We start from the raw sequence: 226,216 nt of genomic DNA, 5'->3' as shown, positions 1-226,216 counted from the left end.
CCGGAAATCATGGCCGAGGCGGTCAAGGTCCTGCAGCTGGCCAACGACAGGTTCCAGCTGGGCTTCGAGCTGACCGAGGACGTCATCGGCGGCGCCGCCATCGACAAGCACGGCGTGCCGCTGGCCGACGAGACCCTGGAGCGCGCGCGCAAGGCCGACGCCGTGCTGCTGGGCGCCGTGGGTGGGCCAAAATGGGACAAGATCGAGCGCGACATCCGCCCCGAGCGCGGCCTGCTGAAGATCCGTTCGCAACTGGGCCTGTTCGCCAACCTGCGCCCGGCCATCCTCTACCCGCAACTGGCCGACGCCTCCAGCCTGAAGCCGGAAATCGTCGCCGGCCTGGACATCCTCATCGTCCGCGAGCTGACCGGCGGTATCTACTTCGGCGCCCCGCGCGGCACCCGCGAGCTGGAGAACGGCGAGCGCCAGTCCTACGACACCCTGCCGTACAGCGAGAGCGAGATCCGCCGCATCGCCCGCGTCGGCTTCGACATGGCCCGCGTGCGCGGCAACAAGCTGTGTTCGGTGGACAAGGCCAACGTCCTGGCCTCCAGCCAGCTGTGGCGCGAGATCGTCGAGGAAGTGGCCAAGGACTACCCGGACGTCGAGCTGAGCCACATGTACGTCGACAACGCCGCCATGCAGTTGGTGCGCGCGCCCAAGCAGTTCGACGTGATGGTCACCGACAACATGTTCGGCGACATCCTGTCGGATGAGGCTTCCATGCTCACCGGTTCCATCGGCATGCTGCCTTCAGCGTCCCTGGACGCCAACAACAAGGGCATGTACGAGCCGTGCCACGGTTCGGCGCCGGACATCGCAGGCAAAGGCATCGCCAACCCGCTGGCGACCATCCTCTCGGTGTCCATGATGCTGCGCTACAGCTTCAACCAGGGCGCCGCGGCGGACGCCATCGAGAAGGCGGTGAGCCAGGTCCTCGACCAGGGCCTGCGCACCGGCGACATCTGGTCCGAAGGCTGCAAGAAGGTCGGAACCCGCGAAATGGGCGATGCGGTAGTCGCCGCGCTGCGGAATCTGTAATCTCTCCGGTTCGCCCGCCCCTGGGCACCCGCACAGAACGGGCAGGGGCGGCGGTCCACTACTTATTCGAAGGTGTAGTAGCGATGAAGCGTGTAGGTCTGATCGGTTGGCGTGGCATGGTGGGTTCGGTGCTCATGCAGCGGATGCTGGAAGAGCGGGACTTCGACCTGATCGAGCCGGTGTTCTTCACCACCTCCAACGTCGGTGGCGAAGGTCCGTCCATCGGCAAGGACATCGCCACCCTCAAGGACGCCTACAGCATCGAGGAACTCAAGACCCTCGACGTCATCCTGACCTGCCAGGGCGGCGACTACACCAACGAAGTCTTCCCCAAGCTGCGTGAAGCCGGCTGGCAGGGCTACTGGATCGACGCCGCCTCCAGCCTGCGCATGCAGGACGACGCGGTGATCGTCCTCGACCCGGTGAACCGTCGCGTTATCGACCAGTCGCTGGACGCCGGCGCCAAGAACTACATCGGCGGCAACTGCACCGTCAGCCTGATGCTGATGGCCCTGGGCGGCCTGTTCGAAGCCGGCCTGGTGGAGTGGATGAGCGCCATGACCTACCAGGCCGCCTCCGGCGCCGGCGCGCAGAACATGCGCGAGCTGATCAAGCAGATGGGCGCGATCAACGCCGCGGTGGCCGACGACCTGGCCAACCCGGCTAGCGCCATCCTCGACATCGACCGCAAGGTCGCCGAGGCCATCCGCAGCGAAGCCCTGCCCACCGAGCACTTCGGCGCGCCCCTGGCCGGCAGCCTGATCCCCTGGATCGACAAGGAACTGCCCAACGGCCAGAGCCGCGAGGAGTGGAAGGGCCAGGCCGAGACCAACAAGATCCTCGGCCGCTTCAAGAACCCGATCCCGGTGGACGGCATCTGCGTGCGCATCGGCGCCATGCGCTGCCACAGCCAGGCGCTGACCATCAAGCTGAACAAGGACGTGCCGCTGACCGACATCGAAGGCCTGATCAGCCAGCACAACCCCTGGGTCAAGCTGATCCCCAACCAGCGCGAAGCCAGCATGCGCGAGCTGACCCCCGCCGCCGTCACCGGCACCCTGAGCGTTCCGGTCGGCCGCCTGCGCAAGCTCAACATGGGCTCGCAGTACCTCGGCGCCTTCACCGTCGGCGACCAGCTGCTGTGGGGCGCGGCCGAGCCGCTGCGGCGCATGCTGCGCATCCTGCTGGAGCGCTGATCGCAGCCTCCCCGAAGACGCCGGCCCTGTGCCGGCGTCTTGCTTTGTACAGGCGGAAAAAGTCGATCACTCGACAGAACGGCGAAGTCGCCAGCGCCGGCGTCGTTTTCTGTGACGGAGCGCGGGCTGGCGTCCGGCGCCCTGTGATTATCCTCGCTGCCCGGCCCGTTCGGGCCGGCCGGTGGGTTGGGGCCGCCGGGGGAGTCATCGACAGCAGGGGATGGAGATGTTCCGCTTCGCGCACGTATTTCTGGCCGCCGCCGTCGCGGCCGCTTTCCTGCCGGCACGCGCCAGCGCGCTGGAACTGGGGGATATCGCTTCGCAGGCCGCGCTGGGCCAGACGCTGGACGCGCGGATCGAACTGCGCGGCATGGGCGATCTCGGCGCCGATGACCTCAAGGTCAGCCTGGTGCCGCAGCAGGAGGCCGAGCGGCTGGGCATGGAGCCCAACTACGTCTTCCTTTCCGGCTTGCGCTTCACTCCGGAGGTCGGGCGCAACGGCCGCGGGGTGATCCGCGTGCAATCCAGCGGCCCGGTGCGCGAGCCCTACGTCAATTTCGTCCTGCAGGTGGCCTGGCCGCAAGGGCGGGCCATGCGCGAATACACCCTGCTGCTCGACCCGCCGAACTACCAGGCCGTCGCCCAGGCGCCCAGCGCACCGGTCGTTTCCGCCGCGCCGTCGGCGGCCATCGCGGCGCCGGTGAAGGCGCCGGGCGTCGCCGCGTCGGCGTCCTCGGGCAGCCACCGCATCGCCGCCGGCGACACCCTGTGGGCCATCGCCTCCCGCCACCGCCCGGCCGGGGATGCCTCGGTGATGCAGACCATGCGGGCGATCCAGGCGCTGAACCCGCAGGCCTTCATCGACGGCAACGCCAACCTGCCGCGGGTCGGCGCCGTGCTGCGCCTGCCCGACGCCAACCAGGTCCGTGCCCAGGGGCATGCCGAGGCGGTGAGCCACTTCCAGGCCCAGGAAGCCCGCTGGCGCGAGCGCCCCCGCGCACTGGACGCCACCCGCAAGGCGGCGCCCGGCGCCGCGCCTGCCGTGGCGGAGGTGCGCGACCAACTGCGCCTGCAGTCCGGGCAGGCCTCGAAGCAACCCCAGGCGAAGGCCGCCGCGGAACGCCTGGCGCTGCTGCAGGAAGACCTGGACAGCGCGCGCCGCCAGGGCGAGGAGCTGACCAGCCGGATCGGCGACCTGCAGAGCCAGTTGGACAAGCTGAACAAGCTCATCGAACTCAAGGATGCGCAGATCGCCACCCTGGTGGCGCGCCTGGCGGCGCAGTCGCGGCAACAGGCCGCGGGTGCTCCGGCTGAGCCGCCGGTCGCCGTGGCGGGCAGCCCAACGCCGCAGGCGGCGCCGGCCGCCGCGCAGGAAGTCGCCCGATAGGGGGAAGGCGAACGGCGATCGACGGGCACGGGCACGATTGCCTGGGCAGGGAAGGGGGCAGTAAAGTGCTGCGTCTTGTTTCCTTCTAGCCCATGGGATTTTCGATGTCCGTCGACGTTGCTGTAGTAGGGGCCACCGGTCTGGTTGGCGAAGCGCTGGTCGAATTGCTGGAAGAGCTGGATTGCCCAGTGGCCGAGCTGCACCTGCTGGCCAGCGGCGAGTCCGCCGGCAAGAGCGTGCCCTTCCGTGGCCGCAACCTGCGGGTGCGCGAGCTGGACGGTTTCTCCTTCGCCCAGGTGAAGCTGGCGCTGTTCGCCACCTCGGCCGAGGTCGCCGGCGAGCACGCCGCGCGCGCCCTGGCCCAGGGTTGCACGGTGATCGACCTGAGCGGCAGCGTGGAAGGCGCCCTGGTGCTGCCGGCGCTGAACCCGGCGCGCCTGGACGAGCTCAGCTTCCCGGCGCTGCTGCGCGTACCCTGCGCCCCAGCTGCCGAGGTGGCCGAAGTGGTCGCCGCCCTGAGCGATTGCGTCGAACTGCAGGAACTGTCGCTGACCGCCTGCCTGTCCGCCTCGCAACTGGGCCGCGAAGGCGTGCAGGAGTTGGCCCGGCAGACCGCCGAGCTGCTCAACGCGCGCCCGGTGGAGCCGCGCCTCGTCGACCGTCAGTACGCCTTCAACCTGCTGGGCCTGGTCGGTGCGGCCGACGCCTCGGGCTACAGCGCCATCGAGCGGCGCCTGAATGCCGAGCTGAACGAACTGCTGCCGCAGCTGCAGGGCAGGGTGCAGGCGGACTGCCTGCTGGCCCCGGTGTTCTTCGGCGACGCCCTGAACCTCAACTTGCGCAGCGCCGTGCCGATAGCCTTGTCGGAAGTCCGGGCCGCTCTGGAGGCGGCCGAGGGCATCGAACTGGTCGAGGACGATTACCCGACGGTGATCGGCGATGCCCTGGGCCAGGATGCCATCCACGTCGGCCGGGTGCGTCAGGGTGCCGCCGGCCCTTGCAACCTCAATTTGTGGATTGCGTCTGATAATGTGCGAAAAGGCTTGGGACTGAATGCTGCGAACCTGGCTGCATTATTGATAAAACACTATCTGTAAAAGATACTTATCGAATATTTGAAGAAGCATTCTAGCTTGGCAATACTGGCTTGGACGGCCCTGGCGGGGGGATATCCCGGCGTTTTCGACGCCGGGCATAGCGGGCGCCAGGTGTTGTTCCGAAACGCTCGAATCCAGAAGAAAGCTGTTAAAACAAGGGATTAGATTATGGTCCGGCTTCGTAAACTGGTGCAGGCAATTGCGGCTGCTTCGGCGTTGACCACCGGCATGGCGCATGCGCTGGGGTTGGGAGACATCCACCTGCACTCGGCGCTGAACCAGCCGCTGAATGCCGATATCGAGGTGACGGACGTCCGCGACCTGACGGCCGGCGAGATCATTCCCAAGCTGGCTTCGCCGGAGGACTTCAGCAAGTCCGGCGTCGATCGCAACTTCTTCCTCACCGGGCTCAAGTTCACCGCGGTGGTCCAGCCCAACGGCAAGAGCGTCATCCATGTGACCTCCGACAAGCCGGTGCAGGAGCCCTACCTGAACTTCCTCGTGGAAGTGCTCTGGCCCAGCGGCCGGGTGCTTCGCGAATACACCGTGCTGCTCGACCCGCCGCTGTACTCGCCGCAGGTGGCTGCCGCCGCCGCGCCGCGTGCGCCGGTCGCCGCGCCCGCGCCCATCGCGCGCCAGCCGGTGGCGCCCGCCCCGGCCGCGCCCCGCGCCGTGGAGCCGGCCCCCGCGGCCAGCGCGCCGCGCCAGGCCCGCCTGGACGGTAACGAATACCGCACCGGTTCCCGCGACACCCTGTGGGAAATCGCCTCGCGCGCGCGTCCCGACGGCAGCGTGACCGTCAACCAGACCATGCTGGCGATCCAGGACCTCAACCCCGACGCCTTCCTCGACGGCAACATCAACCGCCTGAAGAGCGGCCAGGTGCTGCGCCTGCCCGATGCCGAGCAGATCCGCAGCCGCTCCGCGGGCGAGGCCGACGTGCAGGTGCGCGAGCAGCGCAGCGCCTGGCGCGAAGGCCGCAGCCTGGCCGGTTCCTCCCGCCAGCTGGACGCCACCCGCCGCGCCAATGCCGGCGCTGCGCCCGAGCAGGCCGAGAACAAGGACAACCTGCGTCTGGTCTCCGGCGAAGCCGGCAAGGCCAAGGGCTCCGACAAGGGCGCGAAGAACGGCAAGGCGCTTTCCGACAAGCTGGCCGTCACCCAGGAAAGCCTGGACAGCACCCGCCGCGAGAACGACGAACTGCAGAGCCGCATGACCGACCTGCAGAGCCAGTTGGACAAGCTGCAGAAGCTGATCGAGCTGAAGGACGCGCAACTGGCCAAGTTGCAGGGCGAGCTGGCGACTACGCCGCAGCCCGCCGCGCCGGGCTCCGCGCCCGCGGGACAGCCGCCGGCGCCTGGCGCCGAAGCTCCGGCCGCCCCGGCAGCGGCTCCGCAGCCCGATGCCACGCCTGCCGCCCCCGCTCAACCGGCCGCGCCGGCAGCCGCCAAGCCGGCCGAACCCAAACCGGCGGCGCCCAAGCCCGCTGCACCTGCACCGGCCGCCGAAAACGAGCCGGGGCTGATCGAGGAACTGCTGGCCAACCCGACGCTGCTGGCCGCCATCGGCGGCAGCCTGGTGCTGGTCCTGCTGCTGGTGCTGCTCCTGCTGCGCCGCCGCGCGGCCCAGGCCGAGGCCGCCAAGGTCGAGCCCGCCGTGGCCAGCCCGAGCGGAACGGACGAGCCGCTGGAACTGGCTGCCGGCGAATTCGACAGCCTGAGCCTGGAAGACGAGGACGCAGCCCCGGCAAGCGCGCCGGCCGCCGGTGAAAAGGTCGCCGCGCAGACCAGCGATCCGCTGGGCGAGGCCGACATCTACATCGCCTACGGCCGCTTCAACCAGGCCGCCGAGCTGCTGCAGGGCGCCATCTACGACGAACCGCAGCGCGCCGACCTGCGCCTGAAGCTGATGGAGGTCCTGGCCGAGATCGGCGACCGCGAAGGCTTCGCCCGCCAGGAAAACGAACTGCGCGAACTGGGCGGCGCCGAGCCGCAGGTGGAGCAGCTGAAGTCGCGCTACCCGGGCATGGTCGCGGCGGCTGCCGTGGCCGGCGGCCTGGCCGCGGCCGCAGCCAGCAGCGACGAGCTGGATCACTTCAGCCTCGATGACCTCGACCTGACCCACGACGGCGCTGCGCCCGCCGGCGAACCGGTCGCGCAGGCCGCCGGCGACCTGGACGACGCCTTCGACCTGGGCCTGGACGACCTGCAGCTCGACGACGAGGTGCCGCACGCCGCAGCCGAGCCGCAAGCCAAGGCCGACGAACTGTCGCTGGAAGACTTCGACCTCGAAGACGACCTGCGCCTGGACGAGCCCGCCGCGGTGGCCCAGCCGGCCCAATCGGCGAAGACGGACGACGACTTCGCCTTCGACCTCGACCTGGAAGACGACCTGGCCAAGGCCGCCCCCGCGGCGCCCACGGCCAGCGACGCGCTGGACGATTTCACCCTGGACCTGCCGGACGAGCCGGCGGCCCCCGCGGCCAAGGACGAGGACTTCCTCTTCGACCTGGGCGAGGAGGGCGCTGGGCTCGCCGCGAGCGCCGACGACGACTTCAGCTTCGACCTGGGCGCCGAGAGCGAGCCCGCGGCCAAGCCGGTCGAGGGCCTGGCGGACGACTTCGACCTGTCGCTGCCCGAAGAGGCTCCCCAGGAGCTGCCGGCCGACGACAGCTTCGCGGCCCAGCTGGACCAGGTCAGCGCCGAGCTGGACAAGCTCGCCAGCGACCTCGAGCAGCCGGCCAGCCCGGCGGCGGCGCTGGAGCCCGAGATCGAGCCGTCGCTGGACTCCGCGCTGGACGAGGGCGACATGGACGACGAGTTCGACTTCCTCTCCGGCGCCGACGAGGCCGCGACCAAGCTCGATCTGGCCCGTGCCTACATCGACATGGGCGACGCCGAGGGCGCGCGCGACATCCTCGACGAGGTCATCAGCGAAGGCAGCGACCAGCAGCAGCAGGAAGCCCGCGAGCTGCTCGAACGCCTGTCCTGAGCAGGTCGCAGGTAAAGCGATGGCAGCCTTCGGGCTGCCATCGTCGTTTCAGGGCGCGGACATTGCGCGCCTGGCGGCGCCGCGCCGATCGCGGCGCATCGCCCGGACGCGGCAATCCAGGCAGAATAGCCCGCTGAATTGCCTTTTCGGGATGGCCTGAGCAGTTGAACGAGTTCGAGAGCGCGGTGGGCGAGGTCGCCACCGCTGACGTCACCAGGATCGCCCTGGGCGTCGAATACAAGGGCGCGCGCTACCGCGGCTGGCAGCGCCAGGAGGACGGCGTGCCGTCGGTGCAGGGAGCGCTGGAGCGCGCCCTGTCCAAGGTGGCCGCCGAGCCGGTGAGCGTCATGTGCGCCGGGCGCACCGACGCCTCGGTGCACGGCAGTGGCCAGGTGGTGCACTTCGACACCCGCGTCGAGCGCCCGCTCAAGGCCTGGGTGATGGGCAGCAATGCCAACCTGCCGGCGGATATCAGCGTGACCTGGGCCAAGGTCATGCCGGCGGACTTCCATGCGCGTTTCTCGGCCGTGGCGCGGCGTTACCGCTACGTCATCTACAACGACCCGATCCGCCCCGCGCACATGGCCGAGGAAGTCACCTGGAACCACCGGCCGCTGGACGTCGAACGCATGCGCGCGGCGGCGCAAAAGCTGGTCGGCACCCACGACTTCACCTCGTTCCGCGCCGTGCAGTGCCAGGCCAAGTCGCCGATCAAGACGGTGCACCACCTGCAGGTGCTGGAGCATGGCCGCTTCATAGTGCTGGACGTGCGCGCCAACGCCTTCCTCCACCACATGGTGCGCAACTTCGCCGGGGTGTTGATGACGGTAGGGGCGGGCGAGCGGGAGCCGGAGTGGGTCGACGAGGTGCTGGCGGCGCGGGACCGCCGCGCCGGCGGCGTGACCGCGCACCCCTTCGGGCTCTACCTGGTGCGGGTGGAATACCCGGAAGCCTTCGAGCTGCCGCAGCGCTACCTGGGGCCACATTTCCTTTCATCTTTGCCCGATACGCTCGGCTGACGCTGTCCGGGGCATTTGCTACCATCGACGGATTGCTTTGAAGGAAGGTCGCCGCATCTTGTCCGCCGTTCGCATCAAAATCTGTGGCATTACCCGTGTCGAGGACGCCCTGGCCGCCGCCGAGGCGGGCGCCGACGCCATCGGCATGGTGTTCTACGCCAGGAGCCCGCGCGCGGTCAGCGTGCAGCAGGCGCGCGCCATAGTCGCGGCGCTGCCGCCCTTCGTCACTAGCGTGGGCCTGTTCGTCAATGCCAGCCGCTGCGAGATGGGGGAAATCCTCGATGCGGTGCCGCTGGACATGCTGCAGTTCCATGGCGACGAGCGCGCCGCGGACTGCGAGGGCTACCACAAGCCGTACCTGAAGGCGCTGCGGGTGAAGGCCGGCGACGACATCGCCGCCCAGGCCGCGCTTTATCCCGGCGCCGCCGGCATCCTGCTGGACACCTACGTCGAGGGCGTTCCCGGTGGAACCGGCGCGGCCTTCGACTGGTCCCTGATTCCCGAAGCCCTGCCGCGCCCGCTGGTGCTGGCCGGCGGCCTGAACGCCGACAACGCCGCCGCGGCGATCCGCCAGGTGCGCCCCTATGCCGTGGACGTCAGCGGCGGGGTGGAGGCGAGCAAGGGCATCAAGGACGCCGAGAAGATCCGCGCCTTCATCCGCCGCTGCCGCGAGGCGGATTCCCGGTGAGGTGCATGTGACGGCAGGCGGTCTGCCACCGTCATTAGGAGCTGTTGACGTTTTGTCATGCCAGCGCCGACCCCGTGTCGGCCTGGCGAAGGCGCCGCCCAGGGCGCGCCGCGATTTCGAGGGGCCGTGGCCGAGCCACGGCGCCGATGGTGATTTTTTCTGCTCACGGGCAGGCGCAAGGCTTCGGGCCGCTGAGCGCACTGTCCCCGCATTGGAGAACAGAGCATGAGCAACTGGCTGGTAGACAAGCTGATCCCTTCCATCATGCGTTCCGAGGCGAAGAAGAGCTCGGTACCGGAAGGCCTGTGGCACAAGTGCCCGTCCTGCGACGCCGTGCTGTATCGGCCGGAGCTGGAAAAGACCCTGGACGTCTGCCCCAAGTGCGACCACCACATGCGCATTGGCGCGCGCACCCGCCTGGACATCTTCCTCGACGAGGAAGGCCGCGAGGAGCTGGGCGCCGAGCTGGAGCCGGTGGACCGCCTGAAGTTCCGCGACACCAAGAAGTACAAGGACCGCCTGGCCGCCGCGCAGAAGGACACCGGCGAGAAGGACGCGCTGATCGCCATGAGCGGCAAGCTGCAGGGCCTGCCCGTCGTGGCCGCGGCCTTCGAGTTCTCGTTCATGGGCGGCTCCATGGGCTCCATCGTCGGTGAGCGCTTCGTGCGCGCCGCCAACTACGCCCTGGAGCACCGCTGCCCGATGATCTGCTTCTCCGCCTCCGGCGGCGCGCGCATGCAGGAAGCGCTGATCTCGCTGATGCAGATGGCCAAGACCTCCGCCGCCCTGGCGCGCCTGCGCGAGGAAGGCATCCCGTTCATCTCCGTGCTGACCGACCCGGTCTACGGCGGCGTTTCCGCGAGCCTGGCCATGCTCGGCGACGTGATCGTCGGCGAGCCCAAGGCCCTGGTCGGCTTCGCCGGCCCGCGGGTGATCGAGCAGACCGTGCGCGAGAAGCTGCCCGAAGGCTTCCAGCGCAGCGAGTTCCTCCTCGAACACGGCGCCATCGACATGATCGTGCACCGCGCGGAAATGCGCGACCGCCTGGCCAAGCTGCTGGCCAAGTTCACCAACACCCCCAGCACCGCCCTCGCAGGATGAGCCAGCGTTCCCTGGCCGACTGGCTCGGCTACCTCGAACAGCTGCATCCCTCGGCCATCGACATGGGCCTGGAGCGCTCCCGCGAGGTGGCCGTCCGCCTCGGCCTGGGGCGCCCCGCGCCGCGCGTGGTGACCGTCACCGGCACCAACGGCAAGGGCTCCACCTGCGCCTTCCTCGCCGAGCTGCTCGGCGAGCAGGGCCTGAAGGTCGGCGTGTACGCCTCGCCGCACCTGCTGCGCTACAACGAGCGCGTGCTCATCGAGGGCCGCGAGGCCAGCGATGAAGCGCTCTGCGAGGCCTTCGCCGCGGTCGAGGCGGCGCGCGGCGAAATCTCCCTGACCTATTTCGAGATGGGCACCCTGGCGGCCTTCTGGCTGTTCGAGCGCGCCGGTCTCGATGCGGTTGTGCTGGAAGTCGGCCTCGGTGGCCGCCTCGACGCGGTCAATCTGGTGGACGCCGACGTCGCCGTGGTCACCAGCATCGGCCTCGACCATGCCGAATGGCTGGGCGACAACCGCGACAGTGTGGCCTTCGAGAAGGCCGGCATCTTCCGCGCCGGCAAGCCGGCCGTGTGCGGCGACCTGGAACCGCCGCAGCCGCTACTGGACCAGGCCCGCGCCCTGGGCGCGCCGCTGCTGCTGCGCGGCCGCGACTTCGACCTGGCCATCGGCGAGCACGACTGGCACTGGCACGGCCGTGGCGCCGACGGCACCCCGCTGCGCCTGCACCACCTGAGCCTGCTCGACCTGCCCATGGAGAATGCCGCCCTGGCGCTGCAGGTCTATGCGCTGCTGGGCCTGCCGTGGCAGCCCGAGCGCCTGCTCGCGGCCCTGCTGCGGACCCGCGTGAGCGGCCGCCTGGACCGCCGCGTGGCGACCTGGCAGGGGCAGCCGCGCCACCTGCTGCTGGACGTCGGGCACAACCCCCATGCCGCCGACTACCTGGCCCGCCGCCTTGCCGCGCGGCCGCCGCAGGGCCGGCGCCTGGCGGTTTTCGGCCTGCTTTCGGACAAGGATCTGGACGGGGTGCTGGAACCCTTGCTCGGCTTGGTGCAGGATTGGGCGGTCGCCCCCTTGCCCACGCCGCGCTCGCGCCCGGCCGGCGAGCTGGCGGCAGCCTTGCTTGCGCGCGGCGCGCAGGCCAGCGTGCATGACGACATCGCCGCGGCGCTCGAGGCACAGTGCGCGCAGGCGTCGGCGGACGACGAGATCCTGGTGTTCGGCTCCTTCTACAGCGTGGCGGATGCCCTGAGCTGGCTGGACGGCAACCAGGACTGACAAGCGGTCAAGAAACGGGGGAGTGGCAATGGCTTTGCTGGATAAGGGGCTCAAGCAGCGGATCGTCGGTGCGCTGGTGTTGCTGGCGCTGGCGGTGATCTTCCTGCCGATGCTGTTCAGCCGCCAGGACGAGGTGCGCCAGGTGACGGTCGACGCCCCGGCGATGCCGAAGACGCCGGCCATGCCTGCGGTGGAAGTGCAGCCGACGCCGGTGCCCGAACCCCATGCTCCGGTGGCCGAAGCGCCGCAGGCCCCCGACGCTCAGCCCCAGGTCCAGGCGCCGGTGCCCAGTCCCGCGCCGACCACCGCGCCTTCCACGCCCATCGCCAGCCTGCCGCAAACGCCGGCCCAGCAGCCCGCCGCCTCGGCGCCGCGCCCTGCCCAGCAACCGGCCACGCCGCCGGCCCAGGCCAGCGCGCCCGCCGCGCCGGCCCAGCGCCTGGACGCCGACAAGCTGGCGGTGAGCTGGTCGGTGCAACTGGCCAGCCTGTCCAACCGCGCCCGCGCCGAGGAACTGCAGAAGAGCCTCCGCAGCCAGGGCTACAACGCCTACGTGCGCAGCTTCGACGGCATGAACCGGGTGTTCGTCGGGCCGGTGATCGAGCGCGCCGAGGCCGACCGCCTGAAGGAGCAGCTGAGCAAGCAGCAGAAGCTCAACGGCTTCGTGGTGCGCTTCCAGCCCGAACGCGGCTGACACCGATGAGCGGCTCCCGATGCATCGGGGGCTCCGCTAAACCCCGGGGCTCTGCTAAAATGCGGGGCCTTTTTCGTTTCTGGGCCGCAACGTGGCATTTACCTGGGTCGATTGGACGATGATCGGCATCATCGTCATTTCCAGCCTGATCAGTCTGAGCCGCGGCTTCGTCAAGGAAGCCCTGTCCCTGCTCACCTGGATTGTCGCGGGTGCGGTCGCCTGGATGTTCGGCGGCGCACTGGCCGAACGTCTCGCGCCTTACATCCAACTGCCGTCCGGCCGCGTCATCGCCGCCTGCGCGCTGCTTTTCGTGGTCACCCTGCTGCTGGGGGCGCTGGTCAATTTCCTCATCAGCGAACTGGTCCGGGTGACCGGCATGTCCGGCACCGACCGCGTGCTCGGCATGGCCTTCGGCGGCGCCCGCGGCGTGCTGCTGGTGGTGCTGCTGGTCGGCTTGCTGAGCCTGGCGCCGGTGCAACAGGACCCGTGGTGGCAGCAGTCGGTGCTGCTGCCGCACTTCCTGCTGGTCGCCGACTGGTCGAAGAACATCGTCCTCAACCTGGCCGGGCACTGGTTCGCCAGTGGCCAGCTGGCACCGCCGGTCGGGATGGGGAGTATGCTGCCCAGCCAGTGACGGCTGGGCCAGGGTGGCGCTGTGCGCCGCCCGACGCCGGCCCGGGTGGGGCGGCGGGAACGGAATTTTTTAGCCTGTAAACCAACTAGGGGTTGCGTCGCATGTGTGGCATCGTCGGTATCGTGGGCAAGTCGAACGTCAATCAGGCGTTGTATGACGCGCTCACCGTTCTCCAGCATCGCGGCCAGGACGCTGCCGGCATCGTCACCTGTCAGGACGACAGGCTCTACCTGCGCAAGGACAACGGCCTGGTCCGTGACGTCTTCCAGCAGCGCCACATGCAGCGCCTGGTGGGCAAGGTCGGCATCGGCCACGTGCGCTATCCGACCGCCGGCAGCTCCAGCTCCGCCGAGGCCCAGCCGTTCTACGTCAACTCGCCCTACGGCATCACCCTGGCGCACAACGGCAACCTGACCAACGTCGAGCAGCTGGCCAAGGAGATCTACGAATCCGACCTGCGCCACGTCAACACCAACTCCGACTCGGAAGTGCTGCTCAATGTCTTCGCCCATGAGCTGGCGGTGCGCAACAAGCTGCAGCCCACCGAGGAAGACGTCTTCGCCGCGGTGGCCGGCGTGCACGCCCGCTGCGTCGGCGGCTACGCCGTGGTGGCGATGATCACCGGCTACGGCATCGTCGGCTTCCGCGACCCCAACGCGATCCGCCCGATCGTCTTCGGCCAGCGCCACACCGAGAACGGCGTGGAATACATGATCGCCTCGGAAAGCGTGGCCCTGGACGTCCTCGGCTTCACCCTGATCCGCGACCTGGCGCCGGGCGAGGCGGTGTACATCACCGAGGAAGGCAAGCTGTTCACCCGCCAGTGCGCGGCCAACCCGAAATACTCGCCGTGCATCTTCGAGCACGTCTACCTGGCCCGCCCGGACTCGCTGATGGACGGCATCTCGGTGTACAAGGCGCGCCTGCGCATGGGCGAGAAGCTGGCCGAGAAGATCCTCCGCGAGCGCCCGGAGCACGACATCGACGTGGTCATCCCGATCCCCGACACCAGCCGCACCTCCGCCCTGGAGCTGGCCAACCGGCTGGGCGTGAAGTTCCGCGAAGGCTTCGTGAAGAACCGCTACATCGGCCGTACCTTCATCATGCCCGGCCAGGCCGCGCGCAAGAAGTCGGTGCGCCAGAAGCTCAACGCCATCGAGCTGGAATTCCGCGGCAAGAACGTGATGCTGGTGGACGACTCCATCGTCCGCGGCACCACCAGCAAGCAGATCATCCAGATGGCCCGCGAGGCCGGGGCGAAGAAGGTCTACTTCTGCTCCGCGGCGCCGGCCGTGCGCTACCCCAACGTCTACGGCATCGACATGCCGAGCGCCCACGAACTGATCGCCCATGACCGCAGCACCGAAGAGGTGTGCGAACTGCTCGGCGCCGACTGGCTGGTCTACCAGGACCTGTCGGACCTGATCGACGCGGTCGGCGGCGGCAAGATCAAGATCGAGCACTTCGACTGCGCGGTCTTCGACGGCCAGTACGTGACCGGCGACGTCAACGAAGCCTATCTGAACCGGATCGAGCAGGCGCGCAACGACGCGACCAAGGCCAAGGCCAACGCGGTCAGCGCCATCATCGATCTGTACAACGACTGAAGGAGAGCAGGGGATGGCACAGGAATGGGAAGCCGGTCGCCTGGACAGTGACCTGGAAGGCGCCGCCTTCGACACCCTGGCGGTACGCGCCGGGCAGCAACGCACCCCGGAGGCGGAGCACGGCGAAGCGCTGTTCCCCACCTCCAGCTACGTGTTCCGCAGCGCCGCCGACGCCGCCGCGCGCTTCGCCGGCGAAGTGCCGGGTAACGTCTACTCGCGCTACACCAACCCGACGGTGCGCACCTTCGAGGAGCGCATCGCCGCCCTGGAAGGCGCCGAGCAGGCGGTGGCCACCTCCACCGGCATGTCGGCCATCCTCTCGCTGGTGATGACCCACTGCAGCGCCGGCGACCACGTGCTGGTCTCGCGCAGCGTGTTCGGCTCGACCATCAGCCTGTTCGAGAAGTACTTCAAGCGCTTCGGCGTGCAGGTGGACTACCCGCCGCTGAGCGACCTGAAGGCCTGGGAAGCGGCGATCAAGCCGAACACCAAGCTGCTGTTCGTCGAGTCGCCGTCCAACCCCCTGGCCGAGCTGGTGGACATCGCCGCCCTGGCCGAGATCGCCCACGCCCACGGTGCGCTGCTGGCGGTGGACAACTGCTTCTGCACCCCGGCGCTGCAGCAACCGCTGAAACTCGGCGCGGACGTGGTGATCCACTCGGCGACCAAGTACATCGACGGCCAGGGCCGCAGCATGGGCGGCGTGGTCGCCGGCAGCCGCAAGCTGATGGAGGGCGTGGTCGGTTTCCTGCGCACCGCCGGTCCGACACTGAGCCCGTTCAACGCCTGGATCTTCCTCAAGGGCCTGGAAACCCTGCGCGTGCGCATGCAGGCGCATTGCGCCGCGGCCCAGGACGTGGCCGAGTGGCTGGAACAGCAGCCGGGCATCGAGCGCGTCTACTACGCCGGCCTGCCCAGCCACCCGCAGCACGAGCTGGCCAAGCGGCAGCAGAAGGGCTTCGGCGCGGTGGTCAGCTTCGAGGTGAAGGGCGACAAGGCCGCGGCCTGGCGCTTCATCGACGCCACCCGGATGATCTCCATCACCACCAACCTGGGTGACACCAAGACCACCATCGCCCACCCGGCGACCACCTCCCACGGCCGCCTGTCGCCGCAGGAGCGCGAGAACGCCGGCATCCGCGACAACCTGATCCGCGTCGCGGTGGGCCTGGAGGACGTCGACGACATCAAGAAGGACCTGGCACGAGGCCTGGCGGCACTGTGAGCGACCTGGCAGCGATCATCGGCAACGGCAAGGTCGCGCTGGTCACCGGCGCGGCGCGGGGCATCGGCCTGGGGATCGGCGCCTGGCTGATCGCAGAGGGCTGGCAGGTGGTGCTGGTCGACCAGGACCGCGAGCGCGGCGCCAAGGTCGCCGAGGCGCTGGGCGACAAGGCCTGGTTCATCGCCCTGGACGTATCCCAGGAAAGCCAGGTGGCGCAGACCGTGGCCGAGGTGCTCGGGCAGTTCGGCCGCCTCGACGCTCTGGTGTGCAACGCAGCCATCGCCCGCCCGGGCGTCACGTCGCTGGAGAGCCTGACGCTCAACGAGTGGAACCGCACCCTGGCGGTGAACCTCAGCGGCCCGATGCTGCTGGCCAAGCACTGCGCGCCCTACCTGCGGGCGCACCAGGGCAGCATCGTCAACATCGCCTCGACCCGCGCGCACCAGTCCGAGCGCAGCTCCGAAGCCTACGCGGCGAGCAAGGGCGGCATCCTCGCCCTGACCCACGCGCTGGCCATGAGCCTGGGCCCGGAAATCCGCGTCAACGCGGTCAGCCCCGGCTGGATCGACGCCCGCGACCTCCACGAGCGCCAGGCGGCGCCGCTCACCGAGCTGGACCACGACCAGCACCCGGTCGGCCGTGTCGGCACGGTGGAAGACGTCGCCGCGCTGGTGGCCTGGCTGCTGGGCGACAACGCCGGCTTCGTCACCGGCCAGGAGTTCGTCGTCGACGGCGGCATGACGCGCAAGATGATCTATCTCGACTGAGGTCGGGGGGGGGCTCCGTGACCGTCCCCGAAGCGCGCCTGGGATCGAGGTCAAACGGCGGATAACGCCGTAGGCGTTATGCGCCCTACGCCAAGGTCGAGCCTGGCGTAGGGCGAATAACCGTTCGCGGTTATCCGCCGTTACACCAGACTCATGCCCGGCGTCGCGGTCGGGCTCGAAGCGCCCGGAAAGCAGTGCTCCGTGACCGTCTCCGAAGCGCGCCTGGGATCGAGGTCAAACGGCGGATAACGCCGTAGGCGTTATGCGCCCTACGCCAAGGTCGAGCCTGGCGTAGGGCGAATAACCGTTCGCGGTTATCCGCCGTTACACCAGACTCATGCCCGGCGTCGCGGTCGGGCTCGAAGCGCCCGGCAAGCAGTGCTCCGTGACCGTCTCCGAAGCGCGCCTGGGATCGAGGTCAAACGGCGGATAACGCCGTAGGCGTTATGCGCCCTACGCCAAGGTCGAGTCTGGCGTAGGGCGAATAACCGTTCGCGGTTATCCGCCGTTTCACAGAGCTTATGCCCGGCGTCGCGGTCGGGCTCGAAGCGCCCGGAAAGCAGTGCTTCGTGACCGTCTCCGAAGCGCGCCTGGGATCGAGGTCAAGCGGCGGATAACTCCGTAGGCGTTATGCGCCCTACGCCAAGGTCGAGCCTGGCGTAGGGCGAATAACCGTTCGCGGTTATCCGCCGTTACACCAGGCTCATGCCCGGCGTCGCGGTCGAGCTCGACGCACCCGGAAAGCGGATGCTCGCAGCGGCGCGCTACACCCAACCCCAAAGGCAGCTGGCTTCCCGCGTTCCCCCAAAGCACGAAATTTCAAAAAAAATCCAATCAGGGCATTGACTTAGGAAATGCCGCCGGTAGAATGCGCCCCACTTCGAGACGAAGGGTGATTAGCTCAGCTGGGAGAGCATCTGCCTTACAAGCAGAGGGTCGGCGGTTCGATCCCGTCATCACCCACCATCTCGCAAGTTACGCGCAGCGGTAGTTCAGTCGGTTAGAATACCGGCCTGTCACGCCGGGGGTCGCGGGTTCGAGTCCCGTCCGCTGCGCCATCTTCCCCCTCCTGGAGTTCATCCCCCCGAACTCGCCGCCACGTAGAGTCAAAGCTCCGTAGCGACAGGCAGGATGGAAGGCCGTAACCCCCTTGGACGCAAGCCCAGCCGACGCGCAGCGGTAGTTCAGTCGGTTAGAATACCGGCCTGTCACGCCGGGGGTCGCGGGTTCGAGTCCCGTCCGCTGCGCCATCTTCCCCCTCCTGGAGTTCATCACCCCGAACTCGCCGCCACGTAGAGTCAAAGCTCCGTAGCGACAGGCAGGATGGAAGGCCGTAACACCCTTGGACGCAAGTCCAGCCGACGCGCAGCGGTAGTTCAGTCGGTTAGAATACCGGCCTGTCACGCCGGGGGTCGCGGGTTCGAGTCCCGTCCGCTGCGCCATTTTACAAGCCCTCAGGCAGCCATGCCTGGGGGCTTTTTCATTGCGCCGGGAAAGGCCGGCGGTCATGCGCCATTCATCCGCGCCGGCTAGGCTGCATCCATGACCTTGTCGAACGCGATGGGAGGCAGCCATGGACGACTACCAGGAAGAACTGCTCGAAGAACACCGCGCCGAGTGCGATTCGCCGGAGCCGGCGGACGACGCCACCGAGATGTGATCAGCCGGCCTGCCGCTGCGCGCGGCGGTATTCCCCCGGCGGCTGGCCGCTCCAGCGCTTGAAGGCGCGCTGGAAGGCCTCGGCCGAGGCGAAGCCGAGCAGGTAGGCGATCTCGCCGAAGGCCAGGTCGGTGTCGCGGATGTAGATCATCGCCAGGTCGCGGCGCGTCTCGTTGAGGATGCTGCGGAACTGGGTGCCTTCCTCGGCCAGCTTGCGGCGCAGCGTCCAGGTCGGCAGCTTGAGGCGCGCGGCGACCTCCTCCAGGTCCGGCTCGCGGCCGTTGAGCAGCGGCCCCAGCAGTTGCACCACGCGCTCGCGCAGGGTGCGCGTGCGGGTGCGCAGCTCCAGTTCCTTCTCGCAGATTTCCTGCATCTGCCGCCAGGTGCTGGGGCAGTGCTCGCGGTTGCCCAGGGCCAGGCTGGCCTGGTCCAGGCGCAGGCGGTTGGCGCCGGCGGCGAATTCCACCGGGCAGCCGAAGAATTCCTCGTAGCGGGCCGCATAGTCCGGCGCCGGGTACTCGATCTCCACCCGGAGCGGGCGCAGCGGCTGCCCGGCGATGCGCGCCAGGTAGCTGAGCCAGCCGGCCAGCACCGAATCCACCACGAAGCGGTTGTAGGCGTTGTACGGGCTGATGGAATAGAAGCTCAGCCAGGCGCCGCCGGCGTCCTCGGCCAGGCTGGAGCGGCCGCGGTAATTCTGCGCGTAGAGCGGTTCGAAGCGGATCAGCGCGCGACTGGCGGCGCGCAGGTCGGGGGCTAGGGCGGCTGTGACGCCGGGCAGGCCGAGTTGCTGGATGCGGCTGAACTGGCCCATGCGCAGGCCCAGGGCGGGGTCGCCGCTGAGCTGGATGGCCGCGTGGCCCAGGCGCATGTAGCGCGGGATCGACAGGCGCCCGCCGGGTTCGGCGAAGCGCGCTGCGTCCAGCCCGTACTGCAGCAGCAGCGGCTGCGCCGGCACGCCGCGATCTTCCAGGGCGTCGGCCAGGCCGTGGACGAAGCCTATGGAGAGGTCGCCCAGCCGCATGCCCGGTTGCTTCATGGTCACAGCCAGAGGTTGATCAGGCGCGCGCCGGGGCCGTCCTCGGCGAGCTGCTGGCCGCCACGGTCGACCACCAGGCCGGGGCCGGAGCTGCCCAGATCCCACAGCTGCCCGCGGAGGAACACCGCGATGCCGGCCTGGGCGCCGCTGGCGGTCAGGCGCCCGCCGAGGGCCAGCTGTTGCCAGGCCTGGCCTTCGCTCAGCTCGCCGGGCTTGAGCTGCACGTCGGAAGGCGTGCGCGCGCCGTTGTAGCCGCGCCAGGGCTGCTGCCACTGGCCGTTGCCGGTGAGGAAGGCGGGCACCGCCAGCAGCTCGACCTTTTCCGAGGCCAGCACCGCGTAGTTGATCGGGTACCAGCTGTCGGCGCAGATCAGCACGCCCAGGCGCCCGGCCGGCGTGTCCAGCACCTGCAGGTTGTCGCTGTGGCCGGCGCGGATGAAGGGCTTCTCGTCGTCGATGGGGAAGACCTTGCGCTGCGGCTGGCCCAGCGGCCTGCCGTCGCTGCCGAACACCAGGCTGGCGTTGTACAGGCTGCCGTTGCCGGTGACCAGCACGCCGTCCTCCACCTTGGGGTTGGGCAGGACGATGGAGCCGGCCACCAGGGTGACGCCGAACTGCCGGGCCAGGCCGCCGAACAGCGTCTGGTAGTCGTGGGCCATGTCCACCGCCTTCATGCGGAACAGGGCGTCGGTGAAGCGGTCGCGGCCCTTGGCGATGAGCCAGCCGCGGGCCAGCTTCACCGGGTTGCTGACGGCCATCCACTGCATGGCCTCGGTCAGGTGCCGGGCCTGGTAGACCTCGGGCTTCTCGCCGGCGGCCACCAGCCAGGTGCCGATGTGCTCGGGGAACACCACTACCGTGCGCGGGCCGAGCAGGCCCTCGCTGCGGGCCTTCTCCAGGTAGGCCGCGAGCTTCAGGCGCAGGCGCTCGACGTTCTGGTAGTCGGGGGCGTAGAGCTCGGGCTGCACGCCCAGCAGGTTGCCACGTTCGGAAGGCGCGCCCTGGTTGAGCACCACCTGGCTGCGCAGGTCGGACAGGTAGTGGCCCACCGGGCGGCGCTCGGCCCAGCCGGCGTAGGCGGCGAAGAGGGTGACCAGGATGAGGAATGTCAGCTTGCGCATGCGGGGCTCCGGGACTGGCCGTCAGGGTAGGGGAGCGGCGCCGGCTTGCCAAGCGCTGCTGTCATCTTCGATCAGTAAGTTGTCATTTCCGGTCATTGAGCGCGCCCGGGGCGCTGCTTAGAGTCTGCCCCATACCGACCGTGGCCCGTCCGAGGCCCCGGCACCATGCCCGATGTGGAGGAATCATGACCGCCGCCCGCTACCCGCACCTGCTCGCGCCCCTGGACCTGGGCTTCACCACCCTGCGCAACCGCACCCTGATGGGCTCGATGCACACCGGCCTGGAAGAGAAGCCCAACGGCTTCGAACGCATGGCCGCCTATTTCGCCGAGCGCGCCCGCGGCGGCGTCGGCCTGATGGTCACCGGCGGCATCGGCCCGAACGAGGAAGGCGGCGTGTACGCCGGCGCGGCCAAGCTGACCACCGCCGAGGAGGCTGAGAAGCACAAGATCGTTACCCAGGCGGTGCACGAGGCCGGCGGCAAGATCTGCATGCAGATCCTCCACGCCGGGCGCTATGCCTACAGCCCGAAATCCGTGGCGCCCAGCGCCATCCAGGCGCCGATCAACCCGTTCAAGCCGCGCGAGCTGGACGAGGAGGGCATCCAGAAGCAGATCCAGGACTTCGTCACCTGCTCGGCCCTGGCCCAGCAGGCCGGCTACGACGGCGTCGAGATCATGGGTTCGGAAGGCTACTTCATCAACCAGTTCCTGGTCGCCCACACCAACCAGCGCACCGACCGCTGGGGCGGCAGCTACGAGAACCGCATGCGCCTGCCGGTGGAGATCGTCCGCCGCGTGCGCGAGGCGGTGGGGCCGAACTTCATCATCATCTACCGCCTGTCGATGCTCGACCTCGTGGAAGGCGGCAGCACCTGGGACGAGATCGTCCTGCTGGCCAAGGCCATCGAGCAGGCCGGCGCCACCCTGATCAACACCGGCATCGGCTGGCACGAGGCGCGCATCCCGACCATCGCCACCAAGGTGCCGCGCGCGGCCTTCACCAAGGTCACCGCCAAGCTGCGCGGCGAGGTGGGCATTCCGCTGGTCACCACCAACCGCATCAACACACCGGAAGTGGCCGAGCAGGTGCTGGCCGAGGGCGACGCCGACATGGTCTCCATGGCCCGGCCGTTCCTCGCCGACCCGGACTTCGTCAACAAGGCCGCCGAAGGCCGCAGCGATGAGATCAACACCTGCATCGGCTGCAACCAGGCCTGCCTGGACCACACCTTCGGCGGCAAGCTGACCAGTTGCCTGGTCAACCCGCGCGCCTGCCACGAGACCGAGCTGAACTACATCCCCACCACCCACGTGAAGAAGATCGCCGTGGTCGGCGCCGGCCCGGCCGGCCTGGCCGCCGCCACCGTGGCCGCCGAGCGTGGCCACCAGGTGACGCTGTTCGACGCCGCCGGCGAGATCGGCGGACAGTTCAACGTGGCCAAACGCGTGCCGGGCAAGGAAGAGTTCTACGAGACCCTGCGCTACTTCAAGCGCAAGCTGGAGACCACCGGCGTCGACCTGCGCCTGAACACCCGCGTGTCGGTCGACGACCTGGCCAGGGGCGGCTTCGACGAGATCCTCCTGGCCACCGGCATCGTCCCGCGCACCCCGGCCATCCCCGGCATCGACAGCCCGAAGGTGATCAGCTACCTGGACGCCATCCTCGAGCGCAAGCCGGTGGGGCAGAAAGTGGCGGTGATCGGCGCCGGCGGCATCGGCTTCGACGTCTCCGAGTACGTCACCCACGACGGCGAATCCACCAGCCTGGATCGCCATGCCTTCTGGAAGGAGTGGGGCATCGACGAGAACCTGGAAGCCCGCGGCGGCGTCGCCGGCATCCAGCCGCACCCGCATGCCGCGGCGCGCCAGGTGTTCCTGCTGCAGCGCAAGAAGTCCAAGGTCGGCGACGGCCTGGGCAAGACCACCGGCTGGATTCACCGCACCGGGCTGAAGAACAAGCGGGTGCAGATGCTCAACAGCGTGGAGTACCTCAAGGTCGACGACGCCGGGCTGCACATCCGCATCGCCGAGGGCGAGCCGCAGGTGCTGCCGGTGGATACCGTGATCGTCTGCGCCGGCCAGGAGCCGCTGCGCGAGCTGCACGACGGCCTGGTCGCCGCCGGGCAGAAGGTGCACCTGATCGGCGGCGCCGACGTGGCCGCCGAACTGGATGCCAAGCGCGCCATCAACCAGGGCTCGCGCCTGGCCGCCGAACTCTGATCCCTGGCCTTTGCCGCCCGGATGCGCCGTCCGGGCGGCAAAGGGCGGAGCCCGTCACAGTTTTCTGTCTGTCGTACGTCGCCTTCTTACAGCCAGCCGAGTGACTGCCAACCCAGTCACATCGCCTGCGTCACTATTTCCCCTAGACTTGCCCCGGCAGCGGTGCGTTCGAAGCCCGGCTGCCGGCCCCTCTGCGGGCCCAACCCTGTTCGCGACAGTCCAGAGGTCCCGTCATGAGCCTGCAGAAAAAGCCTCAGATGGTCGAGGCCGTGGCCTTCTTCGATGAGCGAGGCATCTGCAAGCAGATGCTCTATCCCGAATTCGAGGCCCTGCTCGACAACGTCGTGCAGATGCACGAGTTCGCCGACCGGCAGATGCGCCTGGCCTATGTGCTGATCAACGGGCGCCTGCAGGTCAAGGCGGCGGTGTTCTTCTACCTGGATTTCGACGAGAACGGCGAGGCCGACCGCGGCTGGAACCTGCCGCTGCGCCAGCTCGCCGACCGCGCCGGGCGCGGCCCGGACATGGGCGCCGGGCCGATCCGCCTGGCCTGCCGCAGCCAGTGCCCGGTGTCCTGGCACCAGATGCACCTGTGGGACCCGAGCCTGGTGACGGGCAACAACCACCTGGTGATGCTGCGCGACGCGATCCGGCGCAACCACCTTGGCCTGCTGGTCGAGGAGGAGCCCGTCGCCGTCGAGCCGCAGCGCCTGAAGGTGGCCGCCGAGCACCAGTGGTACGCGACGCCGGCGCAGGACCCGCAGGAGCAGGCCGAGAAGCTGGCCCAGGCGATGCTGGAAGAACACCGGCAGAAGACCGCCGAGCTGCTCGGCCAGCAAGCCTCGCGCCTGTCCAGCCTGAGCCAGCAGCACGAGCAGGAGCTGCAACGCCTGCGCCTGGGCGCCGAGGAACAGGTCAAGGTGCTGCAGGCCGAACTGGCCGCGCTGCGCGAGGGGCTCAAGCGCGAGGAAGAAATCAATGCCGGCCTGCGCCGCGAGCTGGATGAGCGGGTGGACGGCTTCCAGCGCGGTCGCGAGGAGCTGACCGCGCAACTGCGCAGCATCGAGCAGCAGGGGCGCGCGGAGCTGGAGGAACTGCGCACGCAGTTCGAGGGCGAGGCCGATGCGAAGGTCGCGGCGGTTATCGCCCAGTACAAGGAACAGCTGGCGCTGCGCGATGCCGAGCTGAGCTACCGCAACGAACTGGACCGCCAGCTGCAGCAGGACAACGAGGCCCTGCGCCGCGAGCTGGCTGCCCAGGCGGCGCGGGCGCAGAGCGATGCGCTGCTGGAGAAGCTGACCTCGCTCGGGGTGATCTTCGTGGTCTATCATCCCGGCGCTGGGCACCTGACCATTCCGCTGCAGGACATCCCGCGCTACCAGAAAAACCCCATGGCCTATGCCGCCGCCAAATGCTTCGTCTCCGAAGCCCAGTATTGCCAGTGGCTGGCCCACTACCAGCAGCCGACCTGCGACGGCCGCCTGTCCAACGGCGAACGTTGCGCGCTGCCGGTCGACCGCGTGGATACCCCGGGCCGCTTCGTCGACGGCGACAGTAACTGCTGCGCCCGGCACAAGACCAGCGGCGGCCTGCGTGGCGTGACCGCGGGCTAGGTGGCTGCCCTGCGATTCCCCGAGTGGCGCCCGCTTCCCCCGTTGCAACCGGTGCGCCTCGACTGGCTGGAACAAGCTGGCGTCGAGCTGGCGCTGTTGCGCCTGGACCTGGTCGACGAGCGGGTGTCCGGCAACAAGTGGTTCAAGCTGGCGCCCTACCTGCGCCAGGCCGCCGAACAGGGCCTGGAAGGCCTGATCAGCCTGGGCGGCGCCCATTCCAACCACCTGCACGCCCTGGCCGCCGCCGGCCAGCGCTTCGGCTTCGCCACCGTCGGCCTGCTGCGCGGAAACGAACAGGACACGCCCACGGTGCGCGACCTGCGCGCCTGGGGCATGCAACTGCACTGGCTCGGCTACGCCGGCTACCGCGAGCGCCATGCCGAAGGCTTCTGGGCGCCCTGGCGCGAACGCTACCCGCGCCTGCTGGCGGTGGACGAGGGCGGCGGCGGTTTGCCCGGCGCGCTGGGTTGCGCGCCGTTGGTGGAACAGTTGGGTGAGCAATTGCCGGGCATCGGCTGGAGCGGCTACGACCAGCTCTGGGCCGCCTGCGGTACCGGCACCACCCTGGCTGGGCTGGTGCTGGGCGAGCAGGGCGCGCACCCGCTGATCGGCGCCCTGGCGGTGCCGCCTGGCCATGGCGTGGAAGCCATTCTGCCGCGGCTGCTGGCCGAGGCGGGGCATGAAGACGCCGGTTATCGTCTGCTGGACGCCAGCCGCGGCGGTTTCGGCAGGGTGGATGCCGGGCTGGTGCGCTTCATGGCCGATTTCGAGGCGGCCACTGGCGTGCCGCTGGAGCCGCTGTACACCGGCAAGCTGCTGCTGGCCCTGCACGACGAGGTAAGCGCCGGGCGGGTACCCCGCGGCAGCCGCCTGGTCGCCGTGCACAGCGGCGGCCTGCAGGGGCGGAGGGCGATGGAAGAGCGTTTGCGGCGATTGTCATAGGGTATTCGTTTGCGCCAGTTGGATAGATCGGCGCGGATCGCGGATAAGATCCGCTCCTACGACCCACCCACGTCATTCGCGCGCCCTGCGCGCGAAATCGCGGGCAGGGCCCGCTCCTACAGGTATATGCCGTACTCCACGGCGAACACGTAGGGCACGGTTGTAGGCGCGACTGTCTTGCCGACCGCGCCGAGATGCTCTTCGTAGGATGGGTTGAGCTTGCGAAACCCATGCTGCCATGGCGATGGGTATCGCTTCGCTCAACCCATCCTACGGAACCACCCCGCCGCTCCGGGCAGCCATCAGTGGGAATAGCCGTTATGCACCCGCGGCCACTGGTCGCCGACCAGGAACAGCCGTTCGGCTTCGCACCATTCCCCCTGTTGTTCCTCCAGGCGCACCAGCAACTGCGGGAAGGCATCCGCCGGCAACTGCGCCAGCCAGGCGTCGAAGCGCTCCGGCGCCCAGCTCTGCTCGGCGGTCTTGCGCGCCGGAGCCAGCCATTCGCTGCGTGGCAGCGGCTGCCAGCGCCCCGTGCCCTGGGCGCGGTACAGCGGCCAGTGACTGCGGTGCAGCCAGGAGCCGCTCAGGTGTTCGGGGTTGGCGCCCTCCGGCGCCGCGCACTCGCCGGGCCAGGGGTAGAACAGGTAGCCGCCCAGCCAGAGCGCGGCTTGCACCGGGGCGCTGCTGAATCCGGCGATCAGGGCGCGGCCGTGCGCAGTGGAGGAGAGCGGTAGCTGGTGCTCGCGCAGGTGGCGCAGCTTGTTCGCCAGGCGGTCTTCGGCGCCGGGGCCGAGCCAGTCTTCCGGGCCTTCGCGGCTGGGGCCCAGGTAGAGCTTGATGGCCAGCTCCAGGTGGTGCAGGCCGTCGTCGTCCTCCAGCAGCAGGTCCAGCTCGCCCAGGGTGTGGCCGTTGTCGCGCACCGCCAGGTTGGCGCCGAGCAGGCGCAGGTCCGGAGCCTGTTGCAGGGCGAACTGCCAGAGGCGTTCGTAGTAGCGGCCCAGGCGTTGTTGCGGCGAACGCTGCAGCCAGGCTTGCAGCGCTTCGCTGTGCCTTTCCTGTTCGCGCAGCCAGCCGCCCAGAAGCTCCGGCTCGGCCAGCCAGCGGCTCGCTGCCAGCGGATGACGCAGGGGCAGGGCGCCAGCATCCAGCAGGGGTTCGCCGAGCAGCGTCCAGGCGAGGTCGCGTACCGCGGGTTGGCGCAGTTCGGCTAGCAGCTCAGCGAGCAGGTAGGCGGTCGACTTCATCCGTGCAGCCTAGCCGAACGCCCGCGCTGGTGCGCGGGTTTGCCGCTGTTCGGGGGTTTCCCCCATAATTCCGGGCACTACCCGCTCGCACCCGCCGCCTGGAGTCTCATGGAATCCTTTCGCAACATCGGCATCATCGGCCGCCTCGGCAGCACCCAGGTGCTGGAAACCATCCGCCGGCTGAAGCGCTTCCTGACCGAGCGGCACCTGCACGTGATCCTCGAGGACACCATCGCCGAAGTGCTGCCCGGCCACGGCCTGCAGACCTGCTCGCGGAAGATCATGGGCGAGATCTGCGACCTGGTCATCGTCGTCGGCGGCGACGGCAGCATGCTCGGCGCGGCGCGCGCGCTGGCCCGGCACAAGGTGCCGGTGCTGGGCATCAACCGCGGCAGCCTGGGCTTCCTCACCGACATCCGCCCGGACGAGCTGGAAGCCAAGGTGGACGAGGTGCTCGGCGGCCAGTACATCGTCGAAAGCCGCTTCCTGCTCGACGCCCAGGTGCGCCGCCACGGCGAATCCATCGGCCAGGGCGACGCGCTCAACGACGTGGTGCTGCACCCCGGCAAGTCGACGCGGATGATCGAGTTCGAACTGCACATCGACGGCCAGTTCGTCTGCAGCCAGAAGGCCGACGGCCTGATCGTCGCCACGCCCACCGGCTCCACCGCCTACTCGCTGTCCGCCGGCGGGCCGATCATGCATCCGAAGCTGGACGCCATCGTCATAGTGCCGATGTACCCGCACACCCTGTCCAGCCGGCCGATCGTGGTCGACGGCAACAGCGAGCTGAAGATAGTGGTGTCGCCGAACATGCAGATCTACCCGCAGGTCTCCTGCGACGGGCAGAACCACTTCACCTGCGCGCCGGGCGACATGGTCACGGTGAGCAAGAAGCCGCAGAAGCTGCGCCTGATCCACCCGATCGACCACAACTACTACGAGGTCTGCCGGACCAAGCTCGGCTGGGGCAGCCGGCTGGGGAGCAGCGAGTGAGCGAACTCGACCCGGGCCGTGGCTACGACCTGATCGGCGATGTCCACGGCTGCGCACACACCCTCGACCGCCTGCTGGAGCGGCTGGGCTACCAGTTGCACGGCGGCGTCTGGCGCCACCCGCGGCGCCAGGCGCTGTTCCTCGGCGACATCGTCGACCGCGGCCCGCGCATCCGCGAGGCCCTGCACCGGGTGCACGACATGGTCGCCGCCGGCGAGGCCCTGTGCATCATGGGCAACCACGAGTACAACCTGCTCGGCTGGTCCACCCCGGCGGCGCCGGGCAGCGGCCGCCAGTACCTGCGCGAGCACACCCCGCGGCACGCGCGGCTGATCCAGGAAACCCTCGACCAGTTCGAGGGCCACCCCGGCGACTGGCGCGACTTCCTCGGCTGGTTCCGGCGCCTGCCGCTGTTCCTCGACGCCGGGCGCTTCCGCATGGTCCACGCCTGCTGGGACAACGAGCTGATCGATTCGCTGCGCCGGCAGTTCCCCGACGGGCGCATCGACGAGGCCTTCCTGCAGTCCTCCGCCGAGCACGGCAGCTTCGCCTACCAGGTGTGCAACCGCCTGCTGCGCGGCACCGACATGCGCCTGCCCAACGGCATGACCCTGACCGGCAGCGACGGCTTCACCCGTGCGTTCTTCCGCACCAAGTTCTGGGAAGAGGACCGCGAGCCGGAGACCTACGGCGACATCGTCTTCCAGCCCGATGCGCTGCCCGACGAGGTGGCCGCCGAGCGCCTGAGCGCCGAGCAGAAGTCCAGCCTGCTGAGCTACGGCGCCGACGAGCCGTTGCTGTTCGTCGGCCACTACTGGCGTCGCGGCACGCCGGCGCCGATCCGCCCGAACCTGGCCTGCCTGGACTACAGCGCGGTCATGTACGGCAAGCTGGTGGCCTACCGGCTGGACCAGGAAACGCGCCTGCAGCGCGACAAGTTCGTCTGGGTGGACGTGAAGCGTCCGGGAGAGGATGAGTGAGCGCGGTAGTGGCCATGCGCCTGCCCCTGGCGGCGGACCTCGCCGGTTTCGTCGGCCTGCTGCAACGCCTGAACCTGCCCTTCCGGGTCAGCGAGGAGGCCGGCGAACAGGTGCTCTGGGTGCCGGACGAAAGCCTGGCCGAGCAGGTGCGCGACCTCTACCGGCGCTACCCGCAGGGCGACCCCGAGCTGGCTTCCAATAACTTGCCGCAGCGCCGCGGCCCGGGCTTCCTGGCCCAGGTGCGGGCCAGCAAGGTGACCGCCGCGGTGCTGCTGGTGACCTTCGTGGTCGCCGCCCTGACCCTGCTCGGCGGCAACCCGGACACCCTGCGCTGGTTCACCTTCCAGGACTTCCAACTGGTCGGCAGCGACCGGGTGCTGTTCCAGCCGCTGGCCGAGGGCCTGGCGGCGGGGCAGTGGTGGCGCCTGTTCACGCCCATGCTGATCCACTTCGGCTGGCTGCACCTGGCGATGAACGCCATGTGGTACTGGGAACTGGGCCGGCGCATCGAATACCGCCAGGGCGGCGTCATGCTGCTGGGCCTGAGCCTGGGCTTCGGCCTGGTGTCCAACGTCGTGCAGTACCTGGCTTCCGGGCCGAGCCTGTTCGGCGGCCTGTCCGGCGTGCTCTACGGCCTGCTCGGGCACTGCTGGATATTCCAGCTGCTGGCGCCGACCCCGGCCTACCGCCTGCCGAAGGGCGTGGTGGCGATGATGCTGATCTGGCTGCTGGTGTGCCTGTCCGGCGTCATCGACCTGCTGGGCTTCGGCTCCATCGCCAACGGCGCCCACGTCGGCGGGCTGGCGATCGGCTGCCTGACCGGCGCGCTGGGCGGCATGCTGGCGCGCGGGCGCCAGGCCTGATCCTTGGCGCCGTAGGATGGCGTTGAGCGAAGCGATACCCATCGCCGCAACATCCAATTCATCACCGGCACCAGGGTTATCGGTTTCCCGCATGACCGCGAGCAGGCCGGCGGCCACGGCCAACCGGCGTATAACGCGGAGCGTCATACGCCCTACGTCCATGCCACCGTTTGACCTCTGTTCGTGCGCCAGGCCGCCCGGCCCGGTAGAATGCCGGTTTTGCCCCCAGCAGGAGCCGGCCCCATGTCGTCCTTCGCCGAAACCATCGAGAACATCACCCCGGAAATCTACGAGAGCCTCAAGCTCGCCGTGGAGATCGGCAAGTGGCCGGACGGCCGCAAGCTCACCCAGGAGCAGAAGGAGCTGTGCCTGCAGGCGATGATCGCCTGGGAGCTGCAGAACCTGCCCGAGGACCAGCGCACCGGCTACATGGGCCCGCAGGAGTGCGAGTCCCACGCCGAGCCGATCCCCAACATCCTCTTCTCGTCCAATTCGCTGCACTGATGGCCGGGCTTTGATGGAAGAGCTAGGACGCGGCGCCCTGAGCAAGATGTCGGCGCGCCTTGAAAGCCCCGTGCAGTACGCCTTCCGCCTCGGCGAGGCGGAAATCGCGGTCAACCCGCTGATCGGCAGGACCCTGCGCCTGGAATACCTGGGCGCCATCCACTGCTGCCATTGCGGGCGCAAGACGAAGAAGAGCTTCAGCCAGGGCTACTGCTACCCCTGCTTCACCAAGCTGGCGCAGTGCGACAGCTGCATCGTCAGCCCGGAGAAGTGCCACTACGACGAGGGCACCTGCCGCGAGCCGGCGTGGGGCGAGCGCTTCTGCATGACCGACCACGTGGTCTACCTGGCCAACTCCTCGGGTGTGAAGGTGGGCATCACCCGCGCCACCCAGGTGCCGACGCGCTGGATCGACCAGGGCGCGCGCCAGGCGCTGCCGATCCTGCGGGTGGCCACGCGCCAGCAGTCCGGGCTGGTGGAAGACCTGCTGCGCAGCCAGGTGGCCGACCGCACCAACTGGCGCGCCCTGCTCAAGGGCGAGGCCGAGCCGCTGGACCTGGCGGCCATCCGCGAGCAGCTGTTCGACCACTGCGCCGAGGGCCTGCGCGAGTTGCAGCAGCGCTTCGGCCTGCAGGCCATCCAGCCGGTGAGCGACATCGAGCCGATCGAGATCCGCTATCCGGTGGAAGCCTACCTGGCCAAGATCACCAGCTTCGATCTGGACAAGACGCCGGTGGTGGAGGGTACCCTGCAAGGCATCAAGGGCCAGTACCTGATCTTCGACACCGGCGTCATCAATATCCGTAAGTACACAGCTTATCAGCTAGCCATCAGCTATAAGCCTCAAGCGGCAAGCTGAGCCGGCGAACCACGAACTTGCGGCTTGAAGCTCGAAGCTTGAAGCTGCCCGGAGGGCCACATGCGCACCGATCAACCGAAAGTCATCTACCTCAAGGACTACCAGGCGCCCGAGTACCTGATCGACGAGACCAACCTGACCTTCGAGCTGTACGAGGACCACACCCTGGTCCACGCGCAACTGGTCATGCGGCGCAACCCCGAGCGCGGCGAGGGCCTGCCGCCGCTGGTGCTCGACGGCCAGCAGCTGGAGCTGCAATGGGTGGCCCTGGACGACCGCGTGCTGGAAGAGGGCGACTACCAGCTGGACGAGAACCACCTGACCCTGCAGCCGACCGCGAAACAGTTCACCGTCGACAGCACCGTGCGCATCCACCCGGAGAAGAACACCGCGCTGGAAGGCCTGTACAAGTCCGGCAAGATGTTCTGCACTCAGTGCGAGGCCGAGGGCTTCCGCAAGATCACCTACTACCTCGACCGCCCGGACGTGATGAGCAGCTTCACCACCACCGTCTCGGCCGAGCAGCATCGGTACCCGGTGCTGCTGTCCAACGGCAACCCGGTGGCCAGCGGCTCGGAAGAGGACGGCCGCCACTGGGCCACCTGGCAGGACCCGTTCAGGAAGCCGGCCTACCTGTTCGCCCTGGTCGCCGGCGACCTCTGGGCGGTGGAAGACACCTACACCACCCTGAGCGAGCGCGAAGTCGCCCTGCGCATCTACGTCGAGCCGGAAAACATCGACAAGTGCCAGCACGCCATGGACAGCCTGAAGAAGGCCATGCGCTGGGACGAGAAGGTCTACGGCCGCGAGTACGACCTGGACATCTTCATGATCGTCGCGGTCAACGACTTCAACATGGGCGCCATGGAGAACAAGGGGCTCAACATCTTCAACTCCAGCTGTGTGCTGGCCAAGGCCGAGACCGCCACCGACGCCGCGCACCAGCGCGTCGAGGGCGTGGTGGCCCACGAATACTTCCACAACTGGTCGGGCAACCGCGTGACCTGCCGCGACTGGTTCCAGCTGTCGCTCAAGGAAGGCTTCACCGTGTTCCGCGACAGCGAGTTCTCCGCCGACATGAACTCGCGCACCGTCAAGCGCGTCGAGGACGTGGCCTTCCTGCGCACCAACCAGTTCGCCGAGGACGCCGGCCCCATGGCCCACCCGGTGCGCCCGGACTCCTTCATCGAGATTTCCAACTTCTACACCCTGACCGTCTACGAGAAGGGTTCGGAAGTGGTGCGCATGATCCACACCCTGCTCGGCGCCGAGGGCTTCCGCAAGGGCACCGACCTGTACTTCGAACGGCATGACGGCCAGGCGGTGACCTGCGACGACTTCGTCAAGGCCATGGAAGACGCCAACGGCGTCGACCTGACGCAGTTCAAGCGCTGGTACAGCCAGGCCGGCACCCCGCGCCTGGCGGTGGAGGAAAGCTACGACGCCGCCACCCAGAGCTACACCCTGACCTTCCGCCAGAGCTGCCCGCCGACCCCGGGCCAGAAGGACAAGCAGCCCTTCGTCATCCCGGTGGAAATGGGCCTGCTCGACCACCTGGGCAACCCGCTGCCGCTGCGCCTGGCCGGCGAGGAACACGCCCACGGCAGCAACCGCGTGCTGCAGGTGACCGAGGCGGAGCAGTCCTTCACCTTCGTCGGCCTGGCCGAGAAGCCGCTGCCGTCGCTGCTGCGCGGCTTCTCCGCGCCGGTGAAGCTGAGCTTCCCCTACGACCGCGACCAGCTGATGTTCCTCATGCAGTACGACGAGGACGGCTTCAACCGCTGGGAAGCCGGCCAGCAGCTATCGGTGCAGGTGCTCCAGGAGCTGATCGGCCAGCACCAGCGCGGCGAGCAGCTGGTGCTCGACGAGCGCCTGATCGCTGCCTTCCACACCCTGCTGCAGGACAACGCCCTGGACCAGGCGATGGTCGCCGAGATGCTCTCGCTGCCCAGCGAGGCCTACCTCACGGAGCTGAGCGAAGTGGCCGACGTCGAGGCCATCCACGCCGCCCGCGAATTCGCCCGCAAGCGCATCGCCGAGGCCCTGCGCGAGCCGCTGTGGCAGCGTTACCAGGCCAACCGCGAAGCCTCGCGCAAGACGCCGTATCTGGCCGAGGCCGAGCACATCGCCCGGCGCAGCCTGCAGAACATCGCGCTGTCCTACCTGATGCTGGTGGGCGGCGACGAAGTGCTGGCGGCCTGCCTCGAGCAGTACGAGGCCTGCGACAACATGACCGAACGCCTGACCGCCCTGGCGGTGCTGGTCAACTCGCCGTACGACGACGAGAAGGCCAAGGGCCTGGAAATGTTCGCCGACTACTTCAAGGACAACCCGCTGGTGATGGACCAGTGGTTCAGCGTGCAGGCCGGCTGCACCCTGCCCGGCGGCCTGGAGCGCGTGCAGGCGCTGATGGGCCACCCGGCCTTCACCCTGAAGAACCCGAACAAGATCCGTGCCCTGATCGGCGCCTTCGCCAACCAGAACCTGGTCAACTTCCACCGCGCAGACGGCGCGGGCTACCGCTTCCTGGCCGACCAGGTGATCACCCTCAACGCGCTCAACCCGCAGATCGCCTCGCGCCTGCTGGCGCCGCTGACCCGCTGGCGCAAATACGCCCCGGCGCGCCAGGCGCTGATGCGCGCCGAGCTGGAGCGCATCCTGGCCTCCGGCGAGCTGTCCAGCGACGTCTACGAGGTGGTCAGCAAGAGCCTCGCCTGACGCCGTTCCCGGCTGACGGAAAAAAGGTGTTATCGGCCCCGCCGGTAACACCTTTTTTTCGCCTGTGGATTTGTGGGCGCAGCGCCGGGATGCTTTTCGTAGGATGGGTTGAGCCTGCGATACCCATCGGACCATGGTGATGGGTATCGCTTCGCTCAACGCCATCATACGGCGGTGCTCCTTTTGCCATGCAGAAGCAACTGCCTCGCCGCAGCGCCGAGGCGCTTTTCGTAGGATGGGTTGAGCTTGCGATACCCATCGGACCATGGTGATGGGTATCGCTTCGCTCAACGCCATCATACGGCGGTGCTCCTTTTGCCATGCAGAAGCAACTGCCTCGCCGCAGCGCCGAGGCGCTTTTCGTAGGATGGGTTGAGCTTGCGATACCCATCGGACCATGGCGATGGGTATCGCTTCGCTCAACGCCATCCTACGGTTCTCCGGACAGCCCCCTCTCCCGCTTGCGGGAGAGGGTTGGGGAGAGGGCGCTCTTAACCTCAACGCACGCAGCCGCCGGCAACCCCCGTTCGCGAGCAAGCTCGCTCCTACGGGAAAGCATCCGCCCGCCGACCGAGCCAAGCTCCCAAGTGTTCCCGCGAGCGCTTCCAGGTACCCGGAAATACCCGGAGTGTTACCGTCGGTATCTTTTTTCCTGTGCGCTGGAGGCCGCGTGGCTACTGGGCTGCAGCTTTCCCTAGTCCTTTCGGATGACTCCCGCTGCGCTTAACAAAAGATAACGTGCCTTTAATTGTCAGGCTGCAGAAAGGCTGGCATATAACGACCACTCCCTATCCGCCTGCAATAAAAACAAAGAGGTAAGGCTATATGCGTGAGCATCTGCGGCACGCCACCGGCGAGCTGTCCGTGCGTTCGTCCGGGCTCTCGGTTTCCGCCACCCAGTCCCCCCTGCGCAAATCGCTTTCGCTGCTCGGCGCGTTCTCGCTGCTGTGGCTGGCGGCCGCGCCGCTGCATGCCGGCGCGAGCGAAGCGCCGGCCAGCGACACCGATGGCTACGCCATCGCTTCGGCCAAGGCCCCGAGCAGCCTGCTGCTGAGCGTCAGCCACGCCGGCAAGCGCCTGGTGGCGGTCGGCGACCGCGGGCACATCCTCTATTCCGACGACAACGGCAAGACCTGGACCCAGGCCAAGGTGCCCACCCGGCAGATGCTCACCGCCGTGTACTTCGTCAACGACAAGAAGGGCTGGGCGGTCGGCCACGACGCGCAGATCCTCGCCAGCGAGGACGGCGGCGCCACCTGGACGCGCCAGTTCGAAGACCTCAAGCGCGAAGCGCCGCTGCTGGACGTGTGGTTCCAGGACGAGAACCACGGCCTGGCCGTGGGCGCCTACGGCGCCATGCTGGAAACCCACGACGGCGGCAAGAGCTGGGAAGACGTCAGCGAACGCCTGGACAACGAAGACCAGTTCCACCTCAACGGCATCGCCGCGGTGAAGGATTCCGGCCTGCTGGTGGTGGGCGAATCCGGCAGCCTGTTCCGTTCGAAGGACTGGGGCGCCACCTGGGAGAAACTGCAGGGCCCCTACGAGGGTTCGCTGTTCGGCGCCGTCGGCACCGCCCAGCCCGGCACCGTGCTGATCTACGGCCTGCGCGGGCACCTGTTCCGCTCCACCGACTTCGGCGACACCTGGCAACAGGTGGCGCTGCCCATCGCCGGTGACGGCACCCTGGAGTTCGGCCTGGCCGAAGGCTCGCTGCTGCCCGACGGCAGCATCGCCGTGGTCGGCAACAGCGGCAGCGTGCTGGTGAGCAAGGACGACGGGCGCACCTTCAACATCTTCAACCGGCCCGACCGCCTGGCGCTGGCCGGGGTCGGCGCGGCCGGCGACGGCAACCTGGTGCTGGTCGGCCAGGGCGGCATCCACCTGGCTTCGGCGACCGGCGCCGAGCTGACAGAACAACAATGAGCCGGGGAAGCGCTATGAACGCAGTCAACTCGCATCACCAGGACAAGGCGACCCTGCTCGAACGCCTGATCTTCAACAACCGCCCGATCGTTATCATCCTCTGCCTGCTGGCGACCCTGTTCCTCGCCTTCCAGGCGACCCAGGTGCGGCCGTCCACCAGCTTCGAGAAGATGATCCCGCTCAAGCACCCGTTCATCCAGAACATGCTGAGCCACATCAACGACCTCTCCAACCTCGGCAACACCGTGCGTATCTCGGTGGAAGCGGTGAACGGCGACATCTTCACCAAGGAATACATGGACACCCTGCGGCAGATCCATGACGAGGTGTTCTATATCCCCGGCGTCGACCGTTCCGGCCTGAAGTCGCTGTGGAGCCCCAGCGTGCGCTGGACCGAGGTGACGGAAGAGGGCTTCGCCGGCGGCGAGGTCATCCCGCAGACCTACGACGGCTCGGCCAAGGCCCTGGACAAGCTGCGCGACAACGTCCTCAAGTCCGGCCAGATCGGCCGCCTGGTGGCGAACAACTTCAAGTCCAGCATCGTCGACGTGCCGCTGCTGGAGGTCTACCCCGACGCCCAGGACCAGAGCAAGCTGCTGAAGCTGGACTACCGCCAGTTCTCCCATGAGCTGGAAGAGAAGATCCGCGACAAGTACCAGGCGCAGAACCCCAACGTGAAGATCCACATCGTCGGCTTCGCCAAGAAGGTCGGCGACCTGATCGACGGCCTGGTCATGGTGGTGGGCTTCTTCGGCATCTGCTTCGTCATCACCCTGGTGCTGCTGCTGTGGTTCACCAAGTGCGTGCGCTCCACCATCGCCGTGCTGTCCACCACCCTGGTGGCGGTGATCTGGCAGCTCGGCCTGTTGCACACCATCGGCTTCGGGCTGGACCCGTACTCGATGCTGGTGCCCTTCCTGATCTTCGCCATCGGCATTTCCCACGGGGTGCAGAAGATCAACGGCATCGCCCTGCAGTCCAGTGACGCGGAAACCCCGCTGCTGGCCGCGCGGCGCACCTTCCGCCAGCTGTTCCTGCCCGGCATGATCGCCATCCTCGCCGACGCCGTGGGCTTCATCACCCTGCTGGTGATCGACATCGGCGTGATCCGCGAACTGGCCATCGGCGCCTCCATCGGCGTGGCGGTGATCGTCTTCACCAACCTGATCCTGCTGCCGGTGGCGATCTCCTACATCGGCATCAGCAAGCGCGCCGTGGAGCGCAGCAAGAAGGACGCCGTGCGCGAGCACCCGTTCTGGCGCCTGCTGTCCAACTTCGCCAGCGCCAAGGTGGCGCCCATCTCCATCCTGATCGCCCTGGTGATGTTCGCCGGCGGCCTCTGGCAGGGCCACCACCTGAAGATCGGCGACCTCGACCAGGGCGCCCCGGAACTGCGCCCGGACTCGCGCTACAACCAGGACAACGACTTCATCATCCGCAACTACTCCACCAGCTCCGACGTGCTGGTGGTGATGGTCGAGTCGGCGGCCGAGGGCTGCTCCAGCCACCAGACGCTGCAGGCCATCGACGAGCTGTCGTGGAAGCTGGAGAACACCGAGGGCGTGCAGTCGGCCATCTCCCTGGTCACCGTGTCCAAGCAGGTGATCAAAGGCATGAACGAGGGCAACCTGAAGTGGGAAACCCTGTCGCGCAACAAGGACGTGCTGAACAACTCCATCAGCCGCGCCGACGGCCTGTACAACAGCGCCTGCTCGCTGGCGCCGCTGCTGGTGTTCCTCAACGACCACAAGGCCGAGACCCTCGACCGCGCCGTGCACGCCGTGCAGGAGTTCGCCAAGGACCACGAGAAGGATGACCTGAAGTTCAAGCTCGCCGCGGGCAACGCCGGCATCGAGGCGGCCACCAACGAGGTGATCAAGCAGTCCGAGCTGATCATCCTGGTGCTGGTGTACATCTGCGTGGCGGTCATGTGCATGATCACCTTCCGCTCCTTCACCGCGACCCTCTGCATCGTCCTGCCGCTGATCCTCACCTCGGTGCTGGGTAACGCGCTGATGGCCACCCTCGGCATCGGCGTGAAGGTGGCGACGCTGCCGGTGATCGCGCTGGGCGTGGGCATCGGGGTGGACTACGGGATTTATATTTACACCCGCCTGGAGACCTTCCTGCGCCAGGGCCTGTCGCTGCAGGAGGCCTACTACGAGACGCTGAAGTCCACCGGCAAGGCCGTGCTGTTCACCGGCCTGTGCCTGGCCATCGGCGTGGCCACCTGGATCTTCTCGGCGATCAAGTTCCAGGCCGACATGGGCCTGATGCTGACCTTCATGCTGCTGTGGAACATGTTCGGCGCGCTCTGGCTGCTGCCGGCCCTGGCCCGCTTCCTGATCAACCCGGAGAAGGTCCGGGCGAAGAAGGCCTCGATCCTGGTCCACTGATCCTGGCGTGACCCGGAAAACCGCGGCTCCGGCCGCGGTTTTTTTTGCTTGCCGGGGCGACGGCGGATCCACAGACGGGAAATATCCGGATGTGTAGGAGTGGGCCCTGCCCGCGAATCGCGCGCAGGGCGCGCTCCTACAAGGAAGCGCTGCCGAGGTGCTTTTCGTAGGAGCGAGCTTGCTCGCGAACGGGGTTTGCAGGGGACTTTAGGTGCTGGGCTTTAGAGCGCCCTCTCCCCAACCCTCTCCCGCAAGCGGGAGAGGGGGCTGTCCTGAGCGGCCGGAAAATCCGCAGCAATCCTGATACTCCTCCTGGCTACGTCGCCACTCCCAGCGTAGGGCGAATAACCGTTCGCGGTTATCCGCCGTTGGCCTTGGCCGCCCCCCGGGATTTCGTCGGAAATCCGCGCCACACCTGGCTCCGGAAAAGTTGGAACACTTCCTGCACATACCCTGTCGGCGCCACTCTCGGCGTCAAAAGTTTGTTGTACCAGGGTAGGGGAGTTCGGGGTGGATCGTACGCAATTGATCGGAACAGTGCGCAGCAACCTGGCCGGCCTGGGCCGTGGCAACCTGGGTGTGCCGCTGCTGCTGCTGGCGATGCTGGGCATGATGACCCTGCCGATCCCGCCGTTCCTGCTGGACGTGCTCTTCACCTTCAACATCGCCCTGTCCATCGTCGTCCTGCTGGTCTGCGTGTACGCCCTGCGGCCGCTGGACTTCGCCGTGTTCCCGACCATCCTGCTGGTCGCCACCCTGCTGCGCCTGGCGCTGAACGTCGCCTCCACCCGCGTGGTGCTGCTTCACGGCCACGACGGCCACGCCGCCGCCGGCAAGGTGATCCAGGCCTTCGGCGAAGTGGTGATCGGCGGCAACTACGTGGTCGGCATCGTGGTCTTCGCCATCCTCATGATCATCAACTTCGTGGTGGTCACCAAGGGCGCCGGGCGTATCTCCGAGGTGAGCGCACGCTTCACCCTCGACGCCATGCCCGGCAAGCAGATGGCCATCGACGCCGACCTCAACGCCGGCCTCATCGAGCAGGCCGAGGCCAAGAAGCGTCGCGCCGAGGTGGCCCAGGAAGCCGACTTCTACGGCTCCATGGACGGTGCCTCGAAATTCGTCCGCGGCGACGCCGTCGCCGGCCTGCTGATCCTCTTCATCAACCTGATCGGCGGCGTCGCCATCGGCGTGATCCAGCACTCCATGTCGTTCGGCGACGCCGGCAAGGTCTACGCCCTGCTGACCATCGGCGACGGCCTGGTGGCGCAGCTGCCGTCGCTGCTGCTGTCCACCGCCGCGGCGATCATGGTGACCCGCGTGTCTTCCTCCGAGGACATGGGCCAGCAGGTCAACCGGCAGATGTTCGCCTCGCCCAAGGCGCTGGCCATCTCCGCCGCCATTCTCATCGCCATGGGCCTGGTCCCGGGCATGCCGCACGTGTCCTTCATCGGCCTCGGCGCCGTGGCCGCCGGCGGCGCCTGGATGATCGTCCAGCGCCAGCGCAAGGCCGCCCAGGCCGAGGTCCAGGAAGCCCAGCGCCAGCAGGAACTGCTGCCGGCCCAGCGCAGCCAGGAAACCAAGGAGCTGGGCTGGGACGACGTCACCCCGGTGGACATGGTCGGCCTGGAGGTCGGCTACCGGCTGATCCCCCTGGTGGACCGCAACCAGGGCGGCCAGCTGCTGGCGCGGATCAAGGGCGTGCGCAAGAAGCTGTCCCAGGACATGGGCTTCCTGATGCCCTCGGTGCATATCCGCGACAACCTTGACCTGCTGCCCAACGCCTATCGTTTGACGCTCATGGGCGTCAGCGTGGCGGAAGCGGAGATCTACCCGGACCGCGAGCTGGCGATCAACCCCGGCCAGGTGTTCGGCACCCTCAACGGCATCGCCGGCAAGGACCCGGCCTTCGGCCTGGAAGCGGTGTGGATCGAGCCCGGCCAGCGCGACCAGGCGCAGTCCCTGGGCTACACCGTAGTGGACGCCAGCACCGTGGTCGCCACCCACCTCAACCAGGTGCTGCACAAGCACGCCCACGAGCTGCTCGGCCACGAGGAAGTCCAGCAACTGCTGCAACTGCTGGCCAAGACCTCGCCGAAGCTGGCGGAAGAGCTGGTTCCGGGGCTGATTTCCCTGTCGACGCTGCTCAAGGTCCTGCAGAACCTGCTGCAGGAGCAGGTGCCGGTGCGCGACATCCGCACCATTGCCGAGGCCATCGCCAACGTTGCCGCCAAGAGTCAAGATCCCGCCGCCATGGTGGCAGCGGTACGCGTGGCGCTGAGCCGCGCAATCGTCCAAGGCATTGTGGGACTAGAGCCGGAGCTGCCCGTGATCACCCTGGAGCCCAGGTTGGAACAGATCTTGCTCAACAGTATGCAGAAGGCCGGGCAAGGTTCGGAAGACGGCATTCTGCTGGAGCCGGGCATGGCGGAAAAACTGCAACGCTCGCTGGTCGAGACCGCGCAGCGCCAGGAAATGCTCGGCAAGCCGGCGATCCTGCTGGTGGCCGGGCCGATCCGCGCGATGATGTCGCGTTTCGCGCGGATGGCGGTGCCGAGCATGAGCGTGCTGGCCTACCAGGAAATTCCGGATAACAAGCAAGTCACCATCGTCGCCACCGTTGGACAGAACTGAAGGACAGCGCCATGCAGGTTAAACGCTTCTTCGCCGCCGATATGCGTCAGGCCATGAAACTGGTCCGTGACGAGCTGGGCGCGGATGCCGCCATCATCGGCAACCGCCGGGTCGCCGGCGGTGTCGAGCTGACCGCGGCGCTGGACTATCAACCGCCGGCAGCGGCCAGCAAGCCGAACCCGGCGCTGGAGGCCGAGCTGCGCCAGACCCAGGCGCGCATCGCCCAGGCCCGCGCCGAGCTGGACAGCCCGGTGCGCGCCGCCGCCACCGCGCGCAAGGACCGTCAATTGTACGGCGCCGAGCCGGCCAAGCGCCCGAGCCTGGCCGAGGCCATGGCCGCCCCGGCGCCCGCCGCCGCGCCGGCCGCCGTCAGCCAGCAGGCGCTGGATGCCATGCGCTTCGAACTCAACGGCCTGCGCGAACTGCTCGAAGTGCAGCTGGGCTCCATCGCCTGGAGCCAGCTGCAGCACCAGCGCCCGAAGCAGGCCGGCCTGTGGCGCCGCCTGCAGCGCATGGGCCTGCCGGCGGACCTGAGCCGCCAGTTGCTCGAACGCGTGGCCTCCATCGCCGAGCCCAAGCAGGCCTGGCGCATGCTCCTGGCCCACCTGGCGCGCTCGATCCGCACCCCCGAAGAAGACCTGCTGGAGCAGGGCGGGGTGATCGCCCTGGTCGGCCCGGCCGGCATGGGCAAGACCACCACCCTGGCCAAGCTGGCGGCGCGCTACGTCCTCAAGTACGGTGCGCACAACCTGGCGCTGGTCAGCATGGACAGCTTCCGCCTGGGCGCCCAGGAGCAGATCAAGTCCCTGGGCCGCATCCTCAACGTGCCGGTGAGCCTGGTCGACCCCGGCCAGTCGCTGCTGCAGGCCATGGCGCCGCTGGCGGGCAAGCGCCTGGTGCTGATCGACACCGCCGGCCTGCCGGCCAGCGACCCGGCGCTGCGCATGCAGCTGGAAGCCCTGGCGGCGCAGAGCCTGAACGTGAAGAATTACCTGGTGCTGGCCGCGACCAGCCAGAGCCAGGTGCTCAAGGCCGCCTTGCACGCCTATCGCAGCTGCGGCCTGGCCGGCTGCATACTGACCAAGCTGGACGAGGCGGGCAGTCTGGGCGAGGCCCTGGCGCTGGCGATAGCACAACGCTTGCCGGTTGCCTATCTGGCGGACGGGCCGCGAATTCCGGATGATCTGCAGGTGGCGCGCGCGCACCAGCTGGTCAGCCGCGCGGTCAGCCTGCAGGCTCCGGAGGAGCCGTGCGAAGACACCATGGCCGGCATGTTCGCCGGCCTCTATCAGCAGCCGGCGCGACACGTCGGCTGACGGATTCCAGGGGCGCCCCCGCACGCGGGGGCGCCAGGCGGATACGGATGCTCGAGCAGATCCGTAAGCGCTGGTGGCGGGAGAGCACCGCGACCGGCAGACCCAGGCGCCAGCCGCGCCGGGGACGATGAAGAGACAAGGTAAGACTATGGGTATGCATCCCGTTCAGGTAATCGCGGTCACCGGTGGCAAGGGTGGCGTCGGCAAGACCAACGTCTCGGTGAACCTGGCGATGGCGCTGGCCGACCTCGGCCGCCGCGTCATGCTGCTGGACGCCGACCTCGGCCTGGCCAACGTCGACGTGCTGCTGGGGCTTTCGCCCAAGCGCACCCTGGCCGACGTCATCGAAGGCGAATGCGACCTGCGTGACGTCATCCTCCAGGGCCCCGGCGGCATCCGCATCGTCCCGGCGGCCTCGGGCACGCAGAGCATGGTGCAGCTCTCGCCCATGCAGCACGCCGGGCTGATCCAGGCCTTCAGCGACATCAGCGAGAACATCGACGTGCTGCTGGTGGACACTGCCGCCGGCATCGGCGATTCGGTGGTCAGCTTCGTCCGCGCGGCCCAGGAAGTGCTGCTGGTCGTCTGCGACGAACCGACCTCGATCACCGATGCCTATGCGCTGATCAAGCTGCTGAACCGCGACTACGGCATGACGCGCTTCCGCGTGCTGGCGAACATGGCGCACAGCCCGCAGGAAGGGCGCAACCTGTTCGCCAAGCTGACCAAGGTCACCGACCGCTTCCTCGACGTGGCGCTGCAGTACGTCGGCGCCATCCCCTACGACGAGTCGGTGCGCAAGGCCGTGCAGAAGCAGCGCTCGGTCTATGAAGCCTTCCCGCGCAGCAAGGCCTCGCTGGCCTTCCGCGCCATCGCCCAGAAAGTCGACAGCTGGCCGCTGCCGGCCAACCCGCGCGGGCACCTGGAGTTCTTCGTGGAGCGCCTGGTGCAGCATCCCACCACGGGTTCGACCGTATGATGAGCGGCTCCGGAGCGCTTATGTACAGCAAGACGCAGGCGCGCAATGCCCAGGAAGAACTGATCCAGCGCTATGCGCCGCTGGTCAAGCGGATCGCCTACCACCTGCTGGGCCGGCTGCCGGCCAGCGTGCAGGTGGAAGACCTGATGCAGGCCGGGATGATCGGCCTGCTCGAGGCGGCGAAGAAGTACGACCAGGGCAAGGGCGCCAGCTTCGAGACGTACGCCGGCATCCGCATCCGCGGGGCCATGCTCGACGAGGTGCGCAAGGGCGACTGGGCGCCGCGTTCGGTGCACCGCAACACCCGCATGGTGAGTGACGCCATCCGCACCATCGAGGCGCGGACCGGACGCGATGCTAAAGATCAGGAGGTCGCTGCCGAACTCAATATGAGTCTCGACGATTACTACGCGATCCTGAGCGACACCCAGGGCAGCCGCCTGTACAGCTTCGACGACCTGCTGCAGGAAGGCGCCCAGGGCCCGGCGGAAGACACCACGCACCTGGACAACGAGCCCTCCCACGGCCTGGAGGACGAGCGTTTCCAGCAGGCGCTGGCCGACGCCATCACCAAGCTGCCGGAGCGCGAGCGCCTGGTGCTGGCGCTGTACTACGACGAGGAGCTGAACCTCAAGGAGATCGGCGAGGTGCTCGGGGTCAGCGAGTCGCGCGTCAGCCAGCTGCACAGCCAGTGCGCCGCGCGCCTGCGGGCCCGGCTTTCGGAGTGGCGGGCGCACTGAGCGACCGGTGGGCGCAAGGAAGTAACGGTTTTTTCCGGCGGGGCGTATAGAATCCCGTCGGTTCGACACTGCTGGCCCTTTGCTATGAGGGCGGCGAAAAGGGCGGGGCACCCCGCCACCGACAAGCAACACGGCAGGCGCCGCCAAGGGCGCCCGCCCAAGGGTATTCAAGGCGCGCCCGCCACGGCGCGCCGGGACTGGACGGAGGCAGGTTTGGACAAGAACATGAAAATTCTCATCGTGGACGACTTTTCCACGATGAGGCGCATCATCAAGAACCTCCTGCGTGACCTGGGGTTCACCAACACCGCGGAAGCCGATGACGGCACCACCGCGCTGCCCATGCTGCACAGCGGCAACTTCGACTTCCTCGTCACCGACTGGAACATGCCCGGCATGACCGGCATCGACCTGTTGCGCGCGGTGCGCGCCGACGAGCGCCTGAAGCACCTGCCGGTGCTGATGGTCACCGCCGAGGCCAAGCGCGACCAGATCATCGAAGCGGCCCAGGCCGGGGTCAACGGCTACGTGGTCAAGCCTTTCACCGCCCAGGTGCTGAAAGAGAAGATCGAGAAGATATTCGAGCGGGTCGGCGGCTGAAGCCGACCAAGAGGGCGTCATGGATCTCGTCAACGAATCCAAGGGGGGCGACTTCGAGTCGACCCTGAAGAAACACGCGCGCGAATTGGTCGAGAGCCTGGAGCGCGGCGAAGTGCAGCAGGCCGTGCAGCTCATCCAGGAGCTCAACGAAGCCCGCGACCGCGGCCTCTACCAGGAGGTCGGCAAGCTCACCCGCGAGCTGCACAACGCCATCGTCAATTTCCAGATCGACCCGCGCTCGCGCCACGCCGAGGAAATGTCGCAGATCGCCGACGCCACCGACCGCCTGTCGTACGTGGTGCAGATGACCGAGAAAGCGGCCAACCGCACCATGGACCTGGTGGAAGAGTGCACGCCGCTGGTCGGCCACATCGAGGGCGAGGCCAAGGAGCTGCAGGAACAGTGGTCGCGCTTCATGCGCCGCGAGCTGGGCCCGGAGGCCTTCCGCGAACTGGCCAAGCGCGTCGAGGCCTTCCTCTACAGCAGCGCCCAGGACAGCCGCAAGCTCTCCGCGCACCTGAACGACATCCTCCTGGCGCAGGACTTCCAGGACCTCACCGGGCAGGTGATCAAGCGCGTCACCAGGCTGGTCACCGAGGTGGAGAGCAACCTGGTCAAGCTGGTCTGGATGGCCGGGCAGGTGGATCGCTACGCCGGCATCGAGCACGACCACGAGGGCCTGCGCACGGCCGTGGAAAAAGAAAGATCGTCCAAGGGTGAAGGTCCGCAGGTTGCTGCCGATAAGAGAGTGGACGTCGTATCCGGTCAGGACGATGTCGATGACCTGTTGTCCAGCCTTGGTTTTTGAGGTGTGTGAACACACCGTGGGGAGCACCGAATGAGCTTCGACGCCGATGATGAGATCCTCCAGGACTTTCTGGTGGAGGCCGGCGAGATTCTCGAGCAACTGTCCGAGCAACTCGTCGAGCTGGAAAGCCGGCCCGACGACATGGACCTGCTCAATGCCATCTTCCGTGGTTTCCACACCGTCAAGGGCGGCGCCGGCTTCCTTCAGCTGAACGCCCTGGTGGAGTGCTGCCACATCGCGGAGAACGTCTTCGACATCCTGCGCAAGGGCGAGCGCCGCGTCACCTCCGAGCTGATGGACGTGGTCCTGCAGGCGCTGGACACGGTCAACGTCATGTTCGCCCAGGTCCGCGACCAGGAAGAGCCGACCCCTGCCACCCCGGAACTGCTCGCCGCGCTCGCGCGCCTGGCCGAGCCGGGCGACGACGACGCCGTCGAAGCCGCGCCCCAGGAACAGGAAGAAGCCGCCGCGCCGCAGCCCGCCGCCGAGCCGGCCGCCTATGGCGACATCACCGACGCCGAGTTCGAGCAGCTGCTCGACGCCCTGCAGCCGGGCAGCCAGGCCGCGCCGGCCGAACAGCCGCCGCAGGCTGAAGCGCCACAGGCCGAGGCTGCCGGCGCCGGCGACGAGATCACCGACGACGAATTCGAAGCGCTGCTCGACCAGTTGCATGGCAAGGGCCAGTTCAGCGGCGCCAGCAGCCAGCCGGAAGAGCCGGCCGCCGCGCCCGCTCCGGCCGAAGCGCCGGCCGCTGGCGACGAGATCACCGACGACGAGTTCGAGGCGCTGCTCGACCAACTGCACGGCAAGGGCAAGTTCGGCGGTGCGACGGAAGAACCCGCCGCGCCTGTCGCCTCCGCTGCGCCGGCCGAAGCCGAGGCGCCCGCCGCTGGCGGCGACAACATCACCGACGACGAATTCGAAGCGCTGCTCGACCAGTTGCACGGCAAGGGCAAGTTCAGCGCCGACGCCGCTGCCGCGCCGGCCCCCCAAGCCGCCCCCGCGCCGGCCAAGGCTGCCGAGTCGGCCGCCGTAGCCAAACCCAAGCCCGCGCCCAAGCCGGCCGCCAAGCCCGCGGAGAGCCCGCGCCCGGCCGCGGCTCCCGCGCCGGCCCACGAAAAGAGCGCCAGCGAGGCGGAAACCACGGTGCGCGTGGACACCGCGCGCCTGGACGAGATCATGAACATGGTCGGCGAGCTGGTGCTGGTGCGTAACCGCCTGGTGCGCCTGGGCAGCAACAGCGGCGACGAAGCCATGGCCAAGGCCGTGGCCAACCTCGACGTGGTCACCGCCGACCTGCAGATGTCGGTGATGAAGACGCGCATGCAGCCGATCAAGAAGGTCTTCGGACGCTTCCCGCGGCTGGTGCGCGACCTGGCGCGCAACCTGAAGAAAGAGATCAACCTGGAGCTGGTGGGCGAGGAAACCGACCTGGACAAGAACCTCGTCGAGGCCCTGGCCGACCCGCTGGTGCACCTGGTGCGCAACGCCGTGGACCACGGCATCGAGTCGCCCGAGGAGCGCGAGGCCGCCGGCAAGGCGCGTGGCGGTCGGGTGGTGCTGTCCGCCGAGCAGGAGGGCGACCACATCCTGCTGTCGATCTCCGACGACGGCAAGGGCATGGACCCGGACATCCTCCGCGCCAAGGCGGTGGAGAAGGGCCTGCTGGACAAGGACGCCGCCGAGCGCCTGAGCGAGTCCGACTGCTACAACCTGATCTTCGCCCCGGGCTTCTCGACCAAGACCGAGATTTCCGACGTGTCCGGCCGCGGCGTCGGCATGGACGTGGTGAAGACCAAGATTTCCCAGCTCAACGGCATCATCAACATCTACTCGGCCAAGGGCCAGGGCTCGAAGATCGTCATCAAGGTGCCGCTGACCCTGGCGATCATGCCGACGCTGATGGTGATGCTGGGCGACCAGGCCTTCGCCTTCCCGCTGGTCAACGTCAACGAGATCTTCCACCTCGACCTGTCGCGCACCAACGTGGTCGACGGCCAGGAAGTGGTGATCGTCCGCGACAAGGCCCTGCCGCTGTTCTACCTCAAGCGCTGGCTGGTGCCGGGCGCCGAGTGCGACGAATCCAGCGAGGGCCACGTGGTGATCATCTCGGTGGGCACCCAGCGCATCGGCTTCGTGGTCGACCAGTTGGTGGGCCAGGAAGAAGTGGTGATCAAGCCCCTGGGCAAGATGCTCCAGGGCACCCCCGGCATGGCCGGGGCGACCATCACCGGCGACGGGCGCATCGCGTTGATCCTCGATGTGCCGAGCATGCTCAAGCGCTACGCGCGGCGTATCTGATCCGGCGCGCGGGGACGCCCGCGCGCCCGCAAGGCTTTAATCAGGAGTGTTTATGGCTGTCAAAGTCCTGGTAGTGGACGATTCGGGATTCTTCCGCCGCCGCGTCTCGGAGATTCTTTCCGCCGACCCGCAGATCCAGGTGGTCGGCACGGCCACCAACGGCCGCGAGGCGATCGAGCAGGCGCTGGCGCTCAAGCCCGACGTCATCACCATGGACTACGAGATGCCGCTGATGGACGGCATCACCGCGGTGCGCAACATCATGCAGCGCTGCCCGACGCCGGTCCTGATGTTCTCCTCGCTGACCCACGAAGGCGCCCGCGTCACCCTCGACGCCCTGGACGCCGGCGCGGTGGACTACCTGCCGAAGAACTTCGAGGACATCTCGCGCACCCCCGAGAAGGTGCGCCAGCTGCTCTGCGAGAAGGTCCACAGCATCGCCCGCGCCAACCGCCGCTATGCCTCCGTCCTCAGCACGCCGAGCAGCAGCGCCAGCGCCCCGGCGCCGGCCAGCGCCGCGCCGCGCGCCTCCACACAGCCGGCGCCTGCCTCGGCCCCGGCGGCCTCCACGGCGCCAAAGCGTAAGCCCTACCGGCTGGTCGCCATCGGTACTTCCACCGGTGGGCCGGTAGCCTTGCAGCGGGTGCTGACCCAACTGCCGGCCAACTTCCCCGCGCCGCTGGTGCTCATCCAGCACATGCCGGCGGCCTTCACCAAGGCCTTCGCCGAGCGCCTGGACAAGCTCTGCAAGATCAGCGTCAAGGAAGCCGAGGACGGCGACCACCTGCGCCCCGGCCTGGCCCTGCTGGCGCCCGGCGGCAAGCAGATGATGATCGACTCGCGCGGGGTGGTGCGCATCCTCCCCGGCGACGAGCGCCTGAACTACAAGCCCTGCGTCGACGTCACCTTCGGCTCGGCGTCCAAGGCCTACGGCGACAAGGTCCTGGCGGTGGTGCTCACCGGCATGGGCGCCGACGGCCGCGAGGGCGCGCGCATGCTCAAGCAGAGCGGCAGCCAGGTGTGGGCCCAGGACGAGGCCAGCTGCGTGATCTACGGCATGCCCATGGCCATCGCCAAGGCCGGCCTGGCCGACGCCGTGTACAGCCTCGACGACATCGGCCGGCACCTCTCCGAGGCCTGTGGCTGATGGATGTGCTGAGCCTGGTCGGCCTGATCCTCGCGCTGGTCGCCATCATCGGCGGCAACTTCCTCGAGGGTGGGCACATCGGCGCCCTGGCCAACGGCCCGGCGGCGCTCATCGTGGTCGGCGGCACCCTGGCCGCGGCCCTGGTGCAGACCCCGGTGCTGGTGCTCAAGCGCGCCCTGAGCCTGCTGCGCTGGATAGTGCTGCCGCCGAAGGTCGACCTGGCCGGCGGCATCAACCGCGTGGTGGGCTGGAGCATGACCGCGCGCAAGGAAGGCCTGCTGGGCCTGGAGACCATCGCCGACGCCGAGCCCGACCCCTACGCCCGCAAGGGCCTGCAGCTGCTGGTGGACGGCGTGGAGCCGGAGGCCATCCGCAGCATCCTCGAAGTCGACCTGTTCAACCAGGAAGGCCGCGACCTGCAGGCCGCCAAGGTGTTCGAGGCCATGGGCGGCTATGCGCCGACCATCGGCATCATCGGCGCGGTCATGGGCCTGATCCACGTGATGGGCAACCTGGCCGACCCCAGCCAGCTGGGCAACGGTATCGCCGTGGCCTTCGTCGCCACCATCTACGGCGTGGGCATGGCCAACCTGCTGCTGCTGCCGGTGGGCAACAAGCTCAAGAGCCTGGTGCTGCGCCAGTCCAGCTACCGCGAGATGCTCATGGAAGGCCTGCTGTCCATCGCCGAGGGCGAGAACCCGCGCTCCATCGAACTGAAGCTGCAAGGCTTCGTCGGCTGAGGGGCGCTGCGCCATGGCCCGTCGACCGCCCCGCGAGGAGCACGAGAATCACGAGCGCTGGCTGGTGTCCTACGCGGACTTCATCACCCTGCTGTTCGCCTTCTTCGTGGTCATGTACTCCATCTCCTCGATCAACGAGGGCAAGTACAAGATCCTCTCCGAGACGCTGACCGGCGTGTTCAACCAGCCGGACCGTTCGATCAAGCCGATCCCGGTGGGCGACGACCGCCCGCGCACCACCCAGCAGCCCAACGACGCCATGCAGCAGGGCGGCGACGACAACGTCGACGGCGACCCGCTGACGCAGATCGCCGACGCCGTGCGCGAGCAGTTCGGCGACCTGATCGGCAGCGACCAGCTGAGCGTGCGCGGCAACGAACTGTGGATCGAGATCACCCTCAACTCCAGCCTGCTGTTCCCCAGCGGCGACGCCATGCCGGCGGACGCCGCCTTCGGCATCGTCGAGAAGGTCGCCAGGATTCTGGCGCCCTACCAGAACCCCATCCACGTCGAGGGCTTCACCGACAACGTGCCCATTCACAACGCCCAGTATCCCACCAACTGGGAGTTGTCCACGGCGCGGGCAGCGAGCATAGTCCGCCTGCTGGCCCAGGACGGTGTCGCCCCCTCGCGCCTGGCCGCGGTGGGCTACGGCGAGTTCCAGCCGGTGGCGGACAACGCCAGCGCCGAGGGCCGCGCGCGCAACCGCCGGGTGGTGCTGGTGATCTCCCGCAACCTGGAAGTGCGCCGCAGCGTGAGCGGCGTGGGCAGCGCCAAGGCGCAGCCCGACGGCGCCCTGCGCCAGGCTGGCACGCAACCTGCACCGGTGGCTGCCAGTGGTGCGCCCGCGGCCGGAGGCGTCAATTCCCCGCCGCCGGCGCCGACTCCTGGAAGCTGAGAAAGATGAAGTACATGAACCGAGCATACGGACCGGGGAGAGCAGCATGAAAGTCTGGGCGGTAGCCAACCAGAAGGGCGGCGTCGGCAAGACCACCTCGTCCATCGCCCTGGCCGGCCTGCTGGCCGACGCCGGCAAGCGCGTGGTGGTGGTCGACCTCGACCCCCACGGCTCCATGACCAGCTACTTCGGGCACGATCCGGACACCCTGGAGCACAGCGTCTTCGACCTGTTCCAGCACCAGGGCGCGGTGCCCGAGGGCCTGCCGCGGCAACTGCTGCTGCCCACCAGCCACGAGAAGATCGCCCTGCTGCCGTCGAGCACCGCCCTGGCCACCCTGGAACGCCAGTCGCCCGGGCAGAACGGCCTGGGCCTGGTGATCTCCAAGGCCCTGGCGCAGCTGTGGCAGGACTTCGACCACGCCATCATCGACAGCCCGCCGCTGCTGGGCGTGCTGATGGTCAACGCCATGGCCGCCAGCCAGCACCTGGTGATCCCGGTGCAGACCGAGTTCCTCGCCCTGAAGGGCCTGGAGCGCATGGTCAACACCCTCAACATGGTCAACCGCTCGCGGCGCCAGGCGCTGCCCTTCAGCATAGTGCCGACGCTGTTCGACCGCCGCACCCAGGCCTCCATCGGCGCCCTGCGCATGCTGCGCGACACCTACCCGGAGACCCTCTGGCCGGCGTTCATCCCGATCGACACCCGCCTGCGCGACGCCAGCCGCCACGGCGTGGTGCCGTCGCGCCACGACGCCAACAGCCGCGGGGTGATCGCCTACCGCGCGCTGCTCAAGCACCTGCTCGGCCAGGTGCCGGCGAGCCAGGTGGCCTGAGCGATGTTTTTCCGACGGCTGCCTTCAAGTCCGGGCCCGGTCCAGCCGATAGACTGGGTGAACCCTTTGCGCGGATTTTCTGCATGAGCCGTTCCGCTACCGCCACACGCCCCCAGCTCGCGCTGCAGTCCTACCTGGACGCGCTGCTGCAGGAGGCCACATTCGACGATTTCGAGGTCGAGGCGCCGGCCCCCGCGCCGGCCGCCCCGGTCCTGGCCGCCGTGCCGGCACCCGCGCCGGTTGCCGAGCCCGAGCCCGTCAGCAGCGTCAGCCTCGACGAGTTCGAGGCCGCGGTGCTCGAGGAGCAGGTGCGCGATGCCCACCGGGTCACCCGTGCCGCTGTTCCGCTGCCGCTGGCCGAGGTTCCGCTGCCCGTCGAGCCGGTGATCGAATCCGCGCTGCCGGTGGAAGCGGCCGACGAGGTGATCGACCTGCACCGCCCGGGCAGCGCGCAGATGCCCCCGGCGCCGCTGGCGCTGCTCGACGACGGCCGCCCGGAGTGGGCCGCCGAGCCCTTCGAGTGCCTGCTGTTCGACGTCGCCGGGCTGACCCTGGCGGTGCCGCTGGTGTGCCTGGGCTCGATCTACCCGCTGGCCGGCAAGGAACTGACGCCGCTGTTCGGCCAGCCGGACTGGTTCCTCGGCATCCTGCCCAGCCAGTCGGGCAACCTGAAGGTGCTGGACACCGCGCGCTGGGTGATGCCCGAGCGCTACCGCGACGACTACCGCGAGGGCCTGCAGTACGTGATCTCCGTGCAGGGCTACGAATGGGGCCTGGCGGTGCACCAGGTCAGCCGCTCGGTGCGCCTGGACCCGTCCGAGGTGAAATGGCGCAGCCAGCGCCAGCAACGCCCGTGGCTGGCCGGCACGGTGATCGAACAGATGTGCGCGCTGCTCGACGTTTCGGCCCTGGCCGGGCTGATCGACAGCGGCGCGCTCCGCAGCCAGGCCCGTCACTGACGGGCCGGCAACGCAATTGAACGACAACCGCCGCGCTACCCTTCAAGCGTGGCCGAACACGAGAGGCTAGGGATATGAACAAGACGTCTGCGCAAGGTGCCGAGGATCCGATCCTGCAGTGGGTCACCTTCCGTCTGGACAACGAGACCTATGGCATCAACGTGATGCAGGTCCAGGAAGTGCTGCGCTACACCGAGATCGCCCCGGTGCCGGGCGCGCCCAGCTACGTGCTGGGGATCATCAACCTGCGCGGCAACGTGGTCACCGTCATCGACACCCGCCAGCGCTTCGGCCTGGCCCCGGCGCCGGTCTCGGACAACACCCGCATCGTCATCATCGAGGCGGACAAGCAGGTGGTGGGCATCCTGGTCGACAGCGTCGCCGAGGTGGTCTACCTGCGCCAGTCGGAGATCGAGACCGCGCCCAACGTCGGCAACGACGAGTCGGCCAAGTTCATCCAGGGCGTGTGCAACAAGAACGGCGAGCTGCTGATCCTGGTCGAGCTGGACAAGATGATGACCGAGGAAGAGTGGTCGGAGCTGGAGAGCATCTGAGGTGCTCGAGCTCGTCATCCTGCTCGCCGTCGCCTGCCTTGGGCTGGGCGGCTTCTGCGCCTGGCTGCTGCAGGGGCAGCGCCGCCAGGCCGCGCAACTGGCCGAGCAGGCCACGCGCCAGGCCGCCCTGGAACAGCGCCTGAAGGAGCTGGCCAAGCGCAGCGAGGCCTACCAGCGCGTCAACGTGCGCATGGGCGAGGAGCTGGGCGAGCTGCGCAAGCAACTGGCCAACCTGCCCGAGCGCCTGGCGCGCCTGGAGCAGCGCGACCCCACCAGCCTGTCCTTCAGCCAGGCCGCGCGCCTGGCCGGGATGGGCGCCTCGGCCGCCGACCTGGCCCAGGCCTGCGGGCTGTCCCAGGCCGAGGCGGAGCTGATCACCCGCCTGCACAGCGGCCACAAGCCCGAGGAATGATGCCGGGCGGCCGCTCGGTATACCCTTAGGTGCTTTTCGGATTTGTCCGATCTCTTTCCTCAGAAGCTGTCTTTACAGTGGCTGCTGTCGCCATCTTCGAGGAAATCGCCATGTTGCCGCTGTCGCGCCGCACCCTGGTGTTCTGCCCGCATCCCGGCTGTCTGCAGCAGTACGGCATCCTGCTGAACCGCCTGGAAGTCTTCCACCTGAGCCTGTGCGTGAGCCTGGCCGAGGTGGACCAGGCGCTGTCCGGCGGGCAGCACTACAACCTGTTCATCTATGACAAGTTCAGCCTTTGCGAGGACGACCTCGCGACCCTGCTGCACCTGAGCCGCAACCCGCAGATCCAGCAGTTCCTGCTGGTCGGCAGCTTCAGCGACACGCAGCGCCGCGAACTGCTGGACTGGGCCTGGAACCAGCACGTGCCGCTGCTGCAGGTGCTGGAACGGCCCTTCAGCCTCGGCCAGCTGCGCGCGGTGGTCGCCAGCCTCGTCGACTATTCCGAAGCCGACCAGGGAAGCTTCCCGGGTGCCCATCCGCTGGTTCCCAGCGAAGCCCCGTCGCTGAAGCCGGTCCACGGCATGCCGGAGTGGCCGGCGCGCGGATAGGGCTGGCGTTCGCCAAGCCATGCCATCGATAGCGAAGGCACTTCACCCCGAAGTGCCTTCGTTGTTTCTCTAGGGCCGCAACATCAAGGCCTTCGCGGCGTCCTGCGGCGCTCGCGGCGGCGGGCTCTTGCCCTTGAGGTACCAGGCGAAGGCGATGATCTCCGCCAGGGTGCGGTACAGCGGCTCGGGGATGGCGTCGCCCAGTTCCAGGCGGGCCAGCAGGCGCACCAGTTCTCCGTTCTCGTAGATCGGCACCTCGTGTTCGCGGGCGATGGCGAGGATGGCTTCGGCCAATTCGGCGTCGCCCTTGGCGCTCAGCGTCGGGGTGTTCTGCCCGTCGTAGTTGAGGGCGATGGCCTGGCGCGGCGCAGTCTGTTTCTTCATGCCTTTTCGTCCACCCAGCGTTGTTCCAGCGCGGTGCGTGCGCCTTGTGGCGCGCGGCCTTTGTTGCAGCACAGTTCGCGCACGGTGAAGCCGGCGTCCTGCAGGCGCTGGCGCAGGTAGCCGAGTTCGCTTTCCATCAGGCTCGCGGTGCTTTCGCGTTCGGCCCAGAACTGGCTGCTCAGGCCCAGCGGCGCCAGGGTGGCCTGGACCTGCAGCGGCCCCAGCGGGTCGAGGTCGAAGGCCAGGTCGATGCGCCACAGGCTTTCCCGCGGCTGTTCCGGGTCGTTGGATTCGCGCCGGTCCTCGTGCTGGATGCGCACCTGCAGCGGTACCAGCGAATCCTCGGTGCGCATGGGCACCTCCATCTGCCAGGTGTGCAGTTGGCCGCCGCCACGCAGCGGCTCGCTCTGCACCAGGCTGCTCAGCTGGTGCGTCTGCAGCCGCGCCACGGCGGCCGCGGCCAGTTTCAGCAGCGACTCCAGGTCGTCTTCGTCTTCCAGCTTCTGCAGCATGCGCGAGGGCAGAGGGAAATCCGCCTGCTGCAGGCGCGGGCTGCCGTTCTGGTTGAGCGCGCCCAGGGCATTGCGCACGAACGCCGGCAGGCTGCTGGCCAGGTTGGCGGCGGCGTTGTTGGCGAGGTTCGCCAGCAGGCCCGGCGTGGCGTTGCCCTGTTCGGCGGGCAGCAGTTGGCCGAGCAGGCGCAGCAGGTTGGCCTTGAAGTCGCCCGGCAGCGGCGCCAGTCCCTGCAGCAGGCGCGCCTCGAGGAAGCCGCCGCTCTGTTGCAGGGCCTGGGCCAGGCCCTTGGCGTCGCTCAACTGGCGCACGTCGGGCAGGCCGGCGAGCAGGCGCTCGACGGCGCCGCGCAGGGTCTCGGGCAACTGGTTGCCGGCCTTCAGCGCCAGCAAGTTGTCGAGCAGGCCCTCGGTCGAGGCCTGGCGGGCCTGCTGGGTGCCCAGCTGGCTGGTCAGTTCGAGGCGGTCGAGGCGCCCGGCCAGGGGCAGGAAGAGCAGGGCGCGGCTGTCCTGGACCTGGGCGCTGAGCAGGCTGCCGGCCTTCAGCGGGCGCGCCGAGTCGATGTCCAGCAGGCGGCCGGCCAGGGGGCCGCCGAGCAGGCTGAGCAGCACCCGGTAGCTGGCCGGCTGCGCCGGGGTGCCGCCCTGGGGCGTGCTGGACAGTACCTTGCCCTGCAGCAGGCTGCCCACCGGCAGTTGTTCCAGGTCGAGGCTGTCCAGCGGCGGCAGGTCGCCCAGCGCCTGCTGGGCGCTGGAGAGCAGGGTGGCGGCCAGGCTGGTGGCGCTCAGGGCGGAGATGTTCAGGGTGCTGCCCTGGGGCAGGGCCTGCGGGCTCTCGGCGGTGACCAGCGTCTGCTGGCCGCCAGCCAGGGTCAGGCGCAGCAGCAGCTGGAAGTTGTAGGCCGCCTGCTTCACGCCCAGCACCTCGGCCTGGGCGCTCTGCCCGGGCGGCAGCAGGTCGCCCAGGCTGCGGGCGAGCGTGAGCGACAGCTGCGCGGCGTTCTGCACGGAGCGGCTGGCCGTGGCCATGGGGAGCGGGCGGGAAGCGCCAATCTCGCTCGGCATCTGCGTCCTTCAGGGCTTGCGGCGCATCGTCGCGGGGGCGGCGAATGCCTGAAAAGCCTTAACAAGCTGTCGAAATTGCCGGCGCCGGGGCCGGAAACAGGCGTGTATAATGCGCCGCCCGTGGCCACTATAGCGGCCTGCGCTGCACCGACTTTAGCCTGATTTCGATTTTCCCGATGGGTGCCGATGCCTTGACCAGCCCGCTTCTCGAAACCGTGGCGCTCGCCTGCGAGCGGGACTGGCGCATGCTCTTCGAGCGCCTGGACCTGCGCCTGGCCGCCGGCGAGATGCTGCAGGTGGTCGGCCCCAACGGCAGCGGCAAGACCAGCCTGCTGCGCCTGCTCTGCGGGCTGATGCAGCCCACCGCCGGGCAGGTGCGCCTGAACGGCCGGCCGCTGGAGGAACAGCGCGGCGAACTGGCGCGCAACCTGCTGTGGATCGGCCACGCCGCCGGCATCAAGGGCCTGCTCAGCGCCGAGGAGAACCTCGCCTGGCTCTGCGCCCTGCACCAGCCGGCGGACAAGACGGCGATTTGGCGCGCCCTGGAGGCGGTCGGCCTGCGCGGTTTCGAGGACGTGCCCTGCCACACCCTGTCCGCCGGCCAGCAGCGCCGCGTCGCCCTGGCGCGCCTGTACCTGGACGCGCCGCCGCTGTGGATCCTCGACGAACCCTTCACCGCCCTCGACAAGCAGGGCGTCGCCCAGCTCGAAGAGCACCTGGCGCGGCACTGCGAGGACGGCGGGCTGGTGGTGCTCACCACTCACCACACGCTGAGCCGCATGCCCAGCGGCTATCGCGACCTGGACCTCGGCCAGCACGCCCGCGAAACGGCCGGGGAGGGCGCATGAGCAACGTCTTCGGCCTGCTCCTGGCCCGCGAGGCGCGCCTGCAGTTCCGCCGCCCGGCGGAGCTGGCCAACCCGCTGGTGTTCTTCGCCATCGTCATCGCCCTGTTCCCCCTGGCCGTCGGCCCGGAAACCCGGATGCTGCAGGACCTCTCGCCCGGCCTGGTGTGGGTGGCGGCGCTGCTGGCGGTGCTGCTGTCGCTGGACGGCCTGTTCCGCAGCGATTTCGAGGACGGCTCCCTGGAACAGTGGGTCCTTTCGTCGCACCCCCTGCCTCTTCTGGTCCTGGCCAAGGTGCTGGCACACTGGCTGGTTTCGGGGCTGGCCCTGGTCCTGCTGTCGCCGCTGCTGGCCCTGATGCTGGGTTTGCCGGTACGCTGCCTGCCGGTGCTGCTGCTGTCGCTGTTGCTCGGCACCCCGGTGCTGAGCCTGCTCGGCGCGGTCGGCGCGGCGCTGACCGTGGGGCTCAAGCGCGGAGGGCTGCTGCTGGCGCTGCTGATCCTGCCGCTGTACATCCCCGTACTGATTCTCGGCAGCGGTGCCCTCCAGGCCTCGCTGCAGGGGCTGCCGACCGCCGGGCACCTGCTCTGGTTGGCCAGCCTGACGGCGTTAGCATTGACGCTGACGCCCTTCGCCATCGCTGCCGGCCTGAAGATCAGCGTGGGCGAATGACGCCTGCCGGTGCCGCTGGAGCGGCGCCGGCACTAGAAAAAAGTGCCCTGACACACAGAGCCTGATGATGAACTGGACTTGGTTTCACAAGCTTGGGTCGCCCAAGTGGTTCTACGAGATCAGCGGACGCTGGCTGCCCTGGTTCGCCGTCGCCGCCGCGTTGCTGATGGCCGTCGGCCTCGTCTGGGGCCTGGCCTTCGCGCCGCCGGACTACCAGCAGGGCGACAGCTTCCGCATCATCTACATCCATGTGCCGGCGGCCTTCCTGGCGCAGTCCTGCTACGTGATGCTGGCGGTGGCCGGCGCCATCGGCCTGATCTGGAAGATGAAGATCGCCGACGTCGCCGTGCAGTGCGCCGCGCCCATCGGCGCCTGGATGACCTTCGTCGCCCTGGTCACCGGAGCCATCTGGGGCAAGCCGACCTGGGGCGCCTGGTGGGTGTGGGACGCGCGCCTGACCTCGATGCTGATCCTGCTGTTCCTCTATTTCGGCGTCATCGCCCTCGGCCAGGCCATCGGCAACCGCGACAGCGCGGCCAAGGCCAGCGCGGTGCTGGCCATCGTCGGGGTGGTCAACATCCCGATCATCAAGTTCTCCGTGGAGTGGTGGAACACCCTGCACCAGCCGGCCACCTTCACCCTCACCGAGAAGCCGCCGATGCCGCCGGAGATGTGGATTCCGCTGCTGCTGATGGTGCTCGGCTTCTACTGCTTCTTCGCCGCCGTGCTGCTGATGCGCATGCGCCTGGAAGTGCTCAAGCGCGAAGCCCGCGCGTCCTGGGTCAAGGCTGAGGTGGAGCGCGCGCTATGAGTTTCCATTCCTTCGGCGAATTCCTCGCCATGGGCCACCACGGCCCCTACGTGTGGTCGGCCTACGCCATCAGCCTGGTGGTGCTGGCGATCAACGTGGCCGCGCCCATCCTGGCGCGCAAGCGTTACCTGCAAGAAGAGGCGCGCCGTCTGCGCCGGGAGGCCAGCAAGTGAATCCGGTCCGCAAGAAGCGTCTGTACATCGTCCTCGCCATCGTCGCCGGTGTCGGCGTTGCCGTGGCCCTGGCGCTGTCCGCGCTGCAGCAGAACATCAACCTGTTCTACACGCCGACGCAGATCGCCAACGGCGAAGCGCCGCACGACACGCGCATCCGCGCCGGCGGCATGGTCGAGAAGGGCTCGCTGAAACGCTCGGCCGACTCCCTGGACGTGGAATTCGTGGTCACCGACTTCGCCAAGGAAGTCACGGTGAAGTATCGCGGCATCCTCCCGGACCTGTTCCGCGAAGGGCAGGGCATCGTCGCCCTCGGCAAGCTCGACGAGAGCGGCGTGCTGACCGCCGACGAGGTGCTGGCCAAGCACGACGAGAAATACATGCCGCCGGAAGTCACCAAGGCGCTGAAGGACAGCGGCAAGCTCGGTGAATACCAGCAGGGCGGCCAGCCCGGCGCCGCGGCCCAGGGGAGCAACTGACGATGATCCCGGAACTCGGCCACCTGTCTCTGATCCTGGCGCTGTGCATGGCGCTGGTGATGTCCTTCTTCCCGCTGGTCGGCGCCTGGCGCGGCGACCGCCAGTGGATGAGCCTGGCGCGCCCGGCGGCCTGGGGGCAGTTCGCCTTCCTGGCGTTCGCCTTCGCCTGCCTGGCCTGGGCCTTCCTGCATGACGACTTCTCCGTGGCCTACGTGGCCAGCAACTCCAACAGCGCGCTGCCCTGGTACTACAAGTTCAGCGCCGTGTGGGGCGCCCACGAGGGCTCGCTGCTGCTCTGGGCGCTGATCCTCGGCGGCTGGACCTTCGCCGTGTCGATCTTCTCCCGCGAGCTGCCCGAGCCGATGCTGGCGCGGGTGCTGGCGGTGATGGGGATGATCAGCACCGGCTTCCTGCTGTTCCTGATCATCACCTCCAACCCCTTCAGCCGCCTGCTGCCGCAGGTGCCGGCCGACGGCAACGACCTCAACCCGCTGCTGCAGGACCCGGGCCTGATCATCCACCCGCCGATGCTCTACATGGGCTACGTCGGCTTCTCGGTGGCCTTCGCCTTCGCCATCGCCGCGCTGCTCGGCGGCCGCCTCGACGCGGCCTGGGCGCGCTGGTCGCGGCCCTGGACCCTGGTGGCCTGGACCTTCCTCGGCATCGGCATCGTGCTCGGCTCCTGGTGGGCCTACTACGAGCTGGGCTGGGGCGGCTGGTGGTTCTGGGACCCGGTGGAGAACGCCTCCTTCATGCCCTGGCTGGTGGGCACCGCGCTGATCCACTCGCTGGCGGTGACCGAGAAGCGCGGGGTGTTCAAGAGCTGGACGGTGCTGCTGGCCATCGCCGCCTTCTCCCTCAGCCTGCTGGGCACCTTCCTGGTCCGCTCCGGGGTGCTGACCTCGGTGCACGCCTTCGCCTCCGACCCGGAGCGCGGGGTGTTCATCCTGGCCTTCCTGCTGGTGGTGGTCGGCGGCTCGCTGACGCTGTTCGCCCTGCGCGCGCCGGTGGTCAAGAGCCAGGTCGGCTTCGCCCTGTGGTCGCGCGAGACCCTGCTGCTGCTGAACAACGTGGTGCTGGTGGTGACCGCCGCGATGATCCTGCTCGGCACCCTCTACCCGCTGGTGCTCGACGCTATCAGCGGCGCCAAGCTGTCGGTCGGCCCGCCGTACTTCAACGCGCTATTCGTGCCGCTGATGACGGGGATGATGCTGGCCCTGACCGTGGGCGTGCTGGTGCGCTGGAAAGACACCCCGACGCAGTGGCTGCTGCGCATGCTGACGCCGGTGCTGATCGGCGCCGTGGTGCTCGGCGGCGTCGCCACCTTCCTCTACGGCGACCTGCACTGGCCGGTGCTGGCGGTGTTCCTGCTGGCCTTCTGGGTGATCCTCGGCGGGGTGCGCGACTTCCTCGACAAGGTCCGCCACAAGGGCCTGGTGGCCGGCGCCGCGAGCCTCAACCGCAGCTACTGGGGCATGCAGGTGGCGCACCTGGGCATCGCCGTGTGCGCCATCGGCATCGTCCTCACCAGCCAGTTCAGCGCCCAGCGCGACCTGCGCATGGCCCCGGGCGAGAGCGTGGAGCTGGGCGGCTACCAGTTCGCCTTCGAAGGCACCAGGCACTTCGAAGGCCCCAACTTCACCTCCGACAAGGGCACCATCCGCGTCACCCGCAAGGGTAGCGAAGTGGCCGTGCTGCACCCGGAGAAGCGCCTGTACAGCGTGCAGCGCTCGATGATGACCGAGGCCGGCATCCACGGCAGCCTGACCCGCGACCTCTACGTCGCCCTGGGCGAGCCGCTGGATAACGGCGCCTGGGCCGTGCGCCTGCACATCAAGCCGTTCGTCCGCTTCATCTGGCTGGGCGGCCTGCTCACCGCCCTGGGCGGCGTGCTGGCGGCCTGCGACCGGCGCTACCGGCTGAAAGTGAAAACCAAGGTGCGCGAGGCGCTGGGCCTCGCCGCCGGACAGGGAGCCTGAGTGTGAAGCGTGCGATCCTGCTGTTGCCGCTGGCGATCTTCCTGGTCGTCGCGGTATTCCTGTTCCGCGGCCTGTGGCTCGACCCCAGCGAGCTGCCCTCGGCGCTGATCGACAAGCCGTTCCCGGCCTTCGCCCTGCCCGGCGTGCTGGAGCCGGGCAAGACCTACACCCAGGCCGACCTCAAGGGCCGCCCGGCGCTGGTCAACGTCTGGGGCACCTGGTGCCCGACCTGCCGCTTCGAGCACCCGGTGCTGGCCAAGCTGGCCGAGCAGGGCGTGGTGATCGTCGGCATCAACTACAAGGACGACAACGCCGCCGCGCAGAAGTGGCTGCAGGACCTGCACGACCCCTACGTGCTGAACATCGCCGACGCCCAGGGCACCCTGGGCCTGGACCTGGGCGTGTACGGCGCGCCGGAGACCTACGTGATCGACAAGGACGGCATCATCCGCCACAAGCTGGTCGGCGCCGTCGACGAGAAGGTCTGGCGCGAGCAACTGGCGCCGATCTACCAGCGACTGGTGGACGAGGCGGGGGGCAAATGAAGCGATTCCTCGCCGCGGCCCTGCTGGGCCTGACCCTCGCCGGCGTGGCCCACGCCGCCATCGACACCTACGAATTCCCCAACGAGGCCGAGCGCCAGCGCTTCCGCAGCCTGACCACCGAGCTGCGCTGCCCGAAGTGCCAGAACCAGGACATCGCCGACTCCAACGCGCCCATCGCCGCCGACCTGCGCAAGCAGATCTACGAGCAGCTGCAGCAGGGCAAGAGCGACGAGCAGATCGTCGACTACATGGTCGACCGCTACGGCGACTTCGTGCGCTACAAGCCGCCGGTCAACGCCCGCACCTGGCTGCTCTGGTTCGGCCCGGTGGCCCTGCTGGGCCTGGGTGTGCTGGTGGTGGGCGTGCTGGTGGCGCGCCGCCGCCGCAGCGCCGCCGGTCCGTCCGCCAGCCTGTCCGCCGAGGAACAGGCCCGCCTGAATCAATTGCTGGATAACCAAGACAAATGATCGATTTCTGGCTCGCCGCCGGCCTGCTTGCGCTGGTGGCCATGGCTTTCCTACTGATTCCGCTGCTGCGTGGCCGCCGCGCCCAGGCCGAGGAAGACCGCACCGCCCTCAACGTCGCCCTGTACCAGGAGCGCCTCGCCGAACTGGACGCCCAGCACGCCGCCGGCACCCTGGACGACGCCCAGCTGCAGGCCGGGCGCGCCGAGGCCGCCCGCGAACTGCTGGCCGACACCGAAGGCGAGGGCGAGCGCCGCTCGCGCCTGGGCCGCGCCGCGCCGCTGCTGGCGGCCGTGCTGCTGCCGTTGCTGGGCCTGGGCCTGTACCTGCACTGGGGCGCCAGCGAGAAGCTGGCGCTGTCCCGCGAGTTAGCCGAGCCGCCGCACTCTATGGCGGAGATGACCGAGCGCCTGGAGAAGGCCGTGCAGGCCCAGCCGGATTCCGCCGAGGGCTGGTACTTCCTCGGCCGCACCTACATGACCCAGGAGCGCTTCGAGGATGCCGCCAAGGCCTTCGAGCGCGCCGCCAACCTCTCCGGGCGCCAGTCCGAGGTGCTCGGCCAGTGGGCCCAGGCGCTGTACTTCGCCAACGGCAAGAAGATGGCCGGCGCCGCCCAGGCCCTGGCCGACGAGGCGCTCAAGCAGAACCCGGAGGAAGTCACCACCCTCGGCCTGATGGGCATCGCCGCCTTCGAAGACCAGCGCTACGCCGACGCCGTGGACTACTGGCAACGCCTGGTCGCCGCACTGCCGGCCGACGATCCGTCGCGCGCGGCCATCCAGAGCGGCATCGAGCGCGCCCGCCAGCACCTGGCCGAGCGTGGCGAGAAGCTGCCGGAAGCGCCGGCTGCGGCAGCCACTGCCGGCGTGACGCTGAAGGTGCGGGTGGACCTCAGCGACGCGGTGAAGGGCCAGGTCAAGCCGGACGACAGCGTGTTCGTCTTCGCCCGCGCGGTGAACGGCCCGCCGATGCCGCTGGCGGTCAAGCGCCTGAAGGTGGCCGACCTGCCGGACGAGGTGTCGCTCAGCGATGCCGACGCCATGATGCCGCAACTCAAGCTATCGGCCTTCCCGCAGGTGGAGCTGGTGGCGCGGGTGTCGCGCGCCGGCAATGCCATCAGCGGCGAATGGATCGGACGCAGCCAGCCGTTGTCTACTGCCGGCGCGGGCGATCAGGCGGTGACCATCGACAGCCCGGACCAGCATTGATCGAACCCTTCCTGGAGGTGCGCCCGTGAAAGGCCGAATCCTCGCCCTCGCGGCCCTGCTCGCCCTGGCCGGTTGCGCCGGCCAGCAGCCCCACACGCAAGCCCCGGCGCCGGTCCCGCAACCCGGCGCCAGCGGCCAGCCGCCGGCGGCCCTGCCGTCGAACAAGCCGGCGCCGCGCACGGCCATCACGCCGAACCCGCAGAACCCCTCGAACAAGCCCCGCAGCACCCACACCCAGTTCGCCCCGCCGCCGGGCGGCAAGGGCCGCTGGGACCCGAACCTGGGCGTCTACGTGATCCAGGGGCAGAAGGACCTGTACTACCGCCAGCGCACCTACTACCACTGGGACGGCGCCTGGTACTGGGGCGTAAGCCCGCAGGGCCCCTGGACTGCCACCGATGCCAACGGCGTGCCGCCGGGGTTGAGCCGCCGCTACGCACAGCCCTGAGGCCGGGGATTTTCGTAGGAGCGAGCTTGCTCGCGAATGGTGCTTCCCGGTAGCTGCGGTGTTTGGGTTGACTCCGCCCCCTCACCCCAGCCCTCTCCCAGAGGGAGAGGGGGCCGTTCGGAGCGAGCGGCGAATTCGGAGTCATCCTGAAACTCCTACGCGGCTACCCGCCGCCGAGGCCGGCGAATCCAATCGCGGACGGAGTCCGCTCCTACATGGCAGGTAGGCACATCGTCGTAGGATGGTGTTGAGCGAAGCGATACCCATCACCACGGCCTCCCTGGAACCGTTCACGGTTATCCGCCATACGGGCTTAGGTGTATCAGGATGACGCTGGATTTACCGCCCGCTCCGAACGGCCCCCTCTCCCTCTGGGAGAGGGCTGGGGAGAGGGAACGGCGTCAACCCAAAACACCGCAGCCATCGGGAAACGCTGTTCGCGAGCAAGCTCGCTCCTACGAAGAGCCGTGCCAGTTCTTGCTTTGGGACTGCCAGCCCGTAGGGCGCATAACCGCGGACGCGGGAATGGCGGAAGTAGATGGGAGTGTCAGGATGACTCCGAATTTACCGCTTGCTCCGAACGGCCCCCTCTCCCTTCAGGGAGAGGGTTGGGGAGAGGGAACGGCGTCAACCCAAACACTGCAGCCACCTGGAAACGCTGTTCGCGAGCAAGCTCGCTCCTACGAAGAGCCGTGCCACATCTTGCTTTGGGACTGCCAGCCCGTAGGGCGCATAACCGCGGACGTGGGAATGGCGGGAATAGATGGGAGCTTCAGGATGACTCCGGATTTACCGCCCGCTCCGAACGGCCCCCTCTCCCTCTGGGAGAGGGCTGGGGTGAGGGGGCGGAGTCAACCCCAAACACCGCAGCCACCGGGAAACGCTGTTCGCGAGCAAGCTCTCTCCTACACAAAAGCTCACTCCAAGGTCCCATGGGGCGCGGCATCCATCACTTCCACGCGGTTGCGCCCGCTGGCCTTGGCCCGGTACAGGGCCTGGTCGGCCGTGCTGTAGAGCCTTTCGTAGGTGCTCGACACGCCGCTGGCCAGGCCGGCGATGCCGAAGCTGGCGGTGAGGTAGAGCAGGCCGTCCTTCATCGGCAGCGGGGTGTCTTCCAGCAGCTTGCGCAGCTTCTCGGCGATCACCCGGGCCTGGGGCGCGGCGGTGTCCGGCAGCAGCAGGAGGAACTCCTCGCCGCCCAGGCGCGCCACGCTGTCGCTGCTGCGGGTGTGCTTGCGCAGCAGGGTGGCGGTGTGGCGGATCACCTCGTCGCCCAGCGGGTGGCCGTAGCGGTCGTTGATGAACTTGAAGTGGTCCAGGTCGATCATCAGCAGGCTCACCGGCATCGGCTGGCGGTCGCAGCGCGCCAGTTCCTGCTTCACCAACTGGTCGAACTGGCGGCGGTTGAACAGCCCGGTCAGCGGGTCGTGGCCGGCCAGGTATTCCAGCTGCAGGTTCTTCTCTTCCAGCTCCTTGCGCTGCCGGCGCAGGTGCTGGCGCTGGCGCAGGTTGCGCAGGTGGCCGAACCAGAGGATCTGCGACAGCAGCAGGCCGATGCCGCAGATGGTCAGGCCGCCCATCTGGTTGGACAGGCGCAGCTGCGGGTCCGGCTGGGCCATTTCCATGGCCAGTTCGAAGGCGATGAACAGCACGACGTAGAGCAGCGTGGCGAACACCGGGCGCAGCAGCAGGATCAGCGCCGTGGCCACCGCGCCCATGAGGAAGGGCGTGATGCTGCTGGTCACCTCCTGGTCGAAGCAGGTGATGACCAGGCCGAAGCCCAGCAGCACGCCGGCGCCCAGCAGCGCCAGCAGCTCGCAGTACCACGGCGGCGGCGCCTGCGGGCGCTGGCGGGCCTGCCAGGCGAGCAGGCCGAGGCCGAGCAGCAGCGCGGCGACCACCGCGTGGGTGAGGATGATGTGCTGGCGCCAGCCGTCGAATTCCGGGAGGCTGCCCTGCAGGTTGAGCCAGAACACCAGGATGTGCACCAGGCCGAAGGGCACGGCCAGCAGCGCCAGCCAGGCCAGGCGCCTGAGGTTCTCCGTGGCCACCGGCCGCGCCAGGGAGCGGGCGAGCCGGAATTGCTGGCGAAGGCGTTGCGGGAACGGCTGGGACACGGGGCTCGTCCTGTGCGCGATGGCATCCGGCTATGAGCATAGCCATATGCCGCCAGGCTGTCCCGCCGCCTGCCGGGGGAACGCGGCTTTTCGCTTGCAGCCTGGCCTGGCGGCTGGGCATAGTCCGCTACCTGTCAGGCAGCACGGCGAAAGGAGTAGGACATGGGCGAACGGGTACTGCGGTTTTCCGCACAGGACGGCCTGGATGCCGAACGCGCCGCCCTGGACCAGGTGTTCAGCGGCCAGGCCGACAGCCGCCTGCTGTTCTGGCGCCCGCTGCAGCAGGCGCTGGTGATGCCGCGCCGGCTCAGCCGCCTGGCCGGTTTCGCCGAGGCCGAGGCGCGCTGCGCCGAACTCGGCTGGCCGATCGCCCTGCGCGACACCGGCGGCGAGCCGGTGCCGCAGTCGCCGGCGGTGCTCAACGTCGCCCTGTGCTACGCGGTGCCCGATGGCGACAACGAGCAGACGCGCATCGACACCGCCTACCTGCGCCTGTGCCAGCCACTCTGCGACTGGCTCGCGGCCATGGGCCTGGACGCCGGCGTGGGCGAGGTCGACGGCGCCTTCTGCGACGGCCGCTACAACGTCAACATCGGCGGCCGCAAGCTGGTCGGCACCGCCCAGCGCTGGCGCCGCCGGCAGAGCGACGGGCGCTACGTGGTGCTGGCCCACGGCGCCATCCTCATGGAGAACCAGCGCGAGGCCATGGCCGAGGTGGTCAACGCCTTCTACCGCGCCGTCGAATTGCCGGCCGACATCCGTGGCACCAGTCACGTCGCGCTGGACGAACGGCACGCGCAGCCCTGGCAGCAGGTCGAAGCGCTCGCCGGGCAGTTCCAGCGCCACCTGATCGACCAGGGCCTGCCGCCGGTCTGATCGACACCCTTTCCGTTCCACCCGCCCGGCCGCGCGCCGGGCCCCATCCTGCCAAGGAGCGTTCCGGCATGGAGCATGGTTCCAACTATCTGCAATCGACGGTGGTCTTCCTCATCGCCACCGTCTTCATGGTGCCGCTGGCCAAGCGCCTGCAACTGGGCGCGGTGCTCGGCTACCTGCTGGCCGGGGTGCTGATCGGGCCTTCGGTGCTGCGCCTGATCGACGACCCGGAAAGCGTTTCCAGCCTGTCCGAGCTGGGCGTGGTGCTGCTGCTGTTCATCATCGGCCTGGAACTGTCGCCCAAGCGCCTGTGGGTGATGCGCAAGGCGGTGTTCGGCATCGGCCTGGCCCAGGTGCTGCTCACCGCGCTGGTGATCGGCGTGCTGGCGCACCTGGCCTTCGAGCTGCCGCTGAACACCTCGGTGGTGCTCGGCGGCGGCCTGGCGCTGTCGTCCACCGCCTTCGGCCTGCAGATCCTCGCCGAGCGCAAGGAGCTGGCCAGCCCCCACGGCCGCCTGGCCTTCGCCATCCTGCTGTTCCAGGACATCGCCGCCATCCCGCTGATCGCCGCGGTGTCGCTGCTCGGCGCGCGGGCCGACGAGGCCGCGCCGGGCGGCGACTGGCGCCACTTCCTCGAAGTGGTGGGGAGCATCGCCGTGGTGGTGGTCGGCGGGCGCTACCTGCTGCGCCCGGTGTTCCGCACGGTGGCGCGCACCGGCATGGCCGACCTGTCCACCGCCACCGCGCTGCTGGTGGTCGTCGGCACCGCCTGGCTGATGGAGCTGGCCGGGGTGTCCATGGGCCTGGGCGCCTTCCTCGCCGGCCTGCTGCTGGCCGACTCGGAGTACCGCCACGAGCTGGAATCGCAGATCGAGCCGTTCAAGGGCCTGCTGCTGGGGCTGTTCTTCATCAGCGTGGGGATGAGCGCCGACCTCGGCCTGCTGCTGCATTCGCCGCTGCTGGTGCTGGGCCTGACGCTGCTGCTGATCGGCCTGAAGCTGCCGCTGCTGTACCTGCTCGGGCGCCTCACCGGCGGCCTCGACGGCCATTCTGCGCTGCGCCTGGGCATCGTCCTGGCGGCCGGCGGCGAATTCGCTTTCGTGGTGTTCAAGCTGGCCCGCGCCGAAGGGCTGCTGGACGCCAACCTGCACAGCCTGCTGGTGCTGTGCATCACCCTGTCGATGGCGGTGACGCCGCTGCTGGTGCTGCTGGCCGCGCGCCTGATGAAACCCGAGCCCGTGCCGGTGCGCGAGGCGCCGGAGGAGTACAGGCGCATCGAGGGCGACGCGCCGCGGGTGGTGATCGCCGGCATGGGCCGCATGGGCCAGGTGGTCGCGCGGATCATGCGCGCCCAGCGCGTGCCCTTCATCGCCCTGGACACCTCGGTGGACACCATCGAGCTGAGCCGCAGCTATGGCAGCATCCCGATCTTCTACGGCGACCCGCTGCGCCCGGAAATCCTCCGCGCGGCCCAGGTGGACAAGGCCGAGTTCTTCGTCGTCGCCACCGACGACCCGCAGACCAACATCGACACCGCGCGCCTGGTGCGCAAGCTCTACCCGCACGTGAAGATCATCGCCCGGGCGCGCAACCGCCAGCACGTCTACCACCTGCTCGACGCCGGGGCCAGCCCGGTGCGCGAGCTGTTCCACTCCAGCCTGGAGATGAGCCGGCGGGTGCTGATGGAGATGGGCCTTTCCGAGGAACAGGCGCTGGCGCGCATCCGCCGCTTCCGCCGCCACGACGAGGAAGTGCTGATGGCCCAGTACAAGGTCTACGACGACGCCGCGGCGGTGATCCAGACCGCCCGCGAGGCGCGCCAGGAACTGGAGACGCTGTTCGAGGCCGACCAGTTGGAAGACCGCGGCGTGGGCAAGCCCTGAGCGGGCTGGGCGCTACGGATGGACCGGCCGCGCTTCAGCCGCGCACGCGGCGGCGCGGCGGTTCGTCGATGCGGATGGGCTCGCCGGGCGAGCGCAGGTCGGCGTGGGCCAGGCGCGAGCCGCCGGGGCCGTCCAGCGGCGGCGGGGCCGCGGGGCCGGCCTGGGCGCCGCGGGCCAGCAGGCCGCAGAGCGGCAGGGTGGCGAGCCGCCATGGGCGTTCGGCCATGGGGCTGCCTCTTGCCAGGGAGTTTTCCTCAGCCTGGCCGGCATGGCTCAGCGCGGGTAGAGCGGTGGCAGGCTGTTGCCCTCGGCCGTCGCCGCGCTGCCGCCTTCCGCGGCGGGCAGGGTGCGGATCGCCCGCCAGAGGTCCTCGCCTTCCCAGTTGTGGCCACCCTCGCTGTCGCTGTAGAGCGCGCCGTTGAGGCCGTCCATGGCGTCGGACAGCGGCACGAAGCGCGCCGCCATGTCGGCCAGGGTTTCCGGCTGCTGGCGCGCCCAGGCGTCGAGGGCCTGGCGGGTGGCGTGGGGGTCGTTGGCCTGGCAGCAGCGGCGCAGTTCGTCGAGCAGGGTGCGGGCGCTGGGCGCGTTGGCCGCGGCGCGGACGATGGCCGGCTGGCGACGGGCGCGCCACCAGAGGCCGAAGCCGAGCAGGCTGGTCAGGGCCAGCAGCAGGGTCGCCAACTGCCATGGCCAGAGGCGCTGGCCGTCGCTGCTCACGGCGCCTTCCAGCGGCGCGGGGGGCGGGGCCGCCAGCTGCGGGTTGGCACCGACGTCCAGGCTGCGGCCGGGCAGGGTGGTGTGCTCCAGGCGGTCTTCCTGGGTGTTCCACCAGGTGATCTCGATGTCCGGCAGGCTCAACTGGCCGGCCTGCTCCGGGATCAGGGCCTGGCGTTCCTCGCGGCTGCCGATCACTCCCTGGTCGCCCTGTTCCTCGGCCAGTTGCGGCTGGTCGGGGTAGTGCCGCAGCCCGGCCGGCAGGGCCTGGGGCAACGGCGGCAGCTGGGCGCTGGAGAGGCCTTCGACGCGCAGCATCAGGTTGCGCGTCAGGGCTTCGCCGGCCTTGGCCTGCTCCGGCTGCGGCGCCCAGCTTTCGCTGAGGGCGACGGCGCGGGCCGGCAGCCAGGGCGCGTCGGCCGGGTAGTCGGCGGGCTTGGGCTTCACTTCCAGGGGAATCTCCGGCGAGCTCACCCGCAGGCGCTTGCCGGGCAGCACGCCGAAGGTGTCGCCGGGGCTGTTGCGCGCCACCCGGGTGGCGCTGAAGTTCAGCGCCGGGATGGTCAGCTCGCCGCTGTGCTGCGGGAAGATCGCGAAGCGCACCTCGATGACGCCGTGGCGCACGCCGTTGATTTCCTTCTCGTAGGTGCGCGGCTGGCCGAGCTGCTCGACCTTGGCGTCGTCGATCTGCAGCGGGCTGAGGCTGCTGTCGTCGTACAGCGACACCGAGTGGTAGATGCGCAGGGTGAGGATGGCCTGGGCTTGCACGTAGACCGACTCGTGGTCGAGGCTGGCGTCGATGAACACCGGCGAGAGCTTCTGCTGCTCGTCCGCGTCCTCGGCCTTGAGCACCTGCAGGGCGATCGGCTGGGTCTGCGCGTTGCCCATGCGCAGCGCCGGTATCTGCAGGGCGCCGCTGCGGGTGGGGCGCAGGGTGATGATCCAGCGCGTGGTGGCTTGGGCCTGGCCGTCGAGGGTGGTCAGGCGGTTGACCTGGCGGGTGCCGAGGATTTCGAAGGCGTCGCCCAGGGGCGTGAGGTCCGGCTTGCCGAACTGGGTGGGGTCGTCGGACTCCAGCGTCAGGTCCAGGCTCTCGCCCTCGGTCAGGCGCGCGCGGTCGACGCTGGCGGTGAAGCTGGCCTGCGCCTGGAATGCGAGCAGGCTGAGCAGGATCAGGCAGATCATCCGTTTCATGGCAGGTTTTCCTGGCGCTGCTGCTGTTGGTACCAGAATTTGCGGCGCAGCAGTTCGGAGGGTTCGTCGGGAATCTGCCGCAGCCACTGTTCCAGGGCCTGGCGGCTTTCGTCGCTGAGCTTCCCTTCGTCCGCCGTGGGGGCGGGGAGTTCCGTCGAATCGGCGGGCGGCTCGTCGTCCGGGCCGGCGGCCTGCAGGCGCTCGGCGCTGGCCTGCTGGCGGTTCTGCAGGGCCGCGGAGGGGCGGGTGGGCCGTTCTTCCAGGTTCTGCTGCTGCGAAGGCTTGGCCGCTGCCGTCGGCGCCGGCTCGGTTTCGCCGCTGCGGCTGGCCTGGGAGGCATTGGGGCGCTGCTGGGCGGCGTCCTGCTCGCGCTGGCGCAGCAGGTCCTCCAGCAGCGCCTTGTTGCGCTGGGCCTGTTGCAGGCCGGGCTGCAGTTCCAGCGCCCGCTCGTAGGCGTCGATGGCGGCCTCGTACTGCTCGGCGCGGGCCAGGGCGTTGCCGCGGTTGTAGTGGTCGGCGGCGCTGTCGCCCAGGGCGAAGGCGCGGGCCGCGCCGTCGTAGTCGCCGGCCTGGTAGAGGGCCAGGCCGCGCCAGCGGAAGTCGGCGAAATGCCGGGCGGCGTCGGCCGGGCGCTGCTCGGCGAGCAGGCGCTGGCCCTGCTGGTCGGGGCGCAGCCAGAGGTCGGCGAACTCGAAGGCCATGGCCGGTTGCGGCGCGCCCAGCCACAGCGGCAGCAACAATGGCAGGCTGAACAGCCAGCCGCGGCGGCCGGCGCAGGCGGCCAGCAAGAGCAGCGGCAGGAGCAGCCAGTAGCCCTGGTCGGCCCAGCGCTGCAGGCGCAGCACGGCGTCGTTGCCGGCGGCTTCCAGGCCGCGGTTGGCGTCCAGCAGGCCGAGGGCCCTGAGGTCGCGGTCGCTGGCGCCCAGACGCTGGTAGCTGGCGTCGAGGCTGGCGGCGAACTGGCGCAGCCCGGCCTCGTCGAGGCGCGGCAGGAGGATGCCGCCCTGGTCGTCCTTCAGGTAGGTGCCGTCTTCCTGGGGGATGGGCGCGCCGCCGGCAGTGCCCACGGCGAGGATGGCGAAGTCCCGGCCGTGGCCGTGCAGGGCCTGGCGGATGCCCTGCCGTTCGCTTTCCTCCAGCCCGCCGGTGAGCAGCAGCAGGCGCCCGTTGCCCTGGGCACCCTGGTCGAGCAGGCGGCGCGCCTGCTGTACGGCGAGGTCGGCGCGCTGCCCCGGCTCGGGCATGATCGACGGCTTGAGCGCATCGAGCAGGTTGCGCGCGGTGAACAGGTCGTTGGACAGCGGCACCAGGGTGTGGGCGCTGCCGGCGTAGACGACGATGGCGGTCTGCGCGTCGGGGCGCGCGCGCAGCAGGTCGAGGAGCTTGCGCCGGGCCTGTTCCAGGCGGCTGGGCGGCAGGTCGCCGGCGAGCATCCGCGGCGTCAGTTCGAGGATCACCACCAGCGGGTCGCTGCGCTGCATGGCCGGCTGCTCGACGCGTTCCCAGCTCGGCCCGAGCAGCGCCAGCACCGCCAGCAGCCAGGCCAGGCCCAGGTACAGCCAGGGGCGGCGGTCGGGGCGGCCGCTGCCGCCCTGCAGCAGCCAGGGGTGGAAGGCCGCCGGCAGCAGCAGTTGCCAGCGCCCGGCGCGGCGCTGGCGGTGCAGCAGCTTCCACAGCAGCCAGGCGAGCAGCGGTAACAGCAGCAGCCAGCCGGGGTAGAGCAGGTGCGGCCAGAGGCTCATGGGCGCCTCCACGGCCAGCGCCAGTGCTGCGCCGGCCAGAGTTCCGCGGCCACCAGCAGCAGGCTCAGCAGCAGCGCGGCGGCCAGCGGCCAGTGGTAGAGGGCCAGGGCCGGGCGCGCCTGGGTGGGCTTCTGCGTCACCGGTTCGAGGCTGTCCAGGGTGCTGGAGACGGCCTCCAGCTCGGCGCCGTCGCGGGCGCGGAAGTATTCGCCGCCGGTGAGGCCGGCGATCGCCTTCAGGGTGGCTTCGTCCAGGTCCAGGCCGGGGTTGAGGCCGAGCATGCCGAGCACGCCGCCGGGCTGCGGGTCGGCGCCGATGCCGATGGTGTAGATCTTCACGCTCTCCTCGGCGGCCAGGCGCGCGGCGGTCAGCGGCGGGATCTCGCCGGCGGTGTTGGCGCCGTCGGTGATCAGCACCAGCACGCGGCTTTGCGCCGGGCGCTGGCGCAGGCGCTTGACGGCAAGGCCGATGGCGTCGCCCAGGGCGGTGTCCTTGCCGGCGATGCCGATCAGCGCCTCGTCCAGCCAGACGCGCACGGTGTGGCGGTCGAAGGTCAGCGGCGCCTGCAGGTAGGCCTTGCTGCCGAACAGGATGAGGCCGACACGGTCGCCGCGGCGTGCCTCGATGAAGTCGCCGAAGAGCTTCTGCACCAGGTTCAGGCGGCTGATCTCGCTGCCCTGCCAGGTGAGGTCGGCGGTGTCCATGGAGCCGGAGACGTCCACCGCCAGCAGCAGGTCGCGGCCGCTGGCGGGGATCGGCAGCGGCTCGCCGACCCACTGCGGGCGCGCCGCCGCCAGCAGCAACAGCAACCAGAGCAGCACGAAGGGCGCCTGCAGGCGCCAGGCCGGCAGTTGCGCGCGGGCGCGGCGGCCGGCCAGGCCTTCGAGTTCGGCGAGGAAGCTGACCTTCAGCGCCGCCTCGCCGCTGTCGGCCGGCGGCAGCAGCATGCGCAGCAGCCAGGGCAGCGGGGCGAGCAGAAAGACCCAGGGCCAGGCGAACTCAAACATGCTTGCGCACCCAGGTTTCCACGGCGGCGGCGAGGCCGTCGATGGCCTTGTCGTCGAGCTTGCATTCGGCGCGGTAGCCGCCTTCCACCAGGATCATCCAGCGCGTCAGGCCGGCGGCCGGGCAACGGTTGTCGAGGAACGCCAGCCAGGCGCGGCCGCTCAGGGTGTGGCAGCTGTCGTCCGGCCAGCGCGCCCGCGACAGGCGCTTGAGCAGGGCGTTCTGCGCCTGCAGCCAGGGGCCGGCGGGGGCGCCGCCGTAGGGCCGCGGCAGGCGCGCCAGTTCTTCCAGGGCGGCGACGCGGATAGGCTCCAGCGGCGCTTCCGCCGGGGCCTGCGCGCGGCGGCGCGGCAGCAGGCGGTGGCGCCAGCGCCACAGCGCCCAGGCCAGCGGCGGCAGCAGCGCGGCCAGCAGCCACCAGCCCGGCGCCGGCGGCCACCAGGGCACGGCGGCCGGCCGGATCAGCGGTTCCAGGGCGTCGAGGGGATTCACGGGCGTTTCCCCGCGGCGGGCTGTTCGAGTTGGTCGAGCAGCTGCTCGACCAGGTCCAGCTGGGTGCTCAGCGGCAGCAGCGGCACGCCCAGGCGCTGGCTGACCCGCGCCCAGCGCTCGCGGCGCGCCTCGCCCAGGGCGCGGTAGGCCAGGCGCTGTTCGTCGACGTGGGTGTCCACTTCGAGCAGGGCCTGGCCTTCGGCGAAGCGCATCAGCCCGGCGGCCGGCAGGGCGTGGTCGAGCGGGTCGGAGACCGGCAGCAGGACCAGGTCGGTGTGCCGCGCCAGCAGGCCCAGCTGCTGCTCGGCCAGGTCGCCCTGGGGCGAGTGGGCGAGGGCGCGTTCGTCGCAGACGATCATCACCAGGCTGCCCGGCCGCAGCACCTCGCGGGCGCGGCGCAGGGCCAGGCCGAAGTTGTCGCCGGAGGACGCCGCGGCGCCGTCGGTGAGCAGCGCGTGGTTGGCGCGGACGATCAGGTTGAGCAACTGCAGCTGGCTCTGCTTGCTGCGCCGCGGCTTGATCTCGTGGGTGTCGTGGTCGCTCAGCACCAGGCCGCCGATGCGGTCGTTGTGGGCCAGCGCGGCCCAGCCGAGCAGGGCGGCGGCGCGCGCGGCCAGCACCGACTTCAGGCACAGGCCGGAGCCGAAGAAGGTCCGCCGGCTCTGCTCGACGAGGACGAACACCGGGCGCTCGCGCTCCTCGTGGAACAGCTTGGTGTGCGGCTCCTGGGAGCGCGCGGTGACGCGCCAGTCGATGGTGCGCACGTCGTCGCCGGGCTGGTACACGCGCACCTGGTCGAAGTCCACGCCGCGCCCGCGCAGGCGCGAGTGGTGCAGGCCGATCAGCGGGCTGCGCCGGGCCGGGGTGGAGAACAGCTGCACCTCGCGCAGGCGATGGCGCATGTCGATCAGCTCTTGCAGGCTGACCGTCACGCCGTTGCTGGCGGTGTCCGGCATCAGGCCACGGCGACCACGTCGAGGATGCGCTGGACCACGCGGTCCTGGTCGATCCCCGCGGCTTCCGCCTCGAAGGAGAGGATCAGGCGGTGACGCAGCACGTCGAACAGCACCGCCTGGATGTCCTCGGGGCTGACGAAATCGCGCCCGGCCAGCCAGGCGTGGGCCCGCGCGCAGCGGTCCAGGGCGATGGAGCCGCGCGGGCTGGCGCCGTAGGCGATCCACTCGGCCAGCTCGGCGTCGAACTTGGCCGCGGTGCGGGTGGCCATGACCAGCTGCACCAGGTATTCCTCCACCGCGTCGGCCATGTACAGGCCGAGGATTTCCTTGCGCGCGGCGAAGATCGATTCCTGGGTCACCTGGCGCTCCGGCCGCGTCTCGCCGTTGAGCGCCTCGCCACGGGCCTGCTGGAGGATGCGGCGCTCCACCGAGGCTTCCGGGTAGCCGATCTTCACGTGCATCAGGAAGCGGTCGAGCTGGGCCTCGGGCAGCGGGTAGGTGCCTTCCTGCTCGATGGGGTTCTGGGTGGCCATCACCAGGAACAGCGGCGGCAGGTCGTAGGTGCTGCGGCCGATGCTGACCTGGCGCTCGGCCATGGCTTCCAGCAGCGCCGACTGTACCTTGGCCGGGGCGCGGTTGATCTCGTCGGCCAGCACCAGGTGGTGGAAGATCGGCCCCTGCTGGAAGCAGAAGGTGCCGTTTTCCGGGCGGTAGATCTCGGTGCCGGTGATGTCCGCCGGGAGCAGGTCGGGGGTGAACTGGATGCGATGGAACTCGGCCTCCAGGCCTTCGGCGAGGTCCTTGATGGCCTTGGTCTTGGCCAGCCCGGGCGCGCCTTCCACCAGCAGGTGGCCGTCGGCGAGCAGGGCGATGAGCAGGCGCTCGACGAGCTTTTCCTGGCCGAGGATCTGGCTGGAGAGGAAATGTCGCAACGCGAGGAGCGACTCACGGTGTTCCATCGAATGCGGGTTCCTGGAATGGGGAAGGCGGCGTGCCGGGGCCGCCGGGGGCATTACTTTACTGCATCGGCGCAGGCGCGTGCAGGGTGGCGTGGCGCCGCCGCGCGGCTCCCCGCTTCCACGGGCCGACGAGGAGGCTTCCCACGGCACAAGGACGCGTTTCCGAAGCGCACTGCCACTAATTTGGGAAGCTCCTCATGGACAACGTGGAGTAGATGGACATGGAACGCAATGCTCTGCATTTCCCGGCCGTCCTGGCCGGCCTGCTGTTCTTCGCTCACCCGCACGCCGCGGCCGCGCCGCTGAGCCTGGCCCCCGGTTCCGGCAACGCCGGCCTGGGTTCCGCCGGCAACGGCGTACCCGTCGTCAACATCGCCACCCCCAACGCCAATGGCCTGTCGCACAACAAGTTCGGCCAGTTCAACGTCGGCCGCGAAGGCCTGATCCTCAACAACTCGCCGGGCGGGGCGCAGTCGCAGCTGGGCGGCGCCATCGCCGGCAACCCCAACCTGGGCAAGGGCGCGGCGCGCAAGATCCTCGGCGAGGTCACCGGCGGCAGCCCCTCGCAGTTGCTGGGCGCCATCGAGATCGCCGGGCCGGGCGCGCACTTCATCCTCGCCAACCCCCACGGGGTGACCTGCAACGGCTGCGGCTTCATCAACATGCCGCGGGCCACCCTGACCACCGGCAAGCCGATATTCGACGGCGACCGCCTGGCGGGCTACGACATCGACGGTGGGCACATCGGCATCGAAGGCGCCGGGCTCGATGCCCGCCAGGTGGGGCGCTTCGAGCTGATCACCCGCAGCGCCACGCTCAACGCCGCGCTGCATGCGCAGCAGCTCGACGTGGTGGCCGGGCGCAATCGCGTGGACGGCGAAAGCCTGGCGGCCAGCGCCAAGGCCGACGATGGCCGCCCGCGGCCGCGCCTGGCCATCGACAGCTCGGCGCTGGGCGGCATGTACGCCAACGCCATCCGCCTGGTCGGCACCGAGCAGGGCGTGGGCGTGAAGCTGGCCGGGGAACTGGCCGCCAGCGCCGGCGACATCCGCATCGACGCCAACGGCCGCCTGGAGCTGGCGCGCCTGCAGAGCGCCGGCGGCGTACACCTGAAGGCCGGGGACATGCACCTGAGCGGGCCGGTCAGCGCAGGGGGCGACACCGAGCTGTGGGCTTCCGGGAGCCTGACCAACCAGGGCCGGCTGGACAGCGCCGGCCGCCTGTTCATGCGCCTGGGCGGCGGCCTGGTCAACCGGGGCGGCGAGCTGCGCGCCCAGAGCATGGACCTGAGCTTGGCCGGGGCGCTGGACAACAGCCGGGGGCTGATCGAAAGCCGCGGCGGCCTGCGCCTGCACGCCGCGTCCCTGAGCAACGGCCAGGGACGCATTCGCGCCCGCGGCTGGGAGGGCGGCACCGACATCGGCATCGGCGGCGTGCTGGACAACCGCAACGGCAGCCTGGAGACCTACGCCCGCGACCTCGACCTGCGCAGCGGCAGCCTGCTCAACGACAACGGCTGGGTCTGGCACGGCGGCAACGGCCGCTTCGGCATCGACCTGGCGCAACTGGGCCTGGCCGGCGGCCGCTTCGTCACCCGTTCCGTGCTGCACATCAAGCGCGACCACTGGCTGAACAACAGCAGCCTGCAGGCCCGCGAGCTGATCCTGGAGGTGGGCGAGCTGGAGCAGGGCGCCAGCGGGCGCCTGAACGGCACCCTCAGTGTGCGCGGCAGCGGCCACGACTGGCGCAATGCCGGGTTGATCGCCAGCGAGTCCGGGTTGTCGCTGGAGCTGAGCGGGCGCTACAGCGGCAGCGGCCGGCTGCTCAGCCAGGATGGTCTGAGGCTCAGTGCCGATTCCCTGGAACTGGAGCGTGGTGGCAGCCTGATCAGCGGGATGTATGCCCAGCTCGATATCCGCAACGCGCTCGTCAACCACGGCACGCTCCTGGCCTATGACGAGATCTGGCTGAATGCCGGGCGGTTGGTCAACGACGGGGTGCTGGGCAGCGGCTCCGAGTTGTACCTGGACGTGGGGAGCCTGGAGGATGAAGGGAACATGTTCAGCAATGGCGATGTGGAGTCGCATATTCCCTGGAGCTGGACGCTCTAGATCGGGACTCCGAGCCTGATGCCGTTTCTCTGCCCGGGAGAAGCGGCCCCGTAGGATGGGTTGAGCGAAGCGATACCCATCACCCTGGCCCGATGGGTATCGCAAGCTCAACCCATCCTACGAAAAGCCCCTCGGCGCGGCCGGTAAGACAGTTGCAGGGAAGCACGGGCGTAGGAGCGGACTTTGTCCGCGATTGGATTCACCGGCCACGCCGGACGTCCCGGTGGCACGAACGGCCCCTCTTCCGCTTGCGGGAGAGGGGGCTTTCTAAAGCTCTCGGGAAATCCGTAGGGCGGAGTCCGCTCCTACGGTTCAGGGAAGCCCCGTAGGATGGGTTGAGCGAAGCGATACCCATCACCCTGGCCCGATGGGTATCGCAAGCTCAACCCATCCTACGAAAAGCCCCTCGGCGCGGCCGGCAAGACAGTTGCAGAAAAGCACGGGCGTAGGAGCGGACTTTGTCCGCGATTGGATTCACCGGCTACGCCGGACACCCCGGTGGCACGAACGGCCCCCTCTCCCGCTTGCGGGAGAGGGTTGGGCTGAGGGCGCCCCGCTTAGCCCTTGCCCGAATGAACCGCATCAGGCACCCCGAGCCGGGTTTCCCCCACTGGCCCGGCGGCCGCGCCGGGGATCGGCGTCAGGCAGCGCAGCGGGCTGTTGCCGTTGCGCACCTGGCGCATCTTCGGCGCGCCGCCGAGCACCACCGCCAGGTAATAGACCCAGGCCAGCGGGCGGGGCATGCCGGCATTGCGCAGCATCCGCAGGAACAGGCGGTCGGCGCTGGCCTTGTCCAGCGGCGAGACGTTGAGGAACTGGTAGAGCGCGTCGTGCACCAGGCTGGCATGGTGCGCCACCGGCCAGAACACCTGCCTGCGGCGGATTTCGCCGTCGCGGATGCAGGCCACGTCTTCCAGGTGCTCCCACCAGTCCGGGGTGCCGAAGATCGCCAGCCAGTAGAAGGGCACCTTCGGCGAACAGCCATCCCAGGCGTAGGTGCGCGGCCGGTCGAAGTGGTAACGCACCTCGCCGCGGGCCAGGTCGACCGCGCTGTGCCCGGGGTTGACGATGATGCGCCCGTCGTGGATCACCAGCCATTCGCTATAGAAGAAGCGGCCGCGGGCCTCTTCGCAGAACACCGTCAGCGGGAAGTCGATGTAGTTGACCCAGGGGCCGGGCCTGTCGCGGCTGCAGAAGCCCCAGCGCTCCACCGAGGCTGCCCGCGCGGCACGCACGCGCCGCAGGCGCTCGCGGCGGCCGACCAGTTGCGGCAGCAGCACGCCCAGGTACACCGGCAGCGCGCCGGCCAGCAGGTATTGCAGCAACAGCGGCTGCAGCAGCCAGGCCAGGCCCAGCAGAAGCAGGCCGAGCAGGGTGACCAGCAGGTTGGCGAGGTGGCGCAGCAGCGGGCGCTGCAACGGGGGAACGGCTTGCATGGCATCCTCCGTGATGTCGGGATGCCATTGTGCCATTATCGTTGGCCGGCTTCAGTCGACCTGTCGCCATTGCGCCAGCAGTTGCCGGTGCGCCGCCAGCGCCGCGGGCTGCACGCTGGGCCGCAGGCGCAGCTCGGCGCCCGGCAGGCATTGCGCCAGGCGCGCCAGGGCCCTGGGGCTGAGGGCGCCCAGGCGCGGGTAGCCGCCGATGGTCTGGCGGTCGTTGAGCAGCACGATCGGCTGGCCGTCCGGCGGCACCTGCACGGCGCCCAGGGGAATGCCCTCGGAGATCATCGGCCGGCCCAGGTACTGCAACGCCGGGCCGAGCAGGCGCATGCCCATGCGGTCGGCGCGCTGGTCCAGGCTCCAGGTGGCGTCGAAGGCGTCGAACAGGCTCTGCCCGGCGAAGTCGCCGGCCTGGGCGCCGAGCACCAGTTCCAGCTCCGCCGGGCCGTCGTAGCGCGGCTGCTGCTGGGCCTGCATATGGCGCTGCGGGGGCGTTCCGCCGGCGGCGCGCAGTTCGTCGCCGGCCATCAGTGGCTTGCCCTGGCCGTCGAGGCCGCCGAGCCCTTCGCGGACGACGGTGGCGCAACTGCCCAGCACCGTCTCGCCGAGGAAACCGCCGGGCGCCGCCAGGTAGGCGCGCACGCCGCTGCGCGGCTGGTGGAAGGCCAGGCGTTGGCCGCTGCGCAGTTCGAAGGCCTGCCAGGGCGCCAGCGGCTGGCCGTCGATTTCCGCCGCCAGGTCGGCGCCGGCCAGGGCCAGGCGCACGTCGGCATGGGCGCGCAGGGTCACGCCGCCCAGGGGAATCTCCAGCACCGCCGCGTCCAGGCGGTTGCCCAGCAGCCAGTTGGCCCAGGCCTGGGCTTCCCAGTCCAGGGCGCCGCCCTGGGTCACGCCCAGGTGGCGCACGCCGAAGCGGCCGCCGTCCTGCAGCTGGGCCAGCGGGGTGCTCTTTTCCACGTGGAGGATTTTCATGCCTGGCCCTCCTCGGCGGGCATGGGCGTGTCGTCGCCGCCCAGGCGGATGAATTCGGCGCGGTCGATGGCCTCGAAGCGCACCCGGTCGCCGGGCTGCAGCAGGCTGTAGCCGTCGCGCCCGCGGTCGAACAGGCGCGCCGGGGTGCGCCCCAGCAGGTTCCAGCCGCCGGGGGAGGCCAGTGGGTAGGCGGCGGTCTGGCGCTCGGCGATGCCGACGCTGCCGGCGGCGACGCGCTGCCGCGGGGTGGCCAGGCGCGGGGTGGCCAGGGCCGGCTCGACCAGGCCCATGAAGGCGAAGCCCGGGGCGAAGCCGAGGGCGAACACCTGGTAGGCGCGGCCGCTGTGGCGGCGGATCAGCTCGGCCACGCCCAACCCGGTGTGCCGCGCCAGGCGCGCCAGGTCGGGGCCGACGCTGGGGTCGTACCACACCGGCAGGACCTGCTCGCGGCTGTTCTCGCCGGCCAGCGGCTGCAGGCCGTCGAGGGCGGCGAACAGGCGCTCGCGGATCGCCAGCGGCTCCAGCCGCAGCGGGTCGAAGCGCAGCATCAGGGTGGTATAGGAGGGCACCAGCTCCAGCAGCTCGTCGCCGAAGACCGCGCGCAGGCGCTGCGCGGCGGCCAGCAACCAGGGCATGTTGGCTTCGTCGATGGCGTCGAACAGGCGCAGCATGTAGCTGTCCAGGGCGACCACTTCCAGGCGCGGCCTCATGCCGGCACCAGGGCGCCGAGGGCGGCGCGCAGCTGGCGCACGGCCTCCACCGAGCCGGGGTTGTCGCCGTGCACGCAGATGCTGTCGGCGCGCAGGCGCAGCGCGCTGCCGTCGCTGGCGCCGAGCGCCTCGCCGCGGGCCAGGGTCAGCGCCTGGGCGATCACCTGGCGGCTGTCGTGGTGCACCGCGCCGGGCAACTGGCGCGAGACCAGGTGGCCTTCGGCGGTGTAGGCGCGGTCGGCGAAGGTCTCGAACCACAGGCGCAGGCCGAACTCGGCGGCCATGGCCAGGGCGCCGTGGTTGTCGCGGGTGGACAGCAGCATCAGCGGCAGCCCGCGGTCGTAGGCCGCGACCGCGCGCATCACCGCGCGCAGTTGTTCGGGCTTGCGCATCATGTCGTTGTACAGCGCGCCGTGCGGCTTGACGTAGCTCACCCGGGCGCCCTGGGCGCGGCAGATGCCGTCGAGGGCGCCGATCTGGTAGTGCAGCATGTCCTCGATCTCCTGCGCGCTGCATTCCAGCGAGCGACGGCCGAAGCCGAGCAGGTCGGGGTAGCCGGGGTGGGCGCCGATGCGCACGTCGTGCTCCAGCGCCAGGGCCACGGTGCGGCGCATGCTGCCGGGGTCGCCGGCGTGGTAGCCGCAGGCGATGTTGGCGCAGTCGATGTACGGCATGACCTCGGCGTCCAGGCCCATTTTCCAGGCGCCGAAGCTTTCGCCGATGTCGCAGTTGAGCAGGGGGAGGTGCATGGTCGTCCTCGAAGGTCGCTGCGGTTCAGGGTTCCAGCTGCTTGCCGCGGGTTTCCGGCAGGCTCAGGGCGGCGAGGATGACCACGCCGTAGGACACCGCGGCGAAGCCGCCGATGCCCAGGCCCAGCGGCACGTGCTGGCTGATCATGCCGATGAGCATGGGGAAGAGCGCGGCGATGGCGCGCCCGGCGTTGTAGCAGAAGCCCTGGCCCGAGCCGCGGATGCGGGTGGGGAAGAGTTCGGTGAGGAAGGCGCCCATGCCGCTGAAGATGCCCGAGGCGAAGAAGCCCAGGGGGAAGCCCAGCCAGAGCATGGCCGCGTTGGGGATTGGCAGCTGGGTGTAGAACAGCACCACGATGAACGAGCCGACCGCGAACAGGATGAAGTTCTTCTTGCGCCCCAGCAGGTCGGTGAGGAAGGCGCTGACCACATAGCCGACGTAGGAGCCGAGGATGACCATGGCCAGGTAGCCGCCGGTGCCGAGCACGCTGAGGTGGCGCTCGGTCTTCAGGTAGGTCGGCAGCCAGGAGGTGATGGCGTAGTAGCCGCCCAGGGCGCCGGTGGTGAGCAGCGAGGCGCGCAGGGTGATGCTGAGCATGCCGGGGGCGAAGATTTCGTGGAAGCTGGTCTTTTCGTTGCTTTCCAGGGCCTTGGCGCGCTGGTAGACCTCCGGCTCCTTGACCAGGCGCCGGACGAACAGCACGAACAGCGCCGGCAGCAGGCCGAGGAGGAACAGCGAACGCCAGGCATACTCGGGCGGCAGCACGCTGAACAGCAGGGCGTAGAGCAGGGCGGTGACGCCCCAGCCCAGCGCCCAGCCGGACTGCACCAGGCCCACCGCCTTGCCGCGGTCGCGGGCGCGGATCACCTCGCCGATCAGCACCGCGCCGGCGGTCCACTCGCCGCCGAAGCCGAAGCCCATCAGGGTGCGCGCGATCAGCAACTGCTCGTAGTTCTGCGCCAGCCCGCAAAGGAAGGTGAAGAAGGCGAACCACAGCACCGTCAACTGCAGGGTGAGGACGCGGCCGATGCGGTCGGAGAGAATGCCGGCAACCCAGCCGCCGGCGGCGGAGGCCAGCAGGGTGAGGGTGTGGATCAGGCCCGCCTCGCCGGTGCCGATGCCCCACAGGGCGATCAGCGTGGGAATGACGAAGCTGAGCATCTGGGTATCCATGCCGTCCAGGCCGTAGCCGATCTTGCAGCTCCAGAAGGTCCGTCGTTCCTGCTTGTCCAGGTCACGGTACCAGCCGAAATAGCTGCCGCTGCTCACGTCGAGGGGGACGGCCGGGCTCGCCTGCTTTTCCATGGGGGATCTCCGCTCTTGCGTTCTTGGAATTGTTCTAGCGGCCGGTACCACATCTCGCCGTCGCCTGGGCCCGGATTCTTCGAGGCGCGGGGGCATGCGTCCAACTAATTTATGCGGTCGCCGGTGACAAGAATTTCCGATACCCGCCCCTGGCGCGGAATTCGCGGTGCCGGCGGGGCGGGGTTATGCTTGCGCGTCCCCGTCCGGTACCGGCCATGAACCTGAAATTCCTCGAGACCTTCGTCTGGGTCGCCCGCCTGAAGAGCTTCCGCCTCACCGCCGAGAAGCTCTTCAGCACCCAGGCCGCCATTTCCAGCCGTATCGCCGTGCTCGAAGGCGATCTGGGCGTGAAGCTGTTCGTCCGCGATTCCCGCGGCGTGACCCTGACCCCCGAGGGCCACCAGGTGCTGGAGTACGCCGAGCGCATGCTCGACACCGCGCAGTCGCTGCGCCAGGCCATAGATGCCGGCCGCGTCGGCCAGGGGCGTATCCGCATCGGCGCCATGGACACGGTCATCCACACCTGGCTCAGCCCCCTGGTGGCACGTGGCATGGAGCGCTTCCCGGACCTCGAGATCGAGCTGATGGCGGACACCGCGATCAACCTCGCCGAGCAGTTGCGCAAGGGCTACCTGGACCTGATCTTCCAGACCGACGCCATCCGCCACGAATCGGTGCTCAATCTGGAGCTGGGCAGCTACCCGCTGCGCTGGGTGGTGCCCCGGGGCTCGCCCTACGACCGCGACTACACGGGGCTGGAGGACCTGTTCCGCGAGCGTGTGCTGACCTTCTCCAAGCATTCGCGGCCGCATCTGGACCTGCTCACCATGCTCCAGGCCCGCGACGTCAGCCTGCCGCGGCTGAACTGCGTGAACTCGGTGGCGGCGATGACGCGCCTGGTGCGCGATGGCTTCGGCATAGGCGCGCTGCCGCCGGCCCTGGTGGTCCAGGAGCTGGAGCGCGGCGAACTGCGGGTGCTGGACGTGGAGCCGTCGCCGCCGGAGCTGCCATTGGTGGCCTCCTGGCGCGGCGGCAGCGGCCTGGAGCTGGTGGAGCAGGTGGTGGAAATGAGCCGGACGGTGCTCGCCAACTACGCGGCCGGCGCCGGCGAGTCGCGCATCGTGCTGCTGCCGGCGGGCCGCTGAATCAATTTTTCCGATGCCCAGGGGCGGAAACTATTTGTTGGACGGCCTCGGCGCCGGCCGACTAGAACGGGGGCCTTGCCCACCATCAGGAGACCGCCGATGACCCCGGCCCAGCACCACGATCTCGCCTCCCTGAGCCCCCTCGAACTGCGCCGGCTGATCCGCCGTGGCGACTACGCCGGGCACACCAGCGGCCTCGGCCAGCGCCACCTGCAGGCCAACATCGTGATCCTGCAGCGTTCCTGGGCCGACGAATTCCTGCGCTTCTGCGTGCTCAACCCGCGCGCCTGCCCGCTGCTGGACGTCACCGAGCCCGGCTCGCCGCGCTTGCACAAGCTCGGCGTCGACATCGACGTGCGCAGCGACGTGCCGCTGTACCGCGTGTATCGCCGCGGCCAGCCCCACCGCGAAACGAGCGACATCGGCGAGCTGTGGGAGGCCGACTTCGTCGCCTTCGCCATCGGCTGCTCGTTCTCCTTCGAGCAGGCGCTGCAGGACGAAGGCATCGCCCTGCGCCACATCGAGCAGGGGCGCAACGTGGCCATGTACCGCACCCATCTCGCCAACACCCCCTCCGGGCGCCTGGCCGGCCACATGGTGGTGTCGATGCGCCCGCTGAAGGCCGCCGACGCGGTGCGCGCCAGCCAGATCACCGGGCGTTTCCCGCTGACCCACGGCGCCCCGGTGCACATCGGCGACCCGGCGTTGATCGGCATCGCCGACCTGCAAGCGCCGGACTACGGCGAGCCGGTGGCCCTGGCCGCCGATGAACTGCCGGTGTTCTGGGCCTGCGGCGTCACCCCGCAGGCGGTGCTGGCCGAGGCCGAGCCGGAGCTGTTCATCACCCATGCGCCGGGCTGCATGCTGGTCAGCGACCTGCTCTACGGCCAGCTCTGAGTCCCGCGCCCAGGGCGCCTGTTGCGGGGGAAGCTCGGCTGCCTGGGCGCCCCCGCTACCCTTGCATGCCCGCTACCGCGCAGGCGCTGGGCCAGGCCATCCACGCCTGGCCCAGCCCGCAGGCGGCACGGATAACGGAGCGTTTCCCGGCGTGTTACCGGCCACCTTAGGCCGTGCAGCCTGCTCGTTGCCTGGTTTGTCGCTGTTACCGCCGGGGCGCTGGGTAGCCTTTCGCTAGTACGCTGCTCCATTTGGTAACGCCCGCCCCGTAGTGAGGCATGTGGGGCCGGCACTTCCCCCGGAAGAGCGGATTTTTTCCTTCCCAACGCCATTTTCAGTCGGCCTTCTTATTAATTGGCATCAGGTTTGATTACTCGTAACGGAAAGATTGTTGAACAATCACCGTGCGAGGGCTTCACCATGAAACAGCGATTTGCAGGCAAGGCGGGCTGGCTGGCGGCACTGGCGTTGCTCGGCGTACTGGCGCTGGCCGCACCGGCCATGGCGGCGGTAACCGGCACCCTGGAGACGGGCCGCTTGAGCATAGGCTCGGACCTCACCTACCCACCCTACGCTTACCTCGAACAGAGCCAGCCCGCCGGCTTCGACCCGGAGTTCATGAGGGCGTTGGGCAAGCAGTTGCAGCTGCAGCCGGAGTTCCGCGACACCCGCTTCGCCAACCTGGTGATGGGCGTCAACGCGCGGCGCTTCGACGTGGTCGCCTCGGCGCTCTACGTCACCCCCGAGCGCGCCCGCCAGGTGGACTTCCTGCCCTACCTGAAGAGCGGCGCCTCGCTGATGGTGCGCAGCGACGACGACTTCCGCCCGCAGCGCGCCGAGGACCTGTGCGGCAAGCGCGTGGCCTCGATCAAGGGCGGCTCGTGGATTCCCAGGCTGCTGGAGGTCTCGCGCGACTACTGCGTGGCCCAGGGCAAGCCGGCGATCCAGTCGCGGGAATTCCCCACCTCGCCCGAGGCCGCCCAGGCGCTGCTGGCCAAGGCGGTGGACGTGCAGTTCGAGAACGCCGCGGTGGCCAAGATCACCGCCGAGAAGCTGCAGGGCCGCCTGCAGATCGCCTCCCGCGAGCTGATCTACCCGGTGGTCATCGGCCTGGCCGTGCGCAAGGGCAACGGCGAACTGCTCGACGGCCTGCGCCAGGGCTTCGAGGCCATGAAGCAGGACGGCGAATACCAGGCCCTGCTGGCGCGCTACAACCTCGCCGAACCGAGCGCGGCGGACGTCGCCCAGGCGCTGGGCAACTGAACCGACGACCGGCCGAGCAATACGGAGCAAGAACATGCATTTCGATTGGCACTATGCCCTGGGCCTGCTGTGGAACGCCGATTTCTGGCGCGCGGTGGGCACCGTGGTGGAGTTGAGCCTGGAAACCTGGCTGCTGGGCATCGTCCTCGGCTTCCTGGTGGCCCTGGCCCGGCAATCCTCGCGGCGCTACCTGCGCGACGCGGCGGCGCTGTACATCTGGTTCTTCCGCAGCCTGCCGCTGCTGGTGCTGCTGATCTTCGTCTACAACCTGCCGCAGGTCTTCCCCGGCACCAGCGCACTGCTGTCCAACCCCTACGGCGCCGGGCTGATCGCCATGGTCCTGAGCGAGACGGCCTATATTGCGGAAATCCACCGCGGCGGCCTGCTGGCGATCGCCAAGGGCCAGCTGGAGGCCGGCAAGGCGCTGGGCATCGGCTACCGCGGCGTGCAGTGGCTGATCGTGATTCCCCAGGCGCTGCGCGTGGCGTTGCCGACCCTGGCCAACGAGTACATCACCATCGTCAAGCTGACCTCGCTGGTCTCGGTGATTTCCCTCAGCGAAATCCTGCTGGTCGGCCAGCAGCTCTACACGCAGAACTTCCTGGTGATGGAGACCATGCTGGCGGTGGCCTTCTACTACGTGTTCATCGTCACCGTGTTCAGCTACCTGCTGCGGCGCCTGGAGAACCACCTCGACGTCACCCGCCGGCAGCCGCGCCCGGTGCCGGTCGGCGAGCTGCCGGCGGTGGTCTCGCGGCGCAGCGGGGCCAGCGCCGGGCAGGGCGCCTTCGCCCTGCAGGTGCGCGGGGCGCGCAAGCACTACGGCCAGTTGGAGGTGCTCAAGGGCATCGACCTCGACGTGCGCTGGGGCGAGGTGGTGTCGATCATCGGCCCCTCGGGTTCGGGCAAGACCACCCTGATCCGCACCCTCAACGGCCTGGAAGTGCTCGACCAGGGCGAGGTGACTCTCTGCGGCAAGCCGTTCCTGCGCGGCGCGCGCGAGCCGGGCGGGCCGCTGGGCAACAAGGTGCACATGCAGGGCATCGTCCAGGTCGGCATGGTGTTCCAGGGCTTCAACCTGTTCCCGCACAAGACGGTGCTGGAGAACGTCATGCTCGCTCCGCACCACCATGGTCACGCCGACGCCGCCGAGCTGCGCCAGCTGAGTCTGGCGCTGCTGAACAAGGTGGGCATGCTCGAACACGCCGGCAAGTACCCGCACCAGCTCTCCGGCGGCCAGCAGCAGCGCGTGGCCATCGCCCGCGCGCTGGCCATGCGCCCGGCGGTGATGCTGTTCGACGAGCCGACCTCGGCGCTGGACCCGGAGCTGGTCGGCGACGTGCTGGCGGTGATCGAGGAGCTGGCCAAGGAGGGCATGACCATGGTCATCGTCACCCACGAAATGAACTTCGCCTTCCGCCTGTCCGACCGCGTGGTGTTCATGGAGGCCGGGCGCATCGTCCAGGCTGGGCCGCCGCGCGAGCTGCTGGAGCAGCGCAGCGAGCGCATGGGGCGGTTCCTCAAGGACGTCCAACTGGCCTGAGGAGGGCCGCAGATGAAAAACAAAGACGCCGGCGGCCTGTCGCTGTCGGCCCAGGTCGCCAACGAACTGCGCGAGGACATCATCGGCGGGCGCCTGCTGCCGGGCATGGCGCTCATCGAGAGCGAGCTGGTTAAGGGCTACAACGCCTCGCGCAACACCATCCGCGAGGCCCTGCACCAGCTCGGCCGCGAGGGCCTGGCCACCTACGTGCGCAACAAGGGCGTGATGGTGCGCCGCCTGGGCCTGGCCGAGGTGCGCGACATCTTCCTGGTGCGGCGCACCCTGGAGCTGCAGGCGATCCTCGCCAGCAAGCCGCTGCGCGAGTACCAGTCCGACCGCATGCTGGAGGCCATAGAGGCCGCCGAGCTGGCCCAGGACCGCGAGGACTGGCAGGCCTTCGGCACCCACAGCCTGCACTTCCACCAGCACATCGTCGGGCTGATGCGCAGCCCGCTGTTCGACGAGTTCTTCGCCAACGTCGCGGCGCAGATGCGCCTGGTGTTCTCCCTCGCGCCCAACGAGGAGAACTTCCAGCGCCCCTGGATCGACCGCGACCGGCACATCCACGACCTGCTCGGCGCCGGCCGCAAGCACGAGGCGGCGGAGGCCATGGCCAGCTACCTCGAGGATTCCGAAAACGCGCTGCTGGACCTGCTCGGCACGCCCCACTCCCTCTGAACCAGGAGACACCGAACATGTACAAGGACTATCCCGCCGCCTACCAGGCCAACAAGGGTTCCGCCCTGCAGGTGGACAAGGCGTTCTACGACCGCCTGCGCGAGGACAAGGGCGCGCGCAGCCTCATCGAGCAGTTCGAGGTGCCGATCCGCACCGGCCGCGCCTGGAAGGTGCCGGCCGGGCACCTGTTCCGCGTCACCACCCCGGTCGGCCCGCAGGTCGGCGACTTCAACGTGTGGAACGCCAACGACCCGCGCGAGCGCATGTGGGCCGCGCGCACCCGCCAGCTGCAGGGCGCCCACGTCAGCACCTACGACCGCCTGTGGTCGAACCTGCCGTTCCTCCGCCCGCTGCTGACCATCACCGACGACAGCCTGGCCGCCTACGGCATCGACGAGCACGGCGGGCGGGTGCACGACCTGCTGGGCACGCGCTGCGACCCCTACGTCAACAAGATGCTCACCGGCGAGGACTTCCACCACCACTGCCACTCGAACCTGACCCGCGCGGTGCTGCCCCACGGTCTCACCGAGTTCGACGTGCACGACGTGCTGAACATCTTCCAGTGCACCGGCCTGAACCACGATGACATGTACTTCATGAAGGCCTGCCCGGCGAAGCAGGGCGACTACCTGGAGTTCTTCGCCGAGATCGACGTGCTCTGCGCGCTGTCCACCTGCCCGGGCGGCGACCTGTCGCTGCCCATGTGGGGCCCCGAGGCGCAGGACCCGCTGAGCGTCTGCCGCCCGCTGGGCGTGGAGATCTACCGCGTCGAGCCGGCCCTGCTCGAAGGCTGGCAGCCGCCGCAGCGCGCGGCCTACGACGGCCTCCACGGCCTGCGCCTGCAGAAGCCCGACTGGGAGCGCTGAGCCCGCCGCGACGGGCGTGCCGGCCGGCGGCCGGCACGCCCCGTTACCCCTGCATGAACGAATATGTCGCGGCTTGGTAATCCCATTGCCGCGCCGTCTCGTTAAGCTCCGCAAGTGAATCGTGACCGGGCGGTCCGGCCGCCTACCTGGATGCTTCCCCTGCCTGGATTAATGCCCAGCATCTGCTGAACTTCATCGGAAGACGGTGGCCCGGCGCCACTCCCGGGGCGATTCGCAGCTCGAGAAAGCCCTTGCTTCACCCAATGACAAGCCAAGCGGAGCATTGACCATGGCGTTCTTCACCGCGGCCAGCAAAGCCGATTTCCAGCAGCAACTGCAATCGGCCCTGGCGCAGCACGTCGGCGAAAAGGTGCTGCCACAAGTAGCCCTGTTCGCCGAACAGTTCTTCAGCCTCATCTCCCTCGACGAATTGACCCAGCGCCGCCTGTCCGACCTGGTCGGCTGCACCCTGTCCTCCTGGCGCCTGCTGGAGCGCTTCGACCCGGCCGAGCCGGAAGTGCGCGTGTACAACCCCGACTACGAGAAGCACGGCTGGCAGTCCACGCACACCGCCGTGCAGGTGCTGCACCCGGACCAGCCGTTCCTGGTCGACTCGGTGCGCATGGAGCTGAACCGCCGCGGCTACAGCATCCACACCCTGCAGACCACCGTGGTCAGCGTGCGCCGCAACGCCAAGGGCGAGCTGCTGGAAGTGCTGCCGAAGAACAGCCAGGGCAAGGACGTGCGCCATGAGTCGCTGATGTACCTGGAGATCGACCGCGCCTCCCACGTCGGCGAGCTGCGCACCCTGGAGAAGACCCTGCTGGAAGTGCTGGGCGAGGTGCGCCTGGCGGTGGCCGACTTCCCGGCCATGCGCGCCAAGGCCGAGGAACTGCTGGCCTGGCTCGGCAAGTCCAAGGCCAAGGCCCGCGCCGAGGAGACCGCCGAAGTGCGCGCCTTCCTCGAATGGCTGCTGGACAACCACTTCACCTTCCTCGGCTACGAAGAGTTCACCGTGGTCGACGAGGCCGACGGCGGCCGGGTGAACTACGACGAGAAATCCTTCCTCGGCGTGACCAAGCTGCTGCGCACCGGCCTGAGCAAAGAGGAACTGCACATCGAGGACTACGCGGTGGCCTACCTGCGCGAGCCGCTGCTGCTGTCCTTCGCCAAGGCCTCGCACCCCAGCCGCGTACACCGCCCGGCCTACCCGGATTACGTGTCCATCCGCGAGATCGACGCCAAGGGCAAGGTGCTGCGCGAATTCCGCTTCATGGGCCTGTTCACCTCCTCGGTGTACAACGAGAGCGTCAGCCAGATCCCGTCGATCCGCGGCAAGGTCGCCGAGGTCGAGCGCCGCTCCGGCTTCGACGCCAACGGCCACCTGGGCAAGGAGCTGGCCCAGGTGCTGGAAGTGCTGCCGCGCGACGACCTGTTCCAGACGCCGGTGGACGAGCTGTTCGCCACTGCCATGGCCATCGTGCAGATCCAGGAGCGCAACAAGATCCGCCTGTTCCTGCGCAAGGACCCGTACGGCCGCTTCGCCTACTGCCTGGCCTACGTGCCGCGCGACATCTATTCCACCGAGACGCGGATCAAGATCGAGCAGGTCCTGCGCGAGCGCCTGAAGGCCAGCGACTGCGAGTTCTGGACCTTCTTCTCCGAATCGACCCTGGCCCGCGTGCAGTTCATCCTGCGGGTGGACCCGAAGACGCGCATCGACATCGACACCAAGCTGCTCGAGGAAGAGGCCATCCAGGCCTGCCGCTCCTGGCAGGACGACTACGCCGCGCTGGTGGTGGAGAACTTCGGCGAAGGGCAGGGCACCAACATCCTCGAGGACTTCCCCAAGGGCTTCCCGGCCGGCTACCGCGAGCGCTTCGCCCCGCACTTCGCGGTGGTCGACCTGCAGCACCTGCTCAGCCTGTCCGACGCCCGCCCGCTGGTGATGAGCTTCTACCAGCCGCTGGCGCAGAGCGAACAGCAGCTGCACTGCAAGCTGTACCACGCCGACGCGCCGCTGGCGCTGTCCGACGTGCTGCCGATCCTCGAGAACCTCGGCCTGCGCGTGCTCGGCGAGTTCCCCTACCGCCTGCGCCACGCCAACGGCCGCGAATACTGGATCCACGACTTCGCCTTCACCTATGCCGAAGGCCTGGACGTGGACATCCAGCAGCTCAACGAAATCCTCCAGGACGCCTTCATCCACATCGTCAACGGCGATGCCGAGAACGACGCCTTCAACCGCCTGGTGCTGACCGCCAGCCTGCCGTGGCGCGACGTCGCCCTGCTGCGCGCCTACGCCCGCTACCTCAAGCAGATCCGCCTGGGCTTCGACCTGGGCTACATCGCCAGCGCGCTGAACGCCCACGTGGACATCGCCCGCGAACTGGTGCGGCTGTTCAAGACGCGCTTCTACCTGGCCCGCAAGCTCACCGCCGAGGACCTGGAAGACAAGCAGCAGAAGCTCGAACAGGCGATCCTCAGTGCCCTGGACGACGTCCAGGTGCTCAACGAGGACCGCATCCTGCGGCGCTACCTGGACCTGATCAAGGCCACCCTGCGCACCAACTTCTACCAGCCCGACGCCGCCGGCCAGAACAAGAGCTACTTCAGCTTCAAGTTCAACCCCAAGGCGATCCCCGAGCTGCCCAAGCCGGTGCCCAAGTACGAAATCTTCGTCTACTGCCCGCGGGTGGAAGGCGTGCACCTGCGCGGCGGCAAGGTCGCCCGCGGCGGCCTGCGCTGGTCCGACCGCGAGGAGGACTACCGCACCGAAGTGCTCGGCCTGGTCAAGGCCCAGCAGGTGAAGAACGCGGTGATCGTCCCGGTCGGCGCCAAGGGCGGCTTCATCCCGCGGCGCCTGCCGGTGGGCGGCAGCCGTGACGAGATCCAGGCCGAGGCCATCGCCTGCTACCGCATCTTCATCTCCGGCCTGCTGGACATCACCGACAACCTCAAGGAAGGCGAGGTGGTGCCGCCGGCCAACGTAGTGCGCCACGACGAGGACGACCCCTACCTGGTGGTGGCCGCCGACAAGGGCACCGCGACCTTCTCCGACATCGCCAACGGCATCGCCGCCGAGTACGGCTTCTGGCTGGGCGACGCCTTCGCCTCCGGCGGCTCGGCCGGCTACGACCACAAGGGCATGGGCATCACCGCCCGCGGCGCCTGGGTCTCGGTGCAGCGGCACTTCCGCGAGCGCGGCATCGACGTGCAGAAGGACAGCGTCACCGTCATCGGCATCGGCGACATGGCCGGCGACGTGTTCGGCAACGGCCTGCTGATGTCCGACAAGCTGCAGCTGGTGGCCGCCTTCAACCACCTGCACATCTTCCTCGACCCCAACCCGGACCCGGCGGTGAGCTTCGCCGAGCGCCAGCGCCTGTTCAACCTGCCGCGCTCGGCCTGGTCGGACTACGACGCCTCGCTGATCTCCGCCGGCGGCGGCGTGTTCCCGCGCAGCGCCAAGAGCATCACCCTGAGCCCCGAGGTGCGCGCGCGCTTCGACATCCAGGCCGAGCGCCTGACCCCCACCGAGCTGATCAACGCGCTGCTCAAGGCGCCGGTCGACCTGCTGTGGAACGGCGGCATCGGCACCTACGTCAAGTCCAGCAAGGAAAGCCACGCCGACGTCGGCGACAAGGCCAACGACGCCCTGCGCGTGGACGGCCGCGAGCTGCGGGTGAAGGTGGTGGGCGAGGGCGGCAACCTGGGCGTGACCCAGCTGGGCCGCGTCGAGTTCGGCCTCAATGGCGGCGCCTGCAACACCGACTTCATCGACAACGCCGGTGGCGTGGACTGCTCCGACCACGAGGTCAACATCAAGATCCTGCTCAACGAGGTGGTGGCCGCCGGCGACATGACCGGCAAGCAGCGCAACGTGCTGCTCGCCGAGATGACCGAGCAGGTCGGCGACCTGGTGCTGGGCAACAACTACAAGCAGACCCAGGCGCTGAGCCTGGCCGAACGCCGCGCCCGCGAGCGCATCGCCGAGTACAAGCGGCTGATGAGCGACCTGGAGGCGCGCGGCAAGCTCGACCGCGCCCTGGAGTTCCTGCCCACCGACGAGGCCCTGGCCGAACGCATCGCCGCCGGCCAGGGGCTGACCCGCGCCGAGCTGTCGGTGCTGATCTCCTACAGCAAGATCGACCTCAAGGAATCGCTGCTCAAGTCGCTGGTGCCGGACGACGACTACCTCACCCGCGACATGGAAACGGCCTTCCCGCAGACCCTGGTGGCCAAGTTCGGCACGGCCATGCGCCGGCACCGGCTGAAGCGCGAGATCGTCAGCACGCAGATCGCCAACGACCTGGTCAACCACATGGGCATCACCTTCGTGCAGCGCCTGAAGGAGTCCACCGGCATGACCCCGGCGAATGTCGCCGGCGCCTACGTGATCGTCCGCGACGTGTTCCACCTGCCGCACTGGTTCCGCCAAATCGAGCAGCTCGACTACCAGGTACCGGCGGAAGTCCAGCTGACCCTGATGGACGAACTGATGCGCCTGGGCCGCCGCGCCACCCGCTGGTTCCTGCGCAGCCGCCGCAACGAGCAGGACGCCGCCCGCGACGTGGCCCACTTCGGCCCGCGCATCGCCGCCCTGGGGCTGAAGCTCAACGAACTGCTCGAAGGCCCGACCCGCGAGCTGTGGCAGGCGCGCTACCAGGCCTACGTCGACGCCGGCGTGCCGGAACTGCTGGCGCGCATGGTCGCCGGCACCAGCCACCTCTACACCCTGCTGCCGATCATCGAGGCGGCGGACGTCACCGGCCGCGACCCGGCCGAAGTGGCGCGCGCCTACTTCGCCATCGGCAGCGAGCTGGAGCTGACCTGGTACCTGCAGCAGATCAGCAACCTGCCGGTGGAGAACAACTGGCAGGCGCTGGCCCGCGAAGCCTTCCGCGACGACCTCGACTGGCAGCAACGGGCGATCACCGTCTCGGTGCTGCAGATGCAGGACGGCCCGCAGGACATGGGCGAGCGCGTGGCGCTGTGGATCGACCAGCACCGCGAAATGGCCGAGCGCTGGCGCGCCATGCTGGTGGAACTGCGTGCCTCCACCAGCACCGACTACGCCATGTACGCGGTGGCCAACCGCGAACTGCTGGACCTGGCGCAGAGCAGCCAGCACGGCGCGAGCGTCGCCGCCTGACGCCCGCCGGCTGAGCCGGTCGTTGTTCCCGAGCCCCGCCTTGTGCGGGGCTTTTTTTGCCCGGACGTCAGGCGTGGAGCTGCCTTGCCGCTTTTCGTAGGATGGGTTGAGCCTTGGCGAAACCCATGCGGCCATGGCGATGGGTATCGCTTCGCTCAACGCCATCCTACGACGGCCCCATCCACACCATTTCCATGTAGGAGCGCGCCCTGCGCGCGAATCGCGGGCAGGGCCCGGGCACGGCTTCTCGTAGCGGACCTTGTCCGCGATGGCCAGACATATCGGCGCGGTTCGCGGATAAGATCCGCTCCTACCCCACGCCCACCTCCGAATCCACCTGTAGGAGCGCCCCCTGGGCGCGATTCGCGGGCAGGACCCGGGCACGGCTCCTACGAGGAAATGCCACCCGGCGAATCCGCTTGAGATCCTTTCGCGTTTTACCCTATTTCGAAATGTTTGGTTACATTTCTGATCGCTCTTTCAGAAGGAGCGGCTATGGTCAATGGCTATTAGCCATCTCTCGACGGATTTTCCGGAAGACAGGAATAAATGTCGATATTTATCGATATTCAGGGGCCCGAATGGCCTGTATGGCTAAGCCGTAGCTTGCCTCCGTCAAAAAATCGCTTCGCCAGGTTTTGCCCTTGTTCGTCAATTTACTGGCTTTTATCCGGATAGGCTGGGCGGATTGCTGTAGGACGTCAGCGTTTTTTCGCGAACGGCAGTTGACTAAATTCTGACGGAAAGCTTTTCTTCTCGCCTCAATGTCAATAAACCGGCATGCGGCGGCTGCGTCAGTTATCGACAGAGTGTCGGCTTTCGCGCGGCTTCCATGCAGTTAGGGATGATTGCTTCGTGCTGTCCAAGACCTCCTTGTCCTTTCTCGCTTCGCAGCTTCTCCAGCGACGGCTCCCCATGGGCGGTTGCCTGGCCGTGCTGCTGCTCGGCAGCGCCTGGGCCCAGGCCGCCGAGGATTACGACCAACTGGTGCGCGAGGCCCGCGCCGGCAATTACCAGCCGGCCTTGCAGCGCCTGCGGCAGAGCCCCGACGACCCCGCGCCCGCGCGCCTGGACGATCACCTGATCATCGCCGGCTGGGCGGGACTGGACGAGGAGGTGCTGCAAACCTACCAGCGCCATCCTCAGGCGCGGTTGTCCAGCGGCGCCTGGGCCTCGGTGGCGCGGGCCTATCGCAACCTCAAGCGCTGGCCCCAGGCATTGGAGGCCTACCGTCGCGGCCTGGCCGCCTACCCCGGCGACCAGGTCCTGCTGCAAGGCCAGGCGATGACCCTGGTGGATGCCGGGCGTGGCGCCGAGGCGCTGCAGAAGGCCGCGGCCCTGGTCGCCGCCGCGCCGCGCGATGCCGAGCGGCGCCTGGCCCTGGCCTATGTCCACCAACAGATGGGCGAGCCCTATGCGGCGCTGTTCCAGGTGGACCAGGCCCGCCAACTGGCCCCGCAGCAAAGCCGTGTGCTCAGCGAATACGTCGATGCCTTGCAGGCCGCCGGCCTGCCGCGCCAGGCGCTGGCCTTCGGCGAGCGCCACCCCGGTGTGCTGTCGGCGGCGCAGCGGCGCAGCCTGCAGGCCGACCGCGTCGCCGAGCTGGTGCGTCTGGCGGAAGTGTCGCCCCTGCGCGACAGCGAGCGCTTCGTGGTCGCCGACCGGGCCATCGCCCTGGCCGACCAGTCGCTCGCGCAATGGGCCAGTGACCCGGCCGCGGCACAGGAGGTGCGCCGGGTGCGCATCGACCGCCTGGGCGGCCTCTATGCCCGGGCGCGCATGGCCGAGGTGGTCGAGGAATACGAACGGCTGCATGCCGAGGGCGTGGAGCTGCCGCCCTATGCCCTGCGCTGGGTCGCCGGCGCCAGCCTGTACCAGCGCCAGCCGGAGCGGGCCGCGGAACTCTACCGCCAGGTGATCGCCAGCGAGAACGACAAGGACAGCGACTGGATGGACGACCACCAGGGGCTGTTCTACGCCCTGGTGGAAAGCGAACGACTCGACGAGGGGCCTGCCCTGAGCGATGGCCTGGTGGCGCAGCAGCCGATGCGGCTGCATCCGCCGGGTATGGGCGTGGCCCTGCCCAACGACGACTGGCTGGAGGCCCGCCTGCTGCAGGCCAACGGCCGGCTGTACCGCAACGACCTGCCGGCGGCGCAGCAGGACTACGAAAGCCTGGTGGAAAGCGCGCCGGACAACTCGCGGCTGCGCACCGGCCTGGCCAGCACCTACCTGTCCCGCGGCTGGCCGCGGCGCGCCGAAGACCAGCTGAAGATCGCCGAAAGCACCGACCCGCGCGGCGTGGCCCTGGAAACCGAGCAGGGCATGGTGGCGCGCGAGCTACAGGAATGGCGGCAACTGGACCTGCTGGCCGACGACGTCATCCAGCGCTTCCCCGAACAGTTGCAGGCCCAGCGCCTGGACTACCTGCGCCAGGTGCACCACATGGCCGAACTGCGCATCAGCGCCTACGGCGGTCATGCCAATGGCGGCGAGGTCAACGGCAGCCGCGACCTGGGCTTCGACAGCGTGCTCTACAGCCCGCCCATCGCCGACCACTGGCGCCTGTTCGGCGGCGCCGGCTACGCCACCGGCGATTTCGAGGAAGGCACCGGGCACTATCGCTGGCAGCGCGTCGGCAGCGAATGGACCGGGCGCAACACCACGCTGGAGGCGGAGGTGTCGCACAACGATTACGGCGACGGCGACAAGCTGGGCCTGCGGCTGTCCGGCGTCCACGACATCGACGACCAATGGCAGTACGGCTGGAGCGCCGCGCGCCTGTCCCGCGAGACACCGCTGCGGGCGCTCAACAGCGGCATCCGCTCCGACCGTCTGGACGGCTACCTGCGCTGGCGCCAGAACGAGCAGCGCGAATGGCGCCTGGCCTATTCGCCCTCGCACTTCAGCGACGGCAACATGCGCCACGAACTCGCCCTCACCGGCAGCCAGCGTGTCTACAGCTCGCCCTACCTGGTGGCGGACCTCGGCCTGGAGGTTTCCGGCAGCCGCAACAGCAAGTCGGAGGACGTCCCCTATTTCAACCCGAAGTCGGACCTGCTGCTGCTGCCCAGCCTGAACCTGGAGCACACCCTCTACCGCCGCTACCAGACGCGCTGGACCCAGCAGGGCCAGCTCGGCGCCGGCAGCTACAGCCAGCAGCACCACGGCACCGGCGCCGTCGGCCTGCTCGGCTACGGCCAGCGCCTGAGCCTGGACGACCGCTTCGACGCAGGCTTCAACCTGTCCGCCGTCAGCCGCCCCTACGACGGCGACCGCGAACTGGACTACCGCCTGGTCTTCGACCTCAGCTACCGCTTCTAGGACCCGAACATGAGAGCCACCTACCGTTTCCTGCTGTTGGGGCTGGCGCTGCTGATCGGGGCTTGCGCCAGCGAGGCGCCCCCCTTCGTCGAGCCGGCGCAGCGCACCCTTGCCGCCAACGAGAAGCCCTGGCCGTCGGGGCGCATCCTGACCCTGGCCTACCACGAGATCGCCGACAGCGACGCCAACCAGGCCTTCATGACCGTGCGCACCGCCAACCTGGTGGACCAGCTGGCCTGGCTGCACGAGCAGGGCTTCCAGGCGATTTCCGTGGACCAGCTGCTGGCCGCCCGCGCCGGCCGCGGCAGCCTGCCGGAGAAACCGCTGCTGCTGAGCTTCGACGACGGCTACAGCAGCTTCTACCAGCGCGTGCTGCCGATCTTGAAGGCCTACGACTGGCCGGCGATCATGGCGCCGGTGGGCGTCTGGCTGGATACCCCGGACCAGCAGCGCGTGGACTTCGGCGGCCTGGCGGTGGAGCGCCGGCGCTTCCTCACCCGCCAGCAGCTCGCGGAAATCGCCCGGTCCGGCCTGGTGGAAATAGGCGCGCACACCGAGGCCCTGCACTTCGGCGGCCCCGGCAACCCGCAGGGCAGTCAACTGCCGGCAGCGGCCAACCGCCTGTACCTGGCCAATGCCGGGCGCTACGAAACCGAGGCCGAATACCGCAACCGCGTGGGCATCGACGTCAAGCGCATCAGCCGCACCCTGCAAAGCATCACCGGCAAGGCGCCGCGGGTGTGGGTGTGGCCCTACGGCGCGGCCAGCGGCACCGCCTTGCAGGTGGTCGGCGACGACGGCTACGCCCTGGCCCTGACCCTCGAAGACGGCCTGGGCAGCATCGACCACCTGGACAACCTGCCGCGCTTCCTGCTCAACGGCGACCCCAACCTGCATCACTTCACCTCGGCCATCAGCCGCGTCCAGGCGCAGGACAACCTGCGCGTCGCCCACGTCGACCTGGACTACGTCTACGATCCCGACCCGCAGCAGATGGAGGCCAACCTCGGGCAACTGGTGCAGCGCATCGCCGACCTGCGCATCAACACCGTGTTCCTCCAGGCCTATGCCGACCCGCTGGGCGACGGCACGGTGAAGGCGCTGTACTTCCCCAACCGGCACCTGCCGATGCGCGCTGACCTGTTCAACCGCGCCGCCTGGCAGCTGCGCACCCGCGCCGGCGTGGAAGTGTTCGCCTGGATGCCGGTGCTGGCCTTCGACCTGTCGCCGCAGCTGCCGCGGGTGCAGCGCTGGGACCCGCACAGCGGGCGCCTGGAGATCGACCCGCAGCAGTACCGGCGGCTGTCGCCGTTCGACCCCGAAGTACGCCGGCAGATCAGCGAGATCTACGAGGACCTGGCCGGGCACGCCGCCTTCGCCGGCCTGCTGTTCCACGACGACGCGCTGTTCTCCGACTTCGAGGATGCCGGGCCCCAGGCGCTGGCGGCCTATCGCGCGGCCGGCCTGCCGGGCGACATCGCCAGCCTGCGCGGCGATGCGCAGACGCTGCAGCGCTGGACGCGCTTCAAGAGCCGCTACCTCATCGACTTCACCCGCCAGCTCGCCGAGCGCGTGCGCGCCATCCGTGGCCCGCAGGTACAGACGGCGCGCAACATCTATGCGCTGCCGATCCTCGAACCGCAGAGCGAAGTCTGGTTTGCGCAGAACCTGGACGACTTCCTGGCCGCCTACGACTGGACCGCGCCCATGGCCATGCCGCTGATGGAGGGCGTGCCCCTGGAGCAGTCCGAGGCCTGGCTGCAGCGCCTGGTGCGCGAAGTGGCCAAGCGCCCAGGCGCCTTGCAGCGCAGCGTCTTCGAACTGCAGGCGCGCGACTGGCGCGAGGGGCGCGAGGCGCCCATCGACGCCGCACAGTTGCGGCGCTGGATGCACCGCCTGCAGTGGGAGGGCGTGCGCAGCTTCGGTTACTACCCGGACGATTTCGTCAACGACCAGCCCGAACTCAAGGCGCTGCGTCCGGCCATCTCCAACGCCTGGTACCCCGAGCCATGATCGATCGCATCGTTGCCTTGCTGGTCCTGCTGCTGTTGCTCGGCGGCCCGATCGGCGTAGCCATCGTCCTCACCGGCGAGATCCTGCTGAACTTCGTGTTCTTCTATCCACTGTTCATGTCGGCCCTGTGGATGGCCGGCGGCATCTACTTCTGGGCGCACTGGGAACGCCACTGGGCCTGGCCGGAGGACGTCCCGCAACTGGAGGGCGAGCCGCTGGTGTCGATCCTGATCCCCTGCTTCAACGAGGGCGACAACGCCGCCGACACCATAGGCGCGGCCCTCGCGCAGCACTATCCGAACATCGAAGTCATCGCCATCAACGACGGTTCCTCCGACAACACCGCGCAGGTGCTCGATGCCCTGGCCGAAGGCGAGCCGCGGCTGCGCGTGCTGCACCTGGCGCAGAACCAGGGCAAGGCCGTGGCCCTGCGCATGGGCGCGCTGGCCGCGCGCAGCGAGTACCTGGTGTGCATCGACGGCGACGCGCTGCTCGACGCCAACGCCGCGGCCTACCTGGTGGCCCCGCTGATCGACAACCCGCGGGTCGGCGCGGTGACCGGCAACCCGCGCATCCGCACGCGCTCGACGCTGATCGGCCGCGTCCAGGTCGGCGAGTTCTCCTCGATCATCGGCCTGATCAAGCGCACCCAGCGCGTCTACGGACGGGTCTTCACCGTCTCCGGCGTGGTCGCCGCGTTCCGCCGCACGGCCCTGGCGCGGGTCGACTACTGGAGCACGGACATGATCACCGAGGACATCGACATCAGCTGGAAGCTGCAGCTGGACCACTGGTCGATCTTCTACGAGCCGCGCGCGCTGTGCTGGATCCTCATGCCCGAGACCTTGCGCGGCCTGTGGAAGCAGCGCCTGCGCTGGGCGCAGGGCGGGGCCGAGGTGCTGCTGAAGAACATCCGCAGCATCTGGACCTGGCGCTACCGCTACATGTGGCCGCTGCTCATCGAGTTCAGCCTGTCGGCGGCCTGGGCCTTCACCTTCCTGCTGTCGATTTTGCTCTGGGTGCTCGGCCTGGTGGTCGAGATGCCGCCCAGCCTGCGCGTCGCCAACATAGTGCCGCCGGCCTTCACCGGGCTGCTGCTGGCCTGCGTGTGCCTGCTGCAGTTCGCCCTGAGCCTGCTGATCGAGCGGCGCTACGAGCGCCACCTGGCGAGTTCGCTGTTCTGGGTGATCTGGTACCCCTTCGCCTTCTGGCTGGTCACCTTGCTGACCACCCTGGTGAGTTTCCCCAAGGTCATGCTCAAGACGCGCCAGGCCCGGGCGCGCTGGACCAGCCCCGACCGTGGCATCAAGAGGAGTTCGTGATGAACCTGATCAAGACACCGCAGCACTGGCTGCCCCGGAGCCTGGACGTTCTGCTGACCCTGTGCGCCTGGGCGATCTTCGTCTGGCTGATGGAGCGCGGCATCGCCAGCCTGCTCGCCAGCGGCTGGCGAGGGCCGCGCCTGGACTGGAGCGGGCAGTTCCTGCAGACGCTGGATACGCTGATGGTCTATGTGCTGTGCAGCGCCTTGATCGCCGCGTTGCTGGTGTCCTGGGCCCGCTACAACCAGATTCGCGCGGCGCGCTACGAGCGCCGCTCGCGCATGCCCGACCTGTCGCGGCAGGCGCTGTCGCGCAGCTTCAACATCAGTGGCGATACCCTGGCCCGCCTGCACGGGGCCCAGGTGGTGACCCTGCACAACGACGAGCATGGCAACCTGGTGTGGGTGGAGAACCCGGCGGAGATGGAAGTCGAGACGCCCTGAGCGGCCTCAGCTGCCGGTGTCGTTGTTGCGTTCGTGGTGCGGTTCGGTCAGGGCGCGGCGGTAGCGCGCGTAGAGTTCGCTGTCCATGTTGCTGGCGCTGAGGATCTTCAGGGCGAAGGCCTTGACCTCGGCGTCGCTGTACGCCCGCTGGGGCTCGGTGGCGGCCGGTTGCGCGGCGCAGCCCACCAGCACGGGGACGGCCAGCACCAGGCTGGAAAGGGATCGGAACATGGCGGGGTCACCCGGGGCATGGCAAGTGGGGATGGGCAAAGGCTAGCGTTGACCCGCCGGCCTGGGAAATCATCCCGGTCGATAGTCGCTATCGTCCGAGCCGACTTCCGACACCCGGGAGCGCCAATAGGTTCCGGCGGCCCGGCAAGCCGGGCCGAATCCGGCTATCCTTCGCGGCCTTCGCCACTTCCCGGGACCACGCCATGAAAGAACAGCTCGTCGAACTCCTCACCCTGATCAGCTCCGGCTGCATGGGCGAGGAGGAAATCCGCCAGATCGCCGAGGACGCCGCCGCGGCCTACGCCGACCCCGAGGCCTTCCTCGCCGCCAACCCGGACATCAACTACGACGACAGCTTCCCCATCCCGCTGGGCGAGTGGGTGGTGGTCGGCAGCCTGCCGGACATCGTGCTGTTCCAGGGCGACGACTACAAGGAACTGTTCGAGGGCATCCGCGCCTCGTTCGACGCCAGCGTCAACTTCGTCCTGCAGGCCAAGCAGTTGCACAAGGCCGAGCCGCTCGCCGCGCTGAAGCGCATCCAGGTGCAGCTCGGCGCGCTCTATCCGGAAAAGGGCGGCTACGTGCTGCTGGACTTCAGCGAGCCGCTGGATGACGAACTGCAGGCGGTACTGGTGTATCGCAGCGACCTGGAAAGGGTCATGGCCCTGTGCCTGGAAATCGGCATTCCGGCGGCGCCGGCCTACGAACGCCTGGTCGAGGCCAGCCGGGAAGAGTGATGCCCCTCGGCCGCCGTCCTTACGGCGGCCCCTGCCAGGGAAAAACGCCCTGGCTATTCTCAAGGCACGGCGGATGACCGCGCACCTGGTCCCGGTGGGCTGCTTATAAGTGTGGGAGTTCCGGCGTGTTCAGGGCTTTGGTTTCCCTTCCGGGCGTAGGAATGCTCTGAGGTCAACCAGGCGATGTCCTGCAATTACTCGCGTCGGCAGCTTGCCGTTGGCGATCCATTCCTCCAGAACCTCCGGCTGATCGGACATCCCGAGCAATTCGGCGAAACGCTCGAGGCTCAGGTAATAGGTTTCGTCCTCGGGAGCGGGGGAGAAGGGTTCTTCCACTTTCATGTGGTGTCCTGCACCATGGCCTGCGCTATTAGGGGAGAGAGACTAAATGACTCTCTCGAGACAATACACTAAATATTAGTGTTTTTGTATGGTGCTTCGAATGTCCGGAAATGGATTACAGATCGTGAAGAAACGTTTCCTTTTTACCGCTGGGGAAAGACTGCGTGGCCTGCGTGAGCTGACCGGGCTCAAACGCCCGGAATTCGCCAAGATCGTCGGCATGAAGGCCAAGACGGTGGAGAATATCGAGTTCGGTCGCCAGCGCATGCGCGACGAGGATTTCGAGAAGGTCTGCAGCGTCTATCCGGATTTCGCCCGCTGGATCACCTACGAAGGGCCCATCGACTCGGCGTCGGTGGCCTGGGAGATCGCCGATTCGGCGCAGTCCGCCGCCGTCTACCTGGTGGAGCAGAACCCCGCATTGCTGGAGAGCAGCAGCCTCAGCCTGGAGGAGTGGCGCAACCGCCACCACGACGTGCTCGAGCGCCTGCGCCAGGAGCCGGGGCGCGAACTCGTCGCAGAGACCGACGACGATGACGACGAGTCCGAAGAAGAGACGCGGGACTAGGCGACGCAGCCGCGCAGGTAGCCCAGCAGGTCCGGGGCGCCGATGCTGCGCAGGCCGGCGCCGAATTCGTCGGCTTGCGGGTGGTCCTTGGGCAGCAGCAGGGATTCCGGCGTTTCGCTGTTGAACAGGCCGAAGCGCGCATAGGGCAGGCCGGTGTCCAGCAGCAGGCCCATGAACCCGGCATCGCTCCAGGCCTGGGTCGGCATCGCCAGCATGTGGTAGCGCCGCTCCAGGTCGTCCAGGGCGCTGCCCTGCAGGCTGAACTGGCGCACCCTGCCGGGCAGGCGCAGTTCCAGGCCGCGGCGGCGCGCATAGGCCACCGCGCAGGCGAACGCCTCGGTGTGGTTGTCCAGCTCCAGGAACAGCCGCTGGCCATGCCAGTCGGCCCGGCGCAATTGCAGCTCCACGCCGCGCTCGAAGCCGGGCAGGGCCTGCCCAAGCGCCTTGCCGAAATCCCGGTAGCTGATGATCCGCACCTTGCGCCCGGCGTCGCCGGCCGCCACGGCTTCGAAGTCGGGTAGCGCCGAATTCGCCAGGGGGCCGCGGGTGCACAGGCCGTCCACCTCGCGCAGGTCGACATCGTGCAGCTCCAGCAGACGGGAGCCGACCAGTTTCTTCAGTGCGGCATGGGCGCGCGCCTTGTCTTCCTGCACCGGCCCGGACAGGGCGCCGCGCGGCAGGTCGATCAGGCGGTACAGCGGCGCGCCGGACTGCCAGCCGATGCCGCTGGGCGGGCTCGCCGGGGCGCTGAAGCTCAGGGCCAGGGACCGGGTGCGCTGCGAGACCTTGTGCAGGTCGGCGTTGCCGAGCCCCAGGCGCTGGGCGATAGCCGCGAGGCGCTGGGCCATGTTGCGGGGTGGATTCATGATCGAAGGCAAACTCCCGATGCCCGGCCGACAGCCCTAAGCATAGGTAAGCCAGTCGCAGTTGTGCTTCCGGGCAGTGACAAATGTTGCTTCCTTCCTTTCAAGGGCGGGCGCCATGCCGGGCCCGCCGCGGCCGCGCCTCGCCTAGGGGCAGGCCGGCCGGCTATACTAGCGCCCCATTTTGCCGACCGATGCCCGACCATGTATAGCCTGGCCCGCGAGCTGCTGTTCAAACTGTCCCCGGAAACCTCCCACGAGCTGTCCATCGACCTGATCGGCGCCGGCGGCCGCCTGGGGCTCAACGGCCTGTTCTGCCCGAAGCCGGCCAGCCTGCCGGTGCAGGTCATGGGCATCGATTTCCCCAACCCGGTGGGCCTGGCCGCCGGCCTGGACAAGAACGGCGACGCCATCGACGGCTTCGCCCAGCTGGGCTTCGGCTTCGTCGAGATCGGCACCGTCACCCCGCGCCCGCAGCCGGGCAACCCCAAGCCGCGGCTGTTCCGCCTGCCGCAGGCCACCGCGATCATCAACCGCATGGGTTTCAACAACCTGGGCGTCGACCACCTGGTGGAGCGGGTCAAGGCCGCGAAGTACCGCGGCGTGCTGGGCATCAACATCGGCAAGAATTTCGACACCCCGGTCGAGCGCGCGGTGGACGACTACCTGATATGTCTGGACAAGGTCTACGCCCACGCCAGCTACGTCACGGTCAACGTCAGCTCGCCGAACACCCCGGGCCTGCGCAGCCTGCAGTTCGGCGACTCGCTCAAGCAACTGCTGGAGGCCCTGCGCCAGCGCCAGGAAGACCTGGCCGAACAGCATGGCCGCCGCGTGCCGCTGGCGATCAAGATCGCCCCGGACATGACCGACGAGGAAACCGCCCTGGTCGCCGCGGCGCTGGTGGAGGCGGGGATGGATGCGGTGATCGCCACCAACACCACCCTGGGCCGCGAAGGCGTCGAGGGGCTGCCGTTCGGTGACGAGGCCGGCGGCCTGTCGGGCGCGCCGGTGCGCGAGAAGAGCACTCACACGGTCAAGGTGCTGGCTGGCGAACTGGGCGGCCGCCTGCCGATCATCGCCGCCGGCGGCATCACCGAGGGCGCCCATGCGGCGGAGAAGATCGCCGCCGGCGCGAGCCTGGTGCAGATCTACTCGGGCTTCATCTACAAGGGGCCGGCGCTGATCCGCGAGGCGGTGGACGCCATCGCCCAGGCGCAGCGCGCGGGCAAATAAAAAGGGCTCCTTTCGGAGCCCTTGGGCTTACGCCCTGCCGCCCGGATGGGGCGTGCCTTGGGGAAATCGGTGTGATCCTTTGGTCAACTGGTGGCGTGTTGCATCTGATTCAGACGTTGAAGACCGGCGGTGCCGGTGAGGCCATCCCAGTTGTCGCCGCGACCCTCGCGCCAGCCGTTGAGCCAGGACTGCCGGGTGGTGGGATGGGTGAAAGGACAGAGATCGCGAGACTTGCCACTGATGCCGTACTGGTAACCGCGCATAAAGGCTCTTTCCAACGGATCACGCTTGAGTCTTCTCATAGGGTGTTGCCCTCACTTGTTGACTGTTATGTCCCGTTGGCCCCCTGGGGAGGCCTGGCGGACAGTTCCGCCAAAAAGGGGCCTGTTGCCGGCGTGACAGACCCCGCCCGACACCTTTGCGGCGACGGGTTAAGCTGAGTTCTAAACCATGGGCTTCGAGCCTGTGAACAACCAATTTGTCATAAAGACTTAACTCTTATGGGTTCAAGCCATAAGTTTTTCCCCCAGGCAGGTCGGGCAAATTGCCCGAAACCGCATGTTCAGGGGCTTGTGCGAGGCAGCCTGGCGAACTGCCAGGAAATTGAGAGGTTCTCTCATCCCGACGAGCGGGCAAGTACCTGCGACCTCGGGTCGCAGGTTTTGTGAAACCTTTTGAAATGAACCATGGCCGGGTGCCAGCGTTTTCACGCGGCATCCGCTCAACAGGGGCCGAGGCCCCTCTGGAAAGGGCTGCGGCCCGGGAATGGCGATGTCGGAACACTACGAACTCTTCCTCACCTGCCCCAAGGGCCTTGATGGCCTGCTGCTGGACGAGGCGCAGGCGCTGGGCCTGAGCGATGCCCGCGCGCAGGTGTCCGCCGTGCGCGGCCGCGGCGACCTGGAGACGGCCTACCGGCTGTGCCTCTGGTCGCGCCTGGCCAACCGCGTGCTGCTGGTGCTGGCGCGCTTCCCGGTGGCCAACGCCGAGGAACTGTACCTGGGCGTGAACGCGGTCAACTGGAGCGATCACCTGGACCCCGGCGGCAGCCTGGCGGTGGAGTTCAGCGGCAAGGGCTCGGGCATCGACAACACCCACTTCGGCGCGCTCAAGGTCAAGGACGCCATCGTCGACAACCTGCGCGCCGAGTTCGGCCGGCGGCCGACGGTGGACAAGGTCAACCCGGACATCCGCGTCCACCTGCACCTGGACCGCGGCCAGGCGGTGCTGTCCCTGGACCTCTCCGGGCACAGCCTGCACCAGCGCGGCTACCGCCTGCAGCAGGGCGCCGCGCCGCTGAAGGAAAACCTCGCCGCGGCCATCCTCATCCGCGCCGGCTGGCCGCAGCTGGCCGCCGAGGGCGGGGCGCTGTCCGACCCCATGTGCGGCGTCGGCACCTTCCTGATCGAGGCCGGCCTGATGGCCGCCGACATCGCCCCCAACCTCAAGCGCGAGCACTGGGGCTTCGACAAGTGGCTGGGCCACGTCCCGGTCCTCTGGCGCAAGCTGCTGGCCGAGGCCGAGCAACGCGCCGCCGTCGGCCTGGCGCGGCCGCCGCTGTGGATCCGTGGTTACGAGGCGGACCCGCGGCTGATCCAGCCGGCGCGCAACAACATCGAGCGCGCCGGTCTGGGCGAGTGGGTGAAGGTCTACCAGGGCGAGCTGGCCACCTTCGAACCGCGCCCGGACAAGGGCCAGCGCGGCCTGGTGATCTGCAACCCGCCCTACGGCGAGCGCCTGGGCGACGAGGCCAGCCTGCTGTACCTCTACCAGCACCTGGGCGAGCGCCTGCGCCAGGCCTGCCTGGGCTGGAACGCCGCGGTCTTCACTGGGGCGCCGGAGCTGGGCAAGCGCATGGGCATCCGTAGCCACAAGCAGTACGCCTTCTGGAACGGCGCGTTGCCGTGCAAGCTGCTGATGTTCGAGGTGGAGCCGCGCCAGTTCGTCACCGGCGAGCGCGGTGCCGAGGCGCGCCAGGACGGCGCCGTGCAAGCTCCGGCGGAGCCGGCGCGCCTGAGCGAGGGCGGGCAGATGTTCGCCAACCGCCTGCAGAAGAATCTCAAGCAACTGGGCAAATGGGCCAGGCGCGAGAAAATCGAATGCTACCGCGTGTATGACGCGGACATGCCCGAGTACGCCCTGGCCGTGGACCTGTACCGCGACTGGGTGCACGTGCAGGAATATGCCGCGCCCAAGTCCATCGACCCGGCCAAGGCCCAGGCCCGCCTGCTCGACGCCCTGGCGGCGCTGCCGCAGGCCCTCGGCATCCCCAGCGAGCGCATCGTCATCAAGCGCCGCGAGCGCCAGGCCGGCAGGAAGCAGTACGAACGGCAGAACAGCGAAGGCCGCTTCATGGAAGTGGAGGAGGGCGGCGTGCGCCTGCTGGTCAACCTCACCGACTACCTGGACACCGGGCTATTCCTCGACCACCGGCCGATGCGCCTGCGCCTGCAGCGCGAGGCCGCCGGCAAGCGCTTCCTCAACCTGTTCTGCTACACCGCCACCGCCACCGTGCATGCGGCCAAGGGCGGCGCGCGCAGCACCACCAGCGTCGACCTGTCGAAGACCTATCTGGATTGGGCGCGGCGCAACCTGTCGCTCAACGGTTTCTCCGACAAGCAGAAGCTGGTGCAGAGCGATGTCATGGAATGGCTGCGGGCGGACCGCGGCGAGTACGACCTGATCTTCATCGACCCGCCGACCTTCTCCAACTCCAAGCGCATGGAAGGCGTGTTCGACGTGCAGCGCGACCAGGTCGAGCTGATCGACCTGGCCATGACGCGCCTGGCCAAGGGTGGCGTGCTGTACTTCTCCAACAACTTCCGCAAGTTCGAGCTGGAGCCGAGCCTGGCGGCGCGCTACCAGGTCGAGGACATCAGCGCCCAGACCCTCGACCCGGACTTCGCCCGCAACCCGAAGATCCACCGGGCCTGGCGCATCAGCGCTCGCTGATTCGCCAGGGCCTCGCGGCTGGTTTCACTGGCCGCGGGTGGAGGCGTAGAGGTCCAGCAGCACCTGGTCGAGGATGGACGAAGCGCCCCACGGCCGGTTGCTGTTGAGGATGGCTACCACCACCCAGTTGTTGCCGCGGGCGTCGCGGCTGAACCCGGCCAGGGCGCGGACGGTGTTGAGGGTGCCGGTCTTGACGTGGGCCTCGCCGGTCATGGGCGTGTGGCGCAGGCGCTTGCGCATGGTGCCGTCGACGCCGACGATCGGCAGCGAGGAGATGTACTCCGCGGCGTAGGGGCTGTGCCAGGCGGCCTGCAGCATGGCGGCCATCTCGCGGGCGCTGACGCGCTCGTCGCGGGACAGGCCGGAGCCGTTCTCCATCACCAGGTGCGAAGCGGTGATGCCCTTGCGCGCCAGCCACTGGCGGATCACCCGCTGTGCCGCCAGGCCATCGTTGGCGTCCGCGCTGGTGCGGTTCTGCGCACCGATGCTGAGGAACACCTGGCGGGCCATGGTGTTGTTACTGTACTTGTTGATGTCGCGGATGATGTCCACGGTGTCCGGCGACAGCGCGCGGGCCAGCAGGGTGGCGTTCTTCGGCACCGTGCCCTGGCGGTCGGCGCCGCTGATGCTGCCGCCCAGTTCCTGCCAGATGCCGCGGATGGCGCCGGCGGTGTAGCCCGGATGGTCGAGCAGCGACATGTAGGTCTGCGCGCTGCAGCCGCGCGGAATCTCGCCGGCGGCCACCAGCACGGTGCCCTCGGCGCGGGTTTCCGGGACGAAGCGCAGCTTCGGCCAGGCCGGGCAGTTGGCCGGGCCGCTGACCTTGATCTGGTTCTCCAGGCGCACGTTGGCCAGCGGCGGGTCCATCATCACCGAGGCCTGGTTGCCCTCGCTGCGCACCACCAGGCGCACGCTCTTGAGGTTGACCATGGCGGCGTCGGGGCCGACCAGGAACGGCTTGTTGTCGTCGCCGCCGTCATCGTTGAACACCGGCAGCTGCGGCTGGTTGAAATAGCTGCGGTCCAGCACCAGGTCGCCGTTGACCTTGAGCACGCCGTTGGCGCGCAGGTCGCGCATCATCAGCCAGAGCTTTTCCAGGTTCAGCTTGGGGTCGCCGCCGCCCTTGAGGTAGAGGTTGCCGTTGAGCACGCCGTTCTGCAGCTTGCCGTCGGTGTAGAACTCGGTCTTCCACTGGTAGGTGGGGCCCAGCAACTCCAGGGCGGCATAGGTGGTGAACAGCTTCATGGTCGAGGCCGGGTTCACCGAGACGTCGGCGTTGAAGTAGGTGGGCGTACCCGGGCCGTCCAGGGGAATCATCACCAGCGACAGGGCGTCGTTGGTCAGCTTGCTGGCCTTGAGCGCCTTCTCCACCCGTTCGGGCAGGGCGGACTTGATCGGGGCGGCCAGGGTGGGCAGGGCGAAGGGCAGCAGGGTAGCGAAGGCGAGAACACGCAGTGACTTGAACATATTTGAAGTGAAATCCCGGTTCAGGGCATTGACATGACGAAGGTGACGAAAGAAGACACTGACGATAGACGATTGCGCCAGTGACGCGGCAACGCGCCGGCGCATTATGCCGCAAGCCGTTGCGGGATGCGCTGGGGTTTGTGAGCCGATGCGCGTGGGAGCGCCGCGCCCGAGCTGCTAGAGTCTGTGCGGGGCGGCCCTTGCCCGGCCCCGCATGCCGTCATCAATCGAGGAGATCCGCCACATGGCCAGCAACCGTTCCCGTCGTCTGCGCAAGAAACTCTGCGTCGATGAATTCCAGGAACTGGGGTTCGAGTTGTCGCTCGACTATCGCGAAGGGCTCCCCGAACAGGAGCTGCAGGCCTTCCTGAAGCGCTTCGTGGAGCAGGCCATCACCGCCAACGGCCTGGCCTATACCGGTTGCGACGATTTCGGCTTCGTGTGCCTGGCGCGCCGCGGCTCGGTCACCGAGGAGCAGCGCAAGGCCGTGGAGGACTGGCTGAAGCAGCAGGGCGAGCTGAGCGGCAGTTCGGTCAGCCCCCTGCAGGATGCCTGGTATCCGGAGCAGCCCATTCACCAGCCTGGCTGAGAACGGGCTGAGGGTGGGCGCCCGCCCCGGGTTCAGCCCGGTGGATTCTGCGCGCCCTCCAGCTCCAGCGCGGAGCCGGCTTCCGCCTCCGGCGGTTGCAGGTCGACGCCCGTCCAGTGGCGATAGGCGTCCTCCGACATCGGCCGGGCGAACAGGAAGCCCTGGCCGAACCGGCAGCCCAGTTCGCGCATGCGCTGCAGTTGCTGGTAGGTCTCGATGCCCTCGGCGATCACCCGCAACTGCAGGTGGCGCGCCAGCACCAGGGTGCTGGCGACCGACTCGTGGGTGCGCGGGTTGTGCTGCATGTCGCGGATGAAGGAGGCGTCCAGCTTGATTTCGTTGCAGGGCAGGTCGCAAAGGCGCTGCAGCGAGGAGTAGCCGGTGCCGAAGTCGTCGATGGCGACGTTGCAGCCGAGCAGGCGCAGGCGGGTGAGGTTCTCCAGGCTGGCCAGGGGCGTGGTCGCCAGCCCCCCTTCGATGATCTCGATGGTCAGGCTGGCAGGGTCGACGCCGGTCTGCCGCAGTTTTTCCTTCAGGTGGCCGGCCAGGTCGCGCTGCTGCAGCACCTCGAGGTCGATGTTGATCGACAGCGCCCGCTGGGTGCCGTGACGCAGCTCGCGCCGGGCGAAATCCAGGGCCTGGTCCAGGACCAGGTCGAAGAGGTCGGGCAGCAGCTTCATCCGGCGGATCGCGGCGAGGAAGTAGGCCGGGCGCAACAGCCCGTGGACCGGGTGGTCCCAGCGCACCAGCACCTCGGCGCCGATCTCCTGCAGGGTGTCGAGGTCGACCTTGGGCTGGTAGTAGGCCCTGAGCTCCCGGTTGCGCATGGCCTGCCAGACCTCCAGCGCCGATGGCGTCGGCCGCGGCAGCGGCGGGGCGGCGGCGGGCGCAGGGCTGTAGTGGCGCAGGCGTGCCTGCAGGCTGGACATCTGCAGCGGCTTGGTCAGCTCGCCGAGCACCGACAGGCCGTACAGCGTGGCGATGTGGGCGATGGCCCGGCGCAGGTCGGCGGGGACCTCGCTGACCACGATGATCGCCCGCAGCAGCTTCTCCTGGGCCGCCAGGCGCAGGAACCCGAGCAGGTCCATGCCCGGCGGCAGCACGTCGCAGATGCAGATGTCGACTCCGCCCTTCTGCCTCAGCAGTTCGATGGCGCTGTCCCCGTCGCCGGCGGCCAGGACCTGCTCGTAGCCGAGGACCCGCAAGCCGTGCACGGTGGCCTCGCGCAGAAATGCATGGTCCTCCAGCACCAGCAGGCTGGATGGGATCGATATGTTCATGGTCGCGCGTACCGAATTGGATAACGGCCGCAGTGTGCCGGCTGGCGGGTGCCATTTATTTAAAAAACTTCCATTTCCGTTGTAGGAAATTGCATTAGGAGGTGTTGAAAAAGTCCGGCTTGAAAGTTAACGGAAGTTGGTCGATCAAGTTTGTGTAGGAATTTATACTTTGATGTATGGGAATTTACTTAAGATGTTAAAAGTGGCACCAGTTAATCTCGACACTGATTTCCTAGACGATATCTTACGGCGCACTCTTGGGAAGTCTGTCGGAGATTGAAAATTGAGCAAGGTTCTTATCGTCGATGATCATCCGGTGATACGGATGGCAATGCGCGTTCTGCTGGAAAAGGAAGGTCATACCATCATCGGGGAAACCGACAACGGCGTGGACGCCCTGTCCCTGGTGAAGGATCTGCTGCCGGAGCTGGTGGTGCTGGACATCGGCATCCCCAAGCTGGACGGGCTCGAAGTCATCAGCCGTCTGACCGCGTTCAACCTGCCCCTGAAGATCCTCGTGCTGACCGGCCAGAGCGCCTCGCTCTATGCCATGCGCTGCATGCAGGCCGGGGCCTCCGGGTTCGTCTGCAAGCAGGGCGGGCTGGCCGAGTTGATCAGCGCGGTCAATGCGGTGATCGCCGGGTACAACTATTTCCCCAGCACGGCCGTGCGCCCGGCGCGCAAGAACAACGGCAGCATGGATGACCATGAACTCATCCAGCGCCTCTCCGACCGGGAAATGTCGGTATTGCAATACCTGGCCAATGGTTATTCGAACAAGGACATCTCCGAGCAGATGTTCATCAGCAACAAGACCGTCAGTACCTACAAGACGCGCCTGCTGCTGAAGCTCAATGCCCATTCGCTGGTCGACCTGATCGAGTTCGCCAAGCGCAACGCACTGGTCTGAGACAGCCGCCATGGGCTCGAAGTGCAGGGCGCTGCTGGGTGCCGTTCTCGGTGCGATGCTGGCGATGGGGGCCTGGGCCGCAGAGGTCCAGGCCCCCGCGCCCTGGACGCAACTCGCCTTGCTGGCCCGTACCGCGGCGCTTCCCGAGAGGCCGCGGGTCGAGCTGCCTGAGTCGGACTGGCAGTGGCTGCGCGAGAAGCGCACGCTGGTGGTGGGGGTGGCCGCGCCGGACTATGCGCCACTGATCGTCACCGTCAGCGGCAGCGAGCTGGAGGGGGTCACCGCCGACTACCTCGGGCTGGTCAGCGAAGCGCTCAACGTCCGCATCGAGATGCGTCGCTACCCGTCCCGGCGCCAGACCATCCAGGCGCTGCAGGATGGCGAGATCGACCTGATCGGCCGCGCCACCGGCTTCGAGGCCGAGATCCCGGACCTGCTGCTGTCGCGCCCGTATTCCCTGAACCAGCCGGTGATCGTCGGGCAGCAGGACATGCGCCTGGAAGGCGACCTGCAACTGGCCGGCCGGCGGCTCGCCGTGGTGGGCGACTACTTCTCGCCGAAGGAGCTGGCCGACCATTTCCCCGATGCCGAGGTGGTGCATTTCGACTCGCTGCGCCGCGCCCTGGAATCCGTCGCCCTCGGGCAGGTGGACGCCTACGTCGGCGACGCCCTGAGCGCGCAGTACCTGATCAGCCAGGGTTACCTGGTCAACCTCAAGCTGCTGAACTTCGCCAACTTCAACGGCGTCGGCTTTTCCTTCGCCGCGCGCAAGGACGGCAGCCCGCTGCTCTACAGCGTCAACGAAGTGCTGCAGAACATCAGCGCTCAGCAACACCTGTCCATCCAGCGGCGCTGGAGCGTGGGCGGCGTGTTCTCCATCTCCAACCACCGGCTGAACCTCACGCCCCAGGAGCTTCGCTGGCTGGAGCACAACCGGCGGCCGCGCCTGGGCATCGACCAGTCGCTGGCCCCGCTGACCTTCTTCGACTCCCAGGGCAATTTCCGCGGCATAGTCGCGGACCTGCTGGACCTGATCCGCACCCGTACCGGCCTGCAGTTCGAGGTGGTGCCGACCTCGTCGATCACCGGCATGTTCACCCAGGTGCGCCGGGGCCAGGTCGATGCCCTGGCCACCATGTCGCCCACCGTCGAGCGCGAGGCGCACGTAGACTTCACCCGGCCTTACCTGAGTACCTCCTTCGTGCTGCTCACGCACAAGGACAACACCCGGCTGAACAACCTCGCGGACCTCAACGGCAAGCGCGTGGCGGTGGCCCATGGCAGCTCGCTGGTGTCCTACGTGCGCGAGCAGTTCCCGCGGGTGAAGCTGGTCGAGGTGGACAACTACAGCGATGCCCTGCCGTTGCTGCAGGAGGGGAAGGCGGACGCCGCGCTGCAGCCGATGCTCACCGCCACCTTCCTGGTCAATCGCTACTACCGCGACCTGCGCATCGCCGCGACCCTGGACCTGGAGCCGGCGCAGATCTCCCTGGGCGTCTCGCGGGCCGACCCGGAGCTGCTGAGCATCCTCAACAAGGCCCTGCTGGCGATCTCGCCGGAAGACATGGCCAGTATCATCAGCCGCTGGTCCACCAGCGGCGCGTCGCCGGACAGCGTCTGGGAAGGCTACCGCTCGCAGTTCTTCTGGCTGCTGTGGGGCGGGCTGGCGCTGCTCGGGCTGATCCTGCTGTGGAACTGGTACCTGCTCCTGCGGATGCGCGCGCGCCGCCGCGCCGAGCTGGAGCTGCAGGACCGCCTGGCGTTCAAGCGCGCACTGATCGACGGCATTCCCCAGCCGGTCACGGTGCGCGACGCCGATGGGCGCCTGATCACCTGCAACAGGGCGTTCCGCGAGGCCACCGGGCTGCCGGAGGACCTGGCGGTGGGCTCGCAGTTGACGGACTGCACCTGGCTCTCGGCGGAACAGGCCGAGGGCCTGCACCGGGAATACCTCCAGGTGATGGCCAGCGGGGAGCCGGTCGCCGTCGACCGCATGTTGGAGATCAACGGCGAGACGCGCCAGGTGCACCATTGGCTCACGCCCTACCACAGCGCGTCCGGCAAGCTCCGCGGCGTGGTTTCCGGCTGGGTCGACGTCACCGAGCGCGAGCGCCTGCTCCAGCAACTGGAGATCGCCAAGGAGCAGGCCGAGGAAGCCAGCCGGGCGAAGAGCACCTTCCTGGCGACCATGAGCCACGAAATCCGCACGCCGATGAATGCGGTGATCGGCATGCTCGAACTGGCGTTGACGCGCAATCGCTGCGGCGGTTGCGGCGAACAGGGGCCGATCGAGGTGGCCTACGAGTCGGCCAAGTCGCTGCTGCTGTTGATCGGCGACATCCTCGACGTCGCCAAGATCGAGTCCGGCCGCCTGACGCTGCTGCCTGAACGGGCGCGCCTGCGTGAACTGATCGAATCGGTGGCCCGCGTCTTCGACGGCCTGGCCCGGCAGAAGGGCCTGCTGCTGAAACTGGAGATCGAAACCGAGGCCGCTTGCGACGTACTCATCGACCCGCTGCGCTTCAAGCAGATTCTCTCCAACCTGGTGAGCAACGCCATCAAGTTCACCGACGCGGGCAGCGTCTGGGTGCGGGTGTCGGGCGAGCCGCTGCCGAACGAGCGGCTGGCGCTGGAGGTGTGTGTCGAGGACAGCGGCATCGGCATCGCCGAGGAAGACCAGAAGCAGCTCTTCGAACCCTTCAGCCAGGTGCAGCGCGAGGGGCGCACCAACCATGGCGGCACGGGGCTGGGGCTGACCATCTGCCGCAAGCTGGCGGAAATGATGGGCGGCTCGGTGCGCCTGGAGAGCGTGGCCGGCATGGGCACCAAGGTGCACGTCAGGTTGGTGCTGCAGGTGCTGGAGCCCCTGGCGCCGGAAGACGATTCGATCATCCTGCGCAGTGCGGTGGTGCAGAGGACGCTGCGCGTACTGGTGGTGGACGATCACCCGGTCAACCGCCTGCTGCTGGCGCAGCAGCTGGAACACCTCGGGCATACCGTGGCCATGGCCACGGACGGCGGCGAGGCGCTGCAGATGTGGCGGCCCGGTGAATTCGACCTGGTCATCACCGACTGCAACATGCCGGTGCTCAGCGGCTACAGCCTGGCCCGGCGAATCCGCGAGATCGAGCGGGAGAGCGGCGCGGCGCGTTCCCCCATCCTCGGTTTCACGGCCAATGCCCAGCCCGACGAAATCGTTCGTTGCAAGGAGGCCGGCATGGACGACTGCCTGTTCAAGCCAATCAGCATCGAGCAACTGCGTGAGCAGCTGGAGCAACTTCAGCGCGGCGAGATCATGCCGCCGGAGCCGGTTCCTGAAAAACACCCGCAGGAGGAGGGCGACCTGGACATCGGCGCCCTGCTGGAGATGACCGGCGGCAACGCCCAGCTGACGCGCAACCTGATGGCCGAGCTGGTGTCGAGCAACGAGGCGGACGCCGAACAGCTCGAACCCTTGTTGCACGCCCAGGACCGGCGGCGCCTGGCCGAGCTGGCCCACCGCATCAAGGGCGCGGCGCGGCTGGTGGGCGCCATGGCCCTGCATGATCGTTGCGCGGAGCTGGAGAAGGTCTGCACCGAGCGCGCCGAGTTCTCGACCTTGCGCAGTGCCGTGGAGCAACTGCGCAGGGCGCTGGATGCGCTGCAGGCCAGCCTGCATGGCCACTTGAAGCGACTGGACGAGGAAGGCCAGATCCGCCCGGCGCAGTCGGCCACCGAGGACGATCCGGCCTAGCGCCGTAAGGATGCCGTTTCTCCGTCTGGGAGAAACGGCATTTTTCATTTGGGCTCATGGCGTGGTCCGGGAGCCCGGCCGAATCGCGGACGGAGTCCGCTCCTACCCCCGGTAAACACCACACCCCGTGCCACCGCCGCATGGGTTTCGCAGGCTCAACCCATCCTACGGGGCTGCCTTGCCGGCCATGCCGTGGGGCTCTTCGTAGGCGGACCCTGTCCGCGATAGCCGGACATATCGGCGCGATTCGCGGATGAGAGCCGCTACGCTGCCCACCCGCACCATTCCCATGTAGGAGCGCGCCCTGCGCGCGAAATCGCGGGCAGGGCCCGCTCCTACAGTTCCAGGAAGGTACGGACGTAGGACTCCGTCCGCGATTGGGCTCACCGGCCACGCCGGAAATCCCGGCGGCACGGATGGCGGTGGAGGTCATGCGCCCTACGCTCCTGCCTTCGCCAACTCAAAGCATCGCTTAAATGAACGGCATTGGGCCTCGCGCCGGGGTTTCGTCGCGGCCGCGACGAAACCGGGCCTCACACCGGGCTGGAGCGCCCGGTCATCTCCCGCGCCATTTCGGTGGCGTAGCTGTCGGTCATCCCGGCGATGAAGTCGATGACGCGCAGGAAGGCCTTGTGCAGCGGCCAGTCGGGGTCCGGTGCGTTGTGCCCGAGCAGGTCGAGGATGCGCTGGTTCTTGAACGACGGGCTGCGCCCGCCATGCTGTTCCAGGGCCGCGCCGCAGAAGGAGTTGAGGAGGATTTCCAGGGTGGTGTAGGCGCCGATTTCGTGCAGCGTCTTGCGCTTGTCCTGGAAGATTTTCTGCCGCGCCAGGGCCTTGGCCTGCTGCACGCAGCGCTTGGCCGGGCCGCTCATGTGCTCGACCAGGTCGCCGCCCAGGCGTCCGTCCAGCAGGGCCTGCTTCTGCTCGACGAAGGCTCGTGCGGCGGCATTGCTCAGGTGCTCGATGGCCTTGCCGCGGAGGATAGCCAGGCGCCGCCGGCGGGAATCGCTGGGGCCGAGCTGGCGGTAGGTCTCGGGGATGTCGTCGCCGACCAGGTCGAGCAGCAGGGCTTCCACCTCGGGGTAGTCGAGAAGTTCCATTTCCAGGCCGTCTTCCAGGTCGATCAGGCCGTAGCAGATGTCGTCCGCCGCCTCCATCAGGTAGACCAGCGGGTGGCGCGCCCAGCGCTCGTCGTCGAGCTTGGGCATGCCCAGCTTCTCGGTGATCTGTTCCAGCAGCGGCAGCTCGCTCTGGTAGCAGCCGAACTTGTGCTTCTTGTAGCCGAGGGAGTCGGCGTGGCGCGCGGTCCAGGGGTACTTCAGGTAGCTGCCCAGGGTGGCGAAGGTCAGGCGCATGCCGCCGTCGAACTGGTGGTACTCCAGCTGGGTGAGCACCCGGAAGCCCTGGGCGTTGCCCTCGAAATTGAGGAAGTCGGCGCGCTCGTCGGCGTCCATGGCGTCCAGCCAGCCGCGCGCGGCGGCCTGCTGGAACCAGTGACGGATGGCGTCCTCGCCGGAATGGCCGAAGGGCGGGTTGCCGATGTCGTGGGCCAGGCAGGCCGACTGCACGATCACCCCGAGGTCGCTCGGGTCGCACCATTCCGGCAGTTCGCCGCGCAGCATCTCGCCGACGCGCATGCCCAGCGAACGGCCGACGCAGCCGACCTCCAGGGAGTGGGTCAGGCGCGTGTGGATGTGGTCGTTGCTCGACACCGGGTGGACCTGGGTCTTGCGCCCCAGGCGGCGGAAGGCGCCGGAGAAGATGATGCGGTCGTGGTCCTTGTGGAAAGCGCTGCGGCCGAGTTCCGCGCTGCTGTGCACGGGTTTGCCGAGGCGCTCGCGGGGGAGCAGGGTATGCCAGTCCATTCGCTCGTCCGATTGCTCGTGGTGCAGCCAACGCTACCCCTTGCCCGCGGCAATCTCAATCGCGGCCTACAGGCCTTCTGCGTCGATGTCGATCAGCAGCAGGCGGCGGCCCTGGTCGATGAACTGCCCGGCGGTCATGCAGTACTGGTTGGAGGTGGCGTCGCGGTAGGTGTTGGACAGCGTCAGCCGGCGCTCTTCCCAGCCCTCGGCGAGCAGTTGGTAGAAGTAGGGGCGCCAGGACCAGTTGTGGCCGACGTAGCGCCGGTCCTCCTTCCAGAACAGGCCGTTCCATTCCAGGTTGGGCGAGATCTGCGTGCCGTGGCGGTCGCACTGGTAGACGCGCAGCAGGCGCGGGAAGCCGTCGGGCGTGGGCAGGCTGGCCAGGCGTGCGCCGCCCTCGGCCCAGGGGCGCAGGTTGGCGACCAGCTCGGCCAGTTGCTGGCGCAGCTGCACCAGCCGGGCGCGTTCGCTCAGCTTGCGCTGCACGTAGCGGTCGCGCCACTGGCCGAAGGCGTCGAGATAGGCGTCGCTGGCGGGGAAGTCCAGGGCCGGGCGGGCGAACAGGTAGCCCTGGACGAAGCGCGCGCCGCATTCCAGGGCGAAGTCCAGTTCCGCCTCGGTCTCCACGCCTTCGGCGATGATCCAGCAGCCGGTCTTCTCGGCCATCTGCGCCAGGGCCTTGACTACCTCGCCGCTGGGGCCGCCACGGGCGGCCTGCTGGAACAGGCGCATGTCCAGCTTGAGGATGTCCGGCTGCAGCGCCAGCACGCGGTCGAGCTGGGAGTAGCCGGCGCCGAAATCGTCGATGGCGATGCGCGCGCCGGCGTCGCGGTAGCGCGCCACCACCTCGGGCAGGCGCTGGTTGCCGCCGCCCAGCTCGGTGATCTCGAAGACCACCCGGTGCGGGTCGACGCCGTGCTGTTGCAGTTGCTTGAGGCTGGGCAGCGGCTGGTTGGGGCGCAGCCGGCTGATCCAGCGCGGCGAGATGTTCAGGCTGAGGAACCAATCCGCCGGCGCTTCCGGCAGGCGCGCCAGGGCGTCGTCGCGGATCTGCCGGTCGAGGCGGCGCAAGGTGGCCGGGGGAATTTTCGGATCGACGAACAGCGGGCCCACCGAGAGCAACTGGCCGTCGGCCTGGCGCATGCGGCCGAGGGCTTCGACCCCGGCGATGAGGCCGGTGGCGGTATCGATGAAGGGCTGGAAGCAGGCGATCGGTTGCCCGTCGATCAAGGGACACATCCTTAGTGGGAGGAAAAGGAAGGCGTTGCCGCCGGCCCGGGATTGCCTCCTAGCAAGAATGCAGCCAGGGCGCTCAGCCGCCCTGGTCCGCAGTCGGTTTCGTCGGTTTGCCCGCCGTCTGCCGCAGCTTGAGCAGCAGGGGCGCCAGCACCACGGCCAGGCGCAGCAGACGCACCAGGCCGCGTTTGCGACGCAGCATAAGGGCGGCCGCGGCTGCTGCGCCGCCGGCGGCCCACAGGGAGGCGCCGCCGCTAAACTGCTGGCGCACGCCCTGGCCCAGGTCGCGGGCCTGGCGCAGCGGCTGCAGGAGCTTCTCGCTTTCCTGGCGCAGTTGCTGGCGCTGGACTTCCAGGCGCAGGCGCAGCACCGCCTTGCGCAGTTCCCGCCGCGAGGGGCGGGGGGAGAGTTGCGGCAGTTCACTCATGGCAGCAGTTGCTCCCGGTCGCGGGCCAGTTCTTCCAGGGTGGCGCTGAACGGCGAGCTGTCGTCGTCCACCAACTGGTACAGGCGCCAGGCGCACAGCCCGCCGCCCAGTGCATAGAAGGCGCACAGGCCGAGCACCGCGGCCAGCCGGTCGCTGTCCCAGAACAGCACCAGCACCAGCAGCGACAGGCCCAGTATCAGCAGCAGGGCGAACAGCAACGCCAGCCCGGCGAACAGCAGCAGCGCCAGGGTACGGCTCTTCTGTTCCTGCAGTTCCAGGCCGAAGAGTTCGACATGGCCATGCAGCAGGCCCAGCAGTGCGGCGCCGAAGCGCCGCACGGAAGGGCCATGGTGTTGCGGGGCGTCCGTGGCGTCGCTCATCGGTCAGCGCCGTCCGACCAGCAGGCCGAGCAGGAAGCCGACGCCAGCGGCCACGCCCACGGCCTGCCAGGGGTGTTCGCCGACGTAGTCCTCGGTGGCGTCCACCGCGGCGCGGCCCTGGTCGCGCACGGCGCTCTGCGCCGCATCGATGCGTTCGCGGGCCCGGCCAAGGCCGGAGCGCAGCTGCTCGCGCAGGGCGTCGGCTTCCTCGCCGGCCAGTTCCGCGGAGGTCTGCAGGAGTTTCTCGGTATCGGCCACCAGGGCCTGGAACTCGGCCAGCAGTTCGTCCTTGGTGGTATTCGCGGTGCTCTTGCGGGGCATTGTGAGGCTCCTTGTGTTTGCGAGGGGTTCACTGGTTTCTGAGCCCCGTGGCGTTGGGAAGTTTCCCATAAATCGCCGGCGAAGCGGCGATGCAGAGCAGGGCCCAGGCCCGTTCATTGAAGACCAGTCCGCGCCGCTTCGCCCGTTTCACGCATGGTATGCCGCTTGCAACGCCATGGTGCGTCATCCGGTGCGAGTGCCCCAGAGAGGGGCGTTCAGGGACGTCCGAAGACCGCCGGAAAATCCATTAACCATATGAAAGACAACAGAAAAATCAAAAAAACAGAGGTGCCCCCGCGCATCCTCGTGTGCTGTGTGGAGCAGTGGGGTGGACCTTATCGGTGCGCCTGCGCTTCATGCTGGTGCGGCACGCTGGGGCGATGAGCTGTTTTGGTGCTTTTTCGGTCTGAGCCGGGGCTGCCTGATTCATGGAAAACCTCAACAGTGCCGTGGAAACCCTGATCCACGGTTCCAACACCCTGTTCATCCTGCTGGGCGCCGTGATGGTGCTGGCCATGCATGCCGGCTTCGCCTTCCTCGAGGTCGGCACGGTGCGCCTGAAGAACCAGGTCAACGCGCTGTCGAAGATTCTTTCGGACTTCGCCGTGTCCAGCCTGGCGTATTTCTTCATCGGCTACTGGATCGCCTACGGCGTGGATTTCCTCAAGCCGGCCAGCGAGCTGAGCGCGGAGAACGGCTACGCGCTGGTCAAGTTCTTCTTCCTGCTGACTTTCGCCGCCGCCATCCCCGCGATCATTTCCGGGGGCATCGCCGAGCGTGCCAGATTCGCCCCGCAGCTGTGCGCCACGGCGCTGATCGTGGCCTTCGTCTACCCCTTCTTCGAGGGCATGGCGTGGAACGGCAACCATGGCCTGCAGGCCTGGCTGGCGCTGAAGTTCGGCGCGCCTTTCCATGACTTCGCCGGCTCCGTCGTGGTGCACGCCTTCGGCGGCTGGCTGGCGCTGGCCGCGGTGCTGCTGCTGGGCCCGCGCAACGGCCGCTATCGCGAGGGCCGGCTGGTGGCCTTCGCGCCCTCGAACATCCCGTTCCTGGCCCTGGGCGCCTGGATCCTGGTGGTCGGCTGGTTCGGCTTCAACGTGATGAGCGCACAGACCCTGGACCACGCCAGCGGCCTGGTGGCGGTGAACTCGTTGCTGGCCATGGTCGGCGGCACCATCGCCTCGTTGCTGGTGGGGCGCAACGACCCCGGCTTCCTGCACAACGGCCCGCTGGCCGGGCTGGTGGCGGTGTGCGCCGGTTCCGATCTGATGCACCCGGTGGGCGCCCTGGCCACTGGCCTTGTGGCTGGCGCGCTGTTCGTCTGGGTGTTCACCGCGGCGCAGACGCGCTGGAAGCTCGACGACGTGCTCGGCGTATGGCCGCTGCACGGCCTGTGCGGCGCCTGGGGCGGCATCGCCTGCGGCGTCTTCGGCCAGCAGGCGCTGGGTGGTTTGGGTGGGGTGAGTCTGGTCAGCCAGGTGTTGGGCACTCTGCTGGGCGTGGTCATCGCCTTCGTCGGTGGGCTGTTGGTCTATGGCGGGATCAAGGCGGTGGTGGGTATTCGCCTGAGCCAGGAGGAGGAGTATTACGGCGCGGACCTGTCGATCCACAAGATCGGAGCGATCAATCACGATTGAATGCTGTCCGCGCCATCTGGGGCATCCGGCGTGGCCGGCGAATCCGCTCCTACGATCGCGCTCAACGTAGCCGCGTAGGATGGGTTGAGCGAAGCGATACCCATCACCCTGGCCCGATGGGTATCGCAAGCTCAACCCATCCGTTGAGGCGCGCCTTGGTGCAGGTGTCGGGGTTCAAGAGCGCCCTCTCCCCAACCCTCTCCCGCAAGCGGGAGAGGGGGCAGTCCGTGCCGAGAAAAGAATTGGCTCCAGCCGGACATCACCGAGGCTGCCGGCTAACGCCATAACATCAAGCCCTGCCCAACGGTTCCCTCTCCCTTCAGGGCGGGGCGCGCAGCCGAGGGTTAGGGAGAGGGGCGGAGTTGAACCCGTGCGCGGATGTCACCGGCCAGTTCGCGAGCAAGCTCGCTCCTACGAAAAGCAAAAGCGCGTCCGCTCTGGCTTTTGCTCTTGAGACTTCCAGAGAAACCTCCGCGCACTCCGAAACGCCCCTTCAGCAGGCCGAGCGAAACCCGCGCTCAGGAGGTCATGCGACATGGATGTCGCGAGAGCCCCGATGGGCTACAGGGACGTACCCTCGGGGCGGGCCTCCGTGGCGGGGGAGTTCGCGAGGGTAGCCCGGCTCCATCGGGCCCGTATGCGGAGCAAGCCTTTTTGGTTCCTTTTGTGGCATTTGACAAAAGGGACTCGCCCGAGGGGGCGAAACGAGAGACATCAGCGCACTCGGAGCGGCGCGCTACACCAAGCCCCCACGCCACTGGGTTATTCCCCTTCGGGCCAGCGCAAGCGCTGTTCGCGATGGAGCCGCGTCCCGCGTTCGCGGGAATGGCGGGGATGAGTTGGGCGCCACAGAGCAAACTCGTATAGCCCACATGAAAATGCCGTTTCCCCCAGGGAGAGAAACGACATTTTCATGAGTGGCCCAAATTACCACCAAGGCCACTGGCACCAGGCCGGAAGGCCACTACGCATGGCCCCCCGCCGGCAGTCCGCTACCAGAGCGGCATGGTGTAGCTGAGGATCAGGCGGTTCTCGTCCGCGGCATTGCCGGCAGCAGAGTTCCGGCTGAAGTTGCTGCGGGTAGTCGCGTTACGCCATTTCACGCCAAAGCCTTTGAGCGCACCGTCCTGGAACACGTAGGCGATGTCGGTATCGCGTTCCCATTCCTTGCCTTCACCGCTGGTGGTCAGCAGGTCGATGTTGTCGCCCTTGACGTAGCGGGTCATGAAGGTCAGGCCGGGGATGCCGATGCCGGCGAAGTTGTAGTCGTAGCGGGCCTGCCAGGACTTCTCGTCCTTGTTGGCGAAGTCGTTGATCTGTACGAAGTTCACCAGGTAGGGATCGGTGCCGTTGATGTAGGCGAAGCCGGTGTCGCCGCTCATCTTCTGGTAGCCGAGGCCGAAGGCGTGGTAGCCCAGGCTGTAGGTGAACATGGCGTTGAGCGCCTTGTTGTCGACATTGCTGGTGCCGTCGTCGTTGGACTTGGCCCAGCGCAGGTCGGTCTTCAGCGACTGGCCCTCGGTGATCGGCAGGACGTAGGTCGCGGTCAGGAAGTGCTGCTTGTAGAAGTCCTCCAGCTGGCCGTAGTGGTAACCGGTGCTGAAGTTCTTGGTCCAGGCGTAGGTGCCGCCGGCGAAGTCGAATTCGTTGGTGGTGGTGCCGGTGCGGAAGCTGATGTTCTTCTTGCCGCCGCCGGTGATGGTCATCTCCTGGTAGTCGGAGGAGTCACGCAGGTTGGTCTGGTTCAGGCGGCCGGCGTCGAAGGTCAGGCCGTCGAGCTGGGTAGAGTTGAAGGCGCCACCCAGGAACACCTGCGGCAGCAGGCGGCTGTCGTTGGGCATGATGACCGGCAGTTTCGGGATCAGGGTGCCGACCTTCAGGGTGTTCTTCTCGTAGCGCAGCTTGGCGGTCATGCCCAGCTTGCTGTAGTCGTCGGCGGCGTCGCCGCTGGCGGTCTTGGGCAGCAGGCCGGTGCCGGTGCGGTCCGCGCTGGAATCCAGCTTCAGGCCGAGCATGCCGATGGCGTCTACCCCCACGCCAATGGTGCCCTCGGTATAGCCGGACTCGTAGCGCAGGATGAAGCCCTGCGCCCACTCTTCGGCCTTGCTCTGCTGGGCCGGGGTGGAGGTGCGGAAATCGCGGTTGAAGTAGAAGTTGCGCAGTTCGACGCTGGCCTTGCTGTCCGAGATGAAGTCGGCGTGAGCCAGGGCGGGGATGATGCAGGTGGAACCCAGCGTGGCCATGGCCACGGCGCGGGCGATCGGAGTCTTGCTCATTGTTATTGTCTCCTCGAGCGCTTTGAGCAGTTCGGTGATGCCTGGACTACGCCGGCATGTCGATCTGTTACAGCCTGCCTACTAAATCATTACAGGCTTTTTCCGACTCTTAGACCTTAGTCGCTGTTCTCCGAGTTATCCCGCTGATTTGCCTGGAGTTGGCCTACCCCCTGTGCCCTGCACCAAAGGAGGGCCTTTCACTGGACCCAGCGCGGGTAGTAGCCGAGGCGGTCCTGTACCTGCGCGTCGTGGGCCGGGACCACGGTGATTTCCGGGTGCGCCAGGAGCATTTCGTGGACCTTCGCCAGTTGCGCCAGGGTCTGCCCGCGGTCGCGGTCCACCAGGCGGCTGCTGACCCAGAACTTCTGCCGCGGGCCGGTGAAGCCTTCCAGGCGCCAACTGGTGTCGCCGCTGAAGAAGAAGCGGCGGCCATCCTCCAGCGTCAGGAACAGGCCGACCGAGCCGGGCGTGTGGCCGGGCATGGGCACCAGCACCAGGCTGCCGTCGCCGAACAGGTCCAGGCTCTCGTCGAAGGCCAGGAAGGGCGTGGGCGAGAACGCGTAGGGCCGCCAGGGCGTCGCCGCGCTGAACTGGCTGGGGAACACCGCCGGCGGCGTGGCGATGTGGGCATAGTCGATCTCCGCATAGGGCGCCCATACCGGCACCTCGGGGAAGTCCACCAGCGCCGAGGCATGGTCCCAATGGGCATGGGACAGGTAGATGCGGTCGATGCGGATGCCGCTGCCGGCCAGTTGCTCGCGCACCGGATGCACCTCGCCGAAGCGGAACAGCGGCTTGTCCCACCAGGGCATGTCCCGGGCGAACTGCGCCTGCGCCTGGCTGCCCAGGCCGGTGTCGAACAGCAGCGTGGCCGCGTGGTGCTGGATGAGCAGCGCTGTGTGGTTGACGCGCACCTTTCGCGTCCAGTCGCCGTCGGCCAGGGTCAGGGCGTCGAGGGTGGTGAGCCCGGAGGTGCGCACCAGGGCGAAACGCAGCCCGTCGGCGTGGCCGGGCAGGCTGGCCAACCCCAGCAGCAGGGCAAGGAAGCATCTGGCGAGGCGCATGGTCGGCATCCTTTTCGACGGCTCAGAGCGTGGGCAGGGGAAGGTAGCCGGGGAGGGCGCGGATGCGTTCCTGCCAGGCCTGCACGTGGGGGTAGGCAGTGGTGTCCAGGCCGCCTTCGGGGGCCAGGGCGACGTAGGGGTAGACCGCGATGTCGGCGATGCTCGGCCCGGCCGTACGGGCCAGCCAGGGCTGCCGCGACAGTTCCCCGTCGAGCAGTTCCAGGGCCTGGCGCGCCTTGGCCTGGGCCGCGCCGAGGTCGCCGGGGCGTTTGAACAGCTGGATGACCCGCGCCTGGGCCGGCCCGTGCTGGATCTCGTTGGCGGCGAAGCTCAGCCAGTGGGCGATGCGCCCCTGGGGCTCGGCGTCCAGCGGGTACCAGGAGGGCTCGGCATAGCGGCGCGCCAGGTAGACAAGGATGGCCTGGGAGTCGCCCAGGCCGAAATCGCCGTCCTCCAGGGTCGGCACCTGGCCGCGCGGGTTGATGGCGAGGAAGGCGGGGCGCTTGTGCACGCCGCTGCGCAGGTCGACGTTGACCAGCTCGGCGCTCTGGCCGATCAGGCTGAGGAACAGGCGGACCTTGTAGGCATTTCCGGAGAGCGGGATGTCGTGCAGTTTCATGGCGGTGTTCCTGCGGGCTGTCGTTGTGAGGGAACGGCTCCGGCAAATATTAGACAGACAAGTCTGTATAGTTCAAGCTCGAAATACGGCCATCCCGTGCCCGCCGGTTCAAGAGCGCCGACGCCTCGCGCATAATGACCGCCCAGGAGGTGCCCATGACGTCCAGCAAGGCTTCCAGCAAGCGCGAGCAGTTGCTCAATACCGCCCTCGAGCTGTTCTACCGCGAGGGCTACCACGCCACGGGCATCGACCGCATCCTGGCCGAGTCCGGGGTGGCCAAGATGACCCTGTACAAGCACTTCAAGTCCAAGGACGAGCTGATCATGGCCGCCCTGGAGGAACGCCATGCGCGCACCTTGCGGCGTTTCGGCGATGCGCCGCGGCGGGCGCCGCGCGAGGCCATCCTGGCGGTCTTCGATAACCTGCACGGCTACCTGCACGAGGACGGCTTCAGCGGTTGCGCCTTCATCCACGCGGCCGCCGAGTTCCATGACCGCGGCCACCCGATCCACCGCCAGGCCGCCGAGCACAAGGGCTTCGTCGAGGCGTTCTTCCGTCGCCAACTGGAGGACCTCGGCGTGCACGAACCGGGCAAGCTGGCGCGGCAGCTGCAATATTTGCTGGAAGGGGTGCTGGTCATGGCGCACATGCACGGTCCGGCCGACCAGGCCCTGGAAGCGCGCGAGGTGGCGGAAACCTTGCTGCGCCAGGCCGGCCATTGACGGGGGAGGAGACGATGGGCCCTGAATGCCAACTGTTCGGAACCCTGGGCTGCCACCTGTGCGAGGTGGCGGAGGCGGTGCTGATGCCTTTCGTCGAGCACGGCCTGCTGGTGGAACTGGTCGACATCGCCGACCGCGAGGACTGGGTCGAGCGCTACGGCCTCAGCATCCCGGTGCTGCGTCGTTGCGACACGGGGGCGGAGCTGAACTGGCCGTTCGACGCCGAACAGGTAGCTGCTTTCTTGCGCTGCTGATTTTTCCTCCGACGTTTCTGCTCCTGGCGCTGCTCTGTGTCAGTCTTGCGCTGTCGTACCCTTTCGTAGGAGACAGCACTATGAAAATCGGATTCCTCGGCCTTGGCGGCATGGGCGCCGGCATGGCCGCGAACCTCATCCGCGGCGGCCACCAGGTGCACCTGTGGAACCGTTCGCCGGCGGCGCTGGAGCCATTGCTGGCCCTGGGCGGCCTGGCGGCAACTGATCCGCTCGCGGCCTTCGATGCCGACGTGGTGATTTCCATGCTCGCCGACGACACCGCGACCCGCGCGGTGCTTCTCGACAGCGGCGCCCTGGACTCGGCGCGGCCGGGGCTGATCCACCTGAGCATGGCCACGCTGTCGGTGGCCCTGGTGGGCGAGCTGGCCGAGCGCCATCGCCAGCGCGACGTCGCCTTCATCGCCGCGCCGGTGTTCGGCCGCACCGACGTGGCCGCGGCCGGCAAGCTCAACATCCTCGCCGCCGGGCCCGCCGAGGCCATCGCCGAAGTGCAGCCGCTGCTGGACCTGATGGGGCAGAAGACCTGGCCGCTGGGCGACGATCCCCTGAGTGCGGCGGCGGTGAAGATCGCCGGCAACTTCATGATCGCCAGCGCCATCGAGGCCATGGGCGAGGCCTCGGCCCTGGCCAAGGGCTTCGGCGTGGAGCCGGCGCAGTTGCTGGACATCATGGGCAGCACCCTGTTCAACGCGCCGGTGTACCGCAACTATGGCGCGTTGATCGCCGAGCAGCGCTACGAGCCGGCGGCGTTCCGCCTGGTGCTCGGCCTGAAGGACGTGGGCCTGGCCCTGGCGGCGGGGCAGAGCCGTCACGTGCCGCTGCCGTTTGCCAGCGTGCTGCGCGACAACCTGCTGGAAGCGGTGGCCCAGGGCGACGGCGAACGGGATTGGGCGGCGCTGGCGCAGGTGGCGATGCGCCGTTCGGGGCAGGCCTGAAGCCAGACACGTGTAGGAGCGGACTCCGTCCGCGATGGCATGAACGCCGGCCTTGCCGGCGGAATCGCGGATAAATCCGCTCCTACGCTCTCCCGGACAGCATGTAGGCGCGCGCCTTGCGCGTGATTCGCGGGTGGGGAAATGCCTGCCGGGAAAAATCGCAGGCAATAAAAAACCCGCCGGTTAAGGCGGGTTTTTCGGGATTTGGTCGGAGCGACTGGATTCGAACCAGCGACCTTCTCGTCCCGAACGAGACGCGCTACCAAGCTGCGCTACGCTCCGTTTGATGGCGCGCATTCTACCGAAAAACTTTTGATGCACAAGGGGTTAGCGAAAATTTTTTCAGAAATATTTTCCGCCCCCCGAAAAAGCCGACGCCCCGCGGGACTCTGAGTCCGGCGGGGCGCCCGGGTGCTGGCGGTCGGGGATCAGAGATCCTTGACGGTACGCACCTGGTCCTTGTTCACGCGTACGCGTTTGCCGTCCAGTTGTTCGAATTCATAGAAACCGGTGTCGTCGTCGTACTTGGGCGTGTCGACGGACTGGATCTCGCGGCCGTCGTTCAGGGTGATGACGCTGGGGCTGGAGCAGCCAGCGAGTGCGCCAAGGCCCAGGACGAGCAGGAAAGCTGGGAGCGCGCGATTGATCATTCGTATATCTCCTGTACGAATCGAAGTTTGTTCGGAGTTTCCGACTGGGAGAGTAGTGGCAAAGTTCCCAGTAAATTCTCGAAAGGCAGTGTATCGGCTGTCTAGCCCGGGCCGTTCAGCAGTTCGGGGGAGTTCAGGTTGGCCAGGCGGGGGTCCCCCTTGGCGCAGGCCACGGGACGCGCGCCCAGGGGCAGCAGGACCTGGCGCGGGCTGCGCTCGCCGCGTTGCCAGGCGGCTTCCAGCTGCGGCGCCAGGGCCTTGGGCAGGATGCAGAACAGCGGTTCCCAATGGTCGCCGTCGTGCAGCATGTGCGGCGCCTGTGGTTGCGCCGCGGCGGCCTGGCGCAGGCGTTCGATGAGCTCTTCGTCGAACAGTGGGGCGTCGCAGGGCAGCACCAGCAGCCAGGGGTGGCGGGCGGCCTGCAGGCCGGCGCGGATGCCGGCGAGCGGGCCGGGGTAGTCCGGGGTGTCGTCGTGCACCAGTTGATCGGCGTAGGCCCGGTAGATGTCGGCGTTGCGGTTGCAGGAGATGATCAGGTCGTCGCTCAGCGGGCGCACGCGTTCGTGCAGGTAGCTGATCAAGGGCCGCCCGCGCCATTCCAGCAGGCCCTTGTCGCGTCCCCCCATGCGTTGGCCGCGCCCCCCGGCGAGCAGCAGGACGGAACAGGGCGGCAGGGTGGCGTCAGGCATGGCGAGGTCTCCGGAACGGGCCTGTGATATAACACCGGCATCCCCGTCTCTCAAGCAAGGACACCGTCCATGAGCCATTTGGCCACGCCCGAATTCGTGCCGCTGAACATCGCCGTGCTCACCGTCAGCGACACCCGCACGCTGGAGACCGACACCTCCGGCCAGCTGTTCGTCGACCGCCTCACCGCCGCCGGGCACAACCTGGCCGCGCGGGTGCTGCTGAAGGACGATCTCTATCGCATCCGCGCCCAGGTCGCCGCCTGGATCGCCGAGGAGCAGGTGCAGGTGGTGCTGGTCACCGGCGGCACCGGCTTCACCGGCCGCGACAGCACCCCGGAGGCGGTCACCTGCCTGCTGGACAAGCTGGTGGACGGCTTCGGCGAGCTGTTCCGGCAGATCTCGGTGGCCGACATCGGCACCTCCACCGTGCAGTCCCGCGCCCTGGCCGGGCTGGCCAACGGCACCCTGGTGTGCTGCCTGCCGGGTTCCACCAACGCCTGCCGCACCGCCTGGGACGGCATCCTCGCCGAGCAACTGGACGCCCGCCACCGCCCGTGCAACTTCGTGCCGCACCTGAAGCAGGCCGCGCCCTGCGAGAGCCGCGGATGAGCGGCTGCGACAAGCCCGGCCTGCTGCCGGTCGAGGAGGCCCTGGCGCGGCTGATGGCGCTGGCGGCCCAGGCACCGATCGCGGAAGTGGAACAGGTTCCCCTGGGCGAGGCCGAGGGCCGCGTGCTGGCCGCGCCGTTGCTGGCCGGCCTGGACCTGCCGCCCTGGGACAACAGCGCCATGGACGGCTACGCGCTGCGCCTGGCCGACTGGCAGGGCGAGCCGCTGGTGGTGAGCCAGAAGATTTTCGCCGGCATCGCCCCCGAGCCGCTGCAACCCGGCACCTGCGCACGCATCTTCACCGGCGCGCCGGTGCCCCATGGCGCGGATTGCGTGGAGATGCAGGAAAACGTCGAGGTGCTGGCGGACGGCCGCGTCCGCTTCCGCGAAGCGCTGCGCTTCGGCCAGCACATCCGCCCGCAGGGCCAGGAGACCCGCCAGGGCGACCAGGTGCTGCCGGCCGGCACGCGCCTGGGCGCCATCGAACTGGGCCTGGCCGCCTCGCTCGGCCAGGCCGTGCTGAACGTGCGGCGCAAGCCAAGGGTGGCGCTGCTGTCCACCGGCGACGAGCTGGTGGAGCCGGGCCAGCCGCTGCGCACCGGGCAGATCTACAACAGCAACCGCGCCTTGCTGAAGGCCTGGCTGCTGCGCTCCGGTTGCGAGGTGCGGGATGCCGGCATCCTCCCCGACGACCTGGCGACGACCCGCGAAGTGCTTGGCTCGCTGGGCGGCGCCGACCTGATCCTGACCACCGGCGGCGTTTCCGTGGGCGAGGCCGACTTCCTCGGCGCGGCCCTGCGCGAGGCCGGCGAGCTGGCGCTGTGGAAGCTGGCGATCAAGCCGGGCAAGCCGCTGACCGTGGGCCACTACCAGAGGACGCCGGTGATCGGCCTGCCGGGCAACCCGGCCTCCACCCTGGTCACCTTCGCCCTGCTGGCGCGCCCCTACCTGCTGCGCCGCCTGGGCGTCGAGGCGGTGACGCCGCTGCGCTTCGAAGTGCCCGCCGGCTTCGCCTGGAAGCACGCCGGCAACCGCCGCGAATACCTGCGCGCGCGGCTGGAGAACGGCCGTGCGCTGATCTACCCGAACCAGAGCTCCGGCGTACTGCGCAGCGCCGCCTGGGCCGACGGCCTGGTGGAAGTGCGCGAAGGGCGGACGCTGGAAGAGGGCGAGATGGTGCCCTTCATTCCCCTGAGCGAAGTGCTGTTGTAGGTGCAACTGTCTTGCCGGCTGCGCCGTGCTCGCCGGTAATGTAGGAGCGGACCTTGTCCGCGATAGCCGGAACCCCCGGCGCGATTCGCGGATAAGATCCGCTCCTACGCCGCCCCACCCGCACCATTCCATGTAGGAGCGCGCCCTGCGCGCGAATCGCGGGCAGGGCCCGCTACACCTCCGGTAAACACAAGGCCCCGTAGTATGGGTTGAGCGAAGCGATACCCATCACCGCCACCGCATGGGTTTCGCAAGCTCGACCCATCCTACGAAGAGCACCCCGGCGCGGCCGGCAAGACAGTTGCTCCTACAGGGGGCATGCCGTGCCTCCCGGCATTTGCCCGCGAATCTACTCACCCCGCCGCCGGCCGATGGCGCTGGCGGTATTCCCCCGGCGTCTCCCCGGTCCAGCCCTTGAAGCTGCGGTGGAAGGAGCGCGATTCGGTGAAACCCAGGTACTGGGCGATGTCCTGGATCTGCAGGTCGCTGTGCAGCAGGTAGTGCTCGGCCAGCTCCTGGCGCAGCGTGTCGAGGATCTGCTGGTAGCTGGTGCCGGCCTGCTGCAGGTGGCGCTGCAGGGTGCGCACGGTCATGTCGAAGCGCTCGGCGACGCGTTCCTTGCGCGGCAGGCCGTCCTTCATCAGCAGGCGCAGGGCGTTCTTCACCCGTAGCGGCAGCGGTTCGTCGTCGTCCAGTTCGGCCATCATGGCCAGGGCGTGTTCTTCCAGGGTGCGCAGCAGGTTGGCGTCGGCCTGGCGTAGCGGAAAAGCCAGCAGGGGCAGCGGCACCAACAGGGCGCTGCAGGGTTTCTCGAAGCGCACCGGGCAGCCGAACAGCCGCTCGTACTCGGCCAGCTCGGTGCCGGCCGGCTGCGGGTGCTCGAACCAGACTTCCTCGGGCGAGCCCTCGAAATCGGCGATCCAGCGCGCGTAGAGCAGCCAGGAGGCCAGCACGTTCTCCACCATGTGGCGGCGGATGTCGGCGGCCTGGTGGCGGCAGTTCCAGACCAGGCGCACGTGGCCGTCGCCCGGTTCGACGCGGCTCACGCCCATGTCCCCCACCAGCTTCTCGTAGGGGATGATGCGGTTCATCGCCTCGCCCAGGGTGGCGCAGTTCATGGTGATGTAGCCGAGCACGCTCCAGGAGCCCGGCTGCACGAAACGCGCGGCATGCAGGCCGAACAGCGGATCGTTGGCGTGTTCGCAGAAATACCCCAGCAGGCGTTCGTGGGCTTCGCTGGGCAGGCGCTGGCTGTTGTCGGCCAGTTGCGCACGGGTGAGGTCGGCGGCCCGCAGGGCGGCGTCGACGTCCAGGCCGAGGTGCTCGGCCTGGCGCAGGTACTTGAGCAGGGCGGGTACGGAGGTATAGCCGAGGGCGTGCATGGTGCGCTCTTGTTCTGGTGGCTCTATTGGCGACTGGCGCTGGCCCGATCCGACAGTGACAGGCCCGGGCGGCCGACTAGTATAGGCAGCCATTGCGAGCGACCGGAACAGGAGCACGGCAGGCATGCGACGCTGGAATGGCTGGGGTGAGGAAAGCACTTCGATGGAACTGCCCGGCTCGGGCCGGACCTTTCTCGCCGAGCAGATCGGCCCCGGCCTCGCGCTGCCCGATGCCAGCCTCGACGCCGTGCTGGCCAAGGTGCCGGCCTCGCGCCTGGCCGAGCACCCGCTGCTGCTGCGCGAACCCATGGACCGCCTGTTGCACGCCCGCGGCCAGAGCCTGCCGGACTGGCTGGCCATGCGCGAGGGCGAGTTCGGCCGCTTCCCCGACGGCGTGGCCTACCCGCAGAGCGCCGAGCAGATCCGCGAACTGCTGCGCTACGCCGAGCGCACCGATTGCCTGCTGATCCCCTACGGCGGCGGCACCTCGGTGGCCGGGCACATCAACCCGCCGGCCTCCGACAAGCCGGTGCTGACCGTTTCCCTGGCGCACATGAACCGCCTGCTGGAGCTGGACGAGGAAAGCCTGGTGGCCACCTTCGGCCCCGGCGCCAACGGCCCGCAGGTGGAAAGCCAGCTGCGCGCCCGCGGCTACACCCTCGGCCACTTCCCGCAGTCCTGGGAGCTGTCGACCCTCGGCGGCTGGGTGGCCAGCCGCTCCAGCGGCCAGCAGTCGCTGCGCTACGGGCGCATCGAGCAGCTGTTCGCCGGCGGCACCCTGGAGACCTTCGCCGGGCCGCTGGAAATCCCCACCTTCCCGGCATCCTCCGCCGGCCCCGACCTGCGCGAGCTGGTGCTGGGCTCGGAGGGCCGCTTTGGCGTCATCTCCTCGGTCAAGGTGCGCGTCTCGCGGCTGGCCGAGCAGGAGCGCTTCTACGTGGTCTTCCTGCCGTCCTGGGAACAGGGCCTGGCGGCCATCCGCAGCCTGGCCCAGGCGCGTGTGCAGCTGTCCATGCTGCGCCTGTCCAACGCGGTGGAAACCCGCACCCAACTGACCCTGGCCGGCCATCCCGGGCAGATCGCCTGGCTGGAGCGCTACCTGAAGTGGCGCGGGGCGGGCGAGGGCAAGTGCATGCTGACCTTCGGCGTCACCGGCAGCCGCGCGCAGAACGCCGCTTCGCTGAAGCTCGCGCGGCGCCTGCTGAAGGGCTTCGGCGGGGTGTTCACCGGCACCCTGCTGGGGCGCAAGTGGGAAGCCAGCCGCTTCCGCTCGCCCTACCTGCGCGAGACGCTCTGGCAGGCCGGCTACGTGGTGGACACCCTGGAGACCGCCACCGACTGGAGCAACGTCGACAACCTGATGCAGCGCATCGAGGCCAGCCTGCGCGACGGCCTGGCGGCGGAAGGCGAGCGGGTGCACGTGTTCAGCCACCTGTCCCACGTCTATGGCGAAGGCTCCAGCATCTACACCACCTACGTGTTCCGCCCGGCGTCCAGCTATGCTGCCACCCATGAGCGCTGGCGCCGGCTCAAGCAGGCCGCCAGCCGGACGATCGTAGAGAACCGCGGCACCATCAGCCACCAGCACGGCGTGGGCCGCGACCACGCGCCCTACCTGGCGCTGGAGAAGGGCGAACTGGGCATGGCCACCCTGCGCGCCCTGGCCGGCCATTTCGACCCCGCGGGCCGGCTCAACCCCGGCACCCTGCTGCAGGACTGACGCCATGTGGAACGCCGCCTGGCGTCGGCAGGCGCTGGCCGAACTGGCCGGGCGCGACTGGGACCTGATCGTGGTCGGCGGCGGCATCACCGGCGCCGGCATCCTCCGCGAGGCCGCGCGGCGCGGCTGGCGCTGCCTGCTGCTGGAGCAGCGCGACTTCGCCTGGGGCACCTCCAGCCGTTCCTCGAAGATGGTCCACGGCGGCCTGCGCTACATCGCCAAGGGCCAGTTCGGCCTGACCCGCGACTCGGTGCGCGAGCGCCAGCGCCTGCTCGGCGAGGCGTCGGGGCTGGTGGAGCCGTTGAGCTTCATCATGCCGCACCACCGCGGCGGCTTCCCCGGGCCGAAGGTGTTCGGCGGCCTGCTGGCCGTGTACGACGCCCTGGCCGGCAAGCGCAACCACCTCTATTACCCGCTGCAGCAACTGCGCTACCTGGCGCCGGGGCTGAAGGAGGACGGCCTGCTGGGCGGCACGCGCTTCGCCGATGCGGTGGTGGACGACGCCCGCCTGGTCATGCGCGTGCTGGACGAGGCCCGCGCCGACGGCGGCGAGGCGCTCAACGGCCTGCGCGTGCTGGAACTGAGACGGGAAGGCGGCCGGGTGAGCGGCCTGCTGGCCGAGGACCGGGAGAGCGGCGAGCGCTTCGTCTTGCGCGCCGGCGTGGTGGCCCTGGCCACCGGCGCCTGGGCCGACGACCTGCGCCGCAGGGAAGGCGACGAGCACATCCGCCCCCTGCGCGGCAGCCACCTGTTGCTGCCGGCCTGGCGCCTGCCGGTGGCCCACGCCTTCAGCTTCATGCACGCGGTGGACCGGCGCCCGGTGTTCGTCTTCCCCTGGGAAGGCGCCAGCGTGGTCGGCACCACCGACCTGGACCATGGCGACGGCCTGGACAGCGATGCCTGCATCAGCGAGGAGGAAGTCGACTACCTGCTGGCCGCCTGCGCGCAGCAGTTCCCCGCCGCGCGCATCGGCCGGGCCGACATCCGTTCGACCTGGGCCGGCGTGCGCCCGGTGGTCAGCAGCGGCGCGACGCGGAAGAAACCCTCGGACGAAAAGCGCGAGCACGCCCTGTGGCAGGAGCCCGGTTGCGTGACCCTGGCCGGCGGCAAGCTGACCACCTTCCGCCTGCTGGCCCTGGAGGTGCTGCAGGCTTGCGCTCCCATGCTCGGCAAGACGCTGGAAGACAGCGGCTCAGCAATTTTTGCCGCAGTGCCCGAGGTCGACCTGCCCGGCCTGGGCCCGCAGCAGCGGCGGCGCCTGGCCGGCCGCCACGGCCGCAACCTGCCGCAACTGGCCAGGTTGCTGGTGGAAGTCGGCAACGGGCGAGTGGGCGACAGCGACTGCCTGTGGGCCGAACTGGCCTGGGCCGCCGAAGGCGAGCTGGTGCTGCATCTGGACGACCTGCTGCTGCGCCGCACGCGCCTGGGCCTGCTGCTGGAGAACGGCGGCGCCGGCGAACTGCCGGCCATCCGCGCGCTGTGCCAGGCGCGCCTGGGCTGGGACGATGGGCGCTGGCACGAAGAAGAGTGCGCCTATCTGGAGCTTTGGCGGCGCTGTTATAGCTTGCCGGGTGAAGCGTGATGGGTATCGCAGGCTCAACCCATCCTACGTGGAGCCCGTGCCATCGGCGCGGCGATACCCATCACCGGCAAGGCCCTCTGACGAGAAGGATCGCACCTTGAGCGAACAGAGCTACCTGCTGGCCATCGACAACGGCACCCAGAGCGTGCGGGCGCTGCTCTTCGACCTCGCCGGCAACCTGGTGGCCAAGGGCAAGGTCGAGCTGGAGGCCTACTATTCCAGCCAGCCCGGCTGGGCCGAGCAGGACCCGGAGTATTACTGGGCCAAGCTCGGCGAGGCCTGCCAGCTGCTCTGGGCGCAGAGCGGCATCGACCGCAGCCTGATCCGCGGCGTGTCGCTGACCACCCAGCGTGGCACCGTGATCCACGTCGATGGGCAGGGCAAGCCGCTGCGTCCGGCGATCCTCTGGCTGGACCAGCGCCGCGCCGAGGTCGAGGGCCGCATCAAGGGGCCCTGGGGCTGGCTGTTCAAGCTGGCCGGCGCCGAAGGCGCGGTGGATTACTTCCGCAGCCAGGCCGAGGTCAACTGGGTCGCTCAGCGGCAGCCGGAACTGCACGCGGCCACGCACAAGGTGCTGCTGTTGTCCGGCTTCCTCACCCATCGGCTGTGCGGGCGCTTCGTCGATTCCCTGGCGTGCAGCGTGGCCTACCTGCCGTTCGACTACAAACGCCTGAAGTGGGCCGCCCCGCGGGACTGGAAATGGCAGGCGGTGAAGGTGCGCCAGGAGCAGTTGCCGGAGCTGTTCAAGCCCGGCGCCAGGCTCGGCACGATCAGCGCCGAGGCCAGCCGCCACACCGGCATCCCCGAAGGCCTGCCGCTGATCGCCGCCGGCGCCGACAAGGCCTGCGAGGTGCTCGGCGCCGGGGCCATCGAACCCAGCGTGGCCTGCCTGTCCTACGGCACCACCGCGACCATCAACACCACCCGTGCGCGCTACCTGGAAACCATCCCGCTGATCCCGCCGTACCCGGCGGCGATTCCCGACCATTTCAACACCGAAGTCATGATCTACCGCGGCTTCTGGATGGTCAGCTGGTTCAAGCGCGAGTTCGGCCTGCGCGAGATGCAGCGCGCCGCCGAGCTGGGCGTGGAGCCGGAGAAGCTGTTCGACGAACTGGTCGAGCAGGTGCCGCCTGGCTCCATGGGCCTGATGCTGCAACCCTACTGGACGCCGGGCATCCGCGAACCCGGCCTGGAAGCCAAGGGCGCGGTGATCGGCTTCGGCGACGTGCACACCCGCGCGCACCTCTACCGCGCCATCCTCGAAGGCCTGGCCTATGCGCTGCGCCAGGGCAAGGAGCGCATCGAGAAGCGCTCCGGCACCCGCATCGAGCGCCTGCGCGTGGCTGGCGGCGGCTCGCAGAGCGATGCGGCCATGCAGCTGACCGCCGACATCTTCGGCCTGCCGGCGGAGCGCCCGCACGTTTACGAGGCCTCCGGCCTGGGCGCGGCCATCGACTGCGCAGTGGGGCTGGGGCTGTACCCGGACTTCGCCGCCGCCATCGCCGCCATGACCCGCGTCGGCCAGGTGTTCCAGCCGCGCCCGCAGGCGCAGCGCACCTACGAGCGGCTGTACCGCGAGGTCTACCAGCGCATGTACCGGCAACTGAAGCCGCTGTACCGGAGCATCCGCGAGATCACCGGCTACCCGGCCTGAACTTCGCGCCCCGCTTCGATGGTCCATAGTGAATGGACTTCAAGGAGGGGAGAGGGACCATGGCGAAACCCGAAGCGATGCTCATCCTGCACGGCAAGCAGGCGGCCAACGACGAGGTGCGCGCGGCGGTGCTGGCGCGCCGCGAGGCCGGCTGGCGGCTGGACGTGCGCGTCACCTGGGAGGAGGGCGATGCCGAGCGCCTGGTCGGCGAGGCCCTGGCGGCCGGCTACCCGACGCTGGTCGCCGGCGGCGGCGACGGCACCGCGCGGGCCGTGGCCGAGGCGCTGTACCGGGCCGATGCCGAGGCCAGCCTGGCGCTGCTGCCGCTGGGCACGGCCAACGACTTCGCCCGCGCCGCCGGCATCCCGCTGGAGCCGGCCGCGGCGCTGGGCCTGCTGGAGGAGGCGGCGCGGCCCATCGACCTGGGCGAGGTGGAGGGGCGCATCTTCCTCAACATGGCCACAGGCGGCTTCGGTTCCACGGTCACGGCCAACACCTCCGAAGACCTGAAGAAAGCCCTGGGCGGCGCGGCCTACCTGCTGACCGGGATCAGCCGCTTCTCCGAGGTGCACTCGGCCGAAGGCCACTTCCGCGGCCCGGGTTTCGACTGGCAGGGCGAATTCCTCGCCCTGGGCATCGGCAACGGCCGCCAGGCCGGCGGCGGGCATCCGCTGTGCGCCCAGGCGCTGGCCGACGACGGCCTGCTCGACGTCAGCATCCTGCCGGCGCCGGGCGACATGCTGTCCGCCCTGGGCAGCCTGCTCGGCAGTGGCGGCGGACTGCAGGAACTGTTCGTCCGCGCGCGCCTGCCGTGGCTCGAACTGGAGGCCGGCGAGGGCCTGGCGATCAACCTCGATGGCGAGCCCCTTCAGACCAGCCGGGCGCGTTTCGAGGTGCGCCCGGCGGCGTTGCGCCTGCATCTGCCGGCGGACTCGCCGCTGCTCGGCGGCTGATCGCCGGGGCTGGCCCGGAACGGGCTTCTGAGGCATGATGGCGTTGCGCCAGTATTTCGTCGCCGGAATTCTGGCCGATACAGCGACACGCTATTCATCCCGATTTCAGGAGCCCCCATGGCCGGCATTCTCGACAGCGTCGATCAACGCACCCGACTGGTGGGGCAGAACCGCCTGGAGATCCTGGTGTTCCGCCTGGCCGGCCGGCAGCAGTTCGCGATCAACGTGTTCAAGGTCCAGGAGGTGCTGCAGCTGCCGCGCCTGACGCTGATCCCGCAGCGCCACCCGATGATCTGCGGGGTGATCAATCTGCGCGGCCAGACGCTGCCGGTGATCGACCTGTCCCACGCCATCGGCATGTGCCCGCTGCGCCCCGAGGAGCGCAGCACCATCATCGTCACCGAGTACAACCGCTCGGTGCAGGCCTTCCTGGTCGGTGGCGTGGAGCGCATCCTCAACCTCAACTGGGAGGCGGTGCAGCCGCCGCCCGGCGGGGCCGGGCGCCAGCACTACCTGACCGCCATCACCCGCATCGACGAGCGCCTGGTGGAAATCATCGACGTGGAGAAGGTGCTGGCCGAGATCGTGCCGATGAACACCCGCGTCTCCGCCGAGCGCCTGGACGACGACCTGCTGGCGCAGACCAGCGGCCGCGAGGTGCTGGTGGTGGACGACTCCAGCGTCGCCGTCAACCAGCTGCGCGACACCCTCGGCCAGCTCGGCCTGAAGCTGCACGTGGCCACCGACGGCCTGCGCGCGCTGCGCCAACTGCAGGCCTGGGCCAACGCCGGCGAGGACATGGACGAGAAGCTGCTGATGGTCTTCACCGACGCCGAGATGCCGGAGATGGACGGCTACCGCCTGACCACCGAGATCCGCAACGACCCGCGCCTGGCCGGGCTCTACGTGGTGCTGCACACCTCGCTGTCGGGCAGCTTCAACGAAGCCATGGTGCGCAAGGTGGGCTGCGACGACTTCCTCTCCAAGTTCCAGCCGGACCTGCTGGTGGACGTGATCCGCCGGCGCCTGGAGAGGTTGCCGGCCTGAGCCGTGACCGCCCGGCACGGCTGGGTGGTTCGGCGTCAACCTGTCTTGCGGGTCGCGCCGAGGTGCTCTTCGTAGGATGGGTTGAGCCTGCGAAATCCATGCTGCCACGGCGATGGGTATCGCTTCGCTCAACCCATCCTACGGTGAACTACCATGCCTCCCGTGTAGAGCGGGCCCTGCCCGCGATTCGCGCGCAGGGCGCGCTCCTACAGGCGGCCCCTGGCTTCCATCCGCGATGCCCGATTGCGAGGCGCCGGCCCGCCCCGTATAACGGCTTCTTTGCCCGTAACAAGGAAGCCGCCAGCATGATCACCCTCAGCGCCCTCTACCGTTACCCGCTCAAGTCCGGGCAGTTCGAGCCCCTGGAGCGCATCGGGCTGGACGCCCTCGGCCTGCAGGGCGACCGTCGCTGGATGGCGGTGGAGGCTTCCAACGGGCGCTTCCTCACCCAGCGCCTGCTGCCGCAGCTGGGCCGCATCGAGGCGCGCTGGCAGGACTCTGGCAAGGCCCTGCGCCTGCGTGCGCCGGGGATGGAGGACCTGCTGGTGGCGGTGCCCGGCGTGGACGATGCGTTGCGCGGCGTGACCATCTGGCGCGACAGCCTGCAGGTGCCGGATGCCGGCGAGGCCGCGGCGGACTGGCTGAGCCGCTTCCTCGGCCGCCCGTGCCGGCTGGTGGAGATTCCCGAGCAGCGCGCGCGGCAGGTGGACACCGCCTATGCCGAGCCGGGCGAGAAGGTGCATTTCGCCGATGGCTTCCCGCTGCTGCTGATGAGCCAGGCCTCGGTGGACGACCTGGCCGCGCGCGTCGGCCATCCCCTGGAGATGCTGCGCTTCCGCCCCAACCTGGTGCTGGAGGGCAGCGCGCCCTATGCCGAGGACGGCTGGAAGCGCATCCGCATCGGCGACGTCGAATTCCGCGTGGCCAAGCCCTGCGGCCGCTGCATCCTCACCACCATCGACCCGCACACCGGCGAGCGCGACCCCAACCGCGAACCCCTGGCGACGCTGCTCAAGTACCGCCAGGTGGACGGCGAGGCGCTGCTGGGGCAGAACCTGCTCCCCCTCGGCCGCGGCGAACTGCGCGTGGGCATGCCGGTGGAAATCCTGGAGTGATCCAGCTCCCGCGGATGGGCTTTCGCCCGCACCTGTAGGAGCGGGCCCTGCCCGCGATTTCGCGCGCAGGGCGCGCTCCTACAGAAGAGCGGCGAGGAGCGGATCTCATCCGCGAATCGCGCCGGTGGTTCCGGCTATCGCGGACAAGGTCCTACCCCCTTCGGCAGGCACAAGACCCGTAGGATGGTGTTGAGCGAAGCGATACCCATCAGCGCAACCGCATGGGTTTCGCAAGCTCAACCCATCCTACGAAGAGCATCTCGGCGCGGCCGGCAAGACAGTTGCTCCTACATTCTTCGGTAGACACAACCCTAGGATGGGTGGAGCGAAGCGATACCCATCGCCACGATTCTGGAAGGCGCTCCGGCCCGCGCTCGAAGTGCGCGGATGCGAAGGTCAGGCGGCGGATAACCGCGAACGGTTATCCGCCCTACGCCAAGCGTGCGGGAGGGGCGGTCAGAGCTCGTCGAAGAAGCGCTCGTGCCAGTCCACCAGCGGCTGCGGCACGCCGATCTTCTGGCCGTAGATGACCGCGTAGGACAGCACGTTCTGCACGTATTGGCGGGTTTCGTCGAAGGGGATGCTCTCCACCCAGACGTCGAAGGACAGGTGGCGGGCGTCCTTCAGCCACTGGCGCACGCGGCCGGGGCCGGCGTTGTAGGCGGCGGTGGCGAGCACGCGATTGCCGTTGAACTGGCCCTGCACCTGGCTGAGGTAGGCGGCGCCGAGGCGGATGTTGAGGTCCGGCACTATCAGCTGCTGCGGCCCGGCCAGGGGAATGCCGAACTTCTTCGAGGTTTCCTTGGCGGTGGCCGGCATCAGCTGCATCAGGCCGGTGGCGCCGACGCCGGAGCGCGCATCGGACATGAAGGCGCTTTCCTGGCGGGTGATGGCGAACACCCAGCTGGGGTGCAGGTCGCGGTTGCGCGCTTCGCGCAGCAGGCTGTCGCGGTGCGCCACCGGGAAGCGGATGTCGAGGTCGTCCCAGTACTGCGCCTGGCTGATGGCGCGGATGGCCGGGAAGTACCACTGCATGTCGTAGGCCATGCGGGCCTGGGCCAGCAGTTCGTCGCGGTTGAACACCCGCGCGGCGTAATACCACTCGCGGCGGGCGCTGATCACGTCGCCGCGGGCGTAGAACTCCAGGGCGCGACGGGTGCTGGCGGCGTTGCGCACGCGCTGCATCACCTGCGGGCTGATGCTCACCGGGCGGTTGTTCAACTGGTAGGGCGCGTTGATCCGGTCGGCGGCGAGGAAGCCGTAGAAGTCGCGCTCGCGCGCCAGAGGCTGGTACAGCGCCATGGCCTGCGGGTTCTGCGGCTGGGCCAGCTGCAGGGTGCGCGCCTGCCAGTAGCGCCAGCGGTTGGTCTCGGCGAGGTCCTTGGGCAACTGGCGCGTCAGCTGGTAGGCGTCTTCCCAGCGGCCCAGGCGCATCAGCAGGCGCAGGCGCCATTCGCTGACGGTGTTGTCGCGCAGCTCGGGATCGTAGCGGGTCATCAGCGGCAGGGCGCGCGGGTCGTAGCGGCGCGCCAGGCCCAGGCCGATCTGCCGGGCGATGTTGACCTTCTCCTCGCCGGTGAACGGCAGGCTGCTCTCGTAGCCGTCGAGCAGGCCCAGGGCGCGTTCCGGGTCCTGCTTGGCCAGGCGCCGCAGGCCCAGGCCGACGACGTCGGCCATGGCGTGGGTGCGCAGGCTGAAGCGTTCGGTCTGGCTCAGCTGGGCGGGGTTCTGCGCCACCTTGACCATCAGCTCGCCGAGGCTGCCGAGGGTCGGCAGGCGCTTGGCGAGGGTGGTGGCCAGGCCGTAGTTGCCTTTCTCGGCCGCCAGCTTCAGGCGCCTCCAGACCATGTCCTCGGTGAGCTGGCCGTCGGCCTGCCAGAGGTCGAACAGGGTGTCGCAGGCGTCGGGTTGCGATTTGCCCACCAGCCACAGCTTCTGCGCGGTCTCGTAGCCGGCGGCTTTCTGCCCGTGGGTGAGCTGGTACTGGCCGTATAGGCAGTCCAGCTCGGTGAAGTTCATCTTCGGGTCGTAGTAGTCGAGGAAGGTTTTCCAGTCCTGGCGGTCGGCCAGTTGGCGCAGCCAGCGCAGCTTCAGCCAGTTGATCTGCGGCAGGTCGCCGTGTTCGGTGAGGAAGCCTTCGATCTCGGCGTCGCTGGCGCTTTTCAGACGGTTGGTCAGGTCGTCGTAGCCCAGGTAGGGTTCCAGCGGATAATCCGCCAGGGCCTGGCGGTAGCGCAGGTAGGGGCCGTTGTCGTTGCGCGCCAGGGCGGCCTTGGCCTCGTCGTACATCTGCCGCTGTTGCTGCAGCGGGGCAGCGTGCGCCGGCGCGGCGCTGGTCAGGGTGAGGATCAGGCAGGAGAACAATAGTGAAAGGCGACCGCGCATGACTCTTCCGCAAAGTGATTCGTGGCGCGGTCTGGCCGGCGCCGATAGGCACAAGCTTAGCCTGTTGCGCGGCGATGGCGGAAGCGTTGCGGCGGTACCGTCGGGCACAAAAGATGACAGCCGCGGCGCTCGTGCAAGGCTCTGACTTTTTTCGAGTTTCCCTTACACTGCGGCCCCAGTTTCCGGAGATGCCCCATGACCCTGCTGAAGTTCACCGATGTATCCCTCGCCTTTGGCACCACGCCGCTCCTGGACAAGGTGTCCTGGCAGATCGAGAAGGGCGAGCGGGTCTGCATCATCGGTCGCAACGGCACCGGCAAGTCGAGCATGCTCAAGCTGGTCAAGGGCGAGCAGATGCCCGACGACGGCGACATCTGGCGCGCCCCGGCGCTGAAGATCGGCGAGCTGCCGCAGGAGCTGCCGGTGGCCGACGAGCGCACGGTCTACGATGTGGTCGCCGAGGGTTTGGCCGAGGTCGGCGAGCTGCTCAGCCGCTACCACCACCTGAGCCAGCACATCCAGGGCGACGACGACCTGACCCAGCTGGCGCGCGTCCAGCAGGCCCTGGAGGCCCGCGACGGCTGGCGCCTGCAGCAACTGGTGGAAACCACCCTGACGCGCCTGCAACTGCCGGCCGACAAGACCCTCGCCGAGCTTTCCGGTGGCTGGCGCCGCCGCGTGCTGCTGGCCCAGGCGCTGGTCGCCGAGCCGGACCTGCTGCTGCTGGACGAGCCGACCAACCACCTGGACATCGGCGCCATCGCCTGGCTGGAAGAGGCGCTGTCCGGCTTCCCCGGCGCGGTGCTGTTCATCACCCACGACCGCGCCTTCCTGCAGGCCGTGGCCAACCGCATCCTCGAACTGGACCGCGGTCACCTGATCGACTGGAAGGGCGACTACGCCAGCTTCCTGGTGCACAAGGAGCAGCAACTGGCGGCGGAAGAGGCGGCCAACGCGCTGTTCGACAAGCGCCTGGCCCAGGAGGAAGTGTGGATCCGCCAGGGCATCAAGGCCCGGCGCACCCGCAACGAGGGCCGCGTGCGCGCGCTCAAGGCCATGCGCAACGAGCGCGCCGAGCGCCGCGAGCGCACCGGCAAGGCCAGCTTCCAGATGGAGACGGCGGAGAAGTCCGGCAAGCAGGTGATAGTCGCCGAGAAGGTCGGTTTCGCCCATCCCGGCGGCGAGCCGCTGATCCGCGATTTCTCCCTGGTGCTGCAGCGCGGCGACCGCATCGGCCTGCTGGGCGCCAACGGCACCGGCAAGACCACCCTGCTCAAGCTGCTGCTGGGCGACCTGCAGCCGACTTCCGGCAGCATCAAGGAAGGCACGCGCCTGGAAGTGGCCTATTTCGACCAGTTGCGTCACCAGCTGGAGCCGGAAAAGACCGTCATCGACAACATCGCCGAAGGCCGCGAATTCATCACCATCAACGGCCAGAATCGCCACGTGCTGAGCTACCTGGGCGACTTCCTGTTCTCCCCGCAGCGCGCCCGCACGCCGGTCAAGGCGCTGTCCGGCGGCGAACGGGCACGGCTGTTGCTGGCCAAGCTGTTCAGCAAGCCGGCCAACCTGCTGGTGCTGGACGAGCCGACCAACGACCTGGACGTGGAAACCCTGGAGCTGCTGGAAGAGGTGCTGCTGAGTTTCGACGGCACCGTGCTGATGGTCAGCCACGACCGGGAATTCCTCGACAACGTGGTGACCAGCACCCTGGTGTTCGAAGGCGAGGGCCGCGTGCGCGAGTTCGTCGGCGGCTACCAGGACTGGCTGCGCCAGGGCGGTTCGCCGCGCCTGCTGGGCGTGGGCGAGGAGAAGGCAGCGAAATCCGAGCCCGCCCCGCAGGCAGCTGCGGCACCGGCCGCGGCGCCGGAGGCGGCGAAGAAGAAGCTCAGCTACAAGCTGCAGCGCGAACTGGAGGCCATCCCCGGGCAGATCGACGCCCTGGAGGCCGAACTGGCCGGCGTGCAGGAAGAAATCTCGGCGCCCAGCTTCTACCAGCGCCCGGCGGAGGAGACCCGCGTGGTGCTGGAGCGCCTGGACAGCCTGCAGGCCGAGCTGGACCGGCTGATCGAGCGCTGGGCCGAACTGGAAGAATGACCCGCCCCGTCGGGAAGGTGCCCGGGGGCTGCCGCTGCGGCGGCGATCGGCGAGTTGGGGAAGGGCATGGCGATCGAGTACCGCATCAATCTGGATGACGAACAGGGCTTCAGCTACCGCATCGAGCTGGAGCGCCGCTTCGATGGCGAACAGGCCGTCGGGGCGCCGGCGTGGACGCGCCTGGAGCACAACCAGTGCAGCAACTGCCCGCTGTCCCGCGAGCAGCACAGGCATTGCCCGGCGGCGGTGGACCTGCACCGGGTGATCGAGGATTTCCGCGGCCTGCCGGCGCTGAAGAAGGTGGATGTGCTGGTGCGCACCCCCGAGCGCGAGTACCGCAAGCAGGTCGGCCTGGAGGAGGGCCTGCGGGCGCTGCTGGGGGTGATCATGGCCACCAGCGCCTGCCCGCTGCTGGGGCGGCTCAAGCCCATGGCCCAGCAGCACCTGCCGTTCGCCAGCAACCAGGAGTTCATCACCCGCGCGGTGTCGCTATACCTGATGCGCCAGTACTTCAACTACCGCGAGGGGCGCCACGCCGACTGGGAGCTGAAGGGGCTGGTGCGCCTGTACCAGCAGCTGCAGCTAGTCAACCAGGCGTTCTGGCAGCGCATCCACGACAGCTGCGTGGGCGACTCCAACCTCAAGGCCTTCCTCAGCTTCTTTTCCATGTCCTCGAGCATGAGCTATTCGCTGGAGGCACAGTTGCAGAAGGTTCGCCCGGTCCTGATGAGCGGGGGAGAGGTGTTCTGAAACCGGGCGCCCGCGCTGGCGGGCGCCCGGGCTGCCTCACTCGGTCTTCTGCAGGCGCACCGCCAGCACGTCGCAGGGCGCGCCGTGCAGCACGTCGTTGGCGGTGGAGCCCAGCAGCAGGGCCAGGCCGTGGCGGCCGTGGCTGCCGACGATGATCAGGTCGCAGCCCTGCTCCTTGGCCAGGCGGTGGATTTCCTGGCGCGGCTGGCCGTAGACCAGGTGGCTCTGGGCGATGGACACCTGCGGGTAGCAGAGGGTGAACTGGTGCATGCGCTCCTTGGCCTGGTCGAACTGCTGTTGCTGCAGCATCGACAGGTCCATCGGCACGTCACCGCCGAAGGCCATGGCCATGGGCTCGACCACGTGCACGGTGGACAGCTGCGCCTGGGTGCTGGAGGCCAGCGCCACGGCGCGCTTCATCACCGGATCGCATTCGTCGGTGAGGTCCACGGCGACCAGGATGTGTTGGTAGGGCATGAGCGTCTCCTCCGGGGGACAGTTATGAATGCAAGTATGGCTCTTTGGGCCGAGGTATACCCGATATGACGGTCTGGTGGTCGATTCTGCTCCTGGCGCTGGTGCTCAGCCCGCTGGCCTGGCTGATGCCCTCGCGCGGCCAGCGCGGGCAGATGGACCTGCGCCTGCAGGCGCGGCGCCTGGGGCTGGCCATGCAGATGGCGCGCCAGGAGTGGCCGCACTGGCTGGAGCGGCAGCCGCCGCAGAGCTGCGCGCAGTACCACCGCGGCCGCAGCCGCGGGCGTAACGACGAGTGGCGCTACTGGCAGAGCGCACCGGGCGTGTGGCTGGACCGCTGGCGCGAGCCCTGCGCCGATGCGCAGCTGCTCGCCGACCTGGCGACGCTGCCGGGCGACGTGTACATGGTCGAGGCTTCGGCGCAGTTCATCGCCCTGTACTGGGGCGAGCGCGGCGACGCCAGCCACCTGCAGCGCATCGCCGAGTTCCTTTCCCGGCGCGCCTGAGCGCCGTGGCGCTGCCGTCATTCAGAGCTGCGCCGCGGCATAGCGGCCGGAGACCTGCTCCAGGTCGGCGATGATGCCGTCAGAGTACTTGTCGATGAGGAAGGGCACGTTGCTCTGCGCGGCGCCCTGCAGCGATTTCTCGATGAATCGCCACTTGGTGGAGATGGCCCGCAGCTCGCGGCCGATCTCCGGGCTGGTCTGCGGCGCCTGTTGCAGTTGCAGCAGGTTGATGGCGAAGCGGTTGGTCAGGTCGTCGAGGGCCTGCTGGTCCTCGCTGCGCACCGGGTTGGCGCCCACCGAGGCGTTGCGCGACACGTAGTTCCAGGTGATCGACTGCATCAGCAGGCTCTGCTCGCGACTCTGCTGGGTGAGCGGCGGCACCTGCTGGCCGCTGTCCTTCTGGATGCCCTCGTAGAGCTGTTCGGCGGTATCCAGCAGCTGGCTGTTGCGGCGGGCCAGGTCGCCCAGGGGCTGGAAGTCGTTGTAGCCGTTCTGCTTCTGCGCTTGCAGTTGCTGCTCCAGGGCCTGGCGGTAGCCGTCCCACTGTTCCTGCAGCTTGCCCCTGAGCTGCGCCGAGGCGCTGCCGGGCATCTGCCCCAGGCGCTCCAGGGCGGCGTCGGCGTCGGCCGTGGAGCTGGCCACCAGGCCCGCGTAGCGCGGGTCCCCGGCCATGGCGTTGAGCAGGAACAGGTCGCTCAGGCTGCGCTGGGCGGCCAGGCGCATCTGGTGCAGCGCCAGCAGGTCGCCGGCGGGCTCGGCGTGGGCCAGAAAGGGCAGGGCGGACAGGACGAACAGGGACAACAGGCGGGCCAGCGGTCGGCATGGCATGGGCGCGTCTCCTTGGGGCCGTGGGGCTTCTTGTTGTTCTTCGCGATGCTCGGCGACAAGCGATTCGCCGGACTCTAACCCGCGTCCGGGCATTTTGCCAACGACGCGGCTGGTACCAGGCCAGACAGCGGCACGGGGCGCCATGGTTTTGCTGAATGTCGCGGCAGAACCTCGCTGAATGCGGCGAACCAGAGGCCTTTCGGACAGCCGTCCGCGATTGACAAGCGCAGGCTTTTCGAAGAAGGTGTGCACACCCGAATCAAACGGGCGTATGAATCGAGCGTTTGCCATGTACGAACGGTCGAACCAAGGCCCCGACTATCGCATCGGCGGGTGTGCCGCAGGCTTTGGGACTATGCTCCGCGACTGCGGAACGGTCCCGATACACGGCGTCCGATGCGTGAGTTCAAGCTTCCCTAGCGTGGAGATCAGTTGATGATTTACCAAGGTAAAGCCATCACGGTTAAGGCTCTTGAGAGCGGCATCGTCGAGCTGAATTTCGACCTCAAGGGCGAGTCCGTCAACAAGTTCAACCGGCTCACCCTGAACGAACTGCGTGAAGCAGTCGATGCGATCAAGGCCGATGCGTCCGTCAAGGGCGTGATCGTGACCAGCGGCAAAGGCGTGTTCATCGTCGGCGCCGACATCACCGAATTCGTCGACAACTTCAAGCTGCCGGACGAAGAACTGCTGGCCGGCAACCTCGAAGCCAACAAGATCTTCAGCGCCTTCGAGGACCTCGAGGTCCCGACCGTCGCCGCGATCAACGGCATCGCCCTGGGCGGCGGCCTGGAAATGTGCCTGGCCGCGGACTTCCGCGTGATGAGCGCCACCGCCAAGATCGGCCTGCCGGAAGTCAAGCTGGGCATCTACCCGGGCTTCGGCGGCACCGTGCGCCTGCCGCGCCTGATCGGCGTGGACAACGCCGTGGAATGGATCGCCTCGGGCAAGGAAAACCGTGCCGAGGACGCCCTGAAGGTCGGCGCCGTCGACGCCGTGGTCGCCCCCGAGCAGCTGCAGGCCGCGGCCCTGGACCTGGTCAAGCGCGCCATCGCCGGCGAGCTGGACCACAAGGCCCGCCGCCAGCCCAAGCTGGAAAAGATCAAGCTCAACGCCATCGAGCAGATGATGGCCTTCGAGACCGCCAAGGGCTTCGTCGCTGGCCAGGCCGGCCCGAACTACCCGGCCCCGGTCGAAGCCATCAAGTCGATCCAGAAGGCTGCCAACTTCGGCCGTGACAAGGCGCTGGAAGTCGAGGCCCAGGGCTTCGTCAAGCTGGCCAAGACCTCGGTTGCGCAAAGCCTGATCGGCCTGTTCCTGAACGACCAGGAACTGAAGAAGAAAGCCAAGCAGTACGACGAAGTCGCCAAGGACGTGAAACTGGCCGCCGTGCTCGGCGCCGGCATCATGGGCGGCGGCATCGCCTACCAGTCGGCGGTCAAGGGCACCCCGATCCTGATGAAGGATATCCGCGAAGAGGGTATCCAGATGGGCCTGAACGAGGCCTCCAAGCTGCTCGGCAAGCGCGTCGAGAAGGGCCGCCTGACCCCGGCCAAGATGGCCGAGGCGCTGAACGCCATCCGCCCGACCATGTCCTACGGCGACTTCGGCAACGTCGACATCGTCGTCGAAGCCGTGGTCGAGAACCCCAAGGTCAAGCAGATCGTGCTGGCCGAGGTGGAAGGCGTGGTCAAGGAGGACGCGATCCTCGCTTCCAACACCTCGACCATCTCCATCAGCCTGCTGGCCCAGGCCCTTAAGCGCCCGGAAAACTTCGTCGGCATGCACTTCTTCAACCCGGTGCACATGATGCCCCTGGTCGAAGTCATCCGCGGTGAGAAGTCCGGTGAAGTGGCCGTCGCCACCACCGTGGCCTACGCCAAGAAGATGGGCAAGAACCCCATCGTGGTGAATGACTGCCCCGGCTTCCTGGTCAACCGCGTGCTGTTCCCGTACTTCGGCGGCTTCTCCAAGCTGCTGGGCTTCGGCGTCGACTTCGCGCGCATCGACAAGGTGATGGAGAAGTTCGGCTGGCCCATGGGTCCGGCCTACCTGTCCGACGTGGTCGGCATCGACACCGGCCACCATGGCCGCGACGTGATGGCCGAAGGCTTCCCGGACCGCATGGCCGTTGAAGGCAAGACCGCCGTCGACGTCATGTACGAGGCCAACCGCCTGGGCCAGAAGAACGGCAAGGGCTTCTACGCCTACGAGACCGACAAGCGCGGCAAGCCGAAGAAAGTCAGCGACCCGCAGGCCTACGAATTGCTCAAGGCCATCGTCAGCGAGCAGCGTGAGCTGAGCGACGAGGACATCATCAACTACATGATGATCCCGCTGTGCCTGGAGACCGTGCGCTGCCTGGAAGACGGCATCGTCGAAACCGCCGCCGAGGCCGACATGGGCCTGATCTACGGCATCGGCTTCCCGCCCTTCCGTGGCGGTGCGCTGCGCTACATCGACTCCATCGGCGTGGCCGAATTCGTCGCCCTGGCCGACAAGTACGCCGACCTGGGCCCGCTGTACCACCCGACCGCGAAGCTGCGTGAAATGGCCAAGAACGGCCAGAAGTTCTTCGGTTGAGTGCGAACGAATAGAGCGAGAGTGAATTTATGAGCCTGAATCCGAGAGACGCCGTCATTGTCGACTTCGGCCGCACCCCGATGGGCCGTTCCAAGGGCGGGATGCACCGCAACACCCGTGCGGAGAACATGTCCGCGCACCTGATCAGCGGCGTGCTTGCACGCAACCCGAAGGTCGACCCGGCGGAAGTCGAGGACGTCATCTGGGGCTGCGTGAACCAGACCCTGGAACAGGGCTGGAACATCGCGCGCATGGCCTCGCTGATGACCCAGATCCCCCACACCAGCGCCGGCCAGACCGTCAGCCGCCTGTGCGGCTCGTCGATGAGCGCCCTGCACACCGCCGTGCAGGCGATCCAGACCGGCAACGGCGACGTCTTCGTCGTCGGCGGCGTGGAGCACATGGGCCATGTCGGCATGATGCACGGCGTCGACCCGAACCCGCACCTGTCGCTGTACGCCGCCAAGGCCTCCGGCATGATGGGCCTGACCGCCGAGATGCTGGGCAAGATGCACGGCATCACCCGCGAGGCCCAGGACAAGTTCGGCGTGCGTTCGCACCAGCTGGCGTGGAAGGCCACCCAGGAAGGCAAGTTCAAGGACGAGATCATCCCGATGGAAGGGTATGACGAGAACGGCTTCCTGAAGGTCTTCGACTTCGACGAGACCATTCGTCCGGAAACCACCCTGGAAGGCCTGGCCTCGCTGAAGCCGGCGTTCAACCCCAAGGGCGGCACCGTGACCGCGGGCACCTCCTCGCAGATCACCGACGGCGCTTCCTGCATGATCGTCATGAGCGCCCAGCGCGCCAAGGACCTGGGCATCCAGCCGATGGCCGTGGTCCGCGCCATGGCCGTGGCGGGCGTCGACCCGGCGATCATGGGCTACGGCCCGGTGCCCTCGACCAACAAGGCGCTCAAGCGCGCCGGCCTGACCATCGACGACATCGACTTCGTCGAGCTCAACGAAGCCTTCGCCGCCCAGGCCCTGCCGGTGCTAAAGGACCTCAAGCTGCTCGACAAGATGGACCAGAAGGTCAACCTGCACGGCGGCGCCATCGCCCTGGGTCACCCGTTCGGCTGCTCCGGTGCGCGCATCTCCGGTACCCTGCTGAACGTGATGAAACAGAACGGCGGCACTCTGGGCGTGTCCACCATGTGCGTGGGCCTCGGCCAGGGCATCACCACCGTCTTCGAACGCGTCTAAGCTTTCGTCGATGGACGAGCCGGGGCCTTGTGCCCCGGCTTTCGTTTTTCCGGGCGTGGGGGATTGCCCCGATCGCCCGGGGCCTGGAGAATCGCGGCTTTTTTGCCGAGGAGGGCAGCGTATGGAACTGCAGACCGGCCTGTACCGTCACTACAAGGGCCAGCACTACCGCGTGCTGGGCGTGGCGCGGCATTCGGAGAGCGAGGAGACCCTGGTGGTCTACCAGGCGCTGTACGGCGAGTTCGGCCTCTGGGTGCGCCCGCTGGGCATGTTCACCGAAGCGGTGGAGGTGGACGGCGAGCTGGTTCCGCGCTTTGCTCTGGTGAGCGCCGAAAACGACCCGCTGGGATTGACCCAGGTCGGTTTCGGCGAATCCTGAACTTGACCTTGGGCGGACCACCACTATATATAGCGGTGCCGTTCCGGGCGCCTCCCTCCTTATATTCATCTTCTCGAAGCAGGAATCTTCCGATCCATGGGTAAATCGCTGGTCATCGTGGAATCACCGGCCAAGGCCAAGACCATCAACAAGTACCTGGGCAGCCAGTACGTGGTGAAGTCGAGCATCGGCCACATTCGCGACCTGCCCACCAGCGGTTCGTCCAGCGCGAAGGAGCCGGCCGCGGCCAAGGCCCGCAAGAGCGCTGCCGAAGCCCCTGCGCTGTCGCCTAAGGAGAAGGCCAAGCGCCAGCTGTTCACCCGCATGGGCGTGGACCCGGAGCACGGCTGGAAGGCCAAGTACGAGATTCTCCCCGGCAAGGAGAAGGTGATCGAGGAGCTACGCCGCCTGGCCAAGGATGCCGACACCATCTATCTCGCAACCGACTTGGACCGCGAAGGGGAGGCCATCGCCTGGCACCTGCGCGAGGCCATCGGCGGCGACGACAGCCGCTACAAGCGCGTGGTGTTCAACGAAATCACCAAGAAGGCCATCCAGGAAGCCTTCTCGCAGCCCGGCGAGCTGGACATCAACCGCGTCAACGCCCAGCAGGCGCGGCGCTTCCTCGACCGCGTGGTGGGCTACATGGTCTCGCCGCTGCTGTGGTCGAAGATCGCCCGCGGCCTGTCCGCCGGCCGCGTGCAGTCGGTGGCGGTGAAGCTGGTGGTGGAGCGCGAGCGCGAGATCCGCGCCTTCGTTCCCGAGGAATACTGGGAAATCCACGCCGACCTGAACACCCCGCGCGGCGATAAGGCCCGCTTCGAAGTGGTGCGCGAGAAGGGCGAAGCCTTCAAGCCGCTCAACGAAGCCCAGGCCATGGCCGCCCTGGAGAAGCTCAAGGCCTCCAGCTACAGCGTGGCCAAGCGCGAGGACAAGCCGACCTCCAGCCGGCCCTCTGCGCCCTTCATCACTTCGACCCTGCAGCAGGCCGCGAGCAACCGCCTGGGCTTCGGCGTGAAGAAGACCATGATGATGGCCCAGCGTCTCTACGAGGCCGGCTACATCACCTATATGCGTACCGACTCGACCAACCTGTCGGCCGACGCCATCGACATGGTGCGCGGCTTCATCGACAGCGAGTTCGGCAAGAAATACCTGCCGGCCAAGCCGAACTTCTATTCCAGCAAGGAAGGCGCCCAGGAAGCGCACGAAGCGATTCGTCCGTCCGACGTCAACCTGCGTCCGACCCAGCTGTCGGGCATGGAGCGCGACGCCGAGCGCCTGTACGATCTGATCTGGCGCCAGTTCGTGGCCTGCCAGATGCCGCCGGCCGAATACCTGTCCACCACCGTCAGTGTCGCCGCCGGTGACTTCGAGCTGCGCGCCAAGGGCCGCATCCTCAAGTTCGACGGCTACACCAAGGTGCTGCCGCAGCAGAGCAGGCCGGGCGAGGATGACGTGCTGCCGATGATGGACCAGGGCGATGCGATGAAGCTGCTCAAGCTCGACCCGAGCCAGCACTTCACCAAGCCGCCGGCGCGCTATTCCGAAGCCAGCCTGGTCAAGGAGCTGGAGAAGCGCGGCATCGGCCGCCCGTCGACCTACGCGGCGATCATCTCGACCATCCAGGAGCGCGGCTACGTCACCACCCACAACCGCCGCTTCTACGCCGAGAAGATGGGCGACATCGTCACCGACCGCCTCAACGAGAGCTTCTCCAACCTGATGGACTACGGCTTCACCGCCGGCATGGAAGAACACCTCGACGACGTGGCCCAGGGCGAGCGCGACTGGAAGCACCTGCTCGACGAGTTCTACGGCGACTTCAAGAAGAAGCTCGAAGTGGCCGAGGTCAGCGAGAAAGGCATGCGCGCCAACCAGCCGACGCTGACCAGCATCCCCTGCCGCGAGTGCGGCCGGCCGATGATGATCCGCACCGCCTCCACCGGCGTGTTCCTCGGCTGCTCCGGCTACAGCCTGCCGCCGAAAGAGCGCTGCAAGGCCACCATCAACCTCATCCCCGGCGACGAGATCGCCGCGGACGACGAGGGCGAGTCCGAATCCCGCGTGCTGCGCGGCAAGCACCGCTGCCCGATCTGCAGCACGGCGATGGACGCCTACCTGCTGGACGAGAAGCACAAGCTGCACATCTGCGGTAACAACCCGGACTGCCCGGGCTACGAGATCGAGGAAGGCCAGTACCGCATCAAGGGCTACGAAGGCCCGAGCCTGGAATGCGACAAGTGCGGCAGCCAGATGCAGCTCAAGACCGGCCGCTTCGGCAAGTTCTTCGGTTGCACCAACCCGGCCTGCAAGAACACCCGCAAGCTGCTGAAGAACGGCGAGCCGGCGCCGCCGAAGATGGACGCCATCCGCATGCCCGAGCTCAAGTGCGAGAAGGTCGACGACGTCTACGTGCTGCGCGACGGCGCTTCCGGCCTGTTCCTGGCCGCCAGCCAGTTCCCCAAGAACCGCGAGACCCGCGCGCCCCTGGTGAGCGAGCTGATCCCGCACAAGGACGAACTGGACCCGAAATACCACTTCCTGCTCGCCGCGCCGCAGAAGGACCCGGACGGCCGCCCGGCGGTGATCCGCTTCAGCCGCAAGACCAAGGAGCAGTACGTGCAGTCCGAGGTGGACGGCAAGCCCAGCGGCTGGCGCGCCTTCTTCGACGGCGGCAAGTGGAAGGTCGAGGACAAGCGCTGATGGGCGGCGTGCCCCGCGCAGGCGGGGCGCGCATATACTGCCGAGTGACCGCATGAGGGCGCGCTGATGGCTCAGGAACTCTACACCCGCACCAACCAGAAGCTGTATTTCGCCGGCCTGGCCCTGGAAGCCTGGCGCAAGGCGGAAGAGGCGCGGCCGATGAACGCCCAGGCGCTGGTGCAGGCCGAGCGCGAGGCGGCGTTGTTCCACCTGTATGGCGCGGTGCTGGGCGTAGCCCATGAGATCGCCGGCTACTACCGCCTGCCCGAGGCCAATGCGCCGCGCGTCGAGCTGCTGCTCAACGCCGAGGTGCTGGCGGCCTCGCCGAGCCCGGAACTGGCCGAGCTGGTGGAGCTGGCGCAGCAGCCGGAAACCTGGCTGGCGCAGCTGCTGGCCGCCTACGCCGAGCTGTTCCAGCCGCCGCGCGAGCCGCGCAAGGCCAAGGTCGACCCGACCCAGCCGCTGATCCAGGCCGTCAGCCTGGACGAGGAAGAGCCGCAGCTCCTGGGCAACGCCGAACTGGAAGCCTGGCGCAAGTCGCTGAAGGAAATGGTGTTGCGCTTCCGCGGGGCGCTGACCGAGCTCTGAGCCTGCCGGAAGTCGGTTGGGCTAGGGGAGAGCGGCCATGACTGTTACAATGGCCGTTCTGCTGTGAGAGAACCTAGCCATGCCGACCTCATTCCTGGAAATCGTTGAACTGCCCGATGGGCGCATCGTACTGCGCCGCGCGGAAGACGAGGAGGCGCTGGTGACCCTGGAGTTCTCCAACGACGCCAAGGGCTTCCTGCAGGGCCAGCACATCGAGATCGCCAAGGCGATGTTCAACGTCGGCGTGCAACTGGCCGGCCGCCTCGCCGAAGGTGGCGAAGTCGAGCAGGACGGCCCGCGCGTCCTGCACTGATTCCTTTCTTTTCTACCCCAGACGGATATTCAGGCTCTGCGCCTGCCCGGCGAGCGCCGCGCGGGACAGTTGCGCGCGTGCCTTGCCGCTGAGCGCCGGCAGCCAGCTGACCACCGTGTGGCTGTGGCCCAGGCGCAGCGCCTCGCAGGCCAGGCTCAGGGCGGAGGCCTGGTCGCGCGCCGGCAGCAGCAGGATACGCTCGCGGTTCAACCCGGCCTTGCGCAGCCAGTCGTGGGTGAGGCTGGCCGGCGGGGCGATCAGCGTCAGCCAGCGGGCGTCCTGCTCTTCGCTGAGTTCGCGCAGGATGGGCGCCAACAGGCTCTGGCAGTGGCCCGGCAGGCCGCGCAGCGACAGTTCGCTGAAGGCTTCGTCCTCGACGGCGTCCGGTTCTGCCAGCTTGGCCAGCAGGGGCTCTTCGGCGTTGGCCCAGAGCGCCTCCTGGAACAGCGGCAGTTGGGGTAGGTCCAGCGGCTGGGGATACTGCATGGGGCCTCCTGTCAGCGGCGGATGACGCCGACGCTCAAACCTTCGATGGTCAGTTCCTGTTCCTCGAGGTCGACCTCGATGGGCGCGAACTCGGGGTTCTCGGCGATCAGCCAGACCTTGCTGCCCTCGCGCTTGAAGCGCTTCACCGTGACCTCTTCGCCAAGGCGGGCGACGACGATCTGGCCGTTGCGCGCCTCGCGGGTGACGTGCACGGCGAGCAGGTCGCCGTCGAGGATGCCGACGTCCTTCATGCTCTGCCCGCGCACGCGCAGCAGGTAGTCGGCGCGCGGGTTGAAGAAGGCCGGGTTGATGCGGCAGGCGTCCTCGACGTTCTGCTCGGCGAGAATCGGCGCGCCGGCGGCGACGCGGCCGATGATCGGCAGTTCGTCCTCGTTGGCGGCGGCCTTGGGTTCGAAGCCGGGAATGCGGATGCCGCGCGAGGCGCCGGGGGTCATCTCGATGGCGCCCTTGCGGGCCAGGGCCTTGAGGTGCTCCTCGGCGGCGTTGGGCGACTTGAAGCCGAGCTCCTGGGCGATCTCGGCGCGCGTCGGCGGGTAGCCGTTGTCTTCCAGGCAACGCTTGATAAAGGAGAGGATCTCGGCTTGGCGCGGCGTCAGCTTCTGCATGTCCCTACTCTGTCTTTTTGTACAGTTGCTGGGATTATATACAGTGGTCGGCCACTGGCAACGAATTATTTTATCGGCCGGGGGCTGTAATTCGGCGGATTCGGCCAATGTCCCGCTGGCATCGTTCGTCGTATTGCCTGAAAATCCGCAACAATCCCCCCGCGCCAGGCTTGACAATGGATTGATTTGAAACGTAAGTTTCAAACAAGTGTTTGTCAGGTGAAATCATCCATGGCCCAGTCGGAAACCGTCGAACGTATCCTCGATGCTGCTGAGCAGCTGTTCGCGGAAAAAGGCTTCGCCGAGACCTCGTTGCGTCTGATCACCAGCAAGGCCGGGGTCAACCTGGCGGCGGTGAACTACCATTTCGGCTCGAAGAAGGCGCTGATCCAGGCGGTCTTCTCGCGCTTCCTCGGGCCCTTCTGCGCCAGTCTGGAAAAGGAACTGGACCGGCGCCAGGCCAAGCCCGACGCGCCGCGCGCCAGCCTCGAGGAACTGCTCGAGCTGCTGGTGGTGCAGGCCATGGCGGTGAAGCCGCGCAGCGGCAACGACCTGTCGATCTTCATGCGCCTGCTGGGCCTGGCCTTCAGCCAGAGCCAGGGGCACCTGCGCAAGTACCTCGAAGAGGTCTACGGCAAGGTGTTCCGCCGCTACATGCAGCTGGTCAACGAAGCCGCGCCGCGCCTGCCGCCCATCGAGCTGTTCTGGCGCGTGCACTTCATGCTCGGCGCCGCCGCCTTCAGCATGTCCGGGATCAAGGCGTTGCGCGCCATGGCCGAGAACGACTTCGGCGTGAACACCTCGATCGAGCAGGTGATGCGCCTGATGGTGCCGTTCCTCGCCGCCGGCATGCGCGCCGACAGCGGCGTCAGCGACCCGTCCCTGGCCGGCGCCCAGCCCAAGCCGCGCAGCAAGGCGCCGGCGCCGGCCAAGGTCTGAGCGCGCTGGGCCTGCCACGGCCGATCGGCTAAAGTAGCGGGCCATTCCTGCTGTCGCTGGCGGACGATGCCCGATCTCGACCTGCTGCACATTTCCCTCGCCGACCAGGTGCTCTACGGCTTCGCCGCGCAGCGTCTGGTGCTGCGTTTGCCCGTTTCCACCGCGCTGAACGGCGCCGGCGAGCGCCAAGGCTCCGGCTGCACGCCGCGCGGCCTGCACCAGGTGCGGGCGAAGATCGGCGAAGGCCTGCCCTGCGGCGCGGTGCTGCGTGGCCGGCGCTGGACCGGCGAGGTGTGGAGCCCGGCGCTGCACGAGCAGTTTCCCGGGCGCGACTGGATCCTCAGCCGCATCCTCTGGCTGAGCGGCTGCGAGCCGGGCGTCAACCGCCTAGGCGAGGTGGATACCTTCCGTCGCTACATCTACCTGCACGGCACGCCGGATTGCGAACCCATGGGCGCGCCGTTGTCCCATGGCTGCGTGCGCCTGCGCAACGCCGACCTGCTGCAACTCTTCCCCCGTGTGCCGCTGCACTGCCCCGTGCGCCTCGACGAGGCGCCGCAGCCGCAGTGGCGCGCGGCCGAACTCTGTTAAGGATTCCCCCATGCAAGGCTCCCTGATGCTCGACATCGGCGGCACCTGGCTCACCGCCGAGGACCGCCGGATCCTGCGCCACCCCGAAGTGGGCGGGCTGATCATCTTCGCCCGCAACATCGAAAGCCCGCGCCAGGTGCGCGAACTCTGCGCGGCCATCCGCGCCCTGCGCCCGGACCTGCTGCTGGCGGTGGACCAGGAGGGCGGCCGCGTGCAGCGCCTGCGCCAGGGCTTCCTGCGGCTGCCGGCGATGCGCGCCATCGCCGATAACGACAATGCCGAGCGCCTGGCCGAGCAGTGCGGCTGGCTGATGGCCACCGAGGTGCTGGCGGTGGGCCTGGACCTGAGCTTCGCTCCGGTGCTGGACCTGGACCACCAGCGCAGCGCCGTGGTCGGCAGCCGCGCCTTCGAGGGCGACCCCGAGCGCGCCACGCGGCTGGCCGGCGCCTTCATCCGCGGCATGCACGCCGCCGGCATGGCCGCCACCGGCAAGCACTTCCCCGGCCACGGCTGGGCCGAGGTGGATTCCCACGTGGGGATTCCCGAGGACGAGCGCAGCCTCGACGAGATCCGCCGCAGCGACCTGGTGCCTTTCCAGCGCCTGGCCGGCGAGCTGGATGCGGTGATGCCCGCCCACATCATCTACCCGCAGGTGGATGCCGGCCCCGCCGGTTTCTCGCGGCGCTGGCTGCAGGACATCCTGCGCGGCGAACTGGGCTTCGACGGGGTGATCTTCAGCGACGACCTGTCCATGGCCGGCGCCCACGTGGTGGGCGATGCCGCCAGCCGTATCCAGGCGGCGCTGAATGCCGGCTGCGACATGGGCCTGGTGTGCAACGACCGTGGCTCGGCGGAACTGGCCCTGGGCGCTCTGCAGCGCCTGAAGGTGAAGGCCCCCGAGCGCCTGGCGCGGATGCGCGCCAAGGCCTGGCCGGGCATCGAATACAAGCAGCTGCCGCGCTGGCAGCAGGCCGTGGGCGAACTGCGCGCGGCACAACTGATCGACTGAGGATTCGCCATGACCGTCTACGCCATCATCGGCGGCACCGGCCTGACCCAGCTGGAAGGCCTGACCCTGAAGGATTCGCTGAACCTGGACACGCCCTACGGCGCGCCCTCGGCGCCGATCCAGCGCGGCGAGTACGCCGGCCGCGAGGTGCTGTTCCTGGCCCGCCACGGCCACCCGCACCGCTTCCCGCCGCACCAGGTGAACTACCGCGCCAACCTCTGGGCGCTCAAGCAGGCCGGCGCCCAGGCGGTGCTGGCGGTCAACGCGGTGGGCGGCATCCACGCTGCCATGGGCAGCGGCCACCTCTGCGTGCCGCACCAGATCATCGACTACACCTACGGCCGCGAGCACACCTACTTCGCCGGCGACATCGATCACGTCACCCATATCGACTTCAGCCATCCCTATGACGAGGGGCTGCGCCAGAAGCTGGTGGCGGCGCTGCAGGCGCTGGGCCACCCGCACAGCAGCCATGGCGTCTACGCGGCGACCCAGGGCCCGCGCCTGGAGACGGTGGCGGAAATCGCCCGGCTGGAGCGCGACGGCTGCGACATCGTCGGCATGACCGGCATGCCCGAAGCCGCCCTGGCCCGCGAGCTGGAACTGCCCTACGCCTGCCTGTCGCTGGTGGTCAACCCGGCGGCCGGCAAGTCCAGCGGCATCATCACCATGGCCGAGATCGAGCAGGCCCTGCACGAAGGCATCGGCAAGGTACGCGAGGTGCTGGCGCGGGTGTTGGTGGGCTGATAGGCCTGCCGCCGCGATTCGTGCTGATCGCGGACAAGGTCCGCTCCTACCGCATGAGCGAGCATGGCTTTTCGTAGGATGGTGTTGAGCGAAGCGATACCCATCAGCGCAACTGCATGGGTTTCGCAAGCTCAACCCATCCTACGAGGAGCCCCTCGGCGCGCTCCTACAAGGGTATGGTGTGAGGGCGTACCTCTTATCCGCGAATCGCGCCGGGACGTCCGGTTATCGCGGACAAGGTCCGCTCCTACAATGGAACGCCATGCCTCCCGGCGGCTGTAGGAGCGGGCCCTGCCCGCGATTTCGCGCGCAGGGCGCGCGTATGGTGTGAGGGCGTACCCGTAGGAGCGGATCTTATCCGCGAATCGCGCCGGGAGGTCCGGCTATCGCGGACAAGGTCTGCTCCTACAATGGAACGCCATGCCTCCCGGTGGGCTGTAGGAGCGGGCCCTGCCCGCGATTTCGCGCGCAGGGCGCGCTCCTACATGAGAATCGTGCGGCAGGTCAGGCTTTCGGCAGCGGCGCGAAGAGGGCGTCTATATCGCTGTCCTGCAGTTGAAGACCACTGTCCTTGCCTTCTTCCAGTACACCGGCGGCCAGCGCCGCCTTCCTTGCCTGTAGCTGCTGGATCTTTTCTTCCAGAGTGCCGCGGGCGATCAGCTTGTAGACGAACACCGGCTTGTCCTGGCCGATACGGTAGGCGCGGTCGGTGGCCTGCTGTTCCACCGCCGGGTTCCACCAGGGGTCATAGTGGATCACGGTGTCGGCGGCGGTGAGGTTGAGGCCGGTGCCGCCGGCCTTCAGGCTGATCAGGAACAGCGGCACGCGGCCCTGCTGGAAGTCTTCCACCGGCTGGCGGCGGTCGCGGGTGTCGCCAGTGAGCAGGGCGTAGGGGATGCCGCGTTGCTCCAGCTCCGCCTGGATCAGTTCGAGCATCGAGGTGAACTGCGAGAACAGCAGCACGCGGCGGCCTTCCTCCAGCAGTTCGTCGAGCATTTCCAGCAGGCCGGCGAGCTTGCCCGAGCCCGCCGCAGGCAGGGTTTGGTCCAGCAGGCGCGGGTCGCAGCAGACCTGGCGCAGCTTGAGCAGGGCTTCGAGGACCACGATGTGGCTGCGCGCCAGCCCCTTGCGCTGGATTTCCGCGCGGACCTTGCTGTCCATGGCCAGGCGCACGGTTTCGTAGAGGTCGCGCTGGACGTCGCTGAGTTCCACCCAGTGGGTGATCTCGCTCTTGGGCGGCAGTTCGTTGGCCACCTGTTCCTTCTTACGCCGCAGCAGGAACGGCTTGATGCGGGCGTTGAGGTGGGCCAGGCGCTGGCTGTCGCCGGCCTTTTCGATGGGGGTGCGGTACAGGCGGGCGAAGCTGCGCGCATCGCCCAGCCAGCCGGGCATGACCAGGTCGAACAGCGCCCAGAGCTCGCCCAGGTGGTTTTCCAGCGGCGTGCCGGTCAGGCACAGGCGCTGGCGGGCGTCGAGCTTCGCCGCGGCCCGGGCCGACTTGCTGCTGGCGTTCTTCAGGTACTGCGCCTCGTCGAACACCGCCAGGTGCAGCGGCTGGCGGCTCAGCGCCTCGATGTCCCGCGGCAGCAGGGCGTAGGTGCTGAGCAGCAGGTCGTACTGGCCGAGTTCGTCGAAGCCCTTGTGGCGGTCGCTGCCGTGCAGGGTGAGCACGCGCAGGTCCGGGGCGAAGCGTTGTGCCTCGTCCTGCCAGTTGGCCACCAGGCTGGTGGGCATCAGCACCAGGGCCGGGCGGTCCAGGCGCCCGGCGCGTTTTTCCGTGAGAACGTGCGCCAGCACCTGCAGCGTCTTGCCCAGGCCCATGTCGTCGCCGAGGATGCCGCCCACTTCCAGTTCGCGCAGCGCCTGCATCCAGGCCAGGCCCTGCAGCTGGTAGGGGCGCAGCTCGGCCCGCAGGCCCTCGGGGGGCTGGCACGCTTGCTGGTGGTGGTCGCGCAGGCGCTTGGCGAAGCGCAGCAGGCGTTCGCCGCCCTGCCAGTGCAGGGGATGTTCGTCGAGCGGGGCGAGCAGCCCGGCGTCGGCGCTCGACAGGCGCAGGCTGTCGCCGTTGTTTTCCGGGCTGGCGAGGTACAGCCCCTCCAGAACCTGCAGTATCGCCTTGACCCGCTCCAGCGGCAGGCTGACCTTCAGCGGCTTGCCGTCGGCCTGGCGATGCGCGTGGAGCCGTATGGGCAGCTCGGCTCCGGGGGCGTTGGCTGCGCCATCACGCAGCGCCTCGGGGCGCTGGCGGAGCAGTTCCAGCAGCGGTTGCAGCAGGCTGACTTCCTGGCCGTCGACGCGGATGCCCAGCTCCAGGTCGAACCAGGCGTTGCCGGCCTCTTCCTCTATGTGGACGAACCAGTCCTCGACTTCGCTGAAGTCGAGGAGGAACTCGTCGGCCATCTCCACCACCCAGCCCTGTTCGCGCAGTTTCGGCAGGCCGCGGAGAACCGCGGGCCAGCGCTCGGCATCCGCCGAGAAGACTTCGGACTTGTACTCCAACTGGCGGGGAGTGTCGTATTTGCCGAGTTTCTCCAGGCCCAGCTTCTGCAAGCTCTTGCGCAAGGCCTGCTCGATCTTGGGTTGGCGCTCGATGGTGACGAAGCTGCCATCGACGTGGAAGCGGATCGGCTGGTCCTTGCGTGCAGGGCCATGCACCCGCTGCCCCTGATAGGCGAAGTCCAGGGCGGCGAGGTGGCGCAGTTCCTCGACGAAGCCATAGCGTTCCCTGCTGTAGGAGCGCTGGGTCAGGCTGGTCAGGTACAGGTGGGGAACGGGGCGGACGTCTTCCAGGCGCTGTTCCGCGTAGCTCACCGGCAGGGGCGCCTGGGGCGCCAGTTCCTTCAGTTGCAGGGCGAACAGCATGGCCTCTTCCTCGCTCACCGGCGGTGCGCTCGGCAGATAGCTGGCCAGGGCCTCGGGCAGGCCGTGGTGCAGCGGGCCCACGCGCAGGTTCTTGCGGTCGAGGTACCAGGGTGGCGTCAGTTGCGTCAGCAGTTGTGGCCGGGGCTCGGCGTCGGTATCCCAGGCGACCCTGTAGTCACCGTACTCGTCCCTGCGCCAGGCGAGCCGAGCGGGCAGTTCCGGGCCTGCGAGCAACTGGCTGGCCGGCGGGCCCAGGTCGAGGAACAGGCGCCCGCTGCGCAGGATCAGCTCCAGCAGCTCGGCGCCCTTGCGGCCCTTGAGCGCTATTTCGCTGGTGTGGGGCTGGGTGCCCGGGGCGTCCAGTGCGCGGACCAGGATTTGCTGGTCCACGGCATCCACGCAGGGCAGGCTCTGGGCTATCGAGGAGATGCGCAGGTAGCCCTGGAGTTTGCCGCCTGCCGTATGGGCGGCGGTGTGGATCAGTATTCGGCCGCTCTTGGTCAGGCGGTAGTACAGGGGCGACTCGTGCAGCGCCGTGCCGGGCGGCTGCTCCCTGAGGACGGCGGGCAGCTTCCTCAGCCAGTGCTGCAGGTCGTAGGACAGCTCGGTGGCGGTCCTCTGGGGTGGGCGGGCGGCTGGCGCGGGCTCCGCGGAGGTCGAGGGGGGCAGGCCTTCCAGCAGGTGCAGCAGCGCCGCCGCGCAATGCTTGCAGTCGAAGCCGACCGGGCAATCGCACTGGCAGTCGAGGGTGTCGCCGCTGGCGGAAAGGCCGATGCGCTGGCGGTAACGATTGCTGCCCGAGCCATCGCACACGCTGTCCAGTGTGCGCTCGGTCAGGCGGGTGATCTGTATCCGGCCCTCGCGGGCGTAGGCTTCGCCGCGGACCAGGGTGACGCTGGGGAACAGGCGGCGCCAGGGAATGCGTCGCAGATGCTCGATGAACGGCGGCATGCTGCCCCCCTTTGCGTTTACTGTTGGTCTGGCTCGCTCGCCGGCGGGGCGTCGAAGCCGCCGTTGGCCGGGGCTTCCGGGGCGGGTTGCTGCGGTTGCCCGGCCGGCGCCTCTTCCTGCATTTCCGCCGGCGGCGGGGTGGTCGGCTTGGCGTTGAGCGGGCTGACGCGGATCAGCATGCCCAGGCTGGGGTGGTCGAGGTAGGCCAGCACGTCGTTCTTCAGGCTGACGTCCTGGACCATGTGCTGGCTGTTGGCGAGCAGGCCGTCGGCGCCGAACTGGTTGATCCAGAAGTCCACCTGGGTGTCGACGAAGCGCTGCTGGCGCAGGCTGATGGTGCCTTCCACGGGGAAGTGGTCATCCTGCTGGCGGCCTTCGCTGAGGGCGATCTTCACCGGCGTGTCGCCGATGGACTGTTTCCAGGCCTTGTGCATCAGCACGTGGTAGCCCTGGGCCTGGGCCAGCTTGTTGGCCTGGGCGTCCATCGCCGTCGGCCGGCGGGCGTCCTCGCCCAGCGGCTGGGCGCCCTTGGCCCAGTCGTCGGGCGCCGGCTGGCTGGAGTAGACGACGTCGCCTTCCTGCTGGAACAGGATCAGTTCGACCTGGTAGAGGTCGTCGGCGAAGCTCGCCGGGGCGATAAGGGCAAGCAGCAGCGGCAGGTAGCGGAACATACTGGTCCTTTCAGGATGCGTTGGGCGCGAGGCGCTCGAACAGCGCCTCGAGGGTGTTGAAGCGTTCTTCCGGGCGCTCCATGGGCACCTGGAACTTGAACAGGGTCGCGCCTTCGAACCTGTAGCGGTTCGGCTGGCTCTGGATCAGCTTGATCAGCACCAGTGGGTCGACGCAGGTATCGGCGGCGAATTCTACCCGGCCTCCCTGGGGGCCGGCATCCACCTTGACGATGCCGAGCTTCTCCGCCTGCAGTTTCAGGAGCGTCAGACGCACCAGGTTCTTCGCCGGCTCGGGCAGCAGGCCGAAGCGGTCGATCATCTCCACCTGCAGTTCGCGCAGGCCGTCCTCGTCCAGCTGGTTGGCGATGCGCTTGTAGAGGATCAGCCGCGCGTGCACGTCGGGCAGGTAGTCCTCGGGGATCAGCGCCGGCACCCGCAGGTTGATGTCCGGGCCGCCGCCCAGGGGCTGCTCCAGGTTGGGCTGCTCGCCCTTGCGGATGGCTTTCACCGCGCGTTCGAGCATTTCCATGTAGAGGGTGAAGCCCACCGCCTGGATCTGCCCGCTCTGGCCTTCGCCGAGCAGCTCGCCGGCGCCGCGGATCTCCAGGTCGTGGGTGGCCAGGACGAAGCCGGCGCCCAGGTCCTGGGCGTTGGCGATGGCCTCCAGGCGTTTCTCGGCGTCGGGCGTCATCTGCTTGCGCGGCGGCGTCAGCAGGTAGGCGTAGGCCTGGTGGTGGCTGCGGCCGACGCGCCCGCGCAGCTGGTGCAGCTGGGCCAGGCCGAACTTGTCGGCGCGCTCGATGAGGATGGTGTTGGCGCTGGGCACGTCGATGCCGGTCTCGATGATGGTCGAGGCCACCAGCACGTTGAAGCGCTTGTGGTAGAAGTCGCTCATCACCCGTTCCAGATCGCGTTCGTGCATCTGCCCGTGGCCGATGCCGATGCGCGCCTCGGGCACCAGCTCGGCCAGGTCGCGGGCGCACTTCTCGATGCTTTTCACCTCGTTGTGCAGGTAGTAGACCTGGCCGCCGCGCAGCAGCTCGCGCAGCAGCGCCTCCTTGATCACCGCGTTCTGCTGTTCCATGACGAAGGTGCGCACCGACAGGCGGCGCGCCGGCGGCGTGGCGATGATCGACAGGTCGCGCATGCCGGCCACGGCCATGTTCAGGGTGCGCGGGATCGGCGTGGCGGTGAGGGTGAGGATGTCCACCTCGCTGCGCAGGGCCTTGAGCTGCTCCTTCTGGCGCACGCCGAAGCGGTGTTCCTCGTCGATGATGACCAGGCCGAGGTTCTTGAAGCGCACGTCCTCCTGCAGCAGCTTGTGGGTGCCGATGACGATGTCCACCTTGCCTTCGGCGAGCTGGCCGACCGCGCCTTCGACTTCCTTGGCGGTCTTGAAGCGGCTCATCACCTCCACTGTCACCGGCCAGTCGGCGAAGCGGTCGCGGAAGCTGTTGTAGTGCTGCTGGGCTAGCAGGGTGGTGGGCACCAGCACCGCCACCTGCTTGCCGCTGTGCACGGCGACGAAGGCGGCGCGCATGGCTACCTCGGTCTTGCCGAAGCCGACGTCGCCGCACACCAGGCGGTCCATCGGCTTGTCGGCGAGCATGTCGGCCACCACGGCGTCGATGGCCGCCTGCTGGTCCGGTGTCTCCTCGAAGGGGAAGCCGGCGGAGAAGGTGGCGTAGTCGGCCTGCGGATCCTTGAATGCGTAGCCCTTGCGCGCGGCGCGGCGGGCGTAGATGTCGAGCAGTTCGGCGGCGACGTCGCGGACCTGCTCGGCGGCCTTGCGCTTGGCCTTCTGCCAGGCCTCGGAGCCGAGCTTGTGCAGCGGCGCCAGGGCGTCGTCGCTGCCGGTGTAGCGGGCGATCAGGTGCAGGTTGGCCACCGGCACGTAGAGCTTGGCCTCGTCGGCGTACTCCAGGGCCAGGAACTCGGCGTTCTGCCCGTCGATCTCCAGGGTGATCAGGCCCATGTAGCGGCCGACGCCGTGGTCGATGTGCACCACCGGCGCGCCTTCGCGCAGCTCGGTGAGGTTCTTGATGACGTTCTCGCCGCCGTCGCGGGTCTTCTCGCGGCGCCGGCGCTGCATCACGCGCTGGCCGAACAGCGGGCTCTCGGCGATCAGCGCGACTTCGCCGCTCAGCAGCAGGCCGTCGTCCAGCGGCGCGATGGTGATGGCCAGGCGCTCGGGCTGGGCGAGGAAGGCCGGCCAGCCGTCGACTTCGCCGGGGCGCAGCTTCAGCCGTGCCAGCAGTTCCAGCAGCACCTCGCGGCGCCCGGCGGATTCGGCGCTGAACAGGATGCGCCCGGGGAATTCCTCGATGAAGCGGCGCAGCCGGGCCAGCGGCTCGCTGGCCTTGGCCTCGATGGCCAGGTCCGGCAGGGGCTCGGCGGGGAAGCTCTCGCGGCCCACGCCCGGCTCGACCGGCTCGGCGCTGACCACCACGCGCGGCCAGCTCTTGAGGCGGGCGAAGCAGTCCTCCACCGGCAGGAACAGCTCGGCCGGCGGCAGCAGCGGCCGCTCGGGGTCGTAGCGGCGGTCCTCGTAGCGGCTGCGCACGTCGTTCCAGAACTGCTCGGCGGCCTGCTCGATGCCCGGCAGGGAGAACACCTGGGTGTCCTGGGGCAGGTAGTCGAACAGGGTGGAGGTCTCGCCCTCCTCGAAGAACAGCGGCAGGTAGTACTCGATGCCGGCCGGGGTCAGGCCGCTGGCCAGGTCCTGGTAGATCGGGCAGCGCCGGTAGTCGACGTCGAAACGCTCGCGGAAGCGCCCGCGGAAGCCGGTGACCGCCTCCTTGCGCAGGGGGAATTCGCGCGCCGGCAGCAGGCGGATGCTCTGCACCTTGTCGATGGAGCGCTGGTTCTCCGGGTCGAAGGTGCGCAGCGTCTCGATCTCGTCGTCGAACAGGTCGATGCGGTAGGGCAGCTCGCTGCCCATCGGGAACAGGTCGATGAGCGCGCCGCGCACGGCGAACTCGCCGTGTTCGTAGACGGTGTCCACGCAGCGGTAGCCGGCGGCTTCCAGGCGCAGGCGCATCTGCTCGACGTCGAGCTTCTGGCCGACGTCCAGCACCAGGCTGCCGCCCAGCAGGAACTTCACCGGCGCCAGGCGGTGCAGGGCGGTGGCGATGGGCGCCACCAGCACGCCGCGGCGCAGCTCGGGCAACTGGTAGAGGGTGGCGACGCGCTGGGAAATGATGTCCTGGTGCGGCGAGAACACGTCGTAGGGCAGGGTTTCCCAGTCCGGCAACTGCAATACCGGCAGGTCCGGGGCGAAGAAACGCAGCTCCTGTTCCAGGCGCTCGGCGCTCTGGCTGTCGGTGGTCAGCAGCAGGGTGAAACGGCTGGCCCGGGCGGCGGCCTCGGCCACCGCCAGGCTCAGGGCGGCGCCGGGCAGGTTGCCCCAGGTTTGCTTGCCGGCCGCGGCCGGCAAGGCGGGAATACGCAATACGGACACGGGCGTAGCGGGCTCCGGTCGGAAATTTGACCGGGTGGATTGTAACTATCCCGATTGACGGCTGTCAGTCTTTGCAGCGCTGCAGATTGCCGGCGATGGCCTGCACCGTCATAATGTAGCCCCTTTTTTCTTCTCCTACATGTGGAAGGTAATGCCCGTGAATCAGAAGCCCGACCAGTGTCTCGGTGAGTGGATCGATCGTGAAGCCCTCGCGGAAGCCATGATTCCGCTGATCGGCCAGCTCTACCGCAACAACAACGTGGTGACCTCGATCTACGGCCGTGGCCTGATCAACCGTTCGGTGATCGACATTCTCAAGGCGCACCGTTTCGCCCGCCACCGCCTGGCCGACGAAGCCGAGCTGTCGGTTCACGACACCTTCCCCGTCCTCAAGGCCATGAGCGAGCTGAAACTCGGCGCCGCCTCGGTCGACCTGGGCAAGATGGTCGCCAAGTTCAAGGCCGAGGGTAACGGCCGCAGCATCGAGCAGTTCACCAAGGACGAGCTGGCCGACGTGGTCGGCAAGCAGAACGGCGCCGCCCGCGAAGGCACCGACGTCGTGCTGTACGGCTTCGGCCGCATCGGCCGCCTGCTGGCGCGCATCCTCATCGAGAAGACCGGTGGCGGCGACGGCCTGCGCCTGCGCGCCATCGTCGTGCGCAAGGGCGCCGAGAACGACCTGGTCAAGCGCGCCAGCCTGCTGCGCCGCGACTCCGTGCATGGCAAGTTCGACGGCACCATCACCATCGATGAGGCCAACAACACCATCACCGCCAACGGCAACCTGATCCAGGTGATCTACTCCAACGATCCGTCCTCGGTGGACTACACCCAGTACGGCATCAAGAACGCCCTGCTGGTCGACAACACCGGCAAGTGGCGCGACGCCGACGGCCTCGGCCAGCACCTGAAGTGCCCGGGCGTCGACCGCGTGATCCTCACCGCTCCGGGCAAGGGCGCGCTGAAGAACATCGTCCACGGCATCAACCATGGCGACATCACCGCCGACGACAAGATCGTCTCCGCCGCCTCCTGCACCACCAACGCCATCGTGCCGGTGCTCAAGGCAGTCGATGACCAGTACGGCATCGTCAACGGCCACGTCGAAACCGTTCACTCGTACACCAACGACCAGAACCTGATCGACAACTTCCACAAGGGCAGCCGCCGCGGCCGCAGCGCTCCGCTGAACATGGTGATCACCGAGACCGGTGCCGCCACCGCCGCCGCCAAGGCCCTGCCGGTGCTCAAGGGCAAGCTGACCGGCAACGCCATCCGCGTTCCCACCCCGAACGTGTCCATGGCCATCCTCAACCTGAACCTGAACAAGTCGACCTCCCGCGAGGAGATCAACGAGTACCTGCGCCAGATGGCCATGCACTCGGACCTGCAGAAGCAGATCGACTTCGTCAGCTCGCAGGAAGTGGTCTCCACCGACTTCGTCGGTTCCCGCCACGCCGGCGTGGTCGATGCCGAAGCCACCATCTGCAACGACAACCGCGTCGTGCTGTACGTGTGGTACGACAACGAGTTCGGCTACAGCTGCCAGGTGGTCCGCGTGATGGAAGAGATGGCTGGGGTCAACCCGCCGGCCTTCCCGCGCTAAGCCAGGCCTGAAAATCGAAAACGGGAGCTCTCGGGCTCCCGTTTTTCGTTAGTCTTCGCGCTTACCCGCGCACCATAACGATAAAAATGCCAACCCCTCTACCGAGGAACCCCGCAATGGATGGACACCCCCATCTGCATGAAGGCTCGCTCAAGCGTGGCCTGAAGAACCGCCACATCCAGCTGATCGCCCTGGGTGGCGCCATCGGTACCGGCCTGTTCCTGGGCTCGGCCGGTGTACTGCAATCCGCCGGCCCGTCGATGATCCTCGGCTACGCCATCGGCGGCTTCATCGCCTTCCTGATCATGCGTCAGCTCGGCGAGATGATCGTCGAGGAACCGGTCGCCGGTTCCTTCAGCCACTTCGCTCACAAGTACTGGGGCGGCTTCGCCGGCTTCATGTCCGGCTGGAACTACTGGGTGCTGTACATCCTGGTCGGCATGTCGGAACTCACGGCGGTCGGCAAGTACATCCAGTTCTGGTGGCCGGAGTTCCCCACCTGGGCCACGGCGGCGATCTTCTTCGTGCTGATCAACGCCATCAACCTGTTCAACGTGAAGGCCTTCGGCGAGACCGAGTTCTGGTTCGCGATCATCAAGGTCGCCGCCATCATCGGCATGATCGTGCTCGGCGTCTGGCTGCTGGCCAGCGGCAACGGCGGCCCGCAGGCCTCGGTGAGCAACCTGTGGAGCCACGGCGGCTTCTTCCCCAACGGCATTTCCGGCCTGGTGATGGTCCTGGCGATCATCATGTTCTCCTTCGGCGGCCTGGAGCTGGTGGGCATCACCGCGGCCGAGGCCTCGGAGCCGAAGAAGGTGATCCCCAAGGCGATCAACCAGGTGATCTACCGCATCCTGATCTTCTACATCGGTGCCCTGGCCGTGCTGCTCTCGCTGTACCCGTGGGACGCGCTGCTGCAGAGCATCAACAGCTCCGGCGACCCCTACAGCGGCAGCCCGTTCGTCAAGGTGTTCTCGCTGCTGGGCAGCGACGTGGCGGCCAACGTGCTGAACTTCGTGGTGCTGACCGCGGCGCTGTCGGTCTACAACAGCTGCGTGTACTGCAACAGCCGCATGCTCTTCGGCCTGGCCGAGCAGGGCGACGCCCCGCGCGCTTTCGCCAAGGTCGACGACCGCGGCGTGCCGCTGCTGGCCATCGGCGTCTCGGCCTTCATCACCCTGGCCTGCGTGGTGGTCAACTACGTGATCCCGCACCAGGCGCTGGAGCTGCTGATGTCCCTGGTGGTGGCGGCGCTGGTGATCAACTGGGCGATGATCAGCCTGGCCCACCTGATGTTCCGCCGCGCCAAGAACCGCGAGGGCGTGCGCACCAGCTTCCGCGCCCTGTGGTACCCGTTCGGCAACTGGCTGTGCCTGGCCTTCGTGGTGTTCATCCTCGGCATCATGCTGCAGATCCCGGGCATCGACGTGTCGGTGTACGCCATCCCGGTATGGGTGGTGCTGATGGGCATCTGCTACCTGCTCAAGCGCAAGGGCGAGGCACGGGCTACCGCCTGATCCCGCCGGCGCTGGACGAGAAAGGGCCGCATTCCTACCGGGGTGCGGCCTTTTTGTTTGCAGCGGCGGATAACCGCGAACGGTTATGCGCCCTACGTCATGGTTGGGCATTGCGTAGGGCGGATAACGCCTACGGCGTTATCCGCCGTTTGGCCGTGATTCCAGGCGCGTTCCGGGTCACCTGTTCCCGGGCACTCCGGGCCCGACCCGCCATGGCGATGGGTATCGCTTCGCTCAACCCATCCTACGAAAAGCCGTGCTTCCTGGAACCGTAGGAGCGGACTCCGTCCGCGATGGGCCCCACCGGCGGCTCTGTAGGCCGGCCAGCGCCGTACTACAGCTGCCCGTCGCGATAATCCCGCGCCACCGCCTCCAGCCCCGCCTGGGCGAACAGCTGCAGGTGGCGGGCGAGGTCTTCCGGCGGCTGTTCGAACAGGCCGGTCAGCGGCGTGGGGATTTCCCGGCTGATCACCTGCAGCGTCAGGTAGGGCGCTATCACGCTGAACAGGCAACGCAGCAGCGCCGGCTCCTGGGCGGGGATGCCGGTGACCTCGCCGAGCAGTGCCAGCACCAGGCGCACCTTGGGCATGGCCTCCCGGTCGATGAGTTCGGAGAGGAAGGGCGAGGGCGTCAGCAGCTCGCGGGCCCACAGGCGCGCCTGCCAGCGCTGGCCGTTGGCGACGTTGAGGGTCAGCGCCGCGATCAGGTCGGCGAGCTTGTCGCGGGCCGGGCGCTGGCCGCAGGTCAGTCGTTCGAGCTGGTCGTAGCCGATCAGGTGCTTGTGCATGTCCTGCAGCACCGCGCGGTAGAGGCCGTCGCGGCTGCCGAAGTGGTAGTTCACCGCGGCCATGTTGCACTGCGCGCGCTGGCAGATGGCCTTGCTGGTGGTGTCGGCGTAGCCACGCTCGGCGAACAGTTCGCCGGCCGCCAGGAGTATCCGGCGACGAGTGGCTTCGCCGTCCTGGCGGGGGGCGCGTTGCGGCGCTGGGCGGGGCTTGGAAGGAGAGCTAGGCATGACTGCACCCTGCTGGATCAGGTGTAGCAGACTAAAGCCTGCATAGATCAAATTCAAATTTGAATTACTGGTCTATGCTTGTATGCTTGTTTCTCGTCGCCACTGGCTAGCGGGTCGTCATCATGCGCAAGAAGCTCATCGTTGTCCTGGCATTGCTCGCCGTAGCGGGCCTGGGGGCCTGGTACTACTTCCACTCGAAGGCCGAGCAGGGCGGCGACCTGGTGCTCTACGGCAACGTCGACATCCGCCAGGTGTCCCTGGCCTTCACCGGCAGCGAGCGCATCGCCGAGATGCGCGTGGAGGAGGGCGACGCGGTCAAGGCCGGGCAGGTCCTGGCCAGCCTCGACAGCCGCACCCTGAAGCTGCAGATCGACCAGGCCAAGGCGCAGATCGCCGCCCAGGAAGCCAACGTCCTGCGCCTGCACAACGGCTCGCGCCCCGAGGACATCGACCGCGCCAAGGCCCAGGTGGACGGCGCCAGGGCCCAGGTCGAACTGGCCGGCATCCAGCTGCGCCGCCTGCAGGGCATCCGCGCCAACAGCCCCGGCGGGCGCGCCGTCAGCCAGCAGGACCTGGACAACGCGAGCGCCCAGCTGAAGGTCGACCAGGCCCGGCTGGAGGATGCGCAAAAGGCCCTGCGCCTGGCGAAGATCGGCCCGCGCGCCGAGGACATCGCCCAGGCCGAGGCCCAGCTGCAAGGCGCCCGCGCCCAGCTCGCGCTGCTGCAGCACAACCTCGACGAAACCCAGCTGCGCGCCCCGCAGGACGCCACGGTGCGCTCGCGCCTGCTGGAGCCGGGCGACATGGCCTCGCCGCAGCGCGCGGTCTACGCCCTGGCCATCACCGATCCGAAGTGGGTGCGGGTGTACGTCAACGAAACCCAGCTCGGCCACATCAAGCCGGGCATGCGCGCCAGCGTCAGCACCGACAGCCATCCGCAGCAGCCGGTGCAGGGGCGCGTCGGCTACATCTCCGACGTCGCCGAGTTCACCCCCAAGGCCGTGCAGACCGAGGAGCTGCGCACCGCGCTGGTCTACGAGGTGCGGGTGATAGTTGAGGACAAGGACAACCGCCTGCGCCTGGGCATGCCGGCCACGGTGCGCATCGCCGAGGGCGACCAGCTGCGCGACGGGAAGGCCGACTGATGGACCTGGTGATAGACGCCCGCGGCGTCGCCAGGCAGTTCCTGGTCAAGGAGTCCGGGCAGATCGTGCAGGCCCTGCACGGCCTCGACCTGCAGGTGCGCAAGGGCGCGCTGACCGCGCTGGTTGGCCCGGACGGCGCCGGCAAGACCACCTTCCTGCGCCTGGTGGCCGGGCTGCTGCGCGTCGATAGCGGCGAGCTGGAGGTGCTCGGCATCGACGTCAAGGCGCACCCGCAGCGCGTGCAGGACCTGATCAGCTACATGCCGCAGCGTTTCGGCCTCTACGAAGACCTGAGCGTGCAGGAAAACCTCGATCTCTACGCCGACCTCCACGGCGTCGGCGCGCAGCAGCGCCGCCAGCGCTTCGAGCGCCTGCTGCAGATGACCGACCTGGGACGCTTCACCGACCGCCCGGCGGGCAAGCTGTCCGGCGGCATGAAGCAGAAGCTCGGCCTGGCCTGCACCCTGGTGCGCTCGCCGCAACTCCTGCTGCTCGACGAACCGACCGTGGGCGTCGACCCCCTGTCGCGCCGCGAGCTGTGGGAAATCGTCCAGCAGTTGGTGGAGGAGGAGAGTCTCAGCGTGCTGCTGACCACCTCCTACATGGACGAAGCCGAGCGCTGCTCGGAGGTGTACCTGCTGCACCAGGGCCAGTTGCTGGCCCAGGGCCTGCCCGAGGACATCCGCCGCCACGCCGACGGCCTCTGCCGCATCGCCGTGCCGCCGGCCGGCGAGCCGGCGCGCAAGCTGCAGGCGCGGCTGCTGGACGATCCGCAGAACATCATCGACGCGGTGCCCCAGGGTGGCGAGGTGCGCTTCATCCGCCAGCGCGATGCCGATGAAAAGCGCCTGGACGAACTGCTCGACGGCGCCCCGGTGCGCGAGGTGGAAGCGCGCCTGGAGGACGGCTTCATGGTCCTGCTGCGGGCCAGGAGCGGCGCCGAGCAGGTGGATACCGAGGCGCTCAAGGCCGCCGCGCCGGGCGGTACTTCCGGCAACGGCGAGGCGGTGATCGAAGTGAAGGACCTGGTGCGCAAGTTCGGCGACTTCACCGCGGTGGACCGCACCAGTTTCAGCGTGGCCCGCGGCGAAATCTTCGGCCTGCTGGGGCCCAACGGCGCCGGCAAGACCACCACCTTCCGCATGCTCTGCGGGCTGCTGCCGGCGTCTTCCGGCAGCCTGCAGGTGGCCGGCGTCAACCTGCGCCACGCCCGCGCCCAGGCGCGCCGGCGCATCGGCTACGTGTCGCAGAAGTTCTCGCTGTACGGCAACCTCTCGGTGCGCGAGAACCTGCAATTCTTCGGCGGCGCCTACGGCCTGGCCGGCAGGCAGTTGGGGCGGCGCATGGACGAGGTGTCGCGGCAGTTCGACCTTTCCGGCCACGAGGGCGAGCCCAGCGGCCAACTGCCCGGCGGCTACAAGCAGCGCCTGGCCATGGCCGTGGGCCTACTCCACGAGCCGGAAATCCTCTTCCTCGACGAACCCACCAGCGGCGCCGACCCCCTGGCCCGGCGCGGCTTCTGGCAGCGCATCACGGCGCTGGCGGCCGGCGGCACCACCATCATCATCACCACCCACTTCATGGAAGAGGCCGAGTATTGCGACCGCATCGTCATCCAGGACGCCGGGCGCATCCTCGCCATGGGCACGCCGCAGCAGGTGCGCGAGCAGGCCGGCGGCCAGGGTAGCTCGCTGAACATGGAGCAGGCCTTCATCGAGATCGTCGAGCAGGCCCGCCAGCACCAGCAGGAGGCGCGCGCATGAGCGGTTCGTTCTGGCGCCGGCTGCTGTCGCTGACGCGCAAGGAAGTGCGCCAGCTGTTGCGCGACCGCAGCAACCTGATGATCGGCATCGGCCTGCCCATCGCGCTGATCCTGATCTTCGGCTACGGCCTGTCGCTGGACGTGCGCCACAGCCTGGTGGCGGTGGTGCAGGACGACCCGGCGCCGCAGGCCCGCGACCTGCTCGCCAGCATCAGCGACTCGGAATACCTGCGGCCGCTGCCGCTGAAATCCTTCGAAGAGGGCCGGCGGCTGTTGGAGTCGCGCCAGGCCGACGCCCTGGTCTACCTGCCCGCCGACTTCAGTCGCCGCCTGCAGGACGGCGATGCCCAGGTGCTGGTGTTGGTGCAGGGCTCCGACGCCACCCGCGCCTCGGGGGTGAGCAACTACCTCAACCAGGCCCTGGCGCTGTGGGGCGAGAAGCAGGCGGCGCGCAACGCCGGCCTGCAATCCGGCGGCGTGCGCATCGAGCAGCGCATGTGGTTCAACGCCGCCAACACCAGCACCTGGTACCTGGTGCCAGGGCTGATCGTGCTGATCATGACCCTGGTGGGCGCCTTCCTCACCGCGCTGGTGATGGCCCGCGAATGGGAGCGTGGCACCCTGGAGGCGCTGTTCGTCACCCCGGTGCGCTCGGTGGAAATCCTCCTGGCGAAGATCATCCCCTGCTTCCTGGTCGGCCTGCTGGGCCTGGCGCTGTGCCTGCTGGCGGCGCGCCTGCTGTTCCACGTGCCCATGTACGGCTCGCTGCTGGCGCTGCTGGTCAGCTCCATGCTCTACCTGTTCGTCGCCCTGGGTATCGGCCTGCTGATCTCGGCGGTGACCAAGAACCAGTTCCTCGCCAGCCAGATTTCCCTGCTCGCCAGCTTCCTCCCGGCGATGATGCTCTCGGGCTTCATCTTCGACCTGCGCAACGTGCCCACCGCCGTGCGGCTGATCGGCAACCTGCTGCCGGCCACCTACTTCATGGAGCTGGTGAAGTCGCTGTTCCTGGCCGGCGACTTCTGGCCGCTGATCATCCGCAACTGCCTGATCCTCGCCGGCTACGCCGTGGTCCTGCTGGGCCTGGCGCAGCTGGCCACGCGCAAGAGGCTGGACTGAGATGGGCGCCTTCGCCGAACTGCTGCGTCGCCTGGCCAATCTCTGGCGCAAGGAGCTGCTGGTGATCCTCAAGGACCCGGCCAACCGCATCGTGCTGCTGGCGCCGGTGCTGATGCAGAGCCTGCTGTTCGGCTACGCGGTGACCTTCGACCTCAACGACGCGCCCTACGCGCTGCTCGACCAGAGCCACAGCGAGTCGTCCCAGCGCCTGGCCAACCGCCTGGACGGCAGCGGCATCTTCCACCGCGTGGCGACCCTGCGCGCGCCGCGCGACATCGCCAGCGTGATCGACGCCGAGAAGGCGCTGCTGGTGATCCAGATTCCCGCCGACTTCGAGACGCGCCTGACCCGCGGCGAGCCGGCGCCGCTGCAGGTGATCCTCGACGGGCGCAACTCCACCACCGCCGGCGCCGCGGCGGCCGGGCTGGCCAGCGTGGTCAACGACTTCAATCGCGAGCGCGGCCTGGTCCAGGCGCCGGTCAGCGTGGTCACCCGCGCCTGGTACAACCCCAACCTGGAGACGCGCTGGCCGCTGATCCCGGCGCTGATCGCCTCGCTGAGCATGCTGCAGACGCTGATGCTCAGCGCGCTCTCGGTGGCCCGCGAGCGCGAGCAGGGTACCTTCGACCAACTGCTGGTCACGCCCTATTCGCCCATGGAAATCATGCTCGGCAAGGCCCTGCCGCCGATCCTCATCGGCCTGGTGCAGGCGTCGCTGGTGCTGCTGATGGCGCTGTACTGGTTCCGCATCCCCATGGCCGGCTCGCTGCTGGATTTCTACGGCGGGCTGCTGGTGTTCATGGTCTCCTGCGTCGGCCTGGGCCTGTCGATCTCGGCGGTGTCGCTGAACATGCAGCAGGCAATGCTCTACACCTTCGTGCTGATCATGCCGATCATGCTGCTCTCGGGCCTGGCCACGCCGGTGCGCAACATGCCCGAGGCGCTGCAGATGGCCACTTACATCAACCCGCTGCGCTTCGCCATCGACCTGATCCAGCGCATCTACCTGGAAGGCGCCAGCCTGTTCGAGGTGGCCCATGACCTGTTGCCGATGCTGGTGGTGGCGAGCGTGACCCTGCCGCTGTCCGCCTGGCTGTTCCGCAATCGACTCGCCTGACCGGAGGCCGCCATGCCGTCGTCGCCCAATCCCTACTTCCTCCTGCCGCTGCTGCTGGCGCTGGGCGCCTGCGCGGTGGGGCCGGACTACCAGGCGCCGCAGCCGCAGGCCCCGGCCGACTGGCGCGCGGCCCATGCCGGCGATGCCGCGCTGCTGAGCGCGGGGCAGGGCGGCCAGGCCATCCCCGCGCAGTGGTGGACGCAGTTCGCCGACCCGGCGCTGGACTACCTGCAGCGCCGCGCCACGGCGGCCAGCCCGGACCTGCAGAGCGCCGCGCTGCGCTTCGCCCAGGCGCGCATGCAGCGGCAAATGGTCGCTGCCCAGCGCGGGGTGAACGTCGACGGCAAGGCCGACGTGCAGCGCCAACGACAGAGCGAGCGTGGCGCCAGCGCGCGGATGATCTCCAGCCTGGCGCCGGGCGAGAGCGACGAGCTGGCGAAGACCCTGGCCCAGCCCTTCACCCTCTACGAAGCCGGCTTCGACGCTTCCTGGGAAATCGACTTCTGGGGCCGCGTGCGTCGCTCCATCGAGGCCGCCGACGCCCGCGTCGAGCAGCAGCGCGCCTTGCTGGAACAGGCGCGCTTGCTGGTTGCCAGCGAGGTGGCGCGCGGCTACTTCGAGCTGCGCCGGGTGCAGCAGCAGATCGCTGTGACCCAGGAAGACCTGCGCGCCACCGAGGAATCCCTGGAACTGGTGCAGGCCCGCGCCGACGGCGGCCTGGTGGACGACTTCGATCTGGTGCGCCAGCGCAGCCAACTGGAAGAGCTGCGCTCGCGCCTGCCGCAACTGCAGGCGGCCGAGGGCCAGGCGATCAACCAGCTCGGCGTGCTGGTCGGCGCGCAGCCGGGCGAGTTGCAGGCGCAGCTGAAGACGCCGCCCGCGCAGCCCGCCGTCTTGCCCGACCTCAGCCCCGGCCTGCCATCGGAAGTGGCGCGCCGGCGCCCGGACATCCGCGCCGCCGAAGCGCAATTGCACGCCGCCACGGCCAACATCGGGGTGGCGGTGGCCGAGCTGTACCCGAGCATCCGCCTGGGCGCCAGCTTCGGCTATTCCTCCTTCGAGAGCGGCGACCTCTCCGACTGGGGCAGCCGCCAGTGGGCGGTGGGGCCGAGCCTGAGCGTGCCGATCTTCGACAACGGCCGGCGCCGCTCCCAGGTGACCCTGCGCAAGCTGGAGCAGCAGGAAGCCGCGGTGAACTACCAGCAGACCGTGCTCAAGGCCTGGCAGGAAGTCGACGACGCCCTCAGCGGCTACGGCGCCGAGCGCCAGCGCAACGCCCAGTTGCAGGCGCGGCTGAACAGCGCCGGGCAGGCCTACGACATGGCCAAGGCGCGCTACGCCGGCGGCATGACCGATTTCCTGGTGGAGCTGGACGCCCAGCGCAACTACCTGCAGGCGCGCCGCGACCTGGTGGACAGCGACGGCCAGCTGCGCCTGGACCTGGTGGCGCTGTACAAGGCCCTGGGCGGCGGCGCGCCGCTGGAGGGCGGCGATTCGGTCAACGAACCTTTACCGCCTGGGCAACAGTAAGCCCTGCCGTTTCCGGTAGAATGTGCGCCGCCCGTGCCGGGGCAGGGGAATGGAGGTGGTGCGTTGCGAGGCATCTGGCTGTGCTTGGGGCTGTTGGCGTTGGCCGGTTGCGGCGAGCGTGTCGAGCGCTTCGGCGGCCCGACCATGGGCAGCAGCTATTCCGTGCAGTACCTGCCGACGGCGCAGAGCCCCGCGCCGCAGCGCCTGCAGGCGGAGGTCGAGGGCATTCTCGGCGAACTCGACCGGCAGTTCTCCACCTACCGCGACGACTCCGAGGTCTCGCGCTTCAACGCCCTGCCGGCCGGCGCCTGCCAGGCCATGCCGACCGAGCTGGTGGAGCTGCTGCGCTACGGCAACGAGCTGTCCGAGGCCAGCGCCGGCGCCTTCGACCTCAGCGTCGAGCCGCTGCTGAACCTCTGGGGCTTCGGCCCGCAGTCCCGCGGTGAGCTGGTGCCGGCGCCCGAGGCGCTGGAGCGCGAGCGGGCGCGCGTCGGCTATCGTCATGTGCGGGTGGACGGCAGCCTGGTGTGCAAGGACGTGGCGGCGCAGTTGGACTTCGACAGCATCGTCGCCGGCTACGCGGTGGACCGCGTCAGCCAGCGCCTGGCCGAGCTGGGCGTGAAGAATTACCTGGTGGAGATCACCGGCGAACTCAAGGCCGTGGGCCACAAGTCCGACGGCTCGCCCTGGCGGGTGGCGCTGGAGGTGCCCAGCGGCGAACGCGAGCGCAGCGTGGCGCGCTCGCTGGCTGTGGACGGCTACGGGGTGTCGACCTCGGGCGACTACCGCAACTATTTCGAGGAAGGTGGGCAGCGCTACTCGCACACCTTCGACGCGCGCACCGGCACGCCGGTGCGGCATAGGCTGGCGGCGGTGACCGTGGTCGACCGCTCGACGCTGCACGCCGACGGCTTGTCGACCCTGCTCATGGTGCTGGGCCCGGACGAGGGCTACCGCTACGCCGAGCAGCACGGGCTGGCCGCCTGGTTCGTCGTGCACCAGGGGCAGGGCTTCGCCATGCGCGCCAGTACGCGCTTCGCCGAGCTCTTCCCCGATCCGGCGCGGCCATGAAAGCCGCACCAAATGTAGTGATGGCAAAATTCGCCTACCGCACGACCAAGCGCTAATGTGCAGCAATTTGTCACGCGGCTAAGCTGCCAACATCGATTCGATCGCTCCCGGCGCCAGGCGCGCCGGGACTTTGCCGGAAGCGCCACAGGGGCGCCCCGGCCTGTTCTGAAGGAGTACGCATGGCTGTCTACAACTACGACGTGGTGATTCTCGGCACGGGCCCGGCGGGCGAGGGGGCAGCGATGAACGCCTCCAAGTACGGGCGCAAGCTGGCGGTGGTGGACAGCCGTCGCGTGGTCGGCGGCAACTGCACGCACCTGGGCACCATCCCGTCCAAGGCGCTGCGTCACTCGGTGAAGCAGATCATCGAGTTCAACACCAACCCGATGTTCCGGCAGATCGGCGAGCCGCGCTGGTTCTCCTTCCCCGACGTGCTGAAAAGCGCCGAGAAGGTGATCAACAAGCAGGTCTCCTCGCGTACCGGCTACTACGCGCGCAACCGCATCGACATGTTCAACGGCACCGCCAGCTTCGTCGATGAGCGCACCGTCGAGGTGGTCACTCCCAGCGGCGCCGTGGAACGCCTGGTCGCCGACCAGTTCGTCATCGCCACCGGCTCGCGCCCGTACCGCCCGGCGGACATCAACTTCAACCACCCGCGGGTCTACGACAGCGACACCATCCTCTCGCTGAGCCACACCCCGCGCCGCCTGATCATCTACGGAGCCGGCGTTATCGGCTGCGAGTACGCCTCGATCTTCAGCGGCCTGGGCGTGATGGTCGACCTGATCGACACCCGCGACCAGTTGCTGAGCTTCCTCGACGACGAAATCTCCGACGCCCTGAGCTACCACCTGCGCAACAACAACGTGCTGGTGCGCCACAACGAGGAATACGAGCGCGTCGAGGGCCTGGACAACGGCGTGATCCTGCACCTGAAGTCGGGCAAGAAAATCAAGGCCGACGCCCTGCTGTGGTGCAACGGCCGTACCGGCAACACCGACCGCCTGGGCCTGGAGAACGTCGGCATCAAGGTTAACAGCCGCGGCCAGATCGAGGTGGACGAGAACTACCGCACCTCGGTGTCGAACATCTATGCCGCCGGCGACGTGATCGGCTGGCCGAGCCTGGCCAGCGCCGCCTACGACCAGGGCCGCTCGGCCGCCGGCAACATCGTCGAGCAGGACACCTGGCGCTTCGTCAACGACGTGCCCACCGGCATCTACACCATTCCGGAGATCAGCTCCATCGGCAAGAACGAGCACGAGCTGACCGCGGCGAAGATTCCCTACGAAGTGGGCAAGGCGTTCTTCAAGGGCATGGCCCGCGCGCAGATCTCCAACGAGCCGGTGGGCATGCTGAAGATCCTCTTCCACCGCGAGACCCTGGAAATCCTCGGCGTGCACTGCTTCGGCGACCAGGCCTCGGAGATCGTCCACATCGGCCAGGCGATCATGAACCAGCCGGGCGAGCTGAACACCCTGAAGTACTTCGTCAACACCACCTTCAACTACCCGACCATGGCCGAAGCCTACCGCGTAGCGGCATTCGACGGCCTCAACCGGCTTTTCTGAAATACCCCGACCGGCGGCCTGAGCCGGCCGGGGGCGACCCGCTCAGCGATTCCCGAGCGTGGCAGTGGCCAAACCGGGAAAGTCTGTAATCAGGCTGTCCACGCCGAAGTCGGCGAGCCGGCGCATCAGCGCCGGTTCGTTGACCGTCCACACCGACACGTGCAGCCCCTGCTTCTGCGCCTTGAGCAGCCGCTCCGGGGTGCACAGCGTCCAGTTCAGCGCCAATAGCTCGCAGCCATAGTTCGCCGCCACCTTCAGCGGATCGAGCCAGGCGTATTCGGCCACCAGCCCGCGGGACAGGTCCGGCGTCAGCTGCTGCAGCGCGCGCAGCACGGTGCGTGAACTGGACGTGACGGTGATGCGCTCGCGCAGGCCGAAGCGCCCGACCAACTGGTGGATGGCCTGCACGGTGCGCGCCGCGCGCTCGCGCGAAGCGCTCTTCACTTCCAGTTGCCAATGCTCGAATTCGCAGCGCTCGAACAGCTCGGCCAGCCGCGGGATGGGGCAGGGGCGCACCCAGCCCGGGCCGCCCTGGCGCGCGTCGTAGGTGACCAGGTCCTCGGCCAGTTGCTCGGACACCTTGCCGCGGCGCCCGGTGGTGCGCTTGAGCGTCGGGTCGTGGATCACCATCAGTTCGCCGTCGCGGGACAGGTGCAGGTCCAGTTCGCAACGCGTCACGCCGTGTTCCAGGCAGCGCTGGAAGCTGGGCAGGGTGTTTTCCGGCGCTTCGCCTTTGGCGCCGCGATGGCCATAGATGAGAGTCACTGGGGCTCCTTGGGAGAGGGAAGGATCGGGTTCTGCGGGCGATGCGCGCGAACCGCGTCGACCACGTGATCGTATTCGAAATAGACGCTGAATTCGCGGTAGTCCCAGCGGGTGATCGGCGGGCTGCCCACGGCCGGGTGCTCCTCGTCGGGCAGGCCGAAGCGCTCCAGCACGGCGCGCCGGCTCTCGCCGCGGGCGGGCAGGGCGATGCTGGCGTCGCCCTGGGCGCCGACGGGGATTTCCAGGGTGTCGGCCGCGGCCGGCAGGGCCATGCCCAGGCACAGCAGCAGGAAGGGGATGTGCAGGGCCTTCATGGGTCGTCGCGGTCCTTCGCCTGGCGCCGTTCGGCCGCCTGTTTCTGCAGGATGTGCCGGGCCAGCAGTTGGCGCTGCGGCTCCTCGAGGTTCTCGAACAGGGTGCCGATCTCGTACTCGCCCAGCCCGCGCGACTCGCAGTGGGTGACCCGCGCGCGCAGGCTCAGGCCCAGGGCCTGGGGCAGCAGCACCAGCTTCAGCGCCAGCAACTGCCCGGGGTGGAAGGGCTCGGGGGCGATGAAGGCGATGCCGCCCTCGGAGAGGACCACCGGCTGCGCCGGGACGACCTGCTCCAGCAGCCCGCGGGCGAGGGCGCCGGCCACCAGGTCCAGGCGCTTGTCGAGCAGCTTCAGGTAGTTGGCCAGGGGGCGGTCGCGCTCGGCGATCTGCCGCAGCAGGTGCTGCGCCTCCACCTCCAGCAGGTGCAGGTCGCCGAGCAGGTTGAACAGCGGCGAATCATCCTGTAACGCTTGCGCCACCTGCTCCGCGTCCTCCGCAAGAGGGCGAAATTCCAGTGCGAGGTGATCCTCGATACGGTAGTATTCGCGGCGGTCATCCGCGTCTGGAGTGGACATGGCGAACCCACGGCGGCAGTGATGGTCTGAGTGTAAAGCCGCCCGCCGTAGCTCGCCACAACGGCCTCCGCAAACCCTTGCGCGGTAGCGGACGCCGGCCGGACCGACGCCCCAATCCCCTGACAACGGCCCCACATGTTCAGACCTCTTTCCGTCTATATCGGGACGCGCTACACCCGCGCCAAGCGCCGCAGCCACTTCGTTTCCTTCATCTCCCTGACTTCCATGATCGGCCTGGCGCTCGGCGTCATGGTGATGATCGTGGTGCTCTCGGTGATGAACGGCTTCGACCACGAGATGCGCACCCGGGTGCTGGGCATGGTGCCGCACGCCACCGTCGAGGCCTACCAGCCGATCGACGACTGGCGCGGCCTGGCCACGCAGATCAAGGCGCAGCACCCCAACGTGCTGGAAGTGGCGCCCTTCATCCAGATGCAGGGCCTGCTGAGCAACAACGGCGTAGTGCAGAAGATTCTCATCAACGCCGTGGACCCGGCCGAGGAAGGCAAGGTCTCGATCATCGGCGACTTCTTCAGGCAAGGCAGCCTGGCCAGCCTCAAGCCCGGCGAGTTCGGCATCATCATCGGCGACAAGGCCGCGGCCAACCTGGGGGTGAAGGTCGGCGACAAGGTCACCTTCGTCGCCCCCGAGGTCTCGGTGACCCCCGCCGGCATCTTCCCGCGCATGAAGCGCTTCACCGTGGCCGGCATCTTCCACGTCGGCGCCGGCGAGCTGGACGGCTACGTGGCCCTGGCCAACGTCGAGGACGCCGCGCGCATGCAGCGCTTCAAGGACGGCGAGGTGCAGGGCCTGCGCCTGAAGCTCGACGACCTGTTCCAGGCGCCGCGCACCGCCTGGGAAATCGCCCAGACGCTGAAGGGCAACGACTTCTACGCCCGCGACTGGACGCGCACCCACGGCAACCTCTACCAGGCCATCCAGATGGAGAAATCCATGATCGGCCTGCTGCTGCTGCTGATAGTCGCGGTGGCGGCGTTCAACATCATTTCCACGCTGGTGATGGTGGTCACCGACAAGAAGTCGGACATCGCCATCCTCCGCACCCTGGGCGCCACGCCGGGGCAGATCATGGCCATCTTCATGGTCCAGGGCAGCGTGATCGGCGTGATCGGCACCCTGATCGGCGGCGTGCTCGGCGTGCTCGCGGCGCTCAAGGTGAGCGACGCCATCGCCCTGCTGGAGAAGCTGATCGGCCACAAATTCCTCAGCTCGGACGTCTACTTCATCGATTACCTGCCCTCGCAGCTGATGCGCGAGGACGTGATCCTGGTGTGCGCCGCCGCGCTGATCCTGAGTTTCTTCGCCACCCTGTATCCGGCCTGGCGTGCCGCGCGCACCCAGCCCGCGGAGGCCCTGCGTTATGAGTGACAAGACCGTCCTGAGCTGCCGCAACCTGCGCAAGAGCTACGAGGAGGGCCCGCAGTCGGTCGAGGTGCTGGTCGACGTGCAACTGGAGCTGTTCCCCGGCGAGCGCGTGGCCATCGTCGGCAGCTCCGGCTCCGGCAAGAGCACCCTGCTGAACATGCTCGGCGGCCTCGACATCCCCAGCAGCGGCAGCGTCTGGCTGGCCGGCGAGGAGCTGTCGGCGCTCAACGAGAAGCAGCGCGGCCTGCTGCGCAACCGCGCGCTGGGCTTCGTCTACCAGTTCCACCACCTGCTGCCGGAATTCACCGCCCTGGAGAACGTCTGCATGCCGCTGCTGATCGGCCGCATGCCGATCCCTGAGGCCCGCGAGCGCGCCGCCGCGCTGCTGGAGCGGGTGGGCCTGAAGCCGCGCCTGCAGCACAAGCCGTCCGAGCTGTCCGGCGGCGAGCGCCAGCGCGTGGCCATCGCCCGCGCCCTGGTCAACCAGCCGCAGTTGGTGCTGCTCGACGAACCCACCGGCAACCTCGACCAGCACACCGCGCATTCCATCCAGGAGCTGATGCTCGAACTGTCGCAGTCGCTGCAGACGGCTTTCCTGGTGGTAACCCACGACCCGCACCTGGCGCAGCAGATGGACCGCGTGCTGCGCCTGGAGGACGGCCGCCTGATCGCTGCCTGATCGAGCCGCAGACGCCATGTTCAGACCCTTATCGATCTTCGTCGGCACCCGCTACACCCGGGCCAAGAAGCGCAACCACTACATTTCCTTCATCTCCCTGACCTCGATGATCGGCCTGACCCTCGGGGTGCTGGCGATGATCGTGGTGCTCTCGGTGATGAACGGCTTCCAGAAGGAAATGCGCTCGCGCATCCTCGGCATGGTGCCCCACGCCGTGCTGCAGAACGCCGACGGCAAGCCGCTGGCAGACTGGCAGGCGGTGGCCGCCGAGGCCTCGAAGCAGCGCGAGGTGGTCGGCGCGGTGCCCTACACTGAGCTGGACGGCATGCTCTCGTTCAAGGGCATGATGCAGCCGATCGAGGTGGACGGCGTCGACCCGGCCCTGGAGCCGAAGGTCTCGATCATCGGCTCGCACATGGTCCAGGGCAGCCTGGACGCGCTGAAGTCCGGCGAGTCCGGGGTGGTGATCGGCCAAATCACCGCGCGGCGCTTCCGCGTCAACGTCGGCGACAGCCTGCTGCTGATCGTCCCCGAGTCCACCTCCGCCGCCGGCGGCGTGACGCCGCGCATGCAGCGGTTGAACGTGGTCGGGGTATTCAAGGTCGGCGCCGAGCTGGACGGCACCCTGGCGCTGGTCCACGTCGACGACGCCGCGCACCTGCTGCGCTGGGAGCCGGGCCAGGTGCAGAGCGTGCGCATCGCCCTGAAGGACCTGTTCCAGGCGCCGGAAGTGGGGCAGCGCATCGCCGCCGACCTGGGCCCGGGCTTCCGTTCGGTGGACTGGACGCACACCCAGGGCAGCCTGTTCGGCGCCATGAAGATGGAAAAGACCATGATCGGCCTGCTGCTGCTGCTGATCGTCGCGGTGGCGGCCTTCAACATCATCGCCACGCTGATCATGGTGGTGGCCGACAAGCGCACCGACATCGCCATCCTCCGCACCCTGGGCGCGACGCCGGGGCAGATCATGACCATTTTCATGGTCCAGGGCACGGTGATCGGGGTGATCGGCACCCTGGTCGGCGGCACCCTGGGCGTGCTGGCGGCGTTCAACGTCACCGCCATCGTCTCGGCGATGGAGAAGGCCCTGGGCACCCACGTGTTCAGTTCCGACGTCTACTTCATCAACTACCTGCCCTCCGACGTGCAGGTGACGGACGTGGTGCTGGTGTGCTGCGCGGCCCTGCTGATGAGCTTCCTCGCCACGCTGTACCCGGCCTGGCGCGCCGCCAGGACGCAGCCGGCCGAAGCGCTGCGCTACGAATGAACGAAGCCGCCCCGAGGGGCGGCTTCTTCGTTCCGTGGGCGCTGTCTTGCCGACTGCGCCGATCTGCTTTTCGTAGGATGGGTTGAGCTTGCGAAACCCGTCGGGCCATGGTGATGGGTATCGCTTCGCTCAACCCATCCTACGGGAATGGCGTGGGTGGGGCAGCGTAGGCGGATCTCATCCGCGAATCGCGCCGGAATGTCCGGCTATCGCGGACAAGGTCCGCTCCTACGAGGGAATGCCATGCCTCCCGGCAAATTGTAATTGCTACCCGGCATTCTGTAGGAGCGGGCCCTGCCCGCGATTCGCGCGCAGGGCGCGCTCCTACAGGGGAATGGCGTGGGTGGGGCAGCGTAGGAGCGAATCTCATCCGCGAACCGCGCCGGAATGTCCGGCTATCGCGGACAAGGGGGGCTCACAACCCCTGCCGCAGATTGCGCAACGCCTGGCGCCGCCGCCAGCTGCGGCCTATCCACCAGCGCCAGTAGGCCTGGGTGGCCAGGTAGCCGAGCAGGCCCACCAGCAGCCCGCAGATGATCGAACCGAGCAGGAACGGCTGCCAGAGCAGCGACAGCTCGCCGCTGGTCCATTCCCAGGTGAGGTTCTCCGGCAGCGTGCGCGCCGGCACGCCCATGACCCAGGCGCCCATCTTGTAGGTGCAATAGAACACCGGCGGCATGGTGATGGGGTTGGTCAGCCAGACCAGCCCCACCGAGATCGGCAGGTTGGCGCGCACCCACACCGCCAGCGTGGCGGCCAGCAGCATCTGCAGGGGAATGGGCACGAAGGCGGCGAACAGGCCCATGCCCATGGCGCGGGATACCGACCTTCGATTCAGGTGCCAGAGGTTGGGCGAGTGCAGCAGGGACCCGAAGCAGCGCAGGGACTTGTGGTTCCTGATCAGCTCGGGGTCCGGCATGTAGCGCTGGAAAAGTCGGCGCGGCATGGGGAAATCTCTGGCAGACGAACACCGGCCATTATGCCTAGCTAGATGACAGCTTCTGTTCACCAACTATGTCCATGTGTAACCGGGCGCGGTGCACCGGACTTCGCTGCCAGGGAGGCAACCCGTGCGCACAGGGATGATGGCGCTGGCCTGCGGCCTGGTGCTGCTGCGTTTCCTGCCCCAGTTGCCACCCCTGGCAGCCTTGCTGCCATTGGTCGGAATGGCGCTGCTATGCCTGTATCGGCGACATCGCGCGGTGGCGCTCTTCCTGCTCGGCTTCGCCTGGGCCTGCCTGTTCGCCCATGACTCGTGGGAAGGGCGCCTGGCTCCCGAACTGGATGGGCGGACGCTGTGGCTGGAAGGGCAGGTTGCCGGCCTGCCGGCTACCGCGGGTGGCATCGTCCGCTTCGAGCTGGAGGACGTCCAGGCGCGCCTGGACCTGCCCGGGCGCATCCGCGTGTCCTGGTATGGCGGCCCGGAGGTGCGGGCCGGGGAGCGCTGGCGCCTGGCGGTCACCCTGCGTCGCCCCCATGGCCTGGCCAACGACTTCGGTTTCGACTATGAAGCCTGGCTGGCGGCCGACGGCATAGGCGCCACCGGCAGCGTCAAGGATGGCCGGCGCCTGGCCGAGGCCGCCGGCCCCATGGCCTGGCGCGAAGCCTGGAAGGACCGGCTGCTGGCGGTGGATGCCCAGGGACGCAACGCCTACCTGGTGGCCCTGGTCCTAGGCGACGGCAGCGGCCTGGGCCGGGACGACTGGGACATGCTGCAGGACACCGGCACCCTGCACCTGATGGTGATCTCCGGCTCGCACATCTCCCTGCTGGGCGGCTTGCTCTACGCCCTGGTGGCGGGTCTGGCGCGCCTGGGAGCCTGGCCGGCGCGCGTGCCCTGGCTGCCCTGCGCCTGTGCCGCCGCACTGGCTGGCGCCTGGGGCTATGGCTGGATCGCCGGGCTGCAGGTGCCGGCATTGCGCGCCTGCCTGATGCTCAGCATGGTGCTGCTGTGGCGCCTGCACTTTCGTCGCCAGGGCGTCTGGCTGCCGCTGCTCGGCGCTCTGCTGGTGGTGCTGCTGGTCGATCCATTGGTCAGCCTGACGCCCGGCTTCTGGCTGTCCTTCGCCGCCGTGGCGCTGCTTGTCTACGGCTTCGCCGGGCGCCTGGGGCGGGGGGCCGGCTGGCTGGCCTGGGGGCGCGCGCAGTGGCTCATGGCTCTCGGCCTGGCACCGGTGTTGCTGGCCCTGGGCCTGCCGCTGAGTCCCGCCGGCGCGCTGGCGAACCTGATCGCGGTGCCCTGTGTCGAGTTGCTGGTGGTGCCCCTGGCGCTGGTCGGCAGCCTGCTGCTGTGGCTGCCGGCGGTGGGCGAGGGGCTGCTATGGCTGGCCGGTGGCGTGCTCGACGTGCTGCTGGGCCTGCTCGGGCGCCTGTCGCTGTATTCCCCGGCCTGGCATCCCATGGCGCCGCCGGCCTGGAGCATCGCCCTGGCCCTGTTCGGCGCGCTGCTGTGCCTGGCGCCGGCCGGGCTGCCGCTGCGTCCGCTGGGCCTGGCGTTGCTGTTGCCGATGTTCTGGCCGCATTCCAGCGCGCCGCCCCATGGCCATACCGAAGTGCGGGTGCTGGACGTGGGCCAGGGGCTATCCGTGCTGATCCGCACCCGCCAGCACACCTGGCTGTACGACGCCGGACCGCGCCGGGGCGATTTCGACCTCGGCGAGGTGGCGGTGCTGCCGACTCTTCGTGGCCTGGGCATCGAGCGCCTGGATATGCTGCTGCTCAGCCACGCCGACAATGACCACGCCGGCGGCGCCCGCTCGGTGGCGGCGGCCGTGCCGGTAGCGCGGATCATCAGCGGCGAGCCCGGGCGTTTGCCGGACAGCCTGCCTGCCGGCCCCTGCGGCAACGAGGCATGGCAGCTGGACGGCGTGCGCTTCTCCACCTGGCAGTGGCCCGATGCGACGGACAGCAACGGCCGCTCCTGTGTGTTGTACGTCGAGGCCGGCGGCGAGAGCCTGCTGCTCACCGGCGACCTGCCGGCCGCAGGCGAGGCCGCCTGGCTGGCCAGCCATCCTGGGCTCGGCGTCGACTGGTTGCTGGCCGGCCACCATGGCAGCCGCAGCGCCTCTTCCGAGGCCTTCGTCAGGCAACTGGCGCCCCGCGCGGCGCTGGTTTCCCGCTCGCGGCACAACGCCCATGGCCATCCGTCCAGCGAGGTGCTGCAACGCTTTGCCGAGCAGGGGACGAAGGTGCACGATGTGGCCCGGGAGGGCGCCCTGCGCGTGCTCCTGGGCCAGCGTGGAACGCTGCGCGGCGTGCGCGAAAATGCCGGATTCTGGAGGGAAAAATGAGAACGGCGACGGTCGGCGGGGCAGGGGCCCTGTGCTAGAGTGTCGCCACTTTTTTTCAGGGGATTCGCCACTGTGTGGGAACTGGTCAAAGCCGGCGGCTGGATGATGCTGCCGATCATTCTGAGCTCCATCGCCGCCACCGCCATCGTCGCCGAACGACTCTGGACCCTGCGCCGCAGCCGCATCGCCCCGCCGCAGCTGCTGGGCCAGGTGTGGAAGCAGATCAAGGACAAGAAGCTGAACAGCCAGGCGCTCAAGGAGCTCAAGGCGTCTTCCCCGCTGGGCGAGGTGCTCGCCGCCGGCCTGGTCAACTCCAAGCACGGCCGCGAGATCATGAAGGAGTGCATCGAGGAAGCCGCCGGCCGGGTGATCCACGAGATGGAGCGCTACCTCAACGCCCTCGGCACCATCGCCGCCATGGCCCCGCTGCTCGGCCTGCTGGGCACGGTGTTCGGCATGATCCAGATCTTCAGCGCCTTCATGGGCGACGGCATGGCCAATGCCCCGCAGCTCGCCGGCGGCATCTCCAAGGCCCTGGTGACCACCGCCTCCGGCCTGATCGTGGCCATCCCGGCCGTGTTCTTCCATCGCTACCTGCTGCGCCGCGTCGATGAGCTGGTGGTGGCCATGGAGCAGGAAGCGATCAAGCTGGTGGAAATGGTCCAGGGCGACCGCGAGGTCGACCTCTCCGAGGATGGCAAAGCGTGAAATTCCGCCGCAGAAACGGCAGCGCCGCCCGCGATGACGTGTTCATCAACCTGGCGTCGCTGATCGACGTGATCTTCGTCCTGCTGCTGTTCTTCGTGGTCACCACCACCTTCAGCCGGCCGACGCAGCTGAAGGTCGAGCTGCCCGAGGCGGTCAGCGGCACGCCGCCGGAAGCCACCGACATCAAGCCGCTGGAGCTGGACATCGACGCCGCCGGCCACTATGCGCTGAACGGCCAGACTCTGGTCAACGGCGACATCGCCACCCTGATGGCGGCGATGCAGAAGGAATCCGCCGGCGACAGCAGCCTGCCGCTGGTGATCACCGCCGACGGCAAGGCCACCCACCAGTCGGTAGTCACCGCCATGGACGCCGCCGGCAAGCTCGGCTTCAGCCACCTGCGCATCACCACCGTCGAGGCGCAGCCGGCGGCCAAGCCCTGATGGCGTTTTCCGAGCGCCTGCTGCAGGCCTGGTACCAGGGCCACCCGGCCCTCGGCCTGCTGCGCCCGCTGGAGGCGCTGTACCGGCGCATCGCTCAGCGCAAGCGCGCCGACTACCTGGAAGGCCGGCGCCAGGCCTACCGCGCGCCGGTGCCGGTCGTCGTGGTCGGCAACGTCACCGTCGGCGGCACCGGCAAGACGCCGATGATCCTCTGGCTGATCGAACACTGCCGCGCCCGCGGCCTCAAGGTCGGCGTGGTCAGCCGTGGCTACGGCGCCAAGCCGCCGAGCCTGCCCTGGCGGGTGCGCGCCGAACAGAACGCGGCGCAGGCCGGCGACGAGCCGCTGATGATCGTCCAGCGCTGCGGCGTGCCCCTGGTCATCGACCCGGACCGCCCGGCCGCGGTGCGCGCGCTGCTGGCCGAAGAGCCGCTGGACCTGATCCTCTGCGACGACGGCCTGCAGCACTACCGCCTGGCCCGCGACCTGGAGCTGGTGCTGATCGACGCCGCGCGCGGCCTGGGCAACCGCCGCTGCCTACCGGCCGGCCCCCTGCGCGAGCCGGCCGAGCGCCTGGAGTCGGTGGACGCGGTGCTCTACAACGGCGCCAGCAGCGATCCGGCCGGGGCCTTTTCCTTCGTCCTGCGGCCGAGCGCGCTGGTCAACCTGCGCAGCGGCGAGCGCCGCGACCTGACACACTTCCCGCCGGGCCAGCAGGTCCACGCCCTGGCCGGCATCGGCAACCCCCGGCGTTTCTTCGCGACGCTCGAGGCGCTACACTGGCGGCCTGTTCCGCACGCCTTCCCGGACCACGCGGCCTACAGCGCCGAGCAGCTGCAATTCAGCCCGCCGCTGCCGCTGCTGATGACCGAGAAGGACGCGGTGAAATGCCGGGCCTTCGCCGCCGCCGACTGGTGGTACCTCGCGGTCGACGCGCAGCCATCCCCGGCCTTCGTCGCCTGGTTCGACGCCCAGCTCGAGCGTCTGATCGCGCGCTGACGGGTGGCGCCGCCACCCATTGCTTTCCAAGGATTCCGCCATGGACCCGAAACTCCTCGACATCCTCGCCTGCCCGCTGTGCAAGGGGCCGCTGAAGCTCACCGACGACAAGTCCGAACTGATCTGCAAGGCCGACGGCCTGGCCTACCCGGTGCGCGATGGCATCCCGGTGATGCTCGAGGGCGAGGCCCGCACCCTGAACGTCGACGAACGCCTGGACAAGTGACCGAGACGCAGCGATGAGCCAAGCCTTCACCGTCGTCATCCCGGCCCGCTTCGCCTCCACCCGCCTGCCCGGCAAGCCGCTGCAGGACATCTGCGGCAAGCCCATGGTCCAGCACGTCTGGGAGCAGGCGCGCAGGAGCGCCGCATCTCGCGTGGTGATCGCCACCGACGATGCGCACATCCTCGAGGCGGCCAACGTCTTCGGCGCCGAGGCGTTGCTGACCCGCGTCGACCACAACTCCGGCACCGACCGCCTGGCCGAGGTGGCCGATGCCCTGGGCCTGGCCGACGACGCCATCGTGGTCAACGTGCAGGGCGACGAGCCGCTGATCCCGCCGGCCATCATCGACCAGGTGGCGGCCAACCTGGCGGCCCACCCGGAAGCCGGCATCGCCACCCTGGCCGAGCCGATCCACGAGCTGGCTGCGCTGTTCAACCCGAACGTGGTGAAGGTGGTGACCGACCTCAACGGCCTGGCGCTGACCTTCAGCCGCGCGCCGCTGCCCTGGGCCCGCGACGCCTTCGCCAAGGAGCCGGACGGCCTGCCCCAGGGCGTGCCCTACCGCCGCCACATCGGCATCTACGCCTACCGCGCGCGCTTCCTCCGCGACTTCGTCGCCTGGGGCCCGTGCTGGCTGGAAGACACCGAGTGCCTGGAGCAGCTGCGCGCGCTCTGGCACGGCGTGCGCATCCACGTCGCCGACGCCCTGGAGGCGCCGCAGGCCGGGGTGGACACTGTCGAGGACCTGGAGCGCGTCAGGCGCATCCTGGGGGGCTGATGCGGGTTCTCTTCGTCTGCCTGGGTAACATCTGCCGTTCGCCCACCGCCGAGGGCGTGTTCCGCCACAAGCTGCGCGAGGCCGGGCTGGAGGCACGGGTGACCGTCGACTCCGCCGGCACTGGCGACTGGCACGTGGGCAAGGCGCCGGACGCCCGCACCCGCGTCGCTGCCATGCGCCGTGGCTATGACCTGTCGGCGCTGCGCGCGCGCCAGGTGAGCGCTGCCGATTTCGCCGACTTCGACCTGATCCTGGCCATGGACCTGAGCAACCTGGCTCATCTCGAACGCCTGCGGGGAAGTGGCCCGGCCGAGCTGGACCTGTTCCTGCGCCGCTACGCCGGCGCGCTGGACGAGGTGCCCGATCCCTATTACGGCGGCGAGGCCGGTTTCGAGCAGGTGCTGGACCTGCTCGAAACCGCCTGCGACGCCCTGCTGCTGGAAGTGAAGGGGCGCCTGTGAGCCTGGTTTTGCAGAAAGACGTTTCCCTGAAAGCCTTCAATACCTTCGGCATCGAAGCGCGCGCGCAGTTGTTCGCCGAAGCCCGCGACGACCAGGAAGTGATGCAGGGCCTTGCCCTGGCGGTGGAACACGACCTGCCGCTGCTGGTGCTCGGCGGTGGCAGCAACCTGCTGCTGACCCGCGACGTCGAGGCCCTGGTATTGCGCATGGCCAGCCGTGGCGTGCGCATCCTCGAAGACGACGGTGATCGGGTGCGTATCGAAGCCGAGGCCGGCGAGGTCTGGGACGACCTGGTGCGCTGGAGCCTGGAGCAGGGCTTCGCCGGCCTGGAGAACCTCAGCCTGATCCCCGGCACCGTCGGCGCCGCGCCCATGCAGAACATCGGCGCCTACGGCGTGGAGCTGAAGGACGTGTTCGACAGCCTGGTGGCGCTGGACCGCCACAGCGGCGGTCTGCGCGAATTCCACCTGGACGATTGCGCCTTCGCCTACCGCGAGAGCCTGTTCAAGCGCGAGCCGGGGCGCTGGGTGATCCTGCGCGTGCGCCTGAAGCTCGCGCGCCGGGCCAGCCTGCATCTGGACTACGGTCCGGTGCGCCAGCGCCTGGCGGAGGAGGGCATAGATGCCCCTGGCCCCGCCGACGTGGCGCGGGTGATCTGCGCCATCCGCCGCGAGAAGCTGCCCGACCCGGCAGTGCTGGGCAACGCCGGCAGCTTCTTCAAGAACCCGCTGGTATCCGCCGCCGTGGCAGAGCGCCTGCGTGGCGAATACCCGGACCTGGTGGCCTATCCCCAGGCCGACGGCCAGGTCAAGCTGGCCGCCGGTTGGCTGATCGACAAGGCCGGCTGGAAGGGCTTCCGCGACGGCGCCGCCGGCGTGCATGCCCAGCAGGCGCTGGTGCTGGTCAACTACGGCGGCGCCAGCGGGGCGCAGATCCAGGCGCTGGCCGAGCGCATCCGCGAGGACATCCGCCAGCGCTTCGGCGTGGAGCTGGAGATGGAGCCCAACCTCTACTGAGGTGTGCGGGCTTGGAAAAAGGCGCTTGCCGTTGCCGGCAAGCGCCTTTTTTGTCCGTGCTGCTTTTCGTAGGAGCGAGCCGTGCCCACTGGTATGGGTGTAGGAGCGGACCCTGTCCGCGATAGCCGGACATCCCGGCGCGATTCGCGGATGAGATCCGCTCCTACTCCGCCCCACCACTCCATTCCCCTGTAGGAGCGCGCCCTGCGCGCGAAATCGCGGGCAGGGCCCGCTCCTACAGTTGTTGTCGTGAGGCATGGCGATCCACCTCCACGCAACCCAGGAGCCATAAAAAAAGGGGATGCCTAGGCATCCCCTTTTTCAGCACGCGGGCGATCAGCCGTGGTGCTTTTCCACTTCTTCGCGGTGCTGCTCGGCCTTGTCGGCTTCGACTTGCTCCTCGACGGCCTGGATGGCCTGCTCGCCTTCGGCAGCTTCGGCAGCGGGTGCTTCGGCAGCTTCGGTGGCGGCAGACGCTTCGACAGTCTCCTGGGCCGCTTCCACGACGTTTTCTTCCGCGGCCTCGACTTGCTGCTCGGCGATGGCTTCCACCTCGGCGGCCTGTTCGACCACGGCGGTTTCCACTACGGCCGGAGCGGCAGCGGCGGCTTCCGCGGCTTCACGGGCCAGGCGCTCGGCTTCGCGCTGCAGGCGACGACGCTCGCGCGGGTCGTTCAGGGCGCGGCCGCTGGCGTTGGCTGCCGGCTGGGCTTCGTCCTGGCTCGGCGCGGCAACAGCAGGCTCGGCCTGGGCGACCGGGGCTTCGACCACCTCGGGTTCGACGTGAGCGGTCTCGACGACCGGAGCGGCTTCGACCACGGCTTGCGCAGCAGGCTGCTCGACCGATTCGGCGGCGGCCGGGGCGGATTCGCTCGGCTGCAGGCTGAACTCGACGATCTGCTCGCCGGCGCTTTCCTCGCGGGTCTCGGTGACCACGACGGTGTCGGCGCCGGCTTCGACGGCAGCGGCCGGCTCGGCGGTTTGCTCGCTGGCGGCTTCGACGACCTGCTCGGCGACCACGGCTACCGCGGCGACACCGGTTGCGGCCAGGGCCGGAGCGGACGGCGACTCGCTGCCTTGCTGCTGCGCACCGGCCTCCGGGCCTTCCACGCCGACTTCGCGCTGACGCTCGCGGCGGTTGCTGCGGCGGCGCTGGCCACGGGAACGGCGGCGCGGACGATCGTCATCGCTGCCTTCCTGGTCATCCTGCTCCAGCAGTTCCTCGTTGTTCGGCAGCTCTTCGGCTTCCAGCGCGGCTTCGCGGGCCTGGCGCTCCTCGCGGGGCTGGCGTTCGCCACGTTCGCGACGCTCACCACGCTCTTCGCGCGGCTGGCGTTCTTCACGGGGCTGACGCTCTTCGCCCGGCTGGCGCTCGGCACGTTCTTCACGCGGTTGGCGCTCCTCGCGGGGCTGACGCTCGGCGCGCTCTTCACGCGGCTGGCGTTCCTCGCGGGGTTGACGCTCGGCACGCTCTTCACGCGGTTGGCGCTCCTCGCGGGGCTGGCGCTCGGCACGCTCTTCGCGCGGCTGACGTTCCTCGCGGGGCTGACGCTCGGCGCGCTCTTCACGCGGCTGGCGTTCCTCGCGTGGCTGACGCTCGGCACGCTCTTCGCGCGGTTGACGCTCCTCGCGCGGCTGGCGTTCGGCGCGTTCTTCGCGGGGCTGGCGTTCTTCGCGGGCCGGGCGCTCGGCGCGCTCTTCACGACGGCGCTCGTTGCGCTCGCCACGCTCCTCGCGGGGCTTGCGCTCGTCGTCGCGACGGCCGCCATCACGGCGACGGTTCTGCTGACGGCCGTTGCGGCGCTCCTCCGGCGTCGAACTGCGCTCGCTGGCGGGTTTTTCCGCGCTGACGGCCGGCTTGGCTTCTTCTTCCTTGCCGGCGAACAGGCTCACCAGCGACTTGACCAGGCCCTGGAACAGGCTCGGCTGCGGCATCGGCTTGGCGGCTTCCACCGGTTGCGGCGCGGCGGCCTGTTCGGCCTGCTGCGGAGCGGGAGTCTGCGGGGAAACGGTCTTCACCGCGGCTTCCTGGCGTACCAGGGTGCGGGTGGCGCTGACCGGCTGGACTTCCTCGTGCTCGACCTGGGCCATCTCGTAGCTGGTGTGGCCGACCAGCAGGTCCGGGTTGTCGTCACGCAGGCGCTGCACTTCGAAGTGCGGGGTTTCCAGGTGCTCGTCCGGCAGGATGAAGATGCGCGCGCGGGTGCGCAGCTCGATCTTGGTGATGGCGTTGCGCTTCTCGTTGAGCAGGAAGGCGGCGACCTGGAAGGGCACGCGGGCGCGGACTTCCGCGGTGCGGTCCTTCAGCGCTTCTTCCTCGATCAGGCGCAGGATGGCCAGCGACAGGGATTCCACGTCGCGGATGATGCCCTGGCCGTTGCAACGCGGGCAGACGATGCCGCTGGTCTCGCCGAGGGACGGACGCAGGCGTTGGCGGGACATTTCCAGCAGGCCGAAGCGCGAGATTCGTCCGACCTGCACGCGCGCGCGGTCGGCCTCGAGGGCTTCGCGCACGCGCTCTTCCACGGCGCGCTGGTTCTTCGCCGGGGTCATGTCGATGAAGTCGATGACGATCAGGCCGCCGATGTCACGCAGGCGCAGCTGGCGGGCGATTTCCTCGGCCGCTTCCAGGTTGGTCTGCAGGGCGGTTTCCTCGATGTCGCCGCCTTTGGTGGCGCGCGCCGAGTTGATGTCGATGGACACCAGGGCCTCGGTCGGGTCGATGACGATGGAGCCGCCGGAGGGCAGCTTCACTTCGCGCTGGAAGGCGGTCTCGATCTGGCTCTCGATCTGGAAGCGGTTGAACAGCGGAACGCTGTCCTGGTACAGCTTGACCTTGCTGGCGTACTGCGGCATCACCTGGCGGATGAAGTTCAGGGCTTCTTCCTGGGCGTCGATGCTGTCGATCAGCACTTCGCCGATGTCCTGGCGCAGGTAGTCGCGGATGGCGCGGATGATGACGTTGCTTTCCTGGTAGATCAGGAAGGGTGCGCCGCGCTCGCCGGAGGCTTCCTTGATGGCGCCCCACAGTTGCAGGAGGTAGTCCAGGTCCCACTGCAGCTCTTCGGAGCTGCGGCCCAGGCCCGCGGTGCGGACGATCAGGCCCATGTCGGCGGGGGCGTTGAGGCCGTTCAGGGCTTCGCGCAGTTCGTTGCGCTCTTCGCCCTCGATGCGGCGGGAGATGCCGCCGGCGCGGGGGTTGTTAGGCATCAGCACCAGGTAGCGGCCGGCCAGGCTGATGAAGGTGGTCAGGGCCGCGCCCTTGTTGCCGCGTTCTTCCTTCTCGACCTGGACGATGACTTCCTGGCCTTCGCTGAGCACATCCTTGATGTTGATGCGCCCTTCGGGGTTCTTCTTGAAGTACTCGCGGGAAATTTCCTTGAGGGGGAGGAAACCGTGGCGCTCGGCGCCGAAGTCGACGAAGGCGGCTTCCAGGCTGGGCTCGACGCGGGTGATGCGGCCCTTGTAGATGTTGGCCTTCTTCTGTTCGCGCGCGCCGGACTCGATGTCCAGGTCGAACAGACGCTGGCCATCTACCAGCGCTACACGCAACTCTTCGGGTTGAGTTGCGTTGATCAGCATTCTTTTCATGTAGTACCAATGGTTTCCGGGGCCACCGGAAACGGCAATCGGCACCCACGACTCTCACGGTCGGTGCTCAGGCGCGTACTCAGGAACGGCGGACCATTCCCGTGTCCAGCGACGTCCGGCCAGCAACGGGCCGGGTCGCGACTACGTCTCCTGCTTGTCCTGCGAACAAGCAATCAACAGGAGGAGGAATCAGCTGTCGGAGGCGGACGAAAGAGTGCGTCTGAAACAAGGCTATGCCAGCTACGCGGTCCGACAGTTGTGCATCTCCACCCTGCACGTTTCCTATTGAAGAAGCGGGTGCCGCTCGCAGAATCCGGGAGCGGGTTGGCTTTTCACGGCTACCGAGGCAGCCGTGCGTCATGTCTCAAGGCTCGGGTTCCGAATCGTTGCGGCGAGGGATTCATGGGTCCGCCACGGCAACGCTTCGCAGGACTGCCTCACGTCCGTTCAATGTGCTTGCAGGCAGCGGGGATGGCGATTTCGCTGACATCCGCGGGCCCGGCCACTTTTGGCGGCCTCCCGAATATAGCAGCAATGATTAAGTGCTTCAATTGAATGAAAAATTGCTATGATGGGCGGATGACGACTTCCTCCCCTCCGACTTCCGGCGTCCAGCTGCTTGAAGTCGCGCCGGAATATGCCGGCCAGCGCATCGACAATTTCCTCAGAACTCAGCTCAAAGGCGTACCCAAGACCTTGATCTATCGCATCCTGCGCAAGGGCGAGGTGCGGGTGAACAAGGGGCGGATCAAGCCCGAGTACAAGCTGCAGGCCGGGGACGTGGTGCGTGTGCCGCCGCTGCGCCTGGCCGAGCGCGACGAGCCGGCGCCGCTGGCCCAGGGGCTGCTTGAGCGCCTGGGGGCCGCCATCGTCTACGAAGACAAGGCGCTGATCGTGATCAACAAGCCCGCCGGCATCGCCGTGCACGGCGGCAGCGGCCTCAGCTATGGCGTGATCGAGGCCTTCCGCCAGCTGCGCCCGGAGGCCAAGGACCTGGAGCTGGTGCACCGCCTGGATCGCGATACCTCCGGCCTGCTGATGATCGCCAAGAAGCGCAGCATGCTGCGCCACCTGCATGATGCGCTGCGCAACGAGCATGTGGTGGACAAGCGCTACCACGCCCTTGTGCGCGGCAGTTGGCCGGCGGCGAAGAAGCAGATCCGCGCGCCGCTGCTGAAGAACAATCTGCGCTCCGGCGAGCGCATGGTGGAGGTCAACGTCGAAGGCAAGGACGCGCTCACCGAGTTCAAGGTGCTGCGCCGCTTCGGCGACTTCGCCACCCTGGTGGAGGCGCGGCCGATCACCGGGCGCACCCACCAGATCCGCGTGCACGCCAAGCATGCCGGGCATTCCATCGCCGGCGACGCCAAGTACGGCGACGACGAATTCTCCCGCGAGATCCGCGAACTGGGCGGCAAGCGCCTGTTCCTGCATTCCGCGCAGCTGCGCGTGCCCATGCCCGACGGCTCCACCCTGGAGCTGGAGGCCGAGGTGGACGACATCTGGCGCAGCACCCTGGAGCGCCTGGATGCCTGATTACGCGCTGCTGGTCTTCGACTGGGACGGCACTCTGGTCGATTCCGTCGGCCGCATCGTCGAGTCGATGCGGGTGGCGGCCGAGCGTTCCGGCCTGCCGCGGCGCAGCGACGAAGCCATAAAAGGCATCATCGGCCTGGGGCTGCCGGAGGCGATCCAGACGCTGTACCCGGAAGTCGACGATGAGGCGGCGCTGACAGTCTTTCGTGGCGATTACGCCGAGCATTATCTGATGCTGGAGGTCGAACCTTCTCCTTTGTTCCCCGGCGTGGCCGATGCGCTGGAGCATTTCCGCCAGTCCGGCTACCGTCTGGCGGTCGCCACCGGCAAGAGCCGCCGCGGCCTGGACCGGGTGCTGAAGGGGCAGGGCTGGGAAGGCTTCTTCGACATCACCCGCGCCGCCGACGAGTCGGCGAGCAAGCCCGACCCGCGCATGCTGCATGAAATCCTCGCGCATTGCCGGGTCGAGCCGGGCCGCGCGCTGATGGTCGGGGATGCGCCCTTCGACCTGGAGATGGCGCGCCGGGCGGGCATGGACTCGGTGGCGGTGTCCTACGGGGCGCAGCCGCTGTCCGTGCTGCGCGAGTACGGCCCGCGCCTGGAAATCGGGCATTTCAACGAATTGCGCGCCTGGCTGGATGGCCGGGCGCAGGACCTACGGATCGAGGTGAACGAGCATGTCGGATGAGTGGAAGGCCGAGGAGCCCGGCAAGGAAGACGCGAAGAGCTGGAAGCTGCTGGAGAAGGCTGTGCTGGCGGGCGTGCAGGAACAGCGCCGGGCCCGTCGCTGGGGCATCTTCTTCAAGCTGCTGACCTTCGTCTACCTGTTCGGCGCCCTGGCGCTGTTCACTCCCTTGAGCGGCCTGTCCAAGTCCGCCTCGCGCAGCGGCAGCCATACCGCGCTGATCGAGGTGAAGGGCATGATCGCCGACGACGAGCCGGCCAGCGCCGACAATGTCGTCGGGGCGCTGAAGGCGGCCTTCGAGGACAGCGGCACCAAGGGCATCGTCCTGCGCATCAACAGCCCGGGCGGCAGTCCGGTGCAGTCCGGCTATATATATGACGAGATCAAGCGCCAGCGCGGCCTGCATCCGGACGTGAAGGTCTACGCGGTGATCAGCGACCTGGGAGCATCCGGCGCCTACTACATCGCCAGCGCCGCCGATGAAATCTACGCCGACAAGGCCAGCCTGGTCGGCTCCATCGGCGTCACCGCCGCCACCTTCGGCTTCGTCGGCACCATGGAGAAGCTCGGCGTCGATCGCCGCGTCTACACCTCCGGCGAGCACAAGGCCTTCCTCGATCCCTTCCAGCCGCCCAAGGCCGAAGAGACGCAGTTCTGGCAGGGCGTGCTGGACACCACCCACAAGCAGTTCATCGACAGCGTGAAGAAAGGGCGCGGCGATCGCCTGAAGGACAAGGATCATCCCGAGCTGTTCTCCGGGCTGATCTGGTCCGGCGAGCAGGCGCTGCAGCTCGGCCTGATCGATGGTCTGGGCAGTACCAGCTACGTGGCGCGCGATGTGATCAAGGAAAAGGAAATCGTCGACTACACCGTGCAGGAAACGCCGTTCGACCGCTTCGCCAAGAAGATCGGCGCCAGCGTCGCCGAGCGCCTGGCGCTGTGGATGGGCTGGCAGGGGCCGGCGCTGCGCTGAGGTCCTGGTGTTCGAAACGAGCCGCTGCCTTATATAGAGAGAGGCAGCGGCTTTTTCGTTTCCGGGCGGGCCTTGTCGACCTCCGCTCCTACACCGCCCGCCCATGCCATTCCCCTGTAGCGGGCCCTGCCCGCGATTCGCGCGCAGGGCGCGCTCCTACATGTTCCGGAAGGGGGCCGATTGTAGGGGGGGCGGACTCCGTCCGCGATGCTCAGGGAACCTGTACACCTTCCGCCAGCAGCATATCCACCAGGCGAATCAGCGGCAGGCCGACCAGGCTGGTGCCATCCTCGCCCTCGGTCGCGCGGAACAGGCTGACGCCCAGGCCCTCGGCCTTGAAGCTGCCGGCGCAATCGAAGGGGCGTTCGGCTTCCAGGTAGCGGCGGATGCGCGCCTCGTCCAGTTCGCGGAAGTGCACGCGGAAGGGGATGCAATCCACCTGGCAGCGGCCGCTGGCGCTGTCCAGCAGGGCCAGGCCGGTGAGGAAGCTGACGCTGCTGCCGCTGGAGGCCTTGAGTTGCTCCATGGCCCGCTCCAGGGTGTGCGGCTTGCCGAGGATCGCCTGGCCCTGGACGGCGGCCTGGTCCGAGCCGATGATCAGGTGCTCGGGAAAGCGCGCCGCCAGCGCCCGCGCCTTGGCTTCGGCGAGGCGGCGCACCAGTTGTTCGGCGCTTTCGCCGGGCAGCGGGCTTTCATCTATATCCGGGCTCGCGCATTCGAAGGGCAGGCGCAGGCGTTGCAGCAATTCGCGGCGGTAGGGCGAGCTTGAGGCGAGAATCAGTGGGCGCATCGGGAGTCTCCTGGGCGAAGTCCGCGATTCTAGCGAAAAGGCTGTCCATACAGCGGTTTATGCCTAATTTCCTTTGACAGAGGCGGGTGCATCCCTATAATGGCGCGCTTATGTTGAATGGGCCGATACCACCTCACGTCGATCCGCGCAAATTGGTAGAGCGCGAAGCCACCCTCGAGGGTGTGCTGCCGCTCGCCAGTATGCCGCGGGTTTGCGAACAGCTGACCAGCAGCGACGGCAACGTCCGGGCGAAGTTCTTCTTCCACCGCGACGAGCAGAAGCTGGCGGTCATGCATGTCGAAGTCGACGCGCAGGTGAGCATGGTATGCCAACGCTGCCTCGAGCCGGCGACCTTCCAGGTCACCAGCGAGTCCGACTTCGCCATCCTCTGGGAAGGCCAGTCTGCCGAGGGGCTGCCGAAGGGGTACGATGCGCTGGAAGTGGGGGAGGAACCCCTCGACCTGCCGCCTCTGGTCGAGGACGAGCTGTTGCTCGCCTTGCCCATCGTTCCGGCCCATGACCCTGAAGAATGCCAGCATCCGGCGGGATTTGCAGCAGCGCCCGAGCCGAGCGAGAACGTGGAAGAACGTCCCAACCCGTTCAGCGTACTGGCGCAGTTGAAGCGTGACCCAAACGTTTAGGAGTTAATCAATCATGGCTGTTCAGCAGAACAAAAAATCCCGTTCCGCTCGTGACATGCGTCGTTCCCACGATGCGCTCGATGCGAACGCTCTGTCCGTGGAAAAGAGCACCGGTGAAGTCCACCTGCGCCACCACGTCTCCCCGGACGGCTTCTATCGCGGCCGCAAGGTCGTAGACAAGGGCTCTGACGAGTAATCCTTGTCCGCACCAATCATCGCGATTGATGCAATGGGTGGGGACTTCGGTCCCCACTGCATTGTTCCGGCCAGCATTTCCTTCCTGGCCCAGCACCCCGCTCTGCAACTGGTCCTCGTCGGCCAGGCTCCCCTTCTCGAAGAACTCTGCGCCCGCGTTCCCGCGGTCGACCGCCCGCGCCTGCACATCCAGCACGCCAGCGAAGTCATCGGCATGGACGAACGCCCGTCCCAGGCCCTGCGCAGCAAGCCCGACTCCTCCATGCGCGTCGCCCTGGAACTGGTCCGTGACGGTACGGCCCATGCCTGCGTCAGTGCCGGCAACACCGGCGCGCTGATGGCCCTGTCGCGCTATCTGCTCAAGACCTTGCCGGGCATCGACCGGCCGGCCATGGTCACCGCCGTGCCGACCCAGACCGGGCATTGCCACCTGCTGGACCTGGGGGCGAACGTCGATTGCAGCGCCGAGCACCTCTACCAGTTCGCCGTGATGGGCGCGGTGGCGGCAGAGGCGCTGGGCAAGGCCAACCCGAGGGTGGCGCTGCTCAACGTCGGCACCGAGGAAATCAAGGGCAACCAGCAGGTCAAGCTGGCCTCGACCCTGCTGGAACAGGCGCGCGGCATCAACTACATCGGCTACATAGAAGGCGACGGCCTGTACCGCGGCCTGGCCGACGTGGTGGTATGCGACGGTTTCGTCGGCAACATCCTGCTGAAAGCCAGCGAGGGGCTGGCGGCCATGGTGGTCAGCCGCCTGGAGCAACTGTTCGCGTCCAGCCTGTCGGCGAAAGCCATCGGCCTGGTGGCCATGCCGCTGCTGCGCCGCCTGCGCAGCGACCTGACGCCGGCCCGGCACAATGGCGCGAGCTTCCTGGGGCTGCAGGGCATCGTGGTGAAGAGCCACGGCAGCGCGGCCGAGGAGGGCATCCAGAGCGCTCTGCGCCGGGCCCTGGCGGAAATCCGCGAGAACCTGCCGCAGCGGCTCCATGGGCGGCTTGAGAGCCTTCTCTAAGTAACTGAATAGAAAGGAAATAGAGATTTCTGGCGGTAATGGAAGTATGCTTGCGCACCGCGCTCGCAAGGCTGCCCGACGAGATGAAGTGCTCGCCCTGGCGATGTGACCGCGCGGTCGAGGCCGTCATCCAACTGTCAGTTCCATGCGCCAGGCTGCTGCTGGCGTTACCCTTCGACGAAACAGACACAAGGGACCCGTTGCAATGTCCGCATCCCTCGCATTCGTTTTCCCCGGCCAGGGCTCGCAATCCCTCGGCATGCTGGCCGAGCTGGGCGCGCAGCACGCACTGGTGCGTGACACCTTCGCCGAAGCCTCGTCGGCCCTGGGCTACGACCTCTGGGCGCTGGTGCAGGAAGGCCCGGAAGAGCGCCTGAACCAGACCGACAAGACCCAGCCCGCCATCCTCACCGCCTCCATCGCCCTGTGGCGCCTGTGGCAGGCCGAGGGCGGCGCCGCGCCGGCCTACGTCGCCGGCCACAGCCTGGGCGAGTACTCGGCCCTGGTCGCCGCCGGCAGCCTGGGCTTCGCCGAGGCGGTGAAACTGGTCGAGCGCCGCGGCCAATTGATGCAGGAAGCGGTGCCCGCCGGTACCGGCGGCATGGCCGCGATCCTCGGCCTGGAAGACGCCGACGTGCTGGCCGCCTGCGCCGAAGCCGCGCAGGGTGAGGTGGTCAGCGCCGTCAACTTCAACGCTCCCGGCCAGGTGGTGATCGCCGGCGCCGCCGCCGCGGTCGAGCGTGCCATCGAGGCCTGCAAGGCGCGCGGCGCCAAGCGCGCCGTGGCGCTGCCGGTCAGCGTGCCGTCGCACTGCGCGCTGATGCGCCCGGCCGCCGAGCGCTTCGCCGAAGCGGTGGAAGCCATCGCCTGGCAAGTTCCGCAGATCGCCCTGGTGCAGAACGTCAGCGCCCAGGTGCCGGCGGACCTCGACACCCTCAAGCGCGACCTTCTGGCGCAGCTGTACAGCCCGGTGCGCTGGGTCGAGACCGTGCAACTGCTCGCCGCCAAGGGCGTGAGCGATCTGGTAGAGTGCGGCCCTGGCAAGGTCCTGGCCGGCCTGAACAAGCGTTGCGCCAAGGGCGTGAACACCCACAATCTGGATTCGGCGGACGCCTTCGCGGCGGCTCGTGCGGCTCTGGCTTGAACAGGAGATAAGAGCATGAGTCTGCAAGGTAAGGTTGCCCTGGTCACCGGCGCGAGCCGCGGCATCGGCCAGGCCATCGCCCTGGAACTGGGCCGCCTGGGCGCCATCGTCATCGGCACCGCCACCAGCGCCTCGGGCGCCGAGAAAATCGCCGAATACCTCAAGGCCAACGGCATCGAAGGCGCCGGCCTGGTCCTGGACGTTTCCAGCGACGAATCCGTCGCCTCCACCCTCGAACACATCCAGCAGCACCTCGGCCAGCCGCTGATCGTGGTCAACAACGCCGGCATCACCCGCGACAACCTGCTGATGCGGATGAAGGACGACGAGTGGTTCGACGTGGTCAACACCAACCTCAACAGCCTCTACCGTCTGTCGAAAGCCGTGCTGCGCGGCATGACCAAGGCTCGCTGGGGTCGCATCATCAACATCGGCTCGGTGGTCGGCGCCATGGGTAATGCCGGGCAGACCAACTATGCCGCGGCGAAGGCCGGCCTAGAGGGCTTCACCCGCGCCCTGGCGCGCGAAGTGGGCTCCCGTGCCATCACCGTCAACGCGGTGGCCCCGGGCTTCATCGACACCGACATGACCCGCGAGCTGCCCGAAGCCCAGCGCGAAGCGCTGCTCGGCCAGATTCCGCTGGGGCGTCTCGGCCAAGCCGAAGAGATCGCCAAGGTGGTAGGATTCCTCGCCTCCGATGGTGCCGCCTATGTGACCGGCGCCACGGTACCGGTGAATGGCGGAATGTACATGAGCTGAATGTGACCTTACTCTTCGCGGATGTGTCATATGCGCTGTCTAAAATCCGTTATATAGATGCAACTGGGTTATAGACAGAACATCGTGGTGGTCGCGAAGGGGCGTCGGCGTTCAGCTTGAAATGCAGAAAACCCTTTCTATACACTTACCCGCAGCCCAGCTGTACGGATTGTCCATAGGAGTGAAAACAAGGTATGAGCACCATCGAAGAACGCGTCAAGAAGATCGTTGCTGAGCAACTCGGCGTTAAGGAAGAAGAAGTCACCAACAGCGCTTCCTTCGTCGAAGACCTGGGCGCGGACTCCCTTGACACCGTTGAGCTGGTGATGGCTCTGGAAGAGGAATTCGAGACCGAAATCCCCGACGAGCAAGCCGAAAAGATCACCACCGTGCAGGAAGCCATCGACTACATCGTTGCCCACCAGCAATAAGTAGCCGTTTCCGACGGAAGAAGCCGCACGGCCTGCAAAGGCGTGCGGCTTTTCTTTAGCATGGCGCTGGACAGCCCTGGTCGCGGTCCGGCGCCTATGCCGTGTATTCGCAAAATGAGGAAGTCGTAGTGTCGCGCAGACGCGTCGTCATCACTGGCATGGGTATGCTCTCGCCGCTGGGCGTGGACGTGCCGAGTTCCTGGCAGGGTATCCTGGCCGGCCGCAGCGGTATCGCCCCGATCGAGCACATGGACCTTTCCGCCTTTTCCACCCGCTTCGGCGGTTCGGTGAGGGGGTTCGACGTCGAGCAGTACATGTCCGCCAAGGAAGCCCGCAAACTCGACCTGTTCATCCAGTACGGCCTGGCCGCCAGCTACCAGGCGGTGCGCGATTCCGGTCTGGAAGTCACCGACGCCAACCGCGAGCGCATCGGCGTCGCCATCGGCTCCGGCATCGGCGGCCTGACCAACATCGAGAACACCTGCCGTTCTCTGTTCGAGCAGGGGCCGCGGCGCATTTCGCCGTTCTTCGTGCCCGGCTCGGTCATCAACATGGTTTCCGGGTTCCTGTCGATCAACCTCGGTCTGCAGGGCCCCAACTACGCCATCACCACCGCTTGCACCACCGGCACCCACAACATCGGCATGGCCGCGCGCAACATCGCCTACGGCGAGGCTGACGTGATGGTCGCCGGCGGTTCGGAAATGGCCACCTGCGGCCTGGGCATCGGCGGTTTCGGCGCCGCCCGCGCGCTGTCCACCCGCAACGAAGAGCCGGCCAGGGCCAGCCGCCCGTGGGACAGGGACCGCGACGGCTTCGTGCTCTCCGACGGCGCCGGCGCCGTGGTGCTGGAAGAGCTGGAGCACGCCAAGGCCCGCGGCGCGCGCATCTACGCCGAGCTGGTCGGCTTCGGCATGAGCGGCGACGCCTTCCACATGACCGCGCCGCCGGAAGATGGCGCCGGCGCTGCCCGTTGCATGAAGAACGCCCTGCGCGACGCCGGCGTGAACCCGGAGCAGGTCGACTACATCAACGCCCATGGCACCTCCACCCCGGCCGGCGACATCGCCGAGATCTCCGCGGTGAAGTCGATCTTCGGCGAGCACGCCTACAAGCTGTCGATGAGCTCGACCAAGTCCATGACCGGCCACCTGCTCGGTGCCGCCGGCGCGGTGGAAGCCATCTTCTGCATCCTGGCGCTGCGCGACCAGGTGGCGCCGCCGACCATCAACCTGGACAACCCGGACGAAGGCTGCGACCTCGACCTGGTGGCGAACCGGCTCAAGGAGCGCAGCATCGAAGTGGCGGTGTCCAACTCCTTCGGCTTCGGCGGCACCAACGGTTCCCTGGTGTTCCGCCGGTTCAACGGCTGATGTCCGCCTGGGTCGACGGCCGGCCCGCCGAGGCCCTGTCCGTGCGCGATCGCGGGCTGGCCTACGGCGATGGCCTGTTCGAGACCATTGCCGTGCGCGCCGGCCGACCACGCCTGCTGGCGCGGCACCTGGCGCGCCTGGAAGAGGGCGCCCGGCGCCTGTTCCTGCCGGTGTCGCTGGCCCAGGTCGAGCAGGAACTGCTGGCCTTCGCCGCGCAACTGGGCGAAGGCGTGGCCAAGCTGATGCTGACCCGCGGCGAAGGCCTGCGCGGTTATGCCGCGCCGGCCGACGCCCAGGTGCGGCGCATCCTCATCGGCTCGCCGGCGCCAGCCTACCCGGCGGCCCATTTCGACGAGGGCATCGCCCTTTTCCCCTGCGCCACCCGCCTGGCCGAGCAACCGCTGTTGGCCGGCCTCAAGCACCTCAACCGCCTGGAGCAGGTCCTGGCCCGCAGCGAATGGAGCGACCCGGCCTTCGCCGAGGGGCTGATGCGCGACCAGGGCGGGCGCGTGGTCGAAGGCGTATTCAGCAACCTGTTCCTGGTCCGCGACGGCCAATTGATCACGCCCGAACTGAGCCGCTGCGGAGTGGCCGGGGTGATGCGCGCCGAACTGCTGGAGTGGGCGGCGGGGCAGGGCATTCCCACTGCGGTTCGGGATGTTGCCTACGTCGAACTGTTGCAGGCCGATGAGGTCTTTCTCTGCAACAGCCTCTATGGTGTCTGGCCGGTGCGTCGACTCGAAGCCCATGCCTGGCCGGTCGGGGCGATCACCCGTAAACTGCAAGCCCACTTCCGCGAACGCCTGGATTCCTGACCTGTGATGCGCAAATTGCTGGTGCTGCTGGAAAGCGGCCTGCTGTTGGCCGGGCTGTTGCTCGGCCTGGCCGGCTGGGAGCAGCGCCGGGCCCTGCAGCAGCCGCTGCAGCTGACCGAAGAACGCCTGCTGGACGTCCCTTCCGGCGCCACCCCGGGGGCGCTGCTGACGCGCCTGCAGGACGAGGAAGTGCTGCACGGCGCCTTCTGGCTGCGCCTGTACTGGCGCTTCAACCTGGCCGGGCAGGCCCTGCACAGCGGCGAATACCGGCTCAAGCCGGGGATGAGCGGCGACGACCTGCTGGAGCTGTGGCGCGAAGGCGACGTGGTGCAGTACAGCCTGACCTTGGTAGAGGGCTGGACCTTCCACCAGTTCCGCGAACTGCTGGCGCGTCAGCCCAAGCTGGAAGCCACCCTGGCCGGCCTCAGCGACGAAGAGGTGATGAAGCGCCTGGGCAAGGCCGGCGTCGTGCCCGAGGGGCACTTCTTCCCGGACACCTACCGCTATGTCCGCGGCATGCGCGACATCGACCTGCTCAAGCTGGCCTACCAGCGCATGGAGCGCATCCTCGACCAGGAGTGGCAGGGCCGCAGCGGCGACCTGCCCTACAAGGACCCGTACCAGGCGCTGATCATGGCATCGCTGGTGGAGAAGGAAACCGGCGTGCCCCAGGAGCGCCCGCAGATCGCCGGGGTCTTCGTGCGCCGCCTGCAGAAGAACATGCTGCTGCAGACCGACCCGACCGTGATCTACGGCATGGGCGAGCGCTACAGCGGCAAGATCAGCCGCGCCGACCTGCGCGAGCCCACCCCCTACAACACCTACGTGATCGCCGGCCTGCCGCCGACGCCGATCGCCATGCCCGGGCGCGAGGCGATCCATGCCGCGCTCAATCCGGCCGATGGCCAGAGCCTGTATTTCGTCGCCCGTGGCGATGGCAGCCACGTGTTTTCCGACAACCTCGACGACCACAACAAGGCGGTGCAGGAATACCAGCTGAAGCGGCGCGCGGACTACCGGTCCAGCCCCGCGCCGATTCCCGCACCGGCGCCGGCGGAAGCTCCCGGGCAACCGCCGGCGCAGCAGTAGCACAGACAGAAGGAGAGCCGAGTGAGCGGCCTGTTCGTCACCCTGGAAGGCCCCGAAGGCGCGGGCAAGACCACCAACCGCGAGTACCTGGCCGAGCGCCTGCGCGAACGCGGCGTGGAAGTGCAGCTGACCCGCGAGCCCGGCGGCACGCCGCTGGCCGAGCGCATCCGCGAGCTGCTGCTGGCCCCCAGTGACGAGCCGATGGCGGTGGATACCGAGCTGCTGCTGATGTTCGCCGCCCGCGCCCAGCACCTCGCCCAGGTCATCCGCCCGGCCCTGGCCCGTGGCGCCGTGGTGCTCTGCGACCGCTTCACCGACGCCACCTACGCCTACCAGGGCGGTGGCCGAGGCCTGCCGGAGTCGCGCATCGCCGAACTGGAACGCTTCGTCCAGGGCGACCTGCGCCCGGACCTGACGCTGGTCTTCGACCTGCCGGTGGAAGTCGGCCTGGCCCGCGCCGCCGCCCGCGGCCGCCTGGACCGCTTCGAGCAGGAAGGCCGCGAATTCTTCGAGGCGGTGCGCCAGACCTACCTGCGCCGCGCCGCCGCCGAGCCACAGCGCTATCACGTGCTCGACGCCGCGCAGCCGCTGGCGCGCGTACAGGCCGACATCGAGGCCCTGCTGCCGAACCTGCTGGAGCGCCTGCATGGCTGAGATCTACCCCTGGCAGGCCACGCTCTGGCAGCAGCTCAGCGGCCGCCCGCGGCATGCCCACGCCTACCTGCTGCACGGCCCCGCGGGCATCGGCAAGCGCGCCCTGGCCGACAACCTGGTGGCCCTGCTGCTCTGCCAGCACCCGGCCGGCGGCCGCGCCTGTGGCCAGTGCAAGGGTTGCCAATTGCTGGCCGCCGGCACCCATCCGGATTTCTTCCTGCTGGAGCCGGAAGAGCCGGAGAAGCCCATCCGCGTCGACCAGGTCCGCGAACTGGTGGACTTCGTGGTGCAGACCGCGCAGTTGGGCGGGCGCAAGGTGGTGCTGCTGGAGCCGGCCGAGGCGATGAACCTCAACTCCGCCAACGCCCTGCTCAAGAGCCTGGAGGAGCCCTCCGGCGACACCGTGCTGCTGCTGATCAGCCACCAGCCCAGCCGCCTGCTGCCGACCATCAAGAGCCGCTGCGTGCAGCAGGCCTGCCCGCAGCCGAGCGCCGAGCAGAGCCGCGCCTACCTGGCCAGCGTGCTGCCCGGCGAGGACGCCGCCGCGCTCGACGAACTGCTGGTCCTGGCCGGCGGCTCGCCGCTGACCGCCCAGCGCCTGTACGGCCAGGGCGTGCGCGAACAGCGCGCGCTGGTGGTGGAGGGAGTGAAGAAGCTGCTCAAGCAGCAGATCGCCCCCGGCCAACTGGCGGAAAGCTGGAACGCCGTGCCGCTGCCGCTGCTGTTCGACTGGTTCTGCGACTGGGCGCTGGGCATCCTGCGCTACCAACTGACCCGCGACGAGGCGGGGCTGGGCCTGGCGGACATGCGCAAGGTGCTGCAGTACCTGGCGGAGAAGTCCACCCAGCCCAAGGTCATGGCGATCCAGGACTGGTTGCTGGAGCACCGGCAGAAAGTCCTGAACAAGGCCAACCTCAACCGTGCCCTGCTTCTCGAAGCCCTGCTCGCGCAGTGGGCAAGCCTGCCGGGGCCGGGCTAGAATCGGCCAATCGGATCATCGCTAGGACAGCCCAATGAGCTTGCCACCGAACCTGGGACCGCGTAACGGTATCCTGTCCCTGACCATCAAGGACAAGTCCGTACTCTATGCCGCATACATGCCGTTCATCCGCAACGGCGGGCTGTTCATCCCGACCAACAAGACCTACAAGCTGGGCGACGAGGTCTTCATGCTGCTCAACCTGATGGACGAGCCGGAGAAGATCCCGGTGGCCGGCAAGGTGGTCTGGATCACTCCCAAGGGCGCCCAGGGCAACCGCGCCGCGGGCATCGGCGTGCAGTTCAACGACGGCGACAACACCGCGCGCAACAAGATAGAGACGTACCTGGCCGGGGCGCTGAAGTCCGACAGGCCGACCCACACCATGTAAGTCGCGCGCCGCGGCGCGCATGAGCAGAACGCAGGAGGCGCCCGCAGGGGCGCTTCGTCATTTCCGGAGTACCCATTCGATGCTGGTCGATTCCCATTGCCACCTCGACCGCCTGGACCTCGCGGCCCATGGCGGTTCGCTGGACGCCGCCCTGGACGCCGCGCGCGCCCGTGGCGTCGGGCAGTTCCTCTGCATCGGCGTCAGCGCCGACAACGCCTGGGCGGTCAAGGCCCTGGCCGAACGCTACGCCGACGTGCACTGCTCGGTGGGCGTCCACCCATTGGACCTGGAACCCGGCGCAGCCCCGGCCCTGGACTGGCTGCTGGCCGAACTGAACCACCCGCGGGTGGTGGCCATCGGCGAGACCGGCCTGGACTACCACTACGAACCCGAAGCCGCCGAACTGCAGCAGGAAGCCTTCCGCCTGCACCTGGAAGCGGCGAAGCTCACCGGCAAGCCGGTCATCGTCCACACCCGCGAGGCCCGCGCCGACACCCTGGCGCTGCTGCGCGAGGCGGCGCTGCCCCAGGCCGGCGTGCTGCACTGCTTCACCGAGGACTGGGAAATGGCCAAGGCGGCCCTGGACATCGGCTTCTACATCTCGCTGTCGGGCATAGTCACCTTCCGCAACGCCGAAGCCCTGCGCGAAGTGGCCCGCCAGGTACCAGCCGACCGCCTGCTGGTGGAAACCGACTCGCCGTACCTGGCGCCGGTACCGCACCGCGGCAAGCCGAACCTGCCGGAGTACGTGCGCGAAGTGGCCGAGTACCTGGCGGTGTTGCGTGGGGTGAGCTTCGAGGTGTTGGCTGAGCAGACCACGGCGAACTTCAGGCGGTTGTTCCCGTTGGCGGCGTGATGCTCGGTGGTTCGTGCCACCGGATAGCTCCATGCACGGCGAGCCCAATCGCGGACGGAGTCCGCTCCTGCGCCCCGGCAAATATGACACCCGTAGGATGGGTTGAGCGAAGCGATACCCATCGCCGTGGCCGCATGGGTTTCGCCAAGGCTCAACCCATCCTACGAAAAGCGCCTCGGTGCAGTCGGCAAGACAGTTGCTCCTATGCCGCCCAACCCACGGCATTCCCCTGTAGGAGCGGGCCCTGCCGGCGATTTGGCGGATAACGCCCTGGGCGTTATGCGCCCTACGGGTTTCCAGGGTAACGTCAGCGGACGCCGGAATGGCCAAGGCTCGCGAGCAAGCTCGCGCCTACAGGCAGGAAAGGGTAAGCACAGCCCAATTATTTCACGCACATAAAAAAAACCCGGGTTCTGGGGGATGAATCCGGGTCAAGACCATTAGGAGTGTAACAATAAGGTACGCGATCCTCGGTACCTTCACTGGCGGGGCACTTGGGGGGAGATGCCGCACACCAGTAAGTTGAAGTATTGGCCAAGATGGCAGAGCTTCCACAACCACCCGGCGGTTTTTTAAACAGATTTGGAATACTGCCGCGCCCATGGCCTGCCATTTGCCGCTTGCCAGCGGGGCCAGGCCCCCTGGCTCGCGGGTTGCGGCTTATTCCCGGGCCAGGGCCGAGATGATGGCCAGTGTGTCCTTTATCACGTTTTCCGGGGTGTAGAAGTGCGGCGAGAAGCGCACCCCGGCGCCGCGCTGGATGCACACCACCTGTTCGGCCTTCAGCCGCTCGTGCAGGCGGGCGTTGTCCCAGCCGTCGAGACTGAAGGTCAGGATGCCGGCCCGGCGCTCGGGTTGCTGCGGGCTGTGCAGGCGCGCTCCGGGGATGCCTTGCAGGCCATCCTGCAAGGCCTGTACCCGTTCGGCCAGGGCCGCGCCGACCGCCGGCATGCCGAATTCCTCCAGCAGCCCCAGGCTGGCGTCCAGGGCCACGGCGCCGAGCATGTTCGGGCTGCCGCATTCGAAGCGCCGTGCGCTGCGCGCCGGCTGCCAGTCGGTCTGGTTGTAGTTGCCGGCGTTCTCCAGCATGTGCCAGCCGTATTCCTGCAACGACAGCAGGTCGCGCTCGGCGGCGCGGCAGTAGAACACCCCCAGGCCCTCGGGGCCGAGCATCCACTTGTGGCCGTCGGCCATGGCGAAGGCGCAGTCGTAGGCCTGGGCGTCGAAGGGCAGGGCGCCCAGTTGTTGGATGGCGTCGATGCAGAACAGCACGCCCCGCTGGCGGCAGCCGGCGCCGAGGCGCTCCAGGTCCATGCGCAGGCCGCTGGCGTACTGCACGGCGCTGATCGACAGCAGGCGCGTGCGCGGCCCGCAGGCGGCCAGCAGGTCGGCCTCGGGATCGGCGCCTTCCAGGCTCACCTGGATGACCTCCACCCCGCGCGGCTTCAGGGCTTCCCAGACGACGCGGTTGGAGGGGAATTCCTGGTCGCTGATCACCACCTGGTCGCCGGGGCGCCAGTCGAGTCCGAAGGCCACGAAGGAAAGGGCTTCGGACGTATTCTTCACCAGGGCGACGTCGCCCGTGGTGGCGGCGCCGACCAGCTGCGCAAGGCGCTGGCGCAGGCGGTTCTCCACCTGCAGCCACTGCGGATAGTCGCGCGCGCCCAGGCGGATGTTCTCGCTGGCGAAGGCGGCGACGGCGTCGGCGCTACGCTTGGGCCAGGGCGCCACGGCAGCGTGGTTCAGGTAGCGCAGGCCGGGTTCCTGGGGAAACTCTAAAGAAAGCGGATTCATGGCGGATGTTCCGTGCATTTTGTCGCTGAATAGGCATAATACGCGGCTCCGGATTTTGACTATTTTTGACCGAACAGTCTTTTTATGCAGAAAGAGCCACGCAAGGTTCGCGAATTCCGTCGTCGCGAACAGGAGATCCTCGACACCGCCCTCAAGCTGTTCCTTGAGCAGGGCGAAGACAGTGTCACGGTCGAGATGATCGCCGATGCCGTGGGTATCGGCAAAGGCACCATCTACAAGCACTTCAAGTCGAAGGCGGAGATTTACCTGCGCCTGATGCTCGACTACGAGCGCGACCTGGCGGCGCTGTTCCACTCCGAGGACGTCGCCCGCGACAAGGAACGCCTGTCGCGCGCCTACTTCGAGTTCCGCATGCGCGATCCGCAGCGCTACCGCCTGTTCGACCGCCTGGAAGAGAAGGTGGTGAAGAACAGCCAGGTGCCGGAGATGGTCGAGGAACTGCACAAGATCCGCGAATCCAACTTCGAGCGCTTGAGCCAGTTGATCAAGGAGCGCATCGCCGCCGGCAAGCTGGAGGACGTGCCCGCGTACTTCCACTACTGCGCGGCCTGGGCCCTGGTGCACGGCGCCGTGGCGCTGTACCACTCGCCCTTCTGGCGCGAGGTGCTGGAGGACCAGGAGGGCTTCTTCCAGTTCCTCATGGACATCGGCGTGCGCATGGGCAACAAGCGCAAGCGCGACGGCGACACCCCTGCCGCCTGAGCCAATGCCGGCGGCGCTTTCGGGCCGCCGCCGCGGCCCGGCGGGGATATACTGACAGAACCACTCTCCGCCGGAGTCGATCGATGATCGTCGACCGCCAGGGCAGGCGCTTCCGCAACCTGCGCGTCAGCCTTACCGCCGCCTGCAACTACGCCTGCACCTATTGCGTGCCGGACGGCAAGCGCCTGGTCGCCGCGCAGGACGAGCTGTCCGCACAGAGCCTGGTGCGCGGCGTGGCCTACCTGATCGAGGCCGCGGGCATCGAGCGCCTGCGCATCACCGGCGGCGAACCCCTGGTCAGCCCCAAGCTCGACGAATTCCTGCATGGCGTCAGCCGCCTGGGCCTGAAGGACATCAGCCTGACCAGCAACGGCCAGTTGCTTTCGCGCAAGCTGCCGCTGCTGCTGGAATGCGGTATCCGCCGGCTGAACGTTTCCCTCGACACCCTGGACGCCGCGGCCTTCCGCGGCATCGCCCGCGGCGGCGACCTGGCCACTGTGCTCAAGGGGCTGGACGAAGCCAGCGCCGCGGGCATGAAGGTCAAGGTCAACATGGTGCCGCTGCGCGGGCAGAACCTCGACCAGGTCGTCCCGCTGCTGGACTACTGCCTGGCGCGCGGCTTCGAACTGCGCTTCATCGAGCTGATGCGCATGGGCCACCTGGCCCGCGACGGCAACGCCTTCGCCAGCCAGTTCGTCGGCCTGCGCGAGCTGCTCGAACTGATCGGCCGCGACCATCCCTACGTCCAGGCCGACGCCCCGGTGGATGCCACCGCGCTGCGCTACGAAGTGCCGGGGCAGGGCTTCTTCGGCGTGATCGCCAACGAAAGCGTACCCTTCTGCCGCACCTGCTCGCGGCTGCGCCTGTCCTCCACCGGCTGGCTGCACGGCTGCCTGTCCTCCAGCAACCGCCACTACGTCGGCGATCTGCTCGACAAGCCGCGCCACCAGGCCCTGCCGGCCCTGCAGCGGCTGCTGGTGAAGGCCCTGGCGGACAAGCAGGAAGTGGCCTTCTCCGGCGGCGTCACGGTGATGAAGATCATCGGCGGCTGAAACCCGACATTCCCCAAGCCAAGCGATCCATGCACGACTTCCCCATTTCCTATATCGAACCGGTGTTCCGCCCGCCGAGCGAGGCGCATTCGCTGATCCTGCCGGTGACCAACGGCTGCTCCTGGAACCAGTGCGGCTTCTGCGAGATGTACACCCAGCCGCAGAAGAAATTCCGCGCCCGCGACGAGGCCGAGGTGCTGGAGGAGATCCGCCGCTGCGGCGAGCGCCTGATCGTCCAGCGCGTGTTCCTCGCCGACGGCGATGCCCTGGTGCTGCCGACGCGGCGCCTGCTGAACGTCCTGCGGGCGATCCGCGAGCACCTGCCGGAGGTGCGGCGGGTGTCCAGCTACTGCCTGCCGCGCAACCTGCGCAAGAAGTCGGTGGCGGAACTGAAGGAACTGGCCGACGCCGGGCTGGGCATGGCCTACGTCGGCGCCGAGTCCGGCGACGACGAGGTGTTGGCGCGGGTGAACAAGGGCGAGACCTACGCCTCGACCCTCGACGCCCTGGACAAGCTCGGCCAGGCCGGCATCAAGCGCTCGGTGATGATCCTCAACGGCCTCGGCGGCCAGGGCCTGAGCGAGCAGCACGCGGACAACTCGGCGCGCCTGATGAACGCCGCGCAGCCGGAGTTCCTCTCCACCCTGGTGGTCAGCTTCCCCACCGGCGAGCAGCGCTTGCGCGAAGGCTTCCCCGACTTCCAGCCGCTGGGCCAGGCCCAACTGTTCGCCGAGGTCGAGCGCCTGCTGCAGGGTCTGGAGTTGCGCGACACCGTGTTCCGCAGCGACCACGCCTCCAACTACCTTGTGCTCAAGGGCGTGCTCGGCGCCGACAAGCCGCGCCTGCTGGCCCAGGTGCGCGAGGCCATCGAGCGGCCGCAGCAGGCGAAGCTGCGCCAGGAATGGCAGCGCGGCCTGTGATGGCGCGGAAGCTGCATCCGTCCGGCCAACGCCGGTTTTTCGACGCCGGCCGCGGAGAGATCGAATGCGCTACCTGTTGTTGACCCTGGCCCTGGCTGCGCTGGCCGGCTGCATGAAGCCCAGCGACATGGCCGAACGCACCGGCTACTACATGGGCGACGCCGGCTTCCTCGACCACAGCCACACCCACCGCACGGGGAACTGGCGGGTGCAGCCGGACTCCTTCATCTACATCGCCCAGGGGCACTTCGTGCCGCCGGGGCATCCCTACGCGCGGCCCAACGTGGTGGCGGAGGAGGCCTTCAAGGGCTTCGTCGAATACTTCCCGCAGGTGCGCCGGGCCAAGGCCCCGGAGGGCCTGGACGAGGCCATGCAGGAGGCGCGGGCGGCCGGCGCCGACTACCTGCTGTACACGCGCTTCGCCCGCGGCGAGGACAATGTGGGAAACTGGGAAGAGTACGAAGACACCGACAACGACGTCGGACGCGACCGCAGCGTGATCCAGGTGATGCTGATCGACACCGGCAACCGCTTCCTGCTGGACAGCGCCACCATCCGCAGCCGCGGCGGTTTCCTGACGTTCTATGACGCCCGGCCCGAGGATCTGATCGGGCCGCCGCTGGAAGACTATGCCCGCAGCCTGCTGGGGGTGAAGGCGACCGAGGAGTTCCAATGACCGATACAGGCAAGGCCGGCGACCTGCTGGCGCAGATTCCCGCCGGCAAGGGCCTGCCGCCCGTGCACCTGTGGAACCCGCCGTTCTGCGGCGATATCGACATGCGCATCGCCCGCGACGGCACCTGGTACTACCTGGGCACGCCCATCGGGCGCAAGCCGATGGTCAAGCTGTTCTCCAGCATCATCCGCCGCGATGGCGACGACTACTTCCTGGTCACCCCGGTGGAGAAGTGCGGCATCCGCGTCGACGACGCGCCTTTCGTCGCCGTGACACTGAGCGTGGAAGGGCAGGGCGAGGCGCAGCGACTGCGCTTCACCAGCAACGTCGAGGACGAGTTCGTCGCCGGCCCCGACCATCCGATCCGCGTCGACATCGACCCGCAGACCCAGGAGCCGGCCCCCTACGTGCTGGTGCGCAGCAACCTGGAGGCGCTGATCCACCGCAACGTCTTCTACCAGCTGGTCGAACTGGCCGTGCCGCGGCTGATCGATGGCCAGGAATGGCTGGGCGTGTGGAGCGGCGGCGAGTTCTTCGCCATCGGCCCGCAGCCGTGACCGGCGGGTCCCGGAGCGGCCGGTAGTTCGCGGAAGGTGTCGCTACAGCGGTTGGGGCCTCAAGCCCCTGCGCCCGTACTCCTTGTAGGAGCGCGCCCTGCGCGCGATTCGCGGGCAGGGCCCGCTCCTACGAAAAGCCGTGCTCGCCTGCAATGTAGTCGTAGGATGGGTTGAGCGAAGCGATACCCATCACCACGACCGCATGGGTTTCGCAGGCTCAACCCATCCTACGAAGAGCACCTCGGCGCAGGCACAAAAAAACGCCGTTTCCTGTGAGGGAAACGGCGTTCTTCATTACACGGCGGCCTTACATGTTGGGCTGATTTACATGTTGGGCTGATTTACATATTGGGATAGTTCGGCCCGCCGGTGCCTTCCGGGGCGATCCAGGTGATGTTCTGCGCCGGATCCTTGATGTCGCAGGTCTTGCAGTGCACGCAGTTCTGCGCGTTGATCTGGAAGCGCTTGCTGCCGTCGTCGTTGCTCACCACTTCGTACACGCCGGCCGGGCAGTAGCGCTGCGCCGGTTCGTCGTAGAGCGGCAGGTTCTTGGCGATCGGCACGCTCGGGTCGGTCAGCTTGAGGTGGATCGGCTGGTCTTCCTCGTGGTTGGTGTTGGAGAGGAACACCGAGGAGAGCTTGTCGAAGCTCAGCTTGCCGTCCGGTTTCGGGTAGTCGATCTTCGGCGCTTCGCTGGCCTTCTTCAGGCAGGCGTAGTCCGGGGTGGTGTCGTGCAGGGTGAGCGGGATCTTGCCGCCGAAGAAGTTCTGGTCGATGAAGTTGAAGGCACCGCCGCCGATGGCGCCGAACTTGTGGATGGCCGCGCCGAAGTTGCGGCTGCGGAACAGCTCGTCGTACAGCCAGCTGGCCTTGAAGGCGTCCACGTAGTTGCTCAGCTCGTCGCCGCCTTCACGGCCGGCGGCCAGGGCTTCGGCGATGGCCTCGGCGGCCAGCATGCCGGACTTCATGGCGGTGTGGCTGCCCTTGATCTTGGCGAAGTTCAGGGTGCCCAGGTCGCAGCCGATCAGCGCGCCGCCGGGGAAGACCATCTTCGGCAGCGAGTTCAGGCCGCCCTTGCAGATGGCGCGGGCGCCGTAGGCCACGCGCTTGCCGCCTTCGAGGTACTGCTTGATCACCGGGTGGTGCTTGTAGCGCTGGAACTCGTCGAAGGGCGACAGGTGCGGGTTGCTGTAGGACAGGTCGATGATCAGGCCGACCACCACCTGGTTGTTCTCCAGGTGATAGAGGAAGGAGCCGCCCGGGTTGTCGTCGTTCAGCGGCCAGCCGGCGGTGTGCACCACCAGGCCCTGGTCGTGCTTGGCCGGGTCGATGTCCCAGATTTCCTTGATGCCGATGCCGTAGTGCTGGGCGTCGGCGTCGCTGTCGAGCTTGTACTTCCTGATCAGCTGCTTGCCGATGTGGCCACGGCAGCCTTCGGCGAACAGGGTGTACTTGGCGCGCAGCTCCATACCGGGGGTGTAGTACCCTTCTTTCGGATTGCCTTCGCGGTCGACGCCCAGGTCGCCGGTGACGATGCCGCGGACCACGCCGTTCTCGTCGATCAGCGCTTCCTGGGCGGCGAAGCCCGGGTAGATCTCCACGCCCAGGCCTTCGGCCTGCTGGGCCAGCCAGCGGCACAGGTTGCCCAGGGAGATGATGTAGTTGCCCTCGTTGTGCATGGTCTTGGGCACGAAGAAGTTCGGCACCTTGGTGGCGGCCTGGTCGTTCTTCAGGACGTAGATGTCGTCGCGCTTGACCGGGGTGTTCAGCGGGGCTTCGAGTTCCTTCCAGTTGGGGAACAGCTCGTTCAGCGCGCGGGGCTCGAACACGGCGCCAGAGAGAATGTGGGCGCCTACTTCGGAACCCTTCTCGACCACACAGACGCTGATTTCCTGACCCGCGTCGGCGGCCTTCTGCTTCAGTCGGCATGCGGCGGACAGACCGGCAGGGCCGGCGCCGACGATGACGACGTCGAATTCCATGTATTCGCGTTCCACTTCTCGATCTCTCCTAACTCAAGGCTCTACAGGCTATTTGTTGGTATGGGGCCGGGGGCGCTACCCCGGACAGAGCGGGGCGCAATTATAGCGACAGGGCCCAGCATAGTTATACCCCTCGTTTTGGGCAATACAAACGTTTGTTTGAAATGCGCGGAAGCCTGATAGAATCGGCTTCCGCGCCTTATGAACGGGCATTCACGCGTATTGACCCGACAGGGCGATGCGGTCAAGATAGCCACGGTTTTGCGGTCGCGGTCTCGCTGGATGTAGTCGCAGATGGCGTGCACTACCGGCCAGGCCTGTCTGGCGACATTCCTATTCACCGGAGAAAAACGAGGAATCCATGAAGGTTCTTGTAGCTGTCAAACGAGTGGTTGACTATAACGTCAAGGTCCGCGTCAAGGCGGACAACTCCGGCGTCGATCTCGCCAACGTGAAAATGTCCATGAACCCCTTCTGCGAAATCGCCGTGGAAGAGGCCGTGCGTCTGAAGGAAAAAGGCGTCGCCACTGAAATCGTCGCCGTCTCCGTCGGCCCGACCGCGGCCCAGGAACAACTGCGCACCGCCCTGGCCCTGGGCGCCGACCGCGCCATCCTGGTCGAGACCAACGAAGAACTGAATTCCCTGGCCATCGCCAAGGCCCTGAAGGCCGTGGTCGACAAAGAGCAGCCGCAGCTGGTCATCCTCGGCAAGCAGGCCATCGACAGCGACAACAACCAGACCGGCCAGATGCTGGCCGCGCTGACCGGCTACGCCCAGGGCACCTTCGCCTCCAAGGTCGAAGTGGCTGGCGACAAGGTCAACGTCACCCGTGAAATCGACGGCGGCCTGCAGACCGTTGCGCTGAACCTGCCGGCGATCGTCACCACCGACCTGCGCCTGAACGAGCCGCGCTATGCGTCGCTGCCGAACATCATGAAAGCGAAGAAGAAGCCGCTGGACGTGGTGACCCCGGACGCCCTCGGCGTTTCCACCGCTTCCACCGTGAAGACCCTGAAAGTGGAAGCTCCGGCTGCCCGCAGCGCCGGCATCAAGGTCAAGTCCGTGGCTGAACTGGTCGAGAAACTGAAGAACGAGGCGAAAGTAATCTGATGGCTATCCTGGTAATCGCTGAGCACAACAACGGCGTCCTGGGCGCTGCCACCCTGAACACCGTCGCTGCCGCGCAGAAGATCGGTGGCGATGTCGCCGTGCTGGTCGCCGGCCAGAACGTCGGCGCCGTGGCAGAAGCCGCCGCCAAGATCGCGGGCGTTGCCAAGGTGCTGGTCGCCGACAACGCCGCCTACGCCCACCAACTGCCGGAGAACGTCGCTCCACTGGTGGCCGACCTCGGCAAGGGCTACAGCCACATCCTGGCCGCCGCCACCACCAACGGCAAGAACTACCTGCCGCGCGTCGCCGCGCTGCTGGACGTCGACCAGATCTCCGAGATCATCGAAGTGGTCAGCGCCGACACCTTCAAGCGCCCGATCTACGCCGGCAACGCCATCGCCACCGTGCAGTCCTCGGCTCCGGTCAAGGTCATCACCGTGCGCACCACCGGCTTCGACGCCGTCGCCGCCGAAGGCGGTTCGGCTGCCGTCGAGCAGGTATCCGGCCCGGCCGATGCCGGCAAGTCCGCCTTCGTCGGCGAAGAGCTGGCCAAGTCCGACCGTCCGGAACTGACCGCCGCCAAGATCGTGGTCTCCGGTGGCCGCGGCATGGGCAACGGCGACAACTTCAAGATCCTCTACGCCCTGGCCGACAAGCTGGGCGCCGCCGTCGGCGCTTCCCGCGCCGCGGTCGACGCCGGCTTCGTGCCGAACGACATGCAGGTCGGCCAGACCGGCAAGATCGTCGCCCCGCAGCTGTACATCGCCGTGGGCATCTCCGGCGCCATCCAGCACCTGGCGGGCATGAAGGACTCGAAAGTCATCGTGGCCATCAACAAGGACGAAGAGGCGCCGATCTTCCAGGTCGCCGACTACGGCCTGGTTGGCGATCTGTTCGAGCTCGTACCGGAGCTGGAAAAGGCCGTCTGAGCCTGAACCGCTGACGAAGGAACCCGCTCCCAGGAGCGGGTTCTTTCATTTCCGGCCCCGGGTTTCCCGTGTTCGCCGCAGGGGATGACCCATTGGTCACGAATCTTCTCCCGGTTGCGCCCAAGAGAAGGTGTCTCATCTACAATGCGCGACGTCTTCAGTACCTGAACCTGTTCTAACGGCACCTGGCAAACGAGGTTTTCATGATCATCAAACCGCGCGTGCGTGGCTTCATCTGCGTCACTACCCATCCGACCGGCTGCGAAGCCAACGTCAAGGAACAGATCGAGTACGTCGAGGCGCATGGCCCCATCGCCAACGGTCCGAAGAAGGTCCTGGTGATCGGCTCGTCCACCGGCTACGGCCTGGCCGCGCGCATCAGCGCCGCCTTCGGCGCCGGCGCCGCCACCCTGGGCGTATTCTTCGAGCGCCCGGGCAGCGAGACCAAGGCCGGCACCGCCGGCTGGTACAACTCGGCGGCCTTCGAGAAGTTCGCCCACGCCAAGGGCCTGTACGCCCGCAGCATCAACGGCGATGCCTTCTCCGACGAGGTGAAGAAGGTCACCATCGAAACCATCAGGCAGGACCTGGGCAAGGTCGACCTGGTGGTCTACAGCCTGGCCGCCCCGCGCCGCACCCATCCGAAGACCGGCGAAGTCTTCAACTCGGTGCTCAAGCCGGTGGGCAAGACCGTCAACTTCCGCGGCCTGGACACCGACAAGGAAGTGATCAAGGAAAGCGTGATGGAGCCGGCGACCCCCGAGGAGATCGCCAACACCGTCGCGGTGATGGGTGGCGAAGACTGGCAGATGTGGATGGACGCGCTGCAGGAGGCCGGCGTGCTGGCCGATGGCGCCAAGACCACCGCCTTCACCTACCTGGGCGAAGAGATCACTCACGACCTGTACTGGAACGGCTCCATCGGCGCCGCCAAGAAGGACCTGGACCAGAAGGTCCTGGGCATTCGCGAGAAGCTGGCCGCCAGCGGTGGTGACGCCCGCGTATCGGTGCTCAAGGCCGTGGTCACCCAGGCCAGCTCGGCCATCCCGATGATGCCGCTGTACCTGTCGCTGCTGTTCAAGGTGATGAAGGAGAAGGGCACCCACGAGGGTTGCATCGAGCAGGTCGACGGCCTGTTCCGCGACAGCCTCTACGGCAGCCAGCCGCACCTGGACGCCGACGGCCGCCTGCGCGCCGACTACAAGGAGCTGCAGCCGGACGTGCAGGACAAGGTGAAGGAACTGTGGAACCAGGTGACCAACGAGAACCTGTACCAACTGACCGACTTCACCGGCTACAAGACCGAGTTCCTGCGCCTGTTCGGCTTCGAGATCGCCGGGGTGGACTATGAGCAGGACGTCAATCCGGACGTGCAGATTCCCGGTCTGATCCAGCTTTAAGCGCTGATCTTCGCTCCGCACAGAACCGGCGCCCAGGCGCCGGTTCTGCATTCCGGCTTCAGCGAATCGCGGTGCGCTGGGCCCTGGCCTGTTCGAGGAAGTCCAGGTAGCGGTTGGCGGTCTCTTCCGGGCGCTCGATCATCGGCACGTGGCCGCAGTCGCGCAGGATGGCCACGCTGGGATGCCTGAGCAGCGGCTTCATCACCTCGATGCTGGAAACGTCCAGCACGCGGTCGCGGTCGCCCCACAGCAGCAGGGTGGGCGCGGTGATCTTCGGCAGCTCCGGCTCCAGCGGGATGTAGCGCTCGCGCAGCTGGCCGAAGATGTAGGCGTTGAGCTGGCTGCGCTGCACGCCGCGCTCGCCCAGGTACAGTTGCAGGCGCTCGGGCATCGGCGGGCGCTGGTAGAAGACGAAGTCCATCAGCCCGGAAAAGTCCTCGGGGCGGCTCAGCACCAGCGGGTTGGACTGCCCGCCGAGCACGCGCCTGAACAGCTCGCTCTGCTGCGGGGCCATGATCCCGGCGTTGTCGAACAGGCCCACGGAGAAGGCCATGTCCGGATGCCGCGCGGCCATCAGCGCGACTATCTGCCCGCCCATGGAGTTGCCCACCAGGTGCAGGCGGCCGATGCCCAGGGCCTTGGCGAAGTCCACCAGGCGCTCGGCCTGGGTGCCGACGTCGTAGCTGATGGCCTGGGGCTGGCTGCTTTCGCCGAAGCCGGGCAGGTCGGGGATGAGCACGTGGTAGCGCGAGGTCAGGAAGCGGGCGAAGCGCGGCCAGTTGTCCTTGTCGGCGCCGAAGCCGTGGACCAGCAGGACGGTCTCCGCCTCGCGCGGGCCACCCTCGTAGTAGCGGATGTCCAGGCCGTCGACGCGCACGCTCTGCTCGTCCAGGCCGGCGCGGGTGCGCTCGACGAACTGGGCGCTGGCCAGCAGGGTGGAAGGGAAGGCGTAGAGCACGCCGGCGCCGGCGGCCAGCAGCAGGACGAGGGCGAGCAGGACTTTCTTCATCGGTGATCCTTGTGACCGTGGGAGCGGAAATCGAGGGGCGGGAAGGGAACGCGACGGTTCCCGGCTTGGCGTATCCACCTGAACAGTGACATGCTGCACTGGCGTCCGAATTCGCCTAGTCTGACCCTTCGCTCAGAACTTTTTCTTACAGAAGCTAGCATGTCGTCGTCATACGCACCGCCCTCCCTTTCGCCGGTTCGCGAGGACCGCGCATGATCAGGCGCAGCCGCGTCCTGCTGGCCATGGTCGGCCTGCTGGCGCTGTATGCCCACGCCCAGAGCAGCCAGTGTTCGGTGCTGGTGGCCAGCGGCAACCCGGAATACCCGCCGTTCCTCTGGCGCGACCCCGCCCAGCCGGAGCGCCTGGTCGGGGCCAGCGCCGAGCTGCTGGAGCAACTGGGCAAGTCCATGGGCGTGAGCATCCGCGTGCGCTACACCGGCTCCTGGGCCCGCGCCCAGGAAGAGGCGCGCCTGGGCCGCGTCGACCTGCTCGCCGGCGCCTTCCTCACGCCCGAGCGCGAGGCGATCATGGACTACATCCGCCCGGCCTTCCTCAGCACCGACAACGTGGTCTGGGTGCACAAGGGCGAAGGCTTCCCCTACGCCCGCTGGGAAGACCTGCGCGGCCACAAGGGCGGCACCCTGGTGAACAACAGCTTCGGCGCCGCCTTCGACGACTTCGCCGAGCAGCAGCTGACCCTGGAAGAGGTGCCCAGTGTGGCCCAGGCCTTCCAGAAGCTGGCCCTGGGGCGCACCGACTACGTGCTCTACGAGCGCTTCCCCGGCCTGGCCACGGCGGCCCGGCTGGGCCTGCAGCAGCGCCTGCAGCCGCTGGAGCCGCCGATCTCCAGCGAAGGGCTGTACCTGACCCTGGCCCACGCCTCGCCCTGCTACGGCCCGGAACTGCGCGGACAACTGCAGGAAAAGATGACAGAATTGATTGCCGCCGGCGTACCGCAGCGCCTGTTGCAGCGCAACCTGCAGCGCTGGCAGGCCGAGCAAGCGCGGTCCGCCGCCTCTCCCACGCAGTAGAGAAGATTTCGTGAGCAAGCCAAGCATGACCCTCCCCGGGCTGTTGCTGTGCGCCCTGGCGGGATGCGCCAACGACCCGCTTCCCAACGAGCAGATGCGCCTGACCGAGCAAGCCCTGGACCAGGCCCGGGCGGTCGGCGCCACGGACGAGGTGGCCGAGTTCAAGCTGGCCGAGGACAAGTACCAGGCCGCCCGCGAGGCCCTGGCCGGCGCCGCCAACAAGCGCGCCCGGCAGCTCGCCGAGCAGGCCGAGCTGGACGCGCGCCTGGCCGAGGCCAAGGTGCTGACCGGCAAGAGCGCCGCGCAACTGGCCGAGCAGGGCAAGAGCATCCAGCGCCTGCGCCGCCAGCTGGGGGAAGTGAAATGAGCCCGCGCCGGTTGATGCCATGCGGCCTGGTCGCCGCCGCCCTGGCCCTGGCGGGCTGCACCCACGGGCAACTCGCCGAGCAGTCCCTGGAGCGCGCGCGCAGCGAGTTCCAGGCGGTCAAGGACGACACCGGCGTGCTGCACAGCGCGCCGCGCGACGTGATCCGCGCCGGCGAGTCCCTGGCCCGCGCCGAGCGCCTGTCCAGCTACTGGGGCAGCAACGACGACGTGCTGCAGTACGCCTACCTCAGCCAGCGCTACAGCGAGATCGCCCGCGAGCGCAGCAACCTGGCGCTGAACCAGGAGCGCCTGGCCCGCCAGCAGCTCGACCGCGAGCGCCTGCAGCTGGCCCTGCGCGAGGCCAAGCTGGCCAGCGTGCAGGAGCAGAGCAAGTGGCTGGAAGAGCAGATGGTCAGCCTGGCCACCGACCAGACCGAGCGCGGCCTGGTGCTGACCCTCGGCGACGTGCTGTTCGACAGCGGCGAGTCCGACCTCAAGCCCGCCGCCAACCGCACCGTGCTCAAGCTGGTGCAGTTCCTCCAGCTCAACCCGCGGCGGGTGATCCGCATCGAGGGCTACACCGACAACCAGGGCGACGAGCAGGAGAACCAGCAGTTGTCCCGGGACCGCGCCCAGGCGGTGGCCGACGTGCTAACCGACCTCGGCGTGGACGCCAAGCGCATCCAGGTGCAGGGCTTCGGCGAGGCCTACCCGGTGGCGGACAACGCCTCGTCCCTGGGCCGCGCGCAGAACCGCCGCGTGGAAATCGTCTTCTCCGACGACAAGGGCCAGCTCGGCGCCCAGCGCTGAGCCCCTGGCGCCGGGCGGGCCGGCCCGGCGCTGCTAACCTGTTGGCAGGGTGGCATCTCGAAGCTGTTCGAGGGTCGCCTTGGCGAAAATACGCCGATGGGACCACCCCACTCCGGGGCGTCCGCCAGCAGGAACCCGCAATGCCCTTCAAACGTGAAACTCTCAAAGCCCTCGTCGCCGATGCCCAGCCGCTGACCGGCTGGGGGTTGCAGCGCTACCTGGCCGACCAGAGCCAGGTGCAGGTGCTGGACTGGGTCACCGATACAGATTCGCTGCTGCGCCAGTTGAGCGAACGCCCCGACCTCGATCTGCTGATCACCGAGATGGCCTTGCCCGGCTC

The 226,216-nt window shown here is 68.2% G+C and carries 197 protein-coding genes and 5 tRNA genes (2 of these 202 cut by a window edge); 148 read left to right on the top strand and 54 right to left on the bottom strand.

The features are described 5' to 3' along the window. The 18 genes from leuB to FG99_RS04020 all read left to right on the top strand — a co-directional run. Window positions 1-1,041, top strand: the 3' portion of a protein-coding gene (gene leuB / locus FG99_RS04105) for a 3-isopropylmalate dehydrogenase (protein ID WP_043267479.1). Its footprint begins 42 nt before the window's first position; 1,041 of the gene's 1,083 nt are visible here — the last part of the coding sequence; the start codon falls outside the window, past its left edge; it ends in the stop codon at window positions 1,039-1,041. Between the two features lie 83 nt (window positions 1,042-1,124). Beyond that, window positions 1,125-2,237 carry an aspartate-semialdehyde dehydrogenase gene (gene asd / locus FG99_RS04100; protein ID WP_009621046.1) on the top strand — a complete coding sequence of 371 codons (1,113 nt, stop codon included), beginning with the start codon at window positions 1,125-1,127 and terminating at the stop codon, window positions 2,235-2,237. Window positions 2,238-2,463: 226 nt separating this feature from the next. Next, window positions 2,464-3,624 (top strand): type IV pilus assembly protein FimV, encoded by a 1,161-nt coding sequence (locus FG99_RS04095; RefSeq protein WP_043267948.1) that lies wholly within the window; start codon window positions 2,464-2,466, stop codon window positions 3,622-3,624. A gap of 104 nt (window positions 3,625-3,728) precedes the next feature. Then, window positions 3,729-4,721, top strand: a complete 993-nt coding sequence (locus FG99_RS04090; protein ID WP_081884559.1) for an aspartate-semialdehyde dehydrogenase — start codon at window positions 3,729-3,731, stop codon at window positions 4,719-4,721. Window positions 4,722-4,889: 168 nt separating this feature from the next. Next, the gene (locus FG99_RS04085; protein WP_043267475.1) at window positions 4,890-7,712 is read left to right on the top strand and encodes a motility hub landmark protein FimV; all 2,823 of its coding nucleotides are present in this window, start codon (window positions 4,890-4,892) and stop codon (window positions 7,710-7,712) included. A 164-nt stretch (window positions 7,713-7,876) separates the two neighbouring features. After that, window positions 7,877-8,731, top strand: coding sequence for a tRNA pseudouridine(38-40) synthase TruA (truA, locus tag FG99_RS04080; RefSeq protein WP_024128268.1), 855 nt, complete (start codon window positions 7,877-7,879; stop codon window positions 8,729-8,731). A gap of 58 nt (window positions 8,732-8,789) precedes the next feature. Further along, window positions 8,790-9,419, top strand: a complete 630-nt coding sequence (locus FG99_RS04075; RefSeq protein ID WP_043267473.1) for a phosphoribosylanthranilate isomerase — start codon at window positions 8,790-8,792, stop codon at window positions 9,417-9,419. A gap of 225 nt (window positions 9,420-9,644) precedes the next feature. After that, a complete protein-coding gene (gene accD / locus FG99_RS04070) occupies window positions 9,645-10,520 on the top strand; it encodes an acetyl-CoA carboxylase, carboxyltransferase subunit beta (protein WP_009621059.1) in 876 nt (291 codons plus the stop codon). Continuing rightward, window positions 10,517-11,797, top strand: coding sequence for a bifunctional tetrahydrofolate synthase/dihydrofolate synthase (gene folC, locus FG99_RS04065; protein ID WP_043267471.1), 1,281 nt, complete (start codon window positions 10,517-10,519; stop codon window positions 11,795-11,797). The genes accD and folC overlap by 4 nt, the downstream gene beginning before the upstream one ends. 28 nt (window positions 11,798-11,825) lie before the next feature. Then, window positions 11,826-12,491 carry an SPOR domain-containing protein gene (locus tag FG99_RS04060; RefSeq protein WP_043267469.1) on the top strand — a complete coding sequence of 222 codons (666 nt, stop codon included), beginning with the start codon at window positions 11,826-11,828 and terminating at the stop codon, window positions 12,489-12,491. A 91-nt stretch (window positions 12,492-12,582) separates the two neighbouring features. Further along, the gene (locus FG99_RS04055; RefSeq protein WP_099049040.1) at window positions 12,583-13,125 is read left to right on the top strand and encodes a CvpA family protein; all 543 of its coding nucleotides are present in this window, start codon (window positions 12,583-12,585) and stop codon (window positions 13,123-13,125) included. A gap of 101 nt (window positions 13,126-13,226) precedes the next feature. Continuing rightward, complete coding sequence (gene purF / locus FG99_RS04050) at window positions 13,227-14,732, top strand: amidophosphoribosyltransferase (RefSeq protein WP_043267465.1); 1,506 nt, start codon at window positions 13,227-13,229, stop codon at window positions 14,730-14,732. A 13-nt stretch (window positions 14,733-14,745) separates the two neighbouring features. Continuing rightward, entirely contained in the window at window positions 14,746-15,957 is a 1,212-nt protein-coding gene (locus tag FG99_RS04045) for an O-succinylhomoserine sulfhydrylase (protein WP_043267464.1), read from the top strand. A 5-nt stretch (window positions 15,958-15,962) separates the two neighbouring features. Further along, window positions 15,963-16,724: an SDR family oxidoreductase gene (locus FG99_RS04040; protein ID WP_141766111.1), complete on the top strand. Its 762-nt coding sequence runs from the start codon at window positions 15,963-15,965 to the stop codon at window positions 16,722-16,724. Between the two features lie 890 nt (window positions 16,725-17,614). After that, window positions 17,615-17,690, top strand: a tRNA-Val gene (locus tag FG99_RS04035). Between the two features lie 15 nt (window positions 17,691-17,705). Next, window positions 17,706-17,782: transfer RNA gene (locus FG99_RS04030), tRNA-Asp, on the top strand. 115 nt (window positions 17,783-17,897) lie between these two features. Then, window positions 17,898-17,974 (top strand) — tRNA-Asp (locus FG99_RS04025). A gap of 115 nt (window positions 17,975-18,089) precedes the next feature. Continuing rightward, window positions 18,090-18,166 (top strand) — tRNA-Asp (locus tag FG99_RS04020). A 218-nt stretch (window positions 18,167-18,384) separates the two neighbouring features. On the opposite strand, the gene FG99_RS04015 is transcribed toward FG99_RS04020, so the two are convergent. Both FG99_RS04015 and FG99_RS04010 read right to left on the bottom strand, forming a co-directional pair. After that, a complete protein-coding gene (locus FG99_RS04015; protein WP_009621073.1) occupies window positions 18,385-19,422 on the bottom strand; it encodes an AraC family transcriptional regulator in 1,038 nt (345 codons plus the stop codon). Between the two features lie 2 nt (window positions 19,423-19,424). Continuing rightward, a complete protein-coding gene (locus FG99_RS04010; RefSeq protein ID WP_043267461.1) occupies window positions 19,425-20,543 on the bottom strand; it encodes a carbon-nitrogen hydrolase family protein in 1,119 nt (372 codons plus the stop codon). Between the two features lie 185 nt (window positions 20,544-20,728). Here FG99_RS04010 and FG99_RS04005 point away from each other — a divergent pair, with 185 nt between their 5' ends. The 3 genes from FG99_RS04005 (at window position 20,729) to FG99_RS03995 (ending at window position 25,320) form a co-directional block, all read left to right on the top strand. Further along, window positions 20,729-22,765, top strand: a complete 2,037-nt coding sequence (locus FG99_RS04005) for an NADPH-dependent 2,4-dienoyl-CoA reductase (RefSeq protein ID WP_043267459.1) — start codon at window positions 20,729-20,731, stop codon at window positions 22,763-22,765. 233 nt (window positions 22,766-22,998) lie between these two features. Continuing rightward, entirely contained in the window at window positions 22,999-24,378 is a 1,380-nt protein-coding gene (locus FG99_RS04000; RefSeq protein WP_043267457.1) for a chromosome partitioning protein ParA, read from the top strand. 42 nt (window positions 24,379-24,420) lie between these two features. Further along, window positions 24,421-25,320, top strand: coding sequence for a 1-aminocyclopropane-1-carboxylate deaminase/D-cysteine desulfhydrase (locus FG99_RS03995; protein ID WP_081884558.1), 900 nt, complete (start codon window positions 24,421-24,423; stop codon window positions 25,318-25,320). Between the two features lie 302 nt (window positions 25,321-25,622). Here FG99_RS03995 and FG99_RS03990 read toward each other — a convergent pair whose 3' ends face one another. Further along, complete coding sequence (locus tag FG99_RS03990) at window positions 25,623-26,567, bottom strand: DUF1853 family protein (protein ID WP_043267455.1); 945 nt, start codon at window positions 26,565-26,567, stop codon at window positions 25,623-25,625. 108 nt (window positions 26,568-26,675) lie between these two features. Here FG99_RS03990 and FG99_RS03985 point away from each other — a divergent pair, with 108 nt between their 5' ends. The 23 genes from FG99_RS03985 to FG99_RS03875 all read left to right on the top strand — a co-directional run bounded on the left by FG99_RS03985 (window position 26,676) and on the right by FG99_RS03875 (window position 53,340). Then, a complete protein-coding gene (locus FG99_RS03985) occupies window positions 26,676-27,563 on the top strand; it encodes an NAD(+) kinase (RefSeq protein WP_043267454.1) in 888 nt (295 codons plus the stop codon). After that, a complete protein-coding gene (locus FG99_RS03980) occupies window positions 27,560-28,543 on the top strand; it encodes a metallophosphoesterase (RefSeq protein ID WP_009621082.1) in 984 nt (327 codons plus the stop codon). Before FG99_RS03985 ends, FG99_RS03980 begins: the two co-directional genes overlap by 4 nt. Beyond that, window positions 28,540-29,406 carry a rhomboid family intramembrane serine protease gene (locus FG99_RS03975; RefSeq protein ID WP_043267452.1) on the top strand — a complete coding sequence of 289 codons (867 nt, stop codon included), beginning with the start codon at window positions 28,540-28,542 and terminating at the stop codon, window positions 29,404-29,406. The genes FG99_RS03980 and FG99_RS03975 overlap by 4 nt, the downstream gene beginning before the upstream one ends. Window positions 29,407-29,649: 243 nt before the next feature. Then, window positions 29,650-29,910, top strand: coding sequence for a YeaC family protein (locus FG99_RS03970; RefSeq protein ID WP_009621084.1), 261 nt, complete (start codon window positions 29,650-29,652; stop codon window positions 29,908-29,910). Between the two features lie 13 nt (window positions 29,911-29,923). Continuing rightward, window positions 29,924-30,769 (top strand): DUF2797 domain-containing protein, encoded by an 846-nt coding sequence (locus tag FG99_RS03965; RefSeq protein ID WP_043267450.1) that lies wholly within the window; start codon window positions 29,924-29,926, stop codon window positions 30,767-30,769. 60 nt (window positions 30,770-30,829) lie between these two features. Then, window positions 30,830-33,487, top strand: a complete 2,658-nt coding sequence (gene pepN / locus FG99_RS03960) for an aminopeptidase N (RefSeq protein WP_043267448.1) — start codon at window positions 30,830-30,832, stop codon at window positions 33,485-33,487. Window positions 33,488-34,312: 825 nt separating this feature from the next. Next, window positions 34,313-35,413 carry a WD40/YVTN/BNR-like repeat-containing protein gene (locus FG99_RS03955; RefSeq protein WP_043267446.1) on the top strand — a complete coding sequence of 367 codons (1,101 nt, stop codon included), beginning with the start codon at window positions 34,313-34,315 and terminating at the stop codon, window positions 35,411-35,413. A 14-nt stretch (window positions 35,414-35,427) separates the two neighbouring features. Next, window positions 35,428-37,809 (top strand): efflux RND transporter permease subunit, encoded by a 2,382-nt coding sequence (locus FG99_RS03950; RefSeq protein WP_009621088.1) that lies wholly within the window; start codon window positions 35,428-35,430, stop codon window positions 37,807-37,809. Between the two features lie 510 nt (window positions 37,810-38,319). Continuing rightward, window positions 38,320-40,443 carry a flagellar biosynthesis protein FlhA gene (flhA, locus tag FG99_RS03945; RefSeq protein ID WP_009621090.1) on the top strand — a complete coding sequence of 708 codons (2,124 nt, stop codon included), beginning with the start codon at window positions 38,320-38,322 and terminating at the stop codon, window positions 40,441-40,443. A gap of 11 nt (window positions 40,444-40,454) precedes the next feature. Further along, the gene (gene flhF, locus FG99_RS03940; protein ID WP_043267444.1) at window positions 40,455-41,759 is read left to right on the top strand and encodes a flagellar biosynthesis GTPase FlhF; all 1,305 of its coding nucleotides are present in this window, start codon (window positions 40,455-40,457) and stop codon (window positions 41,757-41,759) included. A 127-nt stretch (window positions 41,760-41,886) separates the two neighbouring features. Continuing rightward, entirely contained in the window at window positions 41,887-42,738 is an 852-nt protein-coding gene (gene fleN / locus FG99_RS03935) for a flagellar synthesis regulator FleN (protein WP_370311049.1), read from the top strand. Further along, window positions 42,735-43,478: an RNA polymerase sigma factor FliA gene (gene fliA / locus FG99_RS03930; RefSeq protein ID WP_043267440.1), complete on the top strand. Its 744-nt coding sequence runs from the start codon at window positions 42,735-42,737 to the stop codon at window positions 43,476-43,478. Before fleN ends, fliA begins: the two co-directional genes overlap by 4 nt. 225 nt (window positions 43,479-43,703) lie before the next feature. Continuing rightward, on the top strand, window positions 43,704-44,078 hold the full coding sequence (locus tag FG99_RS03925; protein ID WP_009621098.1) for a chemotaxis response regulator CheY: 375 nt from the start codon (window positions 43,704-43,706) through the stop codon (window positions 44,076-44,078). A 19-nt stretch (window positions 44,079-44,097) separates the two neighbouring features. Beyond that, a complete protein-coding gene (locus FG99_RS03920) occupies window positions 44,098-44,886 on the top strand; it encodes a protein phosphatase CheZ (protein WP_009621100.1) in 789 nt (262 codons plus the stop codon). 30 nt (window positions 44,887-44,916) lie between these two features. Beyond that, window positions 44,917-47,187: a chemotaxis protein CheA gene (locus FG99_RS03915; RefSeq protein WP_043267437.1), complete on the top strand. Its 2,271-nt coding sequence runs from the start codon at window positions 44,917-44,919 to the stop codon at window positions 47,185-47,187. Window positions 47,188-47,239: 52 nt separating this feature from the next. After that, window positions 47,240-48,334: a protein-glutamate methylesterase/protein-glutamine glutaminase gene (locus FG99_RS03910; RefSeq protein ID WP_043267435.1), complete on the top strand. Its 1,095-nt coding sequence runs from the start codon at window positions 47,240-47,242 to the stop codon at window positions 48,332-48,334. Then, window positions 48,334-49,074 carry a flagellar motor protein gene (locus tag FG99_RS03905; RefSeq protein WP_009621106.1) on the top strand — a complete coding sequence of 247 codons (741 nt, stop codon included), beginning with the start codon at window positions 48,334-48,336 and terminating at the stop codon, window positions 49,072-49,074. The genes FG99_RS03910 and FG99_RS03905 overlap by 1 nt, the downstream gene beginning before the upstream one ends. A 13-nt stretch (window positions 49,075-49,087) precedes the next feature. Continuing rightward, window positions 49,088-49,972 (top strand): flagellar motor protein MotD, encoded by an 885-nt coding sequence (gene motD, locus FG99_RS03900; protein ID WP_043267433.1) that lies wholly within the window; start codon window positions 49,088-49,090, stop codon window positions 49,970-49,972. A 46-nt stretch (window positions 49,973-50,018) separates the two neighbouring features. Next, window positions 50,019-50,807, top strand: a complete 789-nt coding sequence (locus tag FG99_RS03895) for a ParA family protein (protein WP_009621108.1) — start codon at window positions 50,019-50,021, stop codon at window positions 50,805-50,807. 83 nt (window positions 50,808-50,890) lie between these two features. Then, window positions 50,891-51,766, top strand: coding sequence for a CheW domain-containing protein (locus FG99_RS03890; RefSeq protein WP_043267431.1), 876 nt, complete (start codon window positions 50,891-50,893; stop codon window positions 51,764-51,766). A 74-nt stretch (window positions 51,767-51,840) separates the two neighbouring features. Then, a complete protein-coding gene (locus FG99_RS03885; RefSeq protein WP_009621111.1) occupies window positions 51,841-52,320 on the top strand; it encodes a chemotaxis protein CheW in 480 nt (159 codons plus the stop codon). A 1-nt stretch (window position 52,321) separates the two neighbouring features. Then, window positions 52,322-52,732, top strand: coding sequence for a DUF2802 domain-containing protein (locus tag FG99_RS03880; protein WP_009621113.1), 411 nt, complete (start codon window positions 52,322-52,324; stop codon window positions 52,730-52,732). Window positions 52,733-52,809: 77 nt separating this feature from the next. Then, window positions 52,810-53,340 carry a hypothetical protein gene (locus tag FG99_RS03875; RefSeq protein WP_051878429.1) on the top strand — a complete coding sequence of 177 codons (531 nt, stop codon included), beginning with the start codon at window positions 52,810-52,812 and terminating at the stop codon, window positions 53,338-53,340. Between the two features lie 69 nt (window positions 53,341-53,409). Here FG99_RS03875 and FG99_RS03870 read toward each other — a convergent pair whose 3' ends face one another. Together FG99_RS03870 and FG99_RS03865 are read right to left on the bottom strand one after the other, a co-directional pair. Continuing rightward, complete coding sequence (locus FG99_RS03870) at window positions 53,410-53,724, bottom strand: EscU/YscU/HrcU family type III secretion system export apparatus switch protein (protein WP_009621117.1); 315 nt, start codon at window positions 53,722-53,724, stop codon at window positions 53,410-53,412. Continuing rightward, the gene (locus FG99_RS03865; protein ID WP_043267429.1) at window positions 53,721-55,301 is read right to left on the bottom strand and encodes a flagellar hook-length control protein FliK; all 1,581 of its coding nucleotides are present in this window, start codon (window positions 55,299-55,301) and stop codon (window positions 53,721-53,723) included. The genes FG99_RS03870 and FG99_RS03865 overlap by 4 nt, the downstream gene beginning before the upstream one ends. Window positions 55,302-55,477: 176 nt before the next feature. Between FG99_RS03865 and ccmA the strand changes: the two genes are divergently transcribed. From ccmA to FG99_RS03815, 10 genes are all read left to right on the top strand, one after another. After that, entirely contained in the window at window positions 55,478-56,149 is a 672-nt protein-coding gene (gene ccmA, locus FG99_RS03860) for a cytochrome c biogenesis heme-transporting ATPase CcmA (RefSeq protein ID WP_141766221.1), read from the top strand. Continuing rightward, window positions 56,146-56,817 carry a heme exporter protein CcmB gene (gene ccmB, locus FG99_RS03855; protein WP_043267427.1) on the top strand — a complete coding sequence of 224 codons (672 nt, stop codon included), beginning with the start codon at window positions 56,146-56,148 and terminating at the stop codon, window positions 56,815-56,817. The genes ccmA and ccmB overlap by 4 nt, the downstream gene beginning before the upstream one ends. Before the next feature lie 64 nt (window positions 56,818-56,881). Further along, entirely contained in the window at window positions 56,882-57,628 is a 747-nt protein-coding gene (locus FG99_RS03850; RefSeq protein ID WP_099049042.1) for a heme ABC transporter permease, read from the top strand. Further along, window positions 57,625-57,801 carry a heme exporter protein CcmD gene (ccmD, locus tag FG99_RS03845; protein ID WP_009621127.1) on the top strand — a complete coding sequence of 59 codons (177 nt, stop codon included), beginning with the start codon at window positions 57,625-57,627 and terminating at the stop codon, window positions 57,799-57,801. The genes FG99_RS03850 and ccmD overlap by 4 nt, the downstream gene beginning before the upstream one ends. Then, complete coding sequence (gene ccmE / locus FG99_RS03840) at window positions 57,798-58,280, top strand: cytochrome c maturation protein CcmE (protein WP_009621129.1); 483 nt, start codon at window positions 57,798-57,800, stop codon at window positions 58,278-58,280. Before ccmD ends, ccmE begins: the two co-directional genes overlap by 4 nt. A gap of 2 nt (window positions 58,281-58,282) precedes the next feature. Continuing rightward, window positions 58,283-60,259 carry a heme lyase CcmF/NrfE family subunit gene (locus tag FG99_RS03835; RefSeq protein ID WP_043267424.1) on the top strand — a complete coding sequence of 659 codons (1,977 nt, stop codon included), beginning with the start codon at window positions 58,283-58,285 and terminating at the stop codon, window positions 60,257-60,259. A 2-nt stretch (window positions 60,260-60,261) separates the two neighbouring features. Next, the gene (dsbE, locus tag FG99_RS03830; protein ID WP_009621133.1) at window positions 60,262-60,804 is read left to right on the top strand and encodes a thiol:disulfide interchange protein DsbE; all 543 of its coding nucleotides are present in this window, start codon (window positions 60,262-60,264) and stop codon (window positions 60,802-60,804) included. Then, the gene (gene ccmH, locus FG99_RS03825) at window positions 60,801-61,271 is read left to right on the top strand and encodes a cytochrome c maturation protein CcmH (RefSeq protein ID WP_043267422.1); all 471 of its coding nucleotides are present in this window, start codon (window positions 60,801-60,803) and stop codon (window positions 61,269-61,271) included. The genes dsbE and ccmH overlap by 4 nt, the downstream gene beginning before the upstream one ends. Then, window positions 61,268-62,476, top strand: coding sequence for a c-type cytochrome biogenesis protein CcmI (ccmI, locus tag FG99_RS03820; RefSeq protein WP_043267420.1), 1,209 nt, complete (start codon window positions 61,268-61,270; stop codon window positions 62,474-62,476). The genes ccmH and ccmI overlap by 4 nt, the downstream gene beginning before the upstream one ends. A gap of 25 nt (window positions 62,477-62,501) precedes the next feature. Further along, window positions 62,502-62,924, top strand: coding sequence for a hypothetical protein (locus tag FG99_RS03815; protein ID WP_009621139.1), 423 nt, complete (start codon window positions 62,502-62,504; stop codon window positions 62,922-62,924). A 917-nt stretch (window positions 62,925-63,841) separates the two neighbouring features. Here the strand turns inward: FG99_RS03815 and FG99_RS03810 are convergent. After that, entirely contained in the window at window positions 63,842-65,041 is a 1,200-nt protein-coding gene (locus FG99_RS03810) for a GGDEF domain-containing protein (RefSeq protein WP_043267413.1), read from the bottom strand. A gap of 162 nt (window positions 65,042-65,203) precedes the next feature. Here FG99_RS03810 and FG99_RS03805 point away from each other — a divergent pair, with 162 nt between their 5' ends. Both FG99_RS03805 and FG99_RS03800 read left to right on the top strand, forming a co-directional pair. After that, entirely contained in the window at window positions 65,204-65,917 is a 714-nt protein-coding gene (locus FG99_RS03805; protein WP_043267409.1) for a lipoate--protein ligase family protein, read from the top strand. A 68-nt stretch (window positions 65,918-65,985) separates the two neighbouring features. Beyond that, window positions 65,986-67,800, top strand: coding sequence for a monovalent cation:proton antiporter-2 (CPA2) family protein (locus tag FG99_RS03800; RefSeq protein ID WP_043267407.1), 1,815 nt, complete (start codon window positions 65,986-65,988; stop codon window positions 67,798-67,800). 34 nt (window positions 67,801-67,834) lie between these two features. On the opposite strand, the gene FG99_RS03795 is transcribed toward FG99_RS03800, so the two are convergent. From FG99_RS03795 to FG99_RS03765, 7 genes are read right to left on the bottom strand one after another with little or no spacing between them, the layout of a single operon-like run. Further along, on the bottom strand, window positions 67,835-68,026 hold the full coding sequence (locus FG99_RS03795; RefSeq protein WP_043267406.1) for a hypothetical protein: 192 nt from the start codon (window positions 68,024-68,026) through the stop codon (window positions 67,835-67,837). Between the two features lie 47 nt (window positions 68,027-68,073). Next, entirely contained in the window at window positions 68,074-69,708 is a 1,635-nt protein-coding gene (locus FG99_RS03790) for a BatD family protein (protein ID WP_043267404.1), read from the bottom strand. Next, on the bottom strand, window positions 69,705-71,462 hold the full coding sequence (locus FG99_RS03785; protein WP_371263855.1) for a VWA domain-containing protein: 1,758 nt from the start codon (window positions 71,460-71,462) through the stop codon (window positions 69,705-69,707). Before FG99_RS03785 ends, FG99_RS03790 begins: the two co-directional genes overlap by 4 nt. After that, a complete protein-coding gene (locus FG99_RS03780) occupies window positions 71,447-72,457 on the bottom strand; it encodes a vWA domain-containing protein (RefSeq protein WP_043267400.1) in 1,011 nt (336 codons plus the stop codon). Before FG99_RS03780 ends, FG99_RS03785 begins: the two co-directional genes overlap by 16 nt. After that, window positions 72,450-72,947 (bottom strand): DUF4381 domain-containing protein, encoded by a 498-nt coding sequence (locus FG99_RS03775; RefSeq protein WP_043267398.1) that lies wholly within the window; start codon window positions 72,945-72,947, stop codon window positions 72,450-72,452. The genes FG99_RS03780 and FG99_RS03775 overlap by 8 nt, the downstream gene beginning before the upstream one ends. Then, window positions 72,944-73,903 carry a DUF58 domain-containing protein gene (locus FG99_RS03770; protein ID WP_009621154.1) on the bottom strand — a complete coding sequence of 320 codons (960 nt, stop codon included), beginning with the start codon at window positions 73,901-73,903 and terminating at the stop codon, window positions 72,944-72,946. The genes FG99_RS03775 and FG99_RS03770 overlap by 4 nt, the downstream gene beginning before the upstream one ends. After that, window positions 73,903-74,862 carry an AAA family ATPase gene (locus FG99_RS03765; protein WP_009621155.1) on the bottom strand — a complete coding sequence of 320 codons (960 nt, stop codon included), beginning with the start codon at window positions 74,860-74,862 and terminating at the stop codon, window positions 73,903-73,905. Before FG99_RS03765 ends, FG99_RS03770 begins: the two co-directional genes overlap by 1 nt. Before the next feature lie 221 nt (window positions 74,863-75,083). Between FG99_RS03765 and FG99_RS03760 the strand changes: the two genes are divergently transcribed. Continuing rightward, window positions 75,084-76,973, top strand: coding sequence for a filamentous hemagglutinin N-terminal domain-containing protein (locus FG99_RS03760; RefSeq protein WP_070878510.1), 1,890 nt, complete (start codon window positions 75,084-75,086; stop codon window positions 76,971-76,973). A gap of 557 nt (window positions 76,974-77,530) precedes the next feature. Here FG99_RS03760 and FG99_RS03755 read toward each other — a convergent pair. The 5 genes from FG99_RS03755 to FG99_RS03735 are packed head-to-tail and all read right to left on the bottom strand — an operon-like array spanning window position 77,531 to window position 82,152. Further along, complete coding sequence (locus tag FG99_RS03755) at window positions 77,531-78,409, bottom strand: DUF1353 domain-containing protein (RefSeq protein ID WP_043267394.1); 879 nt, start codon at window positions 78,407-78,409, stop codon at window positions 77,531-77,533. A gap of 51 nt (window positions 78,410-78,460) precedes the next feature. Beyond that, window positions 78,461-79,387 (bottom strand): 5-oxoprolinase subunit C family protein, encoded by a 927-nt coding sequence (locus FG99_RS03750; protein ID WP_043267392.1) that lies wholly within the window; start codon window positions 79,385-79,387, stop codon window positions 78,461-78,463. Beyond that, window positions 79,384-80,097: a 5-oxoprolinase subunit PxpB gene (pxpB, locus tag FG99_RS03745; protein ID WP_043267390.1), complete on the bottom strand. Its 714-nt coding sequence runs from the start codon at window positions 80,095-80,097 to the stop codon at window positions 79,384-79,386. The genes FG99_RS03750 and pxpB overlap by 4 nt, the downstream gene beginning before the upstream one ends. After that, window positions 80,094-80,846, bottom strand: coding sequence for a 5-oxoprolinase subunit PxpA (locus tag FG99_RS03740; protein ID WP_043267388.1), 753 nt, complete (start codon window positions 80,844-80,846; stop codon window positions 80,094-80,096). Before FG99_RS03740 ends, pxpB begins: the two co-directional genes overlap by 4 nt. Before the next feature lie 25 nt (window positions 80,847-80,871). Then, a complete protein-coding gene (locus tag FG99_RS03735; RefSeq protein WP_051878426.1) occupies window positions 80,872-82,152 on the bottom strand; it encodes an MFS transporter in 1,281 nt (426 codons plus the stop codon). Between the two features lie 215 nt (window positions 82,153-82,367). Between FG99_RS03735 and FG99_RS03730 the strand changes: the two genes are divergently transcribed. From FG99_RS03730 to pgaD, 11 genes are all read left to right on the top strand, one after another. After that, window positions 82,368-83,297, top strand: a complete 930-nt coding sequence (locus FG99_RS03730; RefSeq protein ID WP_009621247.1) for a LysR family transcriptional regulator — start codon at window positions 82,368-82,370, stop codon at window positions 83,295-83,297. A 99-nt stretch (window positions 83,298-83,396) separates the two neighbouring features. After that, window positions 83,397-84,194, top strand: a complete 798-nt coding sequence (locus tag FG99_RS03725; protein WP_043267385.1) for a putative hydro-lyase — start codon at window positions 83,397-83,399, stop codon at window positions 84,192-84,194. Between the two features lie 420 nt (window positions 84,195-84,614). Continuing rightward, a complete protein-coding gene (locus tag FG99_RS03720) occupies window positions 84,615-85,457 on the top strand; it encodes an ABC transporter substrate-binding protein (RefSeq protein WP_043267383.1) in 843 nt (280 codons plus the stop codon). A gap of 34 nt (window positions 85,458-85,491) precedes the next feature. Then, window positions 85,492-87,000, top strand: a complete 1,509-nt coding sequence (locus FG99_RS33060) for an amino acid ABC transporter permease/ATP-binding protein (protein ID WP_043267381.1) — start codon at window positions 85,492-85,494, stop codon at window positions 86,998-87,000. Window positions 87,001-87,012: 12 nt separating this feature from the next. Then, window positions 87,013-87,678: a GntR family transcriptional regulator gene (locus FG99_RS03710; RefSeq protein ID WP_043267379.1), complete on the top strand. Its 666-nt coding sequence runs from the start codon at window positions 87,013-87,015 to the stop codon at window positions 87,676-87,678. 17 nt (window positions 87,679-87,695) lie between these two features. Beyond that, window positions 87,696-88,547, top strand: coding sequence for an urea carboxylase-associated family protein (locus FG99_RS03705; protein WP_043267378.1), 852 nt, complete (start codon window positions 87,696-87,698; stop codon window positions 88,545-88,547). A 289-nt stretch (window positions 88,548-88,836) separates the two neighbouring features. Then, window positions 88,837-93,702, top strand: a complete 4,866-nt coding sequence (locus FG99_RS03700) for an NAD-glutamate dehydrogenase (protein ID WP_043267376.1) — start codon at window positions 88,837-88,839, stop codon at window positions 93,700-93,702. 915 nt (window positions 93,703-94,617) lie between these two features. Beyond that, the gene (gene pgaA, locus FG99_RS03695; protein WP_051878423.1) at window positions 94,618-97,026 is read left to right on the top strand and encodes a poly-beta-1,6 N-acetyl-D-glucosamine export porin PgaA; all 2,409 of its coding nucleotides are present in this window, start codon (window positions 94,618-94,620) and stop codon (window positions 97,024-97,026) included. Window positions 97,027-97,035: 9 nt separating this feature from the next. Next, the gene (pgaB, locus tag FG99_RS03690) at window positions 97,036-99,039 is read left to right on the top strand and encodes a poly-beta-1,6-N-acetyl-D-glucosamine N-deacetylase PgaB (protein ID WP_043267373.1); all 2,004 of its coding nucleotides are present in this window, start codon (window positions 97,036-97,038) and stop codon (window positions 99,037-99,039) included. Beyond that, window positions 99,036-100,361 carry a poly-beta-1,6-N-acetyl-D-glucosamine synthase gene (gene pgaC / locus FG99_RS03685; protein WP_043267371.1) on the top strand — a complete coding sequence of 442 codons (1,326 nt, stop codon included), beginning with the start codon at window positions 99,036-99,038 and terminating at the stop codon, window positions 100,359-100,361. The genes pgaB and pgaC overlap by 4 nt, the downstream gene beginning before the upstream one ends. Continuing rightward, entirely contained in the window at window positions 100,361-100,804 is a 444-nt protein-coding gene (pgaD, locus tag FG99_RS03680; RefSeq protein WP_051878420.1) for a poly-beta-1,6-N-acetyl-D-glucosamine biosynthesis protein PgaD, read from the top strand. The genes pgaC and pgaD overlap by 1 nt, the downstream gene beginning before the upstream one ends. A gap of 6 nt (window positions 100,805-100,810) precedes the next feature. On the opposite strand, the gene FG99_RS03675 is transcribed toward pgaD, so the two are convergent. Beyond that, window positions 100,811-101,035, bottom strand: coding sequence for a hypothetical protein (locus FG99_RS03675; protein WP_043267369.1), 225 nt, complete (start codon window positions 101,033-101,035; stop codon window positions 100,811-100,813). 203 nt (window positions 101,036-101,238) lie between these two features. On the opposite strand from FG99_RS03675, the gene FG99_RS03670 reads away from it, so the two are divergent. After that, the gene (locus FG99_RS03670; protein ID WP_043267367.1) at window positions 101,239-101,772 is read left to right on the top strand and encodes a hypothetical protein; all 534 of its coding nucleotides are present in this window, start codon (window positions 101,239-101,241) and stop codon (window positions 101,770-101,772) included. Window positions 101,773-101,901: 129 nt separating this feature from the next. On the opposite strand, the gene FG99_RS03665 is transcribed toward FG99_RS03670, so the two are convergent. After that, window positions 101,902-102,114 (bottom strand): MerR family transcriptional regulator, encoded by a 213-nt coding sequence (locus tag FG99_RS03665; protein ID WP_043267365.1) that lies wholly within the window; start codon window positions 102,112-102,114, stop codon window positions 101,902-101,904. A gap of 124 nt (window positions 102,115-102,238) precedes the next feature. Between FG99_RS03665 and FG99_RS03660 the strand changes: the two genes are divergently transcribed. Further along, window positions 102,239-102,682 (top strand): helix-turn-helix domain-containing protein, encoded by a 444-nt coding sequence (locus FG99_RS03660; RefSeq protein ID WP_371263854.1) that lies wholly within the window; start codon window positions 102,239-102,241, stop codon window positions 102,680-102,682. Here the strand turns inward: FG99_RS03660 and FG99_RS03655 are convergent. Next, window positions 102,679-103,548, bottom strand: a complete 870-nt coding sequence (locus FG99_RS03655) for a DUF6685 family protein (protein WP_043267363.1) — start codon at window positions 103,546-103,548, stop codon at window positions 102,679-102,681. The two genes, FG99_RS03660 and FG99_RS03655, sit on opposite strands and share 4 nt — an antisense overlap. A gap of 201 nt (window positions 103,549-103,749) precedes the next feature. Here FG99_RS03655 and FG99_RS03650 point away from each other — a divergent pair, with 201 nt between their 5' ends. Further along, a complete protein-coding gene (locus FG99_RS03650; protein WP_009621290.1) occupies window positions 103,750-104,781 on the top strand; it encodes a quinone-dependent dihydroorotate dehydrogenase in 1,032 nt (343 codons plus the stop codon). 83 nt (window positions 104,782-104,864) lie between these two features. Here the strand turns inward: FG99_RS03650 and rmf are convergent, their stop codons facing one another. Then, window positions 104,865-105,083 carry a ribosome modulation factor gene (gene rmf, locus FG99_RS31025; protein WP_009621292.1) on the bottom strand — a complete coding sequence of 73 codons (219 nt, stop codon included), beginning with the start codon at window positions 105,081-105,083 and terminating at the stop codon, window positions 104,865-104,867. A 469-nt stretch (window positions 105,084-105,552) separates the two neighbouring features. Between rmf and rlmKL the strand changes: the two genes are divergently transcribed. Further along, entirely contained in the window at window positions 105,553-107,733 is a 2,181-nt protein-coding gene (rlmKL, locus tag FG99_RS03645; RefSeq protein ID WP_009621294.1) for a bifunctional 23S rRNA (guanine(2069)-N(7))-methyltransferase RlmK/23S rRNA (guanine(2445)-N(2))-methyltransferase RlmL, read from the top strand. A 24-nt stretch (window positions 107,734-107,757) separates the two neighbouring features. Here the strand turns inward: rlmKL and dacB are convergent, their stop codons facing one another. After that, a complete protein-coding gene (dacB, locus tag FG99_RS03640; protein WP_043267361.1) occupies window positions 107,758-109,200 on the bottom strand; it encodes a D-alanyl-D-alanine carboxypeptidase/D-alanyl-D-alanine endopeptidase in 1,443 nt (480 codons plus the stop codon). A 244-nt stretch (window positions 109,201-109,444) separates the two neighbouring features. Here dacB and FG99_RS03635 point away from each other — a divergent pair, with 244 nt between their 5' ends. After that, on the top strand, window positions 109,445-109,789 hold the full coding sequence (locus FG99_RS03635) for a YggL 50S ribosome-binding family protein (protein ID WP_043267360.1): 345 nt from the start codon (window positions 109,445-109,447) through the stop codon (window positions 109,787-109,789). A gap of 32 nt (window positions 109,790-109,821) precedes the next feature. Here FG99_RS03635 and FG99_RS03630 read toward each other — a convergent pair whose 3' ends face one another. After that, window positions 109,822-111,069 carry an EAL domain-containing response regulator gene (locus FG99_RS03630; RefSeq protein ID WP_009621301.1) on the bottom strand — a complete coding sequence of 416 codons (1,248 nt, stop codon included), beginning with the start codon at window positions 111,067-111,069 and terminating at the stop codon, window positions 109,822-109,824. A gap of 283 nt (window positions 111,070-111,352) precedes the next feature. On the opposite strand from FG99_RS03630, the gene FG99_RS03625 reads away from it, so the two are divergent. Together FG99_RS03625 and FG99_RS03620 are read left to right on the top strand one after the other, a co-directional pair. Then, window positions 111,353-111,979 (top strand): response regulator transcription factor, encoded by a 627-nt coding sequence (locus FG99_RS03625; protein WP_024128782.1) that lies wholly within the window; start codon window positions 111,353-111,355, stop codon window positions 111,977-111,979. Window positions 111,980-112,097: 118 nt separating this feature from the next. Then, window positions 112,098-115,712 (top strand): transporter substrate-binding domain-containing protein, encoded by a 3,615-nt coding sequence (locus FG99_RS03620; RefSeq protein WP_256204827.1) that lies wholly within the window; start codon window positions 112,098-112,100, stop codon window positions 115,710-115,712. Window positions 115,713-116,245: 533 nt separating this feature from the next. On the opposite strand, the gene FG99_RS03615 is transcribed toward FG99_RS03620, so the two are convergent. The 5 genes from FG99_RS03615 to FG99_RS03595 all read right to left on the bottom strand — a co-directional run bounded on the left by FG99_RS03615 (window position 116,246) and on the right by FG99_RS03595 (window position 119,941). Then, window positions 116,246-117,577, bottom strand: coding sequence for a deoxyguanosinetriphosphate triphosphohydrolase (locus tag FG99_RS03615; protein WP_009621308.1), 1,332 nt, complete (start codon window positions 117,575-117,577; stop codon window positions 116,246-116,248). A 66-nt stretch (window positions 117,578-117,643) separates the two neighbouring features. Next, window positions 117,644-118,807 (bottom strand): EAL domain-containing protein, encoded by a 1,164-nt coding sequence (locus FG99_RS03610; protein ID WP_024128783.1) that lies wholly within the window; start codon window positions 118,805-118,807, stop codon window positions 117,644-117,646. Between the two features lie 82 nt (window positions 118,808-118,889). Then, a complete protein-coding gene (locus FG99_RS03605; protein WP_043267356.1) occupies window positions 118,890-119,240 on the bottom strand; it encodes a hypothetical protein in 351 nt (116 codons plus the stop codon). Continuing rightward, entirely contained in the window at window positions 119,237-119,620 is a 384-nt protein-coding gene (locus tag FG99_RS03600; RefSeq protein ID WP_009621313.1) for a phage holin family protein, read from the bottom strand. Before FG99_RS03600 ends, FG99_RS03605 begins: the two co-directional genes overlap by 4 nt. 3 nt (window positions 119,621-119,623) lie before the next feature. Next, complete coding sequence (locus FG99_RS03595) at window positions 119,624-119,941, bottom strand: ElaB/YgaM/YqjD family protein (RefSeq protein ID WP_009621315.1); 318 nt, start codon at window positions 119,939-119,941, stop codon at window positions 119,624-119,626. A 428-nt stretch (window positions 119,942-120,369) separates the two neighbouring features. Between FG99_RS03595 and FG99_RS03590 the strand changes: the two genes are divergently transcribed. Continuing rightward, entirely contained in the window at window positions 120,370-121,578 is a 1,209-nt protein-coding gene (locus FG99_RS03590) for an ammonium transporter (RefSeq protein WP_043267354.1), read from the top strand. A gap of 992 nt (window positions 121,579-122,570) precedes the next feature. Here the strand turns inward: FG99_RS03590 and FG99_RS03585 are convergent. From FG99_RS03585 to FG99_RS03575, 3 genes are all read right to left on the bottom strand, one after another. Continuing rightward, window positions 122,571-123,854 carry an OprD family porin gene (locus FG99_RS03585; protein ID WP_009621317.1) on the bottom strand — a complete coding sequence of 428 codons (1,284 nt, stop codon included), beginning with the start codon at window positions 123,852-123,854 and terminating at the stop codon, window positions 122,571-122,573. A gap of 197 nt (window positions 123,855-124,051) precedes the next feature. Beyond that, complete coding sequence (locus tag FG99_RS03580) at window positions 124,052-124,918, bottom strand: MBL fold metallo-hydrolase (protein WP_141766151.1); 867 nt, start codon at window positions 124,916-124,918, stop codon at window positions 124,052-124,054. 22 nt (window positions 124,919-124,940) lie between these two features. Beyond that, window positions 124,941-125,537 (bottom strand): glutathione S-transferase family protein, encoded by a 597-nt coding sequence (locus tag FG99_RS03575; protein WP_043267351.1) that lies wholly within the window; start codon window positions 125,535-125,537, stop codon window positions 124,941-124,943. Between the two features lie 155 nt (window positions 125,538-125,692). Here FG99_RS03575 and FG99_RS03570 point away from each other — a divergent pair, with 155 nt between their 5' ends. From FG99_RS03570 to FG99_RS03560, 3 genes are all read left to right on the top strand, one after another. Beyond that, window positions 125,693-126,259: a TetR/AcrR family transcriptional regulator gene (locus FG99_RS03570; protein WP_009621321.1), complete on the top strand. Its 567-nt coding sequence runs from the start codon at window positions 125,693-125,695 to the stop codon at window positions 126,257-126,259. Window positions 126,260-126,273: 14 nt separating this feature from the next. Next, entirely contained in the window at window positions 126,274-126,513 is a 240-nt protein-coding gene (locus FG99_RS03565; RefSeq protein ID WP_009621323.1) for a glutaredoxin family protein, read from the top strand. An 80-nt stretch (window positions 126,514-126,593) separates the two neighbouring features. Next, complete coding sequence (locus tag FG99_RS03560) at window positions 126,594-127,469, top strand: NAD(P)-dependent oxidoreductase (RefSeq protein ID WP_043267349.1); 876 nt, start codon at window positions 126,594-126,596, stop codon at window positions 127,467-127,469. A gap of 205 nt (window positions 127,470-127,674) precedes the next feature. Here FG99_RS03560 and FG99_RS03555 read toward each other — a convergent pair. From FG99_RS03555 to mobA, 3 genes are all read right to left on the bottom strand, one after another. Next, a tRNA-Pro gene (locus FG99_RS03555) sits at window positions 127,675-127,751 on the bottom strand. Window positions 127,752-127,897: 146 nt separating this feature from the next. After that, a complete protein-coding gene (locus FG99_RS03550) occupies window positions 127,898-128,119 on the bottom strand; it encodes a YgdI/YgdR family lipoprotein (RefSeq protein WP_009621327.1) in 222 nt (73 codons plus the stop codon). A gap of 101 nt (window positions 128,120-128,220) precedes the next feature. Beyond that, entirely contained in the window at window positions 128,221-128,808 is a 588-nt protein-coding gene (gene mobA / locus FG99_RS03545) for a molybdenum cofactor guanylyltransferase MobA (protein ID WP_009621328.1), read from the bottom strand. A 69-nt stretch (window positions 128,809-128,877) separates the two neighbouring features. Here mobA and moaB point away from each other — a divergent pair, with 69 nt between their 5' ends. Next, window positions 128,878-129,417, top strand: coding sequence for a molybdenum cofactor biosynthesis protein B (gene moaB / locus FG99_RS03540; protein ID WP_009621330.1), 540 nt, complete (start codon window positions 128,878-128,880; stop codon window positions 129,415-129,417). Then, window positions 129,414-130,628 (top strand): molybdopterin molybdotransferase MoeA, encoded by a 1,215-nt coding sequence (gene glp / locus FG99_RS03535; RefSeq protein WP_043267346.1) that lies wholly within the window; start codon window positions 129,414-129,416, stop codon window positions 130,626-130,628. The genes moaB and glp overlap by 4 nt, the downstream gene beginning before the upstream one ends. Before the next feature lie 353 nt (window positions 130,629-130,981). Here glp and FG99_RS03530 read toward each other — a convergent pair whose 3' ends face one another. Then, window positions 130,982-132,010: an AraC family transcriptional regulator GliR gene (locus FG99_RS03530; RefSeq protein ID WP_043267345.1), complete on the bottom strand. Its 1,029-nt coding sequence runs from the start codon at window positions 132,008-132,010 to the stop codon at window positions 130,982-130,984. 124 nt (window positions 132,011-132,134) lie between these two features. On the opposite strand from FG99_RS03530, the gene FG99_RS03525 reads away from it, so the two are divergent. The 6 genes from FG99_RS03525 (at window position 132,135) to FG99_RS03500 (ending at window position 140,084) form a co-directional block, all read left to right on the top strand. Beyond that, on the top strand, window positions 132,135-133,730 hold the full coding sequence (locus FG99_RS03525; protein WP_043267343.1) for an FAD-binding oxidoreductase: 1,596 nt from the start codon (window positions 132,135-132,137) through the stop codon (window positions 133,728-133,730). A 4-nt stretch (window positions 133,731-133,734) separates the two neighbouring features. After that, window positions 133,735-135,312 carry a glycerol-3-phosphate dehydrogenase/oxidase gene (locus FG99_RS03520; RefSeq protein WP_043267342.1) on the top strand — a complete coding sequence of 526 codons (1,578 nt, stop codon included), beginning with the start codon at window positions 133,735-133,737 and terminating at the stop codon, window positions 135,310-135,312. A gap of 97 nt (window positions 135,313-135,409) precedes the next feature. Then, window positions 135,410-136,969: an FGGY-family carbohydrate kinase gene (locus tag FG99_RS03515; protein ID WP_043267340.1), complete on the top strand. Its 1,560-nt coding sequence runs from the start codon at window positions 135,410-135,412 to the stop codon at window positions 136,967-136,969. Window positions 136,970-137,028: 59 nt separating this feature from the next. Continuing rightward, window positions 137,029-137,922, top strand: a complete 894-nt coding sequence (yegS, locus tag FG99_RS03510; protein ID WP_043267338.1) for a lipid kinase YegS — start codon at window positions 137,029-137,031, stop codon at window positions 137,920-137,922. A 117-nt stretch (window positions 137,923-138,039) separates the two neighbouring features. After that, window positions 138,040-138,969, top strand: coding sequence for a chemotaxis protein CheV (locus tag FG99_RS03505; RefSeq protein WP_043267337.1), 930 nt, complete (start codon window positions 138,040-138,042; stop codon window positions 138,967-138,969). A gap of 305 nt (window positions 138,970-139,274) precedes the next feature. Next, entirely contained in the window at window positions 139,275-140,084 is an 810-nt protein-coding gene (locus FG99_RS03500) for an MOSC domain-containing protein (protein ID WP_043267335.1), read from the top strand. Window positions 140,085-140,540: 456 nt separating this feature from the next. On the opposite strand, the gene FG99_RS03495 is transcribed toward FG99_RS03500, so the two are convergent. Further along, window positions 140,541-142,469, bottom strand: coding sequence for a transglycosylase SLT domain-containing protein (locus tag FG99_RS03495; RefSeq protein WP_043267333.1), 1,929 nt, complete (start codon window positions 142,467-142,469; stop codon window positions 140,541-140,543). Between the two features lie 195 nt (window positions 142,470-142,664). Here FG99_RS03495 and FG99_RS03490 point away from each other — a divergent pair, with 195 nt between their 5' ends. Further along, window positions 142,665-144,566, top strand: a complete 1,902-nt coding sequence (locus FG99_RS03490) for an ATP-binding cassette domain-containing protein (protein ID WP_043267331.1) — start codon at window positions 142,665-142,667, stop codon at window positions 144,564-144,566. A gap of 66 nt (window positions 144,567-144,632) precedes the next feature. Further along, the gene (locus FG99_RS03485; RefSeq protein WP_043267330.1) at window positions 144,633-145,316 is read left to right on the top strand and encodes a DUF6901 family protein; all 684 of its coding nucleotides are present in this window, start codon (window positions 144,633-144,635) and stop codon (window positions 145,314-145,316) included. A 36-nt stretch (window positions 145,317-145,352) separates the two neighbouring features. On the opposite strand, the gene FG99_RS03480 is transcribed toward FG99_RS03485, so the two are convergent. Further along, entirely contained in the window at window positions 145,353-145,793 is a 441-nt protein-coding gene (locus FG99_RS03480; RefSeq protein WP_043267328.1) for a universal stress protein, read from the bottom strand. Between the two features lie 65 nt (window positions 145,794-145,858). On the opposite strand from FG99_RS03480, the gene FG99_RS03475 reads away from it, so the two are divergent. Further along, complete coding sequence (locus tag FG99_RS03475; protein WP_009621349.1) at window positions 145,859-146,296, top strand: hypothetical protein; 438 nt, start codon at window positions 145,859-145,861, stop codon at window positions 146,294-146,296. Between the two features lie 21 nt (window positions 146,297-146,317). Here the strand turns inward: FG99_RS03475 and FG99_RS03470 are convergent, their stop codons facing one another. Continuing rightward, the gene (locus tag FG99_RS03470; protein WP_043267327.1) at window positions 146,318-147,124 is read right to left on the bottom strand and encodes a hypothetical protein; all 807 of its coding nucleotides are present in this window, start codon (window positions 147,122-147,124) and stop codon (window positions 146,318-146,320) included. A 435-nt stretch (window positions 147,125-147,559) separates the two neighbouring features. On the opposite strand from FG99_RS03470, the gene fadB reads away from it, so the two are divergent. The 6 genes from fadB to FG99_RS03440 all read left to right on the top strand — a co-directional run bounded on the left by fadB (window position 147,560) and on the right by FG99_RS03440 (window position 154,898). Then, complete coding sequence (gene fadB, locus FG99_RS03465) at window positions 147,560-149,707, top strand: fatty acid oxidation complex subunit alpha FadB (protein ID WP_043267325.1); 2,148 nt, start codon at window positions 147,560-147,562, stop codon at window positions 149,705-149,707. A 29-nt stretch (window positions 149,708-149,736) separates the two neighbouring features. Continuing rightward, window positions 149,737-150,912: an acetyl-CoA C-acyltransferase FadA gene (gene fadA / locus FG99_RS03460; protein WP_043267323.1), complete on the top strand. Its 1,176-nt coding sequence runs from the start codon at window positions 149,737-149,739 to the stop codon at window positions 150,910-150,912. Between the two features lie 121 nt (window positions 150,913-151,033). Beyond that, complete coding sequence (locus tag FG99_RS03455) at window positions 151,034-151,291, top strand: DUF1653 domain-containing protein (protein WP_009621354.1); 258 nt, start codon at window positions 151,034-151,036, stop codon at window positions 151,289-151,291. A gap of 96 nt (window positions 151,292-151,387) precedes the next feature. Continuing rightward, the gene (gene topA, locus FG99_RS03450) at window positions 151,388-153,997 is read left to right on the top strand and encodes a type I DNA topoisomerase (protein ID WP_043267321.1); all 2,610 of its coding nucleotides are present in this window, start codon (window positions 151,388-151,390) and stop codon (window positions 153,995-153,997) included. A gap of 66 nt (window positions 153,998-154,063) precedes the next feature. Beyond that, window positions 154,064-154,585 (top strand): DUF6586 family protein, encoded by a 522-nt coding sequence (locus tag FG99_RS03445; protein WP_043267320.1) that lies wholly within the window; start codon window positions 154,064-154,066, stop codon window positions 154,583-154,585. Window positions 154,586-154,664: 79 nt separating this feature from the next. Then, complete coding sequence (locus tag FG99_RS03440; protein WP_009621357.1) at window positions 154,665-154,898, top strand: hypothetical protein; 234 nt, start codon at window positions 154,665-154,667, stop codon at window positions 154,896-154,898. Window positions 154,899-154,910: 12 nt separating this feature from the next. Here FG99_RS03440 and sulA read toward each other — a convergent pair whose 3' ends face one another. Together sulA and lexA are read right to left on the bottom strand one after the other, a co-directional pair. Then, window positions 154,911-155,384, bottom strand: a complete 474-nt coding sequence (sulA, locus tag FG99_RS03435; protein WP_043267319.1) for an SOS-induced cell division inhibitor SulA — start codon at window positions 155,382-155,384, stop codon at window positions 154,911-154,913. An 11-nt stretch (window positions 155,385-155,395) separates the two neighbouring features. Next, on the bottom strand, window positions 155,396-156,010 hold the full coding sequence (gene lexA, locus FG99_RS03430) for a transcriptional repressor LexA (protein ID WP_043267317.1): 615 nt from the start codon (window positions 156,008-156,010) through the stop codon (window positions 155,396-155,398). 231 nt (window positions 156,011-156,241) lie between these two features. Between lexA and FG99_RS03425 the strand changes: the two genes are divergently transcribed. From FG99_RS03425 to FG99_RS03410, 4 genes are all read left to right on the top strand, one after another. Continuing rightward, window positions 156,242-156,949: a TetR/AcrR family transcriptional regulator gene (locus FG99_RS03425; RefSeq protein WP_009621360.1), complete on the top strand. Its 708-nt coding sequence runs from the start codon at window positions 156,242-156,244 to the stop codon at window positions 156,947-156,949. A 66-nt stretch (window positions 156,950-157,015) separates the two neighbouring features. Beyond that, a complete protein-coding gene (locus FG99_RS03420) occupies window positions 157,016-157,540 on the top strand; it encodes a L,D-transpeptidase (protein ID WP_043267314.1) in 525 nt (174 codons plus the stop codon). A gap of 10 nt (window positions 157,541-157,550) precedes the next feature. Then, on the top strand, window positions 157,551-158,549 hold the full coding sequence (nagZ, locus tag FG99_RS03415; RefSeq protein WP_043267312.1) for a beta-N-acetylhexosaminidase: 999 nt from the start codon (window positions 157,551-157,553) through the stop codon (window positions 158,547-158,549). 9 nt (window positions 158,550-158,558) lie between these two features. Further along, the gene (locus tag FG99_RS03410; RefSeq protein WP_043267310.1) at window positions 158,559-159,296 is read left to right on the top strand and encodes an S-methyl-5'-thioinosine phosphorylase; all 738 of its coding nucleotides are present in this window, start codon (window positions 158,559-158,561) and stop codon (window positions 159,294-159,296) included. Window positions 159,297-159,800: 504 nt separating this feature from the next. Here the strand turns inward: FG99_RS03410 and FG99_RS03405 are convergent. The 3 genes from FG99_RS03405 to mfd are packed head-to-tail and all read right to left on the bottom strand — an operon-like array spanning window position 159,801 to window position 167,240. Then, window positions 159,801-163,109, bottom strand: coding sequence for a DEAD/DEAH box helicase (locus FG99_RS03405; protein ID WP_081884556.1), 3,309 nt, complete (start codon window positions 163,107-163,109; stop codon window positions 159,801-159,803). Between the two features lie 17 nt (window positions 163,110-163,126). Further along, entirely contained in the window at window positions 163,127-163,780 is a 654-nt protein-coding gene (locus FG99_RS03400; RefSeq protein ID WP_009621368.1) for a CsiV family protein, read from the bottom strand. 10 nt (window positions 163,781-163,790) lie between these two features. After that, entirely contained in the window at window positions 163,791-167,240 is a 3,450-nt protein-coding gene (gene mfd, locus FG99_RS03395) for a transcription-repair coupling factor (protein WP_043267308.1), read from the bottom strand. 139 nt (window positions 167,241-167,379) lie between these two features. On the opposite strand from mfd, the gene FG99_RS03390 reads away from it, so the two are divergent. Both FG99_RS03390 and FG99_RS03385 read left to right on the top strand, forming a co-directional pair. Continuing rightward, a complete protein-coding gene (locus FG99_RS03390) occupies window positions 167,380-168,846 on the top strand; it encodes a glyceraldehyde-3-phosphate dehydrogenase (protein ID WP_043267306.1) in 1,467 nt (488 codons plus the stop codon). A gap of 116 nt (window positions 168,847-168,962) precedes the next feature. After that, window positions 168,963-170,363, top strand: coding sequence for an amino acid permease (locus FG99_RS03385; protein ID WP_043267304.1), 1,401 nt, complete (start codon window positions 168,963-168,965; stop codon window positions 170,361-170,363). A 334-nt stretch (window positions 170,364-170,697) separates the two neighbouring features. Here FG99_RS03385 and FG99_RS03380 read toward each other — a convergent pair whose 3' ends face one another. Beyond that, window positions 170,698-171,378, bottom strand: coding sequence for a TetR/AcrR family transcriptional regulator (locus tag FG99_RS03380; RefSeq protein WP_043267300.1), 681 nt, complete (start codon window positions 171,376-171,378; stop codon window positions 170,698-170,700). 122 nt (window positions 171,379-171,500) lie between these two features. On the opposite strand from FG99_RS03380, the gene FG99_RS03375 reads away from it, so the two are divergent. From FG99_RS03375 to sthA, 7 genes are all read left to right on the top strand, one after another. Then, window positions 171,501-172,523: an HlyD family secretion protein gene (locus FG99_RS03375; protein WP_043267298.1), complete on the top strand. Its 1,023-nt coding sequence runs from the start codon at window positions 171,501-171,503 to the stop codon at window positions 172,521-172,523. Then, window positions 172,523-174,286, top strand: coding sequence for an ATP-binding cassette domain-containing protein (locus FG99_RS03370; RefSeq protein ID WP_043267296.1), 1,764 nt, complete (start codon window positions 172,523-172,525; stop codon window positions 174,284-174,286). The genes FG99_RS03375 and FG99_RS03370 overlap by 1 nt, the downstream gene beginning before the upstream one ends. Continuing rightward, window positions 174,283-175,404: an ABC transporter permease gene (locus FG99_RS03365; protein WP_043267294.1), complete on the top strand. Its 1,122-nt coding sequence runs from the start codon at window positions 174,283-174,285 to the stop codon at window positions 175,402-175,404. Before FG99_RS03370 ends, FG99_RS03365 begins: the two co-directional genes overlap by 4 nt. Before the next feature lies 1 nt (window position 175,405). Further along, entirely contained in the window at window positions 175,406-176,521 is a 1,116-nt protein-coding gene (locus tag FG99_RS03360) for an ABC transporter permease (RefSeq protein WP_043267292.1), read from the top strand. Window positions 176,522-176,533: 12 nt separating this feature from the next. Next, window positions 176,534-178,051 (top strand): efflux transporter outer membrane subunit, encoded by a 1,518-nt coding sequence (locus FG99_RS03355; protein WP_043267290.1) that lies wholly within the window; start codon window positions 176,534-176,536, stop codon window positions 178,049-178,051. Window positions 178,052-178,114: 63 nt separating this feature from the next. After that, a complete protein-coding gene (locus tag FG99_RS03350) occupies window positions 178,115-179,122 on the top strand; it encodes an FAD:protein FMN transferase (protein WP_043267288.1) in 1,008 nt (335 codons plus the stop codon). Between the two features lie 179 nt (window positions 179,123-179,301). Beyond that, window positions 179,302-180,696 (top strand): Si-specific NAD(P)(+) transhydrogenase, encoded by a 1,395-nt coding sequence (gene sthA, locus FG99_RS03345; protein ID WP_043267287.1) that lies wholly within the window; start codon window positions 179,302-179,304, stop codon window positions 180,694-180,696. A gap of 42 nt (window positions 180,697-180,738) precedes the next feature. Here the strand turns inward: sthA and FG99_RS03340 are convergent, their stop codons facing one another. The 3 genes from FG99_RS03340 to FG99_RS03330 are packed head-to-tail and all read right to left on the bottom strand — an operon-like array spanning window position 180,739 to window position 182,350. Further along, window positions 180,739-181,461 carry a glycerophosphodiester phosphodiesterase gene (locus tag FG99_RS03340; protein WP_009621382.1) on the bottom strand — a complete coding sequence of 241 codons (723 nt, stop codon included), beginning with the start codon at window positions 181,459-181,461 and terminating at the stop codon, window positions 180,739-180,741. Further along, window positions 181,458-181,775 (bottom strand): hypothetical protein, encoded by a 318-nt coding sequence (locus FG99_RS03335; RefSeq protein ID WP_009621384.1) that lies wholly within the window; start codon window positions 181,773-181,775, stop codon window positions 181,458-181,460. The genes FG99_RS03340 and FG99_RS03335 overlap by 4 nt, the downstream gene beginning before the upstream one ends. Continuing rightward, the gene (locus tag FG99_RS03330) at window positions 181,772-182,350 is read right to left on the bottom strand and encodes a PilZ domain-containing protein (RefSeq protein WP_043267285.1); all 579 of its coding nucleotides are present in this window, start codon (window positions 182,348-182,350) and stop codon (window positions 181,772-181,774) included. Before FG99_RS03330 ends, FG99_RS03335 begins: the two co-directional genes overlap by 4 nt. 135 nt (window positions 182,351-182,485) lie before the next feature. Here FG99_RS03330 and FG99_RS03325 point away from each other — a divergent pair, with 135 nt between their 5' ends. From FG99_RS03325 to FG99_RS03315, 3 genes are read left to right on the top strand one after another with little or no spacing between them, the layout of a single operon-like run. Beyond that, window positions 182,486-183,739 (top strand): lipoprotein-releasing ABC transporter permease subunit, encoded by a 1,254-nt coding sequence (locus FG99_RS03325; protein WP_009621388.1) that lies wholly within the window; start codon window positions 182,486-182,488, stop codon window positions 183,737-183,739. Beyond that, complete coding sequence (gene lolD / locus FG99_RS03320; RefSeq protein ID WP_009621390.1) at window positions 183,732-184,415, top strand: lipoprotein-releasing ABC transporter ATP-binding protein LolD; 684 nt, start codon at window positions 183,732-183,734, stop codon at window positions 184,413-184,415. Before FG99_RS03325 ends, lolD begins: the two co-directional genes overlap by 8 nt. Before the next feature lie 16 nt (window positions 184,416-184,431). Further along, entirely contained in the window at window positions 184,432-185,682 is a 1,251-nt protein-coding gene (locus tag FG99_RS03315; RefSeq protein ID WP_043267283.1) for a lipoprotein-releasing ABC transporter permease subunit, read from the top strand. Between the two features lie 415 nt (window positions 185,683-186,097). Here FG99_RS03315 and FG99_RS03310 read toward each other — a convergent pair whose 3' ends face one another. Further along, window positions 186,098-186,628 carry a DUF2062 domain-containing protein gene (locus FG99_RS03310; RefSeq protein ID WP_043267281.1) on the bottom strand — a complete coding sequence of 177 codons (531 nt, stop codon included), beginning with the start codon at window positions 186,626-186,628 and terminating at the stop codon, window positions 186,098-186,100. Window positions 186,629-186,764: 136 nt separating this feature from the next. Here FG99_RS03310 and FG99_RS03305 point away from each other — a divergent pair, with 136 nt between their 5' ends. The 8 genes from FG99_RS03305 (at window position 186,765) to murB (ending at window position 193,602) form a co-directional block, all read left to right on the top strand. After that, window positions 186,765-188,972 (top strand): DNA internalization-related competence protein ComEC/Rec2, encoded by a 2,208-nt coding sequence (locus FG99_RS03305; RefSeq protein ID WP_177330891.1) that lies wholly within the window; start codon window positions 186,765-186,767, stop codon window positions 188,970-188,972. Between the two features lie 72 nt (window positions 188,973-189,044). Continuing rightward, window positions 189,045-189,680, top strand: a complete 636-nt coding sequence (locus tag FG99_RS03300) for a MotA/TolQ/ExbB proton channel family protein (protein WP_009621398.1) — start codon at window positions 189,045-189,047, stop codon at window positions 189,678-189,680. Further along, the gene (locus FG99_RS03295; RefSeq protein ID WP_009621400.1) at window positions 189,677-190,123 is read left to right on the top strand and encodes an ExbD/TolR family protein; all 447 of its coding nucleotides are present in this window, start codon (window positions 189,677-189,679) and stop codon (window positions 190,121-190,123) included. Before FG99_RS03300 ends, FG99_RS03295 begins: the two co-directional genes overlap by 4 nt. Continuing rightward, complete coding sequence (gene lpxK, locus FG99_RS03290) at window positions 190,123-191,121, top strand: tetraacyldisaccharide 4'-kinase (protein ID WP_043267277.1); 999 nt, start codon at window positions 190,123-190,125, stop codon at window positions 191,119-191,121. Before FG99_RS03295 ends, lpxK begins: the two co-directional genes overlap by 1 nt. Window positions 191,122-191,161: 40 nt before the next feature. Then, on the top strand, window positions 191,162-191,347 hold the full coding sequence (locus FG99_RS03285; protein WP_009621404.1) for a Trm112 family protein: 186 nt from the start codon (window positions 191,162-191,164) through the stop codon (window positions 191,345-191,347). A gap of 13 nt (window positions 191,348-191,360) precedes the next feature. Beyond that, window positions 191,361-192,125: a 3-deoxy-manno-octulosonate cytidylyltransferase gene (kdsB, locus tag FG99_RS03280; RefSeq protein WP_043267275.1), complete on the top strand. Its 765-nt coding sequence runs from the start codon at window positions 191,361-191,363 to the stop codon at window positions 192,123-192,125. Beyond that, on the top strand, window positions 192,125-192,586 hold the full coding sequence (locus FG99_RS03275; protein ID WP_043267274.1) for a low molecular weight protein-tyrosine-phosphatase: 462 nt from the start codon (window positions 192,125-192,127) through the stop codon (window positions 192,584-192,586). The genes kdsB and FG99_RS03275 overlap by 1 nt, the downstream gene beginning before the upstream one ends. Beyond that, the gene (gene murB / locus FG99_RS03270; RefSeq protein ID WP_043267272.1) at window positions 192,583-193,602 is read left to right on the top strand and encodes a UDP-N-acetylmuramate dehydrogenase; all 1,020 of its coding nucleotides are present in this window, start codon (window positions 192,583-192,585) and stop codon (window positions 193,600-193,602) included. The genes FG99_RS03275 and murB overlap by 4 nt, the downstream gene beginning before the upstream one ends. 336 nt (window positions 193,603-193,938) lie before the next feature. Here the strand turns inward: murB and rne are convergent, their stop codons facing one another. Then, on the bottom strand, window positions 193,939-197,193 hold the full coding sequence (gene rne / locus FG99_RS03265; RefSeq protein WP_043267270.1) for a ribonuclease E: 3,255 nt from the start codon (window positions 197,191-197,193) through the stop codon (window positions 193,939-193,941). Window positions 197,194-197,772: 579 nt separating this feature from the next. On the opposite strand from rne, the gene rluC reads away from it, so the two are divergent. From rluC to sppA, 3 genes are read left to right on the top strand one after another with little or no spacing between them, the layout of a single operon-like run. Next, on the top strand, window positions 197,773-198,729 hold the full coding sequence (gene rluC / locus FG99_RS03260; RefSeq protein ID WP_043267268.1) for a 23S rRNA pseudouridine(955/2504/2580) synthase RluC: 957 nt from the start codon (window positions 197,773-197,775) through the stop codon (window positions 198,727-198,729). Next, complete coding sequence (locus FG99_RS03255) at window positions 198,722-199,417, top strand: HAD-IIIA family hydrolase (protein ID WP_043267266.1); 696 nt, start codon at window positions 198,722-198,724, stop codon at window positions 199,415-199,417. Before rluC ends, FG99_RS03255 begins: the two co-directional genes overlap by 8 nt. Continuing rightward, window positions 199,407-200,387 (top strand): signal peptide peptidase SppA, encoded by a 981-nt coding sequence (gene sppA / locus FG99_RS03250; protein ID WP_009621418.1) that lies wholly within the window; start codon window positions 199,407-199,409, stop codon window positions 200,385-200,387. Before FG99_RS03255 ends, sppA begins: the two co-directional genes overlap by 11 nt. Before the next feature lie 211 nt (window positions 200,388-200,598). Here sppA and FG99_RS03245 read toward each other — a convergent pair whose 3' ends face one another. Further along, window positions 200,599-201,177 carry a Maf family protein gene (locus tag FG99_RS03245; protein ID WP_043267264.1) on the bottom strand — a complete coding sequence of 193 codons (579 nt, stop codon included), beginning with the start codon at window positions 201,175-201,177 and terminating at the stop codon, window positions 200,599-200,601. Window positions 201,178-201,287: 110 nt separating this feature from the next. On the opposite strand from FG99_RS03245, the gene FG99_RS03240 reads away from it, so the two are divergent. The 13 genes from FG99_RS03240 to FG99_RS03180 all read left to right on the top strand — a co-directional run bounded on the left by FG99_RS03240 (window position 201,288) and on the right by FG99_RS03180 (window position 211,516). Continuing rightward, window positions 201,288-201,818, top strand: coding sequence for a YceD family protein (locus tag FG99_RS03240; protein ID WP_009621422.1), 531 nt, complete (start codon window positions 201,288-201,290; stop codon window positions 201,816-201,818). 13 nt (window positions 201,819-201,831) lie between these two features. Continuing rightward, window positions 201,832-202,014, top strand: coding sequence for a 50S ribosomal protein L32 (gene rpmF / locus FG99_RS03235; RefSeq protein WP_009621425.1), 183 nt, complete (start codon window positions 201,832-201,834; stop codon window positions 202,012-202,014). Window positions 202,015-202,017: 3 nt separating this feature from the next. After that, window positions 202,018-203,025 carry a phosphate acyltransferase PlsX gene (gene plsX, locus FG99_RS03230; protein ID WP_081884555.1) on the top strand — a complete coding sequence of 336 codons (1,008 nt, stop codon included), beginning with the start codon at window positions 202,018-202,020 and terminating at the stop codon, window positions 203,023-203,025. A 205-nt stretch (window positions 203,026-203,230) separates the two neighbouring features. Further along, window positions 203,231-204,169 carry an ACP S-malonyltransferase gene (fabD, locus tag FG99_RS03225; RefSeq protein WP_043267262.1) on the top strand — a complete coding sequence of 313 codons (939 nt, stop codon included), beginning with the start codon at window positions 203,231-203,233 and terminating at the stop codon, window positions 204,167-204,169. 15 nt (window positions 204,170-204,184) lie between these two features. After that, entirely contained in the window at window positions 204,185-204,928 is a 744-nt protein-coding gene (fabG, locus tag FG99_RS03220; protein ID WP_009621431.1) for a 3-oxoacyl-ACP reductase FabG, read from the top strand. Between the two features lie 194 nt (window positions 204,929-205,122). Beyond that, window positions 205,123-205,359: an acyl carrier protein gene (gene acpP / locus FG99_RS03215; protein ID WP_007160597.1), complete on the top strand. Its 237-nt coding sequence runs from the start codon at window positions 205,123-205,125 to the stop codon at window positions 205,357-205,359. Between the two features lie 128 nt (window positions 205,360-205,487). Further along, a complete protein-coding gene (gene fabF, locus FG99_RS03210) occupies window positions 205,488-206,732 on the top strand; it encodes a beta-ketoacyl-ACP synthase II (protein WP_043267259.1) in 1,245 nt (414 codons plus the stop codon). Continuing rightward, window positions 206,732-207,547: an aminodeoxychorismate lyase gene (gene pabC, locus FG99_RS03205; RefSeq protein ID WP_043267257.1), complete on the top strand. Its 816-nt coding sequence runs from the start codon at window positions 206,732-206,734 to the stop codon at window positions 207,545-207,547. The genes fabF and pabC overlap by 1 nt, the downstream gene beginning before the upstream one ends. 6 nt (window positions 207,548-207,553) lie before the next feature. Further along, window positions 207,554-208,636, top strand: coding sequence for an endolytic transglycosylase MltG (mltG, locus tag FG99_RS03200; RefSeq protein WP_043267255.1), 1,083 nt, complete (start codon window positions 207,554-207,556; stop codon window positions 208,634-208,636). A 21-nt stretch (window positions 208,637-208,657) separates the two neighbouring features. Next, a complete protein-coding gene (gene tmk / locus FG99_RS03195) occupies window positions 208,658-209,290 on the top strand; it encodes a dTMP kinase (RefSeq protein ID WP_043267253.1) in 633 nt (210 codons plus the stop codon). Beyond that, on the top strand, window positions 209,283-210,269 hold the full coding sequence (locus FG99_RS03190) for a DNA polymerase III subunit delta' (protein ID WP_043267251.1): 987 nt from the start codon (window positions 209,283-209,285) through the stop codon (window positions 210,267-210,269). The genes tmk and FG99_RS03190 overlap by 8 nt, the downstream gene beginning before the upstream one ends. Window positions 210,270-210,303: 34 nt before the next feature. Beyond that, window positions 210,304-210,660, top strand: a complete 357-nt coding sequence (locus FG99_RS03185; RefSeq protein WP_009621447.1) for a PilZ domain-containing protein — start codon at window positions 210,304-210,306, stop codon at window positions 210,658-210,660. A gap of 79 nt (window positions 210,661-210,739) precedes the next feature. Then, a complete protein-coding gene (locus FG99_RS03180; RefSeq protein ID WP_043267249.1) occupies window positions 210,740-211,516 on the top strand; it encodes a TatD family hydrolase in 777 nt (258 codons plus the stop codon). A gap of 660 nt (window positions 211,517-212,176) precedes the next feature. Here FG99_RS03180 and FG99_RS03175 read toward each other — a convergent pair. Then, entirely contained in the window at window positions 212,177-213,310 is a 1,134-nt protein-coding gene (locus tag FG99_RS03175) for an aminotransferase class V-fold PLP-dependent enzyme (protein ID WP_043267247.1), read from the bottom strand. Between the two features lie 84 nt (window positions 213,311-213,394). On the opposite strand from FG99_RS03175, the gene FG99_RS03170 reads away from it, so the two are divergent. The 5 genes from FG99_RS03170 (at window position 213,395) to FG99_RS03150 (ending at window position 217,238) form a co-directional block, all read left to right on the top strand. Then, complete coding sequence (locus FG99_RS03170) at window positions 213,395-214,033, top strand: TetR/AcrR family transcriptional regulator (RefSeq protein WP_009621451.1); 639 nt, start codon at window positions 213,395-213,397, stop codon at window positions 214,031-214,033. Between the two features lie 83 nt (window positions 214,034-214,116). Then, window positions 214,117-215,085 carry a GTP 3',8-cyclase MoaA gene (locus FG99_RS03165; RefSeq protein WP_043267245.1) on the top strand — a complete coding sequence of 323 codons (969 nt, stop codon included), beginning with the start codon at window positions 214,117-214,119 and terminating at the stop codon, window positions 215,083-215,085. Window positions 215,086-215,114: 29 nt separating this feature from the next. Beyond that, window positions 215,115-216,005, top strand: coding sequence for a radical SAM protein (locus FG99_RS03160; protein ID WP_009621455.1), 891 nt, complete (start codon window positions 215,115-215,117; stop codon window positions 216,003-216,005). Window positions 216,006-216,069: 64 nt separating this feature from the next. After that, entirely contained in the window at window positions 216,070-216,681 is a 612-nt protein-coding gene (locus FG99_RS03155; protein ID WP_043267243.1) for a DUF4823 domain-containing protein, read from the top strand. After that, window positions 216,678-217,238: a DUF1285 domain-containing protein gene (locus FG99_RS03150; RefSeq protein ID WP_043267241.1), complete on the top strand. Its 561-nt coding sequence runs from the start codon at window positions 216,678-216,680 to the stop codon at window positions 217,236-217,238. Before FG99_RS03155 ends, FG99_RS03150 begins: the two co-directional genes overlap by 4 nt. A 341-nt stretch (window positions 217,239-217,579) precedes the next feature. On the opposite strand, the gene FG99_RS03145 is transcribed toward FG99_RS03150, so the two are convergent. Next, complete coding sequence (locus tag FG99_RS03145) at window positions 217,580-219,235, bottom strand: electron transfer flavoprotein-ubiquinone oxidoreductase (protein ID WP_024128791.1); 1,656 nt, start codon at window positions 219,233-219,235, stop codon at window positions 217,580-217,582. Between the two features lie 346 nt (window positions 219,236-219,581). On the opposite strand from FG99_RS03145, the gene FG99_RS03140 reads away from it, so the two are divergent. The 3 genes from FG99_RS03140 to fabV all read left to right on the top strand — a co-directional run bounded on the left by FG99_RS03140 (window position 219,582) and on the right by fabV (window position 222,660). Further along, window positions 219,582-220,331, top strand: coding sequence for an electron transfer flavoprotein subunit beta/FixA family protein (locus FG99_RS03140; RefSeq protein WP_009621462.1), 750 nt, complete (start codon window positions 219,582-219,584; stop codon window positions 220,329-220,331). Then, a complete protein-coding gene (locus tag FG99_RS03135) occupies window positions 220,331-221,260 on the top strand; it encodes an electron transfer flavoprotein subunit alpha/FixB family protein (protein WP_043267238.1) in 930 nt (309 codons plus the stop codon). Before FG99_RS03140 ends, FG99_RS03135 begins: the two co-directional genes overlap by 1 nt. Before the next feature lie 203 nt (window positions 221,261-221,463). Then, window positions 221,464-222,660 (top strand): enoyl-ACP reductase FabV, encoded by a 1,197-nt coding sequence (gene fabV / locus FG99_RS03130; RefSeq protein ID WP_043267236.1) that lies wholly within the window; start codon window positions 221,464-221,466, stop codon window positions 222,658-222,660. 58 nt (window positions 222,661-222,718) lie between these two features. Here fabV and FG99_RS03125 read toward each other — a convergent pair whose 3' ends face one another. Further along, entirely contained in the window at window positions 222,719-223,669 is a 951-nt protein-coding gene (locus FG99_RS03125; protein WP_043267235.1) for an alpha/beta fold hydrolase, read from the bottom strand. A 212-nt stretch (window positions 223,670-223,881) separates the two neighbouring features. Between FG99_RS03125 and FG99_RS03120 the strand changes: the two genes are divergently transcribed. The 4 genes from FG99_RS03120 to FG99_RS03105 form a co-directional block, all read left to right on the top strand. Continuing rightward, window positions 223,882-224,700, top strand: coding sequence for a substrate-binding periplasmic protein (locus tag FG99_RS03120; protein ID WP_043267233.1), 819 nt, complete (start codon window positions 223,882-223,884; stop codon window positions 224,698-224,700). A 25-nt stretch (window positions 224,701-224,725) separates the two neighbouring features. After that, complete coding sequence (locus FG99_RS03115) at window positions 224,726-225,067, top strand: DUF4398 domain-containing protein (protein WP_009621471.1); 342 nt, start codon at window positions 224,726-224,728, stop codon at window positions 225,065-225,067. Continuing rightward, window positions 225,064-225,876 (top strand): OmpA family protein, encoded by an 813-nt coding sequence (locus tag FG99_RS03110; protein WP_009621473.1) that lies wholly within the window; start codon window positions 225,064-225,066, stop codon window positions 225,874-225,876. The genes FG99_RS03115 and FG99_RS03110 overlap by 4 nt, the downstream gene beginning before the upstream one ends. A gap of 140 nt (window positions 225,877-226,016) precedes the next feature. After that, window positions 226,017-226,216, top strand: partial view of a response regulator gene (locus FG99_RS03105; protein ID WP_043267231.1) — the start only. It continues 436 nt past the right edge of the window; the window shows 200 of its 636 coding nt (coding positions 1-200); the start codon lies at window positions 226,017-226,019; its stop codon lies off the right edge, out of view.

Source organism: Pseudomonas sp. AAC (assembly GCF_000725445.1).
GTDB lineage: Bacteria > Pseudomonadota > Gammaproteobacteria > Pseudomonadales > Pseudomonadaceae > Pseudomonas > Pseudomonas citronellolis.
This window is presented reverse-complemented; position numbering and strand designations above follow the sequence as displayed.

What these genes read in the sequence shown, in the direction of transcription:
- FG99_RS03585 (WP_009621317.1), bottom strand. Translation starts at nt 123,854, where the DNA reads ATGAGCAAGACTCCGATCGCCCGCGCCGTGGCCATGGCCACGCTGGGT.
- FG99_RS03310 (WP_043267281.1), bottom strand. Translation starts at nt 186,628, where the DNA reads ATGCCGCGCCGACTTTTCCAGCGCTACATGCCGGACCCCGAGCTGATC.
- FG99_RS03425 (WP_009621360.1), top strand. Translation starts at nt 156,242, where the DNA reads ATGGCCCAGTCGGAAACCGTCGAACGTATCCTCGATGCTGCTGAGCAG.
- FG99_RS03365 (WP_043267294.1), top strand. Translation starts at nt 174,283, where the DNA reads ATGAGCGGTTCGTTCTGGCGCCGGCTGCTGTCGCTGACGCGCAAGGAA.
- FG99_RS03970 (WP_009621084.1), top strand. Translation starts at nt 29,650, where the DNA reads ATGTCGTCCTTCGCCGAAACCATCGAGAACATCACCCCGGAAATCTAC.
- FG99_RS03165 (WP_043267245.1), top strand. Translation starts at nt 214,117, where the DNA reads ATGATCGTCGACCGCCAGGGCAGGCGCTTCCGCAACCTGCGCGTCAGC.
- FG99_RS03330 (WP_043267285.1), bottom strand. Translation starts at nt 182,350, where the DNA reads ATGTCCACTCCAGACGCGGATGACCGCCGCGAATACTACCGTATCGAG.
- pabC (WP_043267257.1), top strand. Translation starts at nt 206,732, where the DNA reads ATGTCCGCCTGGGTCGACGGCCGGCCCGCCGAGGCCCTGTCCGTGCGC.
- FG99_RS03325 (WP_009621388.1), top strand. Translation starts at nt 182,486, where the DNA reads ATGTTCAGACCTCTTTCCGTCTATATCGGGACGCGCTACACCCGCGCC.
- ccmB (WP_043267427.1), top strand. Translation starts at nt 56,146, where the DNA reads ATGAGCAACGTCTTCGGCCTGCTCCTGGCCCGCGAGGCGCGCCTGCAG.
- mltG (WP_043267255.1), top strand. Translation starts at nt 207,554, where the DNA reads ATGCGCAAATTGCTGGTGCTGCTGGAAAGCGGCCTGCTGTTGGCCGGG.
- FG99_RS03125 (WP_043267235.1), bottom strand. Translation starts at nt 223,669, where the DNA reads ATGAAGAAAGTCCTGCTCGCCCTCGTCCTGCTGCTGGCCGCCGGCGCC.
- FG99_RS03500 (WP_043267335.1), top strand. Translation starts at nt 139,275, where the DNA reads ATGATCACCCTCAGCGCCCTCTACCGTTACCCGCTCAAGTCCGGGCAG.
- FG99_RS03630 (WP_009621301.1), bottom strand. Translation starts at nt 111,069, where the DNA reads ATGAACATATCGATCCCATCCAGCCTGCTGGTGCTGGAGGACCATGCA.
- FG99_RS03865 (WP_043267429.1), bottom strand. Translation starts at nt 55,301, where the DNA reads ATGCCGAGCGAGATTGGCGCTTCCCGCCCGCTCCCCATGGCCACGGCC.
- FG99_RS03730 (WP_009621247.1), top strand. Translation starts at nt 82,368, where the DNA reads ATGAACCTGAAATTCCTCGAGACCTTCGTCTGGGTCGCCCGCCTGAAG.
- FG99_RS03530 (WP_043267345.1), bottom strand. Translation starts at nt 132,010, where the DNA reads ATGCACGCCCTCGGCTATACCTCCGTACCCGCCCTGCTCAAGTACCTG.
- FG99_RS03190 (WP_043267251.1), top strand. Translation starts at nt 209,283, where the DNA reads ATGGCTGAGATCTACCCCTGGCAGGCCACGCTCTGGCAGCAGCTCAGC.
- FG99_RS03240 (WP_009621422.1), top strand. Translation starts at nt 201,288, where the DNA reads ATGTTGAATGGGCCGATACCACCTCACGTCGATCCGCGCAAATTGGTA.
- FG99_RS03615 (WP_009621308.1), bottom strand. Translation starts at nt 117,577, where the DNA reads ATGGACTGGCATACCCTGCTCCCCCGCGAGCGCCTCGGCAAACCCGTG.
- FG99_RS03800 (WP_043267407.1), top strand. Translation starts at nt 65,986, where the DNA reads ATGGAGCATGGTTCCAACTATCTGCAATCGACGGTGGTCTTCCTCATC.
- FG99_RS03140 (WP_009621462.1), top strand. Translation starts at nt 219,582, where the DNA reads ATGAAGGTTCTTGTAGCTGTCAAACGAGTGGTTGACTATAACGTCAAG.
- fabV (WP_043267236.1), top strand. Translation starts at nt 221,464, where the DNA reads ATGATCATCAAACCGCGCGTGCGTGGCTTCATCTGCGTCACTACCCAT.
- FG99_RS03965 (WP_043267450.1), top strand. Translation starts at nt 29,924, where the DNA reads ATGGAAGAGCTAGGACGCGGCGCCCTGAGCAAGATGTCGGCGCGCCTT.
- FG99_RS04000 (WP_043267457.1), top strand. Translation starts at nt 22,999, where the DNA reads ATGAGCCTGCAGAAAAAGCCTCAGATGGTCGAGGCCGTGGCCTTCTTC.
- FG99_RS03410 (WP_043267310.1), top strand. Translation starts at nt 158,559, where the DNA reads ATGACCGTCTACGCCATCATCGGCGGCACCGGCCTGACCCAGCTGGAA.
- FG99_RS03925 (WP_009621098.1), top strand. Translation starts at nt 43,704, where the DNA reads ATGAAAATTCTCATCGTGGACGACTTTTCCACGATGAGGCGCATCATC.
- FG99_RS03790 (WP_043267404.1), bottom strand. Translation starts at nt 69,708, where the DNA reads ATGAAACGGATGATCTGCCTGATCCTGCTCAGCCTGCTCGCATTCCAG.
- FG99_RS03390 (WP_043267306.1), top strand. Translation starts at nt 167,380, where the DNA reads ATGTGGAAGGTAATGCCCGTGAATCAGAAGCCCGACCAGTGTCTCGGT.
- FG99_RS03335 (WP_009621384.1), bottom strand. Translation starts at nt 181,775, where the DNA reads ATGAAGGCCCTGCACATCCCCTTCCTGCTGCTGTGCCTGGGCATGGCC.
- pgaB (WP_043267373.1), top strand. Translation starts at nt 97,036, where the DNA reads ATGAGAGCCACCTACCGTTTCCTGCTGTTGGGGCTGGCGCTGCTGATC.
- FG99_RS03870 (WP_009621117.1), bottom strand. Translation starts at nt 53,724, where the DNA reads ATGAAGAAACAGACTGCGCCGCGCCAGGCCATCGCCCTCAACTACGAC.
- moaB (WP_009621330.1), top strand. Translation starts at nt 128,878, where the DNA reads ATGAGCCATTTGGCCACGCCCGAATTCGTGCCGCTGAACATCGCCGTG.
- sulA (WP_043267319.1), bottom strand. Translation starts at nt 155,384, where the DNA reads ATGCAGTATCCCCAGCCGCTGGACCTACCCCAACTGCCGCTGTTCCAG.
- acpP (WP_007160597.1), top strand. Translation starts at nt 205,123, where the DNA reads ATGAGCACCATCGAAGAACGCGTCAAGAAGATCGTTGCTGAGCAACTC.
- FG99_RS03760 (WP_070878510.1), top strand. Translation starts at nt 75,084, where the DNA reads ATGGAACGCAATGCTCTGCATTTCCCGGCCGTCCTGGCCGGCCTGCTG.
- FG99_RS03485 (WP_043267330.1), top strand. Translation starts at nt 144,633, where the DNA reads ATGGCGATCGAGTACCGCATCAATCTGGATGACGAACAGGGCTTCAGC.
- FG99_RS33060 (WP_043267381.1), top strand. Translation starts at nt 85,492, where the DNA reads ATGCATTTCGATTGGCACTATGCCCTGGGCCTGCTGTGGAACGCCGAT.
- FG99_RS03155 (WP_043267243.1), top strand. Translation starts at nt 216,070, where the DNA reads ATGCGCTACCTGTTGTTGACCCTGGCCCTGGCTGCGCTGGCCGGCTGC.
- topA (WP_043267321.1), top strand. Translation starts at nt 151,388, where the DNA reads ATGGGTAAATCGCTGGTCATCGTGGAATCACCGGCCAAGGCCAAGACC.
- FG99_RS03750 (WP_043267392.1), bottom strand. Translation starts at nt 79,387, where the DNA reads ATGAAAATCCTCCACGTGGAAAAGAGCACCCCGCTGGCCCAGCTGCAG.
- FG99_RS03635 (WP_043267360.1), top strand. Translation starts at nt 109,445, where the DNA reads ATGGCCAGCAACCGTTCCCGTCGTCTGCGCAAGAAACTCTGCGTCGAT.
- FG99_RS03595 (WP_009621315.1), bottom strand. Translation starts at nt 119,941, where the DNA reads ATGCCCCGCAAGAGCACCGCGAATACCACCAAGGACGAACTGCTGGCC.
- FG99_RS03405 (WP_081884556.1), bottom strand. Translation starts at nt 163,109, where the DNA reads ATGCCGCCGTTCATCGAGCATCTGCGACGCATTCCCTGGCGCCGCCTG.
- FG99_RS04010 (WP_043267461.1), bottom strand. Translation starts at nt 20,543, where the DNA reads ATGCGCAAGCTGACATTCCTCATCCTGGTCACCCTCTTCGCCGCCTAC.
- FG99_RS03420 (WP_043267314.1), top strand. Translation starts at nt 157,016, where the DNA reads ATGCCCGATCTCGACCTGCTGCACATTTCCCTCGCCGACCAGGTGCTC.
- FG99_RS03255 (WP_043267266.1), top strand. Translation starts at nt 198,722, where the DNA reads ATGCCTGATTACGCGCTGCTGGTCTTCGACTGGGACGGCACTCTGGTC.
- FG99_RS03565 (WP_009621323.1), top strand. Translation starts at nt 126,274, where the DNA reads ATGGGCCCTGAATGCCAACTGTTCGGAACCCTGGGCTGCCACCTGTGC.
- kdsB (WP_043267275.1), top strand. Translation starts at nt 191,361, where the DNA reads ATGAGCCAAGCCTTCACCGTCGTCATCCCGGCCCGCTTCGCCTCCACC.
- FG99_RS03835 (WP_043267424.1), top strand. Translation starts at nt 58,283, where the DNA reads ATGATCCCGGAACTCGGCCACCTGTCTCTGATCCTGGCGCTGTGCATG.
- FG99_RS03360 (WP_043267292.1), top strand. Translation starts at nt 175,406, where the DNA reads ATGGGCGCCTTCGCCGAACTGCTGCGTCGCCTGGCCAATCTCTGGCGC.
- FG99_RS03490 (WP_043267331.1), top strand. Translation starts at nt 142,665, where the DNA reads ATGACCCTGCTGAAGTTCACCGATGTATCCCTCGCCTTTGGCACCACG.
- purF (WP_043267465.1), top strand. Translation starts at nt 13,227, where the DNA reads ATGTGTGGCATCGTCGGTATCGTGGGCAAGTCGAACGTCAATCAGGCG.
- FG99_RS03470 (WP_043267327.1), bottom strand. Translation starts at nt 147,124, where the DNA reads ATGCCATGCCGACCGCTGGCCCGCCTGTTGTCCCTGTTCGTCCTGTCC.
- FG99_RS03910 (WP_043267435.1), top strand. Translation starts at nt 47,240, where the DNA reads ATGGCTGTCAAAGTCCTGGTAGTGGACGATTCGGGATTCTTCCGCCGC.
- FG99_RS03315 (WP_043267283.1), top strand. Translation starts at nt 184,432, where the DNA reads ATGTTCAGACCCTTATCGATCTTCGTCGGCACCCGCTACACCCGGGCC.
- FG99_RS04045 (WP_043267464.1), top strand. Translation starts at nt 14,746, where the DNA reads ATGGCACAGGAATGGGAAGCCGGTCGCCTGGACAGTGACCTGGAAGGC.
- FG99_RS03885 (WP_009621111.1), top strand. Translation starts at nt 51,841, where the DNA reads ATGAACAAGACGTCTGCGCAAGGTGCCGAGGATCCGATCCTGCAGTGG.
- FG99_RS03725 (WP_043267385.1), top strand. Translation starts at nt 83,397, where the DNA reads ATGACCCCGGCCCAGCACCACGATCTCGCCTCCCTGAGCCCCCTCGAA.
- FG99_RS03180 (WP_043267249.1), top strand. Translation starts at nt 210,740, where the DNA reads ATGCTGGTCGATTCCCATTGCCACCTCGACCGCCTGGACCTCGCGGCC.
- FG99_RS03700 (WP_043267376.1), top strand. Translation starts at nt 88,837, where the DNA reads ATGGCGTTCTTCACCGCGGCCAGCAAAGCCGATTTCCAGCAGCAACTG.
- rlmKL (WP_009621294.1), top strand. Translation starts at nt 105,553, where the DNA reads ATGTCGGAACACTACGAACTCTTCCTCACCTGCCCCAAGGGCCTTGAT.
- sppA (WP_009621418.1), top strand. Translation starts at nt 199,407, where the DNA reads ATGTCGGATGAGTGGAAGGCCGAGGAGCCCGGCAAGGAAGACGCGAAG.
- FG99_RS04090 (WP_081884559.1), top strand. Translation starts at nt 3,729, where the DNA reads ATGTCCGTCGACGTTGCTGTAGTAGGGGCCACCGGTCTGGTTGGCGAA.
- fadB (WP_043267325.1), top strand. Translation starts at nt 147,560, where the DNA reads ATGATTTACCAAGGTAAAGCCATCACGGTTAAGGCTCTTGAGAGCGGC.
- pgaC (WP_043267371.1), top strand. Translation starts at nt 99,036, where the DNA reads ATGATCGATCGCATCGTTGCCTTGCTGGTCCTGCTGCTGTTGCTCGGC.
- FG99_RS03440 (WP_009621357.1), top strand. Translation starts at nt 154,665, where the DNA reads ATGCCGACCTCATTCCTGGAAATCGTTGAACTGCCCGATGGGCGCATC.
- FG99_RS03710 (WP_043267379.1), top strand. Translation starts at nt 87,013, where the DNA reads ATGAAAAACAAAGACGCCGGCGGCCTGTCGCTGTCGGCCCAGGTCGCC.
- ccmA (WP_141766221.1), top strand. Translation starts at nt 55,478, where the DNA reads ATGGGTGCCGATGCCTTGACCAGCCCGCTTCTCGAAACCGTGGCGCTC.
- pepN (WP_043267448.1), top strand. Translation starts at nt 30,830, where the DNA reads ATGCGCACCGATCAACCGAAAGTCATCTACCTCAAGGACTACCAGGCG.
- folC (WP_043267471.1), top strand. Translation starts at nt 10,517, where the DNA reads ATGAGCCAGCGTTCCCTGGCCGACTGGCTCGGCTACCTCGAACAGCTG.
- FG99_RS03110 (WP_009621473.1), top strand. Translation starts at nt 225,064, where the DNA reads ATGAGCCCGCGCCGGTTGATGCCATGCGGCCTGGTCGCCGCCGCCCTG.
- FG99_RS03740 (WP_043267388.1), bottom strand. Translation starts at nt 80,846, where the DNA reads ATGCACCTCCCCCTGCTCAACTGCGACATCGGCGAAAGCTTCGGCGCC.
- accD (WP_009621059.1), top strand. Translation starts at nt 9,645, where the DNA reads ATGAGCAACTGGCTGGTAGACAAGCTGATCCCTTCCATCATGCGTTCC.
- FG99_RS03160 (WP_009621455.1), top strand. Translation starts at nt 215,115, where the DNA reads ATGCACGACTTCCCCATTTCCTATATCGAACCGGTGTTCCGCCCGCCG.
- rmf (WP_009621292.1), bottom strand. Translation starts at nt 105,083, where the DNA reads ATGAGAAGACTCAAGCGTGATCCGTTGGAAAGAGCCTTTATGCGCGGT.
- ccmI (WP_043267420.1), top strand. Translation starts at nt 61,268, where the DNA reads ATGATCGATTTCTGGCTCGCCGCCGGCCTGCTTGCGCTGGTGGCCATG.
- FG99_RS03905 (WP_009621106.1), top strand. Translation starts at nt 48,334, where the DNA reads ATGGATGTGCTGAGCCTGGTCGGCCTGATCCTCGCGCTGGTCGCCATC.
- FG99_RS03605 (WP_043267356.1), bottom strand. Translation starts at nt 119,240, where the DNA reads ATGAGTGAACTGCCGCAACTCTCCCCCCGCCCCTCGCGGCGGGAACTG.
- pgaD (WP_051878420.1), top strand. Translation starts at nt 100,361, where the DNA reads ATGAACCTGATCAAGACACCGCAGCACTGGCTGCCCCGGAGCCTGGAC.
- FG99_RS03560 (WP_043267349.1), top strand. Translation starts at nt 126,594, where the DNA reads ATGAAAATCGGATTCCTCGGCCTTGGCGGCATGGGCGCCGGCATGGCC.
- FG99_RS03985 (WP_043267454.1), top strand. Translation starts at nt 26,676, where the DNA reads ATGGAATCCTTTCGCAACATCGGCATCATCGGCCGCCTCGGCAGCACC.
- FG99_RS03805 (WP_043267409.1), top strand. Translation starts at nt 65,204, where the DNA reads ATGGGCGAACGGGTACTGCGGTTTTCCGCACAGGACGGCCTGGATGCC.
- lolD (WP_009621390.1), top strand. Translation starts at nt 183,732, where the DNA reads ATGAGTGACAAGACCGTCCTGAGCTGCCGCAACCTGCGCAAGAGCTAC.
- FG99_RS03380 (WP_043267300.1), bottom strand. Translation starts at nt 171,378, where the DNA reads ATGCCTAGCTCTCCTTCCAAGCCCCGCCCAGCGCCGCAACGCGCCCCC.
- rne (WP_043267270.1), bottom strand. Translation starts at nt 197,193, where the DNA reads ATGAAAAGAATGCTGATCAACGCAACTCAACCCGAAGAGTTGCGTGTA.
- sthA (WP_043267287.1), top strand. Translation starts at nt 179,302, where the DNA reads ATGGCTGTCTACAACTACGACGTGGTGATTCTCGGCACGGGCCCGGCG.
- FG99_RS04060 (WP_043267469.1), top strand. Translation starts at nt 11,826, where the DNA reads ATGGCTTTGCTGGATAAGGGGCTCAAGCAGCGGATCGTCGGTGCGCTG.
- glp (WP_043267346.1), top strand. Translation starts at nt 129,414, where the DNA reads ATGAGCGGCTGCGACAAGCCCGGCCTGCTGCCGGTCGAGGAGGCCCTG.
- FG99_RS03580 (WP_141766151.1), bottom strand. Translation starts at nt 124,918, where the DNA reads ATGCGCCTCGCCAGATGCTTCCTTGCCCTGCTGCTGGGGTTGGCCAGC.
- FG99_RS03400 (WP_009621368.1), bottom strand. Translation starts at nt 163,780, where the DNA reads ATGTTCCGCTACCTGCCGCTGCTGCTTGCCCTTATCGCCCCGGCGAGC.
- FG99_RS03765 (WP_009621155.1), bottom strand. Translation starts at nt 74,862, where the DNA reads ATGGAACACCGTGAGTCGCTCCTCGCGTTGCGACATTTCCTCTCCAGC.
- dacB (WP_043267361.1), bottom strand. Translation starts at nt 109,200, where the DNA reads ATGTTCAAGTCACTGCGTGTTCTCGCCTTCGCTACCCTGCTGCCCTTC.
- FG99_RS03115 (WP_009621471.1), top strand. Translation starts at nt 224,726, where the DNA reads ATGACCCTCCCCGGGCTGTTGCTGTGCGCCCTGGCGGGATGCGCCAAC.
- FG99_RS03570 (WP_009621321.1), top strand. Translation starts at nt 125,693, where the DNA reads ATGACGTCCAGCAAGGCTTCCAGCAAGCGCGAGCAGTTGCTCAATACC.
- FG99_RS03890 (WP_043267431.1), top strand. Translation starts at nt 50,891, where the DNA reads ATGAGCCGTTCCGCTACCGCCACACGCCCCCAGCTCGCGCTGCAGTCC.
- fabD (WP_043267262.1), top strand. Translation starts at nt 203,231, where the DNA reads ATGTCCGCATCCCTCGCATTCGTTTTCCCCGGCCAGGGCTCGCAATCC.
- rluC (WP_043267268.1), top strand. Translation starts at nt 197,773, where the DNA reads ATGACGACTTCCTCCCCTCCGACTTCCGGCGTCCAGCTGCTTGAAGTC.
- FG99_RS03120 (WP_043267233.1), top strand. Translation starts at nt 223,882, where the DNA reads ATGATCAGGCGCAGCCGCGTCCTGCTGGCCATGGTCGGCCTGCTGGCG.
- fliA (WP_043267440.1), top strand. Translation starts at nt 42,735, where the DNA reads ATGATGAGCGGCTCCGGAGCGCTTATGTACAGCAAGACGCAGGCGCGC.
- FG99_RS03520 (WP_043267342.1), top strand. Translation starts at nt 133,735, where the DNA reads ATGTGGAACGCCGCCTGGCGTCGGCAGGCGCTGGCCGAACTGGCCGGG.
- FG99_RS03670 (WP_043267367.1), top strand. Translation starts at nt 101,239, where the DNA reads ATGAAAGAACAGCTCGTCGAACTCCTCACCCTGATCAGCTCCGGCTGC.
- FG99_RS03455 (WP_009621354.1), top strand. Translation starts at nt 151,034, where the DNA reads ATGGAACTGCAGACCGGCCTGTACCGTCACTACAAGGGCCAGCACTAC.
- FG99_RS04085 (WP_043267475.1), top strand. Translation starts at nt 4,890, where the DNA reads ATGGTCCGGCTTCGTAAACTGGTGCAGGCAATTGCGGCTGCTTCGGCG.
- ccmD (WP_009621127.1), top strand. Translation starts at nt 57,625, where the DNA reads ATGAGTTTCCATTCCTTCGGCGAATTCCTCGCCATGGGCCACCACGGC.
- FG99_RS03795 (WP_043267406.1), bottom strand. Translation starts at nt 68,026, where the DNA reads ATGGCCGAACGCCCATGGCGGCTCGCCACCCTGCCGCTCTGCGGCCTG.
- FG99_RS03170 (WP_009621451.1), top strand. Translation starts at nt 213,395, where the DNA reads ATGCAGAAAGAGCCACGCAAGGTTCGCGAATTCCGTCGTCGCGAACAG.
- FG99_RS03755 (WP_043267394.1), bottom strand. Translation starts at nt 78,409, where the DNA reads ATGCAAGCCGTTCCCCCGTTGCAGCGCCCGCTGCTGCGCCACCTCGCC.
- lexA (WP_043267317.1), bottom strand. Translation starts at nt 156,010, where the DNA reads ATGCAGAAGCTGACGCCGCGCCAAGCCGAGATCCTCTCCTTTATCAAG.
- FG99_RS03950 (WP_009621088.1), top strand. Translation starts at nt 35,428, where the DNA reads ATGAACGCAGTCAACTCGCATCACCAGGACAAGGCGACCCTGCTCGAA.
- FG99_RS03720 (WP_043267383.1), top strand. Translation starts at nt 84,615, where the DNA reads ATGAAACAGCGATTTGCAGGCAAGGCGGGCTGGCTGGCGGCACTGGCG.
- pxpB (WP_043267390.1), bottom strand. Translation starts at nt 80,097, where the DNA reads ATGAGGCCGCGCCTGGAAGTGGTCGCCCTGGACAGCTACATGCTGCGC.
- FG99_RS03495 (WP_043267333.1), bottom strand. Translation starts at nt 142,469, where the DNA reads ATGCGCGGTCGCCTTTCACTATTGTTCTCCTGCCTGATCCTCACCCTG.
- FG99_RS03705 (WP_043267378.1), top strand. Translation starts at nt 87,696, where the DNA reads ATGTACAAGGACTATCCCGCCGCCTACCAGGCCAACAAGGGTTCCGCC.
- FG99_RS03655 (WP_043267363.1), bottom strand. Translation starts at nt 103,548, where the DNA reads ATGAATCCACCCCGCAACATGGCCCAGCGCCTCGCGGCTATCGCCCAG.
- asd (WP_009621046.1), top strand. Translation starts at nt 1,125, where the DNA reads ATGAAGCGTGTAGGTCTGATCGGTTGGCGTGGCATGGTGGGTTCGGTG.
- FG99_RS03375 (WP_043267298.1), top strand. Translation starts at nt 171,501, where the DNA reads ATGCGCAAGAAGCTCATCGTTGTCCTGGCATTGCTCGCCGTAGCGGGC.
- FG99_RS03590 (WP_043267354.1), top strand. Translation starts at nt 120,370, where the DNA reads ATGGAAAACCTCAACAGTGCCGTGGAAACCCTGATCCACGGTTCCAAC.
- FG99_RS03780 (WP_043267400.1), bottom strand. Translation starts at nt 72,457, where the DNA reads ATGTTTGAGTTCGCCTGGCCCTGGGTCTTTCTGCTCGCCCCGCTGCCC.
- FG99_RS03525 (WP_043267343.1), top strand. Translation starts at nt 132,135, where the DNA reads ATGCGACGCTGGAATGGCTGGGGTGAGGAAAGCACTTCGATGGAACTG.
- flhF (WP_043267444.1), top strand. Translation starts at nt 40,455, where the DNA reads ATGCAGGTTAAACGCTTCTTCGCCGCCGATATGCGTCAGGCCATGAAA.
- FG99_RS03650 (WP_009621290.1), top strand. Translation starts at nt 103,750, where the DNA reads ATGTATAGCCTGGCCCGCGAGCTGCTGTTCAAACTGTCCCCGGAAACC.
- FG99_RS03370 (WP_043267296.1), top strand. Translation starts at nt 172,523, where the DNA reads ATGGACCTGGTGATAGACGCCCGCGGCGTCGCCAGGCAGTTCCTGGTC.
- FG99_RS03735 (WP_051878426.1), bottom strand. Translation starts at nt 82,152, where the DNA reads ATGGAAAAGCAGGCGAGCCCGGCCGTCCCCCTCGACGTGAGCAGCGGC.
- FG99_RS03675 (WP_043267369.1), bottom strand. Translation starts at nt 101,035, where the DNA reads ATGTTCCGATCCCTTTCCAGCCTGGTGCTGGCCGTCCCCGTGCTGGTG.
- FG99_RS03665 (WP_043267365.1), bottom strand. Translation starts at nt 102,114, where the DNA reads ATGAAAGTGGAAGAACCCTTCTCCCCCGCTCCCGAGGACGAAACCTAT.
- FG99_RS03185 (WP_009621447.1), top strand. Translation starts at nt 210,304, where the DNA reads ATGAGCTTGCCACCGAACCTGGGACCGCGTAACGGTATCCTGTCCCTG.
- lpxK (WP_043267277.1), top strand. Translation starts at nt 190,123, where the DNA reads ATGGCGTTTTCCGAGCGCCTGCTGCAGGCCTGGTACCAGGGCCACCCG.
- FG99_RS03245 (WP_043267264.1), bottom strand. Translation starts at nt 201,177, where the DNA reads ATGCGCCCACTGATTCTCGCCTCAAGCTCGCCCTACCGCCGCGAATTG.
- FG99_RS03770 (WP_009621154.1), bottom strand. Translation starts at nt 73,903, where the DNA reads ATGCCGGACACCGCCAGCAACGGCGTGACGGTCAGCCTGCAAGAGCTG.
- FG99_RS03600 (WP_009621313.1), bottom strand. Translation starts at nt 119,620, where the DNA reads ATGAGCGACGCCACGGACGCCCCGCAACACCATGGCCCTTCCGTGCGG.
- FG99_RS04095 (WP_043267948.1), top strand. Translation starts at nt 2,464, where the DNA reads ATGTTCCGCTTCGCGCACGTATTTCTGGCCGCCGCCGTCGCGGCCGCT.
- FG99_RS03445 (WP_043267320.1), top strand. Translation starts at nt 154,064, where the DNA reads ATGGCTCAGGAACTCTACACCCGCACCAACCAGAAGCTGTATTTCGCC.
- FG99_RS03385 (WP_043267304.1), top strand. Translation starts at nt 168,963, where the DNA reads ATGGATGGACACCCCCATCTGCATGAAGGCTCGCTCAAGCGTGGCCTG.
- FG99_RS03475 (WP_009621349.1), top strand. Translation starts at nt 145,859, where the DNA reads ATGACGGTCTGGTGGTCGATTCTGCTCCTGGCGCTGGTGCTCAGCCCG.
- nagZ (WP_043267312.1), top strand. Translation starts at nt 157,551, where the DNA reads ATGCAAGGCTCCCTGATGCTCGACATCGGCGGCACCTGGCTCACCGCC.
- FG99_RS03990 (WP_043267455.1), bottom strand. Translation starts at nt 26,567, where the DNA reads ATGAAGTCGACCGCCTACCTGCTCGCTGAGCTGCTAGCCGAACTGCGC.
- FG99_RS03275 (WP_043267274.1), top strand. Translation starts at nt 192,125, where the DNA reads ATGCGGGTTCTCTTCGTCTGCCTGGGTAACATCTGCCGTTCGCCCACC.
- FG99_RS03285 (WP_009621404.1), top strand. Translation starts at nt 191,162, where the DNA reads ATGGACCCGAAACTCCTCGACATCCTCGCCTGCCCGCTGTGCAAGGGG.
- fabG (WP_009621431.1), top strand. Translation starts at nt 204,185, where the DNA reads ATGAGTCTGCAAGGTAAGGTTGCCCTGGTCACCGGCGCGAGCCGCGGC.
- fleN (WP_370311049.1), top strand. Translation starts at nt 41,887, where the DNA reads ATGAAGAGACAAGGTAAGACTATGGGTATGCATCCCGTTCAGGTAATC.
- yegS (WP_043267338.1), top strand. Translation starts at nt 137,029, where the DNA reads ATGGCGAAACCCGAAGCGATGCTCATCCTGCACGGCAAGCAGGCGGCC.
- rpmF (WP_009621425.1), top strand. Translation starts at nt 201,832, where the DNA reads ATGGCTGTTCAGCAGAACAAAAAATCCCGTTCCGCTCGTGACATGCGT.
- FG99_RS04005 (WP_043267459.1), top strand. Translation starts at nt 20,729, where the DNA reads ATGACCGCCGCCCGCTACCCGCACCTGCTCGCGCCCCTGGACCTGGGC.
- mobA (WP_009621328.1), bottom strand. Translation starts at nt 128,808, where the DNA reads ATGCCTGACGCCACCCTGCCGCCCTGTTCCGTCCTGCTGCTCGCCGGG.
- FG99_RS03575 (WP_043267351.1), bottom strand. Translation starts at nt 125,537, where the DNA reads ATGAAACTGCACGACATCCCGCTCTCCGGAAATGCCTACAAGGTCCGC.
- FG99_RS03305 (WP_177330891.1), top strand. Translation starts at nt 186,765, where the DNA reads ATGATGGCGCTGGCCTGCGGCCTGGTGCTGCTGCGTTTCCTGCCCCAG.
- fadA (WP_043267323.1), top strand. Translation starts at nt 149,737, where the DNA reads ATGAGCCTGAATCCGAGAGACGCCGTCATTGTCGACTTCGGCCGCACC.
- FG99_RS03955 (WP_043267446.1), top strand. Translation starts at nt 34,313, where the DNA reads ATGCGTGAGCATCTGCGGCACGCCACCGGCGAGCTGTCCGTGCGTTCG.
- FG99_RS03175 (WP_043267247.1), bottom strand. Translation starts at nt 213,310, where the DNA reads ATGAATCCGCTTTCTTTAGAGTTTCCCCAGGAACCCGGCCTGCGCTAC.
- FG99_RS03355 (WP_043267290.1), top strand. Translation starts at nt 176,534, where the DNA reads ATGCCGTCGTCGCCCAATCCCTACTTCCTCCTGCCGCTGCTGCTGGCG.
- FG99_RS03150 (WP_043267241.1), top strand. Translation starts at nt 216,678, where the DNA reads ATGACCGATACAGGCAAGGCCGGCGACCTGCTGGCGCAGATTCCCGCC.
- FG99_RS03135 (WP_043267238.1), top strand. Translation starts at nt 220,331, where the DNA reads ATGGCTATCCTGGTAATCGCTGAGCACAACAACGGCGTCCTGGGCGCT.
- FG99_RS04015 (WP_009621073.1), bottom strand. Translation starts at nt 19,422, where the DNA reads ATGAAGCAACCGGGCATGCGGCTGGGCGACCTCTCCATAGGCTTCGTC.
- FG99_RS03550 (WP_009621327.1), bottom strand. Translation starts at nt 128,119, where the DNA reads ATGATCAATCGCGCGCTCCCAGCTTTCCTGCTCGTCCTGGGCCTTGGC.
- pgaA (WP_051878423.1), top strand. Translation starts at nt 94,618, where the DNA reads ATGGGCGGTTGCCTGGCCGTGCTGCTGCTCGGCAGCGCCTGGGCCCAG.
- motD (WP_043267433.1), top strand. Translation starts at nt 49,088, where the DNA reads ATGGCCCGTCGACCGCCCCGCGAGGAGCACGAGAATCACGAGCGCTGG.
- FG99_RS03920 (WP_009621100.1), top strand. Translation starts at nt 44,098, where the DNA reads ATGGATCTCGTCAACGAATCCAAGGGGGGCGACTTCGAGTCGACCCTG.
- FG99_RS03895 (WP_009621108.1), top strand. Translation starts at nt 50,019, where the DNA reads ATGAAAGTCTGGGCGGTAGCCAACCAGAAGGGCGGCGTCGGCAAGACC.
- FG99_RS03480 (WP_043267328.1), bottom strand. Translation starts at nt 145,793, where the DNA reads ATGCCCTACCAACACATCCTGGTCGCCGTGGACCTCACCGACGAATGC.
- FG99_RS03505 (WP_043267337.1), top strand. Translation starts at nt 138,040, where the DNA reads ATGGCCGGCATTCTCGACAGCGTCGATCAACGCACCCGACTGGTGGGG.
- FG99_RS03850 (WP_099049042.1), top strand. Translation starts at nt 56,882, where the DNA reads ATGATGAACTGGACTTGGTTTCACAAGCTTGGGTCGCCCAAGTGGTTC.
- ccmH (WP_043267422.1), top strand. Translation starts at nt 60,801, where the DNA reads ATGAAGCGATTCCTCGCCGCGGCCCTGCTGGGCCTGACCCTCGCCGGC.
- FG99_RS03915 (WP_043267437.1), top strand. Translation starts at nt 44,917, where the DNA reads ATGAGCTTCGACGCCGATGATGAGATCCTCCAGGACTTTCTGGTGGAG.